The organism is Ochrobactrum soli (assembly GCF_003664555.1).
Lineage (GTDB): Bacteria > Pseudomonadota > Alphaproteobacteria > Rhizobiales > Rhizobiaceae > Brucella > Brucella teleogrylli.
The window spans coordinates 171574-402259 of the sequence record NZ_RCHH01000002.1; the positions used below are offsets into that span (position 1 = coordinate 171574).

Genomic DNA, 230686 nt, shown 5'->3' on the forward strand with positions numbered 1-230686 from the left:
GCATGCCGGGTTCGCGATGCTGCGCAGGCTCCAGACGGGCTGCAGGCTGCTCTTCTTCACGACGCGACAGACCGTGGGTCAGGCGCTTGAGAAGGCTCATCGGGCCGCGTGGCTCTTCCTGAGCAGGCTGTGGCTGCTGCGGAGCGCGACGGGCGGCGATTTCAGCCTGTGCAACCGGCGGGAAATCCGAAACGGCTGGCATACGTGGAGCCGGGCGCGGTTCGCGGGCCGGTTCTGCATGCATCTGCTGCGGCTGCTGGTAAGCCTGCGGCTGAGCGGCCTGAGCAGCGTGAGCCTGAGGCATCGGTGCGCGAGCAACCGGTGCGCGTTCGAAGGCTTCCGGTGCAGGTGCCTGGAAAATGCGGCTCTGCGGACGGAAATCAGGCTCTGCGGATGCAGCAGGTGCGGCTGGCGCAGCTGCAATCGGCATATCGACTTCGGCAGACTGGATTGCCTGCGCAATCGGGTCAGCCTGACGCGGCTGTTCAACGACCGGAGGACGCAGAGCGCCATGCGGAGCCATAGGCTTGGCCTGCGAGGTCGGCTGCTTTACTGGCTGGCGAAATTCCAGCGGCGCAGGCGCCGCATCTCCGATCTGCTTGTCGATGCCGGTAGCAACCACGGATACACGAATGACGCCTTCGAGACCTTCGTCGAAGGTTGCGCCGAGGATGATGTTTGCTTCCGGATCAACTTCTTCACGGATACGCGTTGCAGCTTCGTCGACTTCGAACAGGGTCATGTCGCGACCGCCGGTGATCGAAATCAGCAGGCCCTTGGCGCCACGCATCGAGGTTTCGTCGAGCAGCGGGTTGGCGATGGCAGCTTCGGCGGCAGCCATTGCGCGGCCTTCGCCGGAAGCTTCGCCGGTGCCCATCATCGCCTTGCCCATTTCGCGCATGACCGAGCGAACGTCAGCAAAGTCGAGGTTGATGAGGCCTTCCTTGACCATCAGATCGGTGATGCAGGCAACACCCGAATAGAGCACCTGATCGGCCATCGCGAAAGCGTCGGCGAAGGTGGTCTTGTCATTGGCAATGCGGAAGAGGTTCTGGTTCGGAATGACGATAAGCGTATCGACGTTCTTCTGCAGTTCTTCGATGCCGAGATCGGCCGTCTTCATGCGGCGCGCACCTTCGAAATGGAAAGGCTTGGTCACGACGCCGACGGTCAGGATACCGCGTTCACGTGCTGCGCGGGCAACAACTGGAGCTGCGCCGGTGCCGGTGCCGCCCCCCATGCCTGCGGTGACGAAGCACATATGCGTGCCATTGAGGTGATCGACGATTTCGTCGATGCATTCTTCAGCAGCGGCACGACCGACTTCGGGCTGGGAACCTGCGCCGAGACCTTCCGTCACGGCAGCGCCGAGCTGGATGATGCGGTCGGACTTCGACATGGTCAAAGCCTGCGCGTCGGTGTTGGCCACAACAAAATCCACACCGCGAAGACCGGCATTGATCATGTTGTTGACTGCATTGCCGCCGCCACCGCCGACACCGAAAACGGTGATGCGGGGCTTCAGCTCGGTGATGTCCGGCTTTTGCAGATTGATAGTCATTGGTCCTTGTTCCTCTTAAAGCCCGTCACCGCTTTTCGCCGCTGCGGTGCTGATTGGTTGTTACCCAGATGGTCACGTCCCGGAAAATTCGACTGTTCACTCAAAGATCGGTTACTCAGAAACTCTCCCTCAGCCATTGGCTGACACGTTGAATGCGCCCACCCGTACCGGTCATAAGACCGGAGGAAGCTGCTTTTACCGACCGCTCTTCTATCCCGGCCACCTGCGGGTAGATCAGAAGTCCGACGGTCGCGGCAAAAGCTGCCCCCTTAGCCGCCTCAGGCAATCCCGCTATTCCTAGAGGACGCCCGATTCGTACATTTCTTGCAAGGATTCGTCTGGCGGCCTCCGGCATGCCCGGCAATTGGCTTGCGCCGCCGGTCAAAACCACACGCTTGCCGACAATGTGTCCGAGACCCGACTGGTTCAGCCTGTCGCGAACCAGTTCCAGCGTTTCTTCCACTCTTGCGCGGATAATCCGCGTCAAAACCGACCGCGGATACTGATTGGGTACATCACGCTCGTCGTCGCCAATTGGCGAGACGGAGATGAGATCGCGGTCGTCGGCAGCGCTTGGCAGCGCCGAGCCATACATGACCTTCAGGCGTTCGGCGTCTTCCATGCGAGTGGAGAAACCGCGCGCCACATCCATCGTGACGTGATTGCCGCCGATGGCAACTGCATCGGCGTGAATGAATTTGCCTTCGGAGAAGACAGAGATCGTCGTGGTGCCGCCACCCATGTCGATGCAGGCCGCACCCATTTCGGCTTCATCGCCGACCAGAGCAGACAGACCGCTTGCATAAGGCGTCGCAACAATGGCCTCGACCGACAGATGGCAGCGATTGATGCAAAGCTCGAGATTGCGCAGCGGAGCGGCATCAGCCGTCAGCACATGCATGTCAACGCCGAGGCTGTCGCCCAGCATGCCCTGCGGGTCGCGAACGCCGCGCTCGCCATCGAGCGTGTAGCCGATCGGCAGCGAGTGAACGAGGTGACGTTCAGCGGCCAGAGCCTGTTTCGCGCCGGCTGCGAGAACGCGGCGAATATCGGTCTGTTCGACTTCATGACCGCCGAGATTCACGCTCGCGGTGAAGGTTTCGCTCTTGAGGCGACCGGCCGAAATATTCACGATCAGGCTATCGACGGTCAGACCGGCCATGCGCTCTGCGGCATCGACGGCGAGACGGATGGATTGTTCGGCGGCATCGAGATCGATGATCACGCCGGATTTCACGCCACGCGAACGCTGATGACCGATACCCAGCACTTCCATGCGGTGCGTGCGGCCTGGCAGAAGCGCGCCGCCTTCATGCGGACGCAACCTTGCGATGACGCAGGACACCTTGCTTGAGCCAACATCCAGAACCGTGAGCAGGCGCACTTTGCGCCCTGCAGTTCCGCCTTGAGATGATCCCTTACCGCCCAGAATACTCATACGCGCTTCCCCGTGCGGGCCAATTCTTTCTTACGCTCCGCCAGGAACTTCTGGCGCTGTTCCATACCGCTTGCCGTCAGCTGAACGGTCACACGATCATCCAGACGAAGATCGACCGCCATGATATCGCGGGTGAGAAGTTGCTTTTCCTCATCGAGTTTCTGGATTTGTGCGAGCGCTTTCAGCGGATCTTCCGCCGGGAGCATGATGCGCACGCCATTGTCCAGAAGAAGGTCCCAGCGACGGTCAGCGACGCGGATATAAGCGCGAACCTTGCCAGCCAGCGCCGGATAGTTTGCGACCTCGTCGACAAAGCCCTTAACGACCTTTTCAGCGCCGTCGCCAACCACAAGCGGCAGCGTGTTGTAACGCCCGGCGCGGAAAGGCACGATGGTGTCGCCTTCGGCATCGATCAGCGACAATTCCTTGTCGTTCTGCCAGATGGCGAAGGCCTGACGTTCATGCAACGCAACCTGAACCGTACCCGGATAAACCTTGCGCACTTCGGCGCTCTGCACCCATGGCAGCTGTGCGATGGCGGCGCGCGCTTCTTCAGCGTTCAGGCCGACCAGCGAAGTTTCGCCATCAAGGTTAAGCTGCCCAAGAATATCGATATCGGAGGTCTCGTGATTGCCGACGACCTTGACATCCTCGATGGCGAAACCGAGCGTCGAGGCCGTAGCCTTCACCACATCCTGCGAGTGACCGCCAACAACCATGCCGTAAATGCCGGTGGCGCCGAGGAAGCCCAGCATGCCAATGGTTCCGGCATGACGTGGAATGCTGACATTGCCCTGAAACAGACGGGCAGCGAAGCGAAACGGCTTGCGCAGAAAGCGCGGCAGGACGAATGCGACATTCATCGCCGATGCGTCTCGCATCGCGCCCGAGCGCCTATATCCATCATTTCTGCCGTTCAACGCAAACAAGACGCGTCCTCCACCATCCAACTCAACAATTCACCGAAAGAGATACCAGCCGCTTTGGCGATATCAGGCACGAGCGAGGTGGGCGTCATCCCCGGCTGGGTGTTAACTTCCAACCAGATAACTTCGCCTTCTTCTGAAAAACGATCATCGAAACGGAAGTCCGACCGGCTTACGCCCCGACACCCGATTGCCCGATGCGCCGTAAGGGCCATTGTTTGTATTTTTTGGTAAATATTTGGTAAAATTTTTGCCGGGCACACGTGAGTTGATGCGCCTGCAACATATTTTGAATCATAATCGTAGAACTGATGACCGACCGGAACGATCTCGCAGACATCCATGGCGCGGTCGCCCATCACGGCGCAGGTCAATTCGCGGCCAGCGATGTAGCTTTCAACCAGAACTTCGTCGCCATATTTCCAGTCCGCAGAGCCGATGATTTGCGGCGGATGGGTCTGGTCTTCCTTGACGATCACAACGCCAAAGCTTGAACCTTCACGCACCGGCTTGACCACATAAGGCGGCTCCATCGGATGTTCGGAACCGACATCGAAACGGTTCATCAGACGCGACGGCGCGACGGCCACGCCAGCCGCCGCAGCAACCTTCTTGGCGCGATCCTTATCCATGGCGAGCGCGGAAGCGAGAACGCCGGAATGGGTGTAGGGAATCTGGAGATATTCGAGGATGCCCTGAATGGCGCCATCCTCACCGAATGGGCCGTGCAGCGCATTGAAGGCGACATCAGGCTTCAGCTCGGCGAGAACACTGGCGACATTGCGATCCACATCGATGCGGGTCACACGGTAGCCGCGCTCTTCCAGGGTCGCCGAACAGGCCGCGCCGGACGACAGGCTGACAGGACGCTCGGAGGAGAACCCACCCATCAAAACGGCGACGTGTTTTCCCGTCATGTTAAGCATCCCCTCTGCGCAATCCCCTGCGCGGTGAATCAAGAACAGAGTCCGAGTAGCCCAGCGGCGCGGGCCGCAGACGTCCACGGCAGGAAAATCCTGCCGAATCAAATCACTGTGTGGTTAACCATAAAGAATCAGAGGATTGATTCCGTGACAAGACCCTATCAAAAGGGACGAACCTTACGCGTCGCTTGCGAAGGCAAAAAAGCCCGGAATTTCAGGCAGAAAATCCGGGCAATTTTTTTATTAAACTTTGCCGAGAAACTCTTCTACGCGCTCGCCGTCGCGGAACAAACCGAGACGCTTGATCTCCCAGTGGAGGCGAATCCCTGACGACTCAAAAACTTTTGCGCGAACTGTCTCGCCCAAAGTCTCCAGATCATGCCCGGTCGCAGTGCCGGTATTGATCATGAAATTGCAGTGCATCTCCGACATCTGGGCACCGCCGATACGCAATCCACGGCAGCCCGCCTTGTCGATTTCCTTCCAGGCAGACGTGCCTTCAGGATTCTTGAAAGTTGAGCCGCCAGTTTTTTCGCGCACAGGCTGCACCGTCTCACGGTGGTGCTGCACCTCGTCCATGGCGCGCTGGATATCCTCGCGGTCACCCGGAGCGCCCTCGAACAGCGCCGAGGTGAAGATCAGCTCCGGCGATACCGAAGAATGGCGATAGGCATAGCCCATATCGGCATTCGAAAGCACATGCAGTTCGCCCTTACGGTCGAGTGCGCGAACTTCCACAACGCGCTCGCGCGTTTCCACACCATTGGCGCCCGCATTCATGCGTAACGCCCCGCCGATGCCACCAGGAATGCCGTGGTAGAAATGGAAGCCCGTAAGGCCTGCCTCAAGCGCTGCCGCAGCTACGCGCTTGTCTGGTGTCGCTGTGCCTGCCCTGAGCTGCGTTTCGGAAACGTGCTCGACCTCGCCAAACCCCTTTGCGGAAAGCCTGACGACAAAGCCGGGAACGCCCCCGTCACGCACGAGCAGATTGGAACCGATACCAACCACGAGGATCGGTATTTCTTCCGGCACTGCCTTCAGGAAATTCGACAGGTCTTCCTCGTCGGCGGGCTGGAACAGAACCTGTGCCGGTCCACCGGCACGAAACCAGGTGATCTTGTCCATGCCCGTATCGGGCGTCAGACGCCCGCGCAGGCCCGACAGCTTGCCGTCAAGCTTCTTCAGAAGCGCCTCGCCGCTTTCCATCGGGTGATAGTCCATTACTTCTTACCCTGTTCGGCGAGTTCCTTGGGCAACGCATAGGCCCATTGCGTGATATTGCCCGCGCCGAGGCAGACGACAAAGTCGCCCGGCTGCGCGATGGAGGCAACGAGCGGGGCCAGAGCTTCCGGCCCGCTGGCGTAGCGCGCATCGCGATGGCCCGCCGTCTTGATGCGGCTGACAAGCGTTTCGGAGTTCACGCCTTCGATAGGGTCTTCGCCCGCCGTATAGACCGGCGTGACGATGACCGTGTCGGCATCGTTGAAGCATGCGGCAAATTCGTCGAACAGGCTGTGCAGGCGGGTGTAGCGGTGTGGCTGCACAATGGCGATCACGCGACCACCTGCCTGAGTTGTTGCGTCGCGTGCGGCTTTCAGCACCGCGCGGATTTCCACTGGGTGATGGCCATAATCGTCGAAAATCTCGACGCCGTTCCACGAACCCGTATGGGTGAAGCGGCGCTTCACGCCACCGAATGAACCAAGGCCGCGACGGATATCGTCAGCGGAAATGCCCAGTTCATGTGCGACTGCGATCGCCGCCGTGGCGTTGGAAACATTGTGCAGGCCCGGCATCGGCAGGCGCAGATCCTTGATCTCGACGGCCTCGCCCTTGCGCGAACGGATGACCACGTCAAACAGGTTCGCCGCACCTTCCATGCGCTGATTGACAAAACGCACTTCCGCCTGCGGGTTCTGGCCATAGGTGATGATGCGGCGATCCTCGATGCGGCCCACAAGCGCCTGCACTTCCGGATGATCGAGGCACATGACGCCAAAACCGTAGAACGGCACATTCTCGACGAACTGCGCGAAAGCGGCGCGCACATTGTCGAAATTGCCGTAATGGTCGAGATGTTCCGGGTCGATATTGGTCACAACCGCGATATCGGCGGGCAGCTTGAGGAAGGTGCCGTCGCTTTCGTCGGCTTCCACCACCATCCAGTCGCCGTCGCCCATGCGGGCATTGGTGCCATAGGCATTGATGATACCGCCATTGATAACGGTCGGATCGAGATGCCCTGCATCCAGAAGCGCTGCCACCATGGAAGTGGTGGTCGTCTTGCCATGCGTGCCGCCAATGGCAACAGCGCGGCGGAAGCGCATCAGTTCGGCCAGCATTTCAGCGCGGCGCACGATGGGCAGCAGCTTTTCGCGCGCGGCAGCCAATTCCGGGTTGGTCTTCTTGATTGCGGTCGAAACGACGATGACTTCCGCGTCGCCGAGATTTTCAGCCTTATGGCCGACGAAAACCTCGATGCCCTTCTCGCGCAGACGCTGCACATTGGCGCTGTCCGACTGGTCCGAGCCTTGGACCTTGTATCCAAGATTATGCAGCACCTCGGCGATGCCACTCATGCCGATGCCGCCAATTCCGATGAAATGAACGAGCCCGATGTTCAGCGGCATTTTCATGGCCGAGTTCCTTCTTTGAATTCGTGAACTGATTTGCCAGTTGCAATAGCCTCTGCCAGATCGGCAAGCAACCGCGCAGCATCCGGCTTGCCGACGCTTTTTGCAGCTTTTGCCTGATTTTCGAGCCTTTCCGGCTCATTCATCGCCGATTGCAGGATTTGCGCGAGGCGTTCGGGCGAAAGCTCAGCCTGTCGCACGACCTCTCCGCCGCCTGCACGGCTAAGTGCTTCGGCATTGGCCGCCTGATCGTGATCAAGCGCATGGGGGAATGGCACCAGAATGGCCGGACGACCGATCACCGTTATTTCCGAAACCGTCGATGCGCCGGAGCGCGAAATCACGAAATGCGCATCCGCCATGCGTGCCGGCATATCGTTGAAGAACGGGGCCACATCGGCTGGAATGCCAAGCTTCTTGTAGGCCTCGCGCACGGAAGCTTCGTCTTCCTTGCGCGCCTGCTGGGTGATCAGAAGTCGCGCGCGTTCCTTCTCGGGCAGAAGAGCAACCGCAGCCGGTATCGCGTTTGAGAAGAACTGCGCACCCTGACTGCCGCCGAAAACCAAAAGACGAAACCGCTCGTCCGGCTTGGCTTGCTTGTAAGGCGTGGCGGCTGCCGCCAACACAGGCGGACGTACCGGATTGCCGGTCGTCACGGTTTTATCAGCAAAAGTTCCACCCGTTTCCGGCAGAAACCCGCCTGCAATCGCCTTGACGCGCCCCGCAAGGCCTTTGTTGGCGCGGCCCATCACGGCGTTCTGTTCATGCACCAGCGTCGGAATATGCATATTGCTGGCCGCATAAAGCGGCGGCAAGGTCGGGTAACCGCCGAAACCAGCGACAAGCTGCGGCTTCAAGCGGCGGAACAATTTGCGTGAATCGAGATTGCCCTGCCACAGCGACCAGAATGTTTTGAGCAGCGCAATCGGATTGCGGCCCGCAATGGTCGCGGAACGGATCACATGCACATGGCTTTCATCGAAAGCGCCTGCAAAACGCTGCGCCCGGGCATCGGTCGCCAGATGCACATCCCAGCCGCGTGACTTCAATTCATGCGCCAGCGCTTCCGCCGGAAAAAGATGGCCGCCCGTTCCCCCGGCGGCCAATACGATAACACCTTTAGCCATCAATCCCTCACAGCGCCGGAATGCGTTCGCCCCGATTTGACCCGATATGCCCAACCGTGTGCGTCATGCGCGCTTCCGGGCGGCGACGGGTGAGCGCCAGCAAAATGCCCATGGTGATGGCAATCGCCACCAGCGACGAGCCGCCATAGGAAATGAACGGCAGCGTCATGCCTTTTGCGGGCATCAGGTGCAGGTTCACCGCCATGTTGATGATCGACTGGAAGCCGAACAGGATCACGATGCCAGACACGGCAAGACGCGTAAACGCATCGCGTTCCTTGAGCGCGATGGAAAGCCCACGCACCACGATGAAGGCAAATAGCAGCATGATGATCATGCACAGGATGATGCCATATTCTTCCGCAGCCACGGAGAAGATGAAGTCGGTGTGGCTGTCGGGAATGATGCGCTTAACGGTGCCTTCACCCGGCCCCTGCCCGAACCAGCCGCCGCGCAGAATGGCTTCGCGTCCGGCATCGACCTGGAACGTATCGCCCTCGCCCGTCATGAAGCGGTTGATACGACCGGCCACGTGGTCGAACACGAAATAAGCGCTAAAGCCGCCGCAAACCGCAAGCCCGCCCAGAACCAGAATCCAGAACATCGGCAAGCCCGCGAGGAAGAACATCGCGCCCCATGTGCCGGTGGTCAGCATGGTCTGGCCCAGATCGGGCTGCAACACCAGAAGACCGGCAACCGTGCAGAACAGCATCATGGCGAGGAAATAGCCCGGCATGTCGCCGCCACGTTCGCGCTCGGAGAAGAGCCATGCGCAGACGACCACGAAAGCGGGCTTCATGAATTCGGATGGCTGGATGGAAATACCCGCCAGATTGACCCAGCGGCGCGCACCCTTGACTTCGATACCGAAGAAGAGCGCCGCAACCATCAGCACCATGGAAATGGCGAGCAGGATCAGTGCGAAACGCCTAATCTGCCGTGGCGAAAAGAACGACACGCCCACCATGACGATAACCGCGGGGATCATGAAGATGGTCTGACGCTCGACGAAATGAAAACTGTCGAGACCGATGCGCGAAGCCACAGCCGGGCTTGCCGCAAAGGACAGAAGAATACCAAGCCCCATCAGGGCAAGACAGGCTACGAGAAAGAAGCGGTCTATTGTCCACCACCAGTTGGCGACAGGACCGCGATCGACACGGCTTACCATCAGCTTTCTCCTCCAATTGGCATGATACCGGGAAGGGCCAATACGGCGCTGCGGAAGGCATCGCCGCGTTTTTCAAAATTCTGGAACTGATCGAAGCTGGCGCAGGCTGGCGAAAGCAGCACCACCGGCTCTGCGGCTGCATCATTGCCCGCATCGCGCGCGGCATGATCGACGGCCACGGCCAGCGTATCGGAAATTTCGAACGGCACGCTGTCGCCCAGCGTCGCAGCAAACTGCGCCGCCGCTTCGCCGATCAGATAGGCCTTGGCGATACGCGGGAAGAACCCGCCGAGCGACTCGATACCGCCTGCTTTCGGCACGCCGCCAGCGATCCAGTAGATGTTCCGCGGAAAGGACGACAGCGCCGGTGCGGTCGCATCGGCATTGGTCGCCTTGGAATCATTGACGAACAGCACCTTGCCGCGCCGCCCCACCTGCTCCATGCGGTGCGCCAGACCCGGAAAGCTTTTCAGACCGGCGCGGATTTCATCGAGCGACAGGCCGACAGCGAGGCAGGCCGCCACGGCTGCGAGCGCGTTCTGCGCATTATGCGCGCCGCGCAGCGAACCGACCCCGGCGAGCGAGGCCAGTTCCTCATTCTTGCCATCGGTGGCATGAATCAAGGTCGGACCATCAGCGAAATAGCCGTTGTCGAGGTGCTTTTCCTTGGAAATCCGCGCAACATTGACGCCGTTCGCCGCCAGATTTTCAGCAATCGCCGTGCAGTAAAGATCATCAACGCCGATAATCGCGGTGCCGCTGGCCGCAACCAGCCGCGCCTTGATGGCCGCATAGTTTTCCATCGTGCCGTGACGGTCGAGGTGATCCGGCGTCAGGTTCAGCAAAATTCCGGCAGTCGGATTCAGCGAGGGTGCCAGATCGATCTGGTAGGACGAGCATTCAACCACATAGAAACGGTTGGCCGCTGGCGAGTCCAGCGTGAGGATTGCCGTGCCGATATTGCCGCCGAGTTGCATGTCGCGGCCCGACGCCTTGATGATATGGGCGATCAGCGCGGTGGTGGTCGATTTGCCGTTGGTGCCGGTAATGGCGATGAACGGGCAATCGGGTGCGATATGATTGCGCTCGCGCACGAAAAGCTCCACATCGCCGATAATTTCGACGCCTGCCGCATGGGCAAGATCGACCGTCCAATGGGGCTTCGGATGGGTCAGCGGAACACCCGGCGAAAGCACAAAGGCGGCGAACTGCGACCAGTCCGCCTGCCTCAGATCGCCGGTTGCAATACCTGTGCCTTGCGCGCGCGCGACACTGTCGGGATTATCGTCCCAGGCAATGATCTTCGCCCCTCCGGCCACGATGGCCTTGGCTGTGGCGATGCCCGACCCGCCCAATCCAAAGAGGGCGACGGTCTTGTCTTTAAGGGCGGTGATCGGGATCATTCTTCTTGCCTGTCGATACTGGTCTTGTGACTATCTGAGCTTGAGGGTGGAAAGGCCGATCATTGCGAGAATGATGGCGATGATCCAGAACCGGATCACGACCTGGCTTTCGGTCCAGCCCTTCTTTTCAAAATGGTGGTGAATTGGCGCCATGAGGAAGACGCGCTTGCCGGTCAGCTTGAAAGAGCCAACCTGAATGATGACCGAAAGCGCTTCCATGACGAACAGACCGCCGATGATGGCGAGCACGATTTCATGCTTGGTCGCAACGGCCACGGTGCCGAGCATGCCGCCCAGCGCCAGCGAACCCGTATCGCCCATGAAGATAGCGGCAGGCGGCGCATTGAACCACAGGAAGCCAAGGCCTGCACCGATCACCGCGCCTAACACCACGGCAAGTTCACCCGTGCCCGGCACGAAATGGATTTGCAGATAGTCTGCAAAGATCGCATTACCGGAAAGATAGGCGATGAAGCCGAAGGAAGCAGCGGCAACCATGACCGGCACGATAGCCAGACCGTCGAGACCGTCGGTCAGGTTCACGGCATTGCCCGCGCCGACCATCACGAAGGCGGCGAAGGGAATGAAGAACCAACTCAGATTGATGACGAACTGCTTGGCGAATGGGAAGGTCAGCGAGGAGGAGAAAGGCTCCTGCCCTGCGCGCATGATGACGAAAGCGGCAATCGCTGCGATCAGGAACTCGATGCCCAGACGCGCCTTGCCGGAAAAGCCCTTGTCGGACTGCTTCGTCACCTTGAGATAGTCGTCATAGAAACCGATGGCACCGAAGCCCACGGTGACCAGCAGCACCACCCAGACATAGACGCTGGAGAGATTGGCCCACAGCATGCACGAAATGAGAATGCCGGTCATGATCATCAGACCGCCCATGGTGGGCGTACCGGCTTTCTTGAAATGGGTCTGCGGGCCGTCGGCGCGGATCGGCTGCCCCTTCCCCTGACGCACGCGCAACGAGTTGATGATCGTCGGGCCGAACAGGAACACGATCAGCGCCGAGGTAATCATCGCGCCGCCAGTGCGGAAGGTGATGTAGCGGAACACGTTGAGCGGTGTCATGTGTTCAGCGAAGAAGGTGAGAAGCATCAGCATGTGGAGAAAATTCCCTCGACCATCGCCTATTCCGCCGGCTCGACCGGCGGAAACTGGGCAGTGAAAGCCTTGACGATTTTGGAGAAGCCGATTCCCTTGGACGATTTCACCATGACGACATCGCCGGGACGGACCGCCTTTATCACCAGCGGCAGTAATTCATCGGTGCTCTGCCTGTATTCGGTGTGAATTTCAACCGGCAAGGCGTTTTTAAGCACCGACATTTCAGGGCCACCGATAAAAAGTGAACTCACTTCGGCATCCACGATCGGACGCGCGAGGTCGGCATGCAGCTTGCCCGACTGGCGACCGAGTTCCAGCATGTCGCCGAGAACGGCGATGCGCCGTCCCTTAGGACCTTCCGGCTTGGACGACTGGAGCAATGCCAGCGCCGCACGCATGGAGGTCGGATTGGCATTATAACTTTCGTCGATCAGCGTGAATGTGCCGCCATCGGGATGTTGCAGCACATGCTGTGCGCCGCGCCCGCCTTCTGCTGAAAGGGTCGCCATCGCCATCGTCACCTTGGCGAGATCGGCGCCGACGAGATCGCAAGCGCCAAGGACGGCAAGCATGTTCTGCACGATATGACGGCCCGGTATGCTGACCTTCACGACGGCTTCGTGATTGCCGATCTTCACCGTCATGCAGGAGCATGTCGGGTGCAGCTTGACTTCACGCAGGCGATAATCGGCGCGCGCATTTTCGCCAAAGGTTGAAATATGCTCGACGCCAGCTTTCTCCGCCAGTTCTTCCAGCTGCTTGAAACGCTTGTCGTCACGGTTGAGCAACGCATAACCGCCCGGTACGATGCCTTCGAAAATCTCGGCCTTGGCGACCGCAATTTCTTCCAGATTGGCGAAATGGCCAAGATGCGCGGGCGCGATCAGGGTGATCAAGGCCACATGCGGGCGCACCATCTTCACCAGCGGACGAATTTCGTCATGATGGTTCATGCCGATTTCGAACACACCGTAATCGGTATCGGCTGGCATGCGGGCGAGCGTCAGCGGCACGCCCCAATGATTGTTGAAGGATGCAACCGAGGCATGAACCTTGCCAACGCCGGACAGGACATGGCGCAGCGCTTCCTTGGTCGTCGTCTTGCCGACCGAACCCGTCACCGCGATGATCTGGGCCTTCGAGCGCGCACGCGATGCAATGCCCAGCTTGGTCAGCGCTTCAAGCACGTCTTCCACGACGATCATCGGCACTTTCAGATTGCCGAAAGCAGGCAGGCGATGCTCAGCCACCACCAGAAGACCTGCGCCAGCCGCCATTGCCGCCGTGGCAAAGTCGTGGCCGTCGAACAGGTCGCCCTTGATGGCGAAAAAAGCCTCGCCGGGCTTCAGCGTGCGGCTGTCGATGGAAATGCCGGTGATGCCTTTAGGGAGCTTGCCGAAGGGCCTGCCTCCCATGGCCTCAACCATATCAGCCGATGACCACAGCCAGTCTTTCATCCCTGACGCTCCTCAAGACGGGCAGCCAGTGCGGCTGCGACTTCCGCATGATCGGAGAACGGCAAGGTGATGTTGCCAACGATCTGGCCTTCCTCATGTCCCTTGCCCGCAACCACCAGCGTGTCGCCCGGCATCATCATGGACACAGCCGTGAAGATCGCTTCGCGGCGATCGCCGATTTCGGTCGCTCCGGTTGCCGCGGCCATGATCTCGGAGCGAATCTGCGCCGGCACTTCCGAACGCGGATTGTCGTCCGTGACGATCACCACATCGGCAAGACGCGAGGCGATTTCGCCCATGATCGGGCGCTTGCCCTTGTCACGATCACCGCCGCAACCGAACACGACAATCACGCGGCCCGTGGTGAATGGGCGAACCGAAGTCAGAACATTTTCAAGCGCTTCCGGCTTATGCGCATAATCGACATAGGCCGGTGCGCCATCTTCGGTCGCACCCACCAGATCGAGACGGCCCGGCGCGCCCTTCAGGCGTTCCAGCGCGCGCATAGCGGCGGCAGCGGGCACGCCCGTAACCATAGCGAGACCGGCTGCGACCAGCGCATTCGCCACCTGGAAATCACCGGCCAGCGGCAGCTCGATTTCAAAGATTTCATCGCCGATGCGCACTTCCACATGCTGGCGGAAACGCTCATGCTCGACGCGCTTCAGATTGATGAAACTGCCCTTGCGGCCGACGGTCTTCACGTCACAACCGGCAGCGGTCGCCGCATCAATGGCCTGTTGCGAGAAATGATCGTCCGAAAAGATGATCGCAGGCGCACCCTTCGGCAGCAGCGTATCGAACAGGCGCATTTTCGCGCCGAGATATTCTTCGATGGTCGCGTGATAATCCATGTGGTCGCGGCCAAGATTGGTAAAGGCACCAGCGGCGAGTTTCACGCCGTCGAGACGGCGCTGGTCCAGCCCGTGCGAAGAAGCTTCCATCGCGGCATGGGTCACGCCTTCATCGGCAAGTTCGGTCAGAACGCGCTGCAACTCCACCGGATCGGGCGTCGTCAGCGAATTATAGTCGCTGCGGGTCGGCGAAAACACGCCGGTCGTGCCGATGTTTGCAGCAGGGAAGCCCGCATAGGCCCATATCTGACGCGTGAAGGAAGCAACGGAGGTTTTGCCGCTCGTGCCCGTAACGGCAACCATGATTTCAGGCTGCTTGCCATAGAACTGCGCCGCAGCGGTGGCCAGCGCATGACGCGGATCGTCTACATGCAAGACTGGCACGCCCGCATCGGCGATGGTTGCATCCTTGGCGGCGATGACGGCGGCAGCGCCGCGTTTGATCGCATCCGCAGCGAATGCCGCTCCATCCGCCTTCACGCCTTTCAGCGCGGCAAAGAGAAAACCGCGTTCGACCTTGCGGGAATCCGAGGTAACGCCCGTGATTTCAACCTCACCGTCATTGCCGGAGGCCAGTTCCTTAAAAAGAGCGATTTCCTTCAGTTTCATGGCAATCAAATCCAAATTCCGTTGCGTCGTACCCAAAGTGGCCTCGCGGCCTGAAGCTGCACCACACGAATCAGTCGTATTCGTTGGAAACCATTGCTGGCGGCAATTCCTGTTTTAAATCAGGCCCGCCGCTTACATTGCTAACAGTTGCCGGAAGCGCATCCAGCTCGAAGTTCGGTTTGACCCCGAGGAAGGATGCCGAGCGGCTGATGATTTCATAGACCATCGGCGCAGCATTGAAGCCCGCAGTCGCACCGAATTTGCCCTGTTCCGGCTTCGGCTCGTCGATGATGGTCAGCACCACATAGGCCGGATCTTCGATCGGAAACGCGGCAAGGAAGGCGTTAAAGCGCGAATCCTTCGAATAGCGACCGTGAACCACCTTTTCAGCCGTACCCGTCTTTCCACCGACACGATAGCCCGGAACGGCTGCGCGCTTGCCCGAACCGCCCGGCGCCGTGGCATTGAGGCGGTAGAGATAACGCATATCAGCAGAAACTTGTGGATGAACGACCTGCTTCTCTCCCAGCGCGACGGTCTCAGCCTGAGAACGCATCAGGAAGGTCGGGTTGAACAGCTTGCCACCGTTCATCAACGCTGCCGCACCCACCGCAGTCTGCAACGGGGTCGTCATCATGCCGTGACCGAACGAGATGGTCATCGAATGGACCTTCTTCCAGACGCGCGGCTCAACGGGACGCGCCACTTCCGGCAATTCCGTCTGCATGCGGTCAAGAAGACCCATCTTCTTGAGGAAGGCGCGGTGGCCTTCGATGCCGACGGCATCGGCTTCGCGACCGGAACCGATATTCGACGAATAGATGAAGACTTCCGGCAGCGTCAGCCAGCGGCCCTTGCCGTGGAAGTCGCGGATGGTCTGGCGACCAAACACCAGCGGACGCGTCGCATCGAGCTTCGACTGCAAGGTGAACTTGCCGGAATCGAGCGCCATCGCCGTCGTGAAGGTCTTGATGGTCGAGCCCATTTCATAGGTGCCCGCCGACATGCGGTTCAAACGATCCTTGTCGAGCGCATTGACCGGGTTGTTCGGATCGAAATCCGGTACTGAGGCCATGGCGATGACTTCGCCGGTCTTGATGTTGAGAACAACGGCGCCGGCGGCAATGGCGCGATAACGCTCCATGGCCTTGACCAGAACGTCGCGCATGATGTGCTGCACGCGAATATCGATGGACAGGCGCACCGGCTCCAGCGACTGACCGGTCGCAAGACCGGCAAGACGGAGATCGGTCAGGCCCTGGCTGTCGATATATTTTTCCATACCGGCAATGCCCTGATTATCGACATTGACCAGACCGAGAATGTGGGATGCGGTAGGACCGCCCGGATAGAAGCGGCGCTTTTCGGTGCGGAAACCGATGCCCGGAACGCCCAGCGCCATGATCTGGCTCTGCTGCTTCGGCGTCAGGCCGCGCTTGACCCAGACAAAGCCCGCGCCGCTCTTGAGGCGCTTGTAGGTCGCCTCCCAATCGAGATCGGGTAGCACCGTGGAGAGCATTTCGATGGTTTCGTCGGGATCGACGATCTTGCGCGGTTCGGCGTAGAGCGAAGCGGTGTTGATATCGGTCGCGAGAATTTCGCCGTTGCGATCCAGAATATCCGGGCGCGAGGCAAGCTGTTGCACGGCTGGACCGGAAGCATCTTCGTCCTCACCGCCAATCATGCCGAAATAGACGAGCTTGCCGCCTATCACGCCATAAATGCCGACGAAGCAGGCAATCGCCATCCACAAACGGTTGCGCGCACGATTGCCGTGCTTTTTACGCGACCCGACAAAAGCCATGTTGCCAGCCAGCTTTTCATCGCCGACCGGCTCCATGCCGTCCATCATATCCTGCTTTTTCTTTTTTGAAAGACCGAGTTTCAGCCGCATGATCAGTGCTTTGCCCCGCTCTTCTTGACGCTGCCGGTCGTGATCTTGTCCTGTTCGAGGACGCCGCTTGCAACCAGTTCATCGGTGCCGGAAATGATCTTCTGAATGTCGTCCAACGGACGCTCCGGAATGTCACCGGCGCTCAAAATGAGCTGCTCGGCCACGATGGGCTGCAGGTTCAGTTCTTTTTCATAAACGCCCGTCAGGCTTTGCAGACGGCCCGGCTGGGTCATAAGCGCCCAGTCGGCGCGCAGCAGCGTGATCGTGTCGCGCTCGGAATTGATCTGACGCGTCAGCTTGGCGATGACCGCGATCTGCTTTTCCGCGTCATACTTGATGGTGTAGGTGACAGCCGCTGCCACCAACATCGCCGCAATCATGATGAGATCGAAAGTACGCAGCACTCGTTCAACTCCGGCTTAGTTCATGCGTTTCAGGCAGTTTGGGAAGCCCGAACAGCGAAAGATCGTCTTCAAGCGACGGATTATCAGTCCGCACTCCTGCGCGCAGCTTCGCCGAGCGCGCACGTGGATTGCGGGCTTCTTCTTCCGGCGTCGGCCCGACAGCGCCCTTAACGGCGGGCGTGAAACTTGGATGGCGCACATGGGTTTCGGGCATATGCCGCGAACCCGCACTGCCGCCTGCACGATCCGCGAAATAGCGCTTCACCATGCGGTCTTCGAGCGAATGGAACGTCACCACCACCAGCCGACCGCCGGGCTTTAAAACCTGTTCGGCTGCCAGCAATGCGCGGGCCAGTTCGCCCAACTCATCATTCACGTAGATGCGCAATGCCTGAAACACGCGCGTCGCAGGATGGATAGGCACTTTGGGATTACGACCGACCAGCGTTTCAATCGCATTGGCGAGATCAAGCGTGCGGGTGAACGGCTGCGCCTCGCGGCGCTTCTCGATCATCCGCGCGATGCGCCCTGCATGACGCTCCTCACCGAGGAAATTGAAAATGCGCGCCAGATCGCCCATCTTCAGGCGATTAACAACATCGGCAGCGCTGGGACCTTTGCTGGACATGCGCATGTCGAGCGGCCCGTCCTTCTGGAAGGAGAAGCCGCGCTCGGCTTCATCGATCTGCATCGACGAAACACCGATATCGAGCACAACGCCATCCACTTTGCTGCCTGCTCCCTTCACTTGCGCAACGGCTGAATCCAGTGCCGAAAACCGGCTTTCCACCAGATGCAGACGACCTGGAAACTGCTTTTCGATGGCGCGCCCGGCTTCGATGGCCGTCGGATCGCGGTCGATCGCGATCACTTCGGCGCCCTCGTCCAATATGCGACGGGTGTAGCCGCCTGCCCCAAAGGTGCCGTCGACGATGACTTCGTCGGGCTTGGGCTTGAGAGCGTCAATCACCTCGGAGATCAACACCGGAACGTGACGGACTTCAGCCCCTTCGGCTTGAGATTTGTCTCCGCCGAGGCTCGCCATCATTCCGTTCCTTTCCCGGGAGTTGCCCCCGCTATCCTGTTTTCTGTCTGCGGATTCCGACCATTTGTCGTCATGACGGATTCGTTCGTCAGTTATCGGATATTAAGCTTAATGAAGCGTTATCCTTTACATGAGCGCACAGGAATATTGAGGGGAGTAAGGGAGTAAGGGAGTAAGGGAGTAAGGGAGTAAGGGAGTAAGGGAGTAAGGGAGTAAGGGAGTAAGGGAGTAAGGGAGTAAGGGAGTAAGGGAAGAGGATCGCGAGCGCTTTGTCAGCGCAAGCGTTTTTTTCGGGGCTACGAGTTCCTACCCTATTCCCCTATTCCCCTATTCCCCTATTCCCCTATTCCCCTATTCCCCTACTGCCCTACTGCCCTCCCTCCTCCCCCTATTGACGCGCCACCCGTCTGCCATTATTAAATGCAAATAGTTTGCAAGTGCATATTGGTAATAAAGGTATTTAGCATGACACCCCATGGAGCGGGCCCCTCCGAAGGTCATGACGTCACTTTTGAAGGCTGGCGGCGGGATCGCGGCGAAGCCTCAATGTCCGATGTTCATCGCTCCGTGGCGGTCAACCGCTCCGGTTCGCGCTTTCGCAGGGCCATGGCCTTTGTCGGCCCTGGCTATCTGGTCGCCGTCGGCTATATGGACCCCGGCAACTGGGCGACCTCGCTCGCCGGTGGTTCCCGCTTCGGCTATGCGCTGCTGTCGGTCGTGCTGCTGTCCAACCTGATGGCCGTTTTGTTGCAGGCGCTCTGCACACGGCTCGCAATCGCGACTGGCCGCGATTTGGCGCAGGCCTGCCGCGATGCCTATCCCCGTTTTCTCGCCTGGCCGCTCTGGCTGCTGGCGGAACTGGCGATCTGCGCCACCGATCTTGCCGAAGTCATTGGCACAGCCATCGGCCTCAACCTTCTGTTCGGCATTCCGCTCGAACTCGGTGTCATTATCACCGCCGCCGACGTGCTTCTGGTGCTCTATCTGCAAAATAAGGGCTTCCGCCGCGTCGAAGCTCTCATCATGACGCTTCTGGCCGTCATCGCGCTCTGTTTCCTGATCCAGATCCTGATGGCGCAGCCGAAATGGAACGAGGTCATTCTCGGATTTGCGCCAACGGTCGAGATCATCCGCAACCCGGACATGCTTTATATAGCGCTCGGCATTATCGGCGCGACGGTCATGCCGCATAATCTCTATCTGCATTCGGGCATCGTGCAGACCCGCGACTATGGACACACAACCGCTGAAAAGCGCGAAGCCATCCGCTATTCGACGCTTGATTCCACCATCGCGCTGACATTCGCGCTGCTGGTCAATGCATCGATCCTGATCCTCGCCGCAGCCAGCTTCAACGCGACCGGCAATACCGGCGTGGAAGATCTGGACAAGGCGCATGCCCTGCTCAACCCGCTGCTCGGATCATCGCTTGCCCCCACGCTTTTTGCCATCGCGCTTCTGTGCTGCGGCCTGAATTCGACCATCACCGCCACCATGGCGGGGCAGATCGTCATGGAAGGCTTTATCCGTATCCGGTTGAAGCCGTGGCTGCGCCGCGCCATCACCCGCTTTGTGGCCATTGTGCCCGCCGCCGTCGTGACGATCATGTACGGTTCGCAGGGCACGACGGAACTCCTGATCCTGTCGCAAGTTGTACTCAGCCTGCAACTGCCCTTCGCGGTCATACCGCTGGTCATGTTCACGGCGGAAAAGAAGAAGATGGGATCGCTGGTGGCGCCGCGCTGGGTCACGCTTCTGGCCGCCATCACTGCGGTCATCATCGTCGTTTTGAACCTGAAGCTCATCTATGACTTCTTCACCGGCGTACCGATCTGATTAATCCAGCGCATCCCGAAAAGTGTGAAACGGTTTTCGGAAAAGATGCGCGTTAAAATGAAGGATCCGCGCAACGCCTCCCAAGCAGCTGCGCACAAGCAAAAAGCCCGGCTCAAAGCCGGGCTTTTTCGCTATCGAAGAAGTGTCAGCCGGTCTGTAAGCCGGGTTCTGTATGGCCGGGCTTTCGCCCGACGTGGCAGCCATTCATCTGGGGCGGATGTTGCCACCCGCCTCTTGCAACCCACCCGGACGACTGATCCGGAAACCGATTGCCGGTCCTTGCGAACCGGCGCGCCGTCCCTATTCGGTTTTGCTCCCGGTGGGGTTTACCGTGCCGTCTGCATTGCTGCAGACGCGGTGGGCTCTTACCCCACCCTTTCACCCTTACCTCGTCATCCCTGTCGTTGCAGCTTCTGCACAACGATACGGAAGACGAGGCGGTTTACTTTCTGTGGCACTATCCCTGGGGTCACCCCCGCCGGGCGTTACCCGGCACCGTGTTTCCCTGGAGCCCGGACTTTCCTCACCTGCCGCCTTTCGGCATATGACAAGCGCGGCTGCCCGACCGACTGACACCGCGTATAAATTCGCTTCTGCCCGAAAAAGCAACAAAAAAGCCGGTAGCAAAACCGCTACCGGCTTTTCGTTCACATCAAACGGCTTGAAACTCTACGCAACCGCCGACGCAAATTCTGGAGCGAACTCCAAAAGCGATGCTTAAAGTCCGGCCATATATGCCTTCACCGAGCTGCAATATTTCGCAGAGATCGGGTTCATGCGCTTTGCACCATGACCGGCATTGTATTTCAGGATCGTGCCGCAGGTGCTGCCGCCGCCAAGCTTCTGGGCCATGGCGAGGTATTTCATGCCGTACTGGATGTTCGTGGCAGGCTCATAAAGCCCCTTGGCCGAGCCGGAATAGCCCATGGCGCGCGCCGTCGAGAGCTTGATCTGCATCAGGCCGATTTCGCCTGCAGCACCGCGCACATTCGGCTGGAAATTGCTTTCGTGACGCACGACCGCATGAGCGAGCGAGGACGGTACGCCATAAGTGGAAGCGTAGCGGTTGATGATCTGTGAGTAGCCGCTGCCGCTCTTGACCGAACGGCTGGCACCACCGGACTTGGACGAACCGGAACGCGAACCCTTGCCTGCGGGGGCTGCGCGGTTGGTGATGACGGACGCCTTTTTGACCGAAGGCTTCGCCTTGTCGGCCTCAGCAACTTTGTTCTGCTGACGCGCCTTGAGAAGTGCTGCGAGGTTGGTTGGTTCACTTGCAGGGGCGCTAAGCGCCGGATTCAGGCCAAACGAACTCATCGCGCCAACAAGGGCGCTAACAATAACAAATTTTACTTTCATAACCTACCGTCTTGGAACGTTTCTTATGGGGGACCGCCCGTCTTGGGGGGAGACGATCCGTTTATTCGGGTCCCGTCCGGTATGAGCTCTCGAGGCCCATTTCCGCTGGGATTGATCGATGATCTGAAGGGGAAATGCAGCCGAAGATAGGTTGCAAAAGTAAAATCGTCTTACAAGTTGTAACAAAACCGACTCAATCGGACGTGAGTCGACGCCCCGTCACTTAAGCGAGGTCTAAAAGGCGATTCGGCTAAATTTTTGAAATTTTGAACGAAATTCTAATTAAATTGCGAAAGACGCCCGATGGATACTGCTTGATCAGGCGGTAACATTTTGCAGGGAAAAAATCAGCCTGTAGAGGGTATCTATGGTAGAAACATCGGCAACACCGTCTACATTTTGTGGCCGAAAGTGACGCTGAAATGCCTTAACCACGATTTCCGTGGCTTCATCGAAGATACCGGTGATCTCAATTCCATAGCCGTAGAGCGCCAGCATGGACTGCAAAGCCTCCACCGGCTGCCCCTGTTCGCCCCGCGCCAAAAACCGTCCGCCGCGGATCGGCGTCGGCTCCACATAATGCCCGACACCCGCCTCATACAGACGTTTCCACGGAAAGCTTTGGCCGGGATCGGTCTTGCGCGCCGGTGCGATGTCCGAATGCGCCAGCACGTTCTCCGGCGCGATGGCGTGGCGTGCACAAATATCGCGGCTGAGACGGATCACCGCCTCGATCTGCGCATCCTTAAACGGCGGATAGTCTTGCAGAACGCCTGGATTGACGATTTCGATGCCGATAGATGCCGAATTGATGTCGGTCTCGCCTTTCCAGAAGCTCTTGCCCGCATGCCAGGCGCGGGCCTTTTCCGAAACCATCTGCAACACCTTCCCGTCCTCTAGAACGAGATAGTGAGCCGAGACCTGCATTACGGGCGATTTCAGAATGTCGATCGCCTCCTGCGCGGTCGCAAGGCCGGTGTAATGCTGGATCAGAAAAACCGGCGTCTTGCCGTCGCGGCGCGGACCGAAATTGGGCGAAGGATCGAGCGTGGCATCGGGAAAATCGGGCTTTTCCAGCGCCAGTTCCGCCAATTCCTCATCCTGAAATCCGGTTGCGTCGCTCGACGTCTGCATCACGCAGCCTCCAAATGCTTTTCTATGCTCGCCCAAGCCGCGTTTATGGCAGCAAGGCGCGCATTGGCAATAGCAATAAATTCGAGCGGCAAACCTTCGGCAACCAGCCGGTCGGGATGGTGCTGCTTGACCAGCGAACGGTAGCGGCTGCGCGCAGTATCGAACGACACCCCGCGTTCAAGACCCAGAATGGCATAAGGATCGCCCTCGCCACGCTGCACATGCCGGATCGCGATGCGGTCGAAGGCAACCTCGTCAAAGCCGAAAATACCGGCGACTTCGGTTAGAAATGCCAATTCCTTTTCATGGACATAGCCATCCGCCTTGGCGATATGAAACAGTCCGTCGAGAATATCTTCCAGAAGATGGCACTCGGCCTGGCCTTCCTGACAAAGTCCGGCCAGCTGGCGCGCATAGCTTTCGAAACCCGCCACATCCTGCTTGGCCAGATCGTAAAGCCGGGCGACATGCGCGGTTTCTTCCTGCGGCACCGCAAAAATATCCTGGAAAGCGCGTATCTCGTCCTGCGTGACCACGCCGTCGGCCTTCGCCATTTTTGCGGAGAGCGCGATCATGGCAATCGAGAAGGCCACCCGCCTGCGCGTATCGGCATCGCCTTCAAAAACGGTGCGCACAGCCTCGATAACGCCTGTAATGGCGTTCGACGTCACTGACGCCACAAACTCACCGATGCGAACCCAAATCGACATGGGGCTTTTCTACAAAATTCCGTCGCGGCTGGAAACCGCCTGCATGAAGCGAAGTCGAAAAAACAATGATTTATATGCGCTTATCACCGGTCTGTGATAAGAAATGCCCTGAACTGTTATGGTGTAAACCAAAAAAGGAGAACGCTGTTCCCAATTAATTGGATTGAACGGCGTTCTGGCGTTCATTGAAGGAGCGTTGTGCCGTCGCGGCGGCAGCTTCTCCGGCGGCCTGGGCCTGCTCGGCATTTTGCCCGACAGCCTTTGCGGCAGATTCGGCATTAGTGCGGGCGCGTTCGATGGCAGCCGCCTGTTCTTCGGGCGTGGTCACACCGGCGTTCTCGCGCAGTGCCTTGACGAGATCCGGCCCCTTTTTTTCCGATGCGCCTTCCGCTGGTGCGGCAGGCTGGGAAACAGCAGCGCCGTCCTGCGCCGGAGCGGCAGCCTTTTCCTCGTTGCCCTTGCCGCAAGCAGCAAGCGCAACCAGAACAATGGCGGCAACGAAAAACAGGGTGTTACGGTTCATGACCAAAGCCATAACCGAAGATAGCCTGCGTTTAAACACGGAAATCGCTTGCGCGCCGTCTTTCCCGTAAAATGCCGCGGGATCGTTCATGCATTACACTTCCTTCTGGGACAAATGGCGATCCAGTTTCCCGGATCGCCATTCGTATGACGTTTACCACACGGGTCTATGACAGCTCACCAGCCGTAACTTGCCCGTGCTTTATTGATACAAAATAGCACCCTGGCTTAATTAGCAGGCGCAGTACCAGTACCGCCCGTACCCGTGCCCGGATTTGCCGGAGCCGGTGTTGCAGGCGTGGTGTTCGTATCATTGTTCGAAGGTGCGGCCGGCGTCGTTGGAGCCGGTGCCGGAGCGTTGCTTGCGCCGTCATCCTTCTTGTCGTTGCAGGCGGCAAGGCCCAGAAGCGATACAGCGGCAACAGATGTAATCAGAAACTTCTTCATTTTGGCTCTCCTTCCTAGCGTGGGTTGCTCGATCCGAGCTTATCCCTGTTGAGCATGGCGCAGTTTGCGCAGACACCCCTCTGCTCTTTTCATAGCTTTCTTCGTGTCCATCCGGCTTCTTACCGGTCGGGCACTTTTGCGGTTGGATCAGGCACAGAACTCCTGTCGATACCCACCGTCACAGAAGAAAACGGCAGACCAAAGGAAAGGTTCTCTCAATTAGTCTTACTGTCCGTAATAAAACGCCAATATTGCAGACACTTAATCCCGCATTTCCCAGTCAGAAGCGATCATTAATCCGTCAATCCCCCATGTCACAGCGATGTCATGCCCAGTGTTTAACTTTTTTGAAACCAAGCACGGGATTCGTCCCAAAGGGGAATTCATGGCCGACCAATCAGCCGACGGTACTATTCTGAAGCGTGCAGTAACTCAGAACCATGCGCTTTCCCGCGCGGGTTTTTCGGAACGGTTGTTTGCCTGGCTCTTTAAGGGGCTGGTCTATCCGCAAATCTGGGAAGATCCGGATGTGGACATGGCGGCCCTCGCCATTCAGCCCGGTCATCGCATCGTCACTATCGCGTCTGGCGGCTGTAACGCGCTTTCCTATCTCACCGCCGATCCGGCCCGCGTCGAGGCCGTTGATCTCAACGAGGCTCATGTCGCCTTCAACCGGCTGAAGCTGGCCGCGCTCAAGAACCTGCCAGATTACAGCGCCTTTTACCGCTTCTATGGCAAAGCTGACGACAAGACCAATCTGGCTGCCTATAAGCGCTTCGTGCGTCCGCATCTTGATGCCGAAAGCCGCGCTTACTGGGAAAAGCGCAAGTGGAACGGTCGCCAGCGCATTTCCATCTTCTGGCGCGATCTTTACCGTCACGGCCTGCTCGGCGTATTCATCGGCATGGGCCATCGCGTGGCGCGGCTCTATGGCATTGATCCGCGCGATATTCTCAAATCGCGCAGCATGGAAGAACAGCGCAGCTTCTTCGACACCGCACTTGCGCCCTTGTTCGAAAAACGCATGGTGCGCTGGGCAACCGCACGCAAATCCTCGCTGTTCGGTCTTGGCATTCCGCCCCAGCAATATGATGCGCTGGCCACCGCCGGAAACGGCAATATGGCCGAGGTGCTGCGCAGCCGCCTTGAAAAGCTCGCCTGCGGCTTTCCGCTGACGGAGAACTACTTTGCCTGGCAGGCTTTCGGACGCGGCTATAGCGGCAACGAAGAAACCGGCCCGCTGCCGCCTTATCTGTCGCGCGCCAATTTCGAAACAGTCCGCGCCCGCGCCAACCGCATGACGGTGCAGAACGCCAACTATACCGATTTCCTCGCCGCCAAGCCCGCCGGTTCGGTGGACCGCTACATTCTTCTCGACGCGCAGGACTGGATGAACGACAACCAGCTCAATGCCGTCTGGAGCGAAATCACACGCACTGCCGCACCGGGCGCTCGCGTGATTTTCCGCACTGCCGCCGAGCCGAGCCTGCTGCCCGGTCGCGTCGCGCCGGAAATTCTCGACCACTGGGAATACCGCGAAGACGAATCCCGCGCATTGCATGACCGCGACCGCTCGTCGATTTATGGCGGCTTTCACCTTTACGTCCTGAAGGACGCGTGACATGCTGCAAAATACTGAAGGCAGGCAGGGCAACAGTCAGGGCGCAAGTCATGCGCGGCTGATGGACCGGGTCTATCGCCGCCAGCGCCACTTTTATGATGCGACCCGCAAATATTACCTGCTGGGCCGCGACCAGATGATCGCGACGCTCAATGTGCCGGAAGGCGGCAGCGTTCTGGAAATCGGTTGCGGCACGGGCCGCAACCTCGTCAAGACGGCCGAACACTACCCCGATGCAAAACTCTATGGCATCGATATTTCAGCAGAAATGCTGGAAACGGCCCGCAGTGCCGCCAAACGTGCGGGCATCGAAAGCCGCACCCGGCTGGAACGCGCCGATGCGGCGCAGTTCGATCCCGAACAGCTTTTCCATCAAACAGGCTTCGACCGTATCTTCATTTCCTATGCCATATCGATGATCCCGCAATGGCAATCGGTCATCCGCGAGAGCATTCGCCATCTGGCGCCACAAGGCGAGTTGCATATCGTCGATTTCGGCGATCAAAGTCGCCTGCCCCGATGGTTCAAGCGCGGGCTCTATAAATGGCTCGACTGGTTTCATGTCACGCCGCGTCAGGACATGTTCGCCGTGTGCGAACAGCTTGCTGTCGAACGCGGCCTCACAGTGGAACGCCGCGTGCTTTATCGCGGCTTTGCGTGGATCGCCGTCATCCGGGCTTTTGCATAAAATTAGGAGCAACAACGCCACAGGCTGGTGACGACCGGGTGCGGATCGCGTAACCGTTGTAGGGACCGATTCGCGACACCGGAAACCCTGCATGAAACGTCTCATGAGCCGTCTGGCCAGCCGCAATTTTCTTGGCCCCTGCTTTGCCTCCTGCATGGGCGTTTTTCTGCTTTCGGCCTGTACGACAGTGGATTACGATTTTTCCGATGTGAAAAAGAACGGCACGGTCGCCCGCATTCCACCTCCATCGGGATCGGTGAAGGCGCCGCGCTTCGGCGACCGCGATCCGCATGACTGGACCGGCAAGACGCCCTGGCACTATCCGATCCACGGCACTGACGTTTCGAAATACCAGACCAGTGTGGACTGGAGCGCGGTCCGCGCCAGCGGCATTTCCTTTGCCTTTATCAAAGCGACGGAAGGCGGCGACCGTCTGGACGACCGCTTTGCCCAACACTGGAATGGCACACGCGAGGCGGGCATTCCCCGCAGCGCCTATCATTTCTATTATTTCTGCCGTCCGGCCATCGAACAGGCGCGCTGGTATATTCAGAACGTGCCGCGCGACCCGTCCGCGCTGCCGCCCGTTCTCGACATGGAATGGAACCCGCAATCGCCGACCTGCAAATTGCGGCCCAATGCAGCGGTTGTGCGCAAGGAAATGCGCATCTTCCTTTCAGCGCTCGAAAAGCATTACGGCAAGCGTCCGATCATCTACACGACCGTCGATTTCTTCGACGATAACGACCTGCGCCAGCTTCCAGACTATCCGTTCTGGCTGCGCTCGGTCGCGGGCCACCCGGACGAAAAATACGGCCCGCATCCGTGGACCTTCTGGCAATATACCGGCACGGGCAGCATTCCGGGCATCAAGGGCGACGCGGATATCAATGTCTTCGCGGGCGACGCAGCCACATGGAAAAAGTGGCTGGAAAGCAACAAGGGCCGTTAAGACGGGCCTGTTTGGCTGATCGCACCAAGTTTTGCTTCATTTCCGGGTCTTGTTGAGGCAATAGCTTTAACAATTCCCGGAAGGGCAAGCCTGTGCCCTGCAAAATAGTGTGAGTTACCGATGAAGTTTGTTGCTTCCATCATGACAGCCGCCCTGCTCGCTTCGACCGCTGTGTCGCATGCGCAGACCGCAAGTGCGTCTCCGGCACCTGCGGCTCCGGCTGAAACTGCCGTAAACATGCCCAAGCCCGAATGCGAAACCGATCTCGGCCAGTGGGTCGAAAATCTGGCCAAGGAAGCGCGTGAAGCTGGCGTCGGCGACAAGGGTATCAGCGAGCTGCACAAGGCCTCGCTTGAGCAGAAGGTGCTCGACCGGGATCGCAAGCAGACCGTCTTCAACCTGACCTTCACCGAATTTTCCAAGCGCCTCATCTCCGAAGCGCGCCTGAAAAAAGGCCAGGAAAATCTGGTTAAATATGCCGATGTCTTCAAGAAAGTCGAAGACACCTATGGCGTGCCGGGTCCCGTTCTCGCTGCCTTCTGGGGCCTTGAAACCGACTACGGCGCGATTCAGGGCGATTTCGACACGCTGAATGCGCTTGTTACCCTTTCCTACGACTGTCGCCGCCCGGACCTTTTCCGTCCGCAGTTGATCGCGCTGCTCAAGCTGTTCGACACGGGCGTTGTCGATGCGAGCACGACCGGCGCATGGGCTGGCGAAATCGGCATGATGCAGCTTCTGCCCAAGGATTATCTGGAGCGCGGCGTCGATGGCGACGGTGACGGCAAGGTCGATCTGAAGAACAGCGTTCCCGACGCCATGATGACCGCCGGTCGCATGATTTCGGAACTTGGCTGGAAACGCGGCCAGCCGTGGCTGGAAGAAGTGCGCATCACCAAGGATTTGCCTTGGGAAGAAGCCATCCGCACCAACCGCAAGCCGCACTCCTGGTGGGCCGCGCAGGGAGTGACCGGCCTGAAGGGTCCGCTTGGGCCGGATGACGGCGATGCTTCGCTGCTGCTGCCGCTGGGCCGCAAGGGCCCGGCCTTCCTGTCCTATGCGAATTTCGACGTCTTCGTCGAATGGAACAAATCCATCGTCTACGCCACAACCGCAGCCTATTTTGCGACCCGCCTCGCGGGTGCACCTGCATTCGATCCCGGCAATCCAATTCCGGGTCTGACGCAGGATCAGATGAAGGAGCTGCAAACCAAGCTTCAGGCGCGCGGCTATGATATGGGCGCGAAGATCGACGGCGTTTACGGTCTCCTGACCCGCGATGCCGTGCGCGCCGAACAGATGCGGCTTGGCATGCCGGCCGATTCCTGGCCAACCCAGGAGCTGCTGGACAAGCTCTGAGTCACACAATGAAGGCGCGGGCTAATCCCCGCGCCTTTTCCTTTCCGACACCCTGACTGCGAATGCCTGCCTCATGCTCACCACCCTGATCGTCGTCCTGCCCGTATTTGCGCTGATTTTTTCCGGCTGGGGGGCGTTCAAGCTGAAAATACTGGGACCGCACGCCATAGCAGAGCTGAACCGCTTCGTGGTTTATCTGGCGCTGCCTGCGCTGCTGTTCGACATTATGGCCAACACCCATGGCAGCGAACTCTGGCAACCGGGCTTCATCGCCGTCTTCCTCTTGAGCAGCGCCGTCGCCTTCGTCCTGCCCTTTCTGGTGCGGCTGCGCGGAAAGCTGCCGCTTGCCGACACCGCGCTGGACGGCCTCAATGCCGCCTATCCCAATACCGGCTATATGGGCATTCCGCTGTCGATGATCGCTTTCGGTTCCGGCGTTCTGGCCGCAACCACCATTTCCATCATCATCACCGTTTGCGTGACTTTCGCCTTTGCAATCGTGCTGATCGAGATCGGCCTGCAAACCGAGAAGAAGCCGTTTCATCTCGTCTGGAAAGTCGTCCGCTCGCTTATCCGCAATCCGCTGCTTTTTGCTCCGGCGCTTGGCGCGATTTTCTCTTTCCTCGGGCTGACGATCCCTGCCCCTGCCGAAACTTTCCTGAAAATGCTCGGCGGCGCAGCATCGCCCTGCGCGCTCGTGGCGCTTGGCCTGTTCCTCGCGCAATCGCGCAAGGTCGAACGCGAAAGCGTCAACGCCATTGCATTCCTCGTGTCGATCAAGCTGATCGTCCAGCCGCTCACCACATGGCTGCTCGCGGTGTATGTCTTCGGATTGCCGCCGCTGATGGCGGAAAGTGCCGCCCTTCTCGCCGCCTTGCCGACAGGCACCGGCCCTTTCATGCTCGCCGAACATTACCGGCGCGAGGCGGCCATCACCTCCAACGTCATTCTCTATTCGACGGTAATTTCGGTGGTAACACTCTCCGCCTATCTGGCTTTGATCCGCTGATAAAAAGCGGGATTTCGCATAGGCGCATTGTAGGAGCGGATTGTGGGAATTGTGGCTATTTCCCTGTAAATCCTGTCAGTTCTGTGTCTTTTTCATGAAATGTGAACAGATTTTTCAGGTTAAAAATTTCAATAACTTAGGTGGTAAACAGAAGGTTTTTTTCGCAATCACGCCAGGTTGCAGCACGAAATCTTCTTTTGTTCTCGGCTTTTTGCGCTTAGATTCCAGTCTCTACCAGCGCGCACCGGACGCTTGTCTGGCGCATATGAAGGAGACAGACCGATGGGACTGACACGATCTTTGAATGTCCTCATGATCTGTGCAGCATTTGCATTTGTTGCAGCGTTGATAGCAGGCGTCATACCGTAAAGCAGACGCATCAGACCATTACGGCGACACGGGTTTCGAGGATAGACCGGTCTCGCAAGAAACAGAAAGCCCGCCATTTCGGCGGGCTTTCTTTATTTTCAGGCAGGCTCCAGCACCGCTTCCGTCTTCGGGCGAATGCCAATCATATGGCAGATCGCATAGGGCAGATCGGCGCGGTTCATCGTATAGAAATGGAAGTCCTGCACACCGCGCTCGATCAGATCCATCACCTGTTCGGCGGCGATGGCCGCAGCCACGAGCTGATGCGTCTGCGGGTCGTTTTCCAGCCCGTCGAAACGCTCTGCCAGCCAGGCCGGAATATGCGTCGCGGAACGGGCGCAGAAATTCTTGACCTGCTTGAAATTATGCACCGGCAGAACACCCGGAACGATCGGGATATAAATCCCCGCCCGGCGCACGCGCTCGACATAACGCTCATAAAGATCGTTCTCGAAGAAGAACTGCGTGATGGCGCGGGTGGCGCCAGCATCGACCTTGCGCTTCAGCATGTCGATATCGGTCGCGAAATCCGGGCTTTCCGGATGCTTTTCCGGATAGGCGGAAACCGAAATGTCGAAATCCGCAATCTGACGCAGGCCGCCGACCAGATCGGCACCGTTCAGATAACCACCGGTTGTCGGCACATATTTTTCACCAATCCCCGCTGCCGGATCACCGCGCAGGGCCACGAAGCGGTTCACGCCAAGATCGGCGAACTCGCGCACCACGCGGTCGACTTCCTCACGTGTTGCATCCACACAGGTCAGATGCGCCGCAGGTTTGATGTCGGTTTCTTTCAGGATTCGCGCCACCGTCCGTATCGTACGCTCACGCGTGGAACCGCCCGCGCCATAGGTCACGGAGACGAATTCCGGTTGCAGCGGTGCCAGCCGTGTGACCGTTTCCCAAAGGCGCTGTTCCATTTCTTCCGATTTGGGCGGAAAGAATTCGAACGATACCCGGGTGGTCTGGCCGACATCCGGTCGGCGGGAAAGACCATAAAAACCCATCACACTGTCTCCGTCATGCTTGATTCATTCGTTGCCGGAGCGGCAATGAGAAGACGCGGATCACGTGCAAGCCAAAGCTTGACGGTCAGCCCCTCATCGCCGCTTGCGCCTTTCGGGCTTAATTCCAGCGTCTTTTCAGGCTCAAGGCCCGCTTCCTTCATCCAGCTCAGCATCTGCTCGTCGCTGAAGCCAAGGCGCAAATGCGCGTGGTCTTCGCGCAGGAATTCGAGCGTATGCGGCGCAAAATCGACAATCAGCAAGCGACCGTCCGGGCGCAGCGCACGCGCGCCTTCACGGATTGCCGAAAGCGGATCGTCCAGAAAGTGCAGCACCTGATGGATCGTCACCAGATCGAAGCTTTCGCGTTCGACCGGCAGGGCATAAACATCGCCTTGGCGCACCTGAGCATTGCCGATGGCGGCAAGATCGAGATTGGCCCGTGCCACCGCCAGCATGTCGCGATTGATATCGATGCCGAGACCGCGCGCATAAAGCGGCGCGAAAAGCTCCAGCAGGCGCCCGGTGCCGGTCCCGACATCGAGCATGGCCTGAAACGGCTTTTCACCGACGATCTTCTTGAGGGCGGTTTCGACCGCATTCTCGGAAACATGCAGCTTGCGGATTTCGCCCCAGCTGCCAGCATTGGCGCTGAAATAGGCCGCGGCTTTTTCCTGACGGCTGGATTTGACCTGCGAAAGCCGCTCCTGATCGCGCTCGACCAGCGCATCAGAGCGGTCGAGCCGCGCCAGCAAACCACGTGCCAGATCGCCGCTGATCGCATTATCCGCCAGCCGGAAATAGGCCCATGCCCCTTCCTGATAGCGGTCGATGAGATCGGCTTCGCCCAACAGCTTGAGATGGCGCGATACACGCGGCTGCGACTGGCCGAGAATTGTCGTCAGATCGGAAACTGTCAGGTCGCCCCGCGCCAGAAGCGCCAGAATGCGCAGACGGCTTGGCTCTGCCACCGCCTTCAACACATCCACCATCTGATCGAGTTGCAATTGCAAACCGGCCATGTCCTCAGCTCTTCCGTTGCGGCACAACCTTGGCTGCGCTCAAAAACATATAAAGATATGTTTATATGGAAAGGCATTCCTATGCAAGTGCTTTTCATGGCAGAATGAAAGGGAACTGGGGATTCGTTCACAGCGAGTGCGGGAAAGGAAAGCGCCATGCGTGCGGGCACAACGCGTCAAAAGGCAATCGCCAAATCGCTCACATTGCTGCTTCCGGCAGTTCCCTATTCGGATTCGGAACCGATCAGAGCGGCGGCTCTCGCCCCGCATATGAAGACGCTGCCGCCGTCCACGGCGGTCTGGCTTGCCACCGTGGCGCATGTGCGCCACGCCCATACGGATTATGATACGCTGCGCGATGACGGATATGACAAGGATTCCGCGCGCTTCTTTGTGCTAGACGCGATCAACTCAAAGCTGACGGAATGGCGCGCGACACGGCTTCTGTCGCCGGAAGACGACGAAGCCGTGGAGATGTAAAAACGCCGCCCGGAGGCGGCGTCTTGATCCTAGAGAACCTCGGCCCGTTTAATCGACGGACCCATGCCCCTGCAGATAACCGTGCTTACGCGGGTTCGGCATGAAGATGCTGACCGCAAACACGATGACCATCATGATGGTCACGTACCAGAAGAAGCCGCTTTCCATGCCCTGCTGTTTGAACCACAGCGCGACATATTCCGCCGTGCCGCCAAAGATCGCATTGGCGATGGCGTAGGAAAAACCGACGCCAAGGGCGCGCACTTCCGCCGGGAAAAGCTCGGCTTTCACGATGCCGCTGATGGAGGTGTACATGCTCACCACGGCCAGCGCGATCACGATATAGATGAAAGCCATGGTCGAGCTCTGCACCGAGCCAATCAATGTCATCAACGGGATCGTGGTCAAGATCGAGATGCCGCCAAAGCCGATCATCATGGTCTTGCGGCCGAGCTTGTCGGACAAGGCGCCGAATAGCGGCTGCATGAGCATATAGGCCAGCAGCACGAAGGTCATGGTTTCGCTGGCGGTTTCCTTGCTCATGCCGGCCGTATTGACCAGATATTTCTGCATATAGGTTGTGAACGTATAGAAGGCGAGCGAACCGCCTGCCGTGAAGCCGACAACAACCAGAAACGCCTTGCGATGATGCTTCCAGATGGTGGCGAAGCTGCCGGCAGCCTTGCTGTTGCGGGTTTCTTCCGTGGTCGTTTCATGCAGCGTGCGGCGCAAAAAGAGCGCCACGATGGCCGCGAGACCACCAATTGCAAACGGGATGCGCCAGCCCCAGGCGTGAAGCTGTTCAGACGTCAGCAAGAACTGGAGAAGCACGATCACCAGCACGGCCAGAAGCTGGCCACCGATCAGCGTGACATATTGAAACGACGAGAAGAAGCCGCGACGGCCTGCAAGCGCAACTTCACTCATATAGGTTGCCGTGGTGCCATATTCGCCACCGACCGAAAGGCCCTGCAACAGACGCACGATCAGCAACAGCACCGGCGCCAGCACGCCAATCGATGCATAGGTCGGCAGGATGGCGATGGCAAACGAGCCGAAGCACATCATGGTGACGGAAATCAGCATCGATGTGCGGCGACCCAGCTTGTCGGCGATACGACCGAACAACCAGCCGCCAATCGGGCGCATCAGAAAGCCGGCCGCGAAAATCGCAGCTGCATTCAAAAGCTGGCTGGTCTGATCCTCGGCCGGGAAAAACTGCGACGCGAAGTAAAGCGCACCAAACGAATAAACATAGAAATCATACCATTCGACCAGATTGCCCGAGGCGCTGGCCACAATCGCATAGACGCGACGGCGTGTATCGTGGGCGTCATGCGCCGCTTCGAACTCGCCATTGGCATCGACATGCGTATTTGCATTGCTCATGTTGAAAACTCCCAAAAGCGGATTCTGTTACCCACATCGAACGACAGCGAAAATTTTGGATGAAGCGCAGCGTTATAAGGATGCCTGCTAACTTACTAAATTAGCATCGGTTCCAGAATGCGATCAGACCATAGGAGCAAAATCATTTGCATGCAATCTATTGACTTGTAACCAATAGCAAGGCGGACGATGGCGATCCACCTGCCATCATCCGTCGCAGTTCTTTGAAATAATTGGAAAAATTATAAATGCGCCCGACCGCTGCCCCGGCGAGCGTCAATCACATCCCCGTGTAGTGGCCGGTTTCGGCATGATTATCGCTTCTGGACGAGCATGAAAATACGCGGGAATCGAAGCAGCACCTTGCCGTCGCGAGTCGTCGGATAGTGCGGGGTGATGCGCTCCCTATAGGCTGCAAGATAGGCCGCCTGCTCGTCCGCATCCAGCGGGTCGAGGAATGGCCTGAGACCCGTGCCCTTGACCCACTCCACGATGGCATCCACGCCCGCCAGCGGGTGATTATAGATCGTGTGCCAGATATCAATCCGCGCCGCATCGCCAGCGAAAGCGTCGTAATAAGTCGCGACCGGCGGCAAAGGCCCCCTGCCCGTCGTGCCGATCTTGGCTGCAAAAGGCGCAGTCTTGGCAACCTCGCGCATCCCGATATGGGTTTGCTCGCCCATATTGTCGGGCATCTGGATCGCCAGAAATGCGCCGGGTTGCATCAAGGACAAAAGCCGCTGCAATTGCTCGATATGGTCTGGCAGCCATTGAAAGACGGCATTGGAAAACAGCACGTCCGTTTCGGCGTCCGGCTCGAAACTGGCGGCATTGCTGATGAAGAACTCGACATCCGGCAAACGCGCCTTCGCCTTGTCGATCATATCCGGCGAGGTGTCGAAGCCCGAAATCTGCGCGTCCGGCCAGCGCTCGACCAGAAGCTCGGTTGAATTGCCGGGTCCGCAGCCGATATCCACCACCTTGCGTGGAGTTGCCAGAGGTATCTGCGCCAGAAGATCGCGCGCCGGGCGGCTGCGTTCATCTTCGAATTTCAGATACTGTTTTGCGGACCAGTCTTTCATCGTCTTTCCTTTCATCAAATGAAAAGGCCGGTGCGATGCACCGGCCTTAAAATCATTACCTTGTCAGCGGCTTATACGTCACCCGCTTCGGGTTGACGCTTTCCGGTCCGAGACGACGGACCTTATCCGCTTCATAATCCTCGAAATTGCCTTCGAACCATTCGACATGGCTGTCGCCTTCGAAAGCGAGAATATGCGTTGCCAGACGATCGAGGAACATACGATCGTGGGAGATGATAACGGCGCAACCAGCGTATTTTTCAAGCGCGTCTTCGAGCGCTGCCAGCGTTTCCGTATCAAGATCGTTGGTCGGTTCGTCGAGCAGCAGAACGTTGCCGCCTGCCTGCAGCATCTTGGCAAGATGCACGCGGTTGCGCTGACCACCAGACAGATTGCCGACCTTAGCCTGCTGATCGCCACCCTTGAAGTTGAACGCACCGCAATAAGCGCGCGAGTTCATTTCAAACTTGCCGAGCTTGATGATGTCGTTGCCACCGGAAATTTCTTCCCAGACATTCTTGTTCGGATCGAGGTGATCGCGGCTCTGATCGACGTAACCGAGATGAACCGTGTCGCCGATGCGGATCGAACCGGAATCCGGCTTTTCCTGACCGGTGATCATCTTGAACAGCGTCGACTTACCGGCACCGTTCGGGCCGATAACACCAACAATGCCACCGGGAGGCAGCTTGAAGGTCAGGTTTTCGATCAGCATGCGATCGCCAAACGACTTTGTCAGACCTTCCGCTTCAATAACCACCTGACCGAGACGCTCGCCTGCCGGGATCAGAATCTGGGCATCGCCCGGACGCTGGTTTTCCGCAGCTTCGACCAGCTGATCATAAGCCTTGATACGGGCTTTCGATTTGGCCTGTCGAGCTTTCGGGCTTGCCGCAATCCACTGGCGTTCGCGCTCAAGCGCTTTCTGACGCGAATCTTCTTCACGTCCTTCCTGAATCATACGCTTGGCCTTGGCTTCGAGATAAGCCGAGTAATTGCCTTCGTAAGGAATGCCGCGACCGCGATCGAGTTCGAGAATCCAGCCGGTTACATTGTCGAGGAAGTAGCGATCATGCGTGATGAGCAGGACAGCGCCCTGATATTCGCGCAGATGCTTTTCCAGCCATGCGGTGGTTTCAGCGTCAAGGTGGTTGGTCGGTTCGTCGAGCAGCAGCAAGTCAGGCTTCGACAGCAGCAGCTTGCAAAGCGCAACACGGCGACGTTCACCACCCGAAAGCTTGGTAACATCGGCGTCGGCTGGCGGGCAGCGCAGCGCTTCCATTGCCATTTCAACCTGGCTTTCCAGATCCCAGAGGTTCTGGCTGTCGATGATATCCTGAAGCGCCGCACCTTCGTCGGCGGTTTCATCAGAATAGTTCATCATCAACTCGTTGTAACGGTCGAGAATGGCTGTCTTCGCAGCCACACCTTCCATCACATTGCCGAGGACGGTCTTGTCCGGGTCGAGATGCGGTTCCTGCGCGAGATAGCCGCAAGTGGCGCCGTCTGCGAGCCAGGCTTCGCCGGTATATTCCTTGTCGAGACCGGCCATGATCTTGAGGATGGTCGACTTACCGGCACCGTTGGGGCCGAGAATACCGATCTTCGCATCGGGATAGAATGACAGGTGAAGGTTTTCGATAACCTTCTTGGCGCCGTAGGCCTTGTTCAGCCCGGACATATGATAGATGAATTGGCGTGCCATAAAGCGCGTCGTCTCCACTGGTTGGAAAGCGCGGGCGGTCCAAACGAAGCCGAGCCGCGCGGAAATTGCTGACGCGTATGTAGGCCAAATAGTGAGCGGACGCAAACGCCATCACGCAAAACAAATATGCCGATTGAGGCATGGCCCCCGGCAGCACACGCTTCAAAAATTGAGCTTAAAAGAATGAAACCGGGCGCGGATATTTCCGTCACCCGGTTTCCCCTCTGGCCACCGTCCGCGAAAGTTTCCTCCCTTTCATCGGACGGCCTGCAAATGATGGCTTGAAATTCTCTAAATGACGCCTTTTATAACCGTCAAAGCCCCTGTATTTCCCCGTTGAAGCTAGATTTGCCCAGCTTTTTCCGCATTTCAAGCAGAATTTGCACAAAAAAAGCTTTTGCCTAAAATTCCCTCATACAACGTTGTCATGCCTCTTTTAATATCGTGCCCAACCGGGGAATTGACTATTTGCGCGGCATAAAATCAGATGGTGAAATGTCGTTTGAAACCGTCCATCACCTCTCCTTGTCCGACGCGACGCAACTGCCGTTTCGAAACGCGCTTGCCGACGCACCACGCGCGGTCGTTCAAATCTGCCACGGGCTTGCGGAACATTCCGCGCGCTATCGGCGGTTCGCAGACGCGCTGGCACAGGCTGGCTATCATGTCTATGCGCACGACCACCGTGGACACGGCGTGAATATCGGCGCCCATGCACCGAGAGGAATGTTTTCACAAAAGCAAGGCCATGATGTGGCGATCGAGGATGTTCTGGCGCTGAACCGCCACATTCATCTTGAGCACCCCGGATTGCCGGTGGTGCTGTTCGGCCATTCGATGGGCGGCCTGATCGCGCTGAACTATGTGCTGGACCATGCCGACACGGTGGATGCCGCTGCGATCTGGAATGCCAATTTCGACGGCGGCCTTGAAGCCAAAGCCGCTGCCGCTCTTCTTTATATGGAGCGCATGCTGAAAGGGTCGGATGTTCCGAGCAGCCTGCTACCGAAGCTGACCTTTCGTGCATGGGGCCGCTCCATCCCCGGCCATCGCACGCCCTTCGACTGGCTGTCGCGCGATCCGGCGGAGGTCGATGCCTATGTCGCCGATCCGCTTTGCGGCTTCGATGCGACTGTATCGCTGTGGCTCGATCTCGTGCACATGACCGCACGCGGCGCGGATGATCGCACCTTCGGCAACATCCCGCGCAGCCTGCCCTTTCATCTGGTCGGCGGCAGCGAAGATCCCGCTACTGCCAAAGGCACTGCCGTCGCGCGACTGGCGGAGCGGATGCGGCGCATGGGGTTCACGCGGGTCACCTGCACGATCCTGCCCGACACCCGCCATGAAAGCCTGAATGAGATCAACCGGGACGACGTAACACAGAAATTTCTGGATTGGCTGGTGGAGACCCTTCCGTCTTCAACCATGTCCAGTTAAAAAGCGGCTATTATCTTCTGTATCGAGCTCGGCTCACGATTTCTTGAAGCATCTTGGCTTCGCCGGGTATTCAGTGCTAGAGCATCGGCCCCGAAAGCCATTGCCGGTTTCGGGAAAAGCTAATGCTGATCAAAAATTGGCGCGGCTTGCGCGAATATCGGGGCTCCAGACAATGAAAATGGAGCCTGCGCTTGAAAAATAGCGCAAGGAACGAAGGAACACTCTGCGTGGAAACACCGACAATTTCTGTGGTCATCCCCTGCCGCAATGAGGCGGACAATCTCGCCTTTCTGCTGGATGAGGTGGATTCCGCGATGCAGGGCCGCGCCTATGAAGTGATTGTCGTCGATGACGGCTCGACGGATTCGACCAGCGACGTCATCGCCCGGCGCATCCATGCAGGCAAGCCGCTGCGCCATCTGCGCCATGACCGTTCATCCGGCCAGAGTGCTGCAGTGCGTTCCGGTGTTTTTGCCGCACGCGGCAAGATTGTGGTGACGATGGATGGCGACGGCCAGAACGACCCGGCCTATCTGCCGGTTCTGGTCGATGCGCTGGTTGAGGCGGGCGAAGGCTATGGCATTGCCGCTGGCCAGCGTCTGAAGCGCACCGATACCAAGCTGAAGCAAATGTCGTCCCGCTTCGCCAATAATCTGCGTGGCGCGATCCTGAAGGACAAGACGCGCGACTCCGGTTGCGGCCTCAAGGCGCTGCATACCGACCTGTTCCGTCAGCTGCCGTTCTTCGACGGCTGGCATCGCTATCTGCCGTCGCTGGCGCTGCGCGAAGGTTTCGATGTCGTGCATGTGGATGTGGTTGACCGCGAACGCCGCCATGGCAAATCCAATTACGGCATCCTTGATCGCGGACTGCGTGGCATACTCGATCTTTACGGCGTCTGGTGGCTGCGCAAGCGCCGCAAGGTCGTGCCGCGCGTGACGGAGATTACCCATGACTGATATTTTCAACAGCCTGTCGCAGTGGCTGCACGAAGTCTTCATCGCGCAGTGGGATGGCTGGATCGTGCTCGGCTTCGTCGCACAGGCTTGCTTCACCATGCGCTTCGTCGTGCAATGGCTGGCTTCCGAAAAAGCCAAACGCAGTGTCATGCCAGTGGCGTTCTGGTTTTTCTCGCTGTTCGGCGGCGCATTGCTGCTGATCTATGCGGTCCAGCGCAAAGACCCGGTTTTCATTGCTGGACAGGGTTTCGGCCTGCTGGTCTATGTCCGCAATCTCTGGCTTATCGCCAATGAAAAGAAGCGGATCGTGGCGAGCGAATAACTCGCCCCGAGATCAGCTTTTCAGCTGGCGCCCTACCGAACGGTAGTCGAGGCCAGTATCGGCGATGTCTTCCGCCTTATAGACATTGCGCAAATCGATCAGCACGTTGCCAGCCATCGCTTTTGCGACGCGCTTCAAATCCAGCGCCCGATAGGCGTTCCATTCGGTCAGAAGCGCCACCACGCCAGCCCCTTCCGCTGCCTCATAGGCCGAGTTGCACCAGATCACATCCGGCAGAACGGCCTTGGCGGCTTCCATCGCCTCGGGGTCGTGCGCGCGCACCGAAATGCCTGCCTTCTGGATCGCGGTCACGATATCCAGGGCCGGAGATTCGCGGATATCGTCAGTATTCGGCTTGAACGCGATGCCCAGAACCGCAACCGTCGCAGCGCCGCTTTCCTTCGCTGCGGAAACGATCCGCTCCGCCATCGACTGCTTGCGCGTTTCGTTGATGGCGATCACTTCCTCGATCAGCGATTGCGGCGCGTCGTAACGCTTGCCGGTGGCGGCAAAAGCACGCGTATCCTTCGGAAAGCATGAGCCGCCGAAGCCCGGTCCCGCATGGAGGAATTTGGAGCCGATGCGGTTATCCATACCGATGGCGCGCGCGACTTCCTGCACATTGCCGCCGGTCTTCTCGCACAAATCCGCCACCTGATTGATGAAGGTGACCTTCATGGCCAGAAACGCATTGGCGGCATACTTGATGATCTCGGCATTTTCGAGCGAGGTGACGACCATCGGCGTCTCGCGCAGATAAAGCGGGCGATAGAGACGCTGCATCGCAGCCTTGCCGCGCTCGTCCTCAACGCCCACCACAACGCGGTCGGGCCGCATGAAATCCTCGATGGCCGAGCCTTCGCGCAGGAATTCCGGATTGGAAACCATGGAGAAAGGCACACCGGGGCGTGCTGCGGCAATACGGTCGCGGATACGCGCATTGGTGCCGACGACGACTGTGGACTTGATGACAACAACGGCGTCGGGCTTCATCGCTGCCGCGATTTCATCCGCCGCTGCCTCGATATATTGCAGGTCCGCCTCGCCGTCGCCGCGCCGCGACGGCGTGCCGACAGCGATGAAGATTACATCGGCATCGGCCACGCTTGTCGCAAGATCGGTGCTGAAATCCAGCCGTTCGTCACGAATGTTGCGGGTCAGAAGTTCATCGAGGCCCGGCTCAAAGATCGTGACCTTGCCCGCCTCAAGGCGTTCGATGATCGACGGGTTCTTGTCGACGCAGGTGACGTGGAAGCCGAATTCGGCAAAACACACGCCCGAAACTAGACCCACATAGCCCGTTCCGATCATCGCCAGCTTCATATGTTCAGTCCTTCAGTTTGGCTTAGAGCCACTTGTCGTAGTCAGAGACCAGCAGATGCAGCGGCTTTTCGTTTTCTTCAATATTCGAAAAGCGGCCAATCGGCTCGCGGAAAATATTATCGGTGAGGTCGTCATTGACGGTCGAAACTTCACCAATCAGCACGTCGCCGCCCTCGCCCCAGAAAGCATGCCAGTTGCCGGGCAGAAGCGTCACGCTTTCACCGGGCGACAGTTTCAGATGCGCGCCCGCCTTCTGCGTCACAAGACGACCGTCGGTCGCAACCGTAACATCGGAATGCTCATCCACACTGCCGTCCGGCAGCGAATTGAACAGTTCCAGCACCAGCGTGCCGCCACCGCGATTGATGATATCTTCAGCCTTCACCACATGGCGATGCATCGGCGAAAGCTGGTTCTCGCGCGAGATCATGATCTTTTCGGCATAAAGCATGCCGCCGCCGCGCTTCAGGTCATCGGCATTGCCGTTGCGTGTCGTAAACAGGAAAAGGCCAAGGTCCTTGAACTTGCCCTGACCGTAATCCGTAATGTCCCAGCCCAGACGCGCATCGCGGATGGCTGCGGCATCGCTGCCGGTTCGCTGCTTCAGCTCTTCCGGAGTCCAGTAGGCAAAGGGCGGCATGACATAGCCAAATGAGCGGATAAACGCATCGCTTTCGCGGATAATATCATTGATTTCTGAGCGTTTCATGACCTCTGGGCCTCCCATGGAATGAAACAGTTTCTGTCTGGTTCGTGTGGTAACTATCTTTTCGGCCTGTTGGCAATCCCGGAAATGCTTTGCATGTCAGCTGTCACGCATATTTGCTGTCCTGACTGCCTGCCGCAAAAGCGACATTTTGGCGTGTCGTCTTTACGCGAAATCCATGTCGCATCCCAATGCGCGTTTAGGACATTTCAGTGATTGAATCATGACAACGGAAGCCAGTTCGAAATCCGAAACGGAAACGAACAAGCCATTGATGTAGCGGCAAAAGCCGGGCTTCTGGAAGGCTAAGGGAACACCGGATCAGGCCAAGGTCGCTGGGAGAACAGCAAATGCCGATCCTAACGAAGATGAAGCAAGGGTCGTGATGATGGACGTTCGCAATAAAGTGCTGGGGGAAATGCTGGGGCTTTTGTCCGGGCGCGACCCCAATTTCAGCCTGGAGCAGAAGTTTTACACCGATCCGGATTTTTACAAGCTGGATCTGGAAAACATCTTCTATCGTGACTGGCTGTTTGTCGGCCATGATTGCGAGCTGCCGAAGACCGGCTCCTACATGACCGTGCAGGTTGGCGCCTATCCGGTCGTCATCGTGCGCGATGCGCAGGGCGGTATCCGCGCCTTCCACAATTCCTGCCGTCATCGCGGCTCGCGCATCTGCTCTGCCGAGAAAGGCACGGCGGCGAAGCTCGTCTGCCCCTATCACCAGTGGACCTATGAGCTGGACGGACGCTTGCTCTTCGCGCGTCAGGTTGGCCCGGATTTCAAGCCCGCCGAATATGGTTTGAAGCAGGTGCATTGCGAGACGGTCGCAGGCTATATCTATATCTGCGTCGCCGACGAAGCCCCCGATTTCACCGCCTTCCGCAATCTGGTCGAACCCTATCTCGCGCCGCACAATATCAAGGACGCCAAGGTCGCTTTCGAAAGCTCGATCATCGAAAAGGGCAACTGGAAGCTGGTCTGGGAAAACAATCGCGAGTGCTATCACTGCGCCGCGAACCACCCGGAACTCTGCCGCACCTATCCCGAAGCGCCATCGGCGACCGGCGTTCAGGGTGTGATGGAAGACCCGGAAATCAACCAGCTCTGGAAGAACTGCGCCAGCGCCGGCCTGCCGGCAGAATTCAAAATGTCCGAAGACGGTCGTCATCGCATCACCCGCATTCCGCTTCTGCGCGATGCGGTAAGCTATACAATGTCGGGCAAGGCCGCCGTCAAGAAGCCGCTGAGCGATCAGGTTGCAGGCAACACCAATATCGGCGCGATGCTGCTCTTCAATTATCCGTCCACCTGGAACCACCTGATGGCCGACCACGCCATATCGTTCCGCGTTTTGCCGATCAGTGCTGAAGAAACCCTCGTCACCACCAAGTGGCTGGTGCACAAGGATGCGGTTGAAGGCGTCGATTATGATCTGGACGAACTGACCCATGTGTGGATACAGACCAATGATCAGGATCGGCAGATCGTCGAGGAAAATGCCGTCGGCATCCGCTCGCCCGCCTATCAGCCCGGCCCCTATTCGGTCGAGCATGAAGGCGGCGTGATGCAGTTCCTCGAATGGTACACCAATACGATGACGCCGCGCCTCAGCGGTGAAACGGCCAAGCTTAGCCGCGTGGCCTGATCGGCATAGACCGAAATACGAATTGAGAAGCGAGAAGGCCATGCAGCCTCTGAAATATCTGGACGAGATGCTGCCGTGGAACGACAGGCTGCAAATGCTGGAATGCATTTCGGCCATCGAAGAAGCGCCGGATGTGATGACCTTCTCGTTCAGGACCGAAGAAGGCAACTGGTTCCGCTATACGCCGGGCCAGTTCGTCACGCTGGAACTGCCGCTGGAGCGGGCGGACGGTCTTGGCCCTGTGCTCAGAACCTATACGCTGTCATCCACGCCGTCGCGGCCCTACCATATTTCGGTGACGGTCAAGGCGCAGAAGGACAGCATCGGCACCCGCTGGATGCTCGACAATCTGCGCCCGCCGATGAAGATCAAGGCCTACGGGCCGAATGGCGACTTTTCGCTCGCCAATCATCCGAGTGAAAAATACCTGTTCATCTCGGCTGGTTCCGGCATCACGCCGATGGTTTCCATGACCCGCTGGCTGTTCGACTGCGCACCGGGAACCGACATAGCATTCATCAATTGCGCCCGTACACCGGACGACATTATTTTCCGCAAGGAACTGGAACTGCTTTCCGGTCGTATGGATGCGATGCGGCTCGCCTTCATTGTCGAGCAGTCCTCCGCCCGGCATGTCTGGCCGGGCCTGCACGGTCGTATCGACCGGGCGCGGCTCGAATTGCTGGCGCCGGATTTCCAGCATCGCAAGGTCTTCTGCTGCGGCCCCGAGCCGTTCATGAACGGCGTGCGCGGATTGCTGGAACAATCCGGCTTCAACATGGCCAATTATCATCAGGAGAGCTTCCAGCCCGCGAGCGAAATCTCGTCGGTGCCCGTGCCGAGCGCACTTGCCTCCGCCTCACCTGCCGCAGTTGCTGCGGCTCCGGCTGCGCCCGCCGTGGCTGCCGCCAGCGTGGTGTTCAGCCTTTCGGGCGTCGAAGTGGAATGCACCGAAAACGACACCATCCTGCTTGCCGCCCGCAATGGCGGTCTGAAAATACCGAGCGCCTGCGAATTCGGCATTTGCGGCACCTGCAAGGTGAAATGCCTCGGCGGTGAGACGGAGATGAACCACAATGGCGGCATTCGCGACGATGAAATCGCGGAAGGCTACATTCTCGCCTGTTGCAGTCGCCCGCGTGGTCGCGTGGAGATCGACGCTTAAGCTTTCTTCAGAAACTCCGTTCTCAGCACCAAACCCTTGACCTGTTTGGTGCTGCAATCGACTTCGGCGGGATTTCCGGTCAGGCGAATGCCCTTGACCATCGTGCCGCGCTTCAGCGTGGTCGAGGTTCCCTTGACCTTCAGATCTTTGATGAGCGTGACGGAATCGCCGTCATTCAATTGCGTGCCGTTGCTGTCGCGCGTGATTTCGTCTGTCATGGTCGTCCCTGTGTGGTTTTTGATCGAAGCCGTCCGTAGCACCCTTATCCCTGTTATACCAGAACATGCATATTCGCTGGTCTCAGTGATATGGGCTGATTATAGTCGCCATGACAAAGCTCGAAATGAAGCAGGAGCGCTTATGATCGGTCATGCCCTTATTGTCGTCGATGTTCAGAATGACTTCTGCCCCGGCGGCGCGCTGGCTGTTGCTTATGGCGATGAAATTCTGCCCGCCGTTAATCGACTGATCGAGGAAAGCGAACACGTCATTCTGACGCAGGACTGGCACCCTGCCGGTCATTCGAGCTTCGCCTCCACCCATCCCGGAAAAGCGCCCTTCGATATGGTGGACATGTCCTACGGGCCGCAGACACTGTGGCCGGATCATTGCGTACAGGGCACGCGCGGGGCGGAATTTCACCCTGCCCTGCAATGGACGCGCGCACAGCTCGTCATTCGCAAAGGCTTCCGTTTCGGCATCGACAGCTATTCAGCCTTCTTCGAAAACGATCGTGAAACACCGACCGGCCTTGCCGGATATTTACGCGAGCGCGGCATCGGTTCGCTGACGCTTGCGGGTCTCGCAACCGATTTCTGCGTTGCCTATTCCGCGCTTGATACCGTAGCACAAGGTTTTCAGGTACGGGTGCGGCTCGATGCCTGTCGTGGCATCGACCTCAACGGCTCCATGAGCACCATGCTGGAGAAGATGAAGCAGGCTGGCGTCGAACTGGTCGATGAGCCTGCCTCAGCCGCGCATTTACTCTAGCTCGCCATCGGGCATGACCACATAGATCAGCACGGCGATGATGGTGATGAAGAAGCGGAAGGCCGATTCGATGCCGTTCCACGTCTGCGACATCCACATGCCGAACCACTCGCCGCCCACCGATATGAAGCCCACCTGCCAGACCAGAAAGCCGAGCGAAAGCCCGGCAATGGCCCATTTCTTGGAGCGATTGAAGCTGGCCGCGCGATCCGTGAGCCGCCCCAACATGGCGAAAGCCCCGATCCAGCACAGGATGGCGGTCAGCGTTTCAGCCGCGATGATCAGAATATAGCCCGCATGATGCAGGGTTGGATTGTCGATAGCGCGATATTTGATCGTGGCATCGGGAAAGATCGTATCCATCATCAGAACATGCTGGACGAAGGCGAAATTGCTGCCGTAATCGGTGATGTTACCGAAAGCGACCAGGGTTGCGAAGAAGGCGATTGCCGCCACGAAAGCGGTCTTGCTCAAGCGAGTAACGATCATGGGTTCCCCTCGATGGTTCTGTCGATTCGGCCAAATCGGCTACCGGAAAACCATATCATCCAGGGCAATAAAAAAGGCGGCATAGGCCGCCCTTTTTGTCATTGATGTCATTGCTTAGTGACCTATGACCTCTTCGCTGTCGTCCTGCCAGTGCGGATTGAGCCGGTTATAGCGCAGCGACGACATGAAGGAGAGGCCGATCAGCACCGCACCGATGAGGCCGGTAATGACTTCCGGTATGTGAACCAGCGTCTGCACATACATCACTACCGCCAGAACGAGGATGGCATAGAACGCGCCATGTTCCAGATAGCGGTATTGGCCGAGCGTCTTGCGCTCCACCAACATGATGGTGAGCGAGCGCACATAAAAGGCGCCGATGCCAAGGCCGATCGCGATGATGAAGAGGTTGGTCGTCAGCGCGAAAGCGCCGATGACGCCGTCAAACGAGAAACTTGCATCAAGCACTTCCAGATAGATGAAAGCGCCAAGACCACCGCGATGGACCATGTCGATCTGTTCCTGCGTGGCGTCCAGCACTTCGCCCAGCCCTTCGACTGCCAGAAAGGTCAGGAGACCAAACAGGCCAGCAACGAGGAATGTGTGCGAATGAACAGCATCCAGTTGGTAGGAGAAGAACAGGATCAGCGCGACGGCAACGCCGATTTCAACGCCCTGCACGGACGCGAATTTCGACATGCGGCTTTCGATGGCCTTGATCCAGTGCACATCCTTCTCGACGTCGAAGAAATATTTCATACCGACCATCAGCAGGAACGTGCCGCCAAACGCAGCAATCCCGGTATGGGCTTCCGCGATCACACGGGCATATTCATTCGGCTGCCAGATGGCGAGTTTGAGCGCTGAAATCGGGTCCGTCCACATGGCCACCGCAACGATGGCCAGCGGGAAAATGATGCGCATGCCGAAAACGGCGATGATGATGCCCCATGTCAGGAAGCGATGCTGCCATTCGGGTGTCATGTCACGCAGAATGCGCGCATTCACGATGGCATTATCGAAGGAAAGCGAAATCTCAAGAACGCTCAGCACGGCGCAGATGATGAAAACGGAGACCATTCCCCCGAAAGTGCCGGTCATCTCGTATCCGAGCCAGACAGCAGCTGCGAGACCCACGACTGTGAAGATCATGGGCCATGTAAAATAGCGTAGGGTGGCCATTGCAAACCGTTTTATTGTTTTCACTAAAGACAGAGCCCTTCCCGACGCCGGTCAAAATCACGACGTTGTTCCCCGGATGGGCTATTGCCTTATGTAAGAGGCGTCAAATCGCCAAACAAGGGAAACAACGGCAAAATTTTGTTCATGTGGCGGAAAGACGCCGGACGCGAGCGATCCCGCGATTTTACTTTTCATATTCTCAAATTCTTCAACAGGCCTATCTATAAAATCTCGGGCGGAATCTCCCTGAAGCGGGGCAGCTGCAAACAATATCAAAGATCGATGAGGGCAATTGCACAATGGTGGTTCCTGAAGAGCTCCAACGCCGGATAGAAAAAAGCCTCGCGGATGGCGGCTTTACACCGGCGGAAATGCTGCTGCGCCGCGCGCACCGTCTGGCTCTGGACAAGACAAACGGTTCGGGCGCAGCAGCTGATACGATGCTCAAGGAAGCCGGCTTGAGCATTCGCGCCGACGATCTTTCCGCAGTCATTGAAAAGAAACCGTGGCTTCTCGAAGTCATCCTTCAGGGTGTCAATCGCAAGCCCGGCGACACGGGCGATCATCACTAAACAAAAAGGCATAACAACGTTTTTAACGCGCTTTTCTTCGCCAGCCCCCGCCCTATATCGGTTTCGGGGCGTTCTACGCCGATCCGTTCCGATCCCGCATTGAAACGAACATCAGGGGCCATTCCATGCCGACATTGAAACGTTCTTTTGCTGCCACATGCACCGCATTGCTTGTGGCGGGCAGCATGATTGCTGCTCCTGTCGCCGAGGCATGCACGCGCCTCGTCTATCACGGTGCCAATGACCAGATCATCACGGCCCGTTCCATGGACTGGAAGGTCGACGTGGCGACCAATCTCTGGATTTTTCCACGCGGTATGAAACGCTCCGGCGAAGCCGGGCCAAATTCCGTGCAGTGGCAATCCAAATATGGCAGCGTCATCGCCTCCGGCTATGACATTTCAACCACGGACGGCCTCAATGAAGCGGGGCTTTCGGCAAGCGTGCTGTGGCTGGTGGAATCGGAATATCCGCCCTTCGATGAAAAGCATCCAAGCCTCAGCATCGCTGCCTGGACGCAATATGTCCTCGACAATTTCGCAACTGTCGATGAAGCGGTAAAAGCGCTGAGCGACAATCCGTTCAATGTCGTGACCGACAAGGTGCCGGGGGAAGATCGCCTCGCCACGCTGCATCTGGCCATGTCGGATTCCAGCGGCGACAGCGCCATCATCGAATATATCGACGGCAAGCAGGTCATCCACCACGGCAAGCAATATCCGGTGATGACCAATTCACCGACCTTTGACCAGCAGTTGGCGCTCAACGCCTATTGGAAGGATATCGGCGGCACCGTGATGCTGCCGGGCACCAACCGCGCCGCCGACCGCTTCGCCCGGGCTTCTTTCTACGTGAATGCCATTCCGAAAACGGAAGATCCGGTGAAAACCATCGCCAGCGTGTTCAGCGTGATTCGAAATGTCTCGGTGCCGTTCGGCATCAGCACGCCCGATCAGCCGAATATTTCATCGACCCGCTGGCGCACCGTGGCCGACCACAAGCGGAAGCTCTATTTCTTCGAATCCGCACTGACACCGAATACATTCTGGATCGACCTCAACAAGGTCGATTTTTCGCCCGAAACCGGCAAAGTGAAGAAGCTCGATCTCGGGCCCGACCAGACCAACACCTTCTCCGGCATGGCCAACGATCAGTTCAAGGAAACCGAACCGTTCAAGTTCCTCGGACTTTGATGGAACTCCAAGGCCCCGCCCAATGGCGGGGTCTTTCTTTACTGAGGCTCCGGTCAGCAGCCATCGACGCGCTGAAGCGATGCCGAAAGGCCGATCAGCGAGAATGTGTAGCGCGTCTGCGTGCCACGCGCTGAAACCGCCTGCACATTGACCGCCTTGCCTGCACGCATTGCCTTTATAATCCGCGTTTCATCGGCGACATTTTCCGCCCAGGCGCGATTGCCTTCACTGAAGAAAGGAAATGCTGTGCCATCCACCATGACATTCACGGCTTTGTCTGCCTTGAGATCATAGCCCATGACAAGCTGCGGGCTGTACTGTCCGCTCGACTTGGAAATAATGATGAAATTATCGCCGTGCCTGACATCTACGGGATGAAATTTAACCGGAACCGTCAAAGCATAGCATTTGTTACCGGGCAGATCAGTGTTCTGATAAACGCCCCAGTCCTTAAATTCTCCGATATAATTCGTCTTTGCCGTAGCCACGAGAGAACTCGCCACCAACCCTGCCAGTGCTAACGCAACGGTGGTTGCATTTTTCCTCATCGCCGAAAACCTCCATAATATTGCAAAATCACGCATGTTAAAAAATTATAACATTGCGTTACTATTTCCTTAACAAAGACCTAAAAATTTGTTGAAAATTTGAGAATAAGAATCCGCAATTCAAACAGGGCACAGCAGCGCGATATCAGCCCGGCAGACAGAACAATGGATATGATCGGGAAATGACGGGCGAAGCAGCACGAACGTGGTCGGCGCGCGGCTTTCGAAACACGAAAGCCGATCTGCAAGTCTTTGCTTTTAAAGGAAATGGTGGGCCCGGAGGGACTCGAACCCCCAACCAAGCGGTTATGAGCCGCCGGCTCTAACCAATTGAGCTACAGGCCCCACGCAACACTGCACGTACCCTAAAGAAACGGAAGATACAACTGTCAAATCTGCCAGTCGCCCTAATGCGCACATATTCGATTGCGATGGATGGCGTCAGCAAGCCACGATGGTCAGGATTTGAAGCCCCCGGTTGCATTAAAGGGGCATTTCCATTCTTATATCATGGCGACGCGCATGAGAGGGAACTTAAGAAACAAACGATTTCAACGATAAAGCGAACCGATAACCCGGATTGCTTTCAATAAGCTGCCTCAACATTCTCTACAGGAGATTTCATGAAAAACCGCGCTACCACGCTCATAGCAGCCTCTTTTTCGGCAATCATGCTCGCAGGCGCTCTCGCCCTGCCCGCCGCAGCCCAGGAGAACCAGATGTCGAGACAGCCTGCGCGCATTGCCGTGACCGGTGAAGGCACCACGACAGCCGCACCTGACATGGCGATTCTCAATCTCACCGTTCTGCGCGAAGCCCAGACGGCCCGCGAGGCGATGACCGCCAATAACGAAGCCATGGCCAAAGTTCTCGACGCCATGAAAAAAGCCGGCATCGAAGGGCGCGACCTCCAGACCGGCGGCATCAATATCCAGCCGCGCTATGTTTTCCCTGACGACAAGAACGGCCTCAAGGAACCGAGCATCACAAGCTATGCGGTCACCAACAGCCTCACCGTGCGCGTCCGTGATCTTGCCAAGGTCGGCGAAGTACTCGACCAGTCCATTACACTCGGCGTCAATCAGGGCGGAGATCTGAGCTTCGTCAACGACAATCCGGCTGCAACCATCAACGAAGCGCGCAAGCGCGCCGTGGCCGACGCTGCCGCCAAGGCTAAGACGCTTGCCGATGCCGCAGGCGTCGGTCTCGGCCGTGTCATCGAAATCACCGAACAGGGCCGTCCGCCCATGCCGATGCCAATCGCCCGCGGCCAGTTCAAGACCATGGCTGCCGCCGCTCCGGAAGATGCCGTTCCGGTCGCAGCTGGCGAAAACAGCTTCAATGTTTCGGTCAATGTCGTCTACGAGATCAAGCAATAACGACAGTTTCGGCCAACAAAAAAGGGGCGCCAGGCGCCCCTTTTCTTTTATCTTTACATCACATTAGCGGATGATCGGACAGCCGCGCGCATTGGCGAATACAACGCCGCTCGGACGGCCATGGCGGAAGCCGCGCACCTGCACGGATTTGCCGCGATAAGCGACGCGCGCATTGCGAATGCCCATGCGATGCGCCTTCATCTTGGCGGATTCAACAGAGCAGGCAGGGCCGCGATAGGCCGGACGTCCATGATGTGGACGACCGCGATAATCGACATTGATAACTGCGCCATGGGCGGCAGTGCTGACAGCCGGTGTTGTCATTGCAGGCGCGGCATTCGCCGATGCGCCAGCCGAAAAGACGGCGGCAAGACCAAGTGCAGCGGTAACGGCAAACGACTTGAGCGAAATAGCGGACATTTTGAACCTCTTCCAATTGAGTGTCAGGCCCTCCGCCTGAGACACCCGATAATTAGAACGAGGAAGATGAACGAAACGAAAAGCCTCCGTTCATCTGACATTCAGTTAAGACGAGCGAGACGGATAAGGCAGGAAACCACTGGTAAAACCCATTCAAATTCAAAGAATTAAGAGAACTGAAAAGTGCTGCCTGCTCTCTATTAAATTTAAGCAATGTTATAAAGAATGCGCATTCAATCGGGCATGACCATATGATCGAGATAATCCTCGTCATCTTCCATGTCATGATCGAAGGCGGTTACCTTGCCGCGCACCGAAACGCCCGCCTCATGCACAGTGTCCCGCGAGCCGGAAACCAGCGGATGCCACCAGTAAAGGTCGGAGCCTTCCGCAACGAGACGATAAGCGCAGGTCACCGGCAACCAGTCCACTTCATCGACGATTTCCGGCGTCAGGAATACGCAATCCGGCACGGTGGCCCTGCGGTTTGGATAATCGCGGCACTGGCAGGTTTCAGCATTGAGCAAAGTGCAGGCCACGCTCGTCCAGTAAATCTCGTTGGTGTCGTCGTCCTGCAATTTATGCAGGCAGCACTGGCCACAACCGTCGCACAGGCTTTCCCACTCGCTGCGGGTCAGCTGATTGAGCTTTTTGGTTTTCCAGAATGGTTTGTCGGTCATGTCTGAGCCTATATCGGAAATATGTCGGGAATAGCGTGGACAAATCGCCGCCCTGACTGGAGCTGATGCGTACGGCTAATTGACTATTGAAAGCCCGGCCTGCCTGGGCTAAGTCAGAAGCATCATTCCCATGATCGTAAGCGTCTAACGTCAGGCAACGCATCAACCGACCGGAAACGGCCGCCGATGCACTGACGTTGTGTTCCGTTTTCCGCTCTGAATTCCAGGTACTATCATGCCAAATTCTGACACGCCGCGTCGCAGGAAACTGCCAGCGCATTATGCGTCTTTCGTCATGCCGCTCATTCTTTCGATGCTGATGACACTGGTGGTCTCGCTGATCGCAACCGCGAAAAGCCTCGGCCTCACCCATCCCGATCTCGCATCCAACTGGATGAGTTCATGGGTGGTTTCGTGGATCGTGGCTTTCCCGGTTCTGCTGATGCTTCTGCCGATTGTGCGCAAAATGGTTGCCTTTGTGTGCCATCCAGATTGATCCGATCATCGGGGCAAACTCAATAAAAAGCGCCGCGCATGGACCCATGCGCGGCGCTTTCATTTGCAATCGAGACGATCAGCGGAAGATATGCTCGCCCTGCTCGTCAACGATCTGGCGACCCTTGTTCAGCGCAATGCTGGCGGCATCCTCGATGCCGGGGCAACGGTCAGCGCGAACGAAGCGATATTCCTTCAATTCACCATTGATCGTTTTGGAAATCACACCGCACACCTGATACTGACCGCCTTCGCTGTAAGGCGTGGCGACGATCAGAAAATCCTTGTGCTCGGTACGACCGGCCTCTTTCGGCTCCGCTGATTTCTCAGCGGCTTCACCACCGCCGCCGAACAGACGCTTCAGGAACGACATGGTTTCCTCCGGTTTTAAGAATCGAGGAACGAACGCAGCTTGCGCGAACGGCTCGGATGCTTGAGCTTGCGTAGCGCCTTCGCTTCGATCTGACGGATACGTTCACGGGTAACCGAGAACTGCTGGCCGACTTCTTCGAGCGTGTGGTCGGTGTTCATACCGATACCGAACCGCATACGCAGAACGCGTTCTTCACGCGGCGTCAGCGAAGCGAGAACACGGGTCGTCGTATCGCGCAGGTTCGCCTGAATGGCGGCGTCGATCGGCAGCAGTGCGTTCTTGTCCTCGATGAAATCACCCAGATGTGAATCTTCCTCGTCGCCGACTGGCGTTTCGAGAGAGATCGGCTCCTTGGCGATCTTCAGCACCTTGCGCACTTTTTCGAGCGGCATGGCAAGCTTTTCGGCCAGTTCTTCCGGCGTCGGCTCACGACCGATTTCGTGCAGCATCTGGCGCGACGTGCGGACGATCTTGTTGATCGTTTCGATCATGTGCACCGGAATACGGATGGTGCGCGCCTGATCGGCAATCGAACGGGTGATTGCCTGACGAATCCACCAGGTCGCATAGGTCGAGAACTTGTAACCGCGACGGTATTCGAACTTGTCGACCGCTTTCATCAGGCCGATATTGCCTTCCTGAATGAGATCGAGGAACTGAAGGCCACGGTTCGTGTACTTCTTGGCAATGGAAATCACGAGACGCAGATTGGCCTCGACCATTTCCTTCTTGGCGATGCTGGCTTCGCGTTCGCCCTTCTGTACCTGATTGACGATGCGGCGGAATTCGCCGATCGAAATCGCGGTTTCAGTGGCGAGGTTCTGAATTTCGCTGCGCAGACGGGCAATCGTACCCACTTCCTTGGCGGCAAAATCCTTCCAGCCGCGAGCCGATAGCAGACCGACGCGCTCAACCCAGTTCGGGTCGAGTTCGTGGCCCTGATATTCCTTCAAGAACTCATCGCGACGCACGCCGAAGGATTCAGCCAGACGCAGAAGCTTGCCTTCGTTCTGAACCAGACGCTTATTGATATCGTAGAGCTGTTCGACGAGCTGTTCGATACGATTCTGATTGAGAGAGAGCGACTTCACGGCGGTGATCAGCTCGTCTTTCAGTTCCTTGTAGCGGCGCTCCTGGCTGGAGGAGAGTTCGCCGGTCGCGGCCAGACGGCCTTCAACCTGCTGGTCCTGCAGCTTGCGCAGCTTCTTGTAGGTATCGGCGATGAGGTCGAGCGTTTCCATGACCTGTGGGCGCAGTTCGGCTTCCATGGCCGCCAGCGACAGGTTGGCTTCGTCTTCGTCCTCTTCTTCCTCTTCCGCTGGCATGTCGCCGCCGACATTGGTGATGTCGTCGTCGTCACGCGAACGGCGCGCGGGCTTGTCGTCGCGCGGACGTTCTTCTTCCACACGCTCGATCACCGGCGCCTGCTTGGCTTCCGGACCGGCATAGGTGGTTTCGAGATCGATGATTTCGCGCAGGAGAATGTTGGATTCATTCAACTGATCGCGCCAGATGATGATGGCCTGGAAAGTCAGCGGGCTTTCGCACAGCCCGGCAATCATCGTTTCGCGACCGGCTTCGATGCGCTTTGCGATGGCGATTTCGCCTTCGCGCGACAGAAGCTCCACCGAACCCATTTCGCGCAAATACATGCGCACGGGGTCGTCGGTGCGGTCCGTCGGCTCTTTCTTGGTCGTCGTGGTGGCAACGGCAGTACCGCCAGCCTCGACCAGATCGCCGCCTTCTTCCGCGTCGTCGTCGTTGTTGTTTTCTTCGCGATCGTTGTCTTGCTCGTCGTCTTCAACGACGTTGATGCCCATGTCGGAAAGCATGGCCATGGTATCTTCGATCTGCTCCGACGTCACTTCCTCGGAAGGAAGAACGGCGTTCAGTTCGTCCATGGTCACATAGCCACGCTTCTTCGCGACCTTGATCATCTTCTTGACAGCATCGTCAGAAAGGTCGAGAAGCGGACCGTCGGCAGCACCTTCGCGCTCGACTTCGGCTTCTTCGTTTTCCTTAACCTTCGTTGCCATATGTTCTTCTCCAGGCGACCCCGGTCGCTTTTAAGATATATAGAGTGTCCGAACGGTTTTGCGAGCCTGCAAGCCGCCGGTTGATTCTGCGAGTAGCTGATTTGCCGTTAATGGCGGATTAACCCTGCCCTCGGTATCAGGCTCCATCGTGATCGATTTTCTGTGGGCAGAGCCGGTGACATCACGTCATCGCAACGGTTTTTTGCCCTTGTTCCGCATCCCGCTTCCCACGGAGCAGAGGTATCGGAACATCATCGGTATCCGTTCTATCCTTGTTCGAACTGTCGTGATTCCGTCATTTACGCCATTCGTCAAGAGCGACTCACCTGATTCGCCCTCAAAAAGCGAATCATTTGTTGTCGCGGCCCATCCGCGGGCTAGAACTGTTCCGGTTAAAACGGAATCGTGAAACCGCTCTATCTTTTTGTTTTTACGCATTATCCTACGCAAAACCGCTACGCACTTTTGCTGGAAATGCTCTAATTAGAGCGCTATTGGCCGTCCGCAACCCCGTATTCCCGGTACTTTCCCATAAAGTGATTCGGGCAATCCGAATCAAAAACCGCCGGGAGAGCGTCCGGACGACAGACCGAAACCGTCGATCAGGGCTTCGGTCGCATCTGCCTTTAAAATCTGATTTTGTATATCGATGAGGCGCGCATAAAGTTCGCCCGTCTCATCGGTTTCCAGTGCGGCCTCCACGGCTCGCAGCTCCTTATGTAGTGTGCGGGCGCGCTGATGCAAGTGAAGCGCCTGCCGCAAAGCTTCCCGCGCATCGTCTTCCGCCGCAAGCGCGGATGCGGTCCAGAGCCTTGCGCCCTTCACCGCCTGTTCCAGCGTTTCGATCAGATCGCGATGCCCGGCGCCGACCAGCGCGTGACGCATGGCCAGACCATCGTCCACATGGTCGGAGGCCAGAACGTCGAGCATGGCCAGATGCAGCGTCTTCAACGCATCATGCGCCAGATCAAGCCCGGCAATCGTTTCGAAATCTTCTTCGATCAGGCGCGGATGGTTCATCAGCGTGAGTACGATTGCCGTTTCCCGCAGCGGCGCATGGGTGCCCGCACCGGGACGCCCGCCTTTGACCAGCGTGGAACGAACAAGGCTGTCGGAGATCGTCAATCGCCCGCCGCCGCCCATGCCAGGGGCGCCACGTCCGCGCCCATTGTCGTTGCGGCGGTTGAACGACCCATTGCGCTGGCCGCCCTGCTGCCGCCCCTGCCCGAAGAATGCCTGGGCGCGTTCGCGCATATCCTGACCGTAATGGCGGCGAATATCCTCATTGGCGATGCGGCTGGTGATCTCGCGCAAACGCGCTTCCAGTTCGGCGCGCTTTTCCGGCGTGTCGAACACGCCGCCCACGGTTTCGCGGGTCCAGATCATGTCGACCAGCGGCTTGGCGTCACGCAGCACGGCCTGAAACGCCGCCGGACCTTCCGCCTTGACCAGATCGTCCGGGTCCTGTCCTTCCGGCAACAGCGCAAAGCGCAGCGACTTGCCCGGCTGCAAGGTCGGCAGACCAAGATCGGCGGCGCGATAGGCAGCGCGAAGCCCCGCACCGTCACCATCGAAGCAAAGCACCGGTTCCGGGCTGATGCGCCAGAGAAGTTCGAGCTGTTCTTCGGTCAGCGCCGTACCGAGCGGCGCCACGACGTGGTGGAAACCCGCCTGCGCCAGCGCGATCACATCCATATAGCCTTCGACGGCGATGATCGGCTTGGCCGGTTCGCCATTTTGTGGCTGGCAGGCCTTGCGTGCGCGCAGACCGTTATAAAGCACCCGCCCCTTGTGGAAGAGTTCGGTTTCCGGCGAGTTCAGATATTTGGCAGGCGCATCGGCAGAAAGTGCGCGGCCGCCGAATGCGATGATGCGTCCGCGCAAATCCTCGATGGGGAACATCACGCGGTCGCGGAAGCGGTCATAGGAAACGGCAATGCCCTCGCCATGCACCACGAGGCCGCAAGCCTCGATCTGCTCGCGCGATACGCCCTTGCCCGCCAGAAACTCTTTCAGGGCATTGCGCGATTCCGGCGCATAGCCCATGCGGAACGCCTGCTGCGTCGCGCTGGAAAGGCCACGGTCGCGCAGATAGGCGCGCGCCTTGGCACCGGCAGTACTCTGTAGCTGCGCCTCGAAAAACTGCGCCGCCAGTTCCATGACGTCATAAAGCGTTGCGCGCTCAGCCTCACGCTTTTCCATTTCAGGATCGCGCGCAGGCATGGGCACCCCCGCCATATCGGCCACGCGCTCCACGGCTTCTGGAAAACTCAAGCCTTCCAGTTCGGTCAGAAACTTGAAGTGATCGCCAGTCACGCCGCAACCGAAACAGTGGTAACGTCCCTTGCGGTCTTCGCAGTGGAAGCTCGGCGTGTTTTCGCCATGGAACGGACAACAGGCCCAGAAATCGCCCTTCGGCGGATTGCTCTTTTTGCGGTCGAACGAAACCCGTGCTCCGATCAGCGTCGAGATCGGCACACGATCTCTGATCTCATCGAGAAAGGAGGGTGGGAAACGCATTACAGATTTCACTTTCAGCTCGGCCCGACAGCGGGCGTGTCTTCCATAGAGTATATAGGCGCGCAGGCTCTGACAGTCCATCGCGCGCGCATAACCCTCCCCGCTAATCACAGTCTTCTGCCCAGACTGTTTGACAACCTTTTCGACGAGCCTGCTCACGGTCATGCAACTGTCACAAAACTGTCATATAACTTTTACATTCAGCGTAAGCCGGTTGATTTTATGCGCGAATAAGCCCATATCTCTTGGATATTTAATTAGCCGGAACATAATTTCTTCGTTTTATGAGATAATTCTAGCTTTCAACGTCAACCGCCAACCGAAGGGATTTCGCCGTGAACGGTTCTTTGGTCCTTTTGCATCTTGCCGGCGCTGTCGCCCTTCTTTTGTGGGCCACCCGCATGGTGCGAACCGGGGTAGAGCGCGCTTATGGCGACCGCCTGCGCAGACGCCTGCGCAACCAGATGCACAACCCGATCCTGTCGGTCGCTTTTGGCCTTGCGCTGGCTGTCGCGCTGCAAAGCTCGACGGCGGTGACGCTGCTCGTCGGCTCCTTCGTGGGGTCGGGCTTCGTCAGCGGCGTGGCCGGACTGATGGCAGTGCGCGGCGGCGAACTCGGCTCGGCGCTCGTCGTCAAGATCCTGAGCTACGACCTGACAATCCTCGTGCCGCTCTGCCTTGTTATCGGCACCGGCATCTTCATGACCACCGAGCGCCGCGACTGGCGGCAGATCGGGCGCATTCTCGTCGGCATCGGCCTTCTGATCATGTCGCTGGAAATGACCGGCCAGGCCACCGAACCGCTGCGCGAAAGCGCGCTTCTGCCGGTCATTGTCGATTATCTGTCCAACGACCCGATCACCACCTATCTGCTGGCCGCACTGCTGACCTGGCTGTTCCATTCCAGCGTCGCGGCGGTCATCCTGCTGACCACATTCGCATCGCGCGGTCTCATCGATCCGGAACTGGCCGTGGTCATGGTGCTGGGCGTCAATCTCGGTTCCTCGATCATCGCGCCGATCCTCACCCGCAATGCTCCGCCGGAAACCCGCGTGGTGCCACTCGGTAATCTTCTGATGCGCGGTGCAGGCTCGCTGGTGATGCTGGTGCTTTACGAGACTTTCAAGCCGTCGATTGCCTTTCTTGGCGCTGATCCGGTGTCGCAGGTGGTCAACGCGCATATCCTGTTCAACGTGATTGTCATGGTGGCGGGTATCCCGCTCTCCGGGCTGGTTCTGCGCACCACAGAAGCGCTCGTTCGCCTCAATGCGGATAAGACCGCACCGGCGCAGCCGCTGGAAATGGAAGAATATAGCGCCCTCGACACAAGCGTACTCGACCGCCCATCGCAGGCGCTGGCCAACGCCACCCGCGAAGTCGTCGGCGTCTGCGATACCGTCGAGGTGATGCTGCGCCGCATCATCGATCTCTACGAAAAGCCGGATCAGGCCCGCATCAACGAACTCGCCGCCCTCGACGATCGCGTGGACAAGAAACATGCCGCGATCAAGCTTTATCTGACGCGGCTTGCCTCGCATGATCTCAACGAGTTTGAGGCGCTTCGGATGCAGGAACTGCTCGGCGCCTGCGTGAAGCTCGAACAGGTGGGCGACATCATCGTGCGCAACATGCTGGCGCAGGTGCAAAAGAAGATGGACCACAAGCTGGAATTCACCGAGGAAGGCTGGGAAGAACTCAGCCACTTCCACGCCATGGTTCTGGCCAATGCGCATCTGGCGTTCAACGTGGTCGTCTCACGTGACGGGCGCACGGCGCGCCAGCTCGTTCAGGAAAAGGATCGGCTGCGCGAACTGGAAAAGCAGACCAGCCTGCGCCACTTCTCGCGTCTGCGCGAAGGCTCAACCCGCAGCATCGAGACCAGCACAATCCATCTCGATACCATCCGCGACCTGAAGCAGATCAATTCGCTGCTGGCCTCGATGGCCTATCCCGTGCTGGAAGAACAGGGCCTCCTGAGCGAAACGCGGCTCAAGACCGCCAAGCAGGGCTAATTTGCCATGAAATGAAAAAACCCTCGCCATTGGCGAGGGGCTTTTCGGTCACAAGCGCTGCTTATTGCAGCAGCGATTTCATCAGCGCGCTTGCTTTGGTGAAGTCCATCTGGCCTGCATAGCGTTCCTTGAGGATCGCCATGCACTTGCCCATGTCGCGCAGCCCCTGCGCGCCGATTTCGGCGATGACGTCCTCGCAAGCCTTCTTCACTTCTTCCTCAGTCATCTGCTGCGGCAGAAACTCGGAGATAATGACGATTTCCTCGCGCTCGGCTTCCGCCAGCTCAATGCGGCTGCCTTCTTCATAGATGCGCGCCGATTCTTCGCGCTGCTTGACCATCTTGCCGAGAATGCCCAGCAATTCCTCATCGCCGACCGGGTCCTTGCCGGCGGAACGGTTGGCGATATCGCGGTCCTTCACGGCGGCCAGGATGAGGCGCAGCGTCGATGTGCGGCGCTTTTCATGCGCCTTGAGCGCGGTTGTGAGGGCCTGGGAAATCTCCTGGCGAAGCATCGAATGTCTCCTGACGGTGTTTGTCTCTTCTTACCCGCAACGTGATCCATAAAGCAATCGCGTGCTGCTACGAGCTGTCCGAACTACCCGCCCGTAGAACAATAATGCGATCATTATCGCGATTATTTCCCGATTGGGTGCGCTCGGACGATTGACCCGGCAACCAAGTTTCTTTATTGATCAAGGCTTAGCAGGACATCGGTACATGCTGGCAGTGGGAGGTTTGAAATCCCCGCTGCTTTTTGGCGCATATATGATCCCGTCGCCCGTTGGCGCGTATATGACCATTGACGCCCCATCTTTCAAGCCATTCGCCCGGTAACAGGGGTGGAGCTGGCGGGTTGGAACGCGAGCGTGTGCGGAAGCTAAAACATTAAACGTGGCACGGATTTAGGTGCTGCAATTTAAACAGGAGTGCAAACATGACCGAAACGACCCCGAAAACCGCACCCTGGACAACCGAAAAGCGAACCGCCGTTCTGGTTCTTGCCGACGGCACCGTGATCGAAGGCAAGGGCCTCGGCGCGACCGGCGCAATCGAAGCGGAAGTTGTCTTCAACACGGCGCTCACCGGTTACGAAGAAATCCTGACCGATCCGTCCTATGCCGGACAGATCGTGACCTTCACCTTCCCGCATATCGGCAATGTCGGCACCAATGTCGAAGACATCGAAGACCTGACGCCAGCCAACCGCCACGGCGCCGTCGGCGCGATCTTCAAGGCCGATATCACCGCACCATCCAATTATCGCTCGAGCGAAGATCTCGATGCTTGGCTGAAGGCGCGCGGCGTCATCGCGCTGGCAGGCATCGACACCCGCGCCCTCACCGCGCTGATCCGCGAACGAGGCGCGCAGAATGCCGTCATCGCGCATGACCCGAACGGCAAGTTCGACATTGACGCCCTGAAAGCCCGCGCGGCTGGCTGGAGCGGTCTGGAGAATCTTGATCTCGCCAAGGATGTCACCATCGGCCAGAGCCAGGTCTGGAACGAAACGCCCTGGATCAAGGGCGAGAGCTTCGGCGAGCTGAACAACCCGCAATATCATGTGGTCGCGCTCGATTTCGGCGTGAAGCGCAACATTCTACGTCTGCTCTCGGGCCTCGGCGCCAAGGTCACGGTTCTGCCCGCAACGGCAACCGCCGACGACGTGCTGGCTTATAATCCCGATGGCGTGTTCCTGTCGAACGGCCCCGGCGATCCGGCAGCCACCGGCGAATATGCCGTGCCGACCATCCGCAAACTGGTTGACAGTGGCCTACCGGTTTTCGGCATCTGCCTCGGTCACCAGATGCTGGCGCTGGCGCTTGGCGGTCGCACCGAGAAGATGCATCAGGGCCATCACGGCGCCAACCATCCGGTGAAGGACTACACGACCGGCAAGGTGGAAATCGTCTCGATGAACCACGGCTTTGCAGTCGATTCCGAATCGCTGCCGGAAGATGTCGAAGAAACCCATGTCTCGCTGTTCGACGGCACCAATTGCGGCCTGCGCGTCATCGGCAAGCCGGTCTTCTCCGTGCAGCATCACCCGGAAGCATCGCCCGGCCCGCAGGATTCACACTACCTGTTCCGCCGGTTCATCAATTTGATCCGCGAAAAGAAGGGCGAAGCTCTTCTGCCGGAACGCGAACAGGCTGCGTGAATCCAAAACTGAGGTTTTGCGGTTAACTTATTGTGCGAAAAATAAAAAGCCGGGGCAAACACCCCGGCTTTTTTCATGCTCCAATGTGGGCGTTTAAGCGTCCACAGGCTTCGACTTTGGCTTCGGATGCACCCGCGCCACCACCACGACCAGCGCAATGAAGATCAACCCAGCTGCAACCGCATAGGGCATACCGGCGAAGTCGAACGGGGCATTCGCGCCGGTAAAATGGCTGAACAACTGCGTGAAGAGCAGCGGCCCGATAATCGTCGTGATGCTCGAAACGCTGGTCAGCGCACCCTGCAACTCACCTTGCGCGGAAGGCGGCACCTTGCCCGCAGCGATACTGCGCAGCGGTGGATCGGCGAAGCCTTCCAGAGCGGTCAGGAAGATGACCGCATAGACCATCCAGCCCTCCCAGGCGATTGCATAGCCCGTCAGACCGAGACCGGCAAACAGCACGCCGATGATCGCCGTGCGCCGTTCGCCCAGAATAGGCAGAGCGCGCGGCAGCACGACTGCCATAACGAACGCTGTACCGATACCGAACATGCCAAGCGACAGGCCGATCTGTGCCTCGTTCCAATTATAGCGGTACGCGCCGACAAAGGCCCAGACCGACGGATAAACCGCATGGGCCAGCCAGTACAGGAAGAAGACCGCCATCACCCAGCCGATGCCGGGATAGCTGCGCAACTGCTTCAGCGCACCGAGTGGGTTGGCGCGTCCGATCTGGAAACTGCGCCTGTTTTGCAAGGACAGCGTTTCCGGCAACAGGAAGTAAGCCAGCACGAAATTGATGAAGGACAAGAGCGCCGCCCCGTAGAACGGAACGCGCGGACCGAATTCGCCAAGCAGGCCGCCCAGAACCGGGCCGAGCGCAAAGCCCACGCCGAAGGCAATGCCGATCAGGCCGAAATTGCGCGCGCGATTGCTGTCATCGCTGACATCCGCAATATAGGCGGATGCGGTCGCAAAGCTTGCGCCGCTGATGCCCGCCAGCACACGTCCGACGAACAGCATCCAGAATGAGGTTGCCAGCGCGCAGATGAGATTGTCGATTGCAAATGTCAGAATGGAGGCCAGCAGAACGGGCCGCCGTCCGAAACGGTCGCTGAGATTTCCGATCAGCGGCGCGAACAGAAACTGCATCGCCGCATAGACCAGAAGCAGCCAACCGCCATCGACTGCAGCGGTGCTGACATCCGCGCCGGTCAGTTCTTCGAGATAGGCTGGCAGAACCGGCATGATGATCGCGATCCCGATAATATCGAGAAACAGCGTCATGAAGACCAGCCAAAGGCCCCGCTTTACGAATTTGGGGTCAAGCATTGGAACACCTGAAATATGCTCATGCGGATGTGCCGCAGACAGCATCATGTTTTGATTGTTGGAAAGGATCGCGCGTCATCGCCGCTCAAAACTGAGCGTCACGCATGATTTGGAAAAGGGCCGCGCCGATGCAGACCCTTTATAGGGAAAATTATTCTACGACAAGCCTGCTTGATGAAACTCGGCGAAATTGCTGCCAAACACCGCTTAAGCTGCAAAGAAAAAGGCGGCCGTAGCCGCCTTTTACCGCATATTCCGGGCGGATTAGACGTCACCGCTGAATGTATCGCAGGATTCGAGCTTGCCTGTATCAAAGCCGCGCTTGAACCACTTGGCGCGCTGGGCCGATGTGCCGTGGTTGAAGCTTTCCGGCACGACATAGCCCTGACTGCGGCGCTGCAAGGTATCATCGCCGATCTGGTGCGCCGCATTGAGCGCATCTTCAAGATCACCCGTTTCCAGAATGCCCTTCTGCTCGGTGTAATAGCCCCAGATTCCGGCGAAACAATCAGCCTGAAGCTCGACGCGAACCGACATCTGGTTGGCCTGCACTTCGTTCATCTGCTGACGCATCTGGTTGAACTTCGGCAGAATGCCGAGCAGGTTCTGGACATGGTGCCCGACTTCATGCGCCAGCACATAGGCCTGCGCGAAATTGCCCGACGCGCCGAAACGGTTCGCCAGTTCGTCATAGAAGCTCAGATCGATATAGAGCTTGCGGTCGCCGGGGCAGTAGAACGGCCCGGATGCCGCCGAAGCGAAACCACAGGCCGAACGAACCTGCCCGGTGAAGAGAACCATGGTCGGCTTGGTATAGGTCTGGCCGCGCGACTGGAAAATACCGCTCCAGACATCTTCTGTCTCGGCAAGCACCGTGCGGGCAAACTGAGTCATCTCGTCATTGGCGACGGCGCCGCCCTCGGCAGCCGTGCGACCACTGGACTGCTGTTGCGTCTGCACGGACGAGTCCATGCCACCGCCGCCGAACAGAATCGGTATCGGATCGATACCGAAGGCGCGCAGCACGAAGAACATCACGACCAGAATGAGAATGCCGGAAAGCCCGCCGCCGCGCACGACCTTGAAGCCCGGCCCGCCACCGCCAAAACCGCCGCCCTGGCCACCGCCTGTGCCGCCACCGCCGCTACGCTGGTCTTCCACATTGTCACTTTGCCTACGACCTTGCCAGCGCATGCACCCACTCCCTCAACACCGGCCGCTGTAAACCCCGCGGCGCAAAATATTATCTCGTATAATTGTCGCATAAAGAGTTGCCACCGCAATATAAAAAGTAAATGGCATGCAAATCACAAACGAAGACTCGCACGCAATAATTGCTGTTCGGGATTGCCTTATCGCGCGGCTTTAAACTTCTGCCTAAAAAGCCAGCAACCCAGCGCGGATGCGACCACTGTCGCCGCGCCGACTGCGAGGCTGGAAGCGCTCATATCCGTAAATACGACCGCATTCATGATGCGCCCCGGCATGAAGGCAAAGAGCCCCGCTCCGATTATACCCAGAAAATAGACCCGTCGCGTGATTCTGCGATGAATGACTATATCGCCCTGACGCGCGGCGATAACCGACCGGATGCATCCGGCGATGACCAGCACGGACAGGATGTGTATCGGGCTGAAGCCCCAGAGCAGGTTGATCTGGTGTATGAAAAAGCTTGTCATTGCGGTGACGACCATCAGCACCATCCATATGCGCCCGAGATATTTGTGCCGTCGCGTGCCCTTTTTGCGCAGGAGAATGAATGCGCCCAGCAACGCTGCGGGTACGACGGTGGCGACGTGCAGCTGGACAGCAAGTGGTGCTTGGAGAAGCGGGGCGAAATTCATGGTGAAGCTCCGGTTGAATTTCCACCTTCCTTCGACAACACTGCGCTCGGCTCAATTGGAATGACGTGGAATGCAGGAAAACTTCGTGGCTGGCGGCTTTATGCAATTCGCGCTTCGTGAAATGACGGTCATTTCGCGCGCGCTCCGCCTCTGGATGACGTTTCTTGTCGTGGTGCTGATCTTGACGATAACGGCGGCCCTTGGCACGGGTTCGATGCCCGTCGCTATCCGCTTTTTCTATTGGCTGCTGATTCAGTTTGGCGGCTGGTCCATCGCCATTTTATTCGCCGTTCTCGCGGATTCCCTGCTGAAGCCATGGGTCGCCAGCACTTTTGCGCGCATGATGACGGGTGCTCTTCTGGCCGCGGTTCCCATCGGCCTATGGGTCGGCCTCGTCGATTACGGTTTTCTGACCAGACTCCCAACCTTCAAAACAGTTGTCGGAAGCATGGCGGTCTCGCTGCCGCTCAGCGCGCTCTTCTGCGTCCTTGCCTATATGACAGTTCGCAAAGACATCGAAACCGTTTCAAACAACAGCCCCGAAGCCCCTGCCCTGCTCAATCGCCTGCAACCGGGCAATCGTGGTCAGTTGCTGCGTCTGTCGGCAGACGACCATTACACGCAAGTCGTCACCAACCGGGGCAAGGAACTGATCCTCATCCGCTTTTCCGACGCAGTGAAGGAAATCGGCGAAACGCCGGGTTTGCAGATCCACCGCTCGCATTGGGTGGCTGACATTCATGTTGAGGAATTGCAGCGCGTCAACGGCGCGCTCAGTCTCAAAACACGCGACGGGACGCTGCTTCCGGTCAGCCGGTCGAGCCAGAAAACGGCGCTGGAGCGTTACCGCATTGGTGCATCACCGCGCAAGAAAACAGCGGCCGGGCAAGATTTTTCGTGAATGCCCGCATTTTCTTTGAAATAAGCGTATTTGTGGGGTTCCGCTTTGGGTCATCATTGCCTATAAGGCCCGCTTAGCCCACAGAATTCATAAGCTGCCAACCCGCCGGAAAACCGTGCGGGCTTTTCTGGCAGGCTAAGCAGCATGTCTCTCGAAAGTGGGAACCGGTTTCGAGACCAAGATATGCGTGAAACAAGAGCATGATCCCGAAAATGGGAACCGGTTTTCGGACAAGATCATGCGCGCGAAGAAGATAGGATGAGCGCCCATGCCGAAACGTACAGATATCAAATCGATCCTGATTATCGGCGCGGGCCCCATTGTCATCGGCCAGGCTTGCGAATTCGACTATTCGGGCACGCAGGCTTGCAAGGCGTTGAAAGAGGAAGGCTACCGCATCATCCTCGTCAACTCCAACCCGGCCACGATCATGACCGATCCCGATCTGGCGGACGCGACCTATATCGAGCCGATCACGCCGGAAGTCGTCGCCAAGATCATCGCCAAGGAACGCCCGGACGCGCTGCTGCCCACCATGGGCGGCCAGACCGCGCTGAACACCGCATTGTCGCTGCGCCGCATGGGCGTGCTGGAGCGCTACAATGTCGAGATGATCGGCGCCAATGCCGAGGCCATCGACAAGGCCGAAGATCGCGCGCTGTTCCGCGAAGCCATGGACAAGATCGGCCTCGATACGCCGGAATCCCGCCTCGCCAACGCCACCGAAATCAAGGACGAAGACCGCAAGCGTCATGAAGCCAAGCGCGCTGAAGTGAAGTCGCAATATTCGGGCGACGCGCTGGACAAGGCCCTCGACAAGCTGGAAACCGAATGGCAGCTCGGCGAAGTCGAACGCAAGCAGCGCTACATGACCCACGCGCTCGCCAAGGCGGCGCAGGCGCTCGACGTGGTTGGCCTTCCGGCCATCATCCGCCCGAGCTTCACGCTCGGCGGCACCGGCGGCGGCATCGCCTATAACCGTCAGGAATTCTTCGAAATCATCGAACGCGGTCTGGACGCATCGCCGACCACCGAAGTTCTGATCGAAGAGTCGGTTCTGGGCTGGAAAGAATATGAAATGGAAGTCGTCCGCGACAAGGCGGACAACTGCATCATCATCTGCTCGATCGAAAACCTCGATCCGATGGGTGTACACACCGGCGATTCGATCACCGTCGCGCCTGCGCTGACGCTGACCGACAAAGAATACCAGATCATGCGCAACGCCTCGATTGCGGTGCTGCGCGAGATCGGCGTTGAAACCGGCGGCTCCAACGTGCAGTTCGCGATCAACCCGGCCAATGGCCGCATGATCGTCATTGAAATGAACCCGCGCGTCTCACGTTCTTCGGCGCTCGCTTCCAAGGCTACCGGCTTCCCGATTGCCAAAGTCGCGGCCAAGCTCGCTGTCGGCTACACGCTGGACGAACTCGACAACGACATCACCGGCGGCGCGACGCCAGCCTCGTTCGAACCGTCGATCGACTATGTCGTCACCAAGATCCCGCGTTTCGCTTTCGAAAAATTCCCCGGCTCCTCGCCGATCCTGACCACCGCCATGAAGTCGGTCGGTGAAGTGATGGCCATTGGCCGCACTTTTCAGGAAAGCTTGCAGAAGGCGCTGCGCGGTCTTGAAACCGGCCTGACCGGCCTTGACGAAATCGCCATTCCCGGCATCGAGGACGGCGACGAGAAGAACGCCATCCGCGCCGCCATCGGCACGCCGACGCCGGATCGTCTGCGCATGGTCGCGCAGGCCATGCGCCTCGGCCTGACTGTCGAGCAGGTGCATGACGCCTCCAAGATCGACCCATGGTTCCTCGAACAGATCGAAGCCATCGTGTTGACCGAAGTGCGCATTCGCGAACATGGTCTGCCGCAGGACGCTGAAAACCTGCGCATGCTGAAGGCAATGGGCTTCTCCGACGCGCGCCTTGCCAGCCTGACCAACAAGGACGCTGCGGACGTGGCTAAGCTGCGCGCCGATCTCGACGTGCATCCGGTCTATAAGCGCATCGATACCTGCGCTGCCGAATTCGCTTCGCCGACCGCCTATATGTACTCGACCTATGAAACGCCCTTCGTCGGCCAGCCACGTTCGGAAGCTGAAGTTTCGGATCGCAAGAAGGTCGTCATTCTCGGCGGTGGGCCGAACCGTATCGGTCAGGGCATCGAGTTCGATTATTGCTGCTGCCATGCTGCCTTCGCGCTCGGCGACGCCGATTACGAAGCCATCATGATCAACTGCAACCCGGAAACGGTTTCGACCGATTACGACACCTCGGACCGCCTCTATTTCGAACCGCTGACGGCGGAAGACGTGCTGGAAATCCTGCGCGTTGAACAGGAAAAGGGCACGCTGCACGGCGTGATCGTCCAATTCGGCGGCCAGACCCCGCTCAAGCTCGCCAATGCGCTTGAAAAGGCCGGCATTCCGATCCTCGGCACCTCGCCGGACGCCATCGACCTTGCGGAAGATCGCGACCGCTTCCAGAAGCTGCTGGTCAAGCTCGACCTGAACCAGCCGAAGAACGGCATTGCCTATTCGGTCGAACAGGCTCGCCTCGTCGCCGCTGACCTCGGCTTCCCGCTGGTCGTTCGCCCGTCCTATGTTCTGGGTGGCCGCGCCATGCAGATCATCCATGACGAGCGCACGCTGCAAGCCTATCTGCTCGACACCGTGCCGGAACTGGTCCCGGAAGATATCAAGGCGAAATATCCGAACGACAAGACCGGCCAGATCAACACCCTGCTCGGCAAGAACCCGCTGCTGTTCGATACCTATCTCACCCAGGCCATCGAAGTGGACGTCGATTGCCTCTGCGATGGCAAGGACAGCTTTGTGTCGGGCATCATGGAGCATATCGAAGAAGCCGGTATTCACTCCGGCGACAGCGCCTGCTCGCTGCCGGTTCACTCGCTCTCGGCTGAAACCGTCGCCGAACTCGAACGTCAGACCGAAGCATTGGCCAAGGCGCTCAATGTCGGCGGCCTGATGAACGTTCAGTTCGCGATCAAGGATGGCGAAATCTTCATCCTCGAAGTGAATCCGCGCGCTTCGCGTACGGTGCCGTTCGTTGCCAAAACCATCGGCACCCCGATTGCCAAGGTCGCGGCCCGCATCATGGCTGGCGAAAGCCTTGAAGCAGCGCTCGGCGCTTATGGCGGCAAGCCGCAGGCCCCATCGCGCCCGCATATCGCGGTCAAGGAAGCCGTGTTCCCGTTCGCTCGTTTCCCGGGCGTCGATACGCTGCTCGGACCGGAAATGCGCTCAACCGGCGAGGTCATGGGCCTCGACTACGACTACGCACTGGCTTTCGCCAAGGCGCAGCTTGGTGCCGGCGTGGAACTGCCGCGTGAAGGCACGGTGTTCGTGTCGGTGCGCGACGAAGACAAGGAACGCGTTCTGGCACCTGTGCGCAAGCTCGCAAGCCTCGGCTTCCGCGTGATGGCAACCGGCGGCACGCAGCGTTTCCTCGCTGACAATGGCGTCGAGGCGATCAAGGTCAACAAGGTCATCGAAGGCCGTCCACATGTGGAAGATGCGATCCGCAACCGTCAGATCCATCTGGTCTTCAACACCACCGACAGCGCCAGCGCCGTGTCCGACTCCAAGTCTATCCGCCGCGCAACGCTGATGCAGAAGCTGCCTTACTACACCACGATGGCAGGCGCAGAATCAGCGGCCGAAGCCATCGCGGCGCTGAAGGCCGGTTCGCTGGAAGTGCGTCCGCTGCAGGATTACTTCCGCGCATAATCTGTTTTACAGATAATGAAAAAAGCCGCCGGAGCGATCCGGCGGCTTTTTTCATGCGCTCTTTAAAGCGGGAATTTCCAGCGGCTTGCCATCGGGATCATCTTCCAGATTGACCTGCCGGGAGAAAAACCCGTTATGCAGATGCGGCTTGCCCAGATGGATCACAGCAGCGTCTTTCAGCTCAGTGGTCAAAATGTCCCGGATGCGATCATAGGCTTCGGCATCGAGACCATCCAGCGCGCCATCGATGATGATCCATTGCGGCTTTTGCAGAATGAGGCGGGCGAAAGCGAGACATTGCCGCTCGTCATCGGTCAGCACCCGTTCCCAGCGTGTGGCGTAGTCGAGACTGCCGATAAGCCGGTCAAGCCCGGCGCGCTGCAACACGCCCTCCAGCGCTTCGGGCGAAAATTTTTTCAGGTCGAATGGATAGACGATCACGCTCTTCAATGTCCCGGGCGGGAAATAAGGCGCACGCGGCATGAAGGCTACGCCGTCATTGGCTGGCATGCCGATCCGCCCCTCGCCCCATGGCCACAGACCGCCAAGCGCCCGAAACAGCAAGGTGCGTTGGGTTTCGGTGCCGCCGGTTACCAACACCCGTTCGCCCGGCTTGACCGCGAAGGCGCTCTTCGACAGGCGCAAACAGCCATCGGGTGCCGCAATCGACACATCGTCGAGACTGATTCTATCGTCCTCGTTGACGGCCAGATCGACGTGCCGGTCGAGATGACCCAACTCATCCATGCGCAGAATTGCCTGACGGAAAGTGGCGACACGAAGCAGTGTGGCGCGCCAGTCGGCAATGGCACCGAAATTATCCACGAACCAGCGCAGTGAATTATGCACCTGCGTAAACGCGCCGACGGCCATCATCAGACCACCGAAGGTCAGTCCGCCAGAGAAATACACCGGTGCGGCGACCAGAATCGGCGCTACAATGGTGAGCCAGCCATAACCAGCCGTCACCCATGTCAGTCGCGTGGTCGCATAGACGATCTTGCGGATCGCAGCCAGCACGGCGTCGATATCGAGATCGAGACGGCGGCGCTCATCCACCTCACCGCGCGAAAGGGTGACCGAATCGAGATGCTCATTGACGCGCATCAGCGAGGCGCGGAAATCCGCCTCGCGCGCATAACGATTGGCATTGATATTGACGAGGTTGCGCCCGACGATCCATGTCAGCCACGATGCGGACGCGGCATATATGATCACCGCCCACACCATATAGCCGGGAATCGGGAAGCTATAACCGCCAATATTGAAAATAAATCCGCTCGACAGCGACCACAATACGCCGACAAAGCTCAACAGAATCACGGTCGATTGCAGCAGGTTGATACCGAGATCGCAGGATGTTTCGGCAAGGTGGCGCGCATCTTCATGCAGGCGCTGATCGGGATTAATGCCGATCTCGCCCGCATTGGCGAGCCGAAAGGCGCGCCCCGGCACCAGCCATTGACCGACGAGATCGCGCGCCAGCCCTTCACGCATCTTAAGCTTGAACATCTGGTTCAGCCATGTCTGGGCGACATTGAGCACCAGCAATGTGCCCGCAATACCGAAGAACACCATCAGCTGCTGGAAGAACGCCTGCAAATCCTTGCGCGCCAGCGCATCGTAAAACGGCTCGTTCCAGCGGTTGATGGCCACCTGCCCAATCGCAATCAGCACGATCAGCACGAAAATGCCGGTTCCGAGTGCAATCAGCGTGGTGCGCACTGGCGAATTCCAGAAAGCGCCGGTCATCATCGAGACCTGTGAGAACAGATCATTGCCGTCCCGGACCGGCTGACGGGTGAGCAAGCCCTTGATACCAACGCGCTGGGACTTCCCTCGCTTGCGGCTTTTCCTTTGCGCGCTGCGCTTCGGCTGCTTCTGTTCCGGTTCAGACGTCATATTTGCCTCGCCACGTGCCGTTCGCGAATCCCTGTGACGAAATCGCGGGCCATTCGCAACATGCGCATTATGCATATCACGCAAAAGTCAAAGAAAAGCGATGTCTCGTTCGGGCTGTGACTTTAGATCTGTCTTTTCTGGCAGGACCGATCTATTGCCCGTCTTAATAGTAAGGTCGCAACACCTTCAATAAAGAGCGACCATGCGCGCAATCGCTGATACGGCGGCGTTTTAGATAAAAAATACCTAGCGTTGACGTTAAAGCTGCGATTTTTTTAGCAAAACCATGGCCAGACACACATCCTAGCTCTCTTGTGCTGGTCAAATTTGTCGCATATAGTCCGGCAATCGATTTTTCGGTCGAGTGACTTTGAGACCCGTGCGGCCTGCCGTGCTTCCTGACGATCTCCTGTCCATAAATTCGATCCACAGGGACGTATGCGGAGCATGCGGACTAAAAATTACTATCGTTACAAAGGACATTCCCATGGCTACGGGAACAGTTAAATGGTTCAACACGACCAAGGGTTTCGGCTTCATTCAGCCTGACCAGGGCGGCACGGACATTTTCGTTCACATCTCTGCCGTTCAGCGCGCTGGCCTTGCCACGCTCAACGAAGGCCAGAAGGTCACCTACGAGATCGTGCAGGACCGCCGTTCGGGCCGTTCGTCTGCCGACAACCTCGTCGCAGCCTAAGACATTTTGCCGCCGGATGTTTCATCTGGCTTGTGCACGAATGTGACATGAAAACATTGGAGCGCCGGTCTGACCGGCGCTCTAATTTTTTGGAATCAGAGAAAATTCTCAAGGCAGCCAGTCAAGCGCCACATGGCCCGGATGGGCCGCAACGCGCTTGAGCCAGGCCTGAACCGCCGGATATTGCTGCATGTCGAAGCCGCCCAGATGCGCCTCATGCGTATAGGCATAGAGCGCGATATCGGCGACCGTATAAGTCTCGCCCGCCAGATAGGGCGTCTTTTCAAGCTGTGTTTCCATGACGCCAAGCGCCTTGTTGCCACCGGCGAGCGTTGAGGCCAGACGTTCCGGCGTCGCATCCCGTGCCCGCTCCGGATAGATCATCAGCGCCCGGCGCACGGCCACATGGGGCTCATGGCTATATTGTTCGAAGAACAGCCATTGATAGACAAGCCCCCGCTCATAGGCGTCCTTGGGCAGAAACGGCGTTCCTTCCGCCAGATAGAGCAGCATGGCGTTCGATTCTGCCAGCAGTCGCCCGTCCTCCAGCTCCAGCAATGGCACCTTTCCGTTGGGATTTTTGGCGAGATAGTCCGGCTTGCGCGTTGAGCCGTCGAGCGACGAAACCGTGACATGCCGAAAAGGCCTGCCCAGCAAGGCAAGCAGAAGGCGGGGCTTGTAGCAATTTCCTGAATCGGGTTGGGCGTAAATGGTCAGCATGAAAATCTCCTGTTTCAAAAAACCATATCGACGCGCGGACTGCGTCCTGTCTAATCAGTTTCTTTGAGATATTATGTCAGCAAGACTGATCTATCCGACACTTTTCGCAACACAATTTCGAGAAAACCCGGATTCACCGGCGAAAAGTCAATCCATCTGTTGCGATTCCCGTGCCGATGCGACATAGAAAATCCGCAAAACCGCGCCGTTCCCAGTGCGGTTAACAGAGCCTGCCATCTATGGAGATCTATCATGGCATTTCTCGCCGACGCCCTTTCCCGTGTAAAGCCATCTGCGACCATCGCGGTCAGCCAGAAAGCACGCGAACTGAAAGCCAAAGGCAAGGACGTGATCGGTCTTGGTGCGGGCGAACCCGATTTCGACACGCCGGACAATATCAAGCAGGCCGCCATCGACGCGATCAATCGCGGCGAAACGAAGTACACGCCTGTGGCCGGTATTCCTGAGCTGCGCAAGGCCATCGTCGCCAAGTTCAAGCGCGAAAACGGCCTCGACTATACGCCGGATCAGGTCATCGTCGGCACCGGCGGCAAGCAGATTTTGTTCAACGCCTTCATGGCCACGCTGAACCCCGGCGATGAAGTCATCGTGCCTGCCCCTTACTGGGTCAGCTATCCGGAAATGGTTGCGATCAACGGCGGTACGCCGGTGTTCATCAACACCAAGATCGAAGACAATTTCAAGCTAACCGCTGCCGATCTGGAAAAGGCGATCACGCCGAAGACCAAGTGGCTGATCTTCAACTCGCCGTCGAACCCGACGGGCGCTGCCTATACGGAAGCCGAGCTGAAGGCGCTGACAGACGTTCTTGTGCGTCACCCGCAGGTCTGGATCCTGACCGACGACATGTATGAGCATCTGGTCTATGGCGATTTCGTCTTCACGACCCCTGCTCAGGTCGAGCCGTCGCTCTATGACCGCACGCTGACCATGAACGGCGTTTCCAAGGCCTATGCCATGACCGGCTGGCGCATCGGTTACGCCGCTGGCCCGCTGCAACTCATCAAGGCCATGGACATGGTGCAGGGTCAGCAGACTTCCGGTGCCTGCTCGATCGCCCAGTGGGCAGCGGTTGAAGCGCTGAACGGCACGCAGGACTTCATCCCGAAGAACAAGGAAATTTTCCAGGCTCGTCGCGATCTGGTCGTATCGATGCTCAATCAGGCCAAGGGCATCCAGTGCCCGACACCGGAAGGCGCATTCTACGTCTATCCGTCCTGCGCTGGCCTGATCGGCAAGAAAACCGAAGCTGGCAAGGTCATCGAAACGGACGAAGATTTCGTCACCGAACTGCTGGAAGCAGAAGGCGTTGCCGTGGTTCACGGTTCGGCTTTCGGTCTTGGACCGAACTTCCGCATTTCCTATGCAACGTCCGATGAGCTGCTCGAAGAAGCCTGCACCCGTATCCAGCGCTTCTGCGCCAGCCTGCGCTAAGCATGTCTCCCGAAAATGGGAACCGGTTTCGGGACAAAGACATGCGTAAGAACAAAAGCTTCTGAATAGCGAATGACAGAGGGGCCGCAAGGCCCCTTTTTCGTATCCGCACTTTCACGGAAAAACAGCACGTGGCTTCACCCTGTCAGAACAGACAGCTGGAAGGTGATCAGCATTTGTAGTTTGTTGCGGTCAGCCGTCGCGGCCAATAACAGGCGAAAAGCCAAAAAAAAAGCCAGACAAATGTCTGGCTTTGAGTTTTGAAGGTGCCTTTGAGGCAAACCTCCAGAGGGGAACACTCAGCCCGCGCAAATGGGAGGAGGAAACGCGGCGCTGAGATGATTGTTATATGCTCTCTGCTCATCATTTTTGCAATGCAACTTTAGCGCAATGCTGCCATGCATCCTGCGCATAGCTCGTTCAGGCAATTATTTTAAATATAATCAAATTGTTAGCCAAATCTTGCCCGCCCAATGAGCGGTTGGATGCAAATCAGAGCGCCTACGGAACAGGCATCGATACAACCAAACTGCCTGCAAAATCAGCAAATCACCTTCCACTGATTCCCCACAGAAGATGTCATCCAACTGTCATTGCGGCGCATCAGGACTGTCACAAAACAGGCCTAAAAGCCCCGGCAGAGCCGATGCGGGGAGAACGCATCCGGCGTGAAGCGGCCACCGGAGAAGACGGTGATCGCTGCGAACATCTCACAAGCCATGAGGGAGCGCGCCCATGCGGATCGTTCAAATCACCGACACCCATCTCAGCCCGATCAAGACACATTTCAACCCGAACTGGGAACCGCTCGTGGCGTGGATCGAGCAGCAGAAGCCCGATCTAATCATTCACACCGGCGATCTTGCCGTCGATGGCGCCGATATCGAAGCTGATCTCGAATTCTGCCGCAGTTGTTTCGAACAGCTCTCCGCGCCCGTCCTCAGCGTGCCGGGCAATCACGACATCGGCCATCTGCCGGAAAGCCACCAGCCGGTCAATGCCGAGCGCCTTGCGCGCTGGCAGCGCCATATCGGTCCAGACCGCTGGGCCAAGGACCTCGGTGACTGGCTGATCGTCGGCCTCAACAGCCTTATCATCGGCACCGGCAGCGAACAGGAAGAAGACCAGTTCCAGTGGCTGGAAAACGTTCTGGAAAACGCAGACGGCAAGCCCGTCGCCGTTTTCGCGCACAAGCCACTCTTCGTCGACGATCCGGAAGAAGGCGACAGCGGCTATTGGGGCATCCGCCCGGTGGCGCGCCAGCGTCTCTATGATCTCTTCGCGCAGTATAACGTGCAGCTTCACGCCAGCGGCCACCTGCACCGGGCATGGAAGGGCGAAGCGTTCGGCACCCGCTATGTCTGGGGACCGGCGGCGGCCTTCATCGTCGGCGCGATGGAACGCGATCTGCCGGGCGAGCGTATTCTCGGCGCTGTCGTGCATGAACTTGGCGAAGCAGCTACCAGCGCCATCGTGCGCATTGATGAACTGACGCCCTACGTGATCGACGATGTGGTGCATGAGGTCTATCCGCATCATGCGGGCGACGGAGAGAAGGTCACGGAAGAGGCAAGCCAATGAGCACGCTTGCCATCCGCGATATCGGGAAGTCCTATGGCGGCAACCGCATTCTGGACGGCATCAGCATCGACGTGGCGGAGGGCGAATTCATCGCCCTCGTCGGCCCGTCTGGCTGCGGCAAGAGCACGCTTTTGCGCATTCTTGCCGGGCTCGACCATGCCGATGAAGGCAATGTCGCACTGGCGGGCCGCGACATAACCGGCGCGCATCCCGCCGACCGCAATATCGCGATGGTCTTCCAGTCTTACGCTTTGTATCCGCATCTGACGGCCGCGCAGAACATCGCCGTGCCGCTTGCCATGCGCGACATGACGACGACCGAACGCCTACCCTTCGTGGGACCGCTGGTTCCCGGCCAGCGCGCCAAGCGCGCCGCGATCCAGAAACAGGTGAAAACCACCGCCGCCAGCCTGAAAATCGACCATCTTCTCGACCGCAAGCCCGGCCAGATGTCGGGCGGCCAACGCCAGCGCGTTGCGCTTGCCCGTGCGCTCGTGCGCCAGCCCGGCGTTTTCCTGATGGACGAGCCTTTGTCCAATCTCGATGCCAATCTGCGCGTTCATACCCGCGCCGAGATTGTCGATCTGCATCGCCGCGCCGGGGTTCCGACGATCTATGTCACCCACGATCAGGCTGAAGCGCTGAGCATGGCCGACCGTGTGGCGGTGATGATGGGCGGCAAGCTGCTGCAAATCGATACGCCCACCGCGATCTATAACGATCCGCGCCATATCGAAGTGGCGCAATTCATCGGCACCCCGCGCATCAACATTCTGGACGCCTTGGTCAGCGATCAGGGCAGTGTCCATTTCGCGGGCCGCCCGATCCTGCAAAACGTCGCCGCCTATGCGGGCACAACGATCCGTGTCGGCATCCGCCCGGAACATTTCCGTCTGCACCCGCATGACAAGACCGGCATTGCCGGAACCGTCTCGCGCATCGAATTCCTCGGCTCCGAAGTGTTGGTTTACCTGAAAGCGCCCGGCTCCGCGCAGGAGCTGATCGTGAAGCTCGACCCTGTCAAGGCCGATCACATTGCACCCGGTCTGCCTGTTGGCCTGTATTTCGATGCGGAAAACGCCTATCTCTTCGGCGATGACGGCGCGCGCCTGCGCCAGCCTGCCGGAAATGTGGTGACCCTCGCACCGGCGGAAAAGGCTCCGGCTCATGTCTGATCTCGCTCTTGCTAGGCCCGGCGCGGTCAGCGCCCGCACTGCCGCCGAAAATGCGCGGCGGCGCGAGGAGCGACTGGCCTGGAAACTCGCCTCCCCCGCCATTCTCCTGACGGTGCTGCTGATCCTGCTGCCGACCGCAGCGGTTGTCTTCTGGAGTTTCACCAATTACGAACTCGGCTATGCCGGTTTCGAATTCATCGGCCTCGACAATTATGTCGAACTGTTTAGCGACCGCACTTTTCTCATCTCTTTGAAGAACACGGCGATCTATACGGCGATTGTTGCACCGGCTTCGGTGTTTCTCGGCCTTGGCGTCGCGCTTCTCATCGAAGGCGAAGTGCGCGGGAAATCGTTCTTCCGCACCGTCTATTTTCTGCCGGTGGCGTCGCTGCTCGTCGCCATGGCGACCGTCTGGCAATATCTGCTGCATCCGACCCTTGGCCCCGTCAATGCACTGCTTGGCATGATCGGCATTACCGGTCCCAACTGGCTCGGCTCCAGCGATACGGCGCTTGTCAGCCTTGCGCTGATCGGCGTCTGGCAAAGCGTCGGCTTCAACATGGTGCTGTTTCTGGCCGGCCTCACCGCCATTCCGCGCGAGCTTTATTCCGCCGCCGAAGTGGATGGCGTGAAAAGCAGTTGGGAGCGCTTTCGCCTCGTCACCTGGCCCTTGCTCGGGCCGACGACGCTGTTTGTCACGACCATCAGCATCATCAATGCGGTCAAGGTGTTCGAAACCGTCAAGACGCTCACCGAAGGCGGTCCGAACAAGGCTACGGAAGTGCTGCTCTGGAGCATCTATCAGGAAGGCTTCGTCTTTCTCCGCGTCGGTTACGCCTCGGCCATGACCGTGATTTTCCTCGCCGTGCTGATCGTCCTGATGCTGCTCCAGTTTCGTGTGCTGGACCGCCGCACGCATTATTGAGGGGACCTCCCATGTCACTTGCCCGTTCGTTTCGCCTCGGTCTTCTCTCGTTCGGCGCGCTGCTTTTCCTCGCGCCATACATCTTCATGCTGTCCACCGCAGCCAAGTCGCAGCAGGACATTTTCTCGTCGTCGCTCTCGCTGATCCCGCAGAACTGGGCGCTTTGGGACAATGTCGCCAAAGCCCTCACCCGCGTACCCATGGGGCTGCTGCTCTTCAACGGCGTTGTGGTCTGTGGACTGGTGCTGGTGGTGCAGGTGGTGATCGCCATTCCATGCGCCTATGCCATGGCGAAACTCAACTTTCGCGGCCAGCGCACCATGATGGTTCTCGTCATGCTGGGACTGCTGGTGCCGATCCACGCAACCGCGCTGCCCTTCTATGTCGGCTTCAACCAGCTTGGCGTGCTGAACAGCTATTTTGCGCTCAGCGCACCGTTCTTCATCTCGGTATTCGGCATATTCCTGTTCCTGCAATTCTTCCGCGCCATGCCCGACGATCTCATCAGCGCCGCCCGCCTCGATGGCATGTCGGAAGCAGGCATTGTCATGCGTGTGATCGTGCCTAATGCCTGGCCCGCTATCACGGCATTCTCGATCTTCTCGGTTGTTGCGCACTGGAACGATCTGTTCTGGCCGCTGATCGTCGTCAACGGCATGGAACGCGCCACGCCGCCGCTCGGCCTGCTCTATTTCCGCGCTGCCGAAGCCGGTGACGACTACGGCGCGCTGATGGCGGCAACGCTCATCATCACCTTGCCTTTGCTGCTGGCCTTTCTCGCCGCCCAGCGCCGCTTCATCGAGGGCATCACCCTGACCGGCCTCAAAGGCTGACCCTTTCGCCTATCTCACATACAGGAGTTATCCATGAAACGCCTCGCAAGCACTTTTGCCGCTCTGGCCATCGCAACCGGCCTCGGCTCGCCCGCTTTCGCAGACACCACGCTCAATGTGCATTATCCGATGCCCGGCTTCTTCAAGGATGTCATGGCCGACATCTCGAAAAAATTCATGGAAGAAAATCCGGACATCAAGATCAACTTCGTCAGCCCTTCCGCCACCTATGAAGAAGGCATCCAGACGATCATGCGTCAGGCTGGCACGTCGGAAATGCCGGATATCACCTTCACCGGTCTCAATCGCCTGCGCGTTCTGGCCGAACGCAATATCGGCGTCGACATGAAGCCACTGGTCGAGAAGGAAAAGGATATGGAAGCGCAGGGCTTCACCGATCATATCCTCAGTCTCGCCCGCGTCGGCGACCGCCAGGTCGGCCTTGCTTTCGCGACCTCCAACCCGATCATGTATTATAATGCCGATCTGGTGCGCGCTGCCGGTGGCAACCCCGACACGCCGCCCACCACCTGGGACGAAGTGATCGCGCTCGGCGGCAAGATCAAGGCGCTCGGCAACGGCAATGAAGGCATCGACTTCCGCTGGCAGGGCGATGACTGGATGTTCTCCGCTCTTCTGTTCGGCGCAGGCGGCACCATGCTGACCGAAGACGAGAAGAAGGTCGCCTTCGACGGACCCGAAGGCCTTGCTGCGCTGAAGCTCGTCGACCGCATGGTCAAGGAAGGCGGCATGCCGGTTCTGACCAAGGCTGCGGGCGAACAGGCCTTTGCCGCTGGCAAGGTGGGCTTTGCCTTCCAGACCACCGGCGCACTGCGCAACACGATCAAGAATGTCGGCGACAAGTTTGATCTGCGCACCGCAAAGATCCCGCTCATCAACCCGGAAAAGGGTCGTCTGCCGACCGGTGGCAACGCGGTCGTAATCCTCACCGAAGACCAGTCCAAGGTCGATGCCGCCTGGAAATTCGCCAAGTTCGCCGCCGGTCCTTACGGCGCTTCGGTCGTGGTTCCGGGCACCGGCTACGTGCCGAACAACGATCTCGCCGCCAAGTCGGATGAATATCTCGGCAAGTTCTACGAAGAAAACCCGCTCTTTAAGGCCGGTCTCAGCCAGATGTCGATCATGGTGCCGTGGTATGCCTTCCCCGGCTCCAACGGCGTGAAGGTAACGCAGACCATCGTCGACGGCCTCTCCCGTCTGATCGAACAGTCCGCCACCCCGGAAGACGTCCTCGCCGACACCGCCAAGGACGTGCAGCGCCTCCTGCCGCGCCAGTAACAGGCAAACGGGCGCTCCGCGTCAACGCACGCCCTCATCCTGAGGTGCGGAGCGGAGCGAAGCCTCGAAGGGTGAGGTGCGGAGCGGAGCGCAGCATCATCCTGAGCCCGTTGAAGGATCGAAGGGCGAGGTCCAGTCTAGGCTCCCTCGCCCTTCGAGACGCCGCCTTCGGCGGCTCCTCAGGATGAGGGAGCTACGGTACGCTCGCTACCAATCGATATCCCAAAACAAAAGGCCGCGTTGGGTTCTCCAAGGCGGCCTTTTGCATACATATGGTTGGGATCAATAGGTCCAGTTGCGTGCCTTCGAAAACAGGAAATCCCTGAACGCGTGCAGCTTGGCGGAATTCTTCAATGCTTCCGGGTAGCAGAAGAATGTATCGAAGGACGGGATTTCCTCCAGTTCCGGCACGAGTTGCACCAGACCGGATTCCTTGTCGGCCATGTAATCCGGCAGCACGGCAATGCCGACGCCACGCTGTACGGCGCGGCGCACCGACAGAAGATTATTGACCTGCAAGGCCGGGATGCGCGTGCTGCCATCGGTGCGGCCTGCCACTTCCAGCCAGTTCAACCCGGTCAGATAGCTCGGCGCCGGTTCGCCGAAGGTCACGATGCGATGCTGGTCGATCTCGTCGATCGAATTCAGTTTGCCGTATTTCGAGACATAGCCCGCCGAAGCGTAAAGGTGCATATGCACTGTAAACAGGCGGCGCTGGATGAGGTCCGGCTGCTGCGGCTGGCGCAGACGCAAGGCGCAGTCTGCGTGACGCATGGTCAGATCCAGTTCCTCATTATCGAGGATCAGTTGAAGCTGGATATCCGGATAAAGCTCGACGAATTCCTGGATACGTTCGATCAGCCAGCCGGAGCCGAGCCCCACCGTCGTGGTGACGCGCAGGCGTCCCGTCGGCTTTTCCTTGCTCTCGGCCAGTTTGGAGCGAACATTTTCCAGCTTCATCAACACGTCATGCGCCGTGCGATAAAGCGTTTCGCCCTGTTCCGTCAAAATCAGCCCGCGCGCGTGGCGGTGGAACAGCGGCACGCCGACATCCTGTTCCAGCGCACTGACCTGACGCGAGATGGCCGATTGCGACAAATGCAATGTCTGCGCGGCATGGGTGAACGACCCTGCTTCTGCCGCAGCATGAAAAATGCGCAGTTTATCCCAGTCGAGCGGTGCGACCACGATTTCCCCCTCGTTACTCCGCTGCTTCGTGCAGCGGTTCCTGTGCGGCCAGCCAGCGCTCGGCTTCGAGCGCTGCCATGCAGCCCATACCGGCGGCGGTCACGGCCTGACGGTAGATATCGTCGGTGACGTCGCCAGCGGCATAAATGCCCGGAACATCCGTGGCGGTGGAATCGGGCGCCGTCCACAGATAGCCGTTCGGCTTCTGCTTCAGCTTGCCTTCGAACAGCGACACGGCAGGCGCATGACCGATGGCGACAAAGACGCCATGTGTATCGACTTCCGTGGTCTCGCCCGTCACGACATTCTTCAGGCGCACACCGGTAACGGTCGCGCCCATCGGAGGCTTGGCCTCGGTACCGAGAATTTCATCGATCACGCTGTTCCAGACCACACTGACATTGGCGCGCGACAGGAGACGATCCTGCATGATCTTTTCGGCGCGGAAACCGTCGCGGCGATGCACCACGGTCACGCTCTTGGCGATATGCGACAGGTAAAGCGCTTCTTCGACAGCCGTATTGCCGCCGCCGACCACAACCACGTCCTTGCCGCGATAGAAGAACCCATCGCAGGTCGCGCAAGCCGAGACGCCACCGCCCATGAAGGTCTGTTCGCTGTCGAGGCCAAGCCACTTGGCCTGCGCACCAGTCGCGATGATCAGCGCGTCACAGGTATAGACTGCGCCGGAATCGGCCTTCAGGCGGAACGGGCGCACCGTGGTTTCAACCTCGGTGATGATGTCGTGTACGATTTCCGCGCCGACATGTTCTGCCTGCTTGGCCATCTGTTCCATCATCCATGGGCCCTGCACCGGCTCGGCATAGCCCGGATAATTTTCCACATCGGTGGTGATCATCAGCTGACCGCCCTGCTGCAGACCGGCAATGACGATAGGCTTCAACATGGCGCGCGCTGCGTAAATCGCGGCGGTATAACCAGCAGGACCTGAGCCGATAACAATAACGGGCGCATGACGCTGTGACATGAGGTTCCTCTCCGGTCCTAAAATCGATTTAAAGCAGCGGGTGCACGACTGACCGGAATCGCCTGCGCACCCGGCCTAACTGTGCCCTGATATTATGGCCAAGGTAGGTCTGCCCTTTTCCGTTTGCAAGGTTTGACGGGCATTTGCTGCGCTTTAGCCACAGCTTGTGACAGTTAGGCGATAGGAAGCGCCTCCCCGCATTGCGACCGGGTCGATCTCGCGTTAAACAGACAGGAAAAACAACGCTCAACTGTCCGCCAATCGCCCCACAAACGGCCGGAGACGACCGCCATCTATAAGACTGTCGCCAACATATGCGCGCGCTTCGGCCTCATCATGGCGGCCGCCATGCTTTTGCCCGCCGCAATCGACTTGCGCGACGGCAGCGACGACTGGCTGATTTTCCTGCGTTCGGCAGCAACGACGGGCGCGCTTTCCGCGCTCATCCTTTTTGCGACGCAGAACCAGTCTGTGCGTTTCACGCCCCGCCTCGGTTTTCTGCTCACGGTCTGCATCTGGCTGACCGCAGCTTTCCTCGGCTCGATACCGCTTTATTTCTCGCATCTGCCGATCAGCTATGCCACCGCTTTTTTCGAAGCCATGTCCGGCGTGACCTCCACTGGCGCAACGGCGCTGACCGGCCTGGATAATATGCAGCGCGGCATTCTGCTCTGGCGGTCGCTGCTCTGCTGGATCGGTGGTATCGGCTTCATCGGCCTGGCGCTTCTGATGCTGCCGTCGCTGCGCGCCGGTGGCCTTGCGCTCTTTCACATGGAAAATTCCGACAAGTCAGAAAAAATCCTGCCGCGCATGAACCAGATCGCGCTTGGCATTATTCTCGCCTATCTGAGCCTGACGGCTGCCTGCATCATCAGCTATTTCATGGTTGGGATGAGCGTGTTCGACGCCATCAATCATGGCCTGACGACGGTAGCCACGGCTGGCTTTTCCACGCATGACAACTCGCTCGGTTTCTACCACGGCAACCGCCTGCTGCTGGTTGTCGCGACGGTGTTCATGATTCTCTCGGCCCTGCCCTTCGTGCTCTACATCAAGGCTTTCATGCCCAAGCGGCTGGAATCGCTGGCAGATCCGCAGGTCAAACTGTTCTTCAGCATCGTCATCGGCTTCAGCTTCATCCTCGCCGTCGTTTTGCGGCTTGGTCTGGACGTGCCTTTTGGCGACGCGCTGATTTCGGCCTCGTTCCATTTCGTGTCCGTCATCACGACCACCGGCTATGCGACCGAAGACTATTCGCTCTGGGGGCCACCCGCTCTCGGCATTTTCTTCCTCGCCTCGTTTCTGGGAAGCTGCGCGGGCTCCACGTCGGGCGGTATCAAGATGAACCGCCTCATCATCCTGTGGAGCCTGACACAAGCGAGCCTGTCGCGCCTAATCGTGCCGCATGCCGTCACCAAGATGCGCTATGGCTCATCGGAAATCTCGGGCGAAATCGCCCAGAACGTGCTGCTCTATCTCTTCCTCTATTGCGCATCGCTGGTGATCGGCGCGGTGCTGCTGGCGTCACTCGGCCTCGACTTCGTATCGGCCTTCACCGGCGCACTGACCGCCCTGTCCAATATTGGCCCCGGCCTTGGTGAAACAATCGGTCCGGTTGGCAATTTTTCCACCATCCAGGACCCGGCTCTCTGGGTGCTGTCTTTCCTGATGCTGGCAGGACGACTGGAGCTTGTGACGGTATATATCCTGTTCACACGCGCTTTTTGGGTGCGTTGACAGAGCTTTAGACGGTTTACACGCCACGGATTCATTTGATATTAGCATGATTAGATTGCGCCATGACGGCGTCACATATTCTATAATTACCCTTGAATGAAATTTCCTTGCGCGCGGAGTCATGCATGCCGATCAAGGCCGATCTGGACGAAATCGATTGGAAAATCCTGCGGGAGCTCCAGAACAACGGGCGCATCACCAATGTCGAGCTGGCCGAACGGGTCGGCATTTCGGCACCTCCCTGCCTTCGCCGGGTCCGTAAACTCGAGGAAAGCGGCGTCATTCGGGGCTATCGCGCCATTCTCAACGGCAATGCGCTGGGTCAGGATCTGGTCGCATTCTGTTCGGTCGGTCTGCACCGTCAGGCTGATGCCGATCTGAAGGCTTTTGCGGAGAAAACCAAGCAGTGGCCGCTGGTACGCCGCGCATGGATGGTTTCGGGCGAGTCCGACTTCCTGCTTCATTGCGTTGCACGTGATCTGAACACGTTCCAGACCTTCGTGATCGAGGAACTAACCGCAGCACCAAATGTGGACTCCGTCCGCACCGCGCTGACCATTCGTCCGGTCAAGGACGAACCGCTGATGATTCTCTGAATCACCGTGGCCTTTAGTATCTGAATCAAAAATCGGCAGGCCGTGGCGAAAATGGTGATTTTCGAGTACCGGAGTGCAGCGTACATTTGGGTACGTGAGCACCGGAAGCGCAGAAATCACCATTTGCAGACCGGCATGGCGACTTTTGGATCAGACACGCCCGGCGAATACGCTCTCATAGACACAGCTGATCGCAGCGGCTTCCTTTTCGAGCGGGAAATTGGCGCGCACATGCGCAAGAGCGGTTTCGCCGTCACGCTCGGCCATGGCCGGGTCTGCGAGATAAGGCTCAATGGCCTTGCGCAAGGCATCGCCATCTCCGGCGGGCACGAAACGGCCGGTTCCGTCCACGATCATTTCGGCATAGGCGCCAGCGTCACTTGCCACCACAGCGGTCTTTGACGCCATGGCTTCCAGCGGCGTCAGGCCGAAACCCTCATTGCGCGACGGCGCAACATAAAGCGTCAGGCGGCGATACCAGACCCGAATATCGGGGACTTCACCCAGAATGAGGATCCGATCCTGCAAACCGGCGGCGGCAATCTTCGTCTTGAGGTCATCCTCGAAAGATTGATGCTCAGCGGTCGTTCGCCCGGTGACGATCGCCGTCCATTCGGGATATTTCGGTAAAAGCGCAATCATCGCATCGACAAAGAGATCAGTGCCCTTGGAATGCCGCACGCGCCCGAAACAACCGACAGCATATTTGCCCGGAAGACCAGAGGCGGCAAACATGTCTTCCTCACCAACGGGGGGATGAAAGCGTTCCAGATCGACACCGTGCATGATGACTTCATGCGGCACTTCCAGAAAACTGCCCGAGCGCCCGCTGGTGGCGATGACCGCATTCATGCGGCGGATGAGCCATTTGGTGAAAGGCTTGTGGTTGCGCTGCGCAGCCGAGGTGAACACCAGCCGCAGCTTCATGCGCAAGACATCGCGCATGAAAATACCGGCAAGCATTTCGATATTACGCCGCGCATGCCAGATCCGGAAGCGGCGGTTTTTCGGTACTGACCAGAAGGACAAAAGCGCGCCCCAGCCCAAATGCGGCAGGCTTTCCGGCAAACCCGGTCCCATTGTGGCAATGTTCAGCCCCTTCGCACGTTGCAAAGGAATGAGCTGCACAATCGTCGAGGTCACGCCGGAAAGGCGCTGCTTGAAGTTGGGAGCTACAACCTCGACACTCTCAACCGGAACCGGATTTGAATGGGGCACGGTGATCAGATGAACTTCAGTGTCACGATCTCGTAGGAACGCGAGCCGCCCGGTGCATTGACCTCGATCGTATCGCCTTCGGTCTTGCCAATCATGGCGCGCGCGATTGGCGACGAAATCGAAATGCGGCCTTCCTTCACGTCAGCTTCCTGGTCGCCAACGATCTGGTAGATTTTCTCATCTTCGGTGTCTTCGTCGATCAGCGTGACCGTCGCGCCGAATTTGATTCGGTCGCCGCTCAGCTTGGTAACGTCGATCACTTCGGCACGCGCAACGACATCTTCCAGTTCGTTGATGCGGCCTTCGTTGAGGCTCTGGGCTTCCTTGGCCGCGTGATATTCGGCGTTTTCCGACAGATCGCCATGGGCACGCGCTTCGGCGATAGCCTCGATGATCCGAGGACGCTCGTTTTGCTGACGCCAGCGGAGCTCTTCCTTGAGCTTTTCGAAACCGCGAGGGGTCATAGGGAACTTTTCCATACCCAGTCCTTTCCTTCGCCCGGCGCCCGTCTCTTCCCAAGAACTGAACGCGCCGGCAGTTTGGTTGCCCGCCGCACCCTGCCTGCACAACCGCGCTGCAAGGTGCCCTTCCGGGAGCTGCAACACCCCCCGATACACAAAAAGAAAACGGTCACCGAAACACCCGTTTCGGAACCGTTCAAACGACTAATTCGCCGAACTATAGCATTTCTGGCGATCTTTTCACGCGGAAAAAATCGAACCCTGTCAAATCTCCAGACAAGAAGCCAGCTTAAGGCCGCATCTGCAGCATTGTCGCAGAATACAGACGCCGCTTGCCGCGAGGCCCGGCTAATGCCTATAGGACAAACAATTTCCGGCGATCCTATGGGGCCGGACCTTCTTCTTCGCAATCCGAGGCCATGATGACGCGCACGCAAGCCAATATTGTCCTGCTTCTGGCTGGCGTGATCTGGGGCATGGGCTTCGTCGCCCAATCGACCGCCATGGCCAGCATCGGCCCGTTCCTGTTCATCGGCGTTCGCTCCGGCATTGCAGCCCTCACCGTGCTGCCCTGGGCACTTGCCGAAGGCCGTCGCTCGTCCGCCCGTCTGAAACCTTCCGACTATCGTTCCTTCATGCTGGTGGGTGCCGTGCTTTTCACCGGCCTGCTGCTGCAACAGATTGGCCTCATCACCACCTCGGTCACCAATGCCGGTTTTCTGACTGGCCTTTATGTCGTGATGGTGCCGGTTCTGGGGGTATTACTGTTCCGCACATGGCCGCACCCGGTTGTCTGGCCCTGCGCCGTCATCTGTCTGGCGGGGATTTTCCTGCTGTCGGGCGGTGAACTGACCGCGCTCAAGACCGGCGACTGGCTGGTCATCTGCGGAGCAATTTTCTGGGCCATGCAAGTGCTGCTGATTGGTCGCGCCAACCGCGCCGGACGCCCGATCATGCTGAGCTGCGTTCAGTTTGCCACCGCAGCCATTATCGGTCTGGCTGGCGCATCGCTGCTCGAAGGCTTCAACTGGAACGCCATCGCCCTGACATGGAAGGAAATCCTGTTCACCGGCGTGATGTCGTCCGGCATTGCCTTCACCCTGCAAGCCATCGGCCAGCGTTATACGACCTCGGCGCAGGCTGCGATCTTCCTGTCTTCGGAAGCGCTGTTTGCGGCGTTGTTCGGCGCGATCTTCCTCGGCGACCGGCTGACCTTCATCGGCTTCATCGGCTGCGGCATGCTCTTTGCGGCCATGCTGGCCGTCGAACTTGTCCCGATGTTCTGGAACCGCAAGGCGGAACCGGTCCCGGCAGCGGAACCGGCAGAATAACCATCAAGCCTTGAAAATCAGCGCCGCGCCGCCTGCGATGAAGGCAAAGCCCAGCAGGTGGTGCCAGGTGAAGGCTTCCTTCAGATAGAACACCGAGAACAGGCTGAAGATCACCAGCGTGATGACTTCCTGTATCGTCTTGAGCTGGGCCGCCGAATAAACTTCGTGCCCGATACGGTTGGCTGGAACCGCGAGGCAATATTCGATCAGCGCGATACCCCAGCTGATGAAAATCACCGTGACCAGCGGCGTGTTGGTGAATTTCAGATGCCCGTACCAGGCAAAGGTCATGAAAATATTCGAGCCGACCAGAAGCAGGATCGGCAGGATGCTTGGCGAAATCAGTGCTGACATGGGTGAAACTTTTGGGACCGGGAGAATGGTCTGATGCGCGGTTTGGCCCTGAACCACGGCGGTAAGCGATAGAACATTTCCGACAAAAGTGGGAAGCGATTTTACATGGCGCAGTGCAAAAAACAGCCGTGCCGTCAGTCAAAAGATAGAGAGCATCACAAGCTCGCCCTTTCGTTGCCCTGATTGCGCCACAGCGCTTAACAGAGGCACTGACTCTTCCTTTACGCTTCTCTCATAGGATACAGGAAACACCGCCCCACAAGCAGAAGGCAAGGACATGAGTTTTGCGTTGTCCGCCACAACAGATCACGATCATGCGCGTTCGCGATTGCGCCGTCTTGGTCCGGCGGCGTCCGTGCTCCTGCTGATACTGGCCGCTGGCTGTTCCGGCGACCGCCCGCCGCGCCCGCAAGCCGATGTGGGAAACTCGGATATCATGGTGCCAAGCACCGACGTGGCCGGCGCTCCGATGCCATCCGCTCCCTTGGCCGATGCACCGATGCAAGCCGCGCCGGTAATGAGTTCGCCGATACCCGAGCCTCCCATGACGCATACGCCGCAGCAAGACCGTGTTGTGGGGCTGGCCGAGGAAGAAGAAACCCACACCGCGCAGCCAGCACCGCAAAGCGAGCCGCAATATGCAGGCGATTATGGCTTTGCGACGCCGGTTCAGAACCCGGTTACGGCGGCTGAAAACATCTACACCATGTCGAATTCCGAAGCGGCGTGCCGCACACGCCTTAAAAAACTCGGCGTCGTCTTCAAGGAAAAGCCGCCGATCTATCGCAGCGCATCCTGCAATATCGGCAATCCGATTGAGGTGTCGGGCTTCAACAGCGGCTCCATCGCCTTCAAACCGGCGGCAACGCTGAACTGTCAGGTGACGGAAGCCTTTGCGCGCTGGATCAAGGGCGATCTGCAACCGGCGGCGCGCCTGCGCTATCTGTCCGGCATCAACACGATCTATAATGCGGGCGGCTATTCCTGCCGCACGATGAATCATCGTCGCGGCGCGAAAATGTCGGAACATTCACGCGGCAACGCCATCGACGTGACGCGGATCAAGCTGAACAATGGCAAGGATATTTCGGTGCGCAGACCCGGTTTCTTCGCTTTCCGCGAAAAAGGCCTGCTCAACAGCGTTCGTTCCGACGCCTGCGATTATTTCACCACGGTGCTTGGGCCGGGCTATAATCCTGAACATGCAGATCACTTTCACTTCGACCTGATGCAGCGTCGAAGCGGCTATCGCGCCTGCAAATAAAGCCCGGTCGAAACCGGGCTTTTCTGCGATGTAGATGGAGAGCGGCTATTCTTCCGGGACCGGAGACGGCTTGCCGTCCTTGTCCAGCGCCACCATTACGAATTCGCCATGCGTCACCAGTTCCATGCGCTGCTGGGATGCGCGCTGCGCCCAGGCTTCGACACGCAAGGTGATCGAAGTGCGCCCCACCTTGGTGATTTCCGTATAGACGCACAAAACGTCGCCGATCTTTACCGGCTTGGCAAAGGACATCTCGCGCACGGCTGCGGTGACGACGCGGCCACGGGCGCGTTCTTCCGCACGAATGCCGGAGGCCGAGTCCATCTGCGACATCACCCAGCCGCCAAAAATATCGAATGCCGAATTGGCGTCCTTCGGCATGGCCGGAACGCGCAAGGTCAGTTCGCCTTTGGGCTTATCTGCAACGCTCATCAATCAATCCTTTAAACACAAATGATTCTGCCGGAGTATGGGACAAACCAATCCTGAAAAACATGCGGCATCGCAACCTGCATTTATCGGGCGCGACTTCCTGACAACCTTCTGTCAGGAGCCACCTGCCAGGATCCGGCAACAGGGCGGATTTTGCCGCCGTGCTCTTTTCATTTGCATGTCGAAATTCCATATTAGCGACATGGCTTCCTCCAAAGACAAATACACACAGGATTCGCACGATACGGCTGACGGCTTCAGCGAAATGCCGCAGGCCGAGCTTTCTGGCGCGCCGTTGACCGGCTCCATCGCCGACTGGGCGAAGGAAATCGGCGACGAAGCGGCAAAGCCTGCTGCCAAAGCATCGAAATCCGCCAAGACGCCGAAGAAAATTCCCGAACGCAGCAAGGAAGCGACGCGCAGCGGTCGTGGCACCTCGATGGGCGGCGCAGCTTCCGCCAAGGAGCGCGCAGCCGCAGGGCTCAATCCTGTGGCCGGGCTTGATATCAGTCTTGAAGATGCCGCCGGGCTCAATGCGTCGGGTGCCACTGCCACCGTGCAGGCGCTGTCCGATCTGATCGAATCTGGCAATCCGCTGTTCAAAAACGGCCAGCTCTGGACACCGCACCGCCCTGCCCGCCCGGAAAAATCCGAAGGCGGCATTTCCATCGAGATGGAGACGCCATTCGAACCGTCCGGCGACCAGCCGACGGCGATTCGTGATCTGGTCGAAGGGCTGACCAATGACGACCGCACACAGGTGCTGCTCGGCGTCACCGGCTCCGGCAAAACCTTCACCATGGCCAAGGTTATTCAGGAGACCCAGCGCCCGGCGCTGATCCTCGCGCCCAACAAGACGCTGGCGGCCCAGCTTTACGGCGAGTTCAAGAGCTTCTTCCCGAACAATGCGGTCGAGTATTTCGTATCCTATTACGATTATTATCAGCCGGAAGCCTATGTGCCGCGCTCAGACACCTATATCGAGAAGGAATCCTCGATCAACGAGCAGATCGACCGTATGCGCCACTCGGCCACGCGCGCGCTGCTTGAGCGCGACGACGTGATCATCGTCGCTTCGGTCTCGTGCATCTATGGTATCGGTTCGGTCGAAACCTATACGGCCATGACCTTCGAAATGAAGATCGGCGACCGGCTCGACCAGCGGCAATTGCTCGCCGATCTCGTGGCGCAGCAATATAAGCGGCAGGACATCAATTTCGTGCGCGGCTCGTTCCGCGTGCGTGGCGACACGATCGAACTTTTCCCGGCCCACTTGGAAGACCGGGCCTGGCGCATTTCGCTGTTCGGCGACGAGATTGAAACCATCACCGAATTCGACCCGCTCACCGGCCAGAAGACCGGCGATCTGAAATCGGTCAAGATCTACGCAAATTCGCACTATGTCACGCCGCGACCGACGCTCAATCAGGCCATCAAGTCGATCAAGGACGAGCTGAAGCATCGCCTTGTCGAATTGAACAATGCCGGGCGTCTGCTGGAAGCGCAGCGTCTGGAACAGCGCACGACTTTCGATCTAGAAATGCTGGAAGCCACCGGCTCCTGCGCGGGCATCGAAAACTATTCGCGCTATCTGACAGGTCGCAATCCCGGCGAACCGCCGCCGACCCTGTTTGAATATATCCCGGACAACGCGCTGGTTTTCATCGATGAAAGCCATGTCACCGTCCCGCAGATCGGCGGCATGTATCGCGGCGACTTCCGCCGTAAGGCGACGCTGGCCGAATATGGCTTCCGCCTGCCGTCCTGCATGGATAACCGCCCGCTCCGCTTCGAGGAATGGGACGCGATGCGTCCGCAGACTATTGCCGTTTCGGCAACGCCGGGCAGCTGGGAAATGGAAGAAGCGGGTGGCGTTTTTGCTGAACAGGTGATTCGCCCGACCGGCCTGATCGACCCCCCCGTGGAAATCCGTCCTGCCAAGACGCAGGTGGACGACGTGCTTGGCGAAATCCGCGACACGGCAAAGAAGGGCTACCGCACGCTGGTCACGGTGCTGACCAAGCGCATGGCGGAAGACCTGACCGAATATCTGCACGAACAGGGCGTGCGCGTGCGCTACATGCACTCCGATATCGACACGCTGGAGCGTATCGAGATCATCCGCGATCTGCGGCTTGGCGCATTCGACGTGCTGGTCGGCATCAACCTGCTGCGCGAAGGTCTCGACATTCCCGAATGCGGCTTCGTTGCCATTCTCGACGCCGACAAGGAAGGTTTTCTGCGGTCTGAAACCTCACTGGTCCAGACCATCGGTCGCGCCGCGCGTAATGTCGACGGCAAGGTTATCCTTTACGCCGACAACATTACCGGCTCGATGCAGCGTGCCATGGATGAAACCAGCCGTCGCCGTGAGAAGCAGATTGCCTATAATGAAGAACACGGCATAACACCGGCCTCGGTGAAGAAGAACATTTCGGATATTCTGAACTCGGTCTACGAACGCGACCATGTCCGCGCCGATATTTCGGGCTTTGCCGAAGAAGGCGGCATGATGGGCAACAATCTGCAAGCCCATCTGGAATATCTGGAAAAGCAGATGCGCGATGCCGCTGCCGATCTGGATTTCGAAAAGGCCGCGCGTCTGCGCGACGAAATCAAGCGCCTGCGCGAGACGGAACTCGCCATTGCCGACGATCCGATGGCGCGGGAGGTGGAACTGGAAAGCCCGGTCACCGGGCGCACAAAGGGCCGCCACAATGCCGGGCGCAAGGTGCATAGAACGGTTGATGACACCAGCGGCAAGTCTCTGTTCCAGAAGCCGTCGCTCGACAATATGGGACCGGGCACGGACATGGCGAAGCCACGCCATGATGGCCCGTTGCCCGCAGCGCCGGACACGAAATTCCGCAAGAACTCGCTGGATGAAATGACGGTGAAGCGGACGGAAGTGCCCGCCGGTGGAGAGGCTCCGGTTCGCCGCGAACGTGCCGGTATCGGCTCTTACGAAGACCCGGCGGAAGTCGCCCGCAAGAAGCGGCGGCCCGGCAAGACCGGTCGTCCGGGAAGATAAAAATGCGGCTCCACCCGGAGCCGCATTTATTTTGCCATCAATATTCCTGCGCGGTCGGACGATACAGGATTTCGTTGACGTCAACATTATCCGGCTGGCTCATCGCGAAAGCCACCATGGACGCGAAAGACTCCGCCGGAATAGCCACATTGTTATAAAGCGCCTTCACGCGCTCGGCCTGCTGCGGGTCTGTGACGCTGTTGGGAAGCTCCGTCGCCACTGCGCCCGGCGATATCACCGTCGTGCGGATGTTGTACGGCTTCACTTCCTGACGCAATCCTTCCGAAATGACCCGCACCGCATGTTTGGTGGCCGAATAGACGGCCCCGCCCGGTCCCACCTTATGCCCCGCCACCGACGAGACATTGATAATGTGACCGCTCTTCTGGTCGCGCATATGCGGCAAGGCGGCGGCGATGCCATAAAGCACGCCCTTGATATTGACGTCGATCATGCGATCCCAGTCATCCACCTTGCCCATTTCGAGCATCGAATGCGGCATCAGCCCGGCATTGTTGATCAGCACATCGACACGACCATGCAGCTTCACTGCCTGATCGACCAGATGCTGAACCTGAAGGCGGTCGGTCACGTCCGTTCGCAGAACCGCGCCTTCGGCCAGTTTCAGTTCACCGGCCAGCGCCTTTAGCCGATCGAGACGGCGCGCGCCGAGCACAAGCTTGGCCCCGCCTTCGGCCAGCCGCCGCGCAGCCGCTTCACCGAGACCGCTGCTTGCGCCAGTGATGATGACGACCTTGTCCTGAATTCCCTGCATGGTCCTGTCTCCTGTTGAACGGGGCTACCGGTCGACACGCTGTTGCAAATGCGCCGGATAGCGGTCGCCCTGCACAGTGATGTCGGCAAGCGCGGCTTCTATGCGGTTCAGATCCTCGGCACTCAGTTCGACGGTGGTGGCACCGATGTTTTCTTCCAGACGATGCAGCTTCGTCGTACCGGGAATGGGCACGATCCATGGCTTCTGCGCCAGCAACCACGCAATCGCGATCTGGGCACGGGTAACACCCTTGGCTTCTGCGATCTGGCCAAGCATATCGACCAGCGCCTGATTGGCATCACGGGCTTCGGTCGAAAAGCGCGGCACGACATTGCGGAAATCATTGGCCGCAAAGCTCGTCTTGCTGTCGATGGTTCCGGCCAGAAAGCCTCTGCCCAGCGGGCTGAACGGAACAAAGCCGATGCCCAGCTCTTCCAGAACCGGCAGGATTTGCTGTTCCGGCTCACGCCACCACAGCGAATATTCGCTTTGCAACGCCGTGACCGGCTGCACGGCATGGGCGCGCCGGATGGTTTGCGGACCAGCTTCCGAAAGGCCGAAGTGCTTGACCTTCCCTTCCTGGATCAGATCGCGCACCGTTCCGGCCACGTCCTCGATCGGTGTCGCCGGGTCAACGCGATGCTGATAGAAAAGGTCGATCACATCCGTCTTCAGCCGTTTCAGCGATGCTTCAGCAACCGCCCGAATATGTTCGGGACGGCTATTCACCCCATTCTGACCACCCTTGTCGTCGAATTCGAAACCGAACTTGGTGGCGATCACCACCCGGTCGCGAATCGGCGCCAGCGCTTCGCCCAGAACTTCCTCATTCACATAGGGTCCATAGACTTCCGCTGTATCGAAGAACGTGATGCCCTTGTCGAATGCAGCTCTCAGCAGCCCGACCGCCTGTGCCTTTTCCATGGCCGGACCATAGGCGAAACTAAGGCCCATGCAGCCGAGACCGATGGCTGAAACCTCAAGGCCGCTACGGCCCAATATTCTCTTCTTCATGGTCAATATCCTTATGCGTGATAATCTTCGTCGCTGACATGTTCCAGCCAGTCCACCACCTTGCCGTCGAGCGCTTCCGCTATAGCAATATGGGTCATGGCCGTGGTGGCCGTCGCGCCGTGCCAATGCCGTTCGCCCGGCTCGAACCAGACGATATCGCCGGGGCGGATTTCCTCGACAGGGCCGCCCTCGCGCTGCGCCCAGCCAAGCCCTGCGGTCACGATCACCGTCTGGCCCAGCGGATGCGTGTGCCACGCCGTGCGTGCGCCCGGCTCGAATGACACGGTAGCGCCGCCAACACGCGCCGGTGCCGTCGTGCTGAACGGCATGTCGAGCCGAACCGTACCGGTGAAATAATCGGCGGAACCCTTGGTCGAAGGCTGAGACCCGATGCGCTTGATCTGCATGATGTGTTTCCTTTCTTTCCCCGCCTGAAATCGCGGCAAACTTAAAAACTTCTGCTGCCGATGATTAGACACTATAATCGGCATGAACTCATGAAGTGGATTCATCAATGCGGCGCGACAATATTCACTATCTGCTGGCTTTTCTGGCCATTGCCCGCGAGGGCAGTTTCACCCGCGCGGCGGCAAAACTTGGTGTTTCCCAATCAGCGCTCAGCCACACAATGCGCGGGCTTGAGGAACGGCTCGGCCTGCGTCTTCTCACCCGCACCACGCGCAGCGTCTCCCCGACCGAGGCTGGCGAAAGGCTGTTGCACACCATCGGGCCCCGTTTCGAAGAGATCGAAACCGAACTCGACGCCCTGAGCGAATTGCGCGACAAGCCTGCCGGAACCATTCGCATCACCACTCCCGAACATGCGGCGCAGTCCATCCTGTGGCCCGCTCTGGAACGACTTCTGCCGGACTATCCCGATATCCACGTCGAAGTGGCCGTCGATTCCGGGCTGCGCGACATCGTAGCCGATCGTTATGACGCCGGTATTCGCCTTGGCGAGCAGATCGCACAGGACATGATCGCCGTGCCCATCGGCCCTGACGTGCGCATGGCCGTGGTCGGCGCGCCGTCCTATTTCAAACGTCATCCGGTGCCCCGCACCCCACAGGAACTGACCGCGCATCGTTGCATCAATCTGCGGCTGCTCACCTATGGCGGGCTTTATGCCTGGGAATTCGAGAAGAACGGGCGAGAGCTGAAGGTGCGCGTCGAAGGCCAGCTCATTCTCAATTCCCCGACCATGATCGTCGAAGCTGCGAAAGCCGGTTTCGGCCTCGCCAGCTTGCCGGAATACTATATGCGGGACGGTTTTGCCGATGGCACGCTGGTGCGCGTGCTGGAAGACTGGTGCCCGCCCTTTCCGGGCTTTCATCTCTATTACCCCAGCCGGAGACAATCTTCCCCGGCCTTCGCGCTTCTGGTCGACGCCTTGCGATATAGAGAGGCGGAGCCGCGTGAACGCTGATCCGCCTCGCCGTTCACCTAGCAGCGACCGCCACCCGTGACGCGGAAACCGGCGCGTTCCGCTTCGCAGCGATTGGAGAAGCTGCGCCGTTCACTGCCGCGTCGCGCACAAACGGGTGCAAATTCCCGCGTACATGCGCCCATGCCCGGTCGGACGCCGTGCTGCGGCGGACGAGCCGGACCGACGCCGGGGCCATTCCAGCCGGAACCCGGGCGACTGCTGCACTGACCATTCGACACCACGCGGAACCCTTCCGCCCGTGCTGAACACGCATTGCCGAATGTCCGCCGGACACCCCTGCTCTCGCCGCAAACCGGCGAATAGATCATCGGGCAGGCCTGCACATGGCCCGGATTACCGGGCCGGACCGGCGGCGGCCTGTGATCGGGACCACCTTCCGCAACACAACCGCTCAACAACAGAACACCGGCAATCAAGCCGGTCCACGACAAACCCCTCGACATGTTTCCTCCTCTCCAGAAACGTCTATCCGTCTTTTGTCCCCATCTAGAATGGAGCAGATGTTCCGAAGGGCAAGATTTAAATGGGAAGATTGGACGCCACGTATCGACAAGTCGCCAAGTTGCGTTACTCTGCAGTCAAGCTTTCGGCCCGAACAATCCGGGTCACAGCATGGGGCAAAAGCGAACAGAAAGACGACATGCGGCGTTTCGGAACTTTTCTGGCGGCATCGTTTCTGATCGTCCCGCTTTCACTCATTCCCGCCGAGGCAGAACCGGCACCGGCAAGCTTTAGCGAACCCAATCCGCGCATATCGGCGCCACCATTACCGCCGGAAAAGAAAGCGCCCACCGTCAATCGAATCTGCCAGTTGATCGAGACCAGCGCATCCACGCATGGCATACCAAAAGATTTCTTCGCCCGCCTGATCTGGAAGGAAAGCCGGTTCGACCATCAGGCCGTCAGCCCGGTCGGCGCGCAAGGCATTGCACAATTCATGCCCTATACGGCAAAGGAGCGCGGTCTGGCCGACCCGTTCGACATCGAGCAGGCAATTCCGGCCTCGGCCAGTTTCCTGTTCGACCTCAAAAAAGCCTTCGGCAATTGGGGTCTCGCCGCTGCGGCCTATAATGCCGGGCCGGGGCGTGTTTCCAGCTGGATGCGCTCGGGCGGTTTCCTGCCGCTCGAAACCGAGGACTATGTGCTGGATATTACCGGCGCGCCCGCCGACGACTTCGCTTCCGGCAGGGAGGTGCAGAACCGGCCTCTTGATTCGGGGCGTTCCTTTACGGAAGCCTGCCGCCGCCTGCCGATCATCCGCTCGGCGACGATACCCATGTCGCGCGTCAAGCCGAAGCCATGGGGAATACAGGTTGCGGGGAATTTCCGCCGCGGTGCGGCTGTCAATCAATGGAGCCGCCTGCGCAAGCAATTCGCCTCTGTACTGAGCGGCCATAGCCCGGTCATCAGCCGCATTCGCACCCCGATGGGGCGGCGCGGCATCTATGCGGTGCGGATCGGCGCCAACAGCCGGGCGGAAGCCGATGGTATTTGTAGCAAGTTGCGCGCAGCCGGCGGCGCATGCATTGTTTCGCGCAATCGCTAGGGCATCGATGAAAGTGACCATTTTTGCGCCCGCAAAGATGGGGCACTTTATTAAACGCACCAATTAATCCGGCTATTTAAACACGCGCCTTCTCTATAAGATCTCTTATATATCAAGGATAGGCTGTTCTATTTCGGTATACCGCTTCAGAAATTCTAGAAATAATCGGAAAAATAAACCCGCGTTCCGGTTCAAAGATAACAAATCATCGGGGGCTCAAAGAATTTGCTTGCCAAAATTCGCGTCATAGATCAGTCTCCACTCGTTCGGGCATTTAGCGAACAAATGGAAGACTGGAAGAACGGCGCGCCGGGGCCGCTATAAGTTCCGGGTCTGGGAATACCCAGACAATGATCGGTTCCTTCCCAATGTCGAGAACTGCCTGCATGACCCTCTGTCGGGTGTGTGGTGCGCTCGGCAGAAGACGTAATTCCATCGTTTTTGAAAGAAATGGTGGCGCCAAGGAAAAGGAACGGATCCAATGGCACAGACCGGACTGGTCAAATTCTTCAACAATGAAAAGGGCTTTGGTTTTATCAAGCCTGATGATGGTGGCGCGGATATCTTCGTGCACATCTCTGCTGTACAGGCTTCGGGCCTGACGGGCCTCGCAGACAATCAGAAGGTTTCCTACGAAACCGAACCGGATCGTCGCGGCAAGGGCCCGAAGGCCGTTAACATCACCGTTACCGGTTGATTGTTCTCAATACCAATTATGACCCCGGTTCACGCCGGGGTTTTTTATTGCCCAAGTTTCTCCAATGGAGTGTCGGCGGTCCGTAAGAGCGCATCCGGCAATTAACGAGCCAGGGCCCCCTCATAACCCGCCCGCGAATTGTTACAGACGCTGCGCGTATTTTACCGACAATTGAGAGCTCGGCGCCCTATTTCACCATTGTTCAGCCTCCATTCATGTCGAAAGAGTTAACCCATTATCCATGATTGGTGCTCCGTCTTTCGAGCGGTCTGCACCAGAGGAATTGCAGTCGAGCTTCTGAAGGAGCGAACAATGAACCGATTTGCGAAGACAACCATTCTGACCGTTGCATCTTTGGCAGCGATTGCTGCTCCTCTTGCTTCCGCTTCGGCAGATTCCTGGGGCCGCCGTCATCACCATGGCAGCGGCGATGCAGTTGCCGCCGGTGTGATCGGACTTGCAGCCGGTGCGCTGATCGGCAGCGCGCTGAGCCAGCCGCAGCCGACCTATGTGCAGCCGGAACCGATCTATGATGCGCCGCCTCCGCCACCTGCGTATTACCCAGCGCCACGTGCTTACTATCCGGCACCTCCACCGCGCCGCGTGACTTACTATCGTCCGCGGAATCTGGAGCCATGGACCGAGGGTTGGCAGGACTACTGCATGGAAACTTACCGCTCGTTCAATCCACGCAGCGGCACCTATCGCGGTTATGATGGTCGCGACCATTTCTGCACCGCCAACTAAAGCATACCTCCCGAAAGTGGGAACCGGTTTCGGGAGAAAGACATGCGTAAAAACAAAAGCTTAAAGCGTGCCTCGTGAATATGATTGAACGCGATACGCTTTAAGTGCAAAATCGATAAGGAAAAAGCCGCCCAATGGGCGGCTTTTTTGTAACCTTTACGCAATTCCGATCAGAAACGGGTTGTTGCGGCGTTCTTCGCCGAACCGGCCGCCGGGACCATGTCCGCAAATAAAGCCGATATCGTCGCCCAGCGGCAGAAGCTTCTCCCGGATCGACCGGATCAGCGCAGTATGGTCGCCGCCCGGCAGGTCGGTGCGTCCCACCGAACCGTTGAACAGCACATCGCCGACAATCGCAAAGCGGGCTTCCGGGCTGTAAAAGACGACGTGGCCTGGCGAATGACCGGGGCAATGAAATACGTCGAAGGCATGTCCGGCGACGGTGACCTTGTCGCCCTCTTCCAGCCAGCGGTCCGGCGTGACGTTGCGCACACCGTCGACAATTCCGTATTTCAGGCCGGTCGCCACCAGATTATCGAGCAGAAACTGATCGTCCACATGCGGGCCGATAATCTCCACGCCGAGCTTTTCCTTCAGATCGGCCGCAGCGCCCGCATGATCGATATGGCCATGGGTGATCCAGATGGCCCCGATCTCGATGTCCTGCGACTGGACCGCTTCCTCGATCTTCGGCAGATCACCACCCGGATCAATGACGACACCCTTCTTGGTGTCGCCGTCGAAAAGAATGGTGCAGTTTTGCTGAAACGGGGTAACGGGGACGATAATCGCCTGTAGCTGGCCCATGGTGGATACTCCATCGCATCTGTGGATCGGCGAAGATCGCATCAACCGCCGCCTGTGTTGCTCCACACATAATGGCCCCGGCCCGATACGGAAAGAGCTTAAAATCCCGCACCGCCCCAACAATCGTCGCGATCGCTGTGGATATTTTAACTCGCAATTAGAGCGCGTTTCGATCTGATTGGATCAGATCGGCGCTCTAAATGTTTGCTTTAACGCGCATCTTTTCTGATCGAAGCAGGATCAGAAATCAGTCCAGTGAACTGATTTCCCTGCGGAGGCGTTTCACACTTTTCGGGATGCGCTCTAAAAAACGGACGGCGCATGGCCGTCCGTTCTATCCCTCTCAAACAGTTCGTCTTGCCGGTGGCTCTGAAAACTGTGCCGTCTACCCGGAGCGCTTGCCGGAAATTGGCGCGCGCTCCAAGTTGTTTATTTCAAGTGCATCCTTGCGCGACCCGATGTTTCCACCCGGTCAAATGCATTCCTCAGGCCTTGGCAGCCATTGCGTTTTTGATGAGCCCCACAACTGCAGTCAGAACGATACCGCCGATACCGCCGCCAGCGAGCTGGCCGACAACACCATTGAGAACCGAATCCAGACCACCGCCGGAGAGCATCGGAAGAAGCTGGCCGAGAATGACCCCGCCAATACCGCCAGCCACGGTGTTACCCGTTGTCCCAAGGCTGATGTTCTTGGCAGCGCCAGCAATATTGCCACCGACAGCGCCGGCAACCAGCTGGAGAATGATAGGCAATAGAGATTCCATAGTCGTCACCCCATCTCTGTTAGAGCGCTTTCCGACAAGCATGAACCGTTCGGAATATTTGCGCGCCTGATCAAAAATCAGAGCGTCGATTTGAGGTCATCAGATCTGAGGCCGCTCCAATACCGGAACAACGCGATTCCGGCACAAAGATGTTGAGCCGAAACTTTCCAATGTCAAACAGTAAGCAGTAAAGATACTAAAAAGCGGCCCGAAAGCCGCTCTTTTTCTGTTTAAAACCCAGTCACTCGGCCGCCTGGCGCTTTGGCTGCACTTCAGCTGTATAAGCATCCATCAAAACGGCAGTGATTTTACCAGGGGTGAACCGGTATTGGGCGATTTCCGAAACCGGCGTAACTTCGGCAGCCGTGCCGCACAGGAAGCATTCAGTGAAATCGGCCATTTCTTCGGGCATGATTGCGCGCTCGATGACTTCGATACCACGACGCTTTGCCAGATCGATAATAGTGCGACGGGTGATGCCGTCGAGGAAGCAATCCGGCTTTGGCGTATGCAGCGCACCGTCTTTGACGAAGAACACATTGGCGCCAGTCGCTTCCGCCACTTGGCCCCGCCAGTCGAACATTAGCGCATCGGCATAGCCCTTGGCTTCGGCTGCGTGTTTGGAGATCGTGCAGATCATGTAGAGGCCGGATGCCTTGGACTTCGACGGCGCGGTGCGCGGATCCGGGCGGCAATATTCAGCGATGTCGAGGCGAATGCCCTTCATCTTTTCTTCCGGCGAGAAATAGCTCGGCCATTCCCAGCAGGCGATTGCCACGTGAATGCGGTTGTTCTGGGCCGAAACGCCGAGCGAATCCGAACCGCGCCATGCAAACGGGCGCACATAGGCATCGACATAGCCCATCTTCTTGATCATCGCCCGGCAGGCATCGTTGATTTCTTCAACGCTGTAAGGCAGCGCAAAACCGAGAAGCCGTGCCGATTCATGCAGACGCTCGGTATGTTCGTTCAGCTTGAAGATTTCGCCGCCATAGGCGCGCTCACCCTCAAAAACCGTGCTTGCATAATGCAGGCCATGGGTGAGGACATGAATTTTCGCATCTTTCCAGTCGACGAATTCACCGTCCAGCCAGATATATCCGTCCCTTTGATCGAATGGAATCGCAGCCATTTTCTTGCTCCTAAATATTACACTTGCGGCGCTGTCTCAGGGCAGATTCTGCTCGGGCAAACGTCTCCGCATTCCCATTTTGTCGGTTAAATCGATATTACCGGCAAAACAGGCGCCTTTTTTCCCGCGAATACTGGCCTTTTGGTGCGAAATGCTTAGAGGTTGAGCAAAGATTTTGCACAAAACCTTATCGGAGCACGCATGGACAAAAAATAATCCTCCCGACCAGCGGGATGATGCGGTTGCAGATTTCCTTTCACGGCCTTGACGGCAGTGATCGGAAACCCGGTCGCGTAATTATCTCTCCTCCAGCATGCGCCAGCGTAAACATTGTTCCAAAAAGCCAGCTCACGCTTACCGAAAATTATCTGGGCGGTTGAATTATGTCAATAATGCTGACATATTTATCGCAGCAGTACGGAGCCTCAATGTGAATTCGACGAACGACATGAATTATATAAGCAATCCGTTGACAGCCGAGGAGGCGGCCGATCTCAACGTCATCGAACTTTTGTTCTTTTCCTATCGCGACTTCACCGCCGATCCAGATCTCATTCTCGAAAAGATCAGCTTTGGCCGCGCCCATCACCGGGTGCTTTACTTCATCAATCGCAAGCCGGGCATGACGGTGGCCGAACTTCTGGAAGTTCTGCGCATCACCAAGCAGAGCCTGTCGCGTGTTCTCAAGCAGCTGATCGATACCGGCCATGTGGTTCAGGCAACCGGTCTCCACGACCGTCGCCACCGCAAGCTCTACCCCACGAAAAGCGGACGCCAGCTGACGCTCGCCCTCGCCTTGCCGCAGTCGCATCGCATTGCCCGCGCCCTTGAGGGATGCGCCCCGCAGGATCGCGCCATCATCGAGCGCTTCCTGTATAATATGGTCAATCCGGAACGCCGCGCTCAGATCGACAGCTTTTCCAGCTCAGAACCGTCTTGATAGGAATAGCCTTCGGGCTACCAAGTGTTACGACAGGTAGCAGTAAGTGCTTGTGTAAAAACATATACACAAACACAGCGAATGGACGTGCCACATTCCAGTCGATAATATGCGCGTCCGACGGCCCTGTGTCGTCAGCGAACAGAAACTGAATGGGATCGAAAGACGCCATGACCGTAGAAGAACAAAAATCACTCTCGGATGACGCCCCGCATCTGCTCGTTGTCGATGACGACACGCGAATTCGCAGCCTGCTTTCGCAGTATCTGACCAATAGCGGCTTCCGCGTCACCATTGCCGCAAGCGCTGCCGAAGCGCGCCGCAAGCTGGAAGGTATCGATTTCGACCTTCTGATTCTCGACGTAATGATGCCCGGCGAGACCGGCGTTTCTCTGACCCGCTCGCTGCGCGAACAAAAGAACGTGCCGATCCTAATGCTGACTGCGCTGTCGGAAACCGACAACCGCATTGACGGCCTTTCGGCGGGCGCAGACGATTATCTGCCAAAACCGTTCGATCCGCGCGAGCTGACGCTGCGCATCAACAATATTCTGCGCCGCGGCGCACCGCCTGCCCAGCCCAAGATCGAACAGATCGTGTTCGGGCCTTACACATTCTTCATTCCGCGCCGCGAATTGAAGAAGGGCGCCGAAACCATCAAGCTCACGGATCGTGAGCAGGACATCATGGCGATCTTCGCGGAACGCGCGGGAGAAACCATTCCACGTCATGAATTGACCGGACAGGACGGCGATGTCGGCGAGCGTACAATCGATGTTCAGATCAACCGTCTCCGCCGCAAGATCGAGCAGGACCCGGCTAACCCGGTCTGGCTCCAGACTGTGCGTGGCATCGGCTACAAGCTCAGCATCGAATAGTTGTGATTTGACGCAACCGGCCGCTGTTTGGGACATTCTGAGACGATGACGCTTTGGAAAAACCTCTCGCGCTGGCTGGCGCGCCGGATGCCGAAAGGTCTCTATGCGCGGTCGCTCATCATCATCATCGCCCCGATGGTCCTGCTGCAGTCCGTGATCGCCTATGTGTTCATGGAACGCCACTGGCAGATGGTGACCGAGCGGCTTTCCACGGCTGTCGTGCGCGATATTTCGGCGATCATCGACATTCTGGAAACCTATCCGCAGGAACCGGGCTACGACAATCTGATCCGCCTCGCGCAGCAGCGTCTGGCGCTCAATATCTCGATCCTGCCGCCCGATCCCCTGCCCGCACCAGGACCGAAGCCGTTCTTCGCCATTCTGGATTACTTCCTCAGTGAAGAGATCACCCGTCAGATCAACCGGCCCTTCTGGGTCGATACGGTGGGCGATTCCGACCTGATCGAAATCCGCATCAAGCTCGATGACAAGGTGCTACGCGTTTTTGCCCGCCGCAGTCAGGCTTATGCGTCCAATACCGGCATTTTCCTGACCTGGATGGTGGGCACCGCGCTAGTACTTCTCATCATCGCCATTGCCTTCCTTCGCAACCAGATCAAGCCGATCCAGCAACTGGCAGACGCTGCCGAAAGTTTCGGCAAGGGCCGCTCCATGCCGGAAGGTTTCAAGCCGCACGGCGCGGAAGAAGTGCGCAAGGCTGGTATCGCCTTCATTCAGATGCGTTCCCGCATCGAGCGCCAGATCGAACAGCGCACAGCGATGCTGTCCGGCGTCAGCCACGATCTGCGCACCATTCTCACCCGCTTCAAACTGCAATTGGCGTTGACGGGGCACTCGATCGATGTCGAGCCGCTCAATCAGGATATCGCCGACATGCAGACCATGCTGGAGGGCTATCTGGCCTTTGCGCGCGGCGAAGGCGCGGAAGAAACCGCAAGCTACGATGTGAAGCGCCTGTGCGAGAAGCTTGAAAACGAAGCACGCCTGCGTGAGCGCGGGTTCAAATATTCCATCGACGGCGACAGTGAAATCCACGTTCGCCCTAATGCTTTCTCACGGCTCGTCAGCAATCTGGTGTCCAACGCCTTTCGCCATGCGCAAAATGTCGAGCTTTCGATTTCGCATGAGGATGGTTGGCTGAAGGTCGTGGTGGACGATGACGGACCGGGCATTCCGGAAGACCGGCGCGAAGATGTGTTCAAGCCCTTCGTGCGGCTTGATGAAGCGCGAACGCAGGATTCGGGCGGCACAGGCGGCCTTGGCCTTGCCATCGCGCTCGACATTGCGCGTAGCCATGGCGGCGACATTACGCTGGCCGACGCCCCCACCGGCGGCCTGCGCGCCATCATCCACATTCCGGCGTAACGAGAGACACCGCCCCTCACCCTGAGCTTGTCGAAGGGTCCCTCATCCTAAGGAGCCGTTGAAAACGGCGTCTCGAAGGGCGAGGGAAAACGCACTAAAAACCCTCGTCCTTCGAGACGGTTCCTTCGCAAGCTCAGGAACCTCCTCAGGATGAGGGGGGACGTGATTATTCGGAAAAGCGTAGTTTGCTAAAACAGCTTGCCGCCGTTCGGCACTTTCTTGTCGATGGCCGCGAGGACGACTTCACCGGCTTCATCGGGCAGGCCCAGCGTCAAAACTTCCGACATGAAGGGTCCGATCTGACGCGGTGGAAAATTCACCACGGCTAGCACCTGACGACCGATCAGCTCTTCCGCCTGATAATGTTTGGTAATCTGTGCGGAAGACTTCTTCACGCCGATCTTATCGCCGAAATCGATCTTCAGCTTATAGGCGGGCTTGCGCGCTTCCGGAAAGGGCACCGCCTCCACAATCGTACCCGTCCGGATATCGACCTTTTCGAAATCAGCCCAGGTGATGGTCGCGTCTTCGCTCATATCCGTCCGCTTTCGTCTGCCGTGCAAAGCCCGACGCTTTTCCCGCCGGGCTATCGTTTGATTCTGATCAGGCGCGTCCGACTGTTTCGAACACAACGCTTTCCAGCGACTCGCGCGCGCTGACACCCGACCAGACCACGAACTGGAAGGCCTGGAAATAGGTCTCGCAAGCTTCAAGCGCTGCGGCCAGCAGCACTTCCACCTGACGGCTGGTCGGTTCTGCACCACCGGCCAGCAACAGCGACTGGCGGTACATGATGGCACCTTCCTGCTGCCAGAGATCGAAATGCCCCATGAGGAGCTTTTCGTTGATCAGCGAAAGCAGGCGCATCACCTCGTTCACACGCGGTTCCGCCACCTTGATGTCGAAGGCGCAAGCCAGATGCAGCGCCTCGAAATCTTCCATCCAGGAAAATGAGATGTGATAGTCAGTCCAGTTGCCCGCAACCGAAATTGCGATTTCATCGTCGCCAGTCCGCTCGAATGTCCAGTCGTTTGAATGCGCAACCTGCTCGATCACATCCACCGGATGCGCCTCGCGTGCGAATTCAAGCTCAAGAAGGCTCATGTCCGTTTCCTGTTCTGTGAGACACCCTCAAGCTGGATATCTCAAATTCCCGGCGTGCAAGAATTGCTCGCCCGCACCCGCCGCCGCGCAAGAACAAGCGCAGAAAAACAGGCACGAATTGATCGGTCGAGGAACCGGCATGCCAAACAGCATGCAAGCGCCTCAATGGCACACGCACATACGCAACTGATACTGGAAAGCAGCCTGAAAGACGCGAAAACTAGAACTACAGCCCCTCGCCGCCGCCTACATGACCACACTTCGAATCATGTAGTGTTTTCAGTCTATTGATGCTGAATCTGAACGCCAGTCCCTTTTCAGAAAAGAGACATGAAAGCATGTGGAAACATGAAAGGGACTGGCCGCGAGCATTGCCTTAAGCGACTCTAAGACAAGGGTTTTTACCGCCCGCGGCCTGTTAATAAATAATCAGGAATTATTTTTGGATTTTGCCGTCGAAGATGCCGATTTTGCCGATTTGGCATCAGAATCAACTTCAAATTTGGCAAGTCGTGCTTCAAGTGCTTCGATTCTTGCCAGCAATGCACTGTTTTCGGCGCGCGCCTTGATGGCCATTTCGCGCACGGCTTCGAAGTCTTCGCGCTGCACGACGTCGAGCGTGTTGAGTACACGTTCCCCTTGCGAGCGCAAGGCCGTTTCCACTTCACGGCGCACGCCTTGCGCAGCGCCTGCCGCATCCGTCACAAGCTTGGCGAGTTCGTCGAGAACCCGGTTTTGTCCGCTGGTCATGGCAATCGTTCCTTATTTGCAGGAGAGACCTGTTGAAAACATAAAATTGAAATAGGGCCGTCTCAGTTCCGATGCAAGCGCAGCTATAGAAAGTGATCGTGTTGTAAGGCGTTTGCAGGACAGCTTGACCGTTGCCGGTTCGTCCAGCATGTTCCGTCACAAAATGGAGTGATTTCATGTTAGCGATGTTGCTGCCCGCTTCGGCCCTTGCCTTTCCGAACATTGACCCGGTGATCTTTTCCATCGGACCGCTGGCCGTGCACTGGTACGGGCTTGGCTATGTCGTCGGCATCATGTTCGCGTGGTGGTATGGCAAGAAGCTTCTGCGCAGCCATCGCCTCTGGGCGCACAATCAGCCGCCCATGGCGCCAGAGGCGCTGGATGATTTCGTCATCTGGGCAGCACTCGGCGTCGTGCTGGGCGGTCGCATCGGCTATGTGCTGTTCTATAATTTCTCCTATTATCTCTCCAACCCGCTTGCCATTCCCGCTGTCTGGGATGGCGGCATGTCGTTCCATGGCGGCATTCTCGGCACCACCATCGCCATGATCCTGTTTGCCCGCTCACGCGGCATCAAGGTGTGGAGCATGTTCGATGTAGTCGCCGCCGGTGTGCCTGTCGGCCTCGGCGTGGTGCGTATCGCCAATTTCATCAATTCCGAACTCTGGGGCCGCGTCAGCGATGCGCCATGGGCTGTCTATTTCCCGAATGGCGGACCGCTGCCGCGCCATCCAAGCCAGCTTTATGAAGCGTTCCTCGAAGGGTTCGTGCTGTTTTTCGTTCTGCTCCTGCTGGTCTGGGTCGGTCGCAAGCTCAAGAAGCCGGGCTTTATTGCGGGCGCTTTCGTGACCGGCTATGGCCTCAGCCGCATTGCCGTCGAGTTCTTCCGCGAGCCGGACGCACAGCTCGGCTATCTGGTTGGCGGTTGGCTGACCATGGGTATGGTGCTTTCGGTGCCGATGGTGCTGATCGGCCTGTGGGCGATGTGGCGCGCCAACCGCGCAGCAGCCAAAGATGCCTGAAACTTCGCTCAAAGACCGGCTGAAACGGCTGATCGCCACGACGGGACCGATCAGCGTTGCCGACTATATGGCCGCATGTCTCGGTGACCGGGAATCCGGCTATTACACGACCCGCGAACCGTTCGGTCGCGAGGGTGATTTCATCACCGCGCCAGAAGTGAGCCAGATGTTCGGCGAGTTGATCGGCATCTGGTGTGTCGCGCAATGGGATGCGCTTGGCCGCCCTGCCAACACCGTGCTGTGCGAAATCGGACCCGGACGCGGGACGCTGATGAGCGACATGTTGCGCAGCATTGGCAAGCTTGCCCCGCAAATGCTGGCGAGCCTGCAGGTTGCGATGGTCGAGACCAGTCCGCGCCTTGTCGAAAAGCAGAAGCAGAAGCTCGCCGATACGGGCGTCTCCGTCACCTGGTTCGAACGTTTTGCCGACATCCCCACCGGCCCACTGGTCCTCGTTTCGAACGAGTTGTTCGACGCGATCCCGTTCCGGCAATTCGTCAAGTCGAACGGGCGTTTTGTGGAACGGCTGATTTCGCTTGATGAAAATGATGAATTTCATTTTGTCAGCGGCGTGGGCGGGATCGACCCGGCGCTTCTACCAAAAGACCATGCGCAGGCCCCTGACGGCACAATCTTCGAAGCTGCTCCCGCACGAACCGCTCTGTTGCAGGAAATCGCGCAGCGTATCGCTAAGACGCGCGGCGCGGCGCTCAACATCGATTACGGCCATCTTCAATCCGGCTTTGGCGACACGCTGCAAGCCATGCTCAAACACGGCTATGACGATGTTTTTGCTCACCCGGGGGACGCCGACCTGACCAGTCATGTCGATTTCGATATTCTGGAGCAGACAGCACGCGCCTCGCGTTGCAAGACCGGCACCATGACCCAAGGCGAATTCCTGCTGGCCATGGGCCTGCTCGACCGCGCAGGTCGTCTGGGTAGCGGGCGCGACACTGCTTTTCAGGAAAAGATCCGGCAGGATGTGGAACGCCTGGCAGCACCTGAACAGATGGGCACCTTGTTCAAGGTGCTGGCGTTCAGCGATCGCGACACCCGGCTCATACCGTTCGAACAAAGCTAGCGCCAATTGCCCTTCAAAAAGCTGCAATTGACAAGCCACCCTGCCTCCCCCACCATCCCGCCGTTTAATAAGGCCAATATGCTATGACCGACATGCCGCAACCGCTCCGCTCGCCTCTGCTCGACAAGCCCGCCGGTCAGGCCGGCAAGCGCATTGCGCACGGCTTTTTCACGCGCAAAGGCGGCGTTTCGGACGGTATTTATGCCGGGCTGAATGTCGGAGCCGGATCGGATGATGTGGCCGAACATGTCGCGGAAAACCGCCGCCGTGTGGCAGAATCGCTTGGCGTCGCACCGGATCATCTCCTGACGGTGCATCAGGTTCATTCGCCCGACGTGCTGCATGTGACCGCGCCTTTCGATTCGCCACGCCCCAAGGCCGATGCCATGGTGACCAATGTTCCCGGCATTGCGCTCGGCGCGCTGTCTGCCGATTGCGGTCCCGTCCTGTTTGCAGACCACGAGGCCGGTGTCATCGGTTCCGCCCATGCGGGCTGGCGGGGCGCATTCAGCGGCGTGCTGGAAAACACCATTGACGCGATGATCGGGCTTGGCGCTAAGCGCGAGAACATCGTCGCGGTTCTTGGGCCGACAATCGGCCCCGACAATTATGAAGTCGGACCGGAGTTCTATACGGAGTTTCTGAGCAAAGACCCGGCCTATGCACGCTATTTCCGCGCCTCGGACAAGCCGGATCACAAGCTTTTCGATCTGTGGACCTTCATCACCGACCGTCTGACCAAAGCGGGCGTACAGGCAGAATCCCTTCGCCAGTGCACCTATGCCGACGAAGACCAGTTCTATTCCTACCGGCGCACGACCCACCGCAAAGAGCCGGATTATGGACGCCAGATTGCAGCCATTGCTATTCTGGACACCAAAGATTCCATTTGAGGAGAACCGCATGGCCCTTCACTTCGAGCCGGAAGAATTCGCCGCACGCCGCGACCGTCTGATCTTGAAGATGGAGGAGGACAAGCTCGATGCCCTGCTGCTGTTCGCACAGGAAAGCATGTATTGGCTGACCGGCTATGACACGTTCGGCTTCTGCTTCTTCCAGTGCCTTGTGGTGAAGGCTGACGGCTCGATGGTGCTGATGACGCGCTCGGCGGATTTGCGCCAGGCGCGCCAGACATCCAATATCGAGAACATCGTTGTCTGGACCGACCGCGACAATGCAAATCCGGCAGCGGATTTGCGCAATATCCTGACCGAGCTTGATCTGCTCGGCACGCGCATCGGCATCGAATACCAGACCCACGGCCTCACCGGCGCGAATGCCCGCAGGCTCGACGAGCAATTGCAGAGCTTTGCCAAATTGTTCGACGCATCCGGCATGGTGGACCGCCTACGCCTTTTGAAAAGCCCGGCGGAAATCGCCTATGCCAAGCGCGCAGCGCAACTGAGCGATGATGCGCTCGACGCCGCGCTGAAAACCACCCGCGCGGGCGCAAGCGAAGCCGATATTCTGGCCGCCATGATGAGCGCCAATTTTTCCGGCGACGGCGACTATCCGGCCAATGAATATATCATCGGCTCCGGCGAAGACGCCCTGCTCTGCCGCTATAAATCCGGTCGCCGCACGCTTGATGCCACCGACCAGCTTACGCTCGAATGGTCGGGCGTGTTCCGCCATTATCACGCGCCGATGATGCGCACGATCCTGATTGGCCAGCCGACGGAACACCACGTCACGCTTTACGATGCCGCCCGCGAGGCGCTGGAGGCCGTCGAGGCGGCGATGACACCGGCTTCAACATTCGGTGATGTGTTCGACGCCCATGCCCGCACCATGGAAGCACACGGGCTGACCCGCCACCGCCTGAATGCCTGCGGCTACTCGGTCGGGGCACGCTTCACACCCTCCTGGATGGACCCGCAAATGTTCTATGCGGGCAATCCGGAAAGCATCCAGCCGGACATGACGCTCTTTGCGCACATGATCATCATGGACTCCGACAGCGGCGCTGCAATGACGCTCGGACAGACATATCTCACAACAAATGGTGCTGCTCAGCCATTATCCCGCCATTCTCTTGATATGCTTATCGCCTGACATCATTGTCAAACGGCCCACGATCGGCGATAAATCGGCCTGACGTGAGAACCGCCTGTATTTTCAGGACCATGTGTTTTCAGGAGCATGAAGCCGACCATGAACAAGGCACATATTTCGATGATGCTGTTGCTTGCCGGAGCGCTCGCTGCCTGCAACAGCACCGAATCCGCACTGAATGTGCAGGGCTCTGGCCAAACTGCCGGACAACCGGCTAACGGACAGGCGACCTCGCCCGCCGGCACGACTGCGCCCGCAACTGCCAATACGACAACAACGCCTTCCACAACACCGGCCACGACATCGGCGCGAACGGCAACACTGAAGCCGGGCAAATTGCACATCGCGCCCATTGTCGGCGCGCCCGTCAATGTGGTGACGCCGCTGACGCACCGAATGAATGACGACGCCAAGGCCAAGGGCGTCGAGCTGGCAGGCTCCAATGACACCAGTGCAGCCTATGTTATGAAGGGGTACTTCTCGGTTCTCTCCGAGGACAACCAGACGACCGTTCTCTATGTCTGGGATGTACTGGATGCTTCCGGCAACCGGCTGCACCGCATTCAGGGACAGGAGAAAGTGCAAGGTGCAGCGGCAGACTCATGGAGCGTGGTGCAGCCCGCCACCATGCAGGCCATCGCCGACCGCACCATGCAGGAATATTCTACCTGGCTTGCGGCAAATCGCGCATAAACTTTGAGCATTTTCAGCAAGGAACTGAAATCCCTTACTGAATCCCGCTTTTTGACACGCGGAAAGGCCGGAAATCCGGCCTTTTTCAACAATTGTGAACAGTCGGGCCTTGCAATGACGGTGACTCTTTGCAATAGGCCCCACATTCGAGAAAACCTTGTAAGCTGCTGTACTTAACCTGACCGGCCAAAAGTACGCGGCTTTAAAGTTTTTAAAGGATGACGTTGCTGGGCCCCGCATCGTTGCGGTCCATGCGCGAAACAAGATTACGTCCGTTATGCGGACTTTTTGCGACAGAACGAAACCGCAAACCTATCGCATCGGCTCAGAGGCAAAAAGAATGAAACTTTTCGCAGGCAACTCCAACCGGGCACTTGCCGAATCCGTTGCTAAATATCTCAACATCCCGCTCGGCAAGGCAAGCGTTCGCCGCTTCGCCGATCAGGAGATTTTCGTAGAGATTCAGGAAAACGTGCGCGGCGAAGACGTGTTCGTTCTGCAATCGACTTCCTATCCGGCAAATGATCACCTGATGGAACTGCTCATCATGATCGATGCCTTCCGCCGTTCGTCGGCGCGCCGCATCACCGCCGTCCTGCCCTATTTCGGCTATGCCCGTCAGGACCGCAAACCCGGCCCGCGCACGCCGATTTCGGCAAAGCTGGTTTCCAACCTCATCACTGAAGCCGGTGCAAACCGCGTTCTGACCCTTGATCTTCATGCCGGTCAGATTCAGGGCTTCTTCGATATCCCGACCGACAATCTCTATGCCGTTCCGGTTATCGCGCGCGACGTGAAGGCCAATTACGCCACAGGCAACTGCATGGTCGTATCGCCGGACGTCGGCGGTGTGGTTCGCGCCCGCTCATTGGCCAAGCGCATCGACGCGCAGCTCGCCATCGTGGACAAGCGTCGCGAACGTCCGGGTGAATCGGAAGTCATGAACGTCATCGGTGAAGTGGCTGGCAAGGACTGCCTGCTGTTCGACGATATCGTCGATTCCGGCGGCACGCTCTGCAACGCAGCCGAGGCCCTGCTGGCCAAGGGCGCGAACAGCGTCACCGCTTACATCACGCATGGCGTTCTCTCGGGTGGCGCGGTTGCTCGTATCGCTGCGTCGAAGCTGAAGGAACTGGTGATCACCGATTCCATACAGCCGACCACCGCGATCAACGATGCACCAAATATCCGCGTTCTCTCGATCTCCGATCTGATCGGCGAAGCCATTGCGCGCACCGCAGCGGAAGAGTCCGTTTCGAGCCTGTTCGATTAAAACACCAGTCGGATAGCAATTCCGAGGCATGCCGCCAGCAACAGCACGAGCGGCATGTTGAGTTTCAAGACGACAAGCAGCAATGCCGCCGCGCCTGCAATCAGGACGGCGGCATTGTCTATTGTGCTCCAGACCGGCAAGGGCACGCTGAACGGCCCCACCGTCTTATCCAGCACCTGTGCAAACAGCACATGCAGCGAGAACCACAGCGCCAGATTGGCGATCACACCCACCACCGCCGCCGTGATGCCACCCAGCATGGCCGAAAGCCAGCGCACCTGACGCAGCCGCTCCACGAATGGCGCTCCCGCCAATATCCATAGAAAACACGGCACGAAGGTAAACCAGAGCGCAATGAAGCCGCCGACAAAGCCGCCCAGAATGGGCGGCAGGCTGGACAGGTTGGCCGCCCCCACAAAGCCCACGAAAACCAGCACGAGGATCAGCGGTCCCGGCGTGGTTTCGGCGAGCCCCAGCCCGGTCAGCATTTCGCCCGGCTTCATCCAACCGAAATGTTCGACCGCCTGCTGCGCCGTATAGGAAAGGGCCGCATAGGCCCCACCGAAGGTCACAGCGGCAAGCTTTGAGAAAAAGGCGGCTTCTTGCACGAAGACATGCGCGCCGCCGAAGGCCAGATAAAGAAGGATGAGCGGCACAAGCCAGAGCCCGCCCCAGACCAGCGTTTGCTGCGTGAATTCGCGCAATGCTCCGAGTCTCGCCTCGCCCAGACCAGTTCCCGCCCCGCTGCCCTGCACGATATGGCGCAGACCGCCTGCCAAAGCTGCAAGCAGCACAACAAACGGAAACGGCAGTTTCAAAAGCGCGATGGCAATAAACGCCGCAATCGCCACGGCGTAGGAAAAGCCTGAAGCCAGTGTCCGCTTGGCCATGCGGTAAAGCGCTTCGAACACCACAGCCAGCACCGCTGCCTTAAGCCCGAACAGCAAGCCGGCCACGACCTCCACATGCCCGAAGGCGATGTAGAGCGCGGAGAGACCAAGCATCACGACAGCGCCGGGCAGCACGAACAACAGCCCCGCCAGCAGGCCGCCGCGCCAGCCTTTAACCGCCCAGCCGGAATAGGTCGCAAGCTGCATGGCTTCCGGCCCCGGCAACAACATGCAAAAGTTCAGCGCATGGATCAGCCTTTCCTGATCCATCCATTTCTTCTCATCGACGATGATACGTTGCAGCATGGCGATCTGAGCCGCCGGACCGCCAAAAGACAGCAGACCCACTTTGCCGAAAGTCGTGAAAAGCTCTCTGAAATCTGGCTGCTTTACTGGCTCTGTCACGTGACCGTCCTGATTGATTCCACCGCAAGCTGTCGGCGATAAACATTACAGGTTCATGACGGTCTTCACAGTCTACTCGGCGGCAGCACCCTCTTCCACCATATCGTCCGGGGCATTGGGATCACCCGGTGCCGTTTCGCAGCCAAGATCAGGGAAATTCACGATGCGCATTCCCTTGAAATCATTGCGGACCACCAGCAGCCCACGCTCCTCGAAATAAGTCAGCAAACGCCGGGCACGGCTGAACGAATGCGTGCCATAGGCCCGCGCCAGCGCCGCATCGGAGGGGCAAGGCGCACCGGTGACGGCCGCCTGCGCCACGATCAGGAACACGCCCTGCACATCGTCGGTAAGGCTTTCCGACAGCGACAGCGCCTGCTGCCATGTTTCGCTGCTCGCCACATCGCTTTCAATGCTGGCCTGCGCCACCGCCAGCCTGCGGCGGAAGGCAGGCAGTGCCAGCGGTTCGCCCGGAACGCGGTGAATGCGACAGCGCACCAGAAAGTCCTGATAGAGAACCGCCACAGACCGGAACGAGGCTTCCGGGTCGTCTACGATCTCGCGCATGACCTTATCGAGAAGCTCGTCGCGTTCCGCTTCCACGATACCGGGGAAAAGCGGCGCTTCCACGGGCTCTGCCTCGGGCTTGGGCTTGGCCACCTGTGCCAGAATTTCCGCCGTGGATGGCGGCGGTGGAGGTGGGGGCGTCCGACGCACGACGGTGCGGATTTCCTGTGGCGCGGGCGTAAAGATCAAATCAAGCGCATCTTCCGGCGCATCGGGCAGCGGCATCAGCTTCGGCGACGACGAACGGGCCGAAGTTTCCACCGTGCCGATGCGGATCGGCAGCGGACGCCGCGACAGCGCCGGTCCAAGCGCCACGAAATGCCCGCGCTCCAGATCGCGGAACATTTCCGCCTGCTTACGCTCCATGCCCAGCAGATCCGCGGCGCGCGCCATATCGATATCGAGGAAGGTGCGGCCCATCAGAAAGTTGGAGGCTTCGGCAGCCACGTTCTTGGCAAGCTTGGCCAGACGCTGCGTTGCAATAACACCGGCGAGACCACGCTTGCGCCCGCGACACATGAGATTGGTCATCGCGCCGAGCGAAAGCTTGCGCGCCTCGTCAGACACTTCGCCAGCAGCGGCTGGCGCAAAAAGCTGCGCCTCATCCACCACCACAAGCATCGGATACCAGTAGTCTCGTTCGGCATCGAACAGACCGCCGAGAAACGCCGCCGCCGAGCGCATCTGCTGCTCGACATCGAGGCCCTCGAGATTGAGCACCACCGAAACACGGTGCTGGCGGATACGTCCGGCAATGCGGGTCAATTCGGCTTCGGTGCGGGCGGCGTCAACGACGACATGGCCGTAAAGATCGGCCAGCGTGACGAAATCACCTTCCGGGTCGACGATGCATTGCTGCACCCATTGCGCGCTCTGTTCCAGCAGGCGGCGCAGAAGATGCGACTTGCCAGAGCCGGAATTGCCCTGCACGAGCAGGCGCGTGGCGAGAAGCTCCTCAAGATCAAGCATGGCCTGCTTGCCACCGCCAAGCGCCGCTGCCGAGGCAGAACCGCTTCCAGCAACAGCACCCATGTCGATACCGACCTGCATCTCGCCTCCTTGTTTGAGAATGTGACCGAAACAGACGACTCGCACGGCAGAGCCTGCGGTCAATCAGGCATTCGCTTAACATCTTTAAAGCCGTCAATGCCACCGGTTATGCGGAATGCCCACAGATGCTGGACCGTAGATTTCAATCAGAAGTTTTGATAGCAATCTGAACGGGGGGGCAAAAGCAGCAAGCGCCCAGCCAGCGGGCGCGTCGGGGAGGATGAGCCGCTCCGACCTTGGCAAGGGCTTTGCTCTCTATTCGGAGGTGAACTCTATGTGGTTTATACCCATTAGATTCACGCTTAGAATAAAGAAAACCCGCACCAGCTGGCAAGCGACGGTGCAGGTTCAATTCTTTATCTAAGAACACGGTAGCTGGAGTTCGCGCTTCAGCTACCGACCCGAATATAGGCCATCGCGGCTATTTTTTCAACTATGGCCTTGTCAGCCCCCACGCAACGGCAAATCCAAAAAACTTGCGCAGCCGCACGCTATGGTCTATAGCCACCGCCATCCGCGTAGACACCCTTGGAGGCAACGCGGAATGGAGCGGTCCGGTCTTTCACCTTGTGACAGACGATACGGGCTGTTTCATGTCGTTTGTTGAAGCATGATCCCGAAAAGTCGAAATCGGTTTTCGCACAAGATCATGCGTAGAAAGCGAGCGACACTCCAGTAACTTTGAAAGGAAATGCCATGAGCGAGACTTACGTGCTCAAGGCCGATCTGCGTACCCGGGTTGGTAAGGGGTCCTCCCGCGAACTGCGTCGCAACGGCCAGATTCCTGCAGTCATCTATGGCGACAAGCAGGAGCCCCTCGCAATCGCCGTCTCCTATAAGGAGATCTTCTACAAGATTCATGGCGGTGGTTTTAAGACCACGGTTGCCACGATCGAAGTAGACGGCAAGAAGATTCAGGTCCTCCCGAAGGACTACCAGCTGGACCCAGTCCGCGACTTCCCGCAGCATGTCGACTTCCTGCGCGTATCCGCCAAGTCGGTCGTTCACGTGAACGTTCCTGTTCACTTCAAGAACGAAGAAGCTGCACCGGGCATCAAGCGCGGCGGCGTTCTCAACATCGTTCGCCACGACGTTGAACTGATCGTTCCGGCCAATGCAATTCCGGAAGCGCTCGAATTCGACCTGACCGGCCTTGAAATCGGTGACTCCGTCCACATTTCGGCAATCAAGCTGCCGAAGGGCGTGTCGGCTGCCATTCAGGACCGCGACTTCACCATCGCCACCATCGCTGCTCCTGCCGGCCTGAAGTCGGACGAAGCTGCTGCTGAAGGCGCTGAAGAAGAAGCCAAGGACGGCGAATAATCGCTTTCCGTATTTTGGGGGCTCTGAACCATGCTGCTCATCGCAGGTCTTGGCAATCCGGGCTCCAAATATGCGCATAACCGGCATAATATCGGTTTCATGGCGGCGGATGAAATATTCCGCCGCCATCGCTTCTCCAACTGGCAGAAGAAATTTCAGGCCGAGATTGCCGATGGCGTGATTGACGGCGAGAAAGTGCTGCTTATCAAGCCGCAGACTTTCATGAACCTCTCGGGCCAGTCTGTCGGCGAGGCTATGCGCTTCTACAAGCTCACTTCCGCCGATCTCGTCGTCATCTATGACGAACTCGACCTCATTCCAGGCAAGCTGCGGATCAAGACCGGCGGCGGCTCCGGCGGCCATAACGGCATCAAATCCATCGACGCGCATGTCCAGTCCTTCCCCGGCGGCCAGAATTATCGCCGCATGCGGCTTGGCATCGGCCATCCGGGCGCGAAGGAACTGGTGCATAATTATGTTCTCGGCGATTTCGCCAAGGCCGACAATGAATGGCTGGACACGCTCTTAGGCGCTGTCGCCGACAATATTGGCCTGCTCGCCAAGCCGGGCGATGACAACAGCTTCATGAACCGCATTGCGCTCGCCATGGGCGACGGCAATCAGCGGCCCAACGGTTTCAAGGCAGACCCCGCGCAACTGGAAAAGGCCCCGCCCAAGGCGCAGAGCCATATCCGTCAGGCGCGGCAGAACCAGAAGAAGCCGGCCATTCCCGAAAGCGGCCCGATGGCTGAAATGCTGAAAAAGCTGCTGGGGAAGAAGGATTAATCCTTCGCGACGGCTGCGCCTCTTGACGCTTCACACCTCAATGTCGCATAGCGACGGTAATTCTATTCTAGTCTGACAGGTACGATCATGGGTTTCAAATGCGGCATCGTCGGTCTGCCAAATGTTGGCAAGTCGACGCTTTTCAACGCGCTGACCAAAACGGCCGCCGCACAGGCCGCAAACTATCCGTTCTGCACCATTGAGCCGAACACCGGCGAAGTGGCCGTTCCCGATCCGCGCCAGAACGATATTGCCAAGATCGCCGGTTCGAAGGAAATCATCCCGACCCGCATCAACTTCGTTGATATCGCCGGCCTTGTGCGCGGCGCTTCGAAGGGCGAAGGCCTCGGCAACCAGTTCCTCGCCAATATCCGCGAAGTCGATGCCATCGTGCATGTGCTGCGCTGCTTCGAAGATGACGACATCACCCATGTCGAAGGCCGCATCGATCCGGTTTCAGACGCGCAGACCGTTGAAACCGAACTGATGCTCTCGGACCTCGAAAGCATCGAGCGCCGCATCGTGCAGATCCGCAAGCGCGCCACCGGCAAGGACAAGGAAGCGCTGACCATCCTGCCGGTGATGGAAGCAGCGCTTGAACTGCTGCAGAACGGCCAGCCTGTTCGCCTGATGCTGAAGGATATCGCCGCAGAAGACCTGATGACGCTGAAGGGCCTGAACCTTCTCACCTCCAAGCCTGTACTCTATGTCTGCAACGTCGCCGAAGGCGATGCCGCCAAGGGCAACGCATATAGTGCAGCCGTCGAAAAGATGGCCGAGGAACAGGGTGCCCAGACGGTCATTATCTCCGCGGCTATCGAGGCGGAAGTTGCCCAGCTGCCCGATGAGGAAGCCACGGAATATCTGGAAAGCATGGACCTTGAGGAACCGGGCCTCGACCGCCTGATCCGCGCCGGTTACAAGCTTCTCGACCTCATCACCTATTTCACCGCTGGACCGAAGGAAACCCGCGCCTGGACCATCCGTCGCGGCACCAAGGCTCCCGGCGCTGCCGGTGTGATCCACACCGATTTCGAGCGCGGCTTCATCCGCGCCCAGACTATCGCCTATGAAGACTACGTCAAATACAACGGTGAAGTCGGCGCCAAGGAAGCGGGCAAAGCCCGAGACGAAGGCAAGGAATACATCGTCCATGACGGCGATGTGATGCTGTTCCGCTTCAACACCTGATACGATCAGGCCGCCGTTTCCCGGCGGCCTTTGCATATTCAGAGCATTTCCTGAAACCGATTTGGAGGAGATAGAGGGTGAGCAAGCCCCAGCAGAAATACGCCTATGAGGATATGGTGCCGGGACTGAAAATCCCTTTCGGACCGCGCACGATCAACAAGGAAGAGATCATCGAATTCGCCAGCGCATTCGATCCGCAGCCCTTCCACCTCGATGAAGAAGCAGGCAAAGCCAGCGTACTTGGCGGTCTTGCCGCCTCGGGATGGCAGACCGTATCGCTGATCATGCGTCTGGTCTGCGACGCCTTTCTCACCAATTCCACATCGCAAGGCGGCCCCGGCGTCGAATTCACCCGCTGGAAGCGCCCGGTTCTGGCTGGCGATACGCTGAGCGGTGTTACCACCGTCATCGACCGTCGCCTTTCCAAGAGCCGCCCGGAAATCGGTCTCGTCACGCTGCACCACGCGCTCGTCAATCAGCGCGGTGAAACCGTGTGCGAAATGCAGCATCCCTGTATGATGGGACGCCGCGATTACGTTGCGGCACAGGAAGCCAAGGCGGGTGCATGATGAGCTATCTTGAAGACAATCTCGGTCGCGAGCAGGATATCGGCAGCTATACATTTACCGCCGAAGAGATCATCGACTTCGCCACGAAATATGATCCGCAACCTTTCCATCTCGATGCGGAAGCTGCAAAGAACAGTCTGTTCGGCGGCCTGTGCGCCTCTGGCTGGCATACGACGGCTGTATTCATGAAGCTGAATGTCGCCTCCATTGTGCAGGCGACCAAGGAGGCCCTCAAGCGCGGCGAGACACCACCGGTTTTCGGCCCCTCGCCCGGCTTCGAGAACCTGAAATGGTCAAAGCCGGTCTATGCGGGCGACACAATCACCTTCAAGCGCACCGTTCATGCGCTGCGCGCGCTTGCGTCGCGTCCGGGCTGGTCGATGCTGACCATGTCCTTGCGAGCGCATAATCAAAATGGTGAAGACGTGCTGTCCTTCGATAACGCGGCCATGGTCAAGTTGCCGCCCAAGCTCGATGCCTGACATGAAAAAGCCCGCCATGCAGCGGGCTTTTTCATAAGCAGATATTTGTGCTCAATCGCCTTCGAACGAAACCAGCGTGCGCACGGGTACGCCGAGCGCTTCCAGCTTCTTGCGTCCGCCAAGGTCCGGCAGATCTATGATGAAGCAGGCGGCAACGATATTTGCCCCCATCTGCAACAACAGCTTGGCAGCGGCTTCAGCCGTGCCGCCGGTGGCGATCAGATCGTCCACGAGAATGATGCGCTCGCCCTTCTCGATGGCGTCACGGTGCATCTCCATTTCGTCAATGCCATACTCAAGGCTGTAAGCAATACGCACCGTATCGCGCGGCAGCTTGCCCTTCTTGCGGATCGGCACGAAACCGGCGGAAATCTGGTGAGCAATGGCGCCACCCAAAATGAAGCCGCGCGCTTCGATGCCCGCGACTTTATCTACCTTGTTACCGGCATAGGGGTAGACCAGTTCGTCGACCGCGCGGCGGAACGCCTGCGCATCGCCCATAAGGGTCGTCACGTCGCGGAACTGCACGCCGGGTTTGGGATAATCCGGAATGGTTCTGATGGCATCCTTCAAACTGGCGTTGAGCCCGGATTCCATGTTCAGTCCTTTCAATTGAAACATTGCCAGCGCTGGCCCATGGTCGTGATGTCCCAACTGGGACACCTCTGAGCGCGCATCTTGCTATTACGCTCTTTTCAATCACGATATCGCAGCCACGCCAAGCTTATTCGCGCATCAGCGGGCAGACTTATCCAAAACGGCAGCTCCGGCGTCAGGTTTGGCTGGTGCCGATTGTAAATCAGCACCACACAAACAAAAAGGGCGCCGTTTTTGGCGCCCTCTTTTCAACGGTCAGCTGAATGCTCAGTGCTTCACATCAGACCAGATCGACCGCTTGGCGATATAGGCCAGACCCGCAAAGAGAATCAGGAACACAATCACCCGGAAGCCGGTGCGCTTGCGCTGTTCCAGATGCGGCTCAGCGGCCCACATCAGGAATGCCGAAACGTCGCGCGAATATTGGTCCACCGTCTGCGGCGAGCCATCATCATAGGTCACTTGACCATCGTTCAGCGGCTTGGCCATGGCAAGCGCCTTTGCCGAAATGAAGTACGGATTGTAATGCGTACCTTCGGCAATCTGCATGCCCGCTGGCGGCTGCTCATCGAAGCCTGTCAGAAGCGCGTGAATATAATCCGGCCCACCTTCGGCATATTGCGTGAAAATGTCGAAGATGAAGGTCGGGAAGCCGCGTTCCACGGCGCGCGCCTTGGCGATCAGCGAGAAGTCAGGCGGAGCCGCACCATTGTTTGCGGCAGCAGCTGCGGCCGCATTTGGAAATGGCGACGGGAAATGGTCTGTCGGCAGCGCCTTGCGGGTGAACATTTCACCTTCGGCGTTCGGACCGTCCTGCACTTCATACTCGGCTGCAAAGGCTTTGACCTGTTCCGGCGTATAGCCGAGGTCTTCCAGCGTACGGAAGGCCACCAGGTTCATGGAATGGCAGGCCGAGCATACTTCCTTATAAACTTTCAGACCGCGCTGCAGCTGGCCCTTGTCATAGGTGCCGAACGGACCGGCAAAGCTCCACTTTTCCTGCGTCGGGTGGTGGATCGGGAAATGCGTCGGCTCCGCCGCATTGCCGCCCTCCTCAGCAAAGGCACCGCTCATGGAAAGACCAAGTGCGACCAGCGGAGCGATACCAAAGGCAGCGAAGCTCTTGAGGATGTTTTTCATCATTACGTCCTTCATATCTCTCGCTGGTTCAGCCCTTGATTTCCACGGGGGCAATCTCGGCCTTGCCTTCGCTCTTCGCCAGCACCGCCTCGGTAATCGAGTTGGGCAGACGCTTCGGCGTCTCGATCAGGCCGAGAACCGGCATGATGACGATGAAGAAAGCGAAATAGTAAAGCGTACCGAGCTGCGCCATGAAGACATAGGAACCTTCCGCAGGACGCGAACCCAACCATCCAAGGAAGATGGCGTTGATCACGAAGAGCCAGAAGAACAGCTTGAACCACGGGCGATAGACAGCCGAACGAACCTTCGACGTATCGAGCCAGGGAACCACGAAGAGGATAGCGATCGAACCGAACATCGTCAGAACACCGCCGAGCTTCGAATCGATCGGGCCGATGTTGAAGGTGATGGCGCGCAGCATCGCGTAGAACGGCAGGAAGTACCATTCAGGAACGATGTGAGCAGGCGTCTTGAGCGAGTCGGCCGGGATATAGTTATCCGGGTGGCCGAGGAAGTTTGGCATGTAGAAGACGAAATAGGCGAAGAACACGAAGAAGACGAGCGCGCCGAAAGCGTCCTTGATGGTCGCATAAGGCGTGAAGGCAACCGTATCGGTCTTCGACTTCACTTCAATGCCGGTCGGGTTGGTCTGGCCTGTGACATGCAGCGCCCAGACGTGCAGGACGACAACGCCGGCAATCATGAACGGCAGCAGGTAGTGCAGCGAGAAGAAGCGGTTCAGCGTCGGATTGTCGACCGCAAAGCCGCCAAGGAGAAGCTGCTGTATCGGCTCGCCTATGACCGGAAAGGCCGTAAAGAAGCCGGTGATAACCGTTGCACCCCAGAAGGACATCTGGCCCCATGGCAGCACATAACCCATGAAGGCGGTCGCCATCATGAGAAGGAAGATCACCACGCCGAGGATCCACAGAAGCTCGCGCGGCGCCTTGTAGGAGCCGTAGTACAGACCGCGTGCAATGTGCAGATAAACGGCGATGAAGAAGAAGGATGCACCGTTGGAGTGCATGTAGCGCAGAAGCCAGCCGGAGTTGACGTCGCGCATGATTTTTTCGACGGAATTGAACGCGATGCCCGTATCCGCAGCATAGTGCATCGCCAGAACGATGCCGGTCAGAATCTGCGAGATGAGCATGAAGCTCAAAATGCCACCAAAGGTGTACATGTAGTTCAGGTTACGCGGCGTCGGATAGGCCACGAAGGAATCATAGACCAGACGCGGCAAGGGAAGCCGTTCGTCGACCCATTTTTCGATGCCGGTCTTCGGCGTATATGTGGAGTGTCCACCACTCATGTCTTCTCTCCCCAAGACCTGTTTTAGCCGATCCTGATGACCGTATCGGAAGTGAACGCATATTGCGGGATGTGCATGTTTTCCGGTGCCGGGCCGCTGCGGATACGACCCGCAGTGTCATAGGTCGAGCCATGGCATGGGCAGAACCAGCCGCCGAAAGAACCGGACTCACCGAGCGGTACGCAGCCGAGATGCGTGCATACGCCGATCATGATGAGCCAGTTTTCCTTGCCTTCGCCTGCCGAACGGGCAACGTCGGTTGCCTGCGCATCCGATGGAAGGTTTGCGTTGCGGGCGATCGGGTCCTTCAGGTCACCGAGAGCCGCGCTCTTGCCTTCTTCCACTTCCTTGGCGGAACGGTTGCGGATGAATACCGGCTTGCCGCGCCATTTGACGGTCAGGGACGCGCCTTCTGCAAGAGAAGAAACGTCGACTTCGATGGAAGCGGCTGCGAGTGTCGAAGCGTCTGGACGCATCTGGTCGATAAACGGCCATGCCAGTCCGCCAACACCGACCACACCGGCCATTCCCGTCGCAATATAGAGAAAATCACGCCGTGTCGGCTCAGCCGTGTCGTGTGCGCTCACGTGCCAACTCCCTTTTAATCTGCATGTTCAATTGAACTCTCCCCTCGTCCGCTTTTGCACCTGCGCAAAAGTTATCCCGCAAGTGCTCGCAGGACGAAATTCCCTCCATCTCACTATCCGGTTTATGCGCGTAAAAAACGCTTGTCCAGACACCAACCCCTTATGACGGCACGATGTCGCAGGCGGATTTGCTTGATTAATTTGACGGATACACAGCAAAGCTGCGGTCAGGGCCAAAGACCTGCCCGGATGACCGGAGATGACCGGAAGTTTTTAGTTTTCGTGGTTCTCTCCAAGAAACCCGCCAGACTGGCGCGCCCAGAGCCCGGCATAGATGCCGCCTTGGGCGATCAATTCCTCATGTGTGCCTTCCTCGACGATCCGGCCAGCGTCTATGACCACCAGACGGTCGAGTGCGGCAATGGTCGAAAGACGATGTGCAATGGCAATCACCGTCTTGCCTTCCATGAGTAGCTTAAGATTCTCCTGTATCGAGGCTTCCACATCCGAATCGAGTGCCGAGGTCGCCTCATCGAGAATGAGAATCGGTGCGTCCTTGAGAATGGCGCGGGCAATGGCGATGCGCTGACGCTGGCCGCCCGATAGTTTGACGCCGCGTTCGCCCACGAAAGCATCGAAGGACTTGCGGCCCTGAAAATCTTCCAGCTTGGCGATGAAGCCGTCCGCTTCCGCCTGCCGGGCCGCCTTTAGCAATTCTTCATCGGTGGCATCGTCACGAGCCAGCATGATATTATCGCGCAAGGAACGATGCAAAAGTGCAGTTTGCTGGCTGACCACGGCAAAGGCCCGGCGCAGCGAATTCTGCGTGACATCGCGTATGTCCTGCCCATCCACGGTGATGGTGCCCTTTTCCACATCGTAAAGCCGCAGGATAAGGTTGACGAGCGTGGTCTTGCCCGCGCCGGAATGGCCGACCAGCCCCACACGCTCGCCGCCTCTCACCGTCAAATTGATGTTCTGCAGAACGCCAGCGCCCTTGCCGTAATGGAAGGTTACGTCGCGCACGTCGATGCGGGCATCGCGTACCACCAGCGGTTTTGCGCCGGGCCGGTCTTCGAGACCGAGCGGCGCGGAGACAAGGCGCATTGAGTTTTCGATCAGCCCCAACTGGCGCAACATGCCATTGAGCTGCATCATGAGGCGTCCAAGCAGCATGTTGAGACGCAGCACCAGACCGAGCGTGAACGACACCTGACCAACCGTGATGGCATCCTCTGTCCACAGATCGATGGCGATGGCCGCAACTGTCACGATCATCAGGCCCGACAAAGCCGTCAGCGACAGGCGCACACCAGTCAGCGATCGCATGAACGGCAGGATCGCCGCAAGATAGCGTTCGAAGCCGTCGCGCAGATAGCGCTCGTCATCATCCGCCGTGTTGAGCTTGATGGTCTCGATATTGGAATAGCTGTCGACAATCCGCCCGTTGATCATCGACCCCGCTTCGGCGGAGGCTTCGGCATTCTTGCGGATGCGCGGCAGATAGCGCCATGCGATGAAGCCGAAAGCGATGATCCAGACAATGACGGCGGCGGCAAGCCGCCAATCGAGCCGCCCGACCAGAAAAAGCGTGGTGACGCTGTAGATCGCCATGAACCAGACGACCTGAATGAGACTTTCGGTCAGGTCGCCCGCCGCCTGCCCGGCCTGCCAGACCTTTGTGGCGATACGTCCGGCAAAATCATTCTGGAAGAAGGCATAGGACTGGCGCAGCACATAGGAATTCGCCTGCCAGCGGATCATGTTGTAGAAGCCGGGCGACATGGTCTGGTCGTCCAGCAGGGTCGTTGCAGCGGTGACGATCAACCGGATCACCAGAACCGTGAACCCCATGAAGAGAAGCTCAGGCCCGGCGGCCTCGATCAACGCCGACCAGCTGCGCTCTATGCCGCCTTTGCCAGCCTGATCCAGAATATCGACCAGACGTCCGGTGAAATAAAACAGCCCCGCTTCCACCAGCGGCAGAAGACCGCCAGCGGCAAGTGCTGCCACAAGCGGCCATTTCGCCTGGCGCGCCTAATGCCAGAGGAAAGCCATTGTGGTTGAAGGCGGTCTGAGATTGTCCGGTTCGCGGAAGGGATCAACCCAACGTTCGAACAGGCTGTAGACCGCTTTCATCAATAGCGTTTTTCCTTACTTGACCAGCGCATCCTCGGAATTGTCTTCGAAGCCAAGGAACCCGCCGGATTGACGCGCCCATAGACTTGCATAAATGCCGCCGAGCGCAACAAGTTCCTCATGCGTGCCGTCTTCGACGATTCGCCCCTTGTCCATGACGATCAGGCGATCAAGCGCGGCGATAGTGGAAAGACGATGCGCGATGGCGATAACCGTCTTGCCTTCCATCAGCGTATTGAGGCTGTCCTGAATGGCCGCTTCCACTTCCGAATCGAGCGCGGATGTCGCCTCGTCGAGAATGAGGATCGGCGCATCCTTGAGCATCACACGCGCAATAGCGATACGCTGACGCTGTCCGCCGGACAGCTTGACGCCGCGCTCGCCGACATGCGCTTCCAGCCCGCGCCGTCCCTTCGGATCGGTAAGGAGCGGAACGAACTGGTCTGCCTGCGCAAGCCGGATCGCCTGCTGCAACATTTCCTCGGTGGCGTCGGGCCTGCCATACATAATGTTTTCGCGTACCGTGCGGTGCAGAAGCGAAGTATCCTGCGTGACCATGCCGATATTGGCGCGCAGCGAATCCTGCGACACTTTCGAAATGTCCTGACCATCAATCAGGATGCGCCCCTTCTCCAGATCGTAGAAGCGCAGCAGCAGATTGACCAGCGTGGACTTGCCCGCACCGGAGCGACCGACCAGACCGACTTTCTGTCCGGCGGGGATGTTCAGCGTCAGGTTTTCCAGAACGCCCTTGCCCTTGCCGTAATGGAAGCCTACCTTGTCGAAATCCAGCTCGCCCTTGGTCACCTGCAGGGCCGGAGCATTGGGAACATCCACCACTTCATGCGCGCGCGCAATCGTGGTGATGCCGTCTTCCACCGTGCCGATATTTTCAAACAGCGCCGACATTTCCCACATGATCCACTGCGACATGCCGTTGAGGCGCAGCACCAGACCGATGCTGACCGCCACCGCACCCACCGTCACGGCTTCGTTCATCCACAGGCCGATGCCGATCACGCCGACCGCGAAGAGCAGAAGGCAGTTCGACACATAGAGCGTGAAATGGAACATGGTCACCAGACGCATCTGGCGATGCACCGTGCCGAGGAAACCATCGAGGCTTTCGCGCACATAGGATTCCTCGCGGCTCGAATGCGAGAACAGCTTCACGGTCGCGATATTGGTATAGCTGTCGACAATGCGGCCCGTCATCGTCGAGCGCGCATCAGCCTGCTCTTCCGAAACCACCCGCAGGCGCGGAATGAAGAAGCGCAGCAACATGAGATAGACCACGAGCCAGACGACGAACGGGATCATCAGTCGCAGATCGGCGGCGGCGGCGATGAACAGCGTGCCCGCGAAATAGACGATGACATAGTTCAAGACGTCAAGCAGCTTCATCACCGTTTCGCGCACGGCAAGAGCGGTCTGCATCAGCTTGGTTGAAATGCGCCCGGCAAATTCGTCCTGGAAAAACGACATCGACTGTCGGATCAGGTAACGATGCATCAGCCAGCGCACGCGCATCGGATAATTGCCGAGCAGCGTCTGATGGATCACCAGCGAATGCACCAGCACCACGCCCGGCAGGCCGACCAGAACCACCCCGGCAATCAATGCCAGCCGCCAGCCTTCATTGCTTAGAAACGTTTCGCGCGACTGGTGGGAAAGCCAATCCACGATATTGCCCATAAAGGCAAACAGGGAAACCTCGATAATGGCGATCAGGGTGGTGAAGATCGCCATACCGATGATCCACGGCCAGGCGCCGCGGGTGTAATAGAGGCAAAACGCGACCAGACCGCGCGGAGGTTCCTGCGGGGCATCATCTGGATAGGCGTTGAGCCGATGTTCGAACCACTTAAACATGGCGCTCCTTTTAGGCGGACATTAAGCAATTGCCAATACTTGTTCGGAACAAAACATGAATATTTTGCAATCCGACCGGTTCTTTAAAGTTCATCCTCATACAGATGTTGACGCATGAACCGCGCCCGATATGCAGTCTTGCGATGACGGGCGTTTCGCGTTACCCGCTTCATATGGATCTGCGCGTCGCCCTCTACCAGCCCGACATTCCCGGCAACACGGGAACGATACTGCGCATGGCCGCATGTCTCGGCTTTGCCGTGGACCTGATTGAGCCTGCCGGTTTCGACATTTCCGACCGCTCGCTGAAGCGCGCGGGCATGGATTATCTGGCGCAGGCCGCACTGACGCGACATGCCGACTGGCACCACTTCGAAGACTGGCGCAAACAGGCAGGCCGCCGCATCGTACTGCTCTCGACCAAGGCCGCAATCCCCTATACCGACTACCGTTTTCAGGCGAACGATATTCTCCTGTTCGGGCGTGAATCGTCCGGTGTGCCGGATGCAGTCCACAACAGCGCCGATGCGCGCCTGCTGATCCCGATGGTTTCCGGCACCCGCTCCCTCAATCTTGCAGTTTCGGTCGCCATGACGGCAGGGGAAGCTCTGCGCCAGATGAGAAGTGAAAGTGATTCTAGCTCAAGACCTTAGGCGTCTTGGCGGAATCAATACTCGAATTGCTCTCAACATGCGTCGCGGATTGACCGGATCGCCACGCATTGTTCCCCGTTTCCGGTTCGAAAGGCGCGCTTCATTCCATGAAACTGTCTGCACGCACCGCCGTTCTCGCGGCTTCCACTCTTTCCCTGCTCGCCACCGCACCGGCCTTTGCCAAAGACGTCGAGCGCGTTGCGCCGAAGGTGATGGTCATCACCATGTTCGGTGAAGAAGCCAAGCCGTGGCTGGAAGGTGAAAACTTCACGCAGAAGATCAAGCTGCCCGGCTTGAGCCCTGAATATCCGGAAGTGGACTGTACCGCTGAGGGCCTTTGCCACATGACGACGGCCATGGGCTTTGCCAATGCTGCAAGCTCGACGGCGGCCATGGCGCTCAGCGACAAGCTCGATCTCAGCCATACCTATTTCCTGATTGCTGGCATTGCGGGCGTCGATCCGCAGCACGGCACGCTCGGTTCGGCCCATTGGGCGAAATATGTCATCGACGCCAATCTGAGCCACCGCATCGATATCCGCGAAGCGCCCGAAGGCTGGAGCACGGATTTCTTCGGTCTCGGCACGGCCAAGCCCGGCGAAAAGGCCAAATGGGGCGCAGGCACGGAAGTCTTCGAACTGAACGGCAAGCTTGCCGATTATGCTTTGGCCACAACGAAGGATGTCGCGCTTCTCGATGGCGACGATGCGAAGGCATATCGCAAGCATTACACGCAGGAAGCCGCCACCGGCGCGCCGAAAGTCAGCATTTGCGACACGGCCTCGGCCGATACCTACTGGCATGGCGCAAAGCTCGGCGAAGCGGTGAGCGCGTGGGCCAAGCTCCTGACCGACGGCAAGGCGGATTACTGTACCTCGCAGATGGAAGACAATGCCACGCTGACGGCGCTCAAGCGCGCTGCCGATGCGGGCAAGCTGGATTTCAGCCGCATCGCCGTGCTGCGCACGTCATCCAATTTCGACCGACAGGGCCAGGACCAGACAGCAATCGAATCCCTCGGCGCGAAGTCGGGCGGTTTCCCGCTGGCGACCACCAATGCTTACCGCGTCGGCAAGGCCTATGCAGACAGCATCATCGGCAAGTGGGATGCCTGGGAAAAGGCGCCGCAACTCGCTGCGCAATAAGGTCCGTAACGGTATAACGATTCAAGTCAAAGGCACCCGATGCATCAAACATCGGGTGCCTTTTTATTGGGAGCAAATATGAATCCGGTTTCAAGCACTTGGCGGCAGATATTGAATCAGATCTTCAATCTGCGGTTGGCAGGCGGCGCATGGTGAATTCGATCACATCGTCGGGCCGTTCGCACCAGCTTTCAATCTCTGTCCAGTAGGCGGATTTCGGAAATGTGTCGAACCATTCCCGCGCTTTGTCGCGTGCTGCCTGACGCGGCAGGGTGAAGGTTTCACGGATGAAGCCGTCGCGCGGCATCCGGTTCTTTTTGGCGCGGCTCTTCTCAAGCTGCTTGCGCAAGCCTTCGAGCGGAGGACGGGGCGGTGCTGCTGTCATGCGATTGCCTCCCGGCTGGCTGGAAACACACGTCTCCAGCCCCTTGACCACAAAAGATAGGGTAGCGATTTTACAAAGACGAGTCTTTTCTTGGGGAGAGCGATTTTGCGACGGCAGCGAAGTCCCTCTTCGCCCTATGCGCGGCTGACGGAACTTGCTAAGCCAACGGATATAGCAAAGTCTATTTCACCTTGCCATTTAACCTTGGCTGCACGCAGCGATCCGGCAGATTGCGCCGAGAGGAAATAACAAATGCAACGCGATGAAATTCCTGCGATCATCCCCCACGATATCGAGGAAAAGAAGCAGGCGGCGCAACGCTGGTTCGAAGAACTGCGCGACCGCATCTGCGCAAGTTTTGAACAGCTTGAAGACGAGCTGCAAGGCCCCCTGTCCGACCGTGAGCCCGGCCGCTTCGTGCGCACGCCCTGGCTGAAGGAAGAAGGCAAGGGCGGCGGCGGTGTCATGTCGATCATGCACGGGCGCGTTTTTGAAAAAGTCGGCGTTCACGTGTCCACCGTCTATGGCGAATTCTCGCCGGAATTCCGCAAGCAAATCCCCGGCGCGGAAGAAGACCCGCGTTATTGGGCAAGCGGCATCTCGCTGATCGCGCATCCGCAAAACCCGCATGTGCCAGCCGTTCACATGAACACGCGCATGGTCGTGACGAGCCGCCAGTGGTTTGGCGGCGGTGCCGACCTGACCCCGGTTCTCGACCGCCGGCGCACGCAGGAAGATGCCGACACGCTCGCTTTCCATAAGGCGTTCCGCTTCATCTGCGAAAAGCACAAGAATGTCGTCGATTACCAGCGCGTGAAGGACTGGTGCGACGAGTATTTCTTCCTGCCGCATCGCAATGAACCGCGCGGCACCGGCGGCATCTTCTATGACTGGCTGCATTCGTCGGATGAGAAAGGCGGTTGGGACGCCGATTTCGCCTATACGCGGGATGTGGGACGCGGTTTTTCCGTCGTCTATCCGCATCTGGTGCGTCAGAACTTCAATCAGGACTGGACGCAGGCTGACCGTGACGAGCAGCTGGTGCGTCGTGGCCGCTATGTGGAGTTCAACCTGCTCTATGATCGCGGTACGATCTTCGGACTCAAGACCGGCGGCAATGTGAACTCCATTCTGTCGTCTATGCCGCCCGTGGTGAAATGGCCTTAAAGCATTTCCAGCAAATGAACCAAAGGAAAGGGCCGGATAACCGGCCCTTTCTTATATGCCAAAAGCGGGGTGATGGGTGATATCGCCTTGCGGCATGTCCGGCCCGAAGGCCAGACACTGGACATATTCCGCGGGCACATCCGGCATTTTCAGCCGCGCATCGGCTTTGAAACCGAACCGCCCGTAATAGCCAGGATCGCCCACCAGAACACAGCCCTTTGCGCCATCGGCCCGCAACAAGGCGAGACCTTCACGGACGAGCGCCCCGCCAATCCCCTCGCCTTGCCTTTCGGGCTGAACCGAGATGGGGCCAAGCGCATACCAGCTTTTGTCCTCGCCTCCGATCAGAACCGGCGAAAAGGCCACATGGCCGAGGACAGCATCCCCGTCCACGGCAACCAGCGACAAGGTGAGCGCCGAGGCCGCGCGAAGCGCATCGACGATCTCCCCCTCCCGCTGGTTGCTATAAGGAACCTTGCTGAACGCCTCATCCGTCAGCTGACGGATTGCAGCACTATCATCGGGCTTTTCCTTGCGAAGATACATGACGCGCTCCCTCAACGGTTATTGAGCTGGGCGCGAACGTTTTCGCGCCCTTTCAGCGAAATGCGATAGGGACTGCCTGATCGGGATTCGATCAGCCTTTTGCGCCGCAATTGCTGGAACACAGCCATTGTGCAATCGGCGAGCAGGTAACCCTCACGGGTATAGCATTCTATGTTGCAGACGCGTCCGTCTTCGCGCAAGTGGCGGATATGGCCACCTTGCGCCAGCACGTGTAACACGCGCTGTTCAATACGTGAGATATTCATTGTTGTTCATGCCTGGATGGAAACCATGACAAGCACCAGCGCGCGCAGACAGCGTATGGCTATCCACGGCCAATGCCGTTCCCGTCCCTGAACATCTGCCGATCAGACGCAATCAGCGCCTGTCATGCAGTCCTTGTCCGGAACGATTAAAGGCTTCCAACAATCTCCAGCATCAACAATTCCTCTTTCAGAGGTGGATAGGTCAAAGGGCCGGTCGGCCCTCTGACCCGCATGTAAGATCGCACGGGGCGAAAGTCAAACCCGATCAGGCTTTTGGCTGGTTGCGGAGCTTTTCGGCTTCCGCATAGAACTTCTTTTCCCACTCATTGTGGTTGTCCAGTCCTTCCTTGATGAAGGGCGTGAAGATGGCGAGGTTCATCAGGCACCAGTTGACGAAACGGGCCGGGAATTTCAGCGGCTTCACGAAGTCGACAAACAGCACCACGCGGGTCTTGTCAGTGTGGTTCCATGCTTCATGCTCATAGGCATCGTCGAAAATGAGAACCTTGCCCTCATGCCAATGGCAGACTTGCTTGTCCACGCGGATGGCCAGCTTGTCGTTCGGCTCCGGAACGATGAGGCCGAGATGCAGGCGCAGCACACCATTATACGGCCCACGATGCGGCGGCAGATGCTTGCCCGGTTCGAAGATCGAGAACATAGCCGTGGTCAGGCCCGGTATCTTGTTCACGATGCGCCAGGTTTCCGGGCAGGTCTTGATGTTCTGTTCCGATTTCACGCCGAAACCGAGCAGGAAGAAGGTCTTCCAGCGATTATCGGTCGAAATCGTCTTCACGTCGGTTGAAATATCCTGAAAGGACGGAAGCTCGCTCTGGCGCAGCAGGATCGTGTCCAGTTCCTTGCGGATGGCGGGCCATTCCTTTTCGATCTCCGCCGCCCAGGGGAAGGTTGCATTGTCATAAACCGGCGGATTGCCCAGCTTGGCATATTTCAGATTGAGACCTTCGGCCCACGAAACGATCCCCATGAAAAACCGGGTGATCTTGCTCGGGCGGTCCATTGCGGCCAGACCTTCAGTGCCGAATTTCTGTTTCGGATCAGAGGCTGCCTTATCTTGGATCGATGTATCGGGATTGGACATTTCATGCTCTTTCAAAATCGGCGCTGAAAAGATTCCCAGCCATAAACTGATGAAACTACGGCTGAATTTTGCAAACAAGCGGTCAGCTGTTCATTTTATCGCGATCAAGTTTCTCCAGAAGCGCTGCACGGTCAAGGGTAAAACCGGAGTCGATCCAGAAAGTTTCGAGCGACCGCAGTGCCTGTCCGAGACCGGGGCCTTTTTTCACGCCGAGCGCCAAAAGATCACTCCCCGTCACGGGAAAGACCGGGGCTTCATATTTCTCCGCCGTTTCCAGCAAACGCGAAAAGCCACCGGCGCGGATCATCGCATCGTCGCTGCCTGCCGCATCGGCCCGCGCCGCCGCATAACCAAGCTTGATCCGGTCCACCACCGCCTGCTTACTGCCGCGATAGACGACCTTCTTCAAGGCCTGCTCGGAAAGCTCTGGCTTGACGGCATCGGCCCGCGCCCATGCTTCGAGCCGCGCCCGCTCTGCATTGGACATTTTGAGGCGCTTGCCCATTTCTTCCATGCGCACAGCGTCCGGCGGCACGATGCTTTCAAGCCGCAGCAGCGGATCGGCGGACCAGCCAAGATCGCCTTCGGAACGCACGAGGCCGTGTATGGCGTCGATGCCCCATTTTTCGCTTTCAGGCAGGACCAGGTTCAAGACCCCGCCTTGCCGCATCCATAAAAGGGCGCGCGACGGATCGGGAGCCGACAGGAGTTTCTTCAGTTCCGACCATACTCGCTCAGCGGAAAGCTGGCTGATACCGTCCTTCAGCCTCGCACTGGCGCGCAGACCGTCAGCCTCCGGTCGCCCGGAACCGTACCAGGCAAAGAAGCGGAAAAAACGCAGGATGCGCAGATAGTCCTCGCGGATGCGCTGTTCAGCATCGCCGATGAAACGCAGCGTCCGGGTTTCGATATCGGCAAGTCCGCCGACATGATCGATGATCGTGCCGTCAGCGGTGGCGTAGAGCGCATTGATGGTGAAATCGCGCCGCTCGGCATCGGCTTTCCAGTCGGTCCCGAAGGCAACCTTGGCATGGCGACCATCGGTCTCGACATCCTTGCGCAATGTCGTCACTTCATAGGCATGTCCATGCGCGACAACGGTGATGGTGCCATGCTCGATGCCGGTCGGGACTGGTTTGAACCCCGCTTCCTCGGCCAGCCGGATTGTTTCCTGCGGCACATGCGTGGTGGCAAGATCGACGTCGCTGACGGCGGTTCCAAGCAGCGTGTTGCGCACCGCACCGCCAACCACACGCGCTTCCCCGCCATCACGGTTCAAGGCCTTGAACAGCGCCTGCAAAGACTTCGACTTCAACCAAGGCGCCGTGTCGGCAATGTTCACACTGTCGCTCAAACGTAGAGCCTTTCATAAAGTCCGCGAATGATCCCGGCGGTAATTCCCCAGATGAATCGCTCGTTATAGGGCATGGCGTAATAAAAGCGTTCCTTGCCGTTGAGTATCCTGCTTTCGCGCCGGTGATTGGCCGGATTCATCAGGAAAGACAACGGCACTTCGAAAATATCGGCCACCTCATCCGGGTTCGGATGTAGGTCGAACGGGGTTTTGACCACAGCCAGAACCGGCGTGATCGAAAAACCGCTGCCGGTTAGATAACGCGGCAGATTGCCGATGATTTCGGCACGCTCGGCTGCGAGCCCGATTTCCTCGTTGGCTTCGCGCAGCGCTGCATGTTCCGCCGTGCCGTCTTCCGGGTCGATGGCGCCGCCCGGAAAGGCGATCTGGCCCGAATGTTGTCGCAAACGATCGGTGCGCTGGGTGAGAAGCACCGTCGCACCGGGACCGCGATCCACCACCGGCACCAGCACCGCCGCATCGCGCATCTTTGCGGTGACCATGGCCTGCTCGAATTCCGGGTTCAACGCGTGATCGCCGGTAATGTCACTGTGATCCGGCTGCCAGCTGCGAACGCGCTCGGCAAAATCACCGGCGGAAAACGCCGAAAGGGAATGCAAGCCGCGCTCCATCATTTTAGGGCAGCCTCCAGCGCATCGGCAGGCATGATCGGGAATATCGCCCCGCCGGATCGCACGGCAAACAAGGCCACACCGTCCATCTCGATTTCCTCGCCAAGCGCGACCAGATCATACATCACGGAGCGCGTCACCAGCGCTTCCAGACGCCCGCGGATCAGTACATAGGGTTTCAGCCCGCCGCTTGCTTCTTCAATGACAAATCGCAACGGATGCTCGGCATCGACTTCCACCACGTCGCCCACATTGGTGCGGAATGTCAGTGTCTGTGCCGCGTCTTCACCGGAAACCTGCATTTCAACGGCAATGAATGGCGCATCTTCAACTCGAATGCCGACCTTTTCCACCGGCGTGACGAGATAGGTCTTGCCGTCCGCGTCCTTGCGCAGCACGGTGGAGAACAGCCGCACCAGCTGTTTGCGACCGATCGGCGTGCCCATGTAAAACCAAGTGCCATCGGCCTTGATTTCCATGTCGAGATCGCCGCAGAAATCGGGATTCCAGCGCTCGACGGGCGGAATGCCGCGCTCTTTCGTTGACGGTCCGCTTTGCGCATCGGCATGCGCGCGTGCAATCAGGGCTTCCAGACCGCCGGTCGACCCGGCGTCTTGCAGCGCGTTTTGCGGCGCAACTTTGCCTATAGGGGTGCTCTTTGTCATCCGACTCGGTTATTCCTGTTCGAATGTGCTTAATATGATGGAAGTCATGAAATAGTCACCGTTTGACGGCTTGTCAGCACTATATGCGATTTATAGGTGTCTGAATCAAAAAGCGTCAGGCCGTGAATGGCGACTTTTAGATAAGACACCAAGGCACGTCCGCCAAAGCGGTTACACATTGCGAGGTCACCATGAGCGTCGTCATCACGCCTGAAACCGCCAATTCCGAGCAGATTGTTGCGGAAGCCGAACGGGCGCTCGCAGATATTGCGCGCATCAAGGAAGGCGTCGGCACCGTCATCTTCGGACAAGAAAGTGTGATCGAGCGCACGCTCGTCGCCATTCTGGCTGGCGGTCATGCGCTTCTGGTCGGCGTGCCCGGCCTTGCCAAGACCAAGCTGGTGGAAACGCTGGGCGTCGTGCTCGGTCTCTCCGGCCAGCGCATCCAGTTCACGCCCGATCTGATGCCATCCGACATTATCGGGTCTGAAGTCATGGAACAGGACGCCGACGGGCGCCGTTCGTTCCGCTATCTCAAGGGGCCGATTTTCGCCCAACTGCTGATGGCCGACGAAATCAACCGCGCCTCCCCGCGCACCCAGTCCGCGCTATTGCAGGCCATGCAGGAATATCACGTCACGGTCGCGGGCCAGCGCTATGACCTGCCCGCGCCGTTCCACGTTCTGGCAACGCAGAACCCGCTGGAACAGGAAGGCACCTATCCCCTGCCGGAAGCGCAGCTCGACCGCTTCCTAATGCAGATCGACATTCTTTACCCGGAACTGGAAGCCGAGCGCCGCATTCTTCTTGAAACCACCGGCGTCGCCGAGGCGAAACCTTATGAGATTCTCGATGCGGAACGATTGAGGCAGATGCAGACATTGGTGCGCCGCATGCCGGTTTCGGAAAGCGTGGTCGAGGCGATCCTTAAACTTGTCCGCTCGGCGCGTCCCGATGCCGACAACGATCACGCCAAAAAGCATATCGCCTGGGGCCCCGGTCCCCGCGCCAGTCAGGCGCTGATGCTCTGCGCCCGCGCCCGTGCACTTTATGATGGCCGCCTCGCCCCTTCGGTGGACGATGTGAAGGCTCTCGCCGAGCCGGTGCTGCAACACCGTATGGCGCTCAATTTCGCCGCCCGCGCCGATGGCATGCATATCCGCGATGTCATCGCCAATCTGGTAAAGGCCGCCGTCTGATGGTGATCGGCACGCAAGTTTCCACCGCAGATCGCAAGGATACGCTGGCCCGCGCACGTGCGCGGGCAGCGGCGATCCCCGATCTGCTGGTCGAAGCGCAGCGTGTCGTCAATACCGTCATGAATGGCTGGCATGGACGGCGCAAACGCGGTCCCGGTGAGAACTTCTGGCAATTTCGCCCCTATGTGCAGGGCGAGCAGCTTTCGCGTATCGACTGGCGGCGTTCCGCCCGTGACGATCATACCTATGTGCGCGACCGCGAATGGGAATCAGCGCATACGGTTTGGCTGTGGTGCGATTTCTCGCCCTCCATGCTCTATCGCTCGCAGATGTCGCCTGTTTCCAAAGAAGCCCGTGCGCTGGTGCTGACGCTGGCGCTGGCGGAAATCCTGTCGCGTTCCGGCGAACGCATTGCTTTTCCAGCGCTGATCCCGCCTTTTGCCGCCCGCAACGGCGCAGAACGTCTTGCCGGCGCGCTCATGCATGAAGCGCCTGTAAGCGTATTGCCGGATATCGCGCAGATCCGCCGTTTTTCGGAAGTCGTTCTTGTCTCCGATTTCCTGCACCCGTTCGATGAACTGACAGAACTTCTCGACCGCCTTGCGAAACGCGGCGTGCGTGCGCATCTGGTCGAAGTCGCCGACCCTGCCGAAGAAACCTTTCCCTATTCCGGGCGCACCGAATTTCGCGATCCCGAGACGGGTGCAACGCTGGTTGCCGGTCGCGCCGAAACCTATGCCGAGGATTATCGTCGTCTTTACACGGCCCGGCGCGAAACCCTGTCGGACTTCTGCAAGAGGCTCGGCTGGAGCTATTCTGTGCATCGCACCGACCGTCCGGCGGCGGAAGCCCTCGCGCGTCTGCATCATGCATTAAGCGCAACGGGGGCATTGGGCTCAACGGGGGCTGGCGCATGAATTTTCTGCCGCTCGCCTTCGGCTCACCGCTGATCCTCGCCGGTCTGGTTGCCCTGCCGGTGATCTGGTGGCTGCTGCGCATGACACCGCCGCGCCCGCAGGAGGAAACCTTCCCGCCGCTGCGCATTCTGGCGCAGGTTTTCAAGCGCGAGGAAGTGCCATCCAAAAGCCCGTGGTGGATGACACTTCTGCGCCTTTTGATCGCCGCACTCGTGATCATGGCGCTGGCAGCGCCGATCTGGAACCCGCGTCCAGTCGCGCTGACCGGCAATGAACCGCTGGCCATCGTGATAGACAATGGCTGGGCTGCCGCTGAAGACTGGCAGCAGCGCGTCAACGCCGCTGAAAAGCTGATCGACGACGCGGAAGGCGCAAACGCACAGATTTACATCCTTGGCACCGCCGAGCCGGCCAATGCGGAAATCGGCCCCTATGACGGCACCCGCGCCACGGAACGTTTGCAGGCCATGCAGCCACGCCCGATCCCCGTTGACCGCAAGGCGACGATGGAACGGCTGGCATCCGCCCTGTCCGATGGCGAGAAAGTGCGCCTTGCCTTCATGAATGACGGGCTGGCGACCGCTGCCGACAGCGAAACCTTTGCCGCGCTGGACAAGACCGGCCATCTGGCGAGTGTCCTGTGGTATGGTGCCGATCTCGGTCGCACCCTTGCGCTGACCGGGGTGGACAACAAGGCCGACAGCCTCGAAGCCATCGCCATCCGCCCGGAAGGCGTGACCATGCCGCGCAGCCTGACGGCTGCCGCCTATGACGACAAGGGCCGCCGCATCGCCGAAGCGCCGCTGTCCTTTGCGCTGGGCAGCCCCGAAGGCACGGCGCGGTTCAACCTGCCGGTCGAATTGCGCAATGATTTCCGCCTCATCCGCATCGATGGTATCGAACAGGCGGGCGCCACCCATCTGATCGACGCCGGGTCCGAGCGCCGCACCATCGGCCTGATTGCTAGCGGCGACGGCGATGTCGCGCAGCCGCTTCTGTCACCGCTGCATTATATCAAGCGCGCATTGTCGCCCTACGCCAATCTGATCGAGCCACGTTCAGCCGATCTGCTTCAGTCGGTGCCGGAATTGCTGGATGCCAAGCCGTCCATTCTCATCATGGCCGATATCGGCACCTTGCCGCAGCCGGTCGCCGAGCAGATTTCTGCATGGGTGGAAGAAGGCGGTACGCTGGTGCGCTTTGCCGGTCCGCGTCTGGCGGGCGCGAGCGATAACGATACGTTGCTGCCGGTGCGGCTGCGCAAGGGCGAGCGCGCGCTTGGCGGCACCTTGTCCTGGTCTGAACCGCAACAGCTGCGCGCCTTTCCGGAAAAGGGTCCGTTTGCCGGGCTGCCAATCCCCGAAGATGTCAACGTCAACCGACAGGTGCTGGCCGAACCGTCCTTCGACCTCAACGACAAGGCCTATGCCATCCTTCAGGACGGCACCCCGCTGGTGACAGGCCAGCAGCGCGGGCGTGGCAATATCGTGCTGTTCCATATCGCGCCGGACGCCACCTGGTCGAGCCTGCCGATTTCCGGCTCCTTCGTGGAAATGCTCCGCCGCATCGTGTCTCTGTCGCAGCGCACCGGCGCGCAGGGCAATCAGGATGCCGTTTCGCTGCCGCCGTTCCAGCTGCTTTCGGCTGCCGGTACGCTGACGCCGCCGACCTCGGAAGCCAAGCCGCTGATCGTCGAGCGCAATAAGCAAGCGAGTGTCAGCATCAACACGCCGCCCGGTTTCTACGGCAATGAGGACGGTTTGAAAGCACTCAACATTTTTGCCGACAGCAACACCAAGCTGGAGCCGATCAAGCAGCCGACGCTGTCGGTCAGCGTCACGCCTGTCTCCTATACGGCAGATCAGTCGATATCGCTGGCAGGCCCGTTCTTTGCCGCCGCCGCCATGCTTCTGGCGCTCGATTCTCTGCTGATGCTGTGGCTGCGCGGTGCGTTTCGCCGCCGTATGAAGGTGCGGGCCAAAACGGCGGGGATTGCTTTGCTCCTCGCAGGCAGTCTTGCTGTCCTCTCTGCCGGTCATGACCGCGCCTTTGCGCAAGCACCCTCGCCGCAGCCGCCACAAATTCATGACGACAGCAAGCCCGGCGATGAGGCGATCATCGGCTCGGTTTCGCAGACCCATCTTGCCTATATCATCACCGGCAGCGCCGAGACCGACAATATCAGCAAGGCCGGACTGAAAGGTTTGACCTTTGCACTGACCGACAAGACCGCGCTGGAACCGGGCGACCCGATCGGCGTCGATCCATCCAAGGATGAACTGGCCTTCTATCCGCTGATCTATTGGCCGATTGATCCGAATGCACCGATGCCGAGCCCGGAAGCCATCGCCAGGGTGGATGCCTATATGCAGCAGGGCGGGACGGTCCTGTTCGACACGCGCGACCAGTTGCAGTCAGGCGCGAGCCTCGATCCGTCGGTGTCGCCCGCCAACCAGCGCCTGCGCGCCATTCTGGACGACATGAATGTGCCACCGCTCGAACCGGTGCCGGACGATCACGTCCTGACCAAATCCTTTTTCATCATGCCGGATTTTCCGGGCCGCTATGAGGGAAGTCCGCTCTGGGTGGAAGCGACCGCACCCAATGCCTCGCCGCGTGACCGCCCGGTCAGAACCGGCGACGGCGTGACGCCGATCATGATCACCGCCAATGATCTGGCGGGCGCATGGGCCGTAGACGATCAGGGCAATCCCCTGCTCCCCACCGTGCCGAACGACCCGATGCAGCGCATCTATGCCATTCGCGGCGGCGTCAACATCGTGATGTATATGCTCACCGGCAATTACAAGTCCGATCAGGTCCATGTCCCGGCCCTGCTCGAACGGCTGGGGAATTAGAGCATGATGTTTTTTAGCGAAGCCGTCAGCAGATCCAGGTTCCCTTTTCCCCTCATCCTGAGGGGCCGTCAAAGACGGCGCATCATCCTGAGCTTGTCGAAGGATCGAAGGGCGAGGGGAAACGCACGGCGCGCCGGCCCTCGATCCTTCGAGGCTTCGCTGCGCTCCGCACCTCAGGATGAGGGGGGAGCGTTGCAGTCCGTAAAGATAGGAACCTACGGCGATAGGAGGCGGGCATGAACATCGAATTCGAACCGTTCCTTTCCACGCCGTGGCTCATTGGCATTCTCCTTCCACTGGCGCTGCTGGTGCTGGCAACTGTCGCCCTGCGCATGCGCGGGGGATTGATCCGTCTTCTGGCCGCCGCGGCGCTGGCGCTGGCGCTCTTCAACCCTGTCGTGATCAATGAAGAACGCGAGCCGCTGAAAAGCGTTGTCGCCGTCGTGGTGGACCGCAGCCAGAGCCAGGAACTGGGACAGCGCCGCGCCGATACCGATGCCGCGCTGAAAGCCGTGCAGGATCAGCTTGCCACCATGCCGCAATTCGAAACGCGCGTGGTGGAAACCGGAAAGCCGGGCGAAAACGAGGACGGTTATGCGACGCGGCTTTTCGGGCCGCTGGCCCGCGCCCTGCTCGACGTACCGCCCACGCGTGTTGCAGGCGCGATCATGATCACCGATGGGCAGGTGCACGATACCCCCGCCAACAAGAATGCGCTGGGCTTCGACGCGCCCTTGCATGCGCTGGTGACCGGCAAGCCGAACGAATTCGACCGCCGTATTCGCTTCAACAAAGCCCCGCGCTATGGCATCAGCGGCAAACCGCTGGAAATGTCGTTCACGGTCATTGACGAGGGCAAAGACCTCGGCAGCCCGGCTCGCGTGGAAATCCGCGTCAATGGCGAAGCAGTTTCGCAGGAAGACGCGCAGGTGGGACAGGAAACCCCTGTCACCATCACCCTGCCCCGCGCTGGTGTGAATATCGTTGAAATCGCTACGCCTGGAATTCCCGGTGAAGTAACCGACACCAATAATCGCGCGGTCGCAACCATTGACGGCATTCGCGAAAATCTGCGCGTGCTGCTCGTCTCCGGCGAGCCGCATAATGGCGAGCGCACCTGGCGCAATCTGCTGAAATCCGACGCTGCGGTCGATCTCGTCCACTTCACCATTTTGCGCCCGCCGGAAAAGCAGGACGGCACGCCGATCAACGAACTGTCGCTGATCGCCTTCCCGACGCGTGAGCTGTTTGTGGACAAAGTCAACGAGTTCGATCTCATCATTCTGGACCGCTACCAGCATCGCGACGTGCTGCCGCTGCTCTATTACGATTACATCGCGCAATATGTGGAAAATGGCGGCGCGCTGCTGGTCGCTGCCGGGCCGGAATATGCGGGCGAAATGTCGATTGCCCGCACACCGCTTTATAACGCCCTGCCCGCCATGCCGACCGGCACTGTAACCGAAAAGGCGTTCTATCCGCGCCTGACCGATCTCGGCAAACGCCATCCCGTCACGCGCGGTCTGGACGGCAGCGAGCAGGAGCCACCACGCTGGAGCCGCTGGTTCCGCACCATCGACATCACCGCGCCGCAGGGTGAAACGGTGATGAGCGGTGCCGACAACAAGCCGCTTCTCGTTCTCAACCGCGTCGGGAAAGGCCGCGTCGGCATGTTCCTGTCCGATCAGGGCTGGCTATGGGCGCGCGGTTTTGAGGGCGGTGGTCCCTATGCGGCGCTCTATCGCCGCATCGCCCACTGGCTGATGCAGGAGCCGGAGCTGGAAGAAGAAGCGCTCACCGCAGCAGGCAATGGCCGTGTGCTTTCCATCCGCCGCCAGACCATGGGCGACAATCCCGGCACCGCGACCGTCAGCACGCCTTCGGGCAAGGAATTGCCGGTCAATCTCGCCCAGAGCAAGCCGGGGCTGTTCGAAGGGTCGTTGCAGACCGACGAAATCGGTGTCTTCCGGATCAGGAATGGCGATCTGGAAACATTGGCCCATGTCGGGCCCGTAGATGCGCCGGAATTTGCCGACAGCATTTCGACGGTCGATCGTCTGAAGCCGCTCGCCGAGGCGACCGGCGGGTCGGTCTATCGGGTTCATGCAAGCGCCGACAGCGCAGTGCGGGTGCCAGCGATTACGGCTGTCGCCGCCAATCGTACCGCCAGTGGCAATGACTGGATCGGCCTGCGCGAAACCGCCGATACGCAGCTGAAAAGCGTGAACCGTCTGCCACTATTCTCCGGCTTCCTGGCGCTCGCTGCCCTGCTGCTTGTGTTCGGTAGCATGTGGTATCGCGAAGGGCGGTAATCCGTCCTCGCGCACCCTTCTTGGTCTGACGCCCCGTTGCCCCCTCATCCTGAGCAGGTGCGAAGCACCGTGTCGAAGGGTGAGGGCACGCGCTGATTTCCCCTCTCCCTCGATCCTTCGATCCTTCGAAAATCTCAGGATGATGCGCCGTCTTCGACGGCTTCTCAGGATGAGGGGAAAAGCAAACGTTTTCGCTGAACTGAAATCAGGCCCGGTTGGCGTGGCGCACAATACCGCTGACGCCGCTTGCGGCGCCGGGGGTGAGTTCGCAGGCGAGCATCCGGCGCGGATCGACCGCCGCTGGCATGACCATGGTGCCAGAAGGCACCATCTTGAAGCCGAACGGACCGTAATAAGGTTCGTCACCGACCAGAATAACCAGCTTGTGACCGAACTTCGTCGCCGCTTCCAGCGATAGACGCATCAGCGTGCCGCCAATGCCCCGCTTCTTCCATTCCGGCCGCACGGCAAGCGGACCCAGCAGAAGCGCTGGCGTCTTGCCGATCACGACCGGCGTCAGCCGTACCGAACCCACCACGATGCCGCCCATCAGGGCAACGAAGGAAAGATTCAGATCATGCGGACCGCCTTCGCGAATGAAATGCGCAGCGCGGGTAAAGCGTCCCGGTCCGAAAGCTTCGGCATTGATGGCTTCGATTTCAATGTCGTGCGCCGGGCATTCCTGCGCGTAGGTCAGTTCAAGCTGCTGCATGGGCTTAAGATCACAATTGGAGACTTCGGGGACCGTCAGGTCAATGGAATGCACGCCGCGCTCGCAGCGCGGTTTGAGTTTCATCGTCGGATGAAAAGCATTTCCATTATGTGTCTCCTGGGCGACCTAACCTTTGGATGATCGCAAATTGGAAACCCCATTACACCAAATTGAGCAGCGGTAAAACCATTTTTTTCAAATTGGCAGTTTCTGCTTCTCTTTTTGGCAGCGTGACGCACTGTTCACGACTTGTCGTGCTGTAAAATCGCCGGTTTCGCTCTATTTTGAGTTCCAAAAGGAGAAATCACATGGGACTTCTGGTCGATGGCAAGTGGCAGGATGTCTGGTACGACACCAAAAGCACAAAAGGCCGCTTCGAGCGCTCGAAATCGCAATTCCGCAACTGGGTAACCGCGGATGGCAGTGCCGGGCCAACGGGCGAAGGCGGCTTCAAGGCTGAACCGGGGCGCTACCATCTTTATGTTTCCTATGCGTGCCCATGGGCACATCGCACGCTGATCTTCCGCGCGCTGAAGAAGCTTGAAGATGTCATTTCAGTTTCGGTCGTGGACTATCTGATGGTGGAAGAAGGCTGGACCTTTTACGGCACCACCGGCAGCACCGGTGATGATCTATACGGCTCCAAGCGCCTTTATGAAATCTACACCCGCGCTGATCCGAATTATTCCGGTCGCGTTACCGTGCCGGTTCTGTGGGACAAGCAGCGCCAGACGATTGTTTCCAACGAATCGTCAGAAATCATCCGTATGCTCAACACAGCGTTCAATGAATTCGGCGATGCCTCGCTCGACTTCTACCCGGACGCGCTGGCCGCTGAGATCGATACGCTCAACGATTTCATCTATCCCAATATCAATAACGGCGTTTACCGCGCAGGCTTCGCCACCTCGCAGGATGCTTATGAGGAAGCGTTCAAGCAGTTGTTCGCCGCACTCGACACATTGGAGGACCGTCTGTCCCGCCAGCGCTACCTGGCGGGATCAAGCCTGACGGAAGCAGACTGGCGTCTGTTCACGACGCTGCTGCGTTTCGATCCGGTCTATGTCGGCCATTTCAAGTGCAATCTGCGCCGGATCGCCGATTATCCGAACCTGTGGAACTATACGCGCGAGCTTTATCAGGTGCCGGGCGTTGCCTCGACGGTGAATATGGAGCACATCAAGGGCCATTATTACCGCAGTCACAAGACGATCAACCCGACCGGCATTGTGCCAACAGGCCCTGAGATAGACTTTACCGCCCCGCATGACCGGGATCGGTTTTCAAAGAGCTAACCCTTCCGACCCGCACTGCGCCTTTCCTGCAACAGTCCGGATTCCTAATTCAGTTCTCTCTCATTCTCTCGTGCCCCTTTGATCTCGATCAATGGGGCGCGAGGCGACGCAGTTCAGATTGGATGCATCCCCCAAGGACGAAATCCAAGACTGAGACCGTGACCAAGGAGAGATTTGATGAACCGTTTTGCGAAAGGGCTGCTCGCAGCAACCGCGCTGACCTTTGCCGCACCGGCAGCCTTTGCCGCCGATAGTGTGGTCGCCCCGCCGGCCTCTGAAATTCAGGCGGTGCCCGAAGCGCTTGCGCCCTGGCAGATTCGCGTGCGCGCGCTCGGCGTGATTGCGGAAAACAAGGGTCATGTGAACGGCGTTCCGGGTTCCGATCTCGACTATTCCAAGTCGATCACGCCGGAACTCGATATCACCTATTATTTCACCGACAATATCGCCGCCGAACTCATTCTCGGCACGACCTATGCCAATATCAATGGCGCAGGCTCGATCAGTAGTCTGGGCAAGGTCGGCAAGACGTGGATTCTGCCACCAACGCTTACGCTGCAGTACCACTTCACCAATTTCGGCGCGTTCAAGCCTTATGTCGGTGCAGGCGTCAACTATACGATCTTCTACAATCAAGATGCGGGCAGCGCGGATTATCTGAAGGTCAAGAACACGTTTGGCGGCGCGCTCCAGTTCGGTGTCGATTATATGATCGACGAACATTGGGGCCTGAACTTCGACGTGAAGAAGCTGTTCCTCGAACCGAAATTCGACGTCACCGTCGGCGGGCAGGAATTGAGCGGCAAGGCCAAGCTCAACCCCTGGTTGATCGGTACGGGTATTACCTACCGCTTTTAATTCAGTGCTATTAAAAAGGGCGCGCACTGCGCGCCCTTTATACCAAAGTATTACTCAGTATCCCCACTCAGAATCAAACAATAACGCGAGGCGCCGTGGTATTACCACATCGGCAGCGGTTCCAGATCATACAGCGCTTCCTGCAAGCGCCGCTTGGTGGAGGCCGTGGTGCCTTCTGGTAGATCATCCAGAGGAAAGAAACCGCTTTCGGCGATTTCTCTATCCGGCTCTTTCGGTGCAAGTTGTTCAAAGGAACGGCATACATAAAGTGCAACGTGATCGCGTGGCGAAGCATGGGCATTCTTGTAAAGAGCAAGAAGTTGCGGGCGACTTTTCAGGATAATATTACCTTCTTCCCGCAGTTCTTTTTCCAGCGCCTGTTGAAAAGTCTCCCCACTATCAACACCGCCGCCTGGTAACTGCCAACCCGGCACGTAAGTATGTCTCACTAAAAAAACCGAGTTATTCTTTTCATCATACACAATTGCCCTCACCCCAAGGGTCATGGGGCGTCGCAAAAGAAAATATGAATGAAATATAAAATGACGAAAGCGCATTCCGACTCTCCAGCAAACATTATATGCAGCTATCAATGCAGCAATCGCATCAACAAAAAGTCGCTAAATACGGTTTCTATTTCAGAAATTATCCAGTAAACGGGCCATATGTTTCGCCTCGCTCACATCTCCGATATCCACCTTTCGCCACTGCCGCGTGTGAGATATCGCGAATTGGCATCAAAGCGCATCACTGGTTATATCAATTGGCTGCGCAACCGCAAGGGTGCAATGCATGGAACGGTACTCGATAAACTTGTAGCCGACATGCTGGCGCAAGCGCCGAATCATATTGCCGTCACCGGCGATCTGGTCAATTTGGCTCTCAATCTGGAAATAGACATCGCCGCCGACTGGCTGTCGAAGCTGGGCAATCCCGACGATGTTTCGGTCGTGCCCGGCAATCACGACGCCTATGTGCCCGGCGCACTCGACCGGTCCTGCCGCAAATGGGAGCCGTGGATGCGCGGCGACGGCATCGACAACAGGGGCAAGCGGCCGCAATTTCCCTATATGCGGGTGCGCGATGATGTCGCGATGATCGGCGTCTCGTCGGCGCGCGCCACAGCACCCTTCATGGCGAGCGGTGATTTTCGCTCCGCGCAGGCCAAACGCCTCGCCGCAGCACTGGATGAGGCAGGCGCGCACGGGCTTTTCCGGGTTGTGATGATCCACCATCCGCCGATCCACGGCGCAACGCCGACGCACAAGCGCCTATACGGTATCCGCCGCTTTCAGAAGATCATTCGCAAGCACGGCGCGGAGCTGGTCATTCACGGCCACACCCACCTGGCGACGAAATATGAAATCGACGGACCGAACGGCCAAGTGCCGGTGATCTGCGTCCCATCGGCCAGCCAGAACTATGGCGGCCACAAGCCCCCTGCCCGCTACAATATTTTCAACATCGACCGCAAACCGGACGGCGGCTGGCATTGCCTGTGGGAACAGCACGGCATTGAAGATGTGAGCGAGCGCATTTTCAAGATCTCCGAACAGGAACTCTACACATGAAAAAGGCGGCCAATGGCCGCCTTTTCAACTCGTACAGACGTTCGGCCTATTTGCCGATCACGCGGTTAGCCGCCGATACGATGGCCTCCAGCGAGGCGCTGACGATATTGTCATTGATGCCCGCGCCGAACAGCTTGCCACCCGGATGCGCCATTTCGACATAGGAGATGGCCGATGCGTCCGATCCCTGCTGGAGCGAATGTTCGGAATAATCCACGACCGACATCTTCACGCCGAGATATTTGGACAGCGCGTCGACAAAGCCGTCGATCGGACCGGTGCCCTTGCCTTCGATATTCTTCGTCACGCCGTTATCGGTGATTTCGGCGGTGAGAATGCGGCGGCCCTTCTGTTCCGGATCGGGAATGGTGTGGTGATCCACGAACTTGATGCGGGCATCGGGCTGCGTCACATAGAGCTTCTGGAACTCTTCATGAATGCGCTTCGACGGCAATTCCTTGCCTTCGTCATCGGTGATCTGCTGGATGATTTCGCGGAACTCGACCTGCAGATTGCGCGGCAGGTTCAAGCCGTAATCGGCCTGCAGGATATAGGCGATACCGCCCTTGCCCGACTGCGAATTGATGCGGATGATCGCTTCATAGGAGCGGCCCACATCCTGCGGATCGATCGGCAGATAAGGCACTTCCCAAACCGGCGAATTGGCCGACTTGCGCGCCTTCATGCCCTTGTTGATCGCATCCTGATGCGAACCGGAGAAGGCGGTATAGACCAGCTCGCCGACATAGGGGTGGCGCTCCGCGATCTTCAGCTGGTTCGAATATTCATAGACATCCTTCATCCGATTGATGTCGGTGCAATCCAGCTCGGGATCGATGCCCTGCGTGTACATATTCAGCGCCAGCGTCACCACGTCCACATTGCCGGTGCGCTCGCCATTGCCGAACAAAGTGCCTTCGACGCGGTCGGCACCGGCCATCAGGCCCAGTTCCGTCGCAGCGATGCCCGTACCGCGGTCATTGTGCGGATGCAGGGAAATGATCAGGTTTTCGCGATTGTCGAGATTGCGGCACATCCATTCGATCTGGTCGGCATAGACATTCGGCGTGTTCATTTCCACCGTGGACGGCAGATTGACGATCAGCTTGTTGTCCGCCGTCGGCTTCACGATCTCGATGACCGCATTGCAGATTTCCAGCGCCACATCCAGTTCCGTGCCGGTAAAGCTTTCCGGCGAATACTGGAAGCGATAGCCGCCGCCTGCCTTGGCAGCCATATCCATGATCATCTTGGCGGCATCGGTCGCGATCTGCTTGATTCCGCCCACATCCTTGGCGAAAACCACGCGGCGCTGCAATTCACTGGTGGAATTGTAGAAATGGATGATCGGCGTCTTTGCGCCTTCCAAAGCCTCAAATGTGCGGGTGATCAGTTCCGGGCGGCACTGCACCAGGACCTGCAAATCCAGTTCGTCCGGAACATTGCCCTGTTCAATCGCCCACCGGCAGAAGTCGAAATCCGTCTGCGAGGCCGATGGGAAGCCGATCTCGATTTCCGGGAAACCCATATCGACCAGCAAACGGAACATGCGCTCCTTACGGTCATGGCCCATCGGGTCGATCAAAGCCTGATTGCCGTCACGCAGATCGACCGAACACCAGATCGGCGCCTTTTCGATCCGCTTCGATGGCCAGGTACGGTCATCGAGCTTCGGGGCCGGGAACGGCGAATATTTGGTGGCTGCGTCCCGCATGCCTTTACGTTCGGCTTTGGCTACGGATTGCGGCGTGATAACGGACTGGTTCATTTCTCGTTTCCTCCCGGCTTCTGGACGGCATTACAGCTCGTCAAGCACGGATATTCATGATCGATTATAAGGGTTTTCTGAAAAGGAGCACAGGCCAGCGGGACCGTTTTCGACCGCCGGACGCTCCTTCAACGAGCCCGGCGATCGCCGCTAAGGCCGAGGGTAAGAAGCGAGTTGAGAACGCAAACATCGACGCGCGCGCCAGTGGCGGCAGCCGAATGTTCCAGAGATGTTGCGTTCTTCGTCATCATGGTCAAGCTTTTACACGCGCGATTTGGCCGACGCAAGATGGATTTACGACAGCTGCCTCAGTCATACCTGTTTTTAAATCAGGCGAATGGCACAGCACTTGTCCCCAAAGGCAGCTTCGCTTCGTCCTCCGGCTCGACATGGATCACCACGCGGGCACTACTGATCTGCTGCTTCAGCGCATCCTCAATGCGGTCACAGATCACATGCGCATCGCCAACGCTCATGTCGGCTGCGACAACCAGATGAAACTCGATGAAGGTGACGCGTCCGGCAATACGGGTTTTCAGGTCGTGCACTTCGATGGCGCCAGCGGCATTGGCCGAAATGACATCGCGGATGCGCATTTCTTCGACAGGCTCGACGCCAATATCCATCAGGCCCTGCACCGACGAATTGATCACATGCCAGCCCTGCCACAGAATATTCAGCGCCACGACAATGGCGAGCAGTGGATCAAGTATCGCCCAGCCGGTGACGACCGCCCCAACCAAGCCAACCAGCACGCCAGCCGAGGTGACAACGTCGGTCATGATATGCTTGCCATCGGCTTCCAGCGCCGGGGAGCGCGCGCTGCGCCCGATGCGGATCAGCAGCATCGCCCAAACAGCGTTGATGGCGGCAGCGACAGCGTTGATGCCAAGGCCAAGCCATGGCTCTTCGAGCTGGCGTGGCGTTTCCAGTGCAAACCAGGCTTCCCGAAAGATCAACAGCGCCGCGACACTGATCAGCACGCCTTCAACAACAGCCGATATATATTCCGCCTTATGATGGCCGAAGGGGTGGTTTTCGTCGGCGGGCTTATAGCTGACGCTGATCGCCCACCACGCGCCCATGGACGCAATTACATTGACGATGGATTCGAGCGCATCCGAATATAGAGCCACGGAGCCGGTGAGCAGATAGGCCACATATTTCAGACCCATCACTCCCAGAGCAACCGGAATCGACCAAGCGGCTAGCCGCCGAACTCTTGCACTCGCGTCCATGACGAACCTTTGATTTGTCTTAATTACGGCCCGAAAATCGGGAATTGGCCAATTCGAGGCCCATCACTCATGCGTATCGGCTCGAACCCGGAATAACTTCCCGAAGCCGGTCAAGTCCTATGCAATAGCATTTTAATGACCGCTCTATAGCCCAGTTTGATCCAAGTTCGTACCCCTGTTTTTTCAGTTATCGCATTTAATTTTCTTCTGCAAATGCAAGGCATTACAGTTGCAAATGAGTTGCTACAGCAAGCAGCGAAAATGCGCCTTCGACACCTCAAAACAAAACCGGCCGCAGGATGCCTGCGACCGGTTGATTATGCCGATGATTACGGGCCCGCTCAGTAGTTGCTGCGACGCTTCTTATGCTTGCCCGCCAGATGCGTGACCACATTTTCGATCATGCGCATACCAGCATTATGGCCGAGCGTCATGATCGATTCCGGGTGGAACTGAACAGCCGCCACCGGCTCCTTCTTATGCTCGAAAGCCATGATCACACCGTCTTCGGTTTCCGCCGTGACGAGGAAATCGTCCGGCAGACGCTCCGGATCGGCAAAGATCGAATGATAACGTCCGACCGTCACTTCCTTCGGCAGACCGGAGAAAATGCGTTCCGGCTTCGACACGCGAATGCGCGACGGCTTGCCGTGCATCGGAATGCGCAACTGGCGCAGTGTGCCGCCATAGGCTTCAGCCAGCGCTTGCAGCCCAAGGCAGACGCCGAAGATTGGCAGTTCGCGCTTGCGGGCCTTGTCGATGGTCGCCTTGCAGTCGAAATCCTGCGGCGAGCCGGGTCCGGGCGAAAGCACCACGAGATCAGGATTGACGCGGTCGAAAATATCGTCGGCAACCGGCGAACGCACCGTGGATACGGTTGCACCCGTCTGGCGAAAATAATTGGCCAGCGTATGCACGAAGGAATCTTCGTGATCCACCAGCAGGACCGAGATGCCCTCGCCCACCTTGGCGGCAACGCGTTCTTCCGCGATCTGATTGCTCTTCTGTGCCTCACGGACAGCCGCGATCATAGCCGATGCTTTCAGCTCGGTTTCGGCTTCTTCCTCTTCCGGGTTGGAATCGAACAGCAGCGTCGCACCGGCGCGGATTTCAGCCACGCCATCCTTGATGCGAATGGTGCGCAGCGTCAGGCCGGTATTCATGTCGCCGTTGAAATGCATCATGCCGATGGCACCACCGTACCACGCGCGCGGGCTGCGCTCGTTTTCTTCCAGAAAACGCATCGCCCACAATTTCGGCGCGCCGGTCACGGTCACAGCCCATGCGTGGCTGAGGAAGCCGTCAAAGGCGTCCATGCCGTCGCGCAGGCGACCTTCGATATGATCGACCGTGTGGATCAGGCGCGAATACATTTCAATCTGGCGGCGACCGATCACCCGCACAGAACCCGGCTCGCAGACGCGGCTTTTGTCGTTGCGATCCACATCCGAACACATGGTCAGTTCGGATTCATCCTTCTTTGAATTGAGCAGTTTCAGGATCTGCTCCGAATCCGAAATCGCGTCTTCACCACGCTTGATCGTGCCCGAGATCGGACAGGTTTCGATGCGGCGTCCATTGACGCGCACGAACATTTCCGGCGATGCGCCGACCAGATATTCGTTTTCTCCAAGGTTGATGAAGAAGGAATAAGGCGACGGATTGATCGTCTTCAGGCGGCGGAAGATTTCCGACGGTGCGGTGTGGCAGCGCTCATAGAAAGTCTGGCCCGGCACCACTTCGAACAGGTCGCCCCGCTTGAAGCTATCCTTGGCACGCTCGACGAGCTTTGCGTATTCGCCCGGATTGTGATCGCCGCGCGGCAAGGTGCGCTCCGATGGCTTGAACGCCTCGGAAGGCGTTGCCCGTGCCAGACCATGCGTGGAAGACCCGCCGCAGCTGAACTCATAGCGATCCACCCAAGCGCGTGCGGCGTAATGGTCGGCGACGAAGATTTCGTCGGGAATGAACAGCACCAGATCGCGCTGGGTTTCGGGGCGCTTCAGCTTGTACTGGATCGGATCGAACTGGAATGCCAGATCATAGCCGAAAGCACCGTAGAGGCCGAGATTGGCGTCTTCTTCCGAGAAGAAAAGCCCGACAATGGCGCGCAGTACGGTAAATACCGAAGGCATACGCGAGCGCTCTTCTTCGGTGAATGCGCCTGTCGGCTCCGCGATGGTCAGTTCGATGCGGTCCTCGGTGGAGGCGTCCACCGTCACTTCGCCCAAGGCCTGCACGGTCTCCAAAATGGGGCGCAGCAGGATCACGCCGCGGGCGTTCAATGCCTCGATGCGCATGGTGCGCTGGCGCGAGGTGATGACCACCGGCGGATCGACGATTGCCGTATCCCATCGCGTGTAGCGGCCCGGATATTCGTAATTGGACGAGAACACTGCACCGCGTCTTTCATTGAGCACATCGATGTAGGTTTCGATGGCGCCCTTATACGCAGTGAGATGGCGCACGCGCTCGACGACAATGCCGCCGGCCGTTTCGTGCTGAAATATCTCGCTATCCGCTATCTTCGCATTCATGGTCGGCTAATCCCAATTGCTTTGGTTTTTCGAATATTTCCGGGCTTCGGTCCCATTCGGGCAGCCAAACAAAAAGGCCGCCCGGATAATCCCAGCGGCCCTGTCTCCTGAACGCATATGCGCAAACGCCTGCGTGGCCGCTTTTAGCGAGCCCACCACCAACCGTTGATGCGAATGTGCGAAATGTTCATGGGCGCTAGTGTTAGCGCTCCGCCCCGCCCCTTGCAACCGGAAAATTTCAAGCCCGCTTTTTCCACGGCGGCAGCAATGCGATACCTGATAATTCTGTCAGGCATACACCTGTCAGAATTATTGCTAGACCTGCGCAGCGGGCAAAAGAAAAGTCCGGACACCACGGAAGGTCCGGACTTTCCCCTGTCCTTAATGAGGACATACAGACAAGGAAGCGGGGTGCCTTGCCTGATCACAACGAGGCTCCTCGCCCCCCAAATGACTAAATTTATAAGTGTAATACGATTTTTAGTATGGCCAAACACTACCATGGGTTGCATATTCTTAGCAACTAGTAATTGATTCGATCTTACCTGTTCGTATTTGACACAAGCCGCGACTGCCCCCGTAAATTTGTCGGCCTTCCACCAAGTTTCGTCTTGCGCCCAGCCCCGATTTCAGATTCATTCCCGTGACTTAATTCAGAATGAATGCATGAAGAAAAGAGTCGCCACGAACAGGCGACCATTTGGGGACACACGCATGAAGAACCTTGATGCCATGGACCGGAATATCCTGCAGGCCCTTCAGGAGAACGGGCGCCTGACCAATACCGAGCTTGCCGATCGCATCAATCTCTCGCAGACAGCCACAGCCGAACGCGTCAAGCGCCTGACGCGCGAAGGCTACATTCTGGGCTATTCGGCACGGCTGTCGCCCAAGATGCTCGACCGCGCCATGCTTGTGTTCATCGAGATCAAACTCGACCGCACGACGCCGGAAGTCTTCGAGACCTTTGCGACTTTTACGCGCAACAATCCCGACGTTCTGGAATGCCATATGGTGGCGGGCGGCTTCGACTATCTCGTCAAAGCCCGCGTTTCCGATATGGACCATTATCGTCGTTTTCTCTCCGAAGCGCTGCTTTCGCTGCCCGGTGTGCGGGAATCGCACACCTATGCCGTCATGGAAGAAGTCAAGGAAACCGCGCATATCGCAGTTTAAAAGGCCGCTTATCGCGGTCAGCTGCTGTCAGGATCATCACCTTCCCTGCAAGAGAGTGCTTGTCAAAAGATGATTACGGGTATATACCCGCATCATGGCACATTCCTGTTTCTGCATCCTTCTGCGTCAGGCATCACGCAAGACCTCGGCCATCTATGACGAGGCGCTGGCACCGCTTGGCATCAATGTCGCACAGTTCAGTCTGCTGCGTCGGCTCGACCGTGCGGGAACGCTGTCGATCACCGAACTGGCGCGCATGGCGGAGCTTGATCGTTCAACCATGGGGCGCAATGCCAAGGTGCTGCAGCGGATGGGCCTGATCGAGCCCGGCGACGGTCAGGATCACCGCGAAACCAATATCAGATTGACCGATACGGGCCGGGACCTTCTCGCCCGTGGCGGTCCGCTCTGGGACAAAGCCCAGGAAGAAATCGAGACCAAACTTGGAAATGACGGGGTCGAACAGTTGCAGGCACTGCTTCAGGCACTCTGAAGTCGTTGGACGCGATCCCCTACTTAAAATTGACTGGAAACAATGACGGGGCGAGCTGTGATCGCTACGAACGCCGCCGCTCGCCTTCCTATCCGTGGCCATTTTTGCAAAAATGGTCCTAACCGAAAGCGCTCAAGATGATATCTGCCCGCCTCGCACGCGTTCTCGAACAGAGAAACATCCATTACGGATGGGTTGTCGCCGCCATCACCTTCCTGACCATGCTGGCAACGGCTGCCGCCATGGGTTCGGCAGGTATATTGATCGAACCGCTCCAGCGCGAGTTCGGCTGGACCAACGCCAATATCTCCTTCGCCATGGCACTGCGTCTGGTTCTGTTCGGCCTGATGGGTCCCTTTGCCGCCGCTTTCATGAACCAGTTCGGCTTGCGCCGCGTCGTAACCGCAGCGCTGATCCTGATTGCCAGCGGCCTCGTCGGCTCCATCTTCATGACCGAGGAATGGCAGATGGTGGGCCTTTGGGGCATCGTCATCGGCGTCGGCACCGGCATGACTGCGCTTGTGCTGGGCGCGACGGTTGCCGCGCGCTGGTTTGAAAAGCGCCGTGGCCTCGTTGTTGGCCTGATGACGGCCAGCAATGCAACCGGCCAGCTCGTCTTCATGCCGATCCTCGCCAGTGTCAGCCAGACCATCGGCTGGCGCACATCGCTCACCATCGTCATCGGGTTTCTAACCGTTGCGCTGCTGCTGGTTCTGGCGCTGATGCGCGATCACCCGGCAGATATCGGCCTCAAGCCCTATGGCCGCACGGCACCGCTGCCCGCGCCGGAACCGAAGAAGAGTTTTGGTGCCATGCTCGCCTCGCCACTCGTCACCCTGCGTGAAGCATCCTCGACGGCAACATTCTGGGTGTTGTTCCTGACCTTCTTCGTCTGTGGCTTTTCGACAAACGGCCTCATCCAGACCCACTGGATCACGCTTTGCGGCGACTATGGCATCGCGCCGGTCGGTGCGGCTGGTATCCTTGCCGTCATCGGCGCCTTCGACCTGATCGGCACGATCATGTCCGGCTGGCTGTCGGACCGTTTCGACAATCGCTGGCTGCTGTTCTGGTTCTATGCGCTGCGCGGCCTATCGCTGATCTATCTGACCTTCACCGACTTCTCGGTCTATGAACTGGCGCTGTTCGCCGTCTTCTACGGTCTGGACTGGGTCGCAACGGTGCCGCCAACTGTAAAGCTCGCCGCCGAACGTTTCGGCCCGGAAAAGGCCGGTCTGGTCTTTGGCTGGGTGTTCACCGGACACCAGATCGGCGCGGCAGCGGCTGCCGGTTTTGCGGGATTCGTCCGCACCGACTATGACAGCTACACGCCAGCGCTCATTCTGGCTGGCGCCATGTGCCTTGCGGCGGCGGCGATGGTGTTCATCATCAACCGCCCTGCCCCGCGTGTGGTGCTACAGGCTTCCTAACGCGCAGGCTCTTCAAGATAAGCGTCGCCCCAATCGGCGCGGCGCGCCCAGCGGAAGAAATCGCCATCGCGCTTGGTGAACAGGCGCTCTTCCGCTGTTCCGTCACCCTTGCAGAGCTTCACTGAAACCTTGCCGCCGCCGACCCGCGGCGGCGCAATGACCCGCGCTTCAACCGCCTCGGACGGCTGGCGCACTGCCGCCAGATAGATGAATTTTTCATCTTCCCACGGCACTTCCGCATCCTTGGTCATGCGGTGAATGCGCGAACGCGCCACACGCCGCGAGAAATGGCACCAGTCCGGTGCGACCAGCGGGCATTCCAGCTGATGCGGACAGGGCGCGGCAATCACAGCACCCAATTCGATCAGCGCCTTGCGCGCATCGAGAATACGCTGCCAGCCCGCAGGTGTGCCTGGCTCGACAATCACGAACATCTGCCGCGTGGACGCCCAAAGCTGCGCAACCAGCTTGCGACGGTCATCGGGGGCCAGTTCATCGAGCACATAGGCGATGGTGACGAGATCGGCCTGCGGAAAATCGAGCTTTTCCTTCACCACATCGCCCGCCCGCCAGTCGAGCGATGCAAAGCCACTGTTTCCGGCAAGGCTGCTGCCGACCGCGCGAATGGCCGGGCTTGCCTCGATCATCGTGGCGTTTTCAAGCGACGGCCAGCATCCGCGGGCTGCCCACAGGGCCGTCCCTGGCCCTGCCCCGACATCGAGCATGGATTGCGGCGCAAAATCCGGGCGGACTTCCGCAGCACTGTCGAGACTGGCCCGCACCGCCGCATAAGTGGCGGGCAGACGCGCCGCCAGATAGGCCTTCGCGGCCAGATCGTCGGAAATATGCAGCCGACCGTCCCGCGTCTCCGCCCGATAGCGGCGCGACAGAAGATCGGAAGCGCGTTTGAGATCGGCCAATGCCACGCCCTCAAGCGCGGCATCTACCGCCTGACGCAAAATCGGAGGCAGTTCCATTGCCCGTCAGCGCTCCAGAACCTGCTTCACATCGACCAGATTGGAACGAACGCGCAGAATATAGAAGCCCATCGTGGTCAGATGCGACGGTGTAAACCATGCATCCGGGCTACCGTTGGAAACGATGAAAGGCTGCATGTCGAGCGCCGAGCGCATCTGCTTTTCCATCTCGTCCCACACGCCATCAAGGTGCTTTTCGGCCAGCACGCCGCGGAAATCGGAATGCGCCGAGCGGAGCAGGCCGTAATAGGCGTATAGCTGGCCATAGGCGAACCAGAAACGGTCGTCCGCACGGGTGTCGAACCAGCCATTATGATAGTTTTCCGCCCGGTCCTTGAGAATTGCGGACGTCGAACCAAGGTCGCTGGCGATGCGATCGACAAACTGGATCAGATTGTCGGCGCGGGCATCAAAGGTCGCCTGACAGTTTTCAAGACGCGTGTTGAACGAACGCAGATCCTTGATCGCCGAGCGATAATAGCTGGGCGTCGGGGTCTTGGGGCCGAACGGACTCAGGCCGAAATACCAGGAATCCTCCGCAAACTGCAGATTGCCACGGGCCTTTTGCAGATCGCCATCAATCTGCGACGTGCCGCGCAGACGACCGATATTGTCCACCAGTTCAATCGCCGTGCGGCGCACAGCGGCATTGATGCCGCGCTGGAACGAAGCCTTATTATCGAGGAACGGTGTGCGATCCCAGTCCAGACCGAAGAAACCGGTCTTGTAGAGCAGCATGGAAGAAATCCACGCATTCTGGTTCACGTTGAAATCGGTAAGGTCGGCGGCAACCTCGGCAATCGCCGAACGCGAGCACTTGCGGGCCGATGACGGTATCTGCGCCGCCTGAACCGGCTGGCTTGCCGCCGGTGTTTCAGCAGATGGCTGATTGCTGTTCTCGATCGCGGGCGCGGTGGAAGGTGCTGGCTCCGGCGCGACGGCAGGCGTCGAGTTCACTTCCTCGCCCGGCGTGTTCGCCGTCTGATAGCTATACTTTGCCGGATAGTCCGGGTCGAAATTGGTCCAGACCTGAGTCTGCCAGATAAAATAAATATAGAGCGCGGCCAGACCGACCACGACGACGCCAATCACGGCTTTCCACAATATTCCGAACTTCAGATAAACCCGCCATAAAGCGGCCAGTGGAACGGCTATCAGCCGGGCCAAACCCGCAATCATGCGACCAAGGAAGGAGAAAACGGCCCGTACTGCATTCCACACTATCAATCATCCTTCCATTGGCCCGCAATTCCGGGGCTTCGAACTATTCTCGCTCGCGCGTCGGGCCGTCGTAAAAAACGCCGTTTCCCGAAAAGCAGCGAGCAAGAAACGCTGTTCCTCTTCAAATAGAGTGCGCCCGTCTTTTCGACAACCGCGATCGCTCATCCAACTGATTTTATCCGGCATTTTGGCGCGACAGGGTTGAAACCGGGGGGCCGATCCGTAACATGGCGCAACTTGGAGCCGTTCCGGTAAAAGTGCGGGATATTTTTTCGTTCTCATCACGACAAAAGAGACAGACGTCGCAATCGAGAATATTTTCGCCGCTGTGGTACTTGAACGGCGCAATCTTTGGTGTTTGCTAAAGCCGGAACCGGAAAAATAAGCAAACCGTCAAAACGGCCCGGAAATGGAGAGAACAATGAAACTGACCTATACGCTTGCCTTTGCTGCGCTTGCCACGGGAACGGCAATGCTCGCGGCACCTGCTGCCAGCTTCGCGGCCGAACCGGAAAGCTGCTCGACCGTGCGCTTTTCCGATGTCGGCTGGACCGACATCACCTCGACAACTGCGGTTGCGACCGAAATTCTCAAAGGCCTCGGCTACAAGACCGATATCAAGGTTCTATCCGTGCCGGTGACTTATGCGTCGCTGAGCAAGAAGGACATCGACGTCTTCCTCGGCTACTGGAACCCTTCCATGAGCGCTGATCTGAAGCCTTATCTCGATGACAAGAGCGTTGAGACGCTGCGTACCAACCTCACCGGCGCGAAGTATACGCTTGCCGTGCCGAAATATGCCGCCGACGAAGGCCTGAAGGATTTCAAGGATATCGCCACCTTCAAGGACAAGCTCGGCGGCAAGATCTACGGCATCGAGCCGGGCAATGACGGCAATCGCCTGATCCTTGACATGATCAACAAGGACGCTTTCGGCCTGAAGTCGTTCGAACTGGCGGAATCCTCCGAACAGGGCATGCTTGCGCAGGTTGCGCGCGCCATCAAGAGCAAAGAGCCGGTTGTGTTCCTCGCATGGGAACCGCATCCGATGAACAAGCGCTTCGAGATCACTTATCTCACCGGCGGCGATGACTTCTTCGGTCCGAACCTCGGCGGCGCCAAGGTCGAAACCAATGTGCGCAAAGGCTACACGCAGGAATGCCCAAATGTCGGCAAGTTCCTGACCAATCTCGAATTCAACCTCGACCTCGAAAACGAGATCATGGGCAAGATTCTGGACGATGGCGCAGAGCCTTCGAAGGCTGCGACCGACTGGCTCAAGGCCAATCCCGCTGCGCTCGACAAGTGGCTCGCAGGCGTGACGACGGTTGACGGCAAGGATGGTCTGCCTGCCGTCAAATCGGCCCTCGGCCTTTGATGTGAAGCACTCGCAGGCCGCGGTTAAACCCGCGGCCTTTCCATCTGTAGATACTCAGGCACGCAGCAGGAGACTTCATCGTTGAACTGGCTGACGGACTATAAAATTCCGGTTGGACCGACTGCAAAGACGGTCGTTGACTGGCTGACGAACAATATGGGTGGCTTTTTCGACCTGCTGGCAGCGGTCATGCAAAGCATGATCGACGCCCTGCTTTTCGTCCTGAAACTGCCGCACCCGCTGCTGCTGATCGCCATATTCGCAGTGATTGCCTGGCTGATCCAGCGCCGCATTTCGGTGGTCGTGCTGACGATCCTGGGCTTTCTGTTCATTCTCAATCAGGGTTACTGGGACCGCACGCTGGAAACGCTGACGCTTGTGCTTTCGTCCTGTGTTCTCTGCATGGCCATCGGCGTTCCGCTCGGCATTGCCGCAGCGCATCGTCCGACGCTTTACGCGGCCATGCGACCGGTGCTCGATCTGATGCAGACGCTGCCCACCTTCGTCTATCTGATCCCGGCCATCGTCTTTTTCGGCATTGGCATGGTGCCCGGCCTGCTCGCCACAGCCATTTTCGTTCTGCCCGCGCCGGTGCGTCTGACACATCTCGGCGTTTCGTCCACGCCATCCTCCTTGATCGAAGCTGGCGAAGCCTTCGGCGCTTCCCGGTCCCAGCTTCTCTGGAAGATTGAGCTGCCCTATGCCATGCCGCAAATTCTGGCGGGCCTGACCCAGACGATCATGCTGTCGCTTTCGATGGTGGTTATCGCCGCTCTCGTGGGGGCCGATGGTCTTGGCGTTCCGGTCGTCCGCGCGCTGAACTCGGTCAACACCGCGCTCGGCTTCGAGGCTGGCCTTGTCATCGTCGTGGTCGCCATTGTGCTCGACCGCATCTTCCGCGCTGGGCGCGAGAAATAGGAGATCGCGGATGACCATTATCGCAATTGAAGATGTCTGCATCATTTTCGGCAAGAACACGGATAATGCGCTGGCGCTTGCTGATCGCGGTGCAACGCGATCCCAGATTCAGGCCGAAACCGGCCATGTTCTGGGTGTGCACAACTGCACGCTGAATATCGAGGAAGGCGAAATCCTCGTCCTAATGGGCCTGTCCGGTTCCGGCAAGTCCACGCTGCTGCGCGCCATCAACCGGCTCAACCCGATTTCGCGCGGCCGCGTCACGGTGCGGGATGGTGACCGGGGCATCGATGTCGGCAAGGCGGATCGCAACACGCTGCGCCATTTGCGCACCGAACTTGTTTCGATGGTCTTTCAGCAATTCGGCCTGCTGCCCTGGCGCACCGTCGAGGAGAATGTCGCCTTCGGGCTGGAAATCTCCGGTATGGGCAAGGAAGAGCGCATTTCCAAGGCCCGCCAGCAGCTCGAACTAGTCGGGCTTCAGGACTGGGCCAAGCGAAAGGTCGGTGAATTATCCGGCGGCATGCAGCAGCGCGTCGGTCTCGCCCGCGCCTTTGCCACCGGCGCGCCGATCCTGCTGATGGACGAACCCTTCTCGGCGCTTGATCCGCTGATCCGCACGCGGTTGCAGGACGAGCTTCTGGCCTTCCAGTCGCGCTTAAAGAAAACCATTGTCTTCGTCAGTCACGATCTTGATGAGGCCATGAAGATCGGCAATCGCATCGCCATTATGGAGGGTGGGCGCATCGTGCAATGCGGAACGCCGCAGGAAATCCTGCTGCAACCCGCCGACCAGTATGTCGCCGATTTCGTCGCTCACATGAATCCGCTTGGCGTGCTGCGCGCGGGCGATATCATGACGCCGTTCGACCGTAACGCCGCCCCTCGCCCCTTTGCGGCCACAGCGCGACGGGAAACGCTGGTGCGCGAGCTGATGAATGCCGTTGCCGACAGCGGCGGCGATGTCGGCATCGTCGAGAATGGCAACATCATCGGGAAGGTCGCGGCGGACGATATCGTCCGGGCGCTCGCCTGGCACCAGCAACGCGCTGGCTGAACATACAAAAACGCCGCCATTTACAGGCGGCGTTTTTGTTTCAGGATTTGCGGTAGCCCGTTAAGCCTGTGCGGCCTGTCTGGCGGCGGCACGCGCCTCGACGCGGGCGCGAATGGCATCCACATCCGCACGCGGCGTCGCGGCAAACAGCTTCTTCGTATAATCGTGCTGCGGATTGTTGAACACGTCGTCACGCGACCCGTATTCAACCACCTCACCGAAATACATCACCATCACCTCATCGGCGATATAGCGCACCACCGAAAGGTCGTGGCTGATGAAGACATAGGTGAGACCGAACTCTTCCTGCAGGTCGGACAACAGGTTCAGCACCTGCGCCTGCACCGACAGATCGAGCGCAGAAACCGGCTCGTCGAGAATCAGCAGCTTCGGATTGAGCATCAGCGCGCGCGCAATGGCGATACGCTGGCGCTGGCCGCCCGAGAACATATGCGGATAGCGGTTGAAGTGCTCGCGACCGAGACCAACCTTCAACAACATCTGCATCGCCTTGGCGCGACGCTCTTCCGCCGACATATTCGTGTTCAGCAGCAGCGGTTCGGCCAGCACGTCGCCGATCTTCTGGCGCGGATTGAGCGAACCGTAAGGGTTCTGGAACACGATCTGCACCTTCTGGCGCATTTCGGCGGTCAGCCCGTCACGAGCGATGTTCACATCCTTGCCGCCGATCGTCAGATCGCCGGAAGTCTGCGGATCGATCATGGTGAGGATGCGCGCCAGTGTGGACTTGCCGCAACCCGATTCGCCAACGATCGCCAGCGTCTTGCCCTTTTCGAGCTTGAAGCTGACGCCCTTGACGGCATGAACCACCTTCGGCTTGCCGAACAGGCCGCCGCCGACATGGTAATCGCGCTTGATATCGCGCGCTTCGAGAACGATCTCGCTCATCGCGCTTCTCCTGCACTGGTCTCGTCAAAAGCGAAATCCGACACCGTCGGCAGACGGTCGCCTGTCGCATTTTCCGGCAGAGCCGACAGAAGCGCGCGCGTGTAAGGGCTTTTCGGTGCGGAAAACAGCGACAGCACGTCGGCGTCCTCCATCTTGTGACCCTTATACTGCACGATGACACGATCCGCCGTTTCGGCGACGACACCCATATCGTGGGTAATCATGATCAGGCCCATGCCATGCTCCACCTGAAGCCGCATCAGCAGATCGAGGATCTGCTTCTGGATCGTCACGTCGAGAGCCGTGGTCGGCTCATCAGCGATCAGTAGCTTCGGATTGCAGGCAATCGCGATAGCAATCATAACACGCTGGCACTGGCCGCCCGACATCTGATGCGGGAAGCTGCCGAGACGCTCAGAGGCATCGCGGATTCCAACCAGTTCGAGAAGCTCGATCGCGCGAGCACGGCTCGCCGAACCGTTCATGCCCATATGCTGCCTGAGCGCTTCTTCAAGCTGGTAGCCGACCGTGAAGCACGGATTGAGGCTCGCAACCGGCTCCTGAAAGATCATCGAAATGTCGCGACCAATGATCTGGCGGCGCTCCGAACTGGAAAGCGTGCGCAAATCCTTGCCGTCGAACGACATCTTGTCCGCCGTCACGGTCGCGGTCTTGGGCAGAAGGCCCATCACTGCGAGCATGCCGACCGACTTGCCCGAACCGGACTCGCCGACAATGGCCAGAACTTCGCCCTTGTCGACCGTGATATCGATGCCATCGACCGCCTTGAAAGGACCAGTCGAAGTATCGAACGAAACCGTAAGGTTCTTGATTTCAAGCAAAGCCACCGATCAGCTCCTCTTGAGTTTCGGGTCAAGCGCATCGCGCAGACCGTCGCCGATCAGATTGATGGCGAGAACAGTGATCAGGATTGCCAGACCCGGGAAGGTCACAATCCACCAGGCGCTGGTGATGAACTCGCGCGCCGATGCGAGCATGGTGCCCCATTCCGGCGTTGGCGGCTGTGCGCCCATGCCAAGGAAGCCCAATGCCGCCACGTCGAGGATGGCGTTGGAAAACGACATCGTCGCCTGCACCACGAGGGGCGCGAGACAGTTCGGCAGGATGGTCTTGAACATCAGGCGCAGCCTGCTTGCTCCGGCAAGCTTGGCCGCGGTCACGTATTCGCGTTCCTTTTCCGCCATGACGGCGGCGCGGGTGAGACGAGAAAAATGCGGCAGCAAGACAAGCGTGATCGCAAGCACGGCATTGATGAGGCCCGGTCCCAGAATAGCCACCAGAACCAGCGCCAGCAGCAGCGACGGGAATGCCAGGATCACGTCCATGATGCGCATGAACACCGTATCGACGCCGCCACCGAAATAGCCGGTGATGAGGCCGATGGTGATGCCGAGGCACATCGAAATGATGACGATGACGAAACCGACCAGCAGCGAATATTGCGCGCCATAGATCAGGCGGGACAGAATATCACGGCCCACCTCATCCGTTCCAAGCAAGAACTGGGTCGAGCCGCCTTCCTGCCAGAAAGGCGGCAGCTTGATGTAATCGCGGAACTGATCGACAGGACTATGCGGCGCAATGACCGGCGCCAGAATGGCCACGAGAATGACCGCCATAAAGACGTAGAGGCCGATAACCGCGCCGCGATTGACGCTGAAATAGAACCAGAAATCCTTCAGCGCGCGCATCTTGCCGATGTCGTTTGCGGCTTCCGGCTGAATAGCTGAGTGTGTCATGATACCCTCACTTATGCCGGATACGCGGATTGATCAGGCCGTACAGCAGATCGACCACCAGATTGACCACCATGATAATGGCGGCAATCAGCAGCAGACCGCTCTGCACGACCGGATAGTCGCGGCGGAAAATGGAATCGAGCATCCATTTTCCGATGCCTGGCCAGGAGAAGATGGTCTCCGTCAGGATCGCACCGGCCATCAGCACACCGACCTGCAAGCCGATTGTCGTGATGACGGGGATCATGGCGTTGCGCAGCGCGTGAATGCCCACGACGCGGCGCGTCGGCAGACCCTTGGCGCGGGCGGTGCGCACATAGTCCTCACCCAGCACTTCCAGCATCGCCGAGCGCGTCTGGCGCGCAATGACCGCGAGCGGAATGGTCGCCAGCACGATGGTCGGCAGGATGAGATGCGAGACCGCCGAAAGGAACGCGCCCTTCTGGTCCGACATCAGGCTGTCGATCAGCATGAAACCCGTCACCGACGGGAAGAAATAGAGGAGCGAAATGCGGCCTGAAACCGGCGTCCACTGCAATATGCCCGAGAAGAAGATGATGAGCAAAAGCGCCCACCAGAAAATCGGCATCGAGTAACCAACCAGGGAAATGCCCATGAGGCCCTGATCGAACCAGGAACCGCGCTTGACGGCGGCGATGACGCCTGCCGGAATGCCAAGGCAGATCGCCACAATGATCGCGCAGATCGACAGCTCTACCGTAGCTGGAAACAGCGTGAAAAATTCAACGAGAACAGGCTTCTTGGTCACCAGAGACTGGCCAAAATCGCCGTGCAGCAGGTTCCAGACATAATCCAGATATTGCTGCCAGATGGGGCGGTCAAAGCCGAGCTGCGCCATCAGTTCTGCATGGCGTTCCGGGCTGACGCCGCGCTCGCCTGCCATCAGCAGGACGGGATCGCCGGGCAGGACCCGGACGAAAGCGAAAGCAACGATCGTGATGCCAATGAAGGTCGGCACCAGATAGATGAGTTTGTTTAATATAAAACGAAACATACAAAAACTCCGACCGGGTGCGGAGGAACCCTCCACACCCGGCCGCTGGTGTTGTTAGACTTTACTCGGAGATATCAACATCTTCGAAGCGATAGTCACCAAGCGGGCTCTGCTTGAAGCCCGTAACCTTGGCCGACATCGGCACGAAGACCGTCGAGTGAGCGATGGTGTTCCAAGGAGCCTGCTCCTTGAAGATCACCTGCGCTTCTTCGTAAAGCTTGGTGCGTTCTTCCTGGCTGGTCGAAACCTTGGCCTTCTGGATCAGGTCTTCGAACGGCTTGTAGCACCACTGGGCGCGGTTGTTGTTGCCAACGCCAGCGCAGCCGAGAAGCGTGCCCATGAAGTTGTCCGGATCGCCATTGTCGCCGGTCCAGCCGAGGATGACGGAACCGTCGCGGTCCTTGTCGGACGACTTCTTGAGGTATTCGCCCCATTCCATCGAAACGATTTCGGCGCTGACGCCAACCTTGGCAAGATCGGACTGCATGAGTTCAGCGGTACGACGCGCGTTCGGCATGTACGGACGGCTGACAGGCATCGCCCACAGCTTCATCTTGAGATCCTTGACGCCAGCGGCTTCAAGAGCCTTCTTGGCAGCTTCCGGATCGTACTTGTCGTCTTCGACCTTGTCGTTATAGCCCCACATTGTCGGCGGGATCGGGTTCTTGGCAACCTGGCCCTGACCCTGGAACACGGCGTCGACGATGGCCTGCTTGTTGATAGCCTGGTTCAGCGCCTTGCGGACTTCCGGCTTATCGTAAGGCGCCTTCAGCGTGTTATACGCGAAATAAGCCACGTTCAGGCCAGCCTGTTCGTCAACCTTGAGGTTGGAATCGGCCTGAAGGCCCTTGATGTCAGCCGGAGCCGGATAGGACATCAGGTGGCATTCGCCAGCCTTCAACTTCTGCGCGCGCACAGCCGGATCGGTCGTGATTGCGAAGACGAGATCGTCGATCTTCGGCTTGCCACCCCAATAGTCGGGATTGGCCTTGAAGCGAACGACGGCGTCCTTCTGGTAGGCGACGAACTGGAACGGGCCAGTGCCGACCGGAATCTGATTGAGATCGTCCTTCTTGCCGTCGGCAGCCAGCTTGTCGGTGTACTCCTTCGAGATGATCGAAGCGAAAGGCATCGAGATATTGGCGAGGAACGGTGCTTCCGGACGGTTCAGCACGAACTTGACGGTGTAATCGTCAACCTTGACGATGTCCTTGATCAGCGCGCCCATTTCCATGCTGTCGAAATACTCGTAGGTGATCCCTGCGGTATACTGGTGCCATGGATTGTCCTTGTTGCGCATGCGATCGAACGAGAAGATCACGTCATCCGCATTGAATTCGCGGGTCGGCGTGAAATAGTCGTTCGAATGGAACTTCACGCCCTTGCGCAGATGGAAGGTGTATTCCAGACCGTCGCTGGAAACGTCCCAGCTTTCAGCGAGACCCGGCACAACCTTGGTCGTTCCGTTCTCGAATTCGGCAAGACGATTATAAACCGGATGCGCAGACGCATCGAACGTGTCACCGCCCGTATATGCCGCCGGATCGAAGCCTTCAGGCGATGCCGGAGAGCAATACACAAAAGTCTTTGCCGAAGCAGCACCGCTCATAAGAGCCACCAGCGCGGTTGCAGCCAGGAGTGTTTTGTACATTTTCATTTATTGTCCGCCTCCACGGAAAAGTGTGCCGCGCGCGCCCCATTGCCCGCAGCCTGGCCTATCGAAACGCTTGGTTCCCCACTTTGCAAGCGCAATTGTTAGAACCAGTTCACATTCTTATGCGTTTATCACCTATATTTTTAGATTTTAATTTCTTCAAATTGCCATATTGCGGAATATTGCGCTAAAGGCGGTCAAATCATAATATTATTTGCGCAAATTTTCGCATAACGTCACGCAGCGGTTGCACGGCATCTTTGGAATCGCTGAAATTGCGGGCAATATCAGTGCGCAGGCCTGTTCCATTGTGCAGAAACCAGCTAATAGCGGATTATCTTACTCAAGTTTATGACAGCGCGATGAACCAGACCAAAGAGCCAATCGATTCTCCCATCAGGCCGACAACGCCGGAAGCCATTCAGCTGGCAAAGACGCTGATGCGCACGGCGCGCTATGGCGCGCTGGCAGTGCTGGATGCGAAAACAGGCCGCCCGCTGGCAAGCCGCGTTGCAGTCGCGACCGACACGGATGGCACGCCGCTCATTCTGGTTTCGGGGCTGGCCGCGCACACGCCGGGCCTCATCGCCAATCCCGCCTGTTCTCTGCTACTGGGCGAACCCGGTAAAGGCGACCCGCTCGCCCATCCGCGCATTACGTTGCATTGCGACGCCGAAAGGGTCGAGCGGACGGCCGATGATTATCCACGCCTGCGCCGCCGCTATCTCAACCACAATCCAAAAGGCGCGCTTTATGTCGATCTTGGCGACTTCGCGTTCTTCCGCATGAATGTGCTTGGCGCCAGCCTGAATGGCGGCTTCGGCAAAGCCTTCATCCTCGCAACCGAGGACCTGATCTGTCCCGCCGCCACCGCCGAAAGTATAGCTCCCAACGAACAGGACATTCTTGATAGTGTCAAAGAAAACGGAGAAGATGCCATCGCTGCCCGCATCAGCCAGATGACCGGCACAGCGACTAGGCCGTTGAAGGTGGTGGGGATAGACCCCGATGGTCTCGACATCGCAGCTGGCAATGAGATCGTTCGACTCCCGTTCTCGCGGAGCTGCGCCAGCGCAGCCGAAGTGCGCGCAGAACTGCTAAAAATGACCGCCTCGCCCGCCTGAAACGGATTCATGCTCTTTTTGGGACAAATTTGCGCGATTTAAACATGGGCGAATTTAAGCAAGGTCTTTTCAAACCAAATACCAACCATTAAATTTGACCTGCGTGTTCCAAAATGGAAACGTCATTTGAACCTACCAGCGGTCTTACGGGGGTATGACAGCAGATGAATAAAGAACATACTTTTTGTGATTTAACAGAAAATGCAGATCAGGCAGCAGATTTTCTTTCAGCACTCGCAAACAACAAGCGACTATTGATTTTATGCAAGCTGCTACACAATGAAATGTCTGTTGGCGCGCTCGCCAAAGCCATTGACCTCAGTCAGTCGGCGTTGTCGCAGCATCTGGCCAAATTGCGCGCTCTCGACCTTGTTTCGACCCGACGCGATGCCCAGACCATTTACTACATGGTTTCGTCACCGCATATCGAGTTGATGTTGTCGACGCTCTCAAGCCTCTATATGAGTCCGACACCGCGCCGGCAGGAACAGCCGGTATTAGCCATCGCCTAAAGCATGAGGTTACAGCCGTGCAATGAAACAAGAAGATCATTTGCACGGCTGTCTCCAAAGAATAGACGATCCGGCTGACGAACGTCTTTCCCCCTATCGCGACATTCGCGAAAAAGACCTCGTCGGACGCCAGAAGCGTTTCATCGCCGAAGGCAAGGTCGTCATCAATGTGCTGTTCTCTTCCACCGCGCGCTTTGAGACAGAATCGTTGCTCGTGCTGGAAAATCGTCTCGACGGACTGACGGAACAGCTGAAACAGATCCCTGCGGGCACCCCGGTCTATTGCGTGCCGCAGACCGTCATGGATGCCGTCGCGGGCTTTCACGTTCACCGCGGCATTCTCGCCGTTGGTCGCCGCAAGCCGCAGCCGGAATTGGCTGACTTGCTGGCCACGCTTCCGCAACGGTCACTGGTCACGGTGCTGTGCGGCATATCCAATCACGACAATGTCGGTTCCATTTTCCGCAACGCTGCCGCCTTCGAGGCCGATTGTGTGCTGATGGATGAAACCTGCTGCGATCCGCTTTATCGCAAGGCCATTCGCGTTTCAGTCGGCGCAACGCTGAAAGTACCCTATTTTCATGGCGGGCGTATCGATGAGATTCTTGGTGCGCTCCAAGATGCGGACTTCAACGTGTTGGCGCTGAGCCCATCGTCGGAAACCAGCATCTATCAGGCAACCGGACATGATCGTCAGGCACTGCTGCTTGGCACAGAAGGCGAAGGACTGCCGCAACGGCTTCTGGCGCGTCTGCAGACGGCCCGCATTCCCATGTCGAAGGAATTCGACAGCCTGAATGTCGCCACCGCTTCCGGCATCGCCCTGTCGCGCTTCAGCCGGTTTCAATAATTCGCGCGCAAAGAAAGAGGCGGGTGCTTTCACACCCGCCTTGATGTTTTTCAATCGCTTTTGAAACGGGTCAGGCTGCCGAAGCGTTTGCCGTTCCGGCCACCAGACGACGCAGCATTTCTTCCGCCTGTGGTTCGCGTTCGGACCGGCCAATGAAGCCGCCGCCGAAGACGCGCGCCGTATTGCTCTCGTCGGAATAAAGCACACAGGCCTGTCCCGGAGCAATACCGCTTTCGCCATCGACCAGTTCAACCCAGGTCTTGCCATCCCCATGACGCAGAACGGCAGGGCGCGGCGGACGCGTGGAGCGAACCTTGGCGAAAACTTCCATTCCACCTTCCGGCAGATCACTGATCGGGCCATCACCCAGCCAGTTGATATCACGCAGGAACACCTTGTGCGTTTCCAGCGCCTCACGCGGACCAACGATGACGCGCGCATTGGCGGCATCGAGATGCACGACATAAAGCGCCTCGCCGGTGGCCACGCCGATGCCGCGGCGCTGGCCGACCGTGTAATGCACAATGCCGTCGTGACGGCCAAGCGTGCGACCGTCGATATGGACGATATCGCCCGGATTGGCGGCTTCCGGCTTCAACCTGGAGATAATGTCGGAATATTTGCCCTGCGGCACGAAGCAGATATCCTGGCTGTCCTGCTTCTTGGCAACCGTCAGGCCCATTTCCTCGGCGATTTCACGCACCTGCGCCTTCGGCAGATGGCCGAGCGGGAAACGCAGATAATCAATCTGCTCCTGCGTGGTCGCGAAAAGGAAATAGCTCTGGTCGCGGTCGGTATCGACGGGACGATAGAGCGAGCGATGCGCACCATTTGCACGGCTGCGAATATAATGCCCGGTCGCCAGAGCGTCGGCGCCAAGATCGCGCGCGGTCTGGAGAAGGTCAGCAAACTTGACCGTCTGGTTACAGGAAACGCATGGGATTGGCGTCTCGCCGCTGACATAGGAATTCGCAAACGGATCGATCACGGCTTCGCGGAAACGCGCTTCGTAATCGAGGACGTAGTGGGGAATGCCGAGGCTTTCCGAAACGCGGCGGGCGTCTTCGATATCCTGTCCTGCACAACAGGAGCCGGCGCGATGAACCGCTGCGCCATGATCATAAAGCTGCAGCGTCACGCCAACGACGTCATAACCTTCACGTTTGAGAATCCCGGCCACAACAGATGAATCGACGCCGCCCGACATGGCGACGACAACGCGCGTGTCTTCCGGCTTTCCCGGCAGATCGAGGCTGTTCAGGCTCATGATTGATTCCAGCTTCCGGGCATGCGCCCTGCTTCTCAAAATTCAGATTTCTAAGGCCTATATAGGCGAAACTGCGGCAATTTGCCAAGGTGTCGCAGAATAAACATTGGTCGAATTGCGACCCGGCCCCCACACTTCCCCGTGAAATTCGCAGAAAAATGGCCGAATTGCTTCGGTCGGCTCATTTTTCGTCAAAATTTTTTCAAGTGTTACCAGAGTGTTACCGGCGGTTTAGGTAATTTTTAAAGCTGTGGCGCTAGTCTCACACTCGATTAGGTCCTTGAGTGTTTTGTAGAGAGTACAATGACCGATCTGGTAAGACCGCGTATAAAGTATGTAATTGGTCCCGATGGCAGCCCGCTGACCATTGCGGACCTTCCCCCCGCCAATACAAGGCGCTGGGTCATCCGCCGCAAGGCCGAAGTTGTCGCTGCTGTTCGCGGCGGGCTTCTGAGCCTTGAGGAGGCATGCCAGCGTTATACATTGACGGTGGAGGAGTTCCTTGGCTGGCAATCCTCAATCGACGAGCATGGTCTCGCCGGTCTCAGGACGACCAGAATTCAGCAATATCGGCACTGATGGATCGGGCCGGGGTTGAACCCTTGTGTTCAATCATCCGCGCCAATCCAGCCTATGGATCTGATAAATTGAAAACCGGCCCACTGGGCCGGTTTTTGTTTGCGCAATTCATTCCTATCACTACAGTTGCAAATTCGTCAGGCCGTGGCGAAAAGAGTGATTTTCGAGTACCGGAGCGGAGCGTACTTCAAGGTACGTGAGCACCGGACGCAGAAAATTGCTCTTTGCAGTCCGGCATCACGAAGAATGCAACTGTAGTGCTATGTTGAAGACTGTATGCGTTCACACTGGAGGATGGCATGAGCGGAAATATCGACATTCGCAAGGAAGACAGTTCCGATGGCGGACGCTATGTGGCGTCGCTGGATGGCAGCGAAGCCGAAATGACCTACACCAGGCTGGGGCCGTCCCTCATTTCCGTCGATCACACGCGCGTGCCCGAAGCGATGCGTGGCAAAGGTGCCGCACAGGCGCTGGCCAAGAACGCCATTCTTGATGCGCGCCGCAATGGCTGGAAAATCATTCCGCGTTGCAGCTTCATGCATGCACAGGCGACCCGTCACCCTGACTGGTCGGATGTGATTACCAACGGCTGATACGAATCGCCAAACAACAGAAACACCGGCCAGACGCATTTGAAGCATTTCCAGCAAAAGTGCGTAGCGCCTACGCGGGGAAATCAGTCCACTGGACTGATTTCTGGTCCCGCTTCGATGCGCAGGATAATGCGTAAAAACAAATAGATAGTGCGGTTCCACGATTCCGTCTTCATCGTAGCCGCTCTGGCCCGGTGTTTCCGATTCATAACGGATCAGGGATCGATCAGGCTTTGGGCAATTCCTGAATGCGGCTTGCGAGACTTTTGGAAACGGCTTTGCCGTTCTTCACGCTCTTACCGCCCGCCGCTGTTTCTGCCGCTTGCAGAATGCCGTGAATGGGCGAATCGGGGCCTTCCTTTTCAGCGGTTGCAGCGACCATGCGCGCAGCAAGCTCCGCCATTTCTTCGCGAAGTGCTGCATTCTGGCGCATGATTTCCGCGTGATCCGTATCGGTCAGCGCATGGGCCACGGCACCACCACGCGAAAAACGTTCCAGCTTTTCCTGTGCATCCGACAGTTCGGAAATCAGCTTTTCCAGCTTCTGCTGCAAATCGCCATTCCGGCGTTTCTCGCTCTTCAGTTCCGTCTGCGCCGAGGTGAGCTGCGTTGAAAGCTCATTATAGCGGGCAGTTGCTTCCTTACGGTCACGGCGCATTTCGGTCATCTCGCTCGACAAGCGGCCACGTTCGGCCTCGTTAGCGCTTATCTCGATACGCAGCGTATCCGCAAGCCCCTCCAGCGCAGTGTAATGGCTTTGCATTCGTTCCAGCTCGGCTTGCAGGATTTCAGACTTTTCCGATGCCGCCTGCCGGGACGACCTAGCGTCCGACAGCATCTGATCCTGTTCAGCCAGTTTCTTTTCAATGGCGGACTGGCCTTCCTCAAGCAAGGGAATGCGCTTCAGCTCTTCATATTGGCGGCCAAGCACGACGGCCTGTTCGGCAGCCTTCTGGCGTTCCCGCTTCAACTGCTGCTCCAGCTTGCTGATGGCCACGGCAAATTCGGCGCGCAAACCGTCCTTGTCAGCGCGGATTTCCGCAAGCGTAATCGGCAACTCGGCCTGAACCTGCCGTCGCGCCAGAAAGAAAGCGCGCCGCCAGACCGATGGCCCGAGCAGGATCAGGACGAAAACCGTCACAAGAACGCCAAGCAGGAAGAAAAGTGCCGACTGGATCAAGGTTTCACACGAAGTTGAGCTTTTTGCAGCCAAACAGAACCATCAAGCGATGGTAGCGCATAGGTCTGGAATGCGCAAAAGGCTTTCTCGCACCGAAACATTCCGGGTGCAGAACAGCCTTCGCGCAACCAGCAATTCACAACGACTTAGAACGGATTCCAGGTCGGGGCAGCTGAAACCTTCAGATAGCCGATATTCACGCCGAGCCTTGCGCCGACGCCGGTGCGGATCGGTACGAGCACGATGTTTTCGCGCTTCAGCACATTGAACCCGACGCCTGCGACCACGTAAGCCGAACCGGCAACGCCCGCATAGCGGCCGTAGAGGTTCTGGATATCGTCCAGATTATAGACGAGCATCATGACGCGCGAGCCCTGACCGCCGAAATCCCAGCCAAGGGAAGGCCCCTGCCAGTAGGTCTTATGGTCACCGGCATTCTTCGTATAAAGCGTGCCTTCGCCATAGGTCAGGCCGCCGATGAAAGCGCCGGAACCTTCTTCGCCAAGAACATAGCCGTTCGGCAGGCCGAAGCTCTGGAACGCTTTTTCGACAGCGCTGGCAAGTCCGCCTGAAGCCGAACCGAAAAACCGATGACCGGAATCGACGATTTCCTCGGCGGTGTAGGTGTTCTGCGCCCGTGCCTGATGCGGCAGAGCGAGGATGGAGACAATCAGTGCCGCAAGAAACGCAATAGAATACGCCGCATTGCGGAAACTGGTTTGCGACAGGGATGGTATGGCCATTTTTAATTCCTTCTGGCTACCGCTTCTCTGTCTGACGCCCTGTTAAAAGCACGACGCTGCCTCTTCCGGGCTTTCGCGTCGAATCGCGCATATTGTACGCGCTAATATGTTGTCCAAATCTTTATGAAACGAAATTGGCGTTTGAAAGGCGAAATGCCGACGCGGAAAACATTAGCGCACGACAGGCGATCCGGCTTTCGAAAAAGACAGCTTTGTTGCGGCTTTCCAGCATGGCGTGTATCCAGTTAAACCGACATTCAGGGCGATTCGCCCGCCATCATGCCGCGCGGGAAACGACAGGTTTACGTGCGGTTTCGTTAACCGATCAGGACGCGACCGTCCGGCCGAAGCGCCGCGGAGCCGGGTCCATCCGTGTTCCGGAGAAAGCGCCATGCCACTACCCGTTACCCTTTCCGCACTCGATCTCGGTGCGCTTCTGTGCAGCCGGATCTGTCATGACATCATCTCGCCGGTTGGCGCGATCAACAATGGTCTTGAACTGCTGGAAGAAGGCGGCGCAGACGAAGATGCGATGGCGCTGATCAAGTCGAGCGCGCGCAATGCCTCCGCCCGTCTCCAGTTCGCCCGCATTGCCTTTGGCGCCGCCGGTTCGGCAGGCGTGCAGATCGACACGGGCGACGCGCAGACTGTCGCCTCCGAATATTTCAAGAACGAGAAGCCGGAGCTGACCTGGGAAGGCACCCGCGTGCTTCTGCCGAAGAACAAGGTGAAGCTGCTGCTCAACATGCTTCTGATCGCCAATGGCGCGATCCCGCGTGGCGGCTCGCTGGCGGTGCGTCTGGAAGGCGGCGATACAGAGCCGCGCTTTGTCATCACGGTCAAGGGCCGCATGCTGCGTGTTCCGCCGAAGTTCCTGGAGCTGCATTCCGGCGCCACCCCGGAAGAGCCGATCGATGCGCATTCCGTCCAGCCTTATTACACCCTGCTGCTCGCTGAAGAAGCCGGCATGACGATTTCCATTCACGCAACGGCAGAAGATATCGTATTCTCCGCCGAGTGAGCGGTTTAGGCGCGCGGGTCCGCCCGCGCTCCTGCTGACAAGACAGCAGGCAAATATCGTGTCGCGGTAAGATGTTTCGGCAGCTTCGTTGCCGCTCTGGGGGAAAGTCGATGGGAGACGAAGCGATGGCCGGTTATTGCCTGCTGGTTGACGATTCATCCGTCATCCGCAAGGTCGCGCGCCGTATCCTGTCCGATTCCATCGCAGAATTTGCCGAAGTCTCCACCGGGCATGAAGCGCTCGACAGTTGCGCATCGCGCATGCCGGATATCATTCTTCTCGATTTCGATCTGCCGGATATGACGGCCCTTGAAGTCATTCCCGACCTGCGCGCCCTGCCCGACGGCCAGCATCCGCGCATTATCGTTTGCCTCTATGAGCTCGACGTCACGCGCATCATGCGCGCCAAGCGTTCCGGCGCCGATGGCTATATATTGAAGCCCTTCGACCGCGCTTATCTCACCGAGCAATTCACTCTTCTGATGAGCGCCGAGCCGCAAAAACGCCCTCGCCCGACTGTTGGCGAAACGCCGCGATAAGCCAGCCTGATCCAATAGGACTAAAAGCAAAAAGCTCCGCCGAAGCGGAGCTTTTTTTCGTTGACCGTAAAGTCTGGACCGATCAGGCGCTTTCGCGCAGTTCGGCATCCGGCTCGCGCAGCACATAGCCGCGGCCCCAGACGGTCTCGATGTAGCTCTGGCTACCGGAAACCGCATCAAGCTTCTTGCGCAGCTTGCAGATGAAGACGTCGATGATCTTCAGTTCCGGCTCGTCCATACCGCCATAAAGGTGGTTGAGGAACATTTCCTTGGTGAGCGTCGTACCCTTGCGCAAGCTCAAAAGCTCGAGCATCTGGTATTCCTTACCCGTCAGGTGAACGCGCTGGCCGGAAACTTCCACCGTCTTTGCGTCCAGATTGACGATCAGGTCGCCCGTGGTGATGACCGACTGTGCATGGCCCTTCGAGCGGCGAACAATCGCATGAATACGCGCGATCAGCTCATCCTTATGGAAAGGCTTGGTCATGTAATCGTCGGCGCCAAAGCCAAGGCCGCGAACCTTGTCCTCAATGCCGGCCATGCCGGAGAGGATCAGGATCGGCGTTTTCACCTTGGAAAGGCGCAATGTACGAAGAACTTCGTAACCAGACATATCCGGCAGATTCAAATCCAGCAGGATGATGTCGTAATCATAAAGCTTGCCGAGATCGATGCCTTCCTCGCCCAGATCGGTCGTGTAGACATTGAAACTTTCGGACTTGAGCATCAGCTCAATGCTCTGTGCGATAGCACTGTCGTCTTCAATCAAAAGGACGCGCATCTCTTATCCCCTTTCCGCAGCCGACCAGATGTCCCTCAAGGCGGCACACGGAACCGTCGTTGCCTCTGTATGAAGGTGCCAGCAAATGGTTAACAAAATATGATTCTGGTTGGCAAGCATATTTATGCCCTGTTTAGAAAATTCTTATAGCGATTTGAATCATAAAGAGATTCACGTCTCCCTGACTCTAAAGCATCGCTTTAAGAATCTTCGCTAAGCGATTCATTCGACTCTAGCTTTCACCTGTTGCTCAAAAAGCACATTAGGTTTACCGAGCCTTAAGTCCTAACGCGTATGATTAACCTCGCCGGTAAAGGAATGGTTACCAAACGAGCAAAATCTTAACTTTTTGTTTCGTTGTAAACGGTGATTTCTGACAACGGCCGCGACGCTTTCCCCCTGTAGGGGCTGGATTCGCGGGGGATTCGCGGTGTGAACGGACGTTTTTTGTTTATTCACACCTGTTAATAAAGCCCAATCAGATCGACTTGAAATGAAGTCGATACGATTGTGCTTCAAGTCCGGGGGGAACGCCCCAACACATGGAAGCTGGTTGGTGTTCAAGGAGTATTGCGTATGAAGCCACGTGAAAGCCTGGTGAGGCTTAAACTGTTCCAGGTGAAGGAAAAGCGCCGTCAACTGGGCCAGCTTGACCTGATGATCGGCGAGTTCGAGCGAATGGCGGGGGAACTCGACGCTCAGATCCTGTCGGAAGAAAAGAAGGCTGGCATCACCGATATCAATCATTTTGCCTATCCGACCTTCGCCAAGGCTGCACGCCAGCGGCGTGACAACCTGTTCGGTTCGATCGGCGATCTGATGTCGCAGAAGGAAGCAGCCGAGGCAGAACTGGCCGTGGCCGAGATCGAACTCTCCAAGGCGGAAGCGTTGGAAGAGCGCGACGGCGGCAAGGCGCCACGCGAAGTCGTCGAGCGCCCGGCCAATCAGCGTCGCGCTATGATCGGCTGATCCACGGCAAAACGATTGTTCTTTTTCAGGCGTCGCCCTTCTTGCGAGGGGCGGCGTCTTTTCGTCTATGCATAGCCTGCCCACCGAACGGCAATCCGTTACCAACAAACGCCGTCGCAGTCATGGAAACTTGGTTTGCATCCCGCCTCACCCGCATGTAGGGAAGAAGGGCAATGCAAAAATCCGCCCCCTCAGGGCTTCAACCAGCCCCAGACAAATTCAATTTCAGGAAAATCCCGAAGCTGCTCCAGTGGGGCCTGCTTCTGTTGGTGTCGGCTGTCCTGATTTTTGCAGGCGAAGTTCTGCATCTTCCGGCAGCCCTGCTGCTGGGCGCAATGGTCGGCGGCATCCTGATGGCGGCTGGCGAAAGTACCGTGCGCGTCCACAGCCAGCTTTCGACATTTGCGCAGGCGGTGGTCGGCCTGCTGATTGCCCGCGCCATCACGCCCGAGTTCTTCTCCAATATGGGCAGGCACCTGCCGATTATCCTGGTCTCGATGCTCTTCGTGCTCTTTGCCAGCACACTGATCGGCTATCTGCTGGCGCGGTTCCGCGTCCTGCCGGGAACCACCGCCGTGTGGGGTTCGTCACCGGGTGCTGCCACCGCCATGACCCTGATGGCGGAATCCTTCGGCGCGGATGCGCGCCTCGTCGCCTTCATGCAGTATCTCCGCGTCGTGCTGGTTGCGACCACGGCATCGCTCGTCGTGCGCCTTGGCGCGGGCGTGGAGATGGCGGCCCCTGCCGCTGTAGACTGGTTTCCACCGCTCAACCCGTCCAGCCTCGGCGCAACGCTGCTTCTCGTCCTTGGCGGTGCCTTTCTGGGGCATATCTCGCGCATACCAACGGGCGCCATGCTGGTGCCGCTGGTGCTGGGCGCGATCCTGCAAGATACCGGCGTCATGACCATCGATCTGCCGCCATGGCTGCTGGCGATCAGCTATACGCTAATTGGCTGGCGCATCGGGCTTGGCTTCTCACGCGCAATCATCGCCCATGCGGCGCGGGCTTTTCCCGCCGTTCTGGCTTCGACGCTGATCCTGATCGCCGTCTGCGGTTTGTTCGGTATGGCGCTTGGCCATATGCTCGATCTTGATCCCCTCACCGCTTACCTCGCGACAAGCCCCGGTGGCGCAGACACAGTTGCCATTATCGCGGCATCCACCAATGTCGACCTGCCCTTCATCATCGCCATGCAGACAAGCCGGTTCTTCGTGGTGCTTTTCGCCGGACCGGCGATTGCACGCTTCGTCGCCAAACGCGTCGAAAAACGGCTGGAAAAAACTGGCAAATAAAAAAACCCGGCTTTCGCCGGGTTTTTTCTTCAACGAACTGATCAGATCAGGCCTTCTTACCGTGAAAACCACGGATGGCGCCGATGATCTTGTCCTGATCGGCTTCCGACAGATAGGGATGCATCGGCAGGCTCAGAATGCGCGATGGCAGAGCTTCAGAAACCGGCAGGCCGCCCGGCGCAACCGGATAATGCTTATAGGCCGTCTGCTGATGCAGCGGCTTCACATAATAGATCACCGACGGAACGCCCTCAGCCTGAAGATGCGCCTTCAACCCGTCGCGGTTCTCACTTTCGATGGAATATTGCGCCCAGGCAGAACGGTTGCCAGCGGGAAGAGCCGGAACCTTCACCACATCCTTCAGCGCTTCGTTGTAACGCTTGGCGATACGATCGCGCGCTTCCATCTCGTCTTCGAGAATCGCAAGTTTTTCCAGCAGAACGGCAGCCTGGATCGTGTCCAGACGCGAATTGATACCAATGCGGACATTGTCGTACTGGGTTTCGCCCTTGCCGTGGAACAGCACCGAACGCAGCGTATCCGCAAGCTCGGCATCGTTGGTGAACATCGCGCCACCGTCGCCATAGCAACCGAGCGGCTTGGCCGGGTAGAAGCTGGTCGCGCCCACATGGCCAAATGCGCCGCACATGACATTGTCGCGCTTTCCGCCGATGGACTGCGCAGCGTCTTCGATGATGAACAGGCCTTCGCGCTCGGCAATCGCGGTGATGCGGTTATAGTCGGCAGCAAGGCCAAACAGATCGACCGGAATGATTGCCTTCGGCTCCAGACGGCCTTCCTTGCGGATAGCGGCAATGGCAGCTTCAAGCTGTTCGACATTCATGTTGTAGCTGTTGGCATCGACATCGACGAAAACAGGCTCTGCTCCGACCAGCGCCACAACTTCCGCAGTCGCAGCAAAGGTGAAGGACGGAACGAAAACGGCATGGCCGGGACCGATGCCGCGCGCCATCAGAGGCATCTGCAAGGCGTCGGTGCCATTGGCGCAGGCGATCACATGTTCAACGCCCAGATATTCACCGAGCTTCTTCTCGAACTCCGCCACTTCAGGCCCGAGAATATAGCGGCCTTCCGCAACAACCTTGGAAATGGCGGCATTGAGACGGTCTTCGATACGCGCGCGCTGCGCCCCAAGATCAATAAACTGCATGTTGGCTCCATAGAGTTGGCCTCGCACGAACCAACGTGCGAATCCTTGGCACCTATTTATTCGCTTGCGCGCCGTCCTGCCATGGCCGGGGCGTTCAAAGTTTTGCGAATGCTGTAACACCGCTTGACGAAACGTAAAGCTCCGTCCGCGAACGCCTTATCTGGTGTGCTGCACCGAACCTTCGGTCAAGATCCGCAAGACACTGATGGCTTCCTTGCCGTCAGTCCGCGGGGTTTCACGGGTTTCGATGCAATGCAGGAAATGCTGCAACTCGCGGGTGAGCGGCATGCCTTCCTCGACGGGTATATAGATCGGCTCTGCCGACTTGAAAGCCCACTGGTCGTTTTCCCGCCAGACTTCGTGTTTGTAGAAGGCAAGCTTGCGGTCCCACGGCTCGCCGTCGTCGAAAACGGCCATGCCCTTGGTGCCGGTCACGCTCAGGCGCCGCTCGCGATAGGCATTGAGCCGCGAGGCAAAAAGATGCCCGCGAATGCCGCCCGGGAACTCCAGATGAACATGGGCAAAATCGTTCAGATGGTCGATGATGGCCGTGCCTTCGCCGCGAATGGCGCTGGGCTCTTCGCCGGTGATGGCGAGAATCATCGACAGATCGTGCGGCGCCAGGTCCCACAGCGCATCGAACTGCGCGTGAAACTTGCCAAGACCGACGCGATGCGAATGAACATAGCGGATATCGCCGAGTTCACCGCTCTTGACCATGTCGAGAAGCTTTTCGAAGGCCGGATGGAACCGCAGAACATGGCCGACCATGAAGATGCGACCATTTTCGCGCGCGGCTTCAACTTCGGCTTCCGCCGAAGGGACGTCGAGCGCAATAGGTTTCTCGACGAGAACATCCTTGCCGTTCTTCACAGCTTCGGTCGCATATTGCGCGTGGAACTGTGCAGGCAGGGCCAGAACGATGCCGTCCACGTCGGGACGGGTGAACAATTCATCAACCGGAACATTGGGAACGCCAAATTCGGAAGCGAATCGTTCGGCATTTGCCGGGTTGGCGTCGGAGACCGCCTGAAGGGCGCCGAGGCTCTTCAGGGTACGAATGTGGTTGCCGCCCCAATAGCCGCAACCCAAAACCGCAATACGAGGTGCCATGAAACTATGCCTTTGCTTATGCACAGTTCCTTATCGGTGCAAATGATGGAAAACAAGACGAAACCTGTGCGAAGAGTGCTTGACAGGGTTTCATTCCCCACATATACCGCCGCCATTCCTTGCAGGAACAATGCTTTGTCCCACCGGAAACGGCGACGACAAAACTTCTGCAAAGCGACGCGTGGCGGAGTAGCTCAGTAGGTTAGAGCAGAGGAATCATAATCCTTGTGTCGGGGGTTCGAATCCCTCCTCCGCTACCATTCGCTAACCGCTACCGAAAAATTCTCTTTCCAACATCATCGTAGGTAGTTGCGCTCGCAGCCTTTCGCACGGCTTTAGAGCTGCCGTTGTGATGCCGACTCATCCGATGACAAGTGGCCCGCTAAATATTGACGGGCCTGAAGGCCCGCTCACTGGCTATCGGATATCGTGGTCATAGGGAATGGGGCCCCAACGTCCGGTTTTGGTGAAGTTCACCCATAAGCCGAGGGAATTGCGCATTGTGCGCGTCCCGAACCTTTTCAATTCCCGTATGAGCAGTCGAAAAAGCGCCGGCCGCTTTTGCTCACGTCGGTTCTTGCCGATCGTGCTTTCCAATCCTGCCTGTCGGCAAATGGCTGGCGTGATCTGGTAGATATTCAATTCGTCGAAAGGACCATCATTGGGGTCGAACAGGAAATGATCGATGGGAGCAGGCGCTTTCTGCATAAGCGGCAGAAGTTTGCGCGCAGCGTCGCGAGACACGACGTAGCCTCCCGTCAGCAAATGTCTGGAGCGAAGCCGCGCCACCGCATAGGGTCCTTCGCTTGCAACCGAACGGGATATCAAGACCTCATGCCCGTAGGCATCGATTTTGATAATATCCGCGTCTTTCGGTATCCATTTGTCTGAAGGCAGCAACTGCGCAGCCCCGCTGCTCAGCTTGATATCATCTTCAAAAATGACCGCGTAAGCATCGATACCGGTCGCTATAATTTCTAGACACTTGCGGTGAGACAGGAAACAGCCAATTTCCGCTGGCGAAAGCGGATCGGGCCAGTTTTTGCTGAACGTGTTGAATGAAGCCAGCTCCTGTTCGGGCATAACCCGACCATTGACAGCCTCAACACGTTCGAATTCTAGACCCATGCGATTAAACTGGGATGCCATATAGGCCAGACGGTCCTGGCTCCGCTCCAGATTTATCAAATAGCACTTCACTTCAGCCCCCTTGTCGCGCACCTCTTAGGACATAGGGGGGTGAAAAACAACCAATGGAGAAAAGCGCCCCCGCGCCATATCTTGTCGTTATCCACGGGGCGATTTTCTGGACTGGACCAGCGCCGGTCCTGCTCGCAGCTACTGCTGGACAGTTTCCGGTGCTATGCCCTGATCGAAGATGAAGGCCGGGCCGACCACCCGCACCTTTCGGTCCGTCAGCGGCGCAAAGGTTGCCGTAGCAACCGTATCGACCATATCGGCATTGCGGCTCGGTCGGCTGTCCGGCATCGGCATCACGACGTTGCGCATGGCTCTCGCCGACCGACTGCTGGCGCGCAGTTCGCTGACCTTGGCGACATAACCCGCCCAGTCGCATTTTTTGAAATCGCTGCTCTCGTGATAATTATAGGCCGTCGGCAGTTCCGCATAGGACTTGCCGCTGGTCGCGGAAATCATATCCGCTGTTTCGCCATTCACATCATTGAGAACATAGAGATCGACGCTCTCGTTCTGGCAGATGAAGCGGCATTGAGCCAGCGTTTCCGTTGTGCTTTCCGTTTTGTCGAATTGAGAGTGCGGCGCCGGGAACAGATAACCGTCCGAAAGGCGCACGCAATAGGTCAGTGCGCCTTTGCCGGCCCAGGATTTGGGTTTCTCGGTCGCATTCGACGTGACAGCCGCCGGTGTCACCTTTGGCCGATCCAGTCGCGCGCTGCGTTGTGTCGTGGCCGATGGTTCGGAACATGACCTTGCGGCCAGCCCGGCGGAAATCTGCCGCTGCACTTCCGCAATGCGCACCGACAGATCGCGGCAGGCATTGAACAAGCCCCCGCCGCCATCACCCTTGCAGCCACGCCCGCGCTCCATGGCGCGCAGGGCGGATAGTTGCCTTTGCGCTGCCAGATCGGCAGCGCTGGCAGCACCCGAACAGGCCGCAGCGGCCAGTTGCGGGTAACTCACAAGACCTATCAGAAAAAGCAGGACGTAAAACTTAGTCACGATACTATCCTCAGCCCTGGGGGATGACTTGAGACTTTCTATCGGGGTTACAGAAGATGCACTGGCACTTCCATTGCAGGAGGCGAATGCGTCGCATTCAGCACCTTATCCGGGTCGATTTCCGACAGGAGTGCAGCAAGCGCCAGACGCAGATAAAGGGGGGTATCTGGACGATTGATTGCCTTTAGCGCGATGCGCGATATGCCGAGCGCGTAAGCCAGTTCCTGTTCAGAGGTCTTCAGAGATGCACAAATCTTCGCAAGTTTGTCATAAGCCCGTCTGCCCATTGACGTTTTCCCTCTCCTTCAAAATGCAATGGCGACGCCGTCAGCCGCCACATTAGACGCACATCTGCTCCGAAAACCGTTTCACACTTTTCGGAATGTGCTCTTGAATCACCATTTTACATTCAGTCCAATATTGCCTTCCCAGATCCGCGTTCGCTCTCCTCCGAGATTGGTTGTGTAGTCGGCAGTTGCAAAAAGGCTGGCCTTTTCCGTGATATCGACCGTTATCCCGCCGCCGACTTCCAGCGACGTTCCTTTCAGATTGGTGACAATCGGATCGGTGCCGAAGGATACGGTCTCGTCCGATGAGAAATTCTGCCAGAGATTGGCCTTCAGATAGGGGCGCAGCTTGCCGAACGAGGTTTCTTCCGCGCCCTGCAACCGCATGCCGATACGGCCCGTCCACGCATTGTCGGAATCGAACGTCACCGTGGAATAACGGTCAGCCTGATCGTCCAGCGAGAGATGCTGCCAGATCAGTTGCGCCTGCGGTTCCAGCGTCCAGTTGCCGCCGAGTGCCACCGGATAGCCGCCTTCCAGCGAGGCCGTCACGCCGTGGCCCTCAAGGTCTATGCCCTGTTGCGCGTTGGAGCTGGCGCTGCCATCGAACCATGTTCCCATCACCACCGCATCGAGATACCAGCCTTGCGGGCCGATATGGGTCCAATAGCCGCCGAAACTGGTGCCGGTAACGTCAAGGTCGCCGACGGCAAGATCGTTCCAGCCGAGCGCCTGCCCGGTAATATCGCCCGAGGCGCGCGCATAACCGAAGAAGACGCCGAAACGGTCGAAATGGCCGCCGTCGGATTCACGTCCGAACAGGTCCTGCCCGGCCTGAATACCGAGAAGACTGCCATCGACCCCCGGCGCAACGGTGCCCCTCCACTTCATGTCGATGTCCTGCCCGAACACCCGCACCCAGCTCGACGGCAGATAACCGCCGCTTTCGAGCAGGTCCTGTTCGCCCCGGCGCTCATGGAATGTGCCGAGCGTCGACAGCGCCAGATGATGCGCGACGGGCGGCAGAGCCGAATAGACCGGCACTTCTTCACGATAGAGATTGACGACATCGCCTTCCACGCGCGTCGCCCCTGCTGACGGCGGCGCGACGCCATTGCCGGGCAGTGGAGGCTGCATCAAACCACCAACGGAATTGTCTGGCGGGTCGGCAACATCTGCGGCCTGGGGAGCCGGAGGCGCAGTGGGCGCGGCGGAGTTTCCGGCGACCGGAGCAGAATTGTCCTGCGGGTCGGGATCGTTCGGATCGACTGGCAGCACCGCAGCCGGCTGATCCAATGGCGGCGGAGCGGCCACCGTTTCCGGAGCCTCTGGTTCCGGCGCTTCCGAACCCACGGCAGCCGGTTGACTACCGTTCACCAGCGTTGAGCGCAGATACCAGTTTTCTGTCGTTCCGGCAGAAACACCACCCTTGAACAGATAATATTCATAGGCGCCAGCCGCGACACGGCCATTCAAGGTGAAGGCGCCCGCAGTGGTGGTTGCGCCATTCAGCGTCTCAACGACCATGATGCCATTCGACACTGTCGAAGCACCTGCGCCACCGATATTTTCCACGACAATGCCGGTATTGCCGGAAGCCGAACCGCCATCGATCACCAGCTTGTCCGAAGGCGACGCATCACCCGCAAGCACCGTGTCGAGGAACAGCAGGCCATTTTGCCCGGTATAGTTGCCGCGAATGGTCAGGCTATCGGTCGTGCTGGAGCCGCCATTGGTCAGGTCGATGCGGCCTGCATTAAACACATTGGTCAGCTGCGTTGCGGCATAGGGCTTGATAACCGACTGGGCCGAACCACCATAAATGGTGCTGGTCGCATCGATGTTGAGCGTGCCCGTTCCGGTTCCCGCATCACCAAGCGTCAGCGGAGCATTGAAAACCAGACGCGTATCGTTGGTGAGATTGATGGTTTCCCATCCGCCGAAGCGATAAACCGCGCCAGTTTTGACATTGCTGAAGCTCAGACTATCGGTGCCTTCGCCACCGGTGATGAACTTGGTCGACCCCATATTGGCGTCGGTCAGGTTGGTCAGCGTGGCCACGTCGTTATCAGCGCCAAGATCGACATTTCCATATAGAATGCCGCCGCCGTTCCAGCTGAACGTGTCGGTGCCGAAGCTCAGCATGATGTCACCGGCAACCGTACCACCGGTAATGGTCACGCTGTCGGTGCCACCGCTGACACTGATACTACCGCCAATCATGCCGCTGGAGATGATGATCGTATCATTGCCGAAACCGGTCACCAGATTGCGATCGATGGTGCCGCCGGACATGTTGAAATAATTGTTGTCCAGCTTCATGTTGACGCGACCGATGCGCCCGCCGGTCATCACAGCATAATCGCCATCATCGAAAGCATCGATAATGCGGCCATCGGACATGAAAAACGTGTCGAGCCCGTCGCCCTGATTGAGCGAGATAATCTGGCCGCCCGTCATCTGAAAATCGTCGATGCCGCCGCCCTGTTGCACATTACCGACAACCGAGCCGCCAGAAATAATGAATGCATCCGCGCCATCGCCCTGATCGATGCTTCCCGCAATCGATCCCGAATGTAACTCGACGCGGTCCGTTCCGGCACCGAAGGTCACATTGCCATTGACCGTACCGCTGCCGCCTGTGGGCAGAAGGAGCGTGTTGTTGCCGCTCGTATCGGTCAGACCGGATGCGGATGTACCGCTGTCGCAGATGAAAACGTCATCACCGGCCGTTGGTGAAAACGAACATGCGGCCTGCGCATTTCCAGATGGCAAAAGCACGGCACCCACCGTGAACAGTGCCGTCGTGGAAAGCAGCAGGGTGGCCGAAACCCTGCGAATATCTAAATGCATCGAAACCCCTCAGTTCATTGCATAAAGCCCCCGCGACATTAAAAAACGAATTTATTTTGATGGGCAATACTTAAATTCCCAGTAGAGAATTTCAAAACATCATAAAAGATAAACAAAAATTAGAGGAAATGATTTAATAGCAAATAAGCTGTTGATTTCATTCGATAAATCCCAATGCCCTCCAGATTCACCATAGCTGACATTTCACTCTGGAAAAGCCAAAAAAACCGTTACATATCAATATCAAGACACCCGCCGCCTTGCGGCATTCGCCGCTCTGAAAGATGATCGCGGGCCCATGCGGAGCGAGTCACGAAAAGCCTATTTAGACGCGCGCCGTGCCGGTTGAATTACTGGTTGACCGCTTCATATATTTCTTCTGAAAAGCATGATCCGGTTGAATTGAGGAGGAAAACCATGGAACAATTTACCGGTGGCTGTCTGTGTGGCGATGTCCGGCTTGTCGCCTCGGGGCGTCCCTATCGGGTCGGCCTTTGCCACTGTCTCGACTGCCGCAAACATCATGGGGCGCTTTTTCTGGCATCAGCAATGTTCCCGCAAGATGCGGTCACGATCGATGGCGAAACGCGCGATTATGCCGGGCGTCATTTTTGTCCGCGCTGCGGTTCCTCGGTCTTTTCCCGTTCCGATGATGAAATCGAGGTGCATCTGGGTTCGCTCGATGCTCCCGACCAGCTGGTGCCGACCTACGAATTGTGGACGATCCGCCGCGAAAGCTGGTTGCCGCCATTTCCGCTGAAAAAGCGTTATGAGCGCGACCGCGAAAATGATGGCCGCTTCGAGGAATAGCGCCGGTATGCGGCAAAGCTAACACTACAGTTGCAAATTCGTCAGGCCGTAGCGAAACGAGTGATTTTCGAGCACCGGAGCGGAGCGTACTTCAACGTACGTGAGCACCGGAGCCTCGCATGATCCCGAAAAGTTGCAGACTTTTCGGATTAGATTATGCGAATGCAGAACTTAAATTGCTCGTTGCAGCCCGGCATGGCGAAGAATGCAACTGTATTGATACGCTGGATAAACGCGAGGCGAGCGCCTATATCCGGCTGGAACAACCCGGAAAGCCTCGCCATGACCCTGCTCATCAACCAGCCGCATCCCTCGATTGACCCCGCATCCATTCAGGAACTGGTGGCGACATTTTATGGACGCGCGCGGGCGGACGAGCTGCTCGGGCCGATTTTTGCGGAAGCCGTGCATGACTGGGATCACCATATCGCGCAGATTGCGCAATTCTGGTCGTCGGTCATCTTGAGAACCGGCGGTTATGACGGGCGACCCATGGCGCCGCATCTGAAGCTCAACCTGAAAGGCGAGCATTTCGACCGCTGGCTTGCCTTGTTCGAGCAAACCGCACGCGAGATTTATCCTGCGGAAGCGGCGATCATTTTCATTGATCGCGCGCGGCGCATTGCCGACAGTTTTGAAATGGCCATTGCAACGCAAGCGGGGCGTATCGCCGCCCCGCGTCATGCGCGCCGTCCGCTCTGATTGATCAGCCTGATCAGGCGGCAGGCTTCGACTTTTCGGCCTCCAGCTGCTTTTCGTGACGCAGCAGCATGCCGAACAGATCGCGCGGCTCATCCGGGTCGGCCAGAAGGTCGAGCTGCTCATACAGGCCCGTATCCTTCAGCTTGTCGCGCACATAACGCAAAGCCGAAAAATCTTCCGTGGCAAAGCCGACGGAATCAAACAGCGTGATCTGGCGCGCATCCTTGCGGCCCTGCGCCTTGCCGGTGATGACTTCCCACAACTCGTTGACCGGATAGTCTGCCGGGAGCTGCTGGATTTCACCTTCGATGCGGGTCTGCGGCGGATATTCGACGAAAATGTCGGAGCGGCGGAGAATATCGCCGTGCAATTCGGTCTTGCCCGGGCAATCGCCGCCCACCGCATTGATATGCACGCCAGCGCCGACCGTATTGTCGGTCAGGATGGTGGCATTGGCCTTGTCCGCCGTGACCGTCGTGATGATATCGGCGCCCTCGACCACTTCTTCCACCGAATTGCAGGCGACAATGTCGAAACCTGCATGGGCAAGATTGCGCATGCATTTTGCGGTCGCTTCCGGGTCGAGGTCGTAAAGGCGAAGCTTGTCCACGCCGAGCAGCGCCTTGAATGCTATGGCCTGAAATTCGCTCTGTGCGCCATTGCCGATGATCGCCATCGTGCGGGCATTCTTTGGCGCCAGATATTTGGCGGCAACCGCTGACGTGGCAGCCGTGCGCAGCGCCGTCAGGATCGTCATCTCGGTCAGGAGCATCGGGTAGCCGCTGCCCACATCGGCCAGAACGCCGAAAGCCGTGACAGTCTGAAGACCTTCACGTGTGTTCTTCGGATGGCCGTTGACATATTTGAAGCCATAAAGCGTGCCGTCGCTCGTCGGCATCAACTCGATCACGCCTTCGCGGGAGTGGGACGCGACACGCGCCGTCTTGTCGAAATTTTCCCAGCGGCGGAAATCCTCTTCCACATATGCGGCCAGTTCCTTCAGAAAGGTCTCGACGCCGATGGAAAGCACCAGCTTCATCATGTTGTCGACACTGACGAAGGGGACGATGTTGAGGTTCGGCTGGGTCATTCATATTCTCCTTAAACACGCTCCGAAAGGCTGACACGGCCTTCGGAGCGTATTGCGCATTGATACAATGATCGGAGCGTCATTCGGCAAGACGCGCCTTAATAGCTGATCGTCGGACGATCCATGACGCTGCGGCCCAAAAGGCTGGCCATCAGGTCCACCATGACGGTAGCCGTGCGGCCGCGCTCATCCAGAAACGGGTTCAATTCAACCAGATCGAGGCTCGTGACGAGCCCGCTGTCATGCAGCATTTCCATGATGAGATGGGCCTCGCGGAAAGTCGCGCCGCCCGGCACCGTCGTGCCGACAGCTGGCGCCACCGACGGATCAAGGAAATCAACGTCAAGGCTGACATGCAGCAGGCCGTCTTCCGCTTTCACACGGTCGAGGAAACGGCGCAGCAGCGCGGCAACGCCATGCTCGTCAATCATGCGCATGTCGAAAACCGAAACCTTGGTCTTCTGGATAGCCAGACGTTCCGCCGGATCGACGCTTCGAATACCCATCATGCAGACATTGTGCGGATCGATGGCGGCTTCAAGCTTCGGGAAAAAGCCGTCAAAGCCTTTCTGGCCGGTGTAATAGGCAACCGGCGTTCCATGCAGATTGCCGCTGGTTGTCGTTTCCAGCGTGTGGAAATCCGTATGCGCATCGAGCCAGAGCACGAACTGCTTGCGGCCCTTTGCGACGGCGCGGCGCGCAATGCCCGGAACCGTTCCGGCAGCCAGAAGATGATCGCCGCCAAGGAAAATCGGGAAGCCCTCTTCGCTCTCGCGGAAAGCGGCTTCGCTGATTGCTTCAATCCAGGCAACAGCGCTTGGCAGCGCCTTGATCGCATGGTTTGGATGTTCGCGCGACGCTTGCTTGATCTGAGCCGGGCTTGGAACCAGATTGCCGAGATCCGTAAAACCGTGACCAAGCTCGCGTATGGCATCGGCAATGCCTGCGGCACGGTAGGAATCGGGACCCATATTGCAGCCTGCGCGGCCAGTTCCTTCCTGAACGGGTAGTCCCAAAATCTTGCAATGCATAAAACAAGGTTCCTTCTGATTATTGTCATAAGATTCATCATTTTTATTTGGCGATGTGAACCAACCGGATTGGCAATTTTATCGGTTTGGTTTATCAGAATGTCGGATTGGCTTTTCAAAATGGAGAAACTATGGACGATCTGGATGAAAAGCTCATTACGCTTTTGCGCCATAATGGCCGCCGCAGCATTTCCGACATTGCGATCGATCTTGGCGTTTCCCGCGCAACGATCCGCGCGCGCATGGAACGGCTGGAACGCTCCGGCGATATTCTGGGCTATACGGTCATTCTGCGCTCGGACGCCGTGGACCTGCCGGTGCGCGGCATCATGATGATCGAAATCGAAGGTCATGTCGCCGACCGTGTGGTCAAGGCCCTTGGTGGTTTCTCGGAAATTTCCGCCGTCCACACGACCAATGGTCGTTTTGATCTGGTGGTCGAACTGGGCGCCGCGACCCTCGCCGATTTCGATGCGGTGCTGCGCCGTATCCGTCTCGTGCCCGGCATCAAGGCCAGCGAAACAAACTTATTGCTTGCCACACCGCGTTCAACGCGGGCGCGGCTCTAGCTATTCACGCATGTGCAAAGAAAAAGCCCGGTCTCGCGACCGGGCTTTTTCGTTCTCAGGATTAGGCGAGAGCCGGATAATCCGTATAGCCCTTTGCGCCACCACCATACATATGCTGCTGATCCAGCTCGTTGAGCGGCGCATTTTCCTTCAGACGCCGCACGAGATCCGGATTGGAAATGAACGGCTTGCCGAAAGCAACCAAATCGGCGCGACCGCTGGTGATTTCTTCCTCCGCCAGTTCACGGTCATAGCCATTATTGACCATCCAGGCGGCATCGCCGCCAGCGTCACGATAGACCTGCTTCAGACGCGCATAATCGAACGGCTGCGGGCCCTGCTGGAAGTCACGCGGACCACCGGTTGCGCCTTCGATGACATGAACATAGGCAAGACCGTAAGGCGCAAGCTTGTCGACCACATAGTCAAACAACGGCTGCGGATCGGAATCCGATGCGTCATTGGCGGGCGTAACCGGCGAAAGGCGGATACCGACCTTGCCTGCATCCACCGTCTTGGTGATTGCATCGACCACTTCGAACAGGAAGCGCGCGCGGTTTTCAATCGAGCCGCCATATTCGTCGGTGCGGTGATTGCTGCCCGAACGCAGGAACTGGTCGATCAAGTAGCCATTGGCCGCATGAATTTCGACACCGTCGAAACCGGCAACGTCAATCGCGTCCTTCGCAGCCTTGGCATAGGTGGCGACGATGTCTGCAATCTCGCTTTTTTCCAGCGCGCGCGGCTCGGAGGTCGGTGCGAATTCGCCCGTGCCATCGGGATGGACCAGATAGGTCTTCGACTTGGCGGTGATCGCGGACGGCGCAACCGGCTTGCCGCCATTCGGCTGCAAGGTGTTGTGGGAAATACGGCCCACATGCCACATCTGCACGACGATCTTGCCGCCGGCTGTGTGAACGGCATCGGTTACGCGCTTCCAGCCGGCCAGCTGCTCGGCCGAATAAAGGCCCGGAACATCGGCATAGCCCTGCCCCTGATGGCTGATCGGCGTTGCCTCGGTGATGATGAGGCCAGCGCTGGCGCGCTGCTCGTAATAGGTGACGTTGAGATCGTTCGGCACGGCGCGCGGCGAGCGATTGCGCGTCAGCGGCGCCATCACAACGCGATTGGCAAGCTTCAGATCACCAACGGTGACAGGATCGAACAAGGTGGCCATGGGCATTTCCTTCAAGTTGGAAAAGGTGGGCAAGTTGGAAAAGTTGGTCAAAGATCGGATAGGGTTGCGATGAAGGCGGCTATCGCCTCTTCGTCGCGCTTATAAAACGTCCATTGGCCGACGCGGTGGGGCGTGATCAGCCCCGCTTTTGTCAGCACGGACAAATGGGCTGAAACGGTGGATTGGGAAAGACCGCACCGCTCGAACTGGCCCGCGCACACGCCCATCTCCAATGGCATGTGCTGAGCGGAGAAGTGTTTCTCCGGCTCTTTGAGCCAGCTCAAAATGTCGAGACGCACCGGATGACTAAGCGCTTTCAGCATCTCATCCAAGGGCACTGGCAAGGCTGTCTGCTGCTTTATCGATTGAACTTTCGACATTGCACTCACCTCGCTGATCCGATGCATATCGTCATTTCACGATATAGATATCGCTTAGTTTCGATTTAAAAAGAGGCGCAGCGTTCACATGCGCGTGAACGGCCAAACTGCCGCCTTTCCTGTGGAACATCGATATCGCCTTGATTGCGCCGAACAGACATCCGACTATGTTCGCTGCAAATATTTGGGATTGGAATACATATGGCGGACGACAGCAGGCGCATTGCCGCGATTATCGCGGCGGAAATCAACGCAAAGCCGGAACAGGCAATGGCCGCCATCGGCCTTCTGGACGAAGGCGCAACCGTGCCCTTCGTGGCGCGCTACCGCAAGGAAGTCACCGGCGGGCTGGACGACACGCAACTGCGTCAACTTTCTGAACGCCTCGCTTATCTGCGTGAACTGGAAGCGCGCCGCGCCTCCATTCTGGAATCGATCCGCGGTCAGGAAAAGCTGACGCCGGAACTGGAATTGAAGATTGCCAATGTCCAGACCAAGGCTGAGTTGGAAGATCTTTATCTGCCCTATAAGCCGAAGCGCCGCACCCGTGCGGAAATCGCCCGTGAGCGCGGGTTTGGCCCTCTGGCCGAAGCGATCCTCGCAGACCGCAGCCTTGTGCCCGCCGACATTGCCGCGTCCTATGTCAGCGGCGAAGTTGCTGATGTGAAAGCCGCGCTCGATGGCGCACGCGATATCATCGCCGAAGGTTTTGCGGAAAATGCCGAGCTGATCGGCAATTTGCGCAACTATCTGAAAGATCGCGCTGTTTTGCGCTCGCGTGTCGTGGACGGCAAGCGGGAGGCGGGTGCGAAGTTCTCCGATTATTTCGATCATTTCGAACGCTGGGCCACCGTTGCGGGTCACCGTGCGCTCGCCATGCTGCGCGGACGCAACGAGGATTTCCTGTCGCTCGACATTGAAATCGATGCCGACGACACCTCAGCCGTGAAACCGGTCGAGCGCAAGATCGCCGCCGCCTATGCGATTGGCGGCACGCTTCCGGGCGACCGCTGGCTGATGGAAGTGGCAGGCTGGGCATGGCGCGTGAAGCTTTCTCTCTCGCTGTCTCTCGATCTGATGCGCGACCTGCGCGAGCGCGCCGAAGAAGAAGCGATCAATGTTTTCGCCCGCAATCTGAAAGACCTGTTGCTGGCCGCGCCCGCAGGCTCCCGCGCCACCATGGGTCTCGATCCGGGCATCCGCACCGGCGTCAAGGTGGCAGTGGTCGATGGCACGGGCAAGCTGCTCGACACCACCACGGTCTACCCCTTCCCGCCGAAGAATGATGTGCGCGGCACACAGGCGGAACTGGCAAGCCTTGTCCGCAAACACAAGATCGAACTGATCGCGATTGGCAATGGCACCGGCAGCCGCGAGACGGAACGTCTCGTGGTGGACATGCTGTCGGACATGCCAGCTCCAAAACCGCTGAAAGTCATCGTGTCGGAAGCGGGAGCATCGGTCTATTCGGCGTCTGAAGCTGCCGCCTCCGAATTCCCGCAGTTGGACGTGTCCCTGCGCGGTGCGGTTTCCATCGCGCGCCGCTTGCAAGACCCGCTGGCGGAACTCGTCAAGATCGAACCGAAATCCATCGGCGTCGGCCAGTACCAGCATGACGTCGATCAGATACGCCTCGCCCGTGCGCTCGACGCCGTGGTGGAAGACGCGGTGAATGCAGTTGGTGTTGATCTCAATACGGCTTCCGCCTCGTTGCTTGCCCGCGTTTCGGGACTTGGCGCATCGATTGCGGAGGCCATTGTGGCGCATCGCGATGCCGCAGGCGCGTTCAAGAACCGCAAGGAACTGCTCAAAGTCGCCCGCCTTGGCAACCGTACTTTCGAGCAATGCGCGGGCTTCCTGCGCATTCCGAACGGCACCGAACCGCTCGACGCATCATCGGTTCACCCGGAAGCCTATGGGGTGGCGAAGAAGATCGTTGCCGCCTGCGGTCGCGATGTGCGCTCGCTGATGGGCGACAGCGTGGCGCTGAAAAGCCTCGATCCTCGTGTTTTCGTGGATGAACGTTTCGGCCTGCCGACCGTGCGCGATATCATTGCCGAGCTGGACAAGCCGGGCCGCGATCCGCGACCGGAGTTCAAGACCGCGACCTTTGCCGACGGTATCGACGATATCAAGGACCTGAAGCCCGGTATGATGCTGGAAGGCACCGTGACAAACGTGGCCGCCTTCGGTGCCTTCGTGGATATCGGCGTGCATCAGGACGGCCTCGTCCATGTCTCGCAACTGGCCGACCGTTTCATCAAGGACCCGCATGAAGTGGTGAAAGCGGGCGATGTGGTGAAGGTGCGCGTGGTGGAAGTGGATGTGCCGCGCAAGCGCATCGGCCTTTCCATGCGCAAGGATGGCGGCGAAGCGCCTGCCCCGCGCAACAACGCGCAACGCGATCCAAGGCCTGCCAAGAACTTCACGCCGCAACGCAAACAGGAACAGCCTTCGACCGGCGGTTTTGGCGCAGCGCTACTGGAAGCGATGAAGAAGAAATAAGGCAGTCTACCGGGCGTTGGCTCGCTCTCGCGCTGAGCCTCCGCCCGCCCTCACCCCTCAGCTTCCCCCTCGCCCTCACCCTGAGCTTGTCGAAGGGTCGAAGGGCGAGGAAAAACACAGAAACCGCCCCTCTCCTTCGAGACGGCTCCTTTCGCAAAACTCAAGGAGCCCCTCAGGATGAGGGGCTGGGCTGTGGCTAGGGCTGAGCCAAGCTCACGATCAGTCTGTTGGAGTTAAGTTAGATCTTGTTGCCGATCGGAAAGCCGGTTGAGGCTTTTCTCACCGGCATGTCCTCGGTGGGGATGATCCAGCCGCCGCAAATGGCGATGCGCACCTCGTCGCCCTCTTCCAGCCGGACGGGATCACGCACTTCGAAATGCAAGGAAATCTCTGGCTTGGCGATGACTTCGGCCTCAAGGCGCGAGCCTCCGCCGCGATAGACAGAACGCTTCACGCGGACCGGAATGCCGCCGGTTTCGGTGAGTTTCAGGTCGGCGGCCCGCACGCAGAGCTGTGCATTGGCGCGCGGCATTTCGGTGCCCGAACACCGCACCTGTGCGCGGCTGCCCAGCACCAGCGCTTCGCAATGGCCCGCTTGCGCAAAAGATAGCACTTCGGCAGGCAGAACCATGCCATGCGCAATGAAGGAGGCCACCATTTCACTGGCGGGTTCTTCATAGAGCTTTCGCGGCGTATCGAACTGCTGCAGCTTGCCGTGATCCAGCACCGCGATGCGGTCGGCCAGCGCCATGGCTTCCGCCTGATCGTGGGTGATGTAGATGATCGTCGTGCCGGTGCGCTTATGGAAAGCGGCAAACTCGTCTTCCATCGAAGCGCGCAGATGCACGTCGAGATTGGCCAGCGGCTCATCGAACAGTACCAGCGACGGTGCTGCCACCAGACAGCGGGCGAGCGCCACGCGCTGGCGTTGCCCGCCGGAAAGATTGGCGGGGCGGCGATCACCGAACCCGTCGAGATCGACCAGCGCCAGTGCTTGCCTCACCCGGCGTTCACGCTCGGCCTTGGCGACCTTGGCCACGCGCAGACTGTAACCGACATTTTCCGCCACGGTCATATGCGGCCAGAGCGCATAATTCTGGAAGACGATGCCGACCTGCCGCTTTTCCGGAGGCACATTGCCGCTCGCATGGGAAACGCAGCTGTCACCAATATGGATTTCGCCGCCGTCCACTTCTTCGAAGCCCGCAATCATGCGCAGCAATGTGGTCTTGCCGCAGCCGGAAGGCCCGAGAATGGCAACGAACTCGCCGTCATTCACATCCAGCGTCACGCCGGACAGGGCCTGAAACCCGTTGAACGTCTTGGATACCTGGTCGATCTTCAGTCGCGCCATGGCAGGACTCCGTTTGGAAGACGCCGCGCAAACAGATTTGTTGCAAGCATCAGCATGAATGTCACCGCAACGGCCAGAATGGATATGGCAGCCGCATAGGCGGAATCACCCGCCTGTTCGAAAGAAAACATCACCACACCCAGCGTTTCCGACCCCGACGCCCAGAGAAGTGCCGAAACCGTCAGCTCGCAAAACGCGGTCATGAAGATGAGCACGCCGCCTGCAAGCGTCGCCGGTGCGACAAGAGGAAATATAATCGTGCGCAGCCGATAGAAAAGCCCCGCGCCCGCAACCCGTGCCGCTTCCTCCATGGCGCGGTCAATCTGGTGCAGTCCGGCAACCGTGGGACGCAGCGCCAGCACAAAAAACCGCGCCAGATAGGCAAAAAGGATGATCCAGAGCGTGTTGTAGAGGCTGACGCCGATCACGGGCAGCGGCTTCAGGAACATCAACAGGCAGGCAATCGCCAGCACGACGCCCGGAAGCGCATAGGGAAGCTCGGCTGCGAAATTGAGCACCGGGGTCCAGCGCCGTTTGCGCCATGCCAGCATATAAGCGAGCGGTACGGCGATCAGAACCGCAAAGAGTGCTGCAACCAGCGACAGCAGAATGCTGTTGCCGAAGGCGCGCGCAGCCCCACCATGTTCCATGAGCACAAAGCGGAAATTTTCAAATGTCGCGGTGGCAAAAGTCAACGGTACGCCATAGGCCGGGACCAGCGCCGAAAGCGTCAGTCCGATCAGCGGCAGCAGCAGCACGATGACGATCATCAGCCATGCCGCCACTTCCGCCAGAAGTCGCCAGCGTCCGAGCGCAAAGGGCGCTGCGGGCAGCGATGTGGAGACGATGCGGAAATCGCGCCTGCGTGACGCATAGTCCTGCGCCGCGATGCCCGCCATGGCGATCAGCCCAATCAGCACCGACAGCACAGCAACGCTCGACAGAACCGATGGCCCGCCACCGGCAAGGCGTTGATAAATAAGCGTCGGCAGGACGAGATAATTCGACGGAATGCCAAGAAAGGCCGGAATGCCGAAATTGCCGACACAGGAGACAAAGGCCAGAGCGGCAGCGCCGATGATCGATGGCGTCATCAGCGGCAATATGATGGTGCGCAGCACGGTCCATTTGCCGGCACCTGCGCTCAAACCGGCCTCGACCAGTTCACGCGGCAGCTTGCGCAGACCCGCCCGCACAATGAGGAAAACCAGCGGCCCATATTGCACGCCGAGCAGAAAGATAATGCCCCAGACGGAATAGAGCGGATTGCGGCTGCCAAGCGGCGGCGCCATGCCGAGGAGTTTGAGAAACTGGCTCGATGGCCCAAAAAGCTGCAGCCAGGCCAGCGCCGTCACCTGCGGCGCGATCAGAAGCGGCGTCACATAGAAAAGCACGAAGACATTGCGCCCGCGCATATTGGTGAGACCGACCAGCAAGGCAGCAGCAATGCCAAAGGCAAGCGCCAGCACCGCGCCGCCAATGCCGATTTGCAGGGAATGCCAGGTTGCAACCCATGTCGACTGGCTGCCCAGTGTCTCCACCAGAACGGAAGTCGAAAACTGCCCCTGCGGCGCAACAAGTTCCACCAGCAGTCGGCCCATCGGCAGAAGCGACAGAACCGCCACGATCAGCGTTACGCCAACAATCAGGGCCGCATCGCGGCCCTGAAGGTCTTTTATGATACGCATCGAAATGCCTTATCCGCCAAACAGCTCGGAGAACTGCTTCTTGTCGGCATCAGTCTGATCGAGAACCTTCTGGGTGTCGATAGACATGATGTTGATCTTGGTGCCTTCCGGCAGCCAGGCAGGACGGCCAACGCCTTCCTTGGCAGGCAGATAGCCCTGTTCCAGCGCCAGCTTCTGGCCGCCGTCGGAGAGGATGAAATCAACGAACTTCTTGGCGCCATCGACATTCTTGGCAGTGGCCATGATGGCGACCGGCTCGGTCACGGCTGGCACGCCTTCCGACGGGAACACGAACTCGACCGGCGAGCCCTTGGCCTTGGCATTGAGCGCCATGAAATCGACGAGGATGCCATAAGGCTTTTCACCGCTGGCAACCGACTTCAGTACCGCGCCGTTGCCCTTCACGCTTGCCAGTTCATTGGCCTTGAGGCCCTTGAAATAATCCCAGCCCAGATCCTTGTTGAGCGCAAAGCCGCTGAGGAGATAGGCCGCAGCCCCCGAATAAAGCGGGCTCGGCATCACCACCTGCCCCTTATACTCGGCCTTGGCGAGATCGGCCCAATGTTCCGGCTTCTGCGTAGCGCCGGTGTTATAGGCAATGCCGGTGGTAATCAGCTTGGAACCGAAATAGGTCTTGTCGGCGTCATAGGAGTCGGCGGCAAAACCATCGACCTTGGCTTCCGGATAGGCGAGCAGGCGCTTGTCCTTCTTCAGTCCTTCCATGGTCACGGCATCGGCGATCAAAAGCACGTCGGGCTGCGGCGCACCGGCGGCGAATTCGGCGGCAAGCTTGGTGAGGAGTTCACTGGTGCCGGAGCGGAAAATCTGCACTTCCGTTTCCGGATTGGCCTTGCGGAAAGCCTCGACGGTCTTGGTCGCATCCGCTTCGGGCTGCGAGGTATAAAGCGTCAGCGTGTCGGCCTGTGCCACAGCGATGGATAGAGCAAGAAGCGCAGGTACGGCAACGGCCCGCTTCAGCATCTTGTTCATGGGATTTGCTCCTCGGATTTCGGTGTAATGCTCGCCAGCATGGCCGGCAATGCCAGCGCAGCCCTGCCGCGTGCGAACTGATAACGCGCAGATACTGTTATGGCGATAGGCACGATCATTTCCATTCATGGTGCACCTGTCAAACATCCTGCGATCTGGTCTGCGGAAAACAAAAAGCCTTCCGGCGGAATCACGTCCATCGGAAGGCTTATAAGGCATTGAATATTTTTGCCTATCAGCGATCCGCATCCCTTCGACATGAAGGCGACGCGCACCGCAATAGAGGATTTGCGCTGCGGTTTTATGACAAGCCGCAGAGGGGCAAAAAAATCAGATGACCATTTCTGCGACATGCGCGATCTGTGCGCCCGCCTCGTAATAGGCTTCGCGAACACCACGGAAATTCTGCGCCTTCGGATCGCTGACCGGCAGCGGCAGATCGTCTTCGGTGATTTCTCCCGAAACGAGCTGCGACAATATCTTGCCGAACACGGTGCCCGGCACGATGCCGCGACCATTATAGCCGGAGAAACCCACCACTTTGCGCGCCAGACGATGGAACTTTGGCAGGCTGTCATTGGTCATGCCGATCTTGCCATACCATTCCGCCTCGAACTCGACATTGCCGATCTGCGGGAACAGGCGCTTGAGCGACTTCTTCGCCCAGGCCTTGTGCACGGCAGCGCCCGTATTGCGCAGCGCGCCGACGCTGCCAAAAACCAGACGACCCTGTTGGTCGAAACGGAAGGACGACAGAACTTCTTTCGTGTCCCATGCGCCCTGACGTTCCGGCAGAATGGTCCTCTTCAGATTGTCCGAGAGCGGCGTGGTCGCGAAATTGAAATAGGGCAGATGCACCAGTTCGGCTCGGACTTCGGCCCATGGCGCGTTGGTATAGGCATTGGTGGCGACGACCACCCAATCCGCCGTGACCGAACCCTTGGCGGTCTTGACCGTCCACTTGCCGTTCTGCTCGCTTGCGCCGACCACCGGGCTGCCCGTGAAAATCTGTGCGCCTGCGGCAACGGCCGCATGGGCCAGACCGCGCACATAGGCCAGCGGCTGGATTGTTCCGGCGCGCAGATCAAGCAGCGAACCCGCATAGGCCCTGGTGCCGACCTTGGCTTCCGTTTCCTTCGCGTCCAGCAGCTTCACATTGGCGCCGCGGCGCGCCCATTGCTCACAGCGGTCTTCCAGTTCCTTGAGACCCTTCGCGCCCACAGCGCAATGAAGCGTGCCCTGCTTTTCGACTTCGCAGGCAATCTTGTTTTTCTCGATTATTTCGAAAACCAGCTTCGGGCCATTGCCTAGAACATCGAGCAGGCGCGCACCGTATTTTTCGCCGAGAACGCCCGGCAGATCATCGGGCATCACCCACATGCCCGCATTGACCAGACCGACATTGCGACCCGAACCGCCATAGCCGATCTCGATGCCTTCAAGGACGATCGCCTTGACGCCCTTTTCCGCCAGATGCAAGGCCGTGGAAAGACCGGAGAAACCGCCGCCCACAATCACCACATCCGCCGTCAGGTCGCCTTGCAGCGAGGTCGTCTTCGGAGCAGCCGGAGCGGTCTTTTCCCAAAGACCATGAGAGCGCGGATCGTTCAACATTGAGAGCAACAACCATTTCGTATCGTGGAAGGCACATCGCGTGCCGGACTGCATCTATTTCACGCCGCGAAAGCCGGTTGGACAGCGCTAATTGCGCAACAATTCATTCCGGTTTGGAATGAACCAGTGCCGAATAGTCCGTATTGCCGACCTGACCGGCAATCCACTGGCAGAATATCTGCGTCAGCGGATTTTCCAGTTTTCCTTCCGGCACGACGAGATAATAGTCATTCTCGGTGCGCATGGGCTTCTCGAAAAGCAGCACCAGCTCGCCATCGCGCAGTTCCTGCTCGATCAGGTAAAGCGGCAGAAGCGCAAAGCCGAGACCGGCCAGAGCCGCGCCAATCACCATCGAGAACTGGTCGAAACGATGCCCCCGATAGGCCGACTGCCCCTCGACACCGCAGCTTTCAAACCATTGCGCCCACATTTTCGGGCGTGTCGCGAGATGCAGAAGCGGTTCGCTTTCAAGTTCTTCCGGCGCGGAAGGATGGCGGGTTTCCAGCAGGCGCGGGCTTGCAACCGGCACAATCACCTCGCTGCACAAAAAGCTGCAGGTCGCATGCGCCCAGACCGGCTGCCCGTAATGGATGGCAAGATCGTGCGGCTCTTCCTCGAAATCGAACACGCCGGAACGCGACGCGACATTGATCGCGATGCCCGGGTGCTTCTCGACAAAATCCGGAATACGCGGCATCAGCCAGCGCGAGCCGAATGTCGGCAGCGTGGCGACGCTGAACGAAGACGTGGACTGTGCTGAAGCCATCGCGCGCAACATCGTATCTTCGGTCTGGTTGAGAAGACGCCGCACTTCCGGCAGAAACTTGCGCCCGGCATCGGACAGGAGAATGCGCTGGCGGATACGCTCGAACAAAAGCACGCCGAGCTGGCTTTCCAGATCCTTGATCTGGCGGCTGACGGCGCTCTGGGTGAGATTGAGTTCATTGGCCGCCTGGGTAAAACTGCCATGGCGCGCAGCACATTCAAAGGCTTGCAAAGTGGCGATGTCCGGAATCAGTCTCCTGCTTAGCTTCATTCCAATCTCGCATTAACATAGTTGCTTTCAGCGCGATCATAACCGGAAAACGGCTGATATGATACATTTTCATCATAATCCCGTCATGTTTTCGCATTGCTGAATATGACCCCTACAAAGACAGTTTAGGTTCCACGGAAGCATACGCCATGAACGCGCAGAAATTCGTATCGCCAGACGCCATTCGTTCCGCTTTTTCGGCTGCGATGTCCGGCATGTACAGGGAAGAAGTGCCTGCCTACGGCACGCTGATGGAACTCGTCGCGGACGTGAACAGCAAGGTTCTCGCCGACGACAGCCATCTGCACGAACGCCTGACGGAAACTGACTCGCTGGAGCGTATTTCCGAAGAGCGCCATGGCGCCATCCGTCTCGGCACCGCCGCCGAACTTTCCATGATGCGCCGCGTCTTCGCGGTGATGGGCATGTTCCCGGTCGGCTATTACGATCTGAGTGCGGCTGGCGTTCCCGTGCATTCCACCGCTTTCCGTCCGATCGACGATGCCGCGCTGAAACACAATCCGTTCCGCGTCTTCACCTCGCTTCTGCGTCTCGACCTCATTGCCGACGAGAAGCTGCGCGCAGAGTCTGAAGACGTTCTTGCCAAGCGCAACATCTTCACCACTGGCGCCGTTGCTCTGGTCGAGAAGGCCGAAGCCAATGGCGGCCTCAACGATGCCGACGCCAAGGCTTTCGTGGCTGAAGTACTGGAAACCTTCCGCTGGCACGACCACGCCAATGTTTCCGCCGAGCTTTACCATCGCCTGCATGATGCGCATCGCCTGATTGCCGACGTTGTGTCGTTCAAGGGCCCGCACATCAACCATCTGACGCCGCGCACGCTCGACATCGACGCCGTGCAGGACCAGATGCCGGAACGCGGCATCAATCCGAAGGCTGTCGTTGAAGGCCCGCCAACCCGCAAGTGCCCGATCCTGTTGCGCCAAACCTCGTTCAAGGCGCTGGAAGAAGAAGTCTCCTTCATCGGCAGCGACGGCCAATGGACCGCCGGTTCGCACACTGCCCGTTTTGGTGAAATCGAACAGCGCGGCATTGCGCTGACGCCCAAAGGTCGCGGCCTTTACGACAAGCTTCTCAACGACACACGCGCCATTGCCCGTCCGGCTCCGGATGGCTCCAATGCAAGCGCTTACGTCAAGGCGCTGAGCGACACCTTTGCGGCTTTCCCGGACACCTGGGCTGGCATTCGCGAAGCGGGTCTCGGCTACTTCGCCTATTCGGTCAAAGATGCCGCGAAGCTTGCAAGTTTCAAGCCGAACACGGATATCGAGCTTCTCGTCGCCGCTGGCGCGGTGCAGTTCGACCCGCTGACCTATGAAGACTTCCTGCCGGTCAGTGCAGCCGGTATATTCCAGTCCAATCTGGGCGATGACGACACGCAGGAATTCGTGGAAAGCCCGAACCAGAAGCGTTTTGAAGAAGACCTTGGCGCCAAGGTTCTCAACGAATTCGAGCATTATGCCCGCATCGAACGCGAATCCATCGAAGCCGTACAGGCCCGCCTCGGCGGCCTTGAAGCGGCAGAATAAAGTTAAGACATAGAGAGGAAAGCTATGAACACCGCTGTCAGAAAAGTCGACGTGAAGAAGGAAGCCGCAGAGCTTCTCGCCAAGCTCGGTGTTGACGCTGCCGTTTACACCGCAGGCAACCTTGCCGGTTTCAGCCCGGTCACGGGCGAGCAGATCGCATCGGTCAAGACCCACAACAAGGACGACGCCGCCAAGATCATCGACAAGGGCGACGAAGCCTTTCGCGTCTGGCGCAACGTTCCGGCGCCGAAGCGCGGCGAACTGATCCGCCTGCTCGGCGAAGAACTGCGTGCTTCCAAGGAAGATCTGGGCCGTCTCGTTTCGATCGAAGCTGGCAAGATCACTTCGGAAGGCCTCGGCGAAGTGCAGGAAATGATCGACATCTGCGATTTCGCCGTCGGTCTGTCGCGCCAGCTTTACGGCCTTACCATCGCAACCGAACGCGCTGGCCATCGCATGATGGAAACCTGGCATCCGCTCGGTGTTGTCGGCGTCATCTCCGCCTTCAACTTCCCTGTGGCCGTCTGGTCGTGGAACGCGGCTCTCGCCATCGTTTGCGGCAACTCGGTTGTCTGGAAGCCGTCTGAAAAGACCCTCCTCACCGCTCTCGCCTGCGACGCGATCTTCCAGCGCGCCCTGAAGCGTTTCGGCGATGCGCCGGAAGGCCTCTCGCAGGTCCTGCTCGGCGACCGCGAAATCGGCGAAGTGCTCGTGGACAGCCCGAAGGTTCCGGTTCTCTCGGCCACTGGCTCGACCCGCATGGGCCGCGAAGTCGGCCCGCGTCTTGCCAAGCGTTTCGCTCGCGCGATCCTCGAACTCGGCGGCAACAATGCCGGCATCGTCTGCCCGTCGGCCGATCTCGACATGGCACTGCGCGCAATTGCTTTCGGCGCCATGGGCACCGCTGGCCAGCGCTGCACCACGCTGCGTCGCCTGTTCGTTCATGAAAGCGTTTATGACGCTCTCGTCCCACGTCTGCAGAAAGCCTATGCCAGCGTTTCCGTCGGTTCGCCGCTTGAAACCACCGCTCTGGTCGGTCCGCTGATCGACAAGGTTGCCTTCGACAACATGCAGAAGGCCCTCAAGGAAGCTTCCGCCCATGGCGGTAAGGTTCAGGGCGGCGAGCGCGTCGATACCGGCCATGAAAACGCTTACTATGTGCGTCCGGCCATCGTCGAAATGCCGAAACAGGAAGGCCCGGTTCTCGAAGAAACCTTCGCTCCGATCCTTTATGTGATGAAATATTCCGACTTCGACGACGTTCTGGCGAGCCATAACGAAGTTGGCGCCGGCCTGTCGTCCTCGATCTTCACGCTAAACCTGCAGGAAGCGGAACGTTTCCTTTCGGCTGAAGGTTCGGATTGCGGCATCGCCAACGTCAATATCGGCACTTCGGGCGCCGAAATCGGCGGTGCATTCGGCGGTGAGAAGGAAACCGGCGGCGGTCGTGAGTCCGGTTCGGATGCGTGGAAGGGCTATATGCGCCGCGCAACCAACACCATCAACTATTCGAAGGCACTCCCGCTGGCACAGGGCGTTTCCTTCGACATCGACTGATCTTGAAATAAGCTCAAAAGAAAACCCCGCTTCGGCGGGGTTTTTTGTGTTGTAGTCCTACGTATTTTCGGACCGGGATCAAGCTGCGGATTGGTTTGACACCATCGCTTGCTATTTCAACTGCCGAAGGCTCTCTACTCACTTGCACACTGCCACCCATGGCATGTCTGGAGGCAATGAGATTCAGGGCACCCGCTGTTCTTGCATGCATCAAGAGTGGGATATTGCGTCGAAGAATGATGCACTTGCTTGCGATCTGAAACGAAGCGCCGTTTCTTCGGCACCGCTTGAGAAACCCGATACACCTGTTGTGATGTGTTGTTTATCGAAGGTGATGCCATCTGTACTGAAGCCTGTTGTCCGGCATAAGCATATCCTGAAGCGATAAAAGTCGACAATGCAAAGAAAAATAAAGAATACTTTTTCATAAAACCCTCTAATATTTATTTACATTTTAGATTTTATATTATTTTTTCTTAAAATCCACTCCAAGAACTCACTCACAAATATTGATAAAAAGAAACCCCGCAAAAGCGGGGTTCTTTATTGGATTTGTATTGGCGACTAGCGAGATTGTCGTTATGGCGAGCCGAAAATCGTGGCTTTTGAGAACCGGCGCGCAACGTACTGAAGCACGTGAGTATCGGAAACGCAAAAAGACGCGATTTGCAGGGCGCCAGAGCGGCAATATCACCCCATACGCTCGGAAGCGAACGACCCCGGGCTCGCCGGGAAGACGACCGTGCGATTACCGTTGAGGAATGAACGGTGGTGGATATGCGCATGGACTGCGCGGGCCAGTACCTGCGCCTCGACATCGCGACCGATGGAGACGTAATCCGCAGCGCTCTGCGCATGGGTGATGCGCGCCACGTCCTGCTCGATGATCGGGCCTTCATCGAGATCGGCGGTGACGTAATGCGCCGTCGCGCCGATCAGCTTCACGCCACGCTCATAGGCCTGCTTGTAGGGGTTCGCCCCCTTGAAAGATGGCAGGAACGAGTGGTGGATATTGATGATCTTGCCGGACATCTGCTTGCAAAGCTGGTCGGACAGAACCTGCATGTAACGCGCCAGCACGACCAGTTCCGTGCCGGTATCGTTGACAATATCCATCAGGCGCTGTTCGGCTTCCGGCTTGTTGGTCTTGGTGACGGCCACATGATGGAAGGGAATATCGTGGTTCACGACCACCTTCTGATAATCGAAATGGTTCGACACCACGCCGACAATGTCGATCGGCAGCGCGCCGATCTTCCAGCGATAGAGCAGATCGTTGAGGCAATGGCCGAAACGCGAGACCATCAGAAGCGTCTTGGTACGCTTGGCGTTGTCGTGGAAATCGAAATCCATTTCGAATGGTGCCGCAACCGGCTGGAAGCCTTCGCTAAGGGTTTCAAGCGCCACACCTTCTTCCGAAATGAAGCTGACGCGCATGAAGAAACGACCCGTATCGAGATCGTCGAACTGGGCGCTATCAATGATGTTGCAACCCTTAGCCGCAAGGTAACCCGAAATTGCGGCAACGATGCCGCGGGTGGACTTGCAGGTGACGGTCAGGACAAAATTATGCATCGGACTTCCTCAGTTTTCGAAGGCGCAGGCCAAAGCGCGCGCCTTGAAACTAGTTCACGATGCGGTCTCCGCCATGCCAGAATGCGTAATGCACTGACCGGATTGCGCTATCAAGCAACTTTGGAAGAAAGATTGCTCTTATTTGATCAAAGATGCGGATTGCGGTCCCTGTACCGCGCGACAAGTTCCCGGTTCACATCACCGGAACCCGGCATATTCGCGCTGAGATAGATCGGCGCACTGCCGTCATCCACGAGGCGGGACGCAACATCGGCAAAGATCGCATTCAGGATCGTAACGCCCAGTGCCGTTGAAACCGGCCCGACTTTCAGAGCGCTGCCCTCCACTTCCAACACGGCATCGCCCGCAGGCGCATCATTGTCGAGAACGACATCGGCCAGCGAAAGCAACTGCGTGCGTCCTTTGGCAATCGCGCTGGAATAAGTCACCGAAGTGACTGCGATCACCGCAGCGCCCTTCTCGCGGGCATAGCGCGCCGCTTCGATTGGCGCGGCATTGACGCCGGAATTGGACACGACGATCAGCACATCGCCTTCCTGAATGCCGTAGCGGTCGAGGATCGGCAGCACCGCGCCTTCGATACGCTCGAAATGCGAGCTGGCTACGGCCCCATCCTGCAGCATGATCGCACCGCAAAGGATCGGCACGGTGATCGCCAGACCGCCGGCGCGATAATGCAGCTCTTCCGCCATCATGTGAGAATGGCCGGTGCCAAACACATAGACCCGACGGTCGGCGCGCGCGGCGGTGGCAATCAGGTCGGCGGCCTTTTCCATCGGTTCGGCCAGGCGGTCACGCAGGCTCGCCAGACGGGCAATCAGATCGTTGAAATAACGGTCGGTAATAGCTGTCATCTGTCTGCCCCTTACCCGGCTGCCTGTTTCACGCCGGAGCGCCAGGTTGTTTTCGCGAACAACCCGTCATCAAGATGCACCGCATCCATGCGCGTGCCGGGGCGCAGCAATCCGCGATCAGCGAGCCGCAAATAACGGGCCGGATAAAGGCTTGCCATGCGCAGGGCTTCGGCTAGCGTCAATTCCAGTTCCGCCACGCCGAACCGAACCGCCGAGGCCATGTCGAGGTCGGAACCGGCAATGGTGCCATCGGACAGGATCAGCTTGGAGCAGATGCCGCCCGGTACGCGCCGCACGGCGCGACCGTTGATTTCAAAACTCTCCGCATTGGAGCCGACCAGCGCCATAGCGTCGGTGACGAAGAACAGATGCGCGTCGCCGCGCTTGGCGCGCAGCGCCAGACGCAGCGCCATCGGATCAACATGGTGGCCATCGGCAACGATCCCGCACCAGATCTCCGGATGGTCGAGCGCCGCCCCGGCAAGACCGGGCGCGCGATGGCCGATCTGGCTCATCGCGTTGAAGAGATGGGTAACGCTGCGCGCACCGGCATCGAAACGCTTGAAAGCTTCTTCCGCCGTCGTGTCACTGTGGCCAATGCTGACCACCACACCGGCATCGCTCAAACGGCGCACCTGTTCCGGCGTCACCTGTTCGGCGGCCATGGTCACCAATAATGTACCGATCTGTTCGACCGTATGGATATAAAGAGCGATATCGGCGTCATCGACCGGACGCATCAGTTCGGCCAGATGCGCGCCCTTGCGTGCAGGCGCCAGATGCGGCCCTTCAAGATGCAGGCCTGCGACACCCTTGTCGGCTTTCACCGCTTCAACGGCCGCCTCAATGGCGCGGTCACGCACGACAGTCGTATCGGTAATGAGCGTCGGCAGCAGGCTGGTGGTGCCATATTTGCGATGCCCTTCGGCAATCACGAACATGGTTTCCGGCGTCGGCTGATCGTTGAGCATCCGCCCGCCGCCGCCATTGACCTGCGCATCGATAAAACCCGGCGCAATGACGCCACCCTTCACGCGCTCGACCTGATGGGCCTCGCCAAGTGCCGCCTCCGGTACAATGGCCTCGACCTTGCCGTCGCTGAAAACAAGGGCAGACTGATCGTGAAACCGCTCGCCGTCGAAAATCCGCGCACCGGCTATTGCTGATTTTTTTGTCATACCGTCACCGTCACCTTGTTGAGATTGCGCGGCTTGTCGGGATCAAAACCCTTGCGGCGCGTAACCGCTTCAATGACGCGGTAGTAATTGATGAGCGAAACCAGCGGATCAAGATGCGGGCTCCCCGTGCTGGCCGATGGCAGACGGAAGCCCGGCGTTTCGGCATCGGACAAGGTCACGATGCTGGCGCCGAAGGAATGCAACCGCTTCAAGGCCGCGATATTGGTGTCGAAAGCCTCGTCGCGCGGCAAGAAGGAGATGATCGGGAAACCTTCCTCCACCAGTCGCATCGGGCCATGCATCAGTTCGGCCAGCGAAAAGGCTTCCGCATGAATATTGGCGGTTTCCTTGGCCTTCAGGGCGGCTTCCAGCGCGATGGCATAGGCCGTGCCGCGACCGCCCGTGTAAAGCGAGCGCGCATTGAAAAGAAGGTTTTCGACAGCTTCGCGCCCATCGGGGCGGGTTGCGGCAAGCGCTTCCGGCAGACGCTCTAAACCGGCGCGCAGATCGGCATCGCCGCTTGCAGCCGCGACCACGCCCGACAGGGCAGCCACTGCGGCAATGAAGGACTTTGTGGCCGCGACGCTCTTTTCCTCACCGGCATTCAGCGCAAGCACGAGATCCGCCTCTTTCGCCAAGGGGCTGTCCACCACATTGACCACGGCAATCGTCGTCGCGCCGCCCTTTTTGGCTGCGGCCTGTGCTGCCACGATGTCGGGGCTGGCACCGGACTGTGAAACGGTAAAATGCACGCCGCGCGCAAGCTTCAGCTTCGAGCCGTAGACCGAAGCAACCGAAGGCCCGATGGAGGCGACCGGAATACCGAGCGTGATTTCCATCAGATATTTGAAGAATGTCGCCGCATGATCGGAAGAACCGCGCGCCGCCGTGGTGATGACTGCCGGTTCATTCTTCGCGAAAATCTTTGCGATCTCGGCCAGCGTGCCGGCTTCCTTTTCCAGAAGCGTTGCAACCACCGCAGGCGATTGCTCGGTTTCCTGCAACATCAGGGATGGTTGGCTTACCATGGTCATTCTCCAATTTTCAGTTCGGCGACGAAGTCATAGGCGTCGGCGCGATAATGCGAGCGGGTATATTCGACGATACGGTCGTCATCGAGATGCGAGATGCGTTCAATCAAAAGCGCCGGAGCGCCGCGATGCACGCCGAGAAGGCGCGCGGTGCCGGGATCGAGAGTCACGGCGGTCAACCGCTGCAAGGCGCGCACCGGCTTGTAACCGCGCCGCGTCAGCGCGCCATAAAGCGACGCTTCATCGACACGATCCGTATCCAGATAATGGCGCGGCACCACGGCGCGTTCAAAAGCCATCGGCACGCCATCGGCAAGACGCAGGCGGTCGAGCCGTACAATGGACGTATCCACGCCGACGCCGAGCCGAAAGGCTTCATCCGGCGACGGCTTGTCGAGGCGGTTCGTCACCACGCGCGCGCCCGGCTCCTTGCCACGCGACAGCATGTCTTCCGAAAACGATGTCAGCCGCCACAAATGCTGGCTGATGCGCACGGGGCGCTCCGCAACAAATGTACCGCTGCCGCGCCTTGATTCAACCGCACCCTGCGCCAGCAATTCCTTATAGGCATTGCGCACCGTGATGCGCCCCAGCCCAAGCTCCTCGGCCAGGTCGCGCTCCGGCGGCAGACCGACAGCGGGGGCCAGTTTCCCCTCTTCAATCAGTTCACCGAGAATACGCGCCAGATTGCGATAAAGCGGCCCCGTCCGCTGCGGATCGTGCAGGCCGCGCTCTTCGATGGATGTGATTAAGGTGGTTCTATTCATATCCGACATAATAGAACCTATATAGAACCAATAGCAAGTGATGTTTTTATGAAATACGCAAGCGCCCATTCCCGCTGGCTATTTTTGCAAACGCTCGGCGCAATAGGGCCGCGTCAAGCAGGAAGCACCCGAAGAACTGTTCAAATTGGAAGCGGATTGGTTCTAGATTTTCTCAACCAGCTGCCGACCAACAGGGCTGAGTTCGTAGCGTGTGCGCTGGGTTCGCGGGTCTCGTTGCGAAATCCGGATATAGCCACCGTCTGCGCCCAGCAGATTCACCTCACGCAGCACCAGCGCATGCTCGATACCCAGCGCGCGGGCAAAAGTCCGGCTGTCGGCGGCAACGCCCAGCGCCAGTGCGGCGATGATGCCCGCGCTAAATGGTGAAAGATTTTCCGAAGTGGCAACGAGCCTCTCGACCAGCGCCATATAGTCGGCAGCGGTTCCATCCATCAAGCGGCGACCGGTTGAACCGGTCGGAACGAAACGATCACCGATTTCGAGGTCGGCGTGAAACTCTCGTCGCCGGAGCTGCCAAGCGGCACCAGCACATTCATTTCCGGATAATAGCCAGCGATGCAGCCGCGCGGAATATCATAGGGCACGAAGCGGAAGTCGCGCGCGACCCGTTCCAGACCATCGATGAATTCACCGACAATATCGGCGCGGTCGCCCGCCTCGACACCGATATCCGCCATGTCGAGCGGGTTCATGAACACGACCTGCCGCTCGCCATAGACACCGCGATAACGGTCATCCATGCCGTAGATAGTGGTATTGTACTGGTCGTGGCTGCGGAAGGTCTGCAACACATAGCGGCCCGGCTTGCCCCGCGCCTGCTGATGCTCGATGGCCTCGGGCAGCGCGCCGGTCCAGAACGTGGCCTTGCCGTTCGTCGTATTCCATTCCAGTTCACGCGCCGTATTGCGCAGATGGAAACCGCGCGGCACGCGCACACGCTTGTTAAAATCGTAGAAATCAGGCAGCACCCGCGCAATGCGGTCGCGGATCAGGTCGTAATCATCAGCCATTTCCAGCCAATTGACGGGCTTGGGACCGAGCGTCGCATTGGCCATGCCCGCAATGATCGCCACTTCCGAACGCAAATGCGGCGAGGCTGGCGAATTGATGCCGCCCGATCCGTGCACCATGCTCATGGAATCCTCAACCGTGACGATCTGCGCCACGCCCTTGGAATTCAGGTCGATTTCGGTGCGTCCGAGACACGGCAGAATGAAGGATTCCTGCCCCGGCACCAGATGCGAATGATTGAGCTTGGTTGCGATATGCACGGTCAGACGCTGGCTCGACAGTGCTTTCGCGATGATCGGGCTGTCTGGCGTCGCGCGGGCAAAATTGCCGCCAAGCCCGATAAAGGCCTGTGCCGTTCCGTCCAGCATGGCGCCAATGGCGCCGATGACGTTATGGCCCGGCTCACGCGGCACATCGAAACCGAATTCCTTTTCCAGCGCATCGAGAAATGCCTGCGGCGGATTTTCGTTGATGCCGACCGTGCGGTCGCCCTGCACATTGGAATGGCCGCGCACCGGGCAAAGGCCAGCGCCGGGCCTGCCAATATTGCCGCGCAACAGCATGAAATTGGTGATCTCGCGGATGGTGATCACCGAATGGCGATGCTGGGTCACGCCCATGGCCCAGGTGCAGATGACCTTTTCCGCCTGCATATAAATCTCTGCCGCCCGCTCCAGCGATTGCCGCAACAGACCGGACTGATCCTCGATCTCCTCCCACGTCGTCGCATCCACGGCAGTGCGATAGGCTTCGAGCTCGGCGGTATGGGCGCTCAGAAATTCCCGGTCGAGAATGGACGGCTCACCTGCGGCGAGCGCCGCGTCATCGGCTGCGAACACTGCCTTCGCCATGCCGCGAAACGCCGCCAGATCGCCGCCCAGACGTGGCTGGAAATAATCGCTGGCTATCGCTTCGCTGCCGCCATGCAGCATTTCAAGCTTGTTTTGCGGATCGGCAAAACGCTCCAGCCCGCGCTCGCGGATCGGATTGAACACAACGATGCGCGCGCCGCGTTCGGCAGCGCGGCGAAGATCGCCCAGCATACGCGGATGATTGGTGCCAGGGTTTTGCCCGACGACAAAAATCGCATCGGCTTGTTCGAAATCTTCCAGCAGCACCGTGCCCTTGCCGACGCCGACCGACTGCTTCAGCGCCACGCCGCTCGCTTCGTGGCACATATTGGAGCAGTCAGGGAAATTATTGGTGCCATAGGACCGCACGAAAAGCTGATAGAGAAAGGCGGCCTCGTTGGAGGCCCGACCCGACGTATAGAACTCTACCCGATTGGGGTTGTCGAAGGCGCGCAGAAGCTCGCCGATGCGGGCGAGCGCAGCATCCCATTCGACGGCCTCGTATTTGTCAGTCGCCGCATTGTAGCGCAGCGGATGCGTCAGACGACCAGTGTTTTCCAGATCGTAATCGGTCCAGTTGCGCAATTGCGAAACCGTATGCTCGCGGAAAAAGGCGGGCGTGGTGCGCCGGTCGGTCGCCTCCCATGCCACCGCCTTGACGCCGTTTTCGCAGAATTCGAAGGATGAGCCATGTTCCGGATCGCCCCATGCACAACCGGGGCAGTCAAAACCATCGGGCTGGTTGGCCTTGAGCAAGGCACGGGCGCCCGTCAGAGGCGCACCACTGGCAAGCAACTGCTTGCCGCAGCTTTTCAGAGCGCCCCAGCCACCGGCAGCACTTGAGCTTTTGCCGATGAAACCGGTTTTGGAACCCTTGCCATCCTTGCTCATCTCGAAATCCTTGTTGCACTGCGAACGCATACCATGAAGCAAATAGCATAAGCAGAATTGCCGCTCCCTTCAATTGACGACCAATTGATGTCGGTGTTTTGTAGCTTCGCACTTGATTTCGGTCGCGCGATCCTTCATGCGATTGGTCAAGAAAACTTACCACAAGGGGCAAGAGTCATGTCCAACATCGTTGAAATCGCCGATCTGAAGCGGCTCGCCCAGCGCCGCGTCCCGAAAATGTTTTTCGATTATGCGGATTCGGGCGCCTGGACTGAGTCGACCTATCGTGCCAACGAGGACGACTTCAAGAAGATCAAGCTTCGCCAGCGCGTGCTGGTCGACATGACCAACCGTTCGCTGGCAACGACCATGATCGGTCAGGATGTGGCCATGCCGGTCGCGCTTGCGCCGACAGGCCTTACCGGCATGCAGCATGCCGATGGCGAAATGCTGGCCGCACAGGCTGCGGAAGCTTTCGGCGTGCCCTTCACGCTTTCCACCATGAGCATCTGCTCCATCGAGGATGTTGCCTCGGTGACGAAGAAGCCGTTCTGGTTCCAGCTTTATGTGATGAAGGACCGCGACTTCGTGAAGAACCTGATCGGTCGCGCCAAGGCGGCAGGCTGCTCGGCTCTAGTGCTGACGCTCGATCTGCAAATTCTCGGCCAGCGCCACAAGGATATCCGCAACGGCCTGTCCGCCCCGCCGAAGTTCACCCCGAAGCATATCTGGCAGATGGCGACCCGTCCGGGCTGGTGCATGGGCATGATGGGTACGCAACGCCGCACCTTCCGTAACATTGCCGGCCACGCCAAGAACGTGACCGATCTGTCCTCGCTGTCCTCCTGGACGGCAGAACAGTTCGACCCGCAGATGAACTGGAACGACGTGGCCTGGATCAAGGAACAATGGGGCGGCAAGCTGATCCTCAAGGGCATCCTTGATGTGGAAGACGCGAAGATGGCCGCCAAGACCGGCGCCGATGCCATCATCGTGTCCAACCATGGCGGTCGCCAGCTCGACGGCGCGCCGTCGTCCATCTCCATGCTGAAGCCGATTGTCGATGCCGTTGGCGATCAGATCGAAGTGCATGTCGATGGAGGCATCCGCTCCGGTCAGGACGTGCTGAAAGCCCGCGCGCTTGGCGCTCAGGGCGTCTTCATCGGTCGCCCTTTCCTCTATGGCCTCGGCGCCATGGGAAAGGAAGGCGTCACGCTGGCGCTCGAAATCATCCGTAAGGAACTCGACGTCACCATGGCTCTTTGCGGCAAGCGCGATATCAACACCATTGACGCATCGGTCCTGCACTCGGTCGATTTTTAAACGACCACGCCTCTTCTTCCCTCACCCTGAGGAGCCTCTCCTGAGCCTGTCGAAGAAGAGCGTCTCGAAGGGCGAGGGAAAACAGCCACAGCGCCTGCCCTCGCCCTTCGAGGCTTCGCTTCGCTTCGCACCTCAGGATGAGGGAGATGCGTGGCGGATGCATTAATCAATGACATTACGCCCGCGATGACGGCGCTTTCGAAAGCAGCACCGTGCGAATGGCGAAGCTGGAATGGATGCGCGCCACGCCCGGCAAGCGCGACAGGATTTCCTTGTGAATGATCTCGTAAGCCGCCGCATTCTCGGCTTCAACGCGCAGAATATAATCTGCATCCCCCGTCATCAGATAGCATTCCTGCACTTCCGGGTGACGGCGCACCGCCTCTTCAAAGCGGTTGAGATATTCTTCCGTCTGCCGGTCGAGCGTGATGCGCACAATGGCGACCAGCCGTTCGTCACCACCCGATGAACCCACAATGGCCGTATAGCCACGGATGACACCGCCCTCTTCCAAAATCTGCACCCGCCGCAGACAGGCGGATTGTGACAGCCCCACCTCGGCGGCAAGCTGACTGTTGGTCATGCGCCCGTCGCGGCGCAGGCAGCGAATGATGTTCCGGTCTATACTGTCGAGTGTGGCCATGCAGATTCTTCGAATGAAAAGCTAAAACGTGCGCAAGATGTGCCAAAATTCGCATAATCTGCGACAGATAGCAAAAACATTCGAATAGTCTTCGATTAATATATTTCGATACCCTGTCGGGATGCGGCAACGCGTTCGGCGGATAAGGGCAATGACCGTTGCGCAATGGATATGGTTGAAATGTCGATGCATTTTTCGAAAGAGCAAAGCGATCTCGCCGCTGGCGGCGTGTTGACCATCGACCTTGCGGCCTTGCGGCACAATTATACTGCCGTCGCCCGCCATATCGCGCCGACCCGTGCGGCGGCGGTCGTCAAAGCCGATGCCTATGGCCTTGGCGCGCATCGCGTTGCGCCTGCCTTTTATGAAGCGGGTTGCCGCGACTTCTTTGTGGCGCATTTGGGCGAAGCCATCGCGCTGCGGCCCGCCCTGAACCCCGACGCCACACTTTATGTCCTGAACGGCTTGCAGCCCGGAACGGAAGCTGCCTGCGCCCGCGAAGGCATCGTGCCGGTGCTCAACTCGCTGGAACAGGTGGAAAACTGGGCCGCACTCGCAGCCAGCAGCGGCAAGAAACTGCCAGCACTTTTGCAGGTCGATACCGGCATGTCGCGCCTCGGCCTTTCGGCCAAAGAGCTAGACCGGCTGGCGGACAATCTTTCGCTGCTCGACGGCATTGACGTACGCTTCATCATCAGCCATCTGGCGAGCGGCGACGAACCGGAAAATCCGGCCAATGCAAGCCAGCTTGCGACCATGCGCGCCGCTCTGGCTCGGCTGCCGAAGCTGCCGGTGGCCTTCGCCAATTCGGGCGGCAGCTTTCTCGACAAAGCCTATTATTTCGACCTCGCCCGCCCCGGTGTCGCGCTTTATGGCGTCGGCCCCAAAAGCGCTATCGTGCCGGTACTGACACTGTCGGCCCGCGTCATTCAGGTGCGCGACGTGGATAAGGGCGCGGCCATCGGTTATGGCGGCACCTATATCGCACAAGCGCCCATGCGGATCGCCACCATTGCGGTGGGCTATGCCGATGGCTGGTTCCGCGCGCTCAGCAACAAGGGTTCGGCCTTTTACGGCGACACCCGGCTGCCCATCGTCGGGCGCGTTTCGATGGATTCCATCACGCTCGATGTAAGCGCGCTGCCGGAAGGCACGCTCAAGCTCGGTAGCCTCGTGGAACTGATCGGCCCGCACCAGCGGCTGGAAGACGTGGCCAGCCAATGCGACACGATCCCTTATGAAATTCTGACTGCGCTCGGTCATCGCTATGCTCGTATCTACGTGGATAGTGCGCTGTCGAGCCAAAACACATAACAATAAGAGGCGAACATGCAGATTACCGTACTCGGCAGCGGCGTTATTGGCGTCACAACGGCTTACTATCTGGCCAAGCTCGGCCATGAAGTGACGGTCATCGACCGCGAGGAAGGTCCGGCGTTGGAAACCAGCTTCGCCAATGCCGGTCAGGTTTCGCCCGGTTATGCCTCGCCATGGGGCGCGCCCGGCATTCCGATGAAGGCAGCAAAGTGGCTGTTCCAGAAACATGCGCCGCTCGTCATTCGCCCGACTTCCGATCCCAAGCAGTATGTGTGGCTGATGCAGATGCTCGCCAACTGCACGGACAGCCGTTACAAGGTCAACAAGACCCGCATGGTGCGCGTGGCAGAATATAGCCGCGATGTACTTGTCGAGCTGCGCAAGGATACCGGCATCGAATATGACCAGCGTATGCAGGGCACGTTGCAGCTTTTCCGCGAGCAATACCAGCTCGACGGCATCGGCAAGGATATCGAGGTGCTGCGTCAGGACGGCGTGCCGTTCGAAGTTCTCGACCGCGACGACTGCGCGAAAATCGAACCGGCGCTGGCCCGCGTGAAGGACAAGTTCGTCGGCGGCCTGCGCCTGCCGCATGATGAAACCGGCGACTGCTTCAAATTCACCAATGCGCTGGCCAAGATTGCCGAAGGTATGGGCGTAAAATTCCGCTTCGGCGTGAATATCAAGTCGCTGGTTCTATCCGGCGGGCGCGTTTCCGGCGTGGAAACGTCAGACGGTATTCTGACAGCCGACCGCTATGTGGTTGCGCTCGGCAGCTATACGCCCGCGCTCATCAAGTCGCTGGGTCTCAACGCGCCGATCTATCCGGTGAAGGGCTATTCGATCACCGCACCGATCATCGACGAAAGCCGCGCACCGGTCTCGACGGTTCTGGACGAAAGCTACAAGATCGCCATCACGCGCCTCGGCGACCGTATCCGTGTCGGCGGCATGGCCGAAGTGTCCGGCTTCACCAAAGACCTTCCGGCAGCGCGCCGCGCCACGCTCGACCTGTCGGTCAGCGATCTGTTCCCCGGGGGCGACCTCAAGGCCGCGACCTTCTGGTCGGGCCTGCGCCCGATGACACCGGATTCCACGCCAATCATCGGCGGAACCCGCTACGACAATGTGTTCATCAATGCCGGTCACGGTACGCTGGGCTGGACCATGTCCTGCGGCTCGGGCAAGCTTCTGGCCGATCTGGTCAGCGGCAATAAGCCCGACATCCGCGCCGACGATCTCGGTATCTCGCGCTACAACTAAAAGACCCGCCTGCGCGCCGTCAGAAACTCGGCGGCGTGCAGGCGCTGACCACCTCGCAGGCTGTCGGTCCGATACAGCGAAAGCGATGCGGCAGTTTTGAGGAAAAATAATAGGCGTCGCCCGGTCCCAATATGCGCCGGTCGCTGCCCACCGTCACTTCGATGCGGCCCGATATGACGATGCCGCCCTCCTCGCCCTCATGCATCAGCAGCACCTTGCCCGTATCGGAGCCTGGTTCATACCGCTCCTTCAATATCTGCAACGAGCGCGCAAACAGATGGTCGCCCACCTGCCGGTAGGAAATGGGACCTTTGCCGATTTCCACCAGCTCTTCCGCCTGATAGAATACCTTGTGCGGCGTATCCGGCTCCAGCGCGAAAAACTCGGCCATGCCGATGGGAATACCATCGAGAATACGCTTGAGAGCGCCGACCGACGGATTGGACTGGTTGGCCTCGATCAGCGATATGGTCGAGTTGGTCACGCCAGCCCTTTTTGCAAGCTCCCGCTGCGACAGATTCTGCCGCATGCGCACATAGCGTAACCTTCCGCCGATATCGATGCTCATCGGGCATTCCCCTTTGTGTTTATCATGTTCGATATAGCATAATTTTCTGAAACCATCCTCATAAAATCAATAGCTTAAATCCTTGAAGAAAAGGGCTTGTTGCCTTCAAGAAAGCGTGTCCTCCTGCCTGAAAATAGGAGGTTCCCATGCTCACCAAAACCAACGCGCCCAGCCTTGAAAACTTCTGGATGCCGTTCACCGCAAATCGGCAGTTCAAGGCCGCGCCGCGCCTGCTCGCCAGCGCTTCGGGTATGTATTACACCGACACCGACGGCAATCAGGTTCTCGACGGTACGGCAGGTCTTTGGTGCTGCAATGCCGGTCATGGCCGCAAGCGGATCACTGAAGCCGTTGAGCGCCAGATTTCCACGATGGACTTCGCGCCGACCTTCCAGATGGGCCACAATGTTGCTTTCGACTTTGCCGAAAAACTCGCCGCGATTGCGCCGGGTGGTCCGGCTGCGCAGCTTGATCGCGTATTCTTCACCAATTCCGGTTCGGAATCGGTCGATACCGCACTGAAGATCGCCATCGCCTATCAGCGCGCCATCGGTCAGGGCACCCGCACCATGGTTCTGGGTCGCGAAAAAGGCTATCACGGCGTTGGTTTCGGCGGCATTTCGGTGGGTGGGCTGGTCAACAACCGCCGCGTCTTCCCGCAGATTCCCGCCGACCATATGCGCCACACGCTGGATATCGAGCGCAATGCCTTCTCGAAGGGCTTGCCGGCGCATGGCATCGAACTGGCCGACGATCTGGAACGTCTGGTCCAACTACACGGCGCTGAAAAGATTGCCGCCGTCATCGTCGAACCCATGTCCGGTTCCGCTGGCGTCATATTGCCGCCGAAGGGCTACCTGGAACGCATCCGCGCCACCGCCGACAAGCACGGCATCCTGCTGATCTTCGATGAGGTCATCACCGGTTTCGGTCGTCTCGGCACCCCGTTCGCGGTCGATTATTTCGGCGTCATTCCCGATCTCGTCACCACCGCCAAGGGCCTGACCAACGGCGCTATTCCAATGGGCGCGGTCTTTGCGAGCCGCAAGGTCCATGACGGCCTGATGACCGGCCCGGAAAACGCAATCGAGCTTTTCCACGGCTACACCTATTCCGGCCATCCGGTCGCTTCCGCTGCTGGTCTCGCAACGCTGGAAATCTATGCCGAGGAAGGCCTGCTGACCCGTGGTGCGCAGCTTGCCGATCATTGGCAGGAAGCGCTGCACTCGCTGAAGGACGCGCCGAATGTCACCGACATCCGTAACCTCGGTCTGGTCGGCGCCATCGAATTGTCGTCGCGCAAGGACGCACCGGGCGCGCGCGCCTATGACGTCTTCGTGGATTGCTTCAAGAAGGGTCTGCTGATCCGCGTCACCGGCGATGTGATTGCATTGTCGCCGCCGCTGATCGTGGAAAAGGAACAGATCGACACGATCGTTTCGGTCATCCGCGACGCCCTGAAGCGCGCCGCTTAAGGCGTAGTGAAACGCGCGGTGTGATCGCCACCCCGATCACGCCGCCTCTTGGCCGCCGCTCCCACTGCGGCGGCTTTTTTCTTTTTGGAATTACCCCTGCGACGGCGTGAATCTGGCCACCAGCGCGTGGCTGTCGCCGGGATAGGTGAAGCGCACATGCGTCACCGGCAGATCGGCATTCCAGGTCTGGCGTTCGATCACCAGACAGGGCGAGCCCGGCGCAATATCGAGCAATGCGGCATTTTCCGGAGAAGCGGCAATGGCGCGAATGGAGTGCTGGGCGCTACTCCACGGCACGCAGGCCACGAGCCATGGACCGGGCGAGTGTTCGGAAAAATCCGCCCCCGCCGCATCCGGCACGGCGGCCAGATTGATGATGCGTTCTTCCAACGCAAACACCCGCTGCCCGGCATGATGACGGCAGACCAAATCGATGATCTGCGTGTGGCGCGGAATATCGATCTTCTGCGCGTCGGCTGGCCCGCTCAGACGGTCCCAGCGCTTGAGCAGTTCGAAGCGATAGGGCGCGCCAAGTGCTGCAACCTCATCGCGAATATCATGGATTTCTAGAATGGCGGCCTGCGAACTCGGAAACGAAACGAAGCTGCCCGATTTGCGCTTGCGCTCGATCAGACCGGCCTTGGCAAGCTGAGTCAGCGCCTTGTTGACCGTCATGCGCGAGCAGCCATATTGCTCGGTCAGTTCATGTTCGAACGGAATACGGTGCCCCGGCGCCCACTCTCCAGACAGGATGCGCGATTCAATATCGTCCAAAATACGCTGATGCAGTGAAAGCACCGGGCCGTCTTTTGCCGCTGAACCGTCATCCGCCATGCTATTCCCCCTTTGTTTCCCACTTTTGCAGGAATTTCTTCAGCCGAGCAATTCGCCAATCGTTTTCTGAAAAGCACGCTCCGCCTGATCCCGCAAGCGGTGACGACCGCCCTCCACCTGTTTCACGCCGCGTACCCACACGTCACTGACCTGGGCTCGACCGGCAAAAATCCAGCCATCCAGCACGGCATCGCCCTTGGCATGAGGCAGCCGCGCCATATCCAGCGCGACAAAATCCGCCGACGCGCCAAGCTTCAACCCGTCATCGGCGCGACCCATCGCGATGTTGCCGCCGCGCACCGCGCCTTCGAACAAGGCGCGCCCCGTGGAGGCTTCGCTTTCGGCCAGCACATTGCGGGCGCGATGTTGGAGGCGCTGCGAATATTCAAGCTGCCGCAACTCGTCGCCAATACCGATCAGCACATTGGAATCCGAACCGACGCCAAACTTGCCGCCTGCTTCCGCAAAAACCGTCGCATTGAAGGTTCCGTCGCCGAGATTGGCTTCCGTCACCGGGCAAAGACCGGCAATAGCACCGGCTGCGGCCATGCGCCGGGTTTCATCGTCGGTCATATGGGTCGCATGGATGAGGCACCAGCGCGAGGACAACTCCTGATTATCGAGAAGCCACTCGACAGGACGCTTGCCCGCCCAGGCAATGCAGTCTTCCACTTCCTTTACCTGTTCGGCCACATGGATATGCACCGGCGCATCGGGCAAAAGCTTCGTCACGACGTCCAGTTCATCCGGCGTTACGGCGCGCAGGCTGTGCGGCGCAACGCCCAAAACTGCGCTGTCGAAATTGGCCAGCGCTCGGCTGCAGCCTTCGATCAGTCGCGCAAAGTGGTCCGGATCATTGATGAAACGGCGCTGGCCTTCATTGGGCGCGCTGCCGCCGAAACCCGAATGCGCATAGAAAACCGGAAGCAGCGTCAGGCCTATGCCCGCCGCGCTGGCTGCAGCCACAATGCGGTCGGCCATCTCGGAGAGATTGGCGTAAGGCGTGCCGTCGCGGTCGTGATGCAGATAATGAAACTCGCCAACGCGGGTAAATCCGGCTTCCAGCATGTCGACGTAAAGTCGCAGAGCCACAGCTTCGGCCTGTTCGGGCGACATGGCGAGCGCGAATTTGTACATGATCTCGCGCCAGCTCCAGAACGAATCGGCAGACGGCCCGCGCCTTTCGGCAAGCCCCGCCATCCCGTACTGGAAAGCGTGGCTGTGCAGGTTCGGCACGCCTGCGATGATCGCCGCGTGGCGCTCGTCCCCAGCTCCCGCCGCTTTATCCGCCTCCAACGAGGTGATCTTTCCACCGGCAATGCCAATGCGAACATTCTCAGCCCAGCCATTATCGAGAAGCGCCTGACCGGCATGGATGAAACGCTGTTCAGACTTGGCTGCTGACATGAAAATTAACTCCTCGAATGTTCCCGCGCATTTTTTCTCTTGGCTGCGCCTCTGATATGTATATACATTATCAAAAAACAGGGGAAGCGAGAAAACGCTCATGCTCAAGAATTCAGGCATCGTTTTTATCAATGCGCGGATTGCGACGCTGGAGGAAGACGCGGACGGCCTTGGCCTCATCGAGAATGCAGCGCTTGCCGTTAAGGACGGCAAGATCGCATATGTCGGCCCGCAGTCCGCTCTGCCCGAAGACTATGCGTCTTATGAGAGAATCGATTGCGAAAACCGGCTGATCACGCCGGGCCTCGTCGATTGTCACACGCACCTCGTCCATGCCGGAAATCGCGCGCATGAATTCGAGCTGCGCTTGCAGGGCGCTTCCTATGAAGAAGTTGCCCGCGCCGGTGGTGGCATTGTTTCATCGGTCAAGAACCTGCGCGCGGCCAGCCAAGACGATCTGGTGCGTGAAACCCTGCCCCGTCTCGATGCGCTGATTGCCGAAGGCGCCACCACGGTTGAAGTCAAGTCCGGTTACGGTCTCGACCGCGACAGCGAAATCAAGTCGCTGAAAGCCGCCCGTCGGCTGGGTGCAGAACGCGACGTTGCAATCCGCACCACGTTCCTTGGCGCCCATGCCTTGCCGCCGGAAATGAACGGCGACAAGGCCGCTTATATCGACCGCGTCATCAACGATATGCTGCCAGCCATCGCAGCTGAACAACTGGCCGATGCGGTGGATGGTTTCTGCGAAGGCATCGCCTTTCTGCCGGATGAAATCGCCCGTGTGTTTGATGCGGCCAAGGCGCATGGCATTCCGGTCAAGCTTCACGCCGACCAGCTTTCCAATCTTCATGGCGCAGCCCTTGCCGCATCCTATGGTGCGCTTTCCGCCGACCATCTCGAATATACCGATGCGGATGGTGCCGCCGCCATGGCCAAGGCCGGAACAGTCGCCGTGCTGCTTCCCGGCGCTTACTATTTCATCCGCGAAACCCAGAAGCCGCCAGTCGAAGCCTTCCGCGCAGCGGGCACAAGGATGGCGCTTGCCACCGACAACAATCCCGGCACATCGCCGCTGACCTCGCTGCTGCTCACCATGAATATGGGCGCAACTCTGTTTCGCATGACGGTGGATGAATGCGTCGCGGGCGTCACCCGCGAGGCTGCGCGGGCGCTCGGCATTCTCAACCAGACCGGAACGCTCGAAACCGGCAAGGACGCCGATCTCGCCATCTGGAACGTCGAGCGCCCCGCCGAACTCGTCTATCGCATTGGCTTCAACCCGCTGTGGAAGCGGGTTTTCAAGGGCCATATCTAACTATCCGCAACGGAGCCTGTCATGACCATCATCCTCAAGCCTGGTTCTGTCCCGCTTGAAACGCTGGAAACCATCTATCGCGTTGCGGTTCCCGTGCGCATTGACCCCGCCTTTCATGCCGGTGTCGAAAAGGCGGCTGCGCGCATTGCCGAAATCGCAGCCGGTGACGAACCTGTTTACGGCATCAATACCGGCTTTGGAAAACTCGCCTCGATCCGCATTGCGGCGGGCGATGTCGCCACGCTTCAGCGCAACCTGATCCTGTCGCATTGCTGCGGCGTTGGCGACGCTTTGCCGGAAAATATCGTGCGCCTCATCATGGCGCTGAAGCTGATTTCGCTCGGTCGTGGCGCATCCGGCGTGCGGCTTGAAGTCATCACGCTTCTCGAAGACATGCTGGCAAAAGGCGTGATCCCGATGATCCCCGAAAAGGGTTCCGTCGGCGCGTCAGGCGACCTTGCACCGCTGGCGCATATGACTGCCGCCATGATTGGCGAAGGTGAAGCCTTCTATCAGGGCGAGCGCCTCTCCGGCGCAAAAGCACTGGAAAAGGCCGGTCTGAAGCCTGTCGTGCTTGCCGCCAAGGAAGGTCTGGCGCTGATCAACGGCACGCAGACTTCGACTGCCCTTGCGCTGGCCGGGCTTTTCCGCGCCCATCGTGCCGCGCAGACGGCACTGATCACCGGCGCATTGTCCACCGATGCGGCTATGGGATCGGATGCGCCGTTCCATGAGGAAATCCATACGCTGCGCGGTCATAAGGGACAGATCGATGCGGGCCGGGCATTGCGCAGCCTGCTCGAGGGCTCGGTCATTCGCCAGAGCCATCTCGAAGGCGACCAGCGCGTGCAGGACCCCTATTGCATCCGCTGCCAGCCGCAGGTCGATGGTGCCTGCCTCGACATTCTGCGGCAGGCAGCCCGCACGCTGGAAATCGAAGCCAATGCGGTTACCGACAATCCGCTCGTTCTCTCGGACGGACGTGCCGTATCGGGCGGCAATTTCCACGCCGAACCGGTTGCCTTCGCCGCCGACCAGATTGCGCTTGCCGTCTGCGAAATCGGCGCTATCGCCCAGCGCCGTATCGCGCTACTGGTCGATCCGGCGCTGTCGTTTGGCCTTCCGGCCTTCCTCGCCCGCAAGCCGGGCCTCAATTCCGGCCTCATGATCGCGGAAGTCACCTCCGCCGCGCTGATGAGCGAAAACAAGCAGATGGCGCACCCGGCGTCGGTCGATTCCACGCCGACCTCGGCCAATCAGGAAGACCATGTGTCCATGGCCTGCCACGGTGCGCGCCGCCTGTTGCAGATGACGGCCAATCTCAATGCCATTATCGGCATCGAGGCGCTGACCGGCGCACTCGGCGTCGAGCTGCGCGAGCCGCTGACCACCAGCCCGGAACTGGCCAAGGTCATCGCCGTGTTGCGCGGGCGCGTGCCGACACTGGAGGACGACCGCTATATGGCCGACGACCTGAAGAATGCCGCCGAGCTGGTGGCTGACGGTGCGCTTGCCGGGGCGGTTTCGGACCGCATCCTGCCAGCGCTGGAGGCGTGATCATGAGCCCGTTCGAAGTTCGTCAGGGCACTTCGCCCGTCATTCTTGGCCTTCCACACACCGGAACCGATGTGCCGCAGGATATTTTTGCGCGGCTCAACGACAATGGCAAAATTCTTGCCGACACCGACTGGCATATTCACAGGCTTTATGACGGTCTCATCGACGGCGCGACCATGGTGCGCGCCACCTTCCACCGCTATTGCATCGACGCCAATCGCGACCCGGAAGGTGTGAGCCTCTATCCGGGGCAGAACACCACCACGCTGATCCCGGAAACCGACTTTGACGGGCTGTCGATCTGGAAGGATGGAGAAGCGCCGACCGAAGCCGACATTGCCGACCGTGTCGCCCGCTTTCACGCCCCCTATCACGCGGCGCTGGCCGCCGAGATCAGCCGTGTGAAGGCAATCCACGGCGTCGCCATCCTCTATGATTGCCATTCGATCCGGTCGCATATTCCCTTCCTGTTTGAAGGCAAATTGCCCGATTTCAACATCGGTACGGATATGGGCAAGACCTGCGATCCCAAGATCGAGGCGGCGGTCGTCGAAGTGACCGGCGAGGCGGAAGGTTACACGTCGATCCTCAATGGCCGGTTCAAGGGCGGCTGGACGACACGCCATTACGGCAAGCCGGAAACCGGCGTCCACGCCATCCAAATGGAGCTTGCCCAATCGACCCATCTTGCGACGGAAGCCGTTCCCTTCGCCTATGACGAGGCCAAGGCGGACAGGCTGCGCGTCCATCTCAAAACCCTTTTGCAGCGGCTGGAAAAGCTCGCGCACGACCTGAAATCCTGAGGAGAACACCATGTCGAACCCACGCCATAACGAGCGCGAAGTCCGAGCGCCGCGCGGAGACGAACTCAACGCCAAGAGCTGGCTGACCGAAGCGCCGCTGCGCATGCTGATGAACAATCTCGATCCCGATGTGGCCGAGCGTCCGCATGAGCTGGTGGTTTATGGCGGCATTGGCCGCGCGGCCCGCACATGGGACGATTTCGATCGCATCGTCGCGACCCTCAAGACGCTCAATGAAGATGAAACCCTGCTGGTACAGTCCGGCAAGCCGGTCGGCGTTTTCCGCACCCACAAGGATGCGCCGCGTGTTCTGATCGCCAATTCCAACCTCGTTCCGCATTGGGCGACCTGGGATCATTTCAACGAACTGGATAAGAAGGGTCTCGCCATGTATGGCCAGATGACCGCCGGTTCTTGGATCTATATCGGCGCGCAGGGCATCGTTCAGGGCACGTACGAAACCTTTGTCGAAGCCGGTCGCCAGCATTTTGGCGGCAACCTCACCGGCAAGTGGATTCTGACCGGCGGCCTTGGCGGCATGGGCGGCGCGCAGCCCTTAGCGGCGGTCATGGCTGGCGCCTGCTGCCTCGCCGTGGAATGTGACGAAACCCGCGCCGATTTCCGCCTCCGCACCCGTTATGTCGATGAAAAGACCGACAGCCTCGATGAGGCGCTGGCCAAGATCGAAGCCTGGACCAAGGCAGGCGAGGCAAAGTCCATCGCGCTGATCGGCAATGCGGCGGAAATCTTCCCGGAACTCGTCAAGCGTGGCGTGAAGCCGGATATCGTCACCGACCAGACTTCCGCGCATGACCCGGTGCATGGCTATCTGCCGCTCGGTTGGACCGTCGCCGAATGGCGCGCGAAACAGGAAAGCGACCCGAAAGCCGTCGAAAAGGCCGCGCGCGCTTCGATGAAACTCCATGTGCAGGCGATGGTCGACTTCTGGAACATGGGCATTCCGACCCTCGACTATGGCAACAATATTCGTCAGATGGCACTGGAAGAAGGCCTTGAAAATGCCTTTGCCTTCCCCGGCTTCGTCCCTGCCTATATTCGCCCGCTGTTCTGCCGTGGTGTCGGCCCATTCCGTTGGGCTGCCCTTTCCGGTGACCCGGAAGATATCTACAAGACCGACGCCAAGGTGAAGGAACTGCTGCCCGACAACAAGCACCTGCACAAATGGCTGGACATGGCGCGTGACCGCATCGCCTTTCAGGGATTGCCCGCGCGCATTTGCTGGGTTGGCCTTGGTGATCGCCATCGTCTCGGCCTCGCCTTTAACGAAATGGTCCGCAATGGCGAGCTGAAAGCGCCGATCGTCATCGGTCGCGACCATCTCGACAGCGGCTCCGTCGCCTCGCCAAACCGCGAAACGGAAGCCATGAAGGACGGTTCGGACGCCGTATCCGACTGGCCGCTGCTCAACGCCCTCCTCAACACCGCTTCGGGCGCGACCTGGGTGTCGCTGCATCACGGCGGCGGCGTCGGCATGGGCTTCAGCCAGCATGCGGGCATGGTCATTTGCTGCGACGGCACGGAAGATGCGAACCGCCGTCTGGAGCGCGTCTTGTGGAACGATCCGGCCACCGGCGTCATGCGCCATGCCGATGCGGGCTATGAAGAAGCGCTCGACTGGGCGAAAAAGCAGGGCCTGCGCCTGCCCGGCATTCTGGGGAACTGAGGTCGAATGGCCGTCGCTCTTCTAAAAGCTGAAAATCATCGCCGCATGCCGTGGAAAAATGGCGGCGGCGTGACGGTCGAGATCGCGATCCACCCGCAAGGGGCGTCCGTCGATGATTTCGACTGGCGCGTCTCCATGGCGAGCGTCGCAAATGACGGTCCGTTTTCCCTCTTTCCCGGCATCGACCGCAGCTTGTCGGTGCTCGAGGGCGACGGCATTGTGCTTGATGTCGAAGGCCACAAAAGCACCCTCACCCGCGAAAGCGAACCCTTTGCCTTTGCTGCCGACAGCCAGTCGTCGGCGCAGCTGATCGGCTCGGTCATCACCGACCTCAATGTCATGACCCGGCGTGGCCGCTATACACATCACGTCCGCCGCATCACCGGCAACGAAGCTGCGGCGACGTTGGAAACCAGGGCCAAGGGCGAAACGCTGCTTATTTTCTGTGCAGAAGGAGAATTTGCACTCAAGTCCGATACCGGGCTCACGCATCTGGGTTCCCATGATGCGGTGGTCCTAGACGGTCTTGCGGCGAGCGCTATCGAAATAAAGGGTAAGGGAGACCTGTTCCTGATTACGATTATTGCAATCGGATCAGGGATTTAAATAATTTCCAACAGAAATGCCCGCAAAGAAATCTTTGTCGGCATCTCTGGACAGGAAGGACGGTCCTGCTAATTTGCTCGGATCGATATGTATAGGCTTATAATCACATAAAAGGGGTACTATTCATGAAGAAATCGTGGTTTGCAGGTGTTGCACTGGCAGCATTCGCTTTTGCTTCCGCCGCTCAGGCCGAGACTGCCGTTTCCATCGGCTTTTCGGGCTGGACGGGTTTTGGCCCGCTGACGCTCGCCAAGGAAGCGGGCATTTTCAAGAAGCACGGACTGGACGTCACGCTGAACAAGATTCCGCAGGCAAGCCGCCATCTGGCGCTGGCATCGGGTGACATTCAGTGCGCCGCCACCACCGTTGAAACCTGGATTGTCTGGAACGCGGCTGGCGTGAAGTCCAAGCAGATTTTTCAGATGGACAAGTCCTACGGTGCCGACGGCATTGCCGTGCGCGCCGACGTCAATTCCTTCGCCGATCTGAAGGGCAAGACCATTGCCGCTTCCGCACCGGGCACCTCGCCTTACTTCCTGCTGGCCTTCATGCTCGCCAAAAACGGCATGACCACCAAGGATGTGAAGGTCGTCAACATGGAGCCGGGACCGGCAGCACAGGCATTCGTGGCTGGCCAGAATGACGCCGCCATGACCTATGAACCTTATCTCTCGACCGTGCGCGCTGCGCCCGACAAGGGCAAGATTCTCGCCACCACGCTCGACTATCCGGCTGTGACGGATACGGTTGGCTGCACGCCTGCCTTCCTCGAAAAGAACCCGGAAGCTGCCAAGGCGCTTGCCGACAGCTATTTCGAAGCGCTGGAGCTGATCGCTGCCGACAAGGACAAGGCCTATGAAATCATGGGCAAGGACGTGAAGCAGTCGGGCAAGGAATTCGGTGCTTCTGCCGAATATCTGCGCTGGCAGGACAAGGCCGCCAATCACAAGTTCTTCGAAGGCGATTTCAAGGCATTCTCCGCCGAAGCGGCTGATCTGCTGTTGCAGGCTGGCGTGATCAAGTCGAAGCCGAACCTCGATGACATCGTGGATACGAGCTTCATCAAGTAAGATCGGTTTCTGCAACAGTTCCGGGCGGCGACGCCCGGACCGACCTCTCCCCTTCCGTCTTCCTGTGAAGACGGGCGCGCGACTGAACGGACAATGTCATGCAGCCTTTGCAGCCGATAGGCAACACGACCCGGATCTTACTGGGCATCCTGTTTTTCATTCTATTTTTTGTGTTCTGGGGCATCGCCACGCTTGGCGGCTTCGTCTCCTCAACCTTCCTCGCCGATCCCATCACCATGATGAAAGACGGCTATGACCTCATTGCCAATCAGGGCTTCCTGTCCGATATCGGCATGACGGTCTGGCGCGTGCTGGGCGGCTTCGTGCTTGCAAGCATCGTGGCCATCCCGCTCGGTGTCGCCATGGGCGCCTATAAGCCCATCGAAGCGCTGCTGGAGCCTTTCGTCTCCTTTGCGCGCTATCTGCCGGCTTCAGCTTTCGTGCCGCTCTTGATCCTGTGGTCCGGCATCGGCGAAACGCAAAAGCTGCTTGTCATCTTCATCGGCGCGGTGTTCCAGATCATCCTCATGATCGCGGTCACCGTCGCCAATACCCGCCGCGATCTGGTCGAGGCCGCCTATACGCTTGGCGCATCGAACAGCGGCATCATCCGCCGCGTGCTTATGCCTGCCAGCGCTCCGGACATTGCCGAAACGCTGCGCCTCGTGCTCGGCTGGGCGTGGACCTATGTGATCGTCGCCGAACTCATCGGCGCATCGTCGGGCATCGGTTATATGATCATCAACAGTCAGGCGCTGATGGCCACCGGCCAGATCATTTTCGGCATCATCGTCATCGGTGTGATCGGCCTGATTTCCGACCTTGCCTTCAAATATTTCAACCGCTGGCTCTTTGCATGGAGGTTCGCGTAATGGCTCCCAAGACCGATCAGAAACTGGTTGTTAAGGGCGTCAGCCGTACCTTCCCCGGCGTGCACGGCGGTAAGCCGACGCTGGCGCTACAGGCAACCGATCTCATCATTCCGAAGAACGACTTCGTCACCATTCTCGGCCCTTCGGGCTGCGGCAAGTCAACGCTTCTGCGCATCATCGCCGGTCTCGACAAGCCGACGACGGGCACGGTGACGCTGGAAGGCAAGCCAGTTACCGGACCGGGTGCTGATCGCGGCATGGTGTTCCAGTCCTATACGCTGTTTCCATGGCTCACCATCCGCCAGAATGTCGGCTTCGGCCTGCGCGAAAAGGGTACGCCGGAAAAGGAGGCCCGCGAAATCGTCGATAGCTATATCGACAAGGTGGGGCTGCGCGGCTTTGAAAATCACTGGCCGAAACAGCTTTCGGGCGGCATGCAGCAGCGCACAGCCATTGCCCGCGCGTTGGCCAATGATCCGAAAATCCTGTTGCTCGACGAGCCGTTTGGCGCACTCGACAACCAGACGCGCGGTCTGATGCAGGAATTGCTGCTCGGCATCTGGGAACGCGAGCAGAAGACAGTGCTCTTCGTCACCCACGATATTGAAGAGGCGATCTTCATGGCCACGCGCGTGGTCACGATGACGGCGCGGCCGGGCAAGATCAAATCGATCACGCCGGTCGATATCGCGCATCCGCGTTCCTACCACATCAAGGCAAGCCCGGAATTTTCCGAACTGCGCCTGAAACTGACGGAAGAAATCCGCAGCGAAGCCATTGAAGCAGCGAGACAGGCTGCCTGAAAATAACGGTTTCTTGAGAATATCGGGTGGATAGAGCCGTTTCTATTTTACGGAAACGTCGGAACTGCTCTATCCATTTGTTTTCACGCATTATCCTACGCAAAACCGCTTCGCACTTTTGCTGGAAATGCTCTATGAAAGGGCTGCGACATCCGTCGCGGCCCTTTCTTTTCAGGACAAACCCAAATGGCCGTTTCAGCAGAAGACCTCGAGAACCGTATTGTCTACGTCAACGGTGACTATGTTGCCGCGCGCGATGCCCGCATTTCCATCTTCGACCGGGGTTTTCTCTTCGGCGACGGCATTTATGAAGTGACCGCCGTGCTGGAGGGCAAGCTGATTGACAGCGGCCCGCATATGACGCGCCTGCGCCGCTCCACCGGCGAAATCGGCATTCCGATGCCGTTGAGCGAAGACGAAATCGTCGCCATCGAGCGCGAACTGGTGCGCCGCAACAGTCTGACCGAAGGCATGGTCTATCTCCAGATCACCCGTGGCGATGGTCGCGACCGCGATTTCGTGCCGGGCAAGGACCTGAAACCGTCGGTGGTCCTGTTCACGCAGGCAGCGAACCTGCTCGACAAGCCTGCGCTGAAAACCGGCGCGCGCGTACTCTCGCTGGGCGACCTGCGCTGGAAGCGCCGCGATATCAAGACGGTGTGCCTGCTGCCGCAAGCGCTCGCCAAGGAAATCGCCAAAAATGCCGGTTGCGACGAAGCCTGGATGAT

The 230686-nt window shown here is 58.5% G+C and carries 210 protein-coding genes, 2 tRNA genes, 1 other RNA gene and 2 pseudogenes (2 of these 215 running past the window's edge); 97 read left to right on the plus strand and 118 right to left on the minus strand.

The features are described 5' to 3' along the window. The 15 genes from ftsZ to rsmH all read right to left on the minus strand — a co-directional run. Positions 1-1561: the 5' portion of a cell division protein FtsZ gene (gene ftsZ / locus D8666_RS04230; protein WP_109369407.1), read on the minus strand. 152 nt of this gene lie to the left of the window's left edge; only the first 1561 of its 1713 coding nucleotides appear in the window; its start codon is at positions 1559-1561; the stop codon falls past the left edge of the window. Positions 1562-1676: 115 nt separating this feature from the next. After that, positions 1677-2999 (minus strand): cell division protein FtsA, encoded by a 1323-nt coding sequence (gene ftsA / locus D8666_RS04235; protein WP_109369408.1) that lies wholly within the window; start codon positions 2997-2999, stop codon positions 1677-1679. Then, on the minus strand, positions 2996-3928 hold the full coding sequence (locus D8666_RS04240; protein ID WP_109369409.1) for a cell division protein FtsQ/DivIB: 933 nt from the start codon (positions 3926-3928) through the stop codon (positions 2996-2998). Before D8666_RS04240 ends, ftsA begins: the two co-directional genes overlap by 4 nt. Further along, a complete protein-coding gene (locus tag D8666_RS04245; protein ID WP_121536398.1) occupies positions 3916-4842 on the minus strand; it encodes a D-alanine--D-alanine ligase in 927 nt (308 codons plus the stop codon). Before D8666_RS04245 ends, D8666_RS04240 begins: the two co-directional genes overlap by 13 nt. 249 nt (positions 4843-5091) lie before the next feature. Then, on the minus strand, positions 5092-6054 hold the full coding sequence (gene murB, locus D8666_RS04250) for a UDP-N-acetylmuramate dehydrogenase (RefSeq protein WP_121536622.1): 963 nt from the start codon (positions 6052-6054) through the stop codon (positions 5092-5094). A gap of 14 nt (positions 6055-6068) precedes the next feature. Beyond that, a complete protein-coding gene (murC, locus tag D8666_RS04255) occupies positions 6069-7484 on the minus strand; it encodes a UDP-N-acetylmuramate--L-alanine ligase (protein ID WP_121536400.1) in 1416 nt (471 codons plus the stop codon). Next, complete coding sequence (gene murG, locus D8666_RS04260) at positions 7481-8608, minus strand: undecaprenyldiphospho-muramoylpentapeptide beta-N-acetylglucosaminyltransferase (protein WP_121536402.1); 1128 nt, start codon at positions 8606-8608, stop codon at positions 7481-7483. Before murG ends, murC begins: the two co-directional genes overlap by 4 nt. 7 nt (positions 8609-8615) lie before the next feature. Further along, complete coding sequence (gene ftsW / locus D8666_RS04265) at positions 8616-9779, minus strand: putative lipid II flippase FtsW (protein WP_109369412.1); 1164 nt, start codon at positions 9777-9779, stop codon at positions 8616-8618. Then, positions 9779-11182 (minus strand): UDP-N-acetylmuramoyl-L-alanine--D-glutamate ligase, encoded by a 1404-nt coding sequence (gene murD, locus D8666_RS04270; RefSeq protein ID WP_121536404.1) that lies wholly within the window; start codon positions 11180-11182, stop codon positions 9779-9781. Before murD ends, ftsW begins: the two co-directional genes overlap by 1 nt. 30 nt (positions 11183-11212) lie before the next feature. Next, positions 11213-12295 carry a phospho-N-acetylmuramoyl-pentapeptide-transferase gene (gene mraY, locus D8666_RS04275; RefSeq protein WP_109369414.1) on the minus strand — a complete coding sequence of 361 codons (1083 nt, stop codon included), beginning with the start codon at positions 12293-12295 and terminating at the stop codon, positions 11213-11215. Positions 12296-12321: 26 nt separating this feature from the next. Then, positions 12322-13755, minus strand: a complete 1434-nt coding sequence (locus D8666_RS04280; RefSeq protein ID WP_109369415.1) for a UDP-N-acetylmuramoylalanyl-D-glutamyl-2,6-diaminopimelate--D-alanyl-D-alanine ligase — start codon at positions 13753-13755, stop codon at positions 12322-12324. Beyond that, a complete protein-coding gene (locus D8666_RS04285; RefSeq protein WP_109370265.1) occupies positions 13752-15224 on the minus strand; it encodes a UDP-N-acetylmuramoyl-L-alanyl-D-glutamate--2,6-diaminopimelate ligase in 1473 nt (490 codons plus the stop codon). Before D8666_RS04285 ends, D8666_RS04280 begins: the two co-directional genes overlap by 4 nt. Positions 15225-15288: 64 nt before the next feature. Beyond that, positions 15289-17112, minus strand: coding sequence for a peptidoglycan D,D-transpeptidase FtsI family protein (locus tag D8666_RS04290; protein WP_109369416.1), 1824 nt, complete (start codon positions 17110-17112; stop codon positions 15289-15291). A 2-nt stretch (positions 17113-17114) separates the two neighbouring features. Continuing rightward, a complete protein-coding gene (gene ftsL / locus D8666_RS04295) occupies positions 17115-17516 on the minus strand; it encodes a cell division protein FtsL (RefSeq protein ID WP_109369417.1) in 402 nt (133 codons plus the stop codon). 4 nt (positions 17517-17520) lie between these two features. Then, a complete protein-coding gene (gene rsmH / locus D8666_RS04300) occupies positions 17521-18564 on the minus strand; it encodes a 16S rRNA (cytosine(1402)-N(4))-methyltransferase RsmH (protein ID WP_209445959.1) in 1044 nt (347 codons plus the stop codon). 462 nt (positions 18565-19026) lie between these two features. On the opposite strand from rsmH, the gene D8666_RS04310 reads away from it, so the two are divergent. Further along, a complete protein-coding gene (locus tag D8666_RS04310; protein ID WP_109369419.1) occupies positions 19027-20397 on the plus strand; it encodes an Nramp family divalent metal transporter in 1371 nt (456 codons plus the stop codon). 141 nt (positions 20398-20538) lie between these two features. On the opposite strand, the gene rnpB is transcribed toward D8666_RS04310, so the two are convergent. From rnpB to D8666_RS04340, 6 genes and pseudogenes are all read right to left on the minus strand, one after another. Beyond that, positions 20539-20970, minus strand: an RNA gene (gene rnpB, locus D8666_RS04315) — RNase P RNA component class A. Positions 20971-21114: 144 nt separating this feature from the next. Beyond that, on the minus strand, positions 21115-21756 hold the full coding sequence (locus D8666_RS04320) for a lytic transglycosylase domain-containing protein (protein ID WP_109369420.1): 642 nt from the start codon (positions 21754-21756) through the stop codon (positions 21115-21117). 318 nt (positions 21757-22074) lie between these two features. Continuing rightward, positions 22075-22890 carry an N-acetylmuramoyl-L-alanine amidase gene (locus tag D8666_RS04325; RefSeq protein ID WP_121536406.1) on the minus strand — a complete coding sequence of 272 codons (816 nt, stop codon included), beginning with the start codon at positions 22888-22890 and terminating at the stop codon, positions 22075-22077. Further along, on the minus strand, positions 22890-23600 hold the full coding sequence (locus tag D8666_RS04330; protein WP_121536408.1) for a J domain-containing protein: 711 nt from the start codon (positions 23598-23600) through the stop codon (positions 22890-22892). The genes D8666_RS04325 and D8666_RS04330 overlap by 1 nt, the downstream gene beginning before the upstream one ends. 154 nt (positions 23601-23754) lie before the next feature. After that, positions 23755-24206 (minus strand): annotated as a pseudogene (locus D8666_RS04335) (antifreeze protein). Between the two features lie 144 nt (positions 24207-24350). Then, positions 24351-24569, minus strand: a complete 219-nt coding sequence (locus D8666_RS04340; protein ID WP_109369424.1) for a hypothetical protein — start codon at positions 24567-24569, stop codon at positions 24351-24353. A gap of 385 nt (positions 24570-24954) precedes the next feature. Between D8666_RS04340 and D8666_RS04345 the strand changes: the two genes are divergently transcribed. The 5 genes from D8666_RS04345 (at position 24955) to D8666_RS04365 (ending at position 30198) form a co-directional block, all read left to right on the plus strand. Then, complete coding sequence (locus D8666_RS04345; protein ID WP_121536412.1) at positions 24955-26190, plus strand: BtaA family protein; 1236 nt, start codon at positions 24955-24957, stop codon at positions 26188-26190. 1 nt (position 26191) lies between these two features. Next, positions 26192-26878 (plus strand): class I SAM-dependent methyltransferase, encoded by a 687-nt coding sequence (locus D8666_RS04350; protein ID WP_121536414.1) that lies wholly within the window; start codon positions 26192-26194, stop codon positions 26876-26878. A gap of 103 nt (positions 26879-26981) precedes the next feature. Beyond that, the gene (locus tag D8666_RS04355; RefSeq protein ID WP_121536626.1) at positions 26982-27830 is read left to right on the plus strand and encodes a glycoside hydrolase family 25 protein; all 849 of its coding nucleotides are present in this window, start codon (positions 26982-26984) and stop codon (positions 27828-27830) included. Positions 27831-27950: 120 nt separating this feature from the next. Beyond that, entirely contained in the window at positions 27951-29189 is a 1239-nt protein-coding gene (locus D8666_RS04360) for a lytic murein transglycosylase (RefSeq protein ID WP_109369427.1), read from the plus strand. A 73-nt stretch (positions 29190-29262) separates the two neighbouring features. Next, positions 29263-30198, plus strand: a complete 936-nt coding sequence (locus D8666_RS04365) for an AEC family transporter (RefSeq protein WP_121536416.1) — start codon at positions 29263-29265, stop codon at positions 30196-30198. A 467-nt stretch (positions 30199-30665) separates the two neighbouring features. On the opposite strand, the gene metF is transcribed toward D8666_RS04365, so the two are convergent. Both metF and D8666_RS04375 read right to left on the minus strand, forming a co-directional pair. After that, positions 30666-31577: a methylenetetrahydrofolate reductase [NAD(P)H] gene (gene metF, locus D8666_RS04370; RefSeq protein WP_121536418.1), complete on the minus strand. Its 912-nt coding sequence runs from the start codon at positions 31575-31577 to the stop codon at positions 30666-30668. Then, a complete protein-coding gene (locus D8666_RS04375) occupies positions 31577-32596 on the minus strand; it encodes an ArsR/SmtB family transcription factor (RefSeq protein ID WP_121536420.1) in 1020 nt (339 codons plus the stop codon). Before D8666_RS04375 ends, metF begins: the two co-directional genes overlap by 1 nt. A gap of 156 nt (positions 32597-32752) precedes the next feature. Between D8666_RS04375 and D8666_RS04380 the strand changes: the two genes are divergently transcribed. After that, on the plus strand, positions 32753-33076 hold the full coding sequence (locus tag D8666_RS04380) for a DUF2293 domain-containing protein (RefSeq protein WP_109369431.1): 324 nt from the start codon (positions 32753-32755) through the stop codon (positions 33074-33076). Positions 33077-33124: 48 nt separating this feature from the next. Here the strand turns inward: D8666_RS04380 and D8666_RS04385 are convergent, their stop codons facing one another. The 3 genes from D8666_RS04385 to ettA all read right to left on the minus strand — a co-directional run bounded on the left by D8666_RS04385 (position 33125) and on the right by ettA (position 37252). After that, positions 33125-34465 carry an MFS family transporter gene (locus tag D8666_RS04385; protein WP_109369432.1) on the minus strand — a complete coding sequence of 447 codons (1341 nt, stop codon included), beginning with the start codon at positions 34463-34465 and terminating at the stop codon, positions 33125-33127. A 314-nt stretch (positions 34466-34779) separates the two neighbouring features. Beyond that, positions 34780-35547, minus strand: a complete 768-nt coding sequence (gene tam / locus D8666_RS04390; RefSeq protein ID WP_121536422.1) for a trans-aconitate 2-methyltransferase — start codon at positions 35545-35547, stop codon at positions 34780-34782. Positions 35548-35602: 55 nt separating this feature from the next. After that, positions 35603-37252, minus strand: a complete 1650-nt coding sequence (gene ettA, locus D8666_RS04395; protein WP_121536424.1) for an energy-dependent translational throttle protein EttA — start codon at positions 37250-37252, stop codon at positions 35603-35605. Positions 37253-37747: 495 nt separating this feature from the next. On the opposite strand from ettA, the gene D8666_RS04405 reads away from it, so the two are divergent. The 3 genes from D8666_RS04405 (at position 37748) to D8666_RS04415 (ending at position 39973) form a co-directional block, all read left to right on the plus strand. Beyond that, a complete protein-coding gene (locus tag D8666_RS04405) occupies positions 37748-38692 on the plus strand; it encodes an alpha/beta fold hydrolase (RefSeq protein WP_121536426.1) in 945 nt (314 codons plus the stop codon). A 227-nt stretch (positions 38693-38919) separates the two neighbouring features. Then, positions 38920-39651 carry a glycosyltransferase family 2 protein gene (locus D8666_RS04410; RefSeq protein WP_121536428.1) on the plus strand — a complete coding sequence of 244 codons (732 nt, stop codon included), beginning with the start codon at positions 38920-38922 and terminating at the stop codon, positions 39649-39651. Further along, on the plus strand, positions 39644-39973 hold the full coding sequence (locus D8666_RS04415) for a lipid-A-disaccharide synthase N-terminal domain-containing protein (protein WP_109369437.1): 330 nt from the start codon (positions 39644-39646) through the stop codon (positions 39971-39973). The genes D8666_RS04410 and D8666_RS04415 overlap by 8 nt, the downstream gene beginning before the upstream one ends. Positions 39974-39985: 12 nt before the next feature. Here D8666_RS04415 and D8666_RS04420 read toward each other — a convergent pair whose 3' ends face one another. Continuing rightward, on the minus strand, positions 39986-41296 hold the full coding sequence (locus D8666_RS04420) for a UDP-glucose dehydrogenase family protein (protein ID WP_121536430.1): 1311 nt from the start codon (positions 41294-41296) through the stop codon (positions 39986-39988). 22 nt (positions 41297-41318) lie between these two features. Beyond that, positions 41319-42005 carry a D-lyxose/D-mannose family sugar isomerase gene (locus tag D8666_RS04425; protein WP_109369439.1) on the minus strand — a complete coding sequence of 229 codons (687 nt, stop codon included), beginning with the start codon at positions 42003-42005 and terminating at the stop codon, positions 41319-41321. Between the two features lie 385 nt (positions 42006-42390). Between D8666_RS04425 and D8666_RS04430 the strand changes: the two genes are divergently transcribed. Together D8666_RS04430 and D8666_RS04435 are read left to right on the plus strand one after the other, a co-directional pair. Next, entirely contained in the window at positions 42391-43650 is a 1260-nt protein-coding gene (locus D8666_RS04430) for an aromatic ring-hydroxylating oxygenase subunit alpha (protein ID WP_121536628.1), read from the plus strand. A 40-nt stretch (positions 43651-43690) separates the two neighbouring features. Further along, the gene (locus D8666_RS04435; protein WP_121536432.1) at positions 43691-44815 is read left to right on the plus strand and encodes an FAD-binding oxidoreductase; all 1125 of its coding nucleotides are present in this window, start codon (positions 43691-43693) and stop codon (positions 44813-44815) included. On the opposite strand, the gene D8666_RS04440 is transcribed toward D8666_RS04435, so the two are convergent. Beyond that, entirely contained in the window at positions 44812-45033 is a 222-nt protein-coding gene (locus D8666_RS04440; protein WP_121536434.1) for an alkylphosphonate utilization protein, read from the minus strand. The genes D8666_RS04435 and D8666_RS04440 overlap by 4 nt on opposite strands. Before the next feature lie 142 nt (positions 45034-45175). Between D8666_RS04440 and pncA the strand changes: the two genes are divergently transcribed. Beyond that, the gene (gene pncA / locus D8666_RS04445) at positions 45176-45805 is read left to right on the plus strand and encodes a bifunctional nicotinamidase/pyrazinamidase (RefSeq protein ID WP_121536436.1); all 630 of its coding nucleotides are present in this window, start codon (positions 45176-45178) and stop codon (positions 45803-45805) included. On the opposite strand, the gene D8666_RS04450 is transcribed toward pncA, so the two are convergent. Together D8666_RS04450 and D8666_RS04455 are read right to left on the minus strand one after the other, a co-directional pair. Next, positions 45797-46294 carry a DUF2165 family protein gene (locus D8666_RS04450; protein ID WP_121536438.1) on the minus strand — a complete coding sequence of 166 codons (498 nt, stop codon included), beginning with the start codon at positions 46292-46294 and terminating at the stop codon, positions 45797-45799. The two genes, pncA and D8666_RS04450, sit on opposite strands and share 9 nt — an antisense overlap. 114 nt (positions 46295-46408) lie before the next feature. Then, a complete protein-coding gene (locus D8666_RS04455; protein WP_109369444.1) occupies positions 46409-47476 on the minus strand; it encodes a DUF475 domain-containing protein in 1068 nt (355 codons plus the stop codon). A 299-nt stretch (positions 47477-47775) separates the two neighbouring features. Here D8666_RS04455 and D8666_RS04460 point away from each other — a divergent pair, with 299 nt between their 5' ends. Then, positions 47776-48048, plus strand: a complete 273-nt coding sequence (locus D8666_RS04460) for a hypothetical protein (RefSeq protein WP_121536440.1) — start codon at positions 47776-47778, stop codon at positions 48046-48048. Between the two features lie 125 nt (positions 48049-48173). Continuing rightward, positions 48174-49241 (plus strand): linear amide C-N hydrolase, encoded by a 1068-nt coding sequence (locus D8666_RS04465; protein ID WP_109369446.1) that lies wholly within the window; start codon positions 48174-48176, stop codon positions 49239-49241. 53 nt (positions 49242-49294) lie between these two features. Here the strand turns inward: D8666_RS04465 and D8666_RS04470 are convergent, their stop codons facing one another. Both D8666_RS04470 and D8666_RS04475 read right to left on the minus strand, forming a co-directional pair. After that, positions 49295-49789, minus strand: coding sequence for an invasion associated locus B family protein (locus D8666_RS04470; RefSeq protein WP_109369447.1), 495 nt, complete (start codon positions 49787-49789; stop codon positions 49295-49297). A 268-nt stretch (positions 49790-50057) separates the two neighbouring features. Then, positions 50058-50134 (minus strand) — tRNA-Ile (locus D8666_RS04475). Positions 50135-50412: 278 nt separating this feature from the next. On the opposite strand from D8666_RS04475, the gene D8666_RS04480 reads away from it, so the two are divergent. Next, positions 50413-51168 (plus strand): SIMPL domain-containing protein, encoded by a 756-nt coding sequence (locus tag D8666_RS04480; protein ID WP_121536442.1) that lies wholly within the window; start codon positions 50413-50415, stop codon positions 51166-51168. Between the two features lie 63 nt (positions 51169-51231). Here D8666_RS04480 and D8666_RS04485 read toward each other — a convergent pair whose 3' ends face one another. Together D8666_RS04485 and D8666_RS04490 are read right to left on the minus strand one after the other, a co-directional pair. Beyond that, on the minus strand, positions 51232-51588 hold the full coding sequence (locus D8666_RS04485; protein WP_121536444.1) for an antifreeze protein: 357 nt from the start codon (positions 51586-51588) through the stop codon (positions 51232-51234). 233 nt (positions 51589-51821) lie between these two features. Continuing rightward, positions 51822-52268 (minus strand): YcgN family cysteine cluster protein, encoded by a 447-nt coding sequence (locus D8666_RS04490; RefSeq protein ID WP_109369450.1) that lies wholly within the window; start codon positions 52266-52268, stop codon positions 51822-51824. A gap of 235 nt (positions 52269-52503) precedes the next feature. Between D8666_RS04490 and D8666_RS04495 the strand changes: the two genes are divergently transcribed. Continuing rightward, the gene (locus D8666_RS04495; protein ID WP_109369451.1) at positions 52504-52764 is read left to right on the plus strand and encodes a DUF2798 domain-containing protein; all 261 of its coding nucleotides are present in this window, start codon (positions 52504-52506) and stop codon (positions 52762-52764) included. 78 nt (positions 52765-52842) lie between these two features. On the opposite strand, the gene D8666_RS04500 is transcribed toward D8666_RS04495, so the two are convergent. The 3 genes from D8666_RS04500 to dnaG form a co-directional block, all read right to left on the minus strand. Further along, a complete protein-coding gene (locus tag D8666_RS04500; RefSeq protein ID WP_078338696.1) occupies positions 52843-53136 on the minus strand; it encodes an HlyU family transcriptional regulator in 294 nt (97 codons plus the stop codon). 14 nt (positions 53137-53150) lie between these two features. Beyond that, a complete protein-coding gene (gene rpoD / locus D8666_RS04505) occupies positions 53151-55172 on the minus strand; it encodes an RNA polymerase sigma factor RpoD (protein ID WP_109369452.1) in 2022 nt (673 codons plus the stop codon). Positions 55173-55727: 555 nt separating this feature from the next. Next, positions 55728-57692, minus strand: coding sequence for a DNA primase (gene dnaG / locus D8666_RS04510; RefSeq protein ID WP_121536446.1), 1965 nt, complete (start codon positions 57690-57692; stop codon positions 55728-55730). 335 nt (positions 57693-58027) lie between these two features. Here dnaG and D8666_RS04515 point away from each other — a divergent pair, with 335 nt between their 5' ends. Beyond that, the gene (locus D8666_RS04515; protein ID WP_121536448.1) at positions 58028-59704 is read left to right on the plus strand and encodes a Na/Pi cotransporter family protein; all 1677 of its coding nucleotides are present in this window, start codon (positions 58028-58030) and stop codon (positions 59702-59704) included. A gap of 61 nt (positions 59705-59765) precedes the next feature. On the opposite strand, the gene D8666_RS04520 is transcribed toward D8666_RS04515, so the two are convergent. Next, entirely contained in the window at positions 59766-60218 is a 453-nt protein-coding gene (locus tag D8666_RS04520; protein WP_121536450.1) for a GatB/YqeY domain-containing protein, read from the minus strand. A 422-nt stretch (positions 60219-60640) separates the two neighbouring features. On the opposite strand from D8666_RS04520, the gene carA reads away from it, so the two are divergent. Continuing rightward, a complete protein-coding gene (gene carA, locus D8666_RS04525; protein ID WP_121536452.1) occupies positions 60641-61864 on the plus strand; it encodes a glutamine-hydrolyzing carbamoyl-phosphate synthase small subunit in 1224 nt (407 codons plus the stop codon). A 93-nt stretch (positions 61865-61957) separates the two neighbouring features. Here the strand turns inward: carA and D8666_RS04530 are convergent, their stop codons facing one another. The 3 genes from D8666_RS04530 to D8666_RS04540 form a co-directional block, all read right to left on the minus strand. Further along, positions 61958-63196, minus strand: a complete 1239-nt coding sequence (locus D8666_RS04530) for a TCR/Tet family MFS transporter (protein WP_109370268.1) — start codon at positions 63194-63196, stop codon at positions 61958-61960. A gap of 264 nt (positions 63197-63460) precedes the next feature. Then, positions 63461-64390, minus strand: coding sequence for a KPN_02809 family neutral zinc metallopeptidase (gene ypfJ, locus D8666_RS04535; protein ID WP_121536454.1), 930 nt, complete (start codon positions 64388-64390; stop codon positions 63461-63463). Positions 64391-64548: 158 nt separating this feature from the next. Further along, entirely contained in the window at positions 64549-65040 is a 492-nt protein-coding gene (locus tag D8666_RS04540) for a DUF2306 domain-containing protein (RefSeq protein ID WP_121536456.1), read from the minus strand. A 70-nt stretch (positions 65041-65110) separates the two neighbouring features. On the opposite strand from D8666_RS04540, the gene D8666_RS04545 reads away from it, so the two are divergent. Together D8666_RS04545 and carB are read left to right on the plus strand one after the other, a co-directional pair. Further along, positions 65111-65941 (plus strand): LytTR family DNA-binding domain-containing protein, encoded by an 831-nt coding sequence (locus D8666_RS04545; RefSeq protein ID WP_121536458.1) that lies wholly within the window; start codon positions 65111-65113, stop codon positions 65939-65941. 268 nt (positions 65942-66209) lie between these two features. Next, positions 66210-69698, plus strand: coding sequence for a carbamoyl-phosphate synthase large subunit (carB, locus tag D8666_RS04550; RefSeq protein WP_121536460.1), 3489 nt, complete (start codon positions 66210-66212; stop codon positions 69696-69698). 51 nt (positions 69699-69749) lie between these two features. Here carB and D8666_RS04555 read toward each other — a convergent pair whose 3' ends face one another. Further along, the gene (locus tag D8666_RS04555; protein ID WP_121536462.1) at positions 69750-71600 is read right to left on the minus strand and encodes an ABC transporter ATP-binding protein/permease; all 1851 of its coding nucleotides are present in this window, start codon (positions 71598-71600) and stop codon (positions 69750-69752) included. Positions 71601-72087: 487 nt separating this feature from the next. Here D8666_RS04555 and D8666_RS04560 point away from each other — a divergent pair, with 487 nt between their 5' ends. Beyond that, the gene (locus tag D8666_RS04560) at positions 72088-72297 is read left to right on the plus strand and encodes a cold-shock protein (RefSeq protein WP_109369461.1); all 210 of its coding nucleotides are present in this window, start codon (positions 72088-72090) and stop codon (positions 72295-72297) included. A 108-nt stretch (positions 72298-72405) separates the two neighbouring features. Here D8666_RS04560 and D8666_RS04565 read toward each other — a convergent pair whose 3' ends face one another. Continuing rightward, positions 72406-73017 (minus strand): glutathione S-transferase family protein, encoded by a 612-nt coding sequence (locus tag D8666_RS04565; protein WP_121536464.1) that lies wholly within the window; start codon positions 73015-73017, stop codon positions 72406-72408. Positions 73018-73269: 252 nt separating this feature from the next. On the opposite strand from D8666_RS04565, the gene D8666_RS04570 reads away from it, so the two are divergent. From D8666_RS04570 to D8666_RS04595, 6 genes are all read left to right on the plus strand, one after another. Then, positions 73270-74472 (plus strand): pyridoxal phosphate-dependent aminotransferase, encoded by a 1203-nt coding sequence (locus D8666_RS04570; RefSeq protein WP_109369463.1) that lies wholly within the window; start codon positions 73270-73272, stop codon positions 74470-74472. Positions 74473-75207: 735 nt separating this feature from the next. Continuing rightward, positions 75208-76053 carry a metallophosphoesterase family protein gene (locus tag D8666_RS04575; protein ID WP_121536466.1) on the plus strand — a complete coding sequence of 282 codons (846 nt, stop codon included), beginning with the start codon at positions 75208-75210 and terminating at the stop codon, positions 76051-76053. After that, positions 76050-77228, plus strand: a complete 1179-nt coding sequence (locus D8666_RS04580) for an ABC transporter ATP-binding protein (RefSeq protein ID WP_121536468.1) — start codon at positions 76050-76052, stop codon at positions 77226-77228. Before D8666_RS04575 ends, D8666_RS04580 begins: the two co-directional genes overlap by 4 nt. Next, positions 77221-78153, plus strand: a complete 933-nt coding sequence (locus tag D8666_RS04585; protein ID WP_121536470.1) for a carbohydrate ABC transporter permease — start codon at positions 77221-77223, stop codon at positions 78151-78153. The genes D8666_RS04580 and D8666_RS04585 overlap by 8 nt, the downstream gene beginning before the upstream one ends. A gap of 11 nt (positions 78154-78164) precedes the next feature. Beyond that, complete coding sequence (locus D8666_RS04590) at positions 78165-78986, plus strand: carbohydrate ABC transporter permease (RefSeq protein WP_121536472.1); 822 nt, start codon at positions 78165-78167, stop codon at positions 78984-78986. Positions 78987-79019: 33 nt separating this feature from the next. Beyond that, a complete protein-coding gene (locus D8666_RS04595) occupies positions 79020-80285 on the plus strand; it encodes an ABC transporter substrate-binding protein (protein ID WP_121536474.1) in 1266 nt (421 codons plus the stop codon). A 282-nt stretch (positions 80286-80567) separates the two neighbouring features. Here D8666_RS04595 and D8666_RS04600 read toward each other — a convergent pair whose 3' ends face one another. Together D8666_RS04600 and trxB are read right to left on the minus strand one after the other, a co-directional pair. Continuing rightward, positions 80568-81473, minus strand: a complete 906-nt coding sequence (locus D8666_RS04600; protein ID WP_109369469.1) for a LysR family transcriptional regulator — start codon at positions 81471-81473, stop codon at positions 80568-80570. A 13-nt stretch (positions 81474-81486) separates the two neighbouring features. Continuing rightward, positions 81487-82461 (minus strand): thioredoxin-disulfide reductase, encoded by a 975-nt coding sequence (trxB, locus tag D8666_RS04605; protein ID WP_109369470.1) that lies wholly within the window; start codon positions 82459-82461, stop codon positions 81487-81489. Positions 82462-82797: 336 nt separating this feature from the next. On the opposite strand from trxB, the gene D8666_RS04610 reads away from it, so the two are divergent. Together D8666_RS04610 and D8666_RS04615 are read left to right on the plus strand one after the other, a co-directional pair. Next, complete coding sequence (locus tag D8666_RS04610; protein ID WP_109369471.1) at positions 82798-84198, plus strand: TrkH family potassium uptake protein; 1401 nt, start codon at positions 82798-82800, stop codon at positions 84196-84198. Positions 84199-84323: 125 nt separating this feature from the next. After that, on the plus strand, positions 84324-84794 hold the full coding sequence (locus D8666_RS04615; protein ID WP_095447076.1) for an Lrp/AsnC family transcriptional regulator: 471 nt from the start codon (positions 84324-84326) through the stop codon (positions 84792-84794). A gap of 150 nt (positions 84795-84944) precedes the next feature. On the opposite strand, the gene D8666_RS04625 is transcribed toward D8666_RS04615, so the two are convergent. Both D8666_RS04625 and greA read right to left on the minus strand, forming a co-directional pair. After that, positions 84945-86012, minus strand: coding sequence for a glycosyltransferase family 4 protein (locus D8666_RS04625; protein ID WP_121536478.1), 1068 nt, complete (start codon positions 86010-86012; stop codon positions 84945-84947). Between the two features lie 5 nt (positions 86013-86017). Continuing rightward, on the minus strand, positions 86018-86491 hold the full coding sequence (gene greA / locus D8666_RS04630) for a transcription elongation factor GreA (RefSeq protein ID WP_109369473.1): 474 nt from the start codon (positions 86489-86491) through the stop codon (positions 86018-86020). 404 nt (positions 86492-86895) lie between these two features. Here greA and D8666_RS04635 point away from each other — a divergent pair, with 404 nt between their 5' ends. After that, positions 86896-87804: a DMT family transporter gene (locus tag D8666_RS04635; protein WP_121536630.1), complete on the plus strand. Its 909-nt coding sequence runs from the start codon at positions 86896-86898 to the stop codon at positions 87802-87804. A gap of 3 nt (positions 87805-87807) precedes the next feature. Here D8666_RS04635 and D8666_RS04640 read toward each other — a convergent pair whose 3' ends face one another. Continuing rightward, complete coding sequence (locus D8666_RS04640) at positions 87808-88158, minus strand: DMT family protein (protein ID WP_121536632.1); 351 nt, start codon at positions 88156-88158, stop codon at positions 87808-87810. A 277-nt stretch (positions 88159-88435) separates the two neighbouring features. Here D8666_RS04640 and D8666_RS04645 point away from each other — a divergent pair, with 277 nt between their 5' ends. After that, on the plus strand, positions 88436-89422 hold the full coding sequence (locus D8666_RS04645) for an extensin-like domain-containing protein (RefSeq protein WP_121536480.1): 987 nt from the start codon (positions 88436-88438) through the stop codon (positions 89420-89422). Positions 89423-89467: 45 nt separating this feature from the next. On the opposite strand, the gene D8666_RS04650 is transcribed toward D8666_RS04645, so the two are convergent. Next, positions 89468-89854 carry an acyl-CoA thioesterase gene (locus tag D8666_RS04650; RefSeq protein ID WP_109369476.1) on the minus strand — a complete coding sequence of 129 codons (387 nt, stop codon included), beginning with the start codon at positions 89852-89854 and terminating at the stop codon, positions 89468-89470. Positions 89855-90056: 202 nt separating this feature from the next. Here D8666_RS04650 and uvrB point away from each other — a divergent pair, with 202 nt between their 5' ends. Next, a complete protein-coding gene (gene uvrB, locus D8666_RS04655; protein WP_121536634.1) occupies positions 90057-92885 on the plus strand; it encodes an excinuclease ABC subunit UvrB in 2829 nt (942 codons plus the stop codon). A 37-nt stretch (positions 92886-92922) separates the two neighbouring features. On the opposite strand, the gene D8666_RS04660 is transcribed toward uvrB, so the two are convergent. From D8666_RS04660 to D8666_RS04670, 3 genes are read right to left on the minus strand one after another with little or no spacing between them, the layout of a single operon-like run. Next, positions 92923-93660, minus strand: coding sequence for an SDR family oxidoreductase (locus D8666_RS04660; RefSeq protein WP_121536482.1), 738 nt, complete (start codon positions 93658-93660; stop codon positions 92923-92925). A gap of 24 nt (positions 93661-93684) precedes the next feature. Beyond that, positions 93685-94674 carry an aldo/keto reductase gene (locus D8666_RS04665; RefSeq protein ID WP_121536484.1) on the minus strand — a complete coding sequence of 330 codons (990 nt, stop codon included), beginning with the start codon at positions 94672-94674 and terminating at the stop codon, positions 93685-93687. An 11-nt stretch (positions 94675-94685) separates the two neighbouring features. Next, entirely contained in the window at positions 94686-95081 is a 396-nt protein-coding gene (locus tag D8666_RS04670; RefSeq protein WP_109369479.1) for a (R)-mandelonitrile lyase, read from the minus strand. 107 nt (positions 95082-95188) lie between these two features. On the opposite strand from D8666_RS04670, the gene D8666_RS04675 reads away from it, so the two are divergent. Then, a complete protein-coding gene (locus D8666_RS04675; protein ID WP_121536486.1) occupies positions 95189-96100 on the plus strand; it encodes a LysR family transcriptional regulator in 912 nt (303 codons plus the stop codon). Positions 96101-96117: 17 nt separating this feature from the next. Here D8666_RS04675 and D8666_RS04680 read toward each other — a convergent pair whose 3' ends face one another. After that, on the minus strand, positions 96118-96564 hold the full coding sequence (locus tag D8666_RS04680; protein WP_121536488.1) for a Kazal-type serine protease inhibitor family protein: 447 nt from the start codon (positions 96562-96564) through the stop codon (positions 96118-96120). A gap of 197 nt (positions 96565-96761) precedes the next feature. Here D8666_RS04680 and D8666_RS04685 point away from each other — a divergent pair, with 197 nt between their 5' ends. The 3 genes from D8666_RS04685 (at position 96762) to D8666_RS04695 (ending at position 99111) form a co-directional block, all read left to right on the plus strand. Continuing rightward, positions 96762-97667 carry a lytic transglycosylase domain-containing protein gene (locus D8666_RS04685; protein ID WP_235858887.1) on the plus strand — a complete coding sequence of 302 codons (906 nt, stop codon included), beginning with the start codon at positions 96762-96764 and terminating at the stop codon, positions 97665-97667. A gap of 481 nt (positions 97668-98148) precedes the next feature. Further along, on the plus strand, positions 98149-98364 hold the full coding sequence (locus D8666_RS04690; RefSeq protein WP_109369482.1) for a cold-shock protein: 216 nt from the start codon (positions 98149-98151) through the stop codon (positions 98362-98364). Positions 98365-98676: 312 nt separating this feature from the next. Beyond that, positions 98677-99111 (plus strand): BA14K family protein, encoded by a 435-nt coding sequence (locus D8666_RS04695; protein ID WP_109369483.1) that lies wholly within the window; start codon positions 98677-98679, stop codon positions 99109-99111. Between the two features lie 156 nt (positions 99112-99267). On the opposite strand, the gene D8666_RS04700 is transcribed toward D8666_RS04695, so the two are convergent. From D8666_RS04700 to D8666_RS04710, 3 genes are all read right to left on the minus strand, one after another. Then, a complete protein-coding gene (locus tag D8666_RS04700; protein WP_121536490.1) occupies positions 99268-99918 on the minus strand; it encodes an MBL fold metallo-hydrolase in 651 nt (216 codons plus the stop codon). Positions 99919-100403: 485 nt separating this feature from the next. Continuing rightward, positions 100404-100685: a hypothetical protein gene (locus D8666_RS04705; RefSeq protein WP_109369485.1), complete on the minus strand. Its 282-nt coding sequence runs from the start codon at positions 100683-100685 to the stop codon at positions 100404-100406. Between the two features lie 241 nt (positions 100686-100926). Beyond that, positions 100927-101817, minus strand: coding sequence for a branched-chain amino acid aminotransferase (locus D8666_RS04710; protein ID WP_121536492.1), 891 nt, complete (start codon positions 101815-101817; stop codon positions 100927-100929). Positions 101818-102247: 430 nt separating this feature from the next. Between D8666_RS04710 and D8666_RS04715 the strand changes: the two genes are divergently transcribed. The 3 genes from D8666_RS04715 to D8666_RS04725 all read left to right on the plus strand — a co-directional run bounded on the left by D8666_RS04715 (position 102248) and on the right by D8666_RS04725 (position 105021). Further along, positions 102248-102757 (plus strand): MarR family winged helix-turn-helix transcriptional regulator, encoded by a 510-nt coding sequence (locus D8666_RS04715; RefSeq protein WP_121536636.1) that lies wholly within the window; start codon positions 102248-102250, stop codon positions 102755-102757. A 170-nt stretch (positions 102758-102927) separates the two neighbouring features. Further along, the gene (locus tag D8666_RS04720) at positions 102928-103635 is read left to right on the plus strand and encodes a response regulator (protein WP_121536494.1); all 708 of its coding nucleotides are present in this window, start codon (positions 102928-102930) and stop codon (positions 103633-103635) included. Between the two features lie 45 nt (positions 103636-103680). Then, positions 103681-105021, plus strand: coding sequence for an ATP-binding protein (locus D8666_RS04725; protein ID WP_109369488.1), 1341 nt, complete (start codon positions 103681-103683; stop codon positions 105019-105021). Between the two features lie 188 nt (positions 105022-105209). Here the strand turns inward: D8666_RS04725 and D8666_RS04730 are convergent, their stop codons facing one another. From D8666_RS04730 to D8666_RS04740, 3 genes are all read right to left on the minus strand, one after another. Then, positions 105210-105557: a tRNA-binding protein gene (locus D8666_RS04730; RefSeq protein ID WP_121536496.1), complete on the minus strand. Its 348-nt coding sequence runs from the start codon at positions 105555-105557 to the stop codon at positions 105210-105212. 67 nt (positions 105558-105624) lie between these two features. Next, entirely contained in the window at positions 105625-106125 is a 501-nt protein-coding gene (locus D8666_RS04735; protein WP_078338736.1) for a type III secretion system chaperone family protein, read from the minus strand. 429 nt (positions 106126-106554) lie between these two features. Beyond that, positions 106555-106875, minus strand: a complete 321-nt coding sequence (locus D8666_RS04740) for an accessory factor UbiK family protein (protein ID WP_109369489.1) — start codon at positions 106873-106875, stop codon at positions 106555-106557. 176 nt (positions 106876-107051) lie between these two features. Here D8666_RS04740 and lgt point away from each other — a divergent pair, with 176 nt between their 5' ends. The 6 genes from lgt (at position 107052) to D8666_RS04770 (ending at position 113002) form a co-directional block, all read left to right on the plus strand. Continuing rightward, positions 107052-107897 (plus strand): prolipoprotein diacylglyceryl transferase, encoded by an 846-nt coding sequence (lgt, locus tag D8666_RS04745; RefSeq protein WP_121536498.1) that lies wholly within the window; start codon positions 107052-107054, stop codon positions 107895-107897. Then, positions 107890-108981 (plus strand): class I SAM-dependent methyltransferase, encoded by a 1092-nt coding sequence (locus D8666_RS04750; RefSeq protein WP_121536500.1) that lies wholly within the window; start codon positions 107890-107892, stop codon positions 108979-108981. Before lgt ends, D8666_RS04750 begins: the two co-directional genes overlap by 8 nt. A gap of 83 nt (positions 108982-109064) precedes the next feature. Then, positions 109065-109874 carry a peptidoglycan editing factor PgeF gene (pgeF, locus tag D8666_RS04755; RefSeq protein WP_109369492.1) on the plus strand — a complete coding sequence of 270 codons (810 nt, stop codon included), beginning with the start codon at positions 109065-109067 and terminating at the stop codon, positions 109872-109874. Between the two features lie 10 nt (positions 109875-109884). Then, positions 109885-111036, plus strand: coding sequence for a M24 family metallopeptidase (locus tag D8666_RS04760; protein ID WP_121536502.1), 1152 nt, complete (start codon positions 109885-109887; stop codon positions 111034-111036). A gap of 87 nt (positions 111037-111123) precedes the next feature. Continuing rightward, positions 111124-111729 carry a hypothetical protein gene (locus D8666_RS04765; RefSeq protein ID WP_121536504.1) on the plus strand — a complete coding sequence of 202 codons (606 nt, stop codon included), beginning with the start codon at positions 111124-111126 and terminating at the stop codon, positions 111727-111729. Between the two features lie 340 nt (positions 111730-112069). Beyond that, a complete protein-coding gene (locus tag D8666_RS04770) occupies positions 112070-113002 on the plus strand; it encodes a ribose-phosphate pyrophosphokinase (protein ID WP_109369495.1) in 933 nt (310 codons plus the stop codon). Here D8666_RS04770 and chrA read toward each other — a convergent pair. Together chrA and D8666_RS04780 are read right to left on the minus strand one after the other, a co-directional pair. Next, entirely contained in the window at positions 112999-114297 is a 1299-nt protein-coding gene (gene chrA, locus D8666_RS04775) for a chromate efflux transporter (protein WP_121536506.1), read from the minus strand. The genes D8666_RS04770 and chrA overlap by 4 nt on opposite strands. Before the next feature lie 72 nt (positions 114298-114369). Then, complete coding sequence (locus D8666_RS04780) at positions 114370-115914, minus strand: ATP-binding protein (RefSeq protein ID WP_109369497.1); 1545 nt, start codon at positions 115912-115914, stop codon at positions 114370-114372. A gap of 696 nt (positions 115915-116610) precedes the next feature. Here D8666_RS04780 and D8666_RS04785 point away from each other — a divergent pair. The 5 genes from D8666_RS04785 to D8666_RS04805 all read left to right on the plus strand — a co-directional run bounded on the left by D8666_RS04785 (position 116611) and on the right by D8666_RS04805 (position 120265). Continuing rightward, positions 116611-117237, plus strand: coding sequence for a 50S ribosomal protein L25/general stress protein Ctc (locus D8666_RS04785; RefSeq protein WP_109369498.1), 627 nt, complete (start codon positions 116611-116613; stop codon positions 117235-117237). Positions 117238-117267: 30 nt separating this feature from the next. After that, the gene (gene pth / locus D8666_RS04790) at positions 117268-118023 is read left to right on the plus strand and encodes an aminoacyl-tRNA hydrolase (protein WP_121536508.1); all 756 of its coding nucleotides are present in this window, start codon (positions 117268-117270) and stop codon (positions 118021-118023) included. Positions 118024-118110: 87 nt separating this feature from the next. Next, on the plus strand, positions 118111-119214 hold the full coding sequence (gene ychF, locus D8666_RS04795) for a redox-regulated ATPase YchF (protein ID WP_121536510.1): 1104 nt from the start codon (positions 118111-118113) through the stop codon (positions 119212-119214). A 77-nt stretch (positions 119215-119291) separates the two neighbouring features. Beyond that, on the plus strand, positions 119292-119783 hold the full coding sequence (locus tag D8666_RS04800; protein WP_121536512.1) for a MaoC family dehydratase: 492 nt from the start codon (positions 119292-119294) through the stop codon (positions 119781-119783). After that, positions 119783-120265: a MaoC family dehydratase gene (locus tag D8666_RS04805; protein ID WP_121536638.1), complete on the plus strand. Its 483-nt coding sequence runs from the start codon at positions 119783-119785 to the stop codon at positions 120263-120265. The genes D8666_RS04800 and D8666_RS04805 overlap by 1 nt, the downstream gene beginning before the upstream one ends. 51 nt (positions 120266-120316) lie before the next feature. On the opposite strand, the gene D8666_RS04810 is transcribed toward D8666_RS04805, so the two are convergent. The 6 genes and pseudogenes from D8666_RS04810 to D8666_RS04835 all read right to left on the minus strand — a co-directional run bounded on the left by D8666_RS04810 (position 120317) and on the right by D8666_RS04835 (position 127915). Next, positions 120317-120862, minus strand: a complete 546-nt coding sequence (locus tag D8666_RS04810; RefSeq protein WP_109369502.1) for an adenine phosphoribosyltransferase — start codon at positions 120860-120862, stop codon at positions 120317-120319. A gap of 267 nt (positions 120863-121129) precedes the next feature. Then, complete coding sequence (locus D8666_RS04815; RefSeq protein WP_171318556.1) at positions 121130-122002, minus strand: cytochrome c1; 873 nt, start codon at positions 122000-122002, stop codon at positions 121130-121132. A 28-nt stretch (positions 122003-122030) separates the two neighbouring features. Beyond that, on the minus strand, positions 122031-123317 hold the full coding sequence (locus D8666_RS04820; RefSeq protein WP_109369504.1) for a cytochrome b: 1287 nt from the start codon (positions 123315-123317) through the stop codon (positions 122031-122033). A gap of 23 nt (positions 123318-123340) precedes the next feature. Beyond that, entirely contained in the window at positions 123341-123904 is a 564-nt protein-coding gene (petA, locus tag D8666_RS04825; RefSeq protein WP_109369505.1) for a ubiquinol-cytochrome c reductase iron-sulfur subunit, read from the minus strand. 273 nt (positions 123905-124177) lie between these two features. Then, positions 124178-126043: pseudogene (locus tag D8666_RS04830) on the minus strand (ABC transporter ATP-binding protein). Between the two features lie 15 nt (positions 126044-126058). Then, positions 126059-127915, minus strand: coding sequence for an ABC transporter ATP-binding protein (locus D8666_RS04835; protein WP_109369507.1), 1857 nt, complete (start codon positions 127913-127915; stop codon positions 126059-126061). A gap of 173 nt (positions 127916-128088) precedes the next feature. Here D8666_RS04835 and D8666_RS04840 point away from each other — a divergent pair, with 173 nt between their 5' ends. Both D8666_RS04840 and D8666_RS04845 read left to right on the plus strand, forming a co-directional pair. Beyond that, complete coding sequence (locus tag D8666_RS04840) at positions 128089-128568, plus strand: tRNA (cytidine(34)-2'-O)-methyltransferase (RefSeq protein WP_121536640.1); 480 nt, start codon at positions 128089-128091, stop codon at positions 128566-128568. A gap of 107 nt (positions 128569-128675) precedes the next feature. Beyond that, a complete protein-coding gene (locus D8666_RS04845) occupies positions 128676-129713 on the plus strand; it encodes a purine-nucleoside phosphorylase (protein ID WP_121536642.1) in 1038 nt (345 codons plus the stop codon). 124 nt (positions 129714-129837) lie between these two features. On the opposite strand, the gene D8666_RS04850 is transcribed toward D8666_RS04845, so the two are convergent. After that, positions 129838-130098 carry a hypothetical protein gene (locus D8666_RS04850; protein ID WP_121536514.1) on the minus strand — a complete coding sequence of 87 codons (261 nt, stop codon included), beginning with the start codon at positions 130096-130098 and terminating at the stop codon, positions 129838-129840. Positions 130099-130350: 252 nt separating this feature from the next. Here D8666_RS04850 and hemF point away from each other — a divergent pair, with 252 nt between their 5' ends. Then, positions 130351-131265 carry an oxygen-dependent coproporphyrinogen oxidase gene (gene hemF / locus D8666_RS04855; RefSeq protein WP_121536516.1) on the plus strand — a complete coding sequence of 305 codons (915 nt, stop codon included), beginning with the start codon at positions 130351-130353 and terminating at the stop codon, positions 131263-131265. A 51-nt stretch (positions 131266-131316) separates the two neighbouring features. Here the strand turns inward: hemF and D8666_RS04860 are convergent, their stop codons facing one another. The 6 genes from D8666_RS04860 to D8666_RS04885 form a co-directional block, all read right to left on the minus strand. Beyond that, on the minus strand, positions 131317-131811 hold the full coding sequence (locus D8666_RS04860) for a GNAT family N-acetyltransferase (RefSeq protein WP_121536518.1): 495 nt from the start codon (positions 131809-131811) through the stop codon (positions 131317-131319). 11 nt (positions 131812-131822) lie between these two features. Beyond that, the gene (locus D8666_RS04865; RefSeq protein WP_109369511.1) at positions 131823-132077 is read right to left on the minus strand and encodes a YjhX family toxin; all 255 of its coding nucleotides are present in this window, start codon (positions 132075-132077) and stop codon (positions 131823-131825) included. A gap of 265 nt (positions 132078-132342) precedes the next feature. Continuing rightward, entirely contained in the window at positions 132343-133179 is an 837-nt protein-coding gene (gene olsC, locus D8666_RS04870; protein ID WP_121536644.1) for an ornithine lipid ester-linked acyl 2-hydroxylase OlsC, read from the minus strand. 82 nt (positions 133180-133261) lie between these two features. Next, entirely contained in the window at positions 133262-134533 is a 1272-nt protein-coding gene (locus D8666_RS04875) for a CCA tRNA nucleotidyltransferase (RefSeq protein WP_121536520.1), read from the minus strand. Further along, a complete protein-coding gene (locus D8666_RS04880; RefSeq protein ID WP_121536646.1) occupies positions 134530-135165 on the minus strand; it encodes a CoA pyrophosphatase in 636 nt (211 codons plus the stop codon). Before D8666_RS04880 ends, D8666_RS04875 begins: the two co-directional genes overlap by 4 nt. Next, positions 135165-135830: a DUF1285 domain-containing protein gene (locus D8666_RS04885; protein WP_121536522.1), complete on the minus strand. Its 666-nt coding sequence runs from the start codon at positions 135828-135830 to the stop codon at positions 135165-135167. Before D8666_RS04885 ends, D8666_RS04880 begins: the two co-directional genes overlap by 1 nt. 191 nt (positions 135831-136021) lie before the next feature. Here D8666_RS04885 and D8666_RS04890 point away from each other — a divergent pair, with 191 nt between their 5' ends. The 4 genes from D8666_RS04890 to D8666_RS04910 all read left to right on the plus strand — a co-directional run bounded on the left by D8666_RS04890 (position 136022) and on the right by D8666_RS04910 (position 143116). Further along, complete coding sequence (locus D8666_RS04890; protein WP_121536524.1) at positions 136022-137029, plus strand: AAA family ATPase; 1008 nt, start codon at positions 136022-136024, stop codon at positions 137027-137029. Next, positions 137029-137946 carry a DUF58 domain-containing protein gene (locus tag D8666_RS04895; RefSeq protein ID WP_121536526.1) on the plus strand — a complete coding sequence of 306 codons (918 nt, stop codon included), beginning with the start codon at positions 137029-137031 and terminating at the stop codon, positions 137944-137946. Before D8666_RS04890 ends, D8666_RS04895 begins: the two co-directional genes overlap by 1 nt. Beyond that, entirely contained in the window at positions 137943-140804 is a 2862-nt protein-coding gene (locus tag D8666_RS04900; RefSeq protein WP_121536528.1) for a DUF4159 domain-containing protein, read from the plus strand. The genes D8666_RS04895 and D8666_RS04900 overlap by 4 nt, the downstream gene beginning before the upstream one ends. A 236-nt stretch (positions 140805-141040) precedes the next feature. Beyond that, positions 141041-143116, plus strand: coding sequence for a hypothetical protein (locus tag D8666_RS04910; RefSeq protein WP_121536532.1), 2076 nt, complete (start codon positions 141041-141043; stop codon positions 143114-143116). A gap of 205 nt (positions 143117-143321) precedes the next feature. On the opposite strand, the gene D8666_RS04915 is transcribed toward D8666_RS04910, so the two are convergent. Continuing rightward, the gene (locus D8666_RS04915) at positions 143322-143828 is read right to left on the minus strand and encodes a GNAT family N-acetyltransferase (protein ID WP_121536648.1); all 507 of its coding nucleotides are present in this window, start codon (positions 143826-143828) and stop codon (positions 143322-143324) included. Positions 143829-144136: 308 nt separating this feature from the next. Between D8666_RS04915 and D8666_RS04920 the strand changes: the two genes are divergently transcribed. Both D8666_RS04920 and D8666_RS04925 read left to right on the plus strand, forming a co-directional pair. Further along, the gene (locus tag D8666_RS04920; RefSeq protein WP_121536534.1) at positions 144137-145123 is read left to right on the plus strand and encodes a glutathione S-transferase family protein; all 987 of its coding nucleotides are present in this window, start codon (positions 144137-144139) and stop codon (positions 145121-145123) included. Positions 145124-145300: 177 nt separating this feature from the next. After that, positions 145301-145981, plus strand: a complete 681-nt coding sequence (locus D8666_RS04925) for an OmpW/AlkL family protein (RefSeq protein WP_121536536.1) — start codon at positions 145301-145303, stop codon at positions 145979-145981. Positions 145982-146082: 101 nt separating this feature from the next. On the opposite strand, the gene D8666_RS04930 is transcribed toward D8666_RS04925, so the two are convergent. Further along, positions 146083-146538 (minus strand): NUDIX domain-containing protein, encoded by a 456-nt coding sequence (locus D8666_RS04930; RefSeq protein WP_109369520.1) that lies wholly within the window; start codon positions 146536-146538, stop codon positions 146083-146085. A gap of 108 nt (positions 146539-146646) precedes the next feature. Here D8666_RS04930 and D8666_RS04935 point away from each other — a divergent pair, with 108 nt between their 5' ends. Then, positions 146647-147552: a metallophosphoesterase family protein gene (locus D8666_RS04935; RefSeq protein WP_121536538.1), complete on the plus strand. Its 906-nt coding sequence runs from the start codon at positions 146647-146649 to the stop codon at positions 147550-147552. Positions 147553-147598: 46 nt separating this feature from the next. Here the strand turns inward: D8666_RS04935 and leuA are convergent, their stop codons facing one another. From leuA to D8666_RS04950, 3 genes are all read right to left on the minus strand, one after another. Beyond that, positions 147599-149320: a 2-isopropylmalate synthase gene (gene leuA / locus D8666_RS04940; protein ID WP_121536540.1), complete on the minus strand. Its 1722-nt coding sequence runs from the start codon at positions 149318-149320 to the stop codon at positions 147599-147601. A 329-nt stretch (positions 149321-149649) separates the two neighbouring features. Then, positions 149650-150558, minus strand: a complete 909-nt coding sequence (locus D8666_RS04945) for a cation diffusion facilitator family transporter (protein WP_121536542.1) — start codon at positions 150556-150558, stop codon at positions 149650-149652. Between the two features lie 341 nt (positions 150559-150899). After that, the gene (locus tag D8666_RS04950; RefSeq protein WP_109369524.1) at positions 150900-153095 is read right to left on the minus strand and encodes an anthranilate synthase component I; all 2196 of its coding nucleotides are present in this window, start codon (positions 153093-153095) and stop codon (positions 150900-150902) included. A 714-nt stretch (positions 153096-153809) separates the two neighbouring features. Between D8666_RS04950 and D8666_RS04955 the strand changes: the two genes are divergently transcribed. From D8666_RS04955 to D8666_RS04965, 3 genes are all read left to right on the plus strand, one after another. Then, positions 153810-154271, plus strand: coding sequence for an Lrp/AsnC ligand binding domain-containing protein (locus D8666_RS04955; protein ID WP_078338776.1), 462 nt, complete (start codon positions 153810-153812; stop codon positions 154269-154271). Positions 154272-154365: 94 nt separating this feature from the next. Then, positions 154366-154764 (plus strand): MarR family winged helix-turn-helix transcriptional regulator, encoded by a 399-nt coding sequence (locus D8666_RS04960; RefSeq protein ID WP_109369525.1) that lies wholly within the window; start codon positions 154366-154368, stop codon positions 154762-154764. A gap of 137 nt (positions 154765-154901) precedes the next feature. Then, the gene (locus D8666_RS04965) at positions 154902-156194 is read left to right on the plus strand and encodes an MFS transporter (protein WP_121536544.1); all 1293 of its coding nucleotides are present in this window, start codon (positions 154902-154904) and stop codon (positions 156192-156194) included. Here the strand turns inward: D8666_RS04965 and D8666_RS04970 are convergent. Then, positions 156191-157171, minus strand: coding sequence for a small ribosomal subunit Rsm22 family protein (locus D8666_RS04970; RefSeq protein WP_121536546.1), 981 nt, complete (start codon positions 157169-157171; stop codon positions 156191-156193). The two genes, D8666_RS04965 and D8666_RS04970, sit on opposite strands and share 4 nt — an antisense overlap. 6 nt (positions 157172-157177) lie before the next feature. Further along, the gene (locus D8666_RS04975; protein ID WP_121536548.1) at positions 157178-158398 is read right to left on the minus strand and encodes a DUF2333 family protein; all 1221 of its coding nucleotides are present in this window, start codon (positions 158396-158398) and stop codon (positions 157178-157180) included. A 403-nt stretch (positions 158399-158801) separates the two neighbouring features. Between D8666_RS04975 and D8666_RS04980 the strand changes: the two genes are divergently transcribed. From D8666_RS04980 to choV, 3 genes are all read left to right on the plus strand, one after another. Continuing rightward, positions 158802-159770, plus strand: coding sequence for a choline ABC transporter substrate-binding protein (locus D8666_RS04980; protein ID WP_109369529.1), 969 nt, complete (start codon positions 158802-158804; stop codon positions 159768-159770). An 81-nt stretch (positions 159771-159851) separates the two neighbouring features. Further along, positions 159852-160688, plus strand: a complete 837-nt coding sequence (choW, locus tag D8666_RS04985; protein WP_109369530.1) for a choline ABC transporter permease subunit — start codon at positions 159852-159854, stop codon at positions 160686-160688. 10 nt (positions 160689-160698) lie between these two features. Further along, positions 160699-161745 carry a choline ABC transporter ATP-binding protein gene (choV, locus tag D8666_RS04990; protein WP_121536550.1) on the plus strand — a complete coding sequence of 349 codons (1047 nt, stop codon included), beginning with the start codon at positions 160699-160701 and terminating at the stop codon, positions 161743-161745. Positions 161746-161805: 60 nt separating this feature from the next. Here choV and D8666_RS04995 read toward each other — a convergent pair whose 3' ends face one another. The 5 genes from D8666_RS04995 to D8666_RS05015 all read right to left on the minus strand — a co-directional run bounded on the left by D8666_RS04995 (position 161806) and on the right by D8666_RS05015 (position 167086). After that, positions 161806-162654, minus strand: a complete 849-nt coding sequence (locus tag D8666_RS04995) for a dipeptide ABC transporter ATP-binding protein (RefSeq protein ID WP_121536552.1) — start codon at positions 162652-162654, stop codon at positions 161806-161808. Continuing rightward, positions 162651-163502, minus strand: a complete 852-nt coding sequence (locus D8666_RS05000) for an ABC transporter ATP-binding protein (protein ID WP_109369533.1) — start codon at positions 163500-163502, stop codon at positions 162651-162653. Before D8666_RS05000 ends, D8666_RS04995 begins: the two co-directional genes overlap by 4 nt. A 3-nt stretch (positions 163503-163505) precedes the next feature. Next, complete coding sequence (locus D8666_RS05005; RefSeq protein WP_104756074.1) at positions 163506-164414, minus strand: ABC transporter permease subunit; 909 nt, start codon at positions 164412-164414, stop codon at positions 163506-163508. 7 nt (positions 164415-164421) lie between these two features. After that, positions 164422-165429: an ABC transporter permease subunit gene (locus D8666_RS05010; RefSeq protein ID WP_109369534.1), complete on the minus strand. Its 1008-nt coding sequence runs from the start codon at positions 165427-165429 to the stop codon at positions 164422-164424. Between the two features lie 61 nt (positions 165430-165490). Next, positions 165491-167086, minus strand: a complete 1596-nt coding sequence (locus D8666_RS05015) for an ABC transporter substrate-binding protein (protein WP_109369535.1) — start codon at positions 167084-167086, stop codon at positions 165491-165493. A gap of 359 nt (positions 167087-167445) precedes the next feature. Here D8666_RS05015 and D8666_RS05020 point away from each other — a divergent pair, with 359 nt between their 5' ends. The 3 genes from D8666_RS05020 (at position 167446) to D8666_RS05030 (ending at position 169569) form a co-directional block, all read left to right on the plus strand. After that, a complete protein-coding gene (locus tag D8666_RS05020; RefSeq protein WP_109369536.1) occupies positions 167446-168207 on the plus strand; it encodes a HugZ family pyridoxamine 5'-phosphate oxidase in 762 nt (253 codons plus the stop codon). A 164-nt stretch (positions 168208-168371) separates the two neighbouring features. Continuing rightward, on the plus strand, positions 168372-168719 hold the full coding sequence (locus D8666_RS05025) for an ArsR/SmtB family transcription factor (protein WP_109369537.1): 348 nt from the start codon (positions 168372-168374) through the stop codon (positions 168717-168719). 22 nt (positions 168720-168741) lie between these two features. After that, positions 168742-169569 carry a TrmH family RNA methyltransferase gene (locus tag D8666_RS05030; protein WP_121536554.1) on the plus strand — a complete coding sequence of 276 codons (828 nt, stop codon included), beginning with the start codon at positions 168742-168744 and terminating at the stop codon, positions 169567-169569. 70 nt (positions 169570-169639) lie between these two features. Here the strand turns inward: D8666_RS05030 and mnmA are convergent, their stop codons facing one another. Further along, complete coding sequence (gene mnmA / locus D8666_RS05035) at positions 169640-170836, minus strand: tRNA 2-thiouridine(34) synthase MnmA (protein ID WP_180917913.1); 1197 nt, start codon at positions 170834-170836, stop codon at positions 169640-169642. Positions 170837-171139: 303 nt separating this feature from the next. Between mnmA and sciP the strand changes: the two genes are divergently transcribed. Both sciP and D8666_RS05045 read left to right on the plus strand, forming a co-directional pair. Continuing rightward, complete coding sequence (gene sciP / locus D8666_RS05040) at positions 171140-171415, plus strand: CtrA inhibitor SciP (protein WP_010659559.1); 276 nt, start codon at positions 171140-171142, stop codon at positions 171413-171415. Positions 171416-171714: 299 nt separating this feature from the next. Next, positions 171715-172011 (plus strand): GNAT family N-acetyltransferase, encoded by a 297-nt coding sequence (locus tag D8666_RS05045; protein WP_109369539.1) that lies wholly within the window; start codon positions 171715-171717, stop codon positions 172009-172011. Between the two features lie 226 nt (positions 172012-172237). Here D8666_RS05045 and D8666_RS05050 read toward each other — a convergent pair whose 3' ends face one another. Together D8666_RS05050 and D8666_RS05055 are read right to left on the minus strand one after the other, a co-directional pair. Continuing rightward, positions 172238-173167 (minus strand): coiled-coil domain-containing protein, encoded by a 930-nt coding sequence (locus D8666_RS05050; protein ID WP_209445962.1) that lies wholly within the window; start codon positions 173165-173167, stop codon positions 172238-172240. 170 nt (positions 173168-173337) lie between these two features. Further along, the gene (locus tag D8666_RS05055; RefSeq protein ID WP_121536558.1) at positions 173338-173934 is read right to left on the minus strand and encodes a DUF1134 domain-containing protein; all 597 of its coding nucleotides are present in this window, start codon (positions 173932-173934) and stop codon (positions 173338-173340) included. Between the two features lie 391 nt (positions 173935-174325). On the opposite strand from D8666_RS05055, the gene chpT reads away from it, so the two are divergent. Together chpT and D8666_RS05065 are read left to right on the plus strand one after the other, a co-directional pair. Continuing rightward, the gene (gene chpT / locus D8666_RS05060) at positions 174326-174955 is read left to right on the plus strand and encodes a histidine phosphotransferase ChpT (protein WP_121536560.1); all 630 of its coding nucleotides are present in this window, start codon (positions 174326-174328) and stop codon (positions 174953-174955) included. Between the two features lie 110 nt (positions 174956-175065). Continuing rightward, on the plus strand, positions 175066-175494 hold the full coding sequence (locus D8666_RS05065) for a response regulator (RefSeq protein WP_121536562.1): 429 nt from the start codon (positions 175066-175068) through the stop codon (positions 175492-175494). Positions 175495-175576: 82 nt separating this feature from the next. Here the strand turns inward: D8666_RS05065 and ctrA are convergent, their stop codons facing one another. Continuing rightward, on the minus strand, positions 175577-176275 hold the full coding sequence (ctrA, locus tag D8666_RS05070) for a response regulator transcription factor CtrA (RefSeq protein WP_078338799.1): 699 nt from the start codon (positions 176273-176275) through the stop codon (positions 175577-175579). Positions 176276-176851: 576 nt separating this feature from the next. Between ctrA and D8666_RS05075 the strand changes: the two genes are divergently transcribed. Together D8666_RS05075 and D8666_RS05080 are read left to right on the plus strand one after the other, a co-directional pair. Further along, a complete protein-coding gene (locus tag D8666_RS05075; RefSeq protein WP_078338800.1) occupies positions 176852-177244 on the plus strand; it encodes a flagellar export protein FliJ in 393 nt (130 codons plus the stop codon). Between the two features lie 173 nt (positions 177245-177417). Beyond that, positions 177418-178539, plus strand: coding sequence for an AbrB family transcriptional regulator (locus D8666_RS05080; protein WP_121536564.1), 1122 nt, complete (start codon positions 177418-177420; stop codon positions 178537-178539). 46 nt (positions 178540-178585) lie between these two features. Here D8666_RS05080 and D8666_RS05085 read toward each other — a convergent pair whose 3' ends face one another. Both D8666_RS05085 and D8666_RS05090 read right to left on the minus strand, forming a co-directional pair. Next, on the minus strand, positions 178586-179710 hold the full coding sequence (locus D8666_RS05085) for a DegT/DnrJ/EryC1/StrS family aminotransferase (protein ID WP_109369545.1): 1125 nt from the start codon (positions 179708-179710) through the stop codon (positions 178586-178588). A 156-nt stretch (positions 179711-179866) separates the two neighbouring features. Further along, on the minus strand, positions 179867-180823 hold the full coding sequence (locus D8666_RS05090; RefSeq protein ID WP_109369546.1) for a Gfo/Idh/MocA family protein: 957 nt from the start codon (positions 180821-180823) through the stop codon (positions 179867-179869). 183 nt (positions 180824-181006) lie between these two features. Here D8666_RS05090 and D8666_RS05100 point away from each other — a divergent pair. Then, positions 181007-181083 (plus strand) — tRNA-Met (locus D8666_RS05100). Positions 181084-181240: 157 nt separating this feature from the next. Here the strand turns inward: D8666_RS05100 and D8666_RS05105 are convergent. The 4 genes from D8666_RS05105 to D8666_RS05120 all read right to left on the minus strand — a co-directional run bounded on the left by D8666_RS05105 (position 181241) and on the right by D8666_RS05120 (position 186162). Next, complete coding sequence (locus D8666_RS05105; RefSeq protein ID WP_121536650.1) at positions 181241-182023, minus strand: glycosyltransferase family 25 protein; 783 nt, start codon at positions 182021-182023, stop codon at positions 181241-181243. A gap of 138 nt (positions 182024-182161) precedes the next feature. Beyond that, a complete protein-coding gene (locus D8666_RS05110) occupies positions 182162-183022 on the minus strand; it encodes a DUF2865 domain-containing protein (protein WP_235858888.1) in 861 nt (286 codons plus the stop codon). A gap of 47 nt (positions 183023-183069) precedes the next feature. Further along, positions 183070-183309 carry a hypothetical protein gene (locus D8666_RS05115; RefSeq protein WP_109369549.1) on the minus strand — a complete coding sequence of 80 codons (240 nt, stop codon included), beginning with the start codon at positions 183307-183309 and terminating at the stop codon, positions 183070-183072. A gap of 108 nt (positions 183310-183417) precedes the next feature. Further along, a complete protein-coding gene (locus tag D8666_RS05120) occupies positions 183418-186162 on the minus strand; it encodes an autotransporter outer membrane beta-barrel domain-containing protein (protein ID WP_121536568.1) in 2745 nt (914 codons plus the stop codon). A 417-nt stretch (positions 186163-186579) separates the two neighbouring features. Between D8666_RS05120 and D8666_RS05125 the strand changes: the two genes are divergently transcribed. The 3 genes from D8666_RS05125 (at position 186580) to D8666_RS05130 (ending at position 187674) form a co-directional block, all read left to right on the plus strand. After that, the gene (locus tag D8666_RS05125) at positions 186580-186972 is read left to right on the plus strand and encodes a GFA family protein (RefSeq protein WP_121536570.1); all 393 of its coding nucleotides are present in this window, start codon (positions 186580-186582) and stop codon (positions 186970-186972) included. Between the two features lie 119 nt (positions 186973-187091). After that, entirely contained in the window at positions 187092-187292 is a 201-nt protein-coding gene (locus D8666_RS24335; RefSeq protein WP_209445960.1) for a hypothetical protein, read from the plus strand. Continuing rightward, positions 187255-187674 carry a group III truncated hemoglobin gene (locus D8666_RS05130; RefSeq protein WP_121536572.1) on the plus strand — a complete coding sequence of 140 codons (420 nt, stop codon included), beginning with the start codon at positions 187255-187257 and terminating at the stop codon, positions 187672-187674. Before D8666_RS24335 ends, D8666_RS05130 begins: the two co-directional genes overlap by 38 nt. 13 nt (positions 187675-187687) lie before the next feature. On the opposite strand, the gene ocd is transcribed toward D8666_RS05130, so the two are convergent. Further along, a complete protein-coding gene (gene ocd / locus D8666_RS05135) occupies positions 187688-188764 on the minus strand; it encodes an ornithine cyclodeaminase (RefSeq protein ID WP_121536574.1) in 1077 nt (358 codons plus the stop codon). Between the two features lie 98 nt (positions 188765-188862). Continuing rightward, entirely contained in the window at positions 188863-189795 is a 933-nt protein-coding gene (gene rocF / locus D8666_RS05140; RefSeq protein ID WP_109369553.1) for an arginase, read from the minus strand. Positions 189796-189926: 131 nt separating this feature from the next. On the opposite strand from rocF, the gene D8666_RS05145 reads away from it, so the two are divergent. Then, the gene (locus D8666_RS05145; RefSeq protein ID WP_109369554.1) at positions 189927-190364 is read left to right on the plus strand and encodes an Lrp/AsnC family transcriptional regulator; all 438 of its coding nucleotides are present in this window, start codon (positions 189927-189929) and stop codon (positions 190362-190364) included. A gap of 61 nt (positions 190365-190425) precedes the next feature. On the opposite strand, the gene D8666_RS05150 is transcribed toward D8666_RS05145, so the two are convergent. Together D8666_RS05150 and D8666_RS05155 are read right to left on the minus strand one after the other, a co-directional pair. Then, positions 190426-191541 carry an alkene reductase gene (locus D8666_RS05150; RefSeq protein WP_109369555.1) on the minus strand — a complete coding sequence of 372 codons (1116 nt, stop codon included), beginning with the start codon at positions 191539-191541 and terminating at the stop codon, positions 190426-190428. Positions 191542-191588: 47 nt separating this feature from the next. Next, entirely contained in the window at positions 191589-191921 is a 333-nt protein-coding gene (locus D8666_RS05155; protein ID WP_109370283.1) for an ArsR/SmtB family transcription factor, read from the minus strand. Between the two features lie 201 nt (positions 191922-192122). Between D8666_RS05155 and D8666_RS05160 the strand changes: the two genes are divergently transcribed. Next, positions 192123-194426 carry a Tex family protein gene (locus D8666_RS05160; protein ID WP_121536576.1) on the plus strand — a complete coding sequence of 768 codons (2304 nt, stop codon included), beginning with the start codon at positions 192123-192125 and terminating at the stop codon, positions 194424-194426. A gap of 238 nt (positions 194427-194664) precedes the next feature. Here D8666_RS05160 and D8666_RS05165 read toward each other — a convergent pair whose 3' ends face one another. The 6 genes from D8666_RS05165 to D8666_RS05190 all read right to left on the minus strand — a co-directional run bounded on the left by D8666_RS05165 (position 194665) and on the right by D8666_RS05190 (position 201108). Next, on the minus strand, positions 194665-195780 hold the full coding sequence (locus D8666_RS05165; protein ID WP_121536578.1) for an ABC transporter ATP-binding protein: 1116 nt from the start codon (positions 195778-195780) through the stop codon (positions 194665-194667). Beyond that, positions 195768-197468 (minus strand): ABC transporter permease, encoded by a 1701-nt coding sequence (locus tag D8666_RS05170; protein ID WP_121536580.1) that lies wholly within the window; start codon positions 197466-197468, stop codon positions 195768-195770. The genes D8666_RS05165 and D8666_RS05170 overlap by 13 nt, the downstream gene beginning before the upstream one ends. Positions 197469-197477: 9 nt before the next feature. Continuing rightward, on the minus strand, positions 197478-198458 hold the full coding sequence (locus D8666_RS05175; RefSeq protein WP_121536582.1) for an ABC transporter substrate-binding protein: 981 nt from the start codon (positions 198456-198458) through the stop codon (positions 197478-197480). Between the two features lie 125 nt (positions 198459-198583). Beyond that, positions 198584-198811 carry a hypothetical protein gene (locus tag D8666_RS05180; RefSeq protein WP_121536584.1) on the minus strand — a complete coding sequence of 76 codons (228 nt, stop codon included), beginning with the start codon at positions 198809-198811 and terminating at the stop codon, positions 198584-198586. After that, a complete protein-coding gene (locus D8666_RS05185) occupies positions 198789-200072 on the minus strand; it encodes an NAD(P)/FAD-dependent oxidoreductase (RefSeq protein ID WP_121536586.1) in 1284 nt (427 codons plus the stop codon). The genes D8666_RS05180 and D8666_RS05185 overlap by 23 nt, the downstream gene beginning before the upstream one ends. Positions 200073-200175: 103 nt before the next feature. Beyond that, positions 200176-201108: a LysR family transcriptional regulator gene (locus D8666_RS05190; RefSeq protein ID WP_121536588.1), complete on the minus strand. Its 933-nt coding sequence runs from the start codon at positions 201106-201108 to the stop codon at positions 200176-200178. 149 nt (positions 201109-201257) lie between these two features. On the opposite strand from D8666_RS05190, the gene hglS reads away from it, so the two are divergent. Continuing rightward, positions 201258-202658, plus strand: a complete 1401-nt coding sequence (gene hglS, locus D8666_RS05195; protein ID WP_121536590.1) for a 2-oxoadipate dioxygenase/decarboxylase HglS — start codon at positions 201258-201260, stop codon at positions 202656-202658. Between the two features lie 24 nt (positions 202659-202682). Next, positions 202683-204215, plus strand: a complete 1533-nt coding sequence (gene amaB / locus D8666_RS05200; protein ID WP_121536592.1) for an L-piperidine-6-carboxylate dehydrogenase — start codon at positions 202683-202685, stop codon at positions 204213-204215. Between the two features lie 690 nt (positions 204216-204905). On the opposite strand, the gene purU is transcribed toward amaB, so the two are convergent. The 7 genes from purU to D8666_RS05235 form a co-directional block, all read right to left on the minus strand. Beyond that, on the minus strand, positions 204906-205790 hold the full coding sequence (gene purU, locus D8666_RS05205; RefSeq protein WP_109369565.1) for a formyltetrahydrofolate deformylase: 885 nt from the start codon (positions 205788-205790) through the stop codon (positions 204906-204908). 146 nt (positions 205791-205936) lie between these two features. Beyond that, positions 205937-206665: an SIS domain-containing protein gene (locus D8666_RS05210; RefSeq protein ID WP_121536594.1), complete on the minus strand. Its 729-nt coding sequence runs from the start codon at positions 206663-206665 to the stop codon at positions 205937-205939. An 11-nt stretch (positions 206666-206676) separates the two neighbouring features. After that, entirely contained in the window at positions 206677-207843 is a 1167-nt protein-coding gene (gene nagA, locus D8666_RS05215) for an N-acetylglucosamine-6-phosphate deacetylase (protein ID WP_121536596.1), read from the minus strand. Next, positions 207840-208871 (minus strand): SIS domain-containing protein, encoded by a 1032-nt coding sequence (locus D8666_RS05220; RefSeq protein WP_121536598.1) that lies wholly within the window; start codon positions 208869-208871, stop codon positions 207840-207842. The genes nagA and D8666_RS05220 overlap by 4 nt, the downstream gene beginning before the upstream one ends. Positions 208872-208873: 2 nt before the next feature. Continuing rightward, complete coding sequence (locus D8666_RS05225; RefSeq protein ID WP_121536652.1) at positions 208874-209641, minus strand: GntR family transcriptional regulator; 768 nt, start codon at positions 209639-209641, stop codon at positions 208874-208876. Positions 209642-209803: 162 nt separating this feature from the next. After that, a complete protein-coding gene (locus D8666_RS05230; RefSeq protein ID WP_371830791.1) occupies positions 209804-210094 on the minus strand; it encodes a hypothetical protein in 291 nt (96 codons plus the stop codon). Then, a complete protein-coding gene (locus tag D8666_RS05235; protein WP_121536654.1) occupies positions 210094-212415 on the minus strand; it encodes an FdhF/YdeP family oxidoreductase in 2322 nt (773 codons plus the stop codon). Before D8666_RS05235 ends, D8666_RS05230 begins: the two co-directional genes overlap by 1 nt. Positions 212416-212592: 177 nt before the next feature. On the opposite strand from D8666_RS05235, the gene D8666_RS05240 reads away from it, so the two are divergent. Continuing rightward, positions 212593-213738: an alpha-hydroxy acid oxidase gene (locus D8666_RS05240; RefSeq protein WP_109369570.1), complete on the plus strand. Its 1146-nt coding sequence runs from the start codon at positions 212593-212595 to the stop codon at positions 213736-213738. A 175-nt stretch (positions 213739-213913) separates the two neighbouring features. Here D8666_RS05240 and D8666_RS05245 read toward each other — a convergent pair whose 3' ends face one another. After that, complete coding sequence (locus D8666_RS05245) at positions 213914-214381, minus strand: Lrp/AsnC family transcriptional regulator (RefSeq protein WP_078338830.1); 468 nt, start codon at positions 214379-214381, stop codon at positions 213914-213916. A 171-nt stretch (positions 214382-214552) separates the two neighbouring features. On the opposite strand from D8666_RS05245, the gene alr reads away from it, so the two are divergent. Next, positions 214553-215695: an alanine racemase gene (gene alr, locus D8666_RS05250; protein WP_121536656.1), complete on the plus strand. Its 1143-nt coding sequence runs from the start codon at positions 214553-214555 to the stop codon at positions 215693-215695. Positions 215696-215710: 15 nt separating this feature from the next. Next, positions 215711-216961, plus strand: coding sequence for a D-amino acid dehydrogenase (locus D8666_RS05255; protein WP_109369572.1), 1251 nt, complete (start codon positions 215711-215713; stop codon positions 216959-216961). A gap of 19 nt (positions 216962-216980) precedes the next feature. Here the strand turns inward: D8666_RS05255 and D8666_RS05260 are convergent, their stop codons facing one another. Then, positions 216981-217529, minus strand: coding sequence for a cupin domain-containing protein (locus D8666_RS05260; RefSeq protein WP_078338831.1), 549 nt, complete (start codon positions 217527-217529; stop codon positions 216981-216983). A gap of 146 nt (positions 217530-217675) precedes the next feature. Between D8666_RS05260 and aptA the strand changes: the two genes are divergently transcribed. After that, positions 217676-219004 (plus strand): omega-aminotransferase AptA, encoded by a 1329-nt coding sequence (gene aptA / locus D8666_RS05265; protein ID WP_109369574.1) that lies wholly within the window; start codon positions 217676-217678, stop codon positions 219002-219004. Positions 219005-219094: 90 nt separating this feature from the next. Here the strand turns inward: aptA and hutC are convergent, their stop codons facing one another. Both hutC and D8666_RS05275 read right to left on the minus strand, forming a co-directional pair. Beyond that, positions 219095-219838, minus strand: a complete 744-nt coding sequence (gene hutC / locus D8666_RS05270; RefSeq protein ID WP_121536602.1) for a histidine utilization transcriptional repressor HutC — start codon at positions 219836-219838, stop codon at positions 219095-219097. 39 nt (positions 219839-219877) lie between these two features. Then, positions 219878-221245 carry a formimidoylglutamate deiminase gene (locus D8666_RS05275; RefSeq protein WP_121536604.1) on the minus strand — a complete coding sequence of 456 codons (1368 nt, stop codon included), beginning with the start codon at positions 221243-221245 and terminating at the stop codon, positions 219878-219880. A 100-nt stretch (positions 221246-221345) separates the two neighbouring features. Between D8666_RS05275 and hutI the strand changes: the two genes are divergently transcribed. The 9 genes from hutI to D8666_RS05320 all read left to right on the plus strand — a co-directional run. Beyond that, the gene (gene hutI / locus D8666_RS05280) at positions 221346-222563 is read left to right on the plus strand and encodes an imidazolonepropionase (RefSeq protein ID WP_121536606.1); all 1218 of its coding nucleotides are present in this window, start codon (positions 221346-221348) and stop codon (positions 222561-222563) included. 21 nt (positions 222564-222584) lie between these two features. After that, positions 222585-224120, plus strand: coding sequence for a histidine ammonia-lyase (gene hutH, locus D8666_RS05285; RefSeq protein WP_109369578.1), 1536 nt, complete (start codon positions 222585-222587; stop codon positions 224118-224120). Positions 224121-224122: 2 nt separating this feature from the next. Next, complete coding sequence (gene hutG / locus D8666_RS05290; RefSeq protein ID WP_109369579.1) at positions 224123-224923, plus strand: N-formylglutamate deformylase; 801 nt, start codon at positions 224123-224125, stop codon at positions 224921-224923. Between the two features lie 10 nt (positions 224924-224933). Then, a complete protein-coding gene (gene hutU, locus D8666_RS05295) occupies positions 224934-226607 on the plus strand; it encodes a urocanate hydratase (protein ID WP_109369580.1) in 1674 nt (557 codons plus the stop codon). 6 nt (positions 226608-226613) lie between these two features. Beyond that, positions 226614-227213 (plus strand): HutD/Ves family protein, encoded by a 600-nt coding sequence (locus D8666_RS05300; RefSeq protein ID WP_109369581.1) that lies wholly within the window; start codon positions 226614-226616, stop codon positions 227211-227213. A gap of 125 nt (positions 227214-227338) precedes the next feature. Then, positions 227339-228283 (plus strand): ABC transporter substrate-binding protein, encoded by a 945-nt coding sequence (locus tag D8666_RS05305; RefSeq protein WP_109369582.1) that lies wholly within the window; start codon positions 227339-227341, stop codon positions 228281-228283. 98 nt (positions 228284-228381) lie between these two features. Beyond that, positions 228382-229155, plus strand: coding sequence for an ABC transporter permease (locus tag D8666_RS05310; protein WP_109369583.1), 774 nt, complete (start codon positions 228382-228384; stop codon positions 229153-229155). After that, on the plus strand, positions 229155-229958 hold the full coding sequence (locus D8666_RS05315; protein WP_109369584.1) for an ABC transporter ATP-binding protein: 804 nt from the start codon (positions 229155-229157) through the stop codon (positions 229956-229958). Before D8666_RS05310 ends, D8666_RS05315 begins: the two co-directional genes overlap by 1 nt. A 186-nt stretch (positions 229959-230144) precedes the next feature. Then, positions 230145-230686 carry the 5' portion of a D-amino-acid transaminase gene (locus D8666_RS05320; protein ID WP_109369585.1) on the plus strand. Its footprint extends 340 nt past the window's final position, so only the first 542 of its 882 coding nucleotides appear in the window; it begins with the start codon at positions 230145-230147; its stop codon lies beyond the right edge, outside the window.

What these genes read in the sequence shown, in the direction of transcription:
- ftsA (WP_109369408.1), bottom strand. Translation starts at nt 2,999, where the DNA reads ATGAGTATTCTGGGCGGTAAGGGATCATCTCAAGGCGGAACTGCAGGG.
- D8666_RS04245 (WP_121536398.1), bottom strand. Translation starts at nt 4,842, where the DNA reads ATGACGGGAAAACACGTCGCCGTTTTGATGGGTGGGTTCTCCTCCGAG.
- murB (WP_121536622.1), bottom strand. Translation starts at nt 6,054, where the DNA reads ATGGAAAGCGGCGAGGCGCTTCTGAAGAAGCTTGACGGCAAGCTGTCG.
- murC (WP_121536400.1), bottom strand. Translation starts at nt 7,484, where the DNA reads ATGAAAATGCCGCTGAACATCGGGCTCGTTCATTTCATCGGAATTGGC.
- murG (WP_121536402.1), bottom strand. Translation starts at nt 8,608, where the DNA reads ATGGCTAAAGGTGTTATCGTATTGGCCGCCGGGGGAACGGGCGGCCAT.
- ftsW (WP_109369412.1), bottom strand. Translation starts at nt 9,779, where the DNA reads ATGGTAAGCCGTGTCGATCGCGGTCCTGTCGCCAACTGGTGGTGGACA.
- murD (WP_121536404.1), bottom strand. Translation starts at nt 11,182, where the DNA reads ATGATCCCGATCACCGCCCTTAAAGACAAGACCGTCGCCCTCTTTGGA.
- mraY (WP_109369414.1), bottom strand. Translation starts at nt 12,295, where the DNA reads ATGCTGATGCTTCTCACCTTCTTCGCTGAACACATGACACCGCTCAAC.
- D8666_RS04280 (WP_109369415.1), bottom strand. Translation starts at nt 13,755, where the DNA reads ATGAAAGACTGGCTGTGGTCATCGGCTGATATGGTTGAGGCCATGGGA.
- D8666_RS04290 (WP_109369416.1), bottom strand. Translation starts at nt 17,112, where the DNA reads ATGCGGCTGAAACTCGGTCTTTCAAAAAAGAAAAAGCAGGATATGATG.
- rsmH (WP_209445959.1), bottom strand. Translation starts at nt 18,564, where the DNA reads ATGATGGCGAGCCTCGGCGGAGACAAATCTCAAGCCGAAGGGGCTGAA.
- D8666_RS04310 (WP_109369419.1), top strand. Translation starts at nt 19,027, where the DNA reads ATGACACCCCATGGAGCGGGCCCCTCCGAAGGTCATGACGTCACTTTT.
- D8666_RS04320 (WP_109369420.1), bottom strand. Translation starts at nt 21,756, where the DNA reads ATGAAAGTAAAATTTGTTATTGTTAGCGCCCTTGTTGGCGCGATGAGT.
- D8666_RS04325 (WP_121536406.1), bottom strand. Translation starts at nt 22,890, where the DNA reads ATGCAGACGTCGAGCGACGCAACCGGATTTCAGGATGAGGAATTGGCG.
- D8666_RS04330 (WP_121536408.1), bottom strand. Translation starts at nt 23,600, where the DNA reads ATGTCGATTTGGGTTCGCATCGGTGAGTTTGTGGCGTCAGTGACGTCG.
- D8666_RS04340 (WP_109369424.1), bottom strand. Translation starts at nt 24,569, where the DNA reads ATGAAGAAGTTTCTGATTACATCTGTTGCCGCTGTATCGCTTCTGGGC.
- D8666_RS04345 (WP_121536412.1), top strand. Translation starts at nt 24,955, where the DNA reads ATGGCCGACCAATCAGCCGACGGTACTATTCTGAAGCGTGCAGTAACT.
- D8666_RS04350 (WP_121536414.1), top strand. Translation starts at nt 26,192, where the DNA reads ATGCTGCAAAATACTGAAGGCAGGCAGGGCAACAGTCAGGGCGCAAGT.
- D8666_RS04355 (WP_121536626.1), top strand. Translation starts at nt 26,982, where the DNA reads ATGAGCCGTCTGGCCAGCCGCAATTTTCTTGGCCCCTGCTTTGCCTCC.
- D8666_RS04360 (WP_109369427.1), top strand. Translation starts at nt 27,951, where the DNA reads ATGAAGTTTGTTGCTTCCATCATGACAGCCGCCCTGCTCGCTTCGACC.
- D8666_RS04365 (WP_121536416.1), top strand. Translation starts at nt 29,263, where the DNA reads ATGCTCACCACCCTGATCGTCGTCCTGCCCGTATTTGCGCTGATTTTT.
- metF (WP_121536418.1), bottom strand. Translation starts at nt 31,577, where the DNA reads ATGGGTTTTTATGGTCTTTCCCGCCGACCGGATGTCGGCCAGACCACC.
- D8666_RS04375 (WP_121536420.1), bottom strand. Translation starts at nt 32,596, where the DNA reads ATGGCCGGTTTGCAATTGCAACTCGATCAGATGGTGGATGTGTTGAAG.
- D8666_RS04380 (WP_109369431.1), top strand. Translation starts at nt 32,753, where the DNA reads ATGCGTGCGGGCACAACGCGTCAAAAGGCAATCGCCAAATCGCTCACA.
- D8666_RS04385 (WP_109369432.1), bottom strand. Translation starts at nt 34,465, where the DNA reads ATGAGCAATGCAAATACGCATGTCGATGCCAATGGCGAGTTCGAAGCG.
- tam (WP_121536422.1), bottom strand. Translation starts at nt 35,547, where the DNA reads ATGAAAGACTGGTCCGCAAAACAGTATCTGAAATTCGAAGATGAACGC.
- ettA (WP_121536424.1), bottom strand. Translation starts at nt 37,252, where the DNA reads ATGGCACGCCAATTCATCTATCATATGTCCGGGCTGAACAAGGCCTAC.
- D8666_RS04405 (WP_121536426.1), top strand. Translation starts at nt 37,748, where the DNA reads ATGTCGTTTGAAACCGTCCATCACCTCTCCTTGTCCGACGCGACGCAA.
- D8666_RS04415 (WP_109369437.1), top strand. Translation starts at nt 39,644, where the DNA reads ATGACTGATATTTTCAACAGCCTGTCGCAGTGGCTGCACGAAGTCTTC.
- D8666_RS04420 (WP_121536430.1), bottom strand. Translation starts at nt 41,296, where the DNA reads ATGAAGCTGGCGATGATCGGAACGGGCTATGTGGGTCTAGTTTCGGGC.
- D8666_RS04425 (WP_109369439.1), bottom strand. Translation starts at nt 42,005, where the DNA reads ATGAAACGCTCAGAAATCAATGATATTATCCGCGAAAGCGATGCGTTT.
- D8666_RS04430 (WP_121536628.1), top strand. Translation starts at nt 42,391, where the DNA reads ATGGACGTTCGCAATAAAGTGCTGGGGGAAATGCTGGGGCTTTTGTCC.
- D8666_RS04435 (WP_121536432.1), top strand. Translation starts at nt 43,691, where the DNA reads ATGCAGCCTCTGAAATATCTGGACGAGATGCTGCCGTGGAACGACAGG.
- D8666_RS04440 (WP_121536434.1), bottom strand. Translation starts at nt 45,033, where the DNA reads ATGACAGACGAAATCACGCGCGACAGCAACGGCACGCAATTGAATGAC.
- pncA (WP_121536436.1), top strand. Translation starts at nt 45,176, where the DNA reads ATGATCGGTCATGCCCTTATTGTCGTCGATGTTCAGAATGACTTCTGC.
- D8666_RS04450 (WP_121536438.1), bottom strand. Translation starts at nt 46,294, where the DNA reads ATGATCGTTACTCGCTTGAGCAAGACCGCTTTCGTGGCGGCAATCGCC.
- D8666_RS04455 (WP_109369444.1), bottom strand. Translation starts at nt 47,476, where the DNA reads ATGGCCACCCTACGCTATTTTACATGGCCCATGATCTTCACAGTCGTG.
- D8666_RS04460 (WP_121536440.1), top strand. Translation starts at nt 47,776, where the DNA reads ATGGTGGTTCCTGAAGAGCTCCAACGCCGGATAGAAAAAAGCCTCGCG.
- D8666_RS04465 (WP_109369446.1), top strand. Translation starts at nt 48,174, where the DNA reads ATGCCGACATTGAAACGTTCTTTTGCTGCCACATGCACCGCATTGCTT.
- D8666_RS04470 (WP_109369447.1), bottom strand. Translation starts at nt 49,789, where the DNA reads ATGAGGAAAAATGCAACCACCGTTGCGTTAGCACTGGCAGGGTTGGTG.
- D8666_RS04480 (WP_121536442.1), top strand. Translation starts at nt 50,413, where the DNA reads ATGAAAAACCGCGCTACCACGCTCATAGCAGCCTCTTTTTCGGCAATC.
- D8666_RS04485 (WP_121536444.1), bottom strand. Translation starts at nt 51,588, where the DNA reads ATGTCCGCTATTTCGCTCAAGTCGTTTGCCGTTACCGCTGCACTTGGT.
- D8666_RS04490 (WP_109369450.1), bottom strand. Translation starts at nt 52,268, where the DNA reads ATGACCGACAAACCATTCTGGAAAACCAAAAAGCTCAATCAGCTGACC.
- D8666_RS04495 (WP_109369451.1), top strand. Translation starts at nt 52,504, where the DNA reads ATGCCAAATTCTGACACGCCGCGTCGCAGGAAACTGCCAGCGCATTAT.
- D8666_RS04500 (WP_078338696.1), bottom strand. Translation starts at nt 53,136, where the DNA reads ATGTCGTTCCTGAAGCGTCTGTTCGGCGGCGGTGGTGAAGCCGCTGAG.
- rpoD (WP_109369452.1), bottom strand. Translation starts at nt 55,172, where the DNA reads ATGGCAACGAAGGTTAAGGAAAACGAAGAAGCCGAAGTCGAGCGCGAA.
- dnaG (WP_121536446.1), bottom strand. Translation starts at nt 57,692, where the DNA reads ATGCGTTTCCCACCCTCCTTTCTCGATGAGATCAGAGATCGTGTGCCG.
- D8666_RS04520 (WP_121536450.1), bottom strand. Translation starts at nt 60,218, where the DNA reads ATGCTTCGCCAGGAGATTTCCCAGGCCCTCACAACCGCGCTCAAGGCG.
- carA (WP_121536452.1), top strand. Translation starts at nt 60,641, where the DNA reads ATGACCGAAACGACCCCGAAAACCGCACCCTGGACAACCGAAAAGCGA.
- D8666_RS04530 (WP_109370268.1), bottom strand. Translation starts at nt 63,196, where the DNA reads ATGCTTGACCCCAAATTCGTAAAGCGGGGCCTTTGGCTGGTCTTCATG.
- ypfJ (WP_121536454.1), bottom strand. Translation starts at nt 64,390, where the DNA reads ATGCGCTGGCAAGGTCGTAGGCAAAGTGACAATGTGGAAGACCAGCGT.
- D8666_RS04540 (WP_121536456.1), bottom strand. Translation starts at nt 65,040, where the DNA reads ATGAATTTCGCCCCGCTTCTCCAAGCACCACTTGCTGTCCAGCTGCAC.
- D8666_RS04545 (WP_121536458.1), top strand. Translation starts at nt 65,111, where the DNA reads ATGCAGGAAAACTTCGTGGCTGGCGGCTTTATGCAATTCGCGCTTCGT.
- carB (WP_121536460.1), top strand. Translation starts at nt 66,210, where the DNA reads ATGCCGAAACGTACAGATATCAAATCGATCCTGATTATCGGCGCGGGC.
- D8666_RS04555 (WP_121536462.1), bottom strand. Translation starts at nt 71,600, where the DNA reads ATGACGTCTGAACCGGAACAGAAGCAGCCGAAGCGCAGCGCGCAAAGG.
- D8666_RS04560 (WP_109369461.1), top strand. Translation starts at nt 72,088, where the DNA reads ATGGCTACGGGAACAGTTAAATGGTTCAACACGACCAAGGGTTTCGGC.
- D8666_RS04565 (WP_121536464.1), bottom strand. Translation starts at nt 73,017, where the DNA reads ATGCTGACCATTTACGCCCAACCCGATTCAGGAAATTGCTACAAGCCC.
- D8666_RS04570 (WP_109369463.1), top strand. Translation starts at nt 73,270, where the DNA reads ATGGCATTTCTCGCCGACGCCCTTTCCCGTGTAAAGCCATCTGCGACC.
- D8666_RS04575 (WP_121536466.1), top strand. Translation starts at nt 75,208, where the DNA reads ATGCGGATCGTTCAAATCACCGACACCCATCTCAGCCCGATCAAGACA.
- D8666_RS04580 (WP_121536468.1), top strand. Translation starts at nt 76,050, where the DNA reads ATGAGCACGCTTGCCATCCGCGATATCGGGAAGTCCTATGGCGGCAAC.
- D8666_RS04585 (WP_121536470.1), top strand. Translation starts at nt 77,221, where the DNA reads ATGTCTGATCTCGCTCTTGCTAGGCCCGGCGCGGTCAGCGCCCGCACT.
- D8666_RS04590 (WP_121536472.1), top strand. Translation starts at nt 78,165, where the DNA reads ATGTCACTTGCCCGTTCGTTTCGCCTCGGTCTTCTCTCGTTCGGCGCG.
- D8666_RS04595 (WP_121536474.1), top strand. Translation starts at nt 79,020, where the DNA reads ATGAAACGCCTCGCAAGCACTTTTGCCGCTCTGGCCATCGCAACCGGC.
- trxB (WP_109369470.1), bottom strand. Translation starts at nt 82,461, where the DNA reads ATGTCACAGCGTCATGCGCCCGTTATTGTTATCGGCTCAGGTCCTGCT.
- D8666_RS04610 (WP_109369471.1), top strand. Translation starts at nt 82,798, where the DNA reads ATGGCGGCCGCCATGCTTTTGCCCGCCGCAATCGACTTGCGCGACGGC.
- D8666_RS04615 (WP_095447076.1), top strand. Translation starts at nt 84,324, where the DNA reads ATGCCGATCAAGGCCGATCTGGACGAAATCGATTGGAAAATCCTGCGG.
- greA (WP_109369473.1), bottom strand. Translation starts at nt 86,491, where the DNA reads ATGGAAAAGTTCCCTATGACCCCTCGCGGTTTCGAAAAGCTCAAGGAA.
- D8666_RS04635 (WP_121536630.1), top strand. Translation starts at nt 86,896, where the DNA reads ATGACGCGCACGCAAGCCAATATTGTCCTGCTTCTGGCTGGCGTGATC.
- D8666_RS04640 (WP_121536632.1), bottom strand. Translation starts at nt 88,158, where the DNA reads ATGTCAGCACTGATTTCGCCAAGCATCCTGCCGATCCTGCTTCTGGTC.
- D8666_RS04645 (WP_121536480.1), top strand. Translation starts at nt 88,436, where the DNA reads ATGAGTTTTGCGTTGTCCGCCACAACAGATCACGATCATGCGCGTTCG.
- D8666_RS04650 (WP_109369476.1), bottom strand. Translation starts at nt 89,854, where the DNA reads ATGAGCGTTGCAGATAAGCCCAAAGGCGAACTGACCTTGCGCGTTCCG.
- uvrB (WP_121536634.1), top strand. Translation starts at nt 90,057, where the DNA reads ATGGCTTCCTCCAAAGACAAATACACACAGGATTCGCACGATACGGCT.
- D8666_RS04660 (WP_121536482.1), bottom strand. Translation starts at nt 93,660, where the DNA reads ATGCAGGGAATTCAGGACAAGGTCGTCATCATCACTGGCGCAAGCAGC.
- D8666_RS04665 (WP_121536484.1), bottom strand. Translation starts at nt 94,674, where the DNA reads ATGAAGAAGAGAATATTGGGCCGTAGCGGCCTTGAGGTTTCAGCCATC.
- D8666_RS04670 (WP_109369479.1), bottom strand. Translation starts at nt 95,081, where the DNA reads ATGCAGATCAAGCGCATCGGGTCTCAGCCTTCGACCAAGGGTTCCGCC.
- D8666_RS04675 (WP_121536486.1), top strand. Translation starts at nt 95,189, where the DNA reads ATGCGGCGCGACAATATTCACTATCTGCTGGCTTTTCTGGCCATTGCC.
- D8666_RS04680 (WP_121536488.1), bottom strand. Translation starts at nt 96,564, where the DNA reads ATGTCGAGGGGTTTGTCGTGGACCGGCTTGATTGCCGGTGTTCTGTTG.
- D8666_RS04685 (WP_235858887.1), top strand. Translation starts at nt 96,762, where the DNA reads ATGCGGCGTTTCGGAACTTTTCTGGCGGCATCGTTTCTGATCGTCCCG.
- D8666_RS04690 (WP_109369482.1), top strand. Translation starts at nt 98,149, where the DNA reads ATGGCACAGACCGGACTGGTCAAATTCTTCAACAATGAAAAGGGCTTT.
- D8666_RS04695 (WP_109369483.1), top strand. Translation starts at nt 98,677, where the DNA reads ATGAACCGATTTGCGAAGACAACCATTCTGACCGTTGCATCTTTGGCA.
- D8666_RS04700 (WP_121536490.1), bottom strand. Translation starts at nt 99,918, where the DNA reads ATGGGCCAGCTACAGGCGATTATCGTCCCCGTTACCCCGTTTCAGCAA.
- D8666_RS04705 (WP_109369485.1), bottom strand. Translation starts at nt 100,685, where the DNA reads ATGGAATCTCTATTGCCTATCATTCTCCAGCTGGTTGCCGGCGCTGTC.
- D8666_RS04710 (WP_121536492.1), bottom strand. Translation starts at nt 101,817, where the DNA reads ATGGCTGCGATTCCATTCGATCAAAGGGACGGATATATCTGGCTGGAC.
- D8666_RS04720 (WP_121536494.1), top strand. Translation starts at nt 102,928, where the DNA reads ATGACCGTAGAAGAACAAAAATCACTCTCGGATGACGCCCCGCATCTG.
- D8666_RS04725 (WP_109369488.1), top strand. Translation starts at nt 103,681, where the DNA reads ATGACGCTTTGGAAAAACCTCTCGCGCTGGCTGGCGCGCCGGATGCCG.
- D8666_RS04730 (WP_121536496.1), bottom strand. Translation starts at nt 105,557, where the DNA reads ATGAGCGAAGACGCGACCATCACCTGGGCTGATTTCGAAAAGGTCGAT.
- D8666_RS04735 (WP_078338736.1), bottom strand. Translation starts at nt 106,125, where the DNA reads ATGAGCCTTCTTGAGCTTGAATTCGCACGCGAGGCGCATCCGGTGGAT.
- D8666_RS04740 (WP_109369489.1), bottom strand. Translation starts at nt 106,875, where the DNA reads ATGACCAGCGGACAAAACCGGGTTCTCGACGAACTCGCCAAGCTTGTG.
- lgt (WP_121536498.1), top strand. Translation starts at nt 107,052, where the DNA reads ATGTTAGCGATGTTGCTGCCCGCTTCGGCCCTTGCCTTTCCGAACATT.
- D8666_RS04750 (WP_121536500.1), top strand. Translation starts at nt 107,890, where the DNA reads ATGCCTGAAACTTCGCTCAAAGACCGGCTGAAACGGCTGATCGCCACG.
- pgeF (WP_109369492.1), top strand. Translation starts at nt 109,065, where the DNA reads ATGACCGACATGCCGCAACCGCTCCGCTCGCCTCTGCTCGACAAGCCC.
- D8666_RS04760 (WP_121536502.1), top strand. Translation starts at nt 109,885, where the DNA reads ATGGCCCTTCACTTCGAGCCGGAAGAATTCGCCGCACGCCGCGACCGT.
- D8666_RS04765 (WP_121536504.1), top strand. Translation starts at nt 111,124, where the DNA reads ATGAAGCCGACCATGAACAAGGCACATATTTCGATGATGCTGTTGCTT.
- D8666_RS04770 (WP_109369495.1), top strand. Translation starts at nt 112,070, where the DNA reads ATGAAACTTTTCGCAGGCAACTCCAACCGGGCACTTGCCGAATCCGTT.
- D8666_RS04780 (WP_109369497.1), bottom strand. Translation starts at nt 115,914, where the DNA reads ATGCAGGTCGGTATCGACATGGGTGCTGTTGCTGGAAGCGGTTCTGCC.
- D8666_RS04785 (WP_109369498.1), top strand. Translation starts at nt 116,611, where the DNA reads ATGAGCGAGACTTACGTGCTCAAGGCCGATCTGCGTACCCGGGTTGGT.
- pth (WP_121536508.1), top strand. Translation starts at nt 117,268, where the DNA reads ATGCTGCTCATCGCAGGTCTTGGCAATCCGGGCTCCAAATATGCGCAT.
- ychF (WP_121536510.1), top strand. Translation starts at nt 118,111, where the DNA reads ATGGGTTTCAAATGCGGCATCGTCGGTCTGCCAAATGTTGGCAAGTCG.
- D8666_RS04805 (WP_121536638.1), top strand. Translation starts at nt 119,783, where the DNA reads ATGAGCTATCTTGAAGACAATCTCGGTCGCGAGCAGGATATCGGCAGC.
- D8666_RS04810 (WP_109369502.1), bottom strand. Translation starts at nt 120,862, where the DNA reads ATGGAATCCGGGCTCAACGCCAGTTTGAAGGATGCCATCAGAACCATT.
- D8666_RS04815 (WP_171318556.1), bottom strand. Translation starts at nt 122,002, where the DNA reads ATGAAAAACATCCTCAAGAGCTTCGCTGCCTTTGGTATCGCTCCGCTG.
- D8666_RS04820 (WP_109369504.1), bottom strand. Translation starts at nt 123,317, where the DNA reads ATGAGTGGTGGACACTCCACATATACGCCGAAGACCGGCATCGAAAAA.
- D8666_RS04835 (WP_109369507.1), bottom strand. Translation starts at nt 127,915, where the DNA reads ATGTTTAAGTGGTTCGAACATCGGCTCAACGCCTATCCAGATGATGCC.
- D8666_RS04840 (WP_121536640.1), top strand. Translation starts at nt 128,089, where the DNA reads ATGGATCTGCGCGTCGCCCTCTACCAGCCCGACATTCCCGGCAACACG.
- D8666_RS04845 (WP_121536642.1), top strand. Translation starts at nt 128,676, where the DNA reads ATGAAACTGTCTGCACGCACCGCCGTTCTCGCGGCTTCCACTCTTTCC.
- D8666_RS04850 (WP_121536514.1), bottom strand. Translation starts at nt 130,098, where the DNA reads ATGACAGCAGCACCGCCCCGTCCTCCGCTCGAAGGCTTGCGCAAGCAG.
- hemF (WP_121536516.1), top strand. Translation starts at nt 130,351, where the DNA reads ATGCAACGCGATGAAATTCCTGCGATCATCCCCCACGATATCGAGGAA.
- D8666_RS04860 (WP_121536518.1), bottom strand. Translation starts at nt 131,811, where the DNA reads ATGTATCTTCGCAAGGAAAAGCCCGATGATAGTGCTGCAATCCGTCAG.
- D8666_RS04865 (WP_109369511.1), bottom strand. Translation starts at nt 132,077, where the DNA reads ATGAATATCTCACGTATTGAACAGCGCGTGTTACACGTGCTGGCGCAA.
- olsC (WP_121536644.1), bottom strand. Translation starts at nt 133,179, where the DNA reads ATGTCCAATCCCGATACATCGATCCAAGATAAGGCAGCCTCTGATCCG.
- D8666_RS04880 (WP_121536646.1), bottom strand. Translation starts at nt 135,165, where the DNA reads ATGGAGCGCGGCTTGCATTCCCTTTCGGCGTTTTCCGCCGGTGATTTT.
- D8666_RS04885 (WP_121536522.1), bottom strand. Translation starts at nt 135,830, where the DNA reads ATGACAAAGAGCACCCCTATAGGCAAAGTTGCGCCGCAAAACGCGCTG.
- D8666_RS04890 (WP_121536524.1), top strand. Translation starts at nt 136,022, where the DNA reads ATGAGCGTCGTCATCACGCCTGAAACCGCCAATTCCGAGCAGATTGTT.
- D8666_RS04895 (WP_121536526.1), top strand. Translation starts at nt 137,029, where the DNA reads ATGGTGATCGGCACGCAAGTTTCCACCGCAGATCGCAAGGATACGCTG.
- D8666_RS04900 (WP_121536528.1), top strand. Translation starts at nt 137,943, where the DNA reads ATGAATTTTCTGCCGCTCGCCTTCGGCTCACCGCTGATCCTCGCCGGT.
- D8666_RS04910 (WP_121536532.1), top strand. Translation starts at nt 141,041, where the DNA reads ATGAACATCGAATTCGAACCGTTCCTTTCCACGCCGTGGCTCATTGGC.
- D8666_RS04915 (WP_121536648.1), bottom strand. Translation starts at nt 143,828, where the DNA reads ATGCAGCAGCTTGAACTGACCTACGCGCAGGAATGCCCGGCGCACGAC.
- D8666_RS04920 (WP_121536534.1), top strand. Translation starts at nt 144,137, where the DNA reads ATGGGACTTCTGGTCGATGGCAAGTGGCAGGATGTCTGGTACGACACC.
- D8666_RS04925 (WP_121536536.1), top strand. Translation starts at nt 145,301, where the DNA reads ATGAACCGTTTTGCGAAAGGGCTGCTCGCAGCAACCGCGCTGACCTTT.
- D8666_RS04930 (WP_109369520.1), bottom strand. Translation starts at nt 146,538, where the DNA reads ATGCGCTTTCGTCATTTTATATTTCATTCATATTTTCTTTTGCGACGC.
- D8666_RS04935 (WP_121536538.1), top strand. Translation starts at nt 146,647, where the DNA reads ATGTTTCGCCTCGCTCACATCTCCGATATCCACCTTTCGCCACTGCCG.
- leuA (WP_121536540.1), bottom strand. Translation starts at nt 149,320, where the DNA reads ATGAACCAGTCCGTTATCACGCCGCAATCCGTAGCCAAAGCCGAACGT.
- D8666_RS04945 (WP_121536542.1), bottom strand. Translation starts at nt 150,558, where the DNA reads ATGGACGCGAGTGCAAGAGTTCGGCGGCTAGCCGCTTGGTCGATTCCG.
- D8666_RS04950 (WP_109369524.1), bottom strand. Translation starts at nt 153,095, where the DNA reads ATGAATGCGAAGATAGCGGATAGCGAGATATTTCAGCACGAAACGGCC.
- D8666_RS04955 (WP_078338776.1), top strand. Translation starts at nt 153,810, where the DNA reads ATGAAGAACCTTGATGCCATGGACCGGAATATCCTGCAGGCCCTTCAG.
- D8666_RS04960 (WP_109369525.1), top strand. Translation starts at nt 154,366, where the DNA reads ATGGCACATTCCTGTTTCTGCATCCTTCTGCGTCAGGCATCACGCAAG.
- D8666_RS04965 (WP_121536544.1), top strand. Translation starts at nt 154,902, where the DNA reads ATGATATCTGCCCGCCTCGCACGCGTTCTCGAACAGAGAAACATCCAT.
- D8666_RS04970 (WP_121536546.1), bottom strand. Translation starts at nt 157,171, where the DNA reads ATGGAACTGCCTCCGATTTTGCGTCAGGCGGTAGATGCCGCGCTTGAG.
- D8666_RS04980 (WP_109369529.1), top strand. Translation starts at nt 158,802, where the DNA reads ATGGAGAGAACAATGAAACTGACCTATACGCTTGCCTTTGCTGCGCTT.
- choV (WP_121536550.1), top strand. Translation starts at nt 160,699, where the DNA reads ATGACCATTATCGCAATTGAAGATGTCTGCATCATTTTCGGCAAGAAC.
- D8666_RS04995 (WP_121536552.1), bottom strand. Translation starts at nt 162,654, where the DNA reads ATGAGCGAGATCGTTCTCGAAGCGCGCGATATCAAGCGCGATTACCAT.
- D8666_RS05005 (WP_104756074.1), bottom strand. Translation starts at nt 164,414, where the DNA reads ATGACACACTCAGCTATTCAGCCGGAAGCCGCAAACGACATCGGCAAG.
- D8666_RS05010 (WP_109369534.1), bottom strand. Translation starts at nt 165,429, where the DNA reads ATGTTTCGTTTTATATTAAACAAACTCATCTATCTGGTGCCGACCTTC.
- D8666_RS05015 (WP_109369535.1), bottom strand. Translation starts at nt 167,086, where the DNA reads ATGAAAATGTACAAAACACTCCTGGCTGCAACCGCGCTGGTGGCTCTT.
- D8666_RS05020 (WP_109369536.1), top strand. Translation starts at nt 167,446, where the DNA reads ATGAACCAGACCAAAGAGCCAATCGATTCTCCCATCAGGCCGACAACG.
- D8666_RS05025 (WP_109369537.1), top strand. Translation starts at nt 168,372, where the DNA reads ATGAATAAAGAACATACTTTTTGTGATTTAACAGAAAATGCAGATCAG.
- D8666_RS05030 (WP_121536554.1), top strand. Translation starts at nt 168,742, where the DNA reads ATGAAACAAGAAGATCATTTGCACGGCTGTCTCCAAAGAATAGACGAT.
- mnmA (WP_180917913.1), bottom strand. Translation starts at nt 170,836, where the DNA reads ATGAGCCTGAACAGCCTCGATCTGCCGGGAAAGCCGGAAGACACGCGC.
- sciP (WP_010659559.1), top strand. Translation starts at nt 171,140, where the DNA reads ATGACCGATCTGGTAAGACCGCGTATAAAGTATGTAATTGGTCCCGAT.
- D8666_RS05045 (WP_109369539.1), top strand. Translation starts at nt 171,715, where the DNA reads ATGAGCGGAAATATCGACATTCGCAAGGAAGACAGTTCCGATGGCGGA.
- D8666_RS05055 (WP_121536558.1), bottom strand. Translation starts at nt 173,934, where the DNA reads ATGGCCATACCATCCCTGTCGCAAACCAGTTTCCGCAATGCGGCGTAT.
- chpT (WP_121536560.1), top strand. Translation starts at nt 174,326, where the DNA reads ATGCCACTACCCGTTACCCTTTCCGCACTCGATCTCGGTGCGCTTCTG.
- D8666_RS05065 (WP_121536562.1), top strand. Translation starts at nt 175,066, where the DNA reads ATGGGAGACGAAGCGATGGCCGGTTATTGCCTGCTGGTTGACGATTCA.
- ctrA (WP_078338799.1), bottom strand. Translation starts at nt 176,275, where the DNA reads ATGCGCGTCCTTTTGATTGAAGACGACAGTGCTATCGCACAGAGCATT.
- D8666_RS05075 (WP_078338800.1), top strand. Translation starts at nt 176,852, where the DNA reads ATGAAGCCACGTGAAAGCCTGGTGAGGCTTAAACTGTTCCAGGTGAAG.
- D8666_RS05080 (WP_121536564.1), top strand. Translation starts at nt 177,418, where the DNA reads ATGCAAAAATCCGCCCCCTCAGGGCTTCAACCAGCCCCAGACAAATTC.
- D8666_RS05085 (WP_109369545.1), bottom strand. Translation starts at nt 179,710, where the DNA reads ATGCAGTTTATTGATCTTGGGGCGCAGCGCGCGCGTATCGAAGACCGT.
- D8666_RS05090 (WP_109369546.1), bottom strand. Translation starts at nt 180,823, where the DNA reads ATGGCACCTCGTATTGCGGTTTTGGGTTGCGGCTATTGGGGCGGCAAC.
- D8666_RS05115 (WP_109369549.1), bottom strand. Translation starts at nt 183,309, where the DNA reads ATGGGCAGACGGGCTTATGACAAACTTGCGAAGATTTGTGCATCTCTG.
- D8666_RS05120 (WP_121536568.1), bottom strand. Translation starts at nt 186,162, where the DNA reads ATGCATTTAGATATTCGCAGGGTTTCGGCCACCCTGCTGCTTTCCACG.
- D8666_RS05125 (WP_121536570.1), top strand. Translation starts at nt 186,580, where the DNA reads ATGGAACAATTTACCGGTGGCTGTCTGTGTGGCGATGTCCGGCTTGTC.
- D8666_RS24335 (WP_209445960.1), top strand. Translation starts at nt 187,092, where the DNA reads ATGATCCCGAAAAGTTGCAGACTTTTCGGATTAGATTATGCGAATGCA.
- D8666_RS05130 (WP_121536572.1), top strand. Translation starts at nt 187,255, where the DNA reads ATGACCCTGCTCATCAACCAGCCGCATCCCTCGATTGACCCCGCATCC.
- ocd (WP_121536574.1), bottom strand. Translation starts at nt 188,764, where the DNA reads ATGACCCAGCCGAACCTCAACATCGTCCCCTTCGTCAGTGTCGACAAC.
- rocF (WP_109369553.1), bottom strand. Translation starts at nt 189,795, where the DNA reads ATGCATTGCAAGATTTTGGGACTACCCGTTCAGGAAGGAACTGGCCGC.
- D8666_RS05145 (WP_109369554.1), top strand. Translation starts at nt 189,927, where the DNA reads ATGGACGATCTGGATGAAAAGCTCATTACGCTTTTGCGCCATAATGGC.
- D8666_RS05150 (WP_109369555.1), bottom strand. Translation starts at nt 191,541, where the DNA reads ATGGCCACCTTGTTCGATCCTGTCACCGTTGGTGATCTGAAGCTTGCC.
- D8666_RS05155 (WP_109370283.1), bottom strand. Translation starts at nt 191,921, where the DNA reads ATGTCGAAAGTTCAATCGATAAAGCAGCAGACAGCCTTGCCAGTGCCC.
- D8666_RS05160 (WP_121536576.1), top strand. Translation starts at nt 192,123, where the DNA reads ATGGCGGACGACAGCAGGCGCATTGCCGCGATTATCGCGGCGGAAATC.
- D8666_RS05165 (WP_121536578.1), bottom strand. Translation starts at nt 195,780, where the DNA reads ATGGCGCGACTGAAGATCGACCAGGTATCCAAGACGTTCAACGGGTTT.
- D8666_RS05170 (WP_121536580.1), bottom strand. Translation starts at nt 197,468, where the DNA reads ATGCGTATCATAAAAGACCTTCAGGGCCGCGATGCGGCCCTGATTGTT.
- D8666_RS05175 (WP_121536582.1), bottom strand. Translation starts at nt 198,458, where the DNA reads ATGAACAAGATGCTGAAGCGGGCCGTTGCCGTACCTGCGCTTCTTGCT.
- D8666_RS05180 (WP_121536584.1), bottom strand. Translation starts at nt 198,811, where the DNA reads ATGTCGCAGAAATGGTCATCTGATTTTTTTGCCCCTCTGCGGCTTGTC.
- D8666_RS05185 (WP_121536586.1), bottom strand. Translation starts at nt 200,072, where the DNA reads ATGTTGAACGATCCGCGCTCTCATGGTCTTTGGGAAAAGACCGCTCCG.
- D8666_RS05190 (WP_121536588.1), bottom strand. Translation starts at nt 201,108, where the DNA reads ATGAAGCTAAGCAGGAGACTGATTCCGGACATCGCCACTTTGCAAGCC.
- hglS (WP_121536590.1), top strand. Translation starts at nt 201,258, where the DNA reads ATGAACGCGCAGAAATTCGTATCGCCAGACGCCATTCGTTCCGCTTTT.
- amaB (WP_121536592.1), top strand. Translation starts at nt 202,683, where the DNA reads ATGAACACCGCTGTCAGAAAAGTCGACGTGAAGAAGGAAGCCGCAGAG.
- purU (WP_109369565.1), bottom strand. Translation starts at nt 205,790, where the DNA reads ATGCATAATTTTGTCCTGACCGTCACCTGCAAGTCCACCCGCGGCATC.
- D8666_RS05210 (WP_121536594.1), bottom strand. Translation starts at nt 206,665, where the DNA reads ATGACAGCTATTACCGACCGTTATTTCAACGATCTGATTGCCCGTCTG.
- nagA (WP_121536596.1), bottom strand. Translation starts at nt 207,843, where the DNA reads ATGACAAAAAAATCAGCAATAGCCGGTGCGCGGATTTTCGACGGCGAG.
- D8666_RS05220 (WP_121536598.1), bottom strand. Translation starts at nt 208,871, where the DNA reads ATGGTAAGCCAACCATCCCTGATGTTGCAGGAAACCGAGCAATCGCCT.
- D8666_RS05225 (WP_121536652.1), bottom strand. Translation starts at nt 209,641, where the DNA reads ATGAATAGAACCACCTTAATCACATCCATCGAAGAGCGCGGCCTGCAC.
- D8666_RS05230 (WP_371830791.1), bottom strand. Translation starts at nt 210,094, where the DNA reads ATGGATGGAACCGCTGCCGACTATATGGCGCTGGTCGAGAGGCTCGTT.
- D8666_RS05235 (WP_121536654.1), bottom strand. Translation starts at nt 212,415, where the DNA reads ATGAGCAAGGATGGCAAGGGTTCCAAAACCGGTTTCATCGGCAAAAGC.
- D8666_RS05240 (WP_109369570.1), top strand. Translation starts at nt 212,593, where the DNA reads ATGTCCAACATCGTTGAAATCGCCGATCTGAAGCGGCTCGCCCAGCGC.
- D8666_RS05245 (WP_078338830.1), bottom strand. Translation starts at nt 214,381, where the DNA reads ATGGCCACACTCGACAGTATAGACCGGAACATCATTCGCTGCCTGCGC.
- alr (WP_121536656.1), top strand. Translation starts at nt 214,553, where the DNA reads ATGGTTGAAATGTCGATGCATTTTTCGAAAGAGCAAAGCGATCTCGCC.
- D8666_RS05255 (WP_109369572.1), top strand. Translation starts at nt 215,711, where the DNA reads ATGCAGATTACCGTACTCGGCAGCGGCGTTATTGGCGTCACAACGGCT.
- D8666_RS05260 (WP_078338831.1), bottom strand. Translation starts at nt 217,529, where the DNA reads ATGAGCATCGATATCGGCGGAAGGTTACGCTATGTGCGCATGCGGCAG.
- aptA (WP_109369574.1), top strand. Translation starts at nt 217,676, where the DNA reads ATGCTCACCAAAACCAACGCGCCCAGCCTTGAAAACTTCTGGATGCCG.
- hutC (WP_121536602.1), bottom strand. Translation starts at nt 219,838, where the DNA reads ATGGCGGATGACGGTTCAGCGGCAAAAGACGGCCCGGTGCTTTCACTG.
- D8666_RS05275 (WP_121536604.1), bottom strand. Translation starts at nt 221,245, where the DNA reads ATGTCAGCAGCCAAGTCTGAACAGCGTTTCATCCATGCCGGTCAGGCG.
- hutI (WP_121536606.1), top strand. Translation starts at nt 221,346, where the DNA reads ATGCTCAAGAATTCAGGCATCGTTTTTATCAATGCGCGGATTGCGACG.
- hutH (WP_109369578.1), top strand. Translation starts at nt 222,585, where the DNA reads ATGACCATCATCCTCAAGCCTGGTTCTGTCCCGCTTGAAACGCTGGAA.
- hutG (WP_109369579.1), top strand. Translation starts at nt 224,123, where the DNA reads ATGAGCCCGTTCGAAGTTCGTCAGGGCACTTCGCCCGTCATTCTTGGC.
- hutU (WP_109369580.1), top strand. Translation starts at nt 224,934, where the DNA reads ATGTCGAACCCACGCCATAACGAGCGCGAAGTCCGAGCGCCGCGCGGA.
- D8666_RS05300 (WP_109369581.1), top strand. Translation starts at nt 226,614, where the DNA reads ATGGCCGTCGCTCTTCTAAAAGCTGAAAATCATCGCCGCATGCCGTGG.
- D8666_RS05305 (WP_109369582.1), top strand. Translation starts at nt 227,339, where the DNA reads ATGAAGAAATCGTGGTTTGCAGGTGTTGCACTGGCAGCATTCGCTTTT.
- D8666_RS05310 (WP_109369583.1), top strand. Translation starts at nt 228,382, where the DNA reads ATGCAGCCTTTGCAGCCGATAGGCAACACGACCCGGATCTTACTGGGC.
- D8666_RS05315 (WP_109369584.1), top strand. Translation starts at nt 229,155, where the DNA reads ATGGCTCCCAAGACCGATCAGAAACTGGTTGTTAAGGGCGTCAGCCGT.